Annotated in this window: 225 protein-coding genes, 2 tRNA genes, 1 pseudogene and 2 riboswitches; of the genes and pseudogenes, 105 read left to right on the top strand and 123 right to left on the bottom strand. The window is 66.3% G+C overall.

Going from position 1 to position 225,561, the window contains the following annotated elements:
• Both H9Q09_RS12230 and H9Q09_RS12225 read left to right on the top strand, forming a co-directional pair.
• Positions 1-105: pseudogene (locus tag H9Q09_RS12230) on the top strand (IS5/IS1182 family transposase); the annotation flags it as partial.
• The gene (locus H9Q09_RS12225) at positions 89-1,600 is read left to right on the top strand and encodes an AAA family ATPase (protein WP_187391263.1); all 1,512 of its coding nucleotides are present in this window, start codon (positions 89-91) and stop codon (positions 1,598-1,600) included. The pseudogene H9Q09_RS12230 and the gene H9Q09_RS12225, both read left to right, overlap by 17 nt.
• Before the next feature lie 650 nt (positions 1,601-2,250).
• On the opposite strand, the gene H9Q09_RS12220 is transcribed toward H9Q09_RS12225, so the two are convergent.
• The 3 genes from H9Q09_RS12220 to gluQRS all read right to left on the bottom strand — a co-directional run bounded on the left by H9Q09_RS12220 (position 2,251) and on the right by gluQRS (position 4,576).
• Positions 2,251-2,439: a twin transmembrane helix small protein gene (locus H9Q09_RS12220; protein ID WP_024349839.1), complete on the bottom strand. Its 189-nt coding sequence runs from the start codon at positions 2,437-2,439 to the stop codon at positions 2,251-2,253.
• Between the two features lie 147 nt (positions 2,440-2,586).
• Positions 2,587-3,477, bottom strand: coding sequence for a DMT family transporter (locus tag H9Q09_RS12215; RefSeq protein ID WP_348646302.1), 891 nt, complete (start codon positions 3,475-3,477; stop codon positions 2,587-2,589).
• 166 nt (positions 3,478-3,643) lie between these two features.
• Entirely contained in the window at positions 3,644-4,576 is a 933-nt protein-coding gene (gluQRS, locus tag H9Q09_RS12210; RefSeq protein ID WP_187391261.1) for a tRNA glutamyl-Q(34) synthetase GluQRS, read from the bottom strand.
• 74 nt (positions 4,577-4,650) lie between these two features.
• Between gluQRS and H9Q09_RS12205 the strand changes: the two genes are divergently transcribed.
• The 3 genes from H9Q09_RS12205 (at position 4,651) to H9Q09_RS12195 (ending at position 7,437) form a co-directional block, all read left to right on the top strand.
• The gene (locus H9Q09_RS12205; protein WP_187391260.1) at positions 4,651-5,322 is read left to right on the top strand and encodes a DNA-3-methyladenine glycosylase; all 672 of its coding nucleotides are present in this window, start codon (positions 4,651-4,653) and stop codon (positions 5,320-5,322) included.
• A 178-nt stretch (positions 5,323-5,500) separates the two neighbouring features.
• Positions 5,501-6,061, top strand: coding sequence for an HNH endonuclease (locus H9Q09_RS12200; protein ID WP_009210766.1), 561 nt, complete (start codon positions 5,501-5,503; stop codon positions 6,059-6,061).
• A gap of 167 nt (positions 6,062-6,228) precedes the next feature.
• Positions 6,229-7,437 carry a DUF3095 domain-containing protein gene (locus H9Q09_RS12195; protein WP_210315328.1) on the top strand — a complete coding sequence of 403 codons (1,209 nt, stop codon included), beginning with the start codon at positions 6,229-6,231 and terminating at the stop codon, positions 7,435-7,437.
• On the opposite strand, the gene H9Q09_RS12190 is transcribed toward H9Q09_RS12195, so the two are convergent.
• The 3 genes from H9Q09_RS12190 to H9Q09_RS12180 are packed head-to-tail and all read right to left on the bottom strand — an operon-like array spanning position 7,430 to position 9,508.
• Entirely contained in the window at positions 7,430-8,335 is a 906-nt protein-coding gene (locus tag H9Q09_RS12190) for an AEC family transporter (protein ID WP_187391258.1), read from the bottom strand. The genes H9Q09_RS12195 and H9Q09_RS12190 overlap by 8 nt on opposite strands.
• Before the next feature lie 46 nt (positions 8,336-8,381).
• The gene (locus H9Q09_RS12185; protein ID WP_187391257.1) at positions 8,382-8,915 is read right to left on the bottom strand and encodes a disulfide bond formation protein B; all 534 of its coding nucleotides are present in this window, start codon (positions 8,913-8,915) and stop codon (positions 8,382-8,384) included.
• An 11-nt stretch (positions 8,916-8,926) separates the two neighbouring features.
• Complete coding sequence (locus H9Q09_RS12180) at positions 8,927-9,508, bottom strand: YqaA family protein (protein ID WP_024349833.1); 582 nt, start codon at positions 9,506-9,508, stop codon at positions 8,927-8,929.
• Positions 9,509-9,662: 154 nt separating this feature from the next.
• Between H9Q09_RS12180 and H9Q09_RS12175 the strand changes: the two genes are divergently transcribed.
• Together H9Q09_RS12175 and H9Q09_RS12170 are read left to right on the top strand one after the other, a co-directional pair.
• Positions 9,663-9,747, top strand: a tRNA-Leu gene (locus H9Q09_RS12175).
• Between the two features lie 26 nt (positions 9,748-9,773).
• Positions 9,774-11,426: an AMP-binding protein gene (locus H9Q09_RS12170; protein WP_187391256.1), complete on the top strand. Its 1,653-nt coding sequence runs from the start codon at positions 9,774-9,776 to the stop codon at positions 11,424-11,426.
• A 7-nt stretch (positions 11,427-11,433) separates the two neighbouring features.
• Here the strand turns inward: H9Q09_RS12170 and H9Q09_RS12165 are convergent, their stop codons facing one another.
• The 4 genes from H9Q09_RS12165 to H9Q09_RS12150 all read right to left on the bottom strand — a co-directional run bounded on the left by H9Q09_RS12165 (position 11,434) and on the right by H9Q09_RS12150 (position 16,061).
• Complete coding sequence (locus tag H9Q09_RS12165) at positions 11,434-12,711, bottom strand: GNAT family N-acetyltransferase (RefSeq protein WP_187391255.1); 1,278 nt, start codon at positions 12,709-12,711, stop codon at positions 11,434-11,436.
• Positions 12,712-12,839: 128 nt separating this feature from the next.
• The gene (locus H9Q09_RS12160; protein WP_187391254.1) at positions 12,840-13,391 is read right to left on the bottom strand and encodes a DUF924 family protein; all 552 of its coding nucleotides are present in this window, start codon (positions 13,389-13,391) and stop codon (positions 12,840-12,842) included.
• A 136-nt stretch (positions 13,392-13,527) separates the two neighbouring features.
• Entirely contained in the window at positions 13,528-14,697 is a 1,170-nt protein-coding gene (locus H9Q09_RS12155; RefSeq protein ID WP_187391279.1) for a GTP-binding protein, read from the bottom strand.
• The gene (locus H9Q09_RS12150; protein ID WP_187391278.1) at positions 14,694-16,061 is read right to left on the bottom strand and encodes a D-alanyl-D-alanine carboxypeptidase family protein; all 1,368 of its coding nucleotides are present in this window, start codon (positions 16,059-16,061) and stop codon (positions 14,694-14,696) included. The genes H9Q09_RS12155 and H9Q09_RS12150 overlap by 4 nt, the downstream gene beginning before the upstream one ends.
• A gap of 235 nt (positions 16,062-16,296) precedes the next feature.
• Here H9Q09_RS12150 and H9Q09_RS12145 point away from each other — a divergent pair, with 235 nt between their 5' ends.
• On the top strand, positions 16,297-17,466 hold the full coding sequence (locus H9Q09_RS12145) for a M20 aminoacylase family protein (RefSeq protein WP_187391253.1): 1,170 nt from the start codon (positions 16,297-16,299) through the stop codon (positions 17,464-17,466).
• A gap of 43 nt (positions 17,467-17,509) precedes the next feature.
• Here H9Q09_RS12145 and H9Q09_RS12140 read toward each other — a convergent pair whose 3' ends face one another.
• A complete protein-coding gene (locus H9Q09_RS12140; protein ID WP_187391252.1) occupies positions 17,510-18,658 on the bottom strand; it encodes a diguanylate cyclase in 1,149 nt (382 codons plus the stop codon).
• Between the two features lie 126 nt (positions 18,659-18,784).
• Between H9Q09_RS12140 and H9Q09_RS12135 the strand changes: the two genes are divergently transcribed.
• The 3 genes from H9Q09_RS12135 (at position 18,785) to H9Q09_RS12125 (ending at position 21,958) form a co-directional block, all read left to right on the top strand.
• Positions 18,785-19,690 carry a Crp/Fnr family transcriptional regulator gene (locus H9Q09_RS12135; protein WP_246716118.1) on the top strand — a complete coding sequence of 302 codons (906 nt, stop codon included), beginning with the start codon at positions 18,785-18,787 and terminating at the stop codon, positions 19,688-19,690.
• 428 nt (positions 19,691-20,118) lie between these two features.
• The gene (locus H9Q09_RS12130; protein WP_187391251.1) at positions 20,119-20,736 is read left to right on the top strand and encodes a CarD family transcriptional regulator; all 618 of its coding nucleotides are present in this window, start codon (positions 20,119-20,121) and stop codon (positions 20,734-20,736) included.
• A 352-nt stretch (positions 20,737-21,088) separates the two neighbouring features.
• Positions 21,089-21,958, top strand: coding sequence for an RNA polymerase factor sigma-32 (locus tag H9Q09_RS12125; RefSeq protein WP_009210780.1), 870 nt, complete (start codon positions 21,089-21,091; stop codon positions 21,956-21,958).
• A gap of 89 nt (positions 21,959-22,047) precedes the next feature.
• Here H9Q09_RS12125 and H9Q09_RS12120 read toward each other — a convergent pair whose 3' ends face one another.
• The 4 genes from H9Q09_RS12120 to thiB form a co-directional block, all read right to left on the bottom strand.
• Positions 22,048-23,529, bottom strand: a complete 1,482-nt coding sequence (locus H9Q09_RS12120; protein WP_187391276.1) for a M48 family metalloprotease — start codon at positions 23,527-23,529, stop codon at positions 22,048-22,050.
• 257 nt (positions 23,530-23,786) lie between these two features.
• A complete protein-coding gene (gene thiQ / locus H9Q09_RS12115) occupies positions 23,787-24,521 on the bottom strand; it encodes a thiamine ABC transporter ATP-binding protein (RefSeq protein WP_187391250.1) in 735 nt (244 codons plus the stop codon).
• A complete protein-coding gene (gene thiP, locus H9Q09_RS12110; protein ID WP_187391249.1) occupies positions 24,518-26,146 on the bottom strand; it encodes a thiamine/thiamine pyrophosphate ABC transporter permease in 1,629 nt (542 codons plus the stop codon). Before thiP ends, thiQ begins: the two co-directional genes overlap by 4 nt.
• A 30-nt stretch (positions 26,147-26,176) precedes the next feature.
• On the bottom strand, positions 26,177-27,211 hold the full coding sequence (thiB, locus tag H9Q09_RS12105; RefSeq protein WP_187391248.1) for a thiamine ABC transporter substrate binding subunit: 1,035 nt from the start codon (positions 27,209-27,211) through the stop codon (positions 26,177-26,179).
• Between the two features lie 50 nt (positions 27,212-27,261).
• Positions 27,262-27,358, bottom strand: a riboswitch (TPP riboswitch).
• A gap of 206 nt (positions 27,359-27,564) precedes the next feature.
• On the opposite strand from thiB, the gene H9Q09_RS12100 reads away from it, so the two are divergent.
• Together H9Q09_RS12100 and H9Q09_RS12095 are read left to right on the top strand one after the other, a co-directional pair.
• Entirely contained in the window at positions 27,565-28,206 is a 642-nt protein-coding gene (locus H9Q09_RS12100) for a thiamine diphosphokinase (protein ID WP_187391247.1), read from the top strand.
• A 76-nt stretch (positions 28,207-28,282) separates the two neighbouring features.
• Positions 28,283-28,359: transfer RNA gene (locus tag H9Q09_RS12095), tRNA-Arg, on the top strand.
• 232 nt (positions 28,360-28,591) lie between these two features.
• Here the strand turns inward: H9Q09_RS12095 and H9Q09_RS12090 are convergent.
• The 15 genes from H9Q09_RS12090 to H9Q09_RS12020 form a co-directional block, all read right to left on the bottom strand.
• Entirely contained in the window at positions 28,592-30,040 is a 1,449-nt protein-coding gene (locus H9Q09_RS12090) for a hypothetical protein (RefSeq protein ID WP_187391246.1), read from the bottom strand.
• Complete coding sequence (locus tag H9Q09_RS12085) at positions 30,019-31,968, bottom strand: N-6 DNA methylase (protein ID WP_187391245.1); 1,950 nt, start codon at positions 31,966-31,968, stop codon at positions 30,019-30,021. Before H9Q09_RS12085 ends, H9Q09_RS12090 begins: the two co-directional genes overlap by 22 nt.
• Positions 31,969-32,039: 71 nt before the next feature.
• Complete coding sequence (locus H9Q09_RS12080; RefSeq protein ID WP_187391244.1) at positions 32,040-33,152, bottom strand: hypothetical protein; 1,113 nt, start codon at positions 33,150-33,152, stop codon at positions 32,040-32,042.
• The gene (locus H9Q09_RS12075) at positions 33,152-33,490 is read right to left on the bottom strand and encodes a hypothetical protein (protein WP_187391243.1); all 339 of its coding nucleotides are present in this window, start codon (positions 33,488-33,490) and stop codon (positions 33,152-33,154) included. The genes H9Q09_RS12080 and H9Q09_RS12075 overlap by 1 nt, the downstream gene beginning before the upstream one ends.
• Positions 33,487-33,831, bottom strand: coding sequence for a hypothetical protein (locus tag H9Q09_RS12070; protein ID WP_187391242.1), 345 nt, complete (start codon positions 33,829-33,831; stop codon positions 33,487-33,489). The genes H9Q09_RS12075 and H9Q09_RS12070 overlap by 4 nt, the downstream gene beginning before the upstream one ends.
• The gene (locus H9Q09_RS12065; protein WP_187391241.1) at positions 33,828-34,481 is read right to left on the bottom strand and encodes a hypothetical protein; all 654 of its coding nucleotides are present in this window, start codon (positions 34,479-34,481) and stop codon (positions 33,828-33,830) included. The genes H9Q09_RS12070 and H9Q09_RS12065 overlap by 4 nt, the downstream gene beginning before the upstream one ends.
• A gap of 134 nt (positions 34,482-34,615) precedes the next feature.
• The gene (locus tag H9Q09_RS12060; RefSeq protein WP_187391240.1) at positions 34,616-34,912 is read right to left on the bottom strand and encodes a hypothetical protein; all 297 of its coding nucleotides are present in this window, start codon (positions 34,910-34,912) and stop codon (positions 34,616-34,618) included.
• A gap of 26 nt (positions 34,913-34,938) precedes the next feature.
• Positions 34,939-35,133 carry a transcriptional regulator gene (locus tag H9Q09_RS12055; RefSeq protein ID WP_187391239.1) on the bottom strand — a complete coding sequence of 65 codons (195 nt, stop codon included), beginning with the start codon at positions 35,131-35,133 and terminating at the stop codon, positions 34,939-34,941.
• Between the two features lie 211 nt (positions 35,134-35,344).
• Entirely contained in the window at positions 35,345-36,583 is a 1,239-nt protein-coding gene (locus tag H9Q09_RS12050; protein ID WP_187391238.1) for a hypothetical protein, read from the bottom strand.
• Positions 36,580-37,230, bottom strand: a complete 651-nt coding sequence (locus H9Q09_RS12045) for a hypothetical protein (RefSeq protein ID WP_187391237.1) — start codon at positions 37,228-37,230, stop codon at positions 36,580-36,582. Before H9Q09_RS12045 ends, H9Q09_RS12050 begins: the two co-directional genes overlap by 4 nt.
• A 65-nt stretch (positions 37,231-37,295) precedes the next feature.
• Positions 37,296-37,592, bottom strand: coding sequence for a hypothetical protein (locus H9Q09_RS12040; protein ID WP_187391236.1), 297 nt, complete (start codon positions 37,590-37,592; stop codon positions 37,296-37,298).
• A gap of 19 nt (positions 37,593-37,611) precedes the next feature.
• Complete coding sequence (locus tag H9Q09_RS12035) at positions 37,612-38,085, bottom strand: hypothetical protein (RefSeq protein WP_187391235.1); 474 nt, start codon at positions 38,083-38,085, stop codon at positions 37,612-37,614.
• On the bottom strand, positions 38,082-38,504 hold the full coding sequence (locus H9Q09_RS12030) for a hypothetical protein (protein ID WP_187391234.1): 423 nt from the start codon (positions 38,502-38,504) through the stop codon (positions 38,082-38,084). Before H9Q09_RS12030 ends, H9Q09_RS12035 begins: the two co-directional genes overlap by 4 nt.
• Entirely contained in the window at positions 38,501-38,893 is a 393-nt protein-coding gene (locus tag H9Q09_RS12025) for a hypothetical protein (RefSeq protein WP_187391233.1), read from the bottom strand. Before H9Q09_RS12025 ends, H9Q09_RS12030 begins: the two co-directional genes overlap by 4 nt.
• Positions 38,894-39,115: 222 nt before the next feature.
• The gene (locus tag H9Q09_RS12020) at positions 39,116-39,304 is read right to left on the bottom strand and encodes a hypothetical protein (protein ID WP_187391232.1); all 189 of its coding nucleotides are present in this window, start codon (positions 39,302-39,304) and stop codon (positions 39,116-39,118) included.
• A 45-nt stretch (positions 39,305-39,349) separates the two neighbouring features.
• On the opposite strand from H9Q09_RS12020, the gene H9Q09_RS12015 reads away from it, so the two are divergent.
• Positions 39,350-40,027: a hypothetical protein gene (locus H9Q09_RS12015; RefSeq protein WP_187391231.1), complete on the top strand. Its 678-nt coding sequence runs from the start codon at positions 39,350-39,352 to the stop codon at positions 40,025-40,027.
• Here the strand turns inward: H9Q09_RS12015 and H9Q09_RS12010 are convergent.
• On the bottom strand, positions 40,024-40,290 hold the full coding sequence (locus H9Q09_RS12010) for a hypothetical protein (RefSeq protein ID WP_187391230.1): 267 nt from the start codon (positions 40,288-40,290) through the stop codon (positions 40,024-40,026). The two genes, H9Q09_RS12015 and H9Q09_RS12010, sit on opposite strands and share 4 nt — an antisense overlap.
• Positions 40,291-40,334: 44 nt before the next feature.
• Between H9Q09_RS12010 and H9Q09_RS12005 the strand changes: the two genes are divergently transcribed.
• The 3 genes from H9Q09_RS12005 (at position 40,335) to H9Q09_RS11995 (ending at position 41,597) form a co-directional block, all read left to right on the top strand.
• Positions 40,335-40,706 carry a hypothetical protein gene (locus H9Q09_RS12005; protein ID WP_187391229.1) on the top strand — a complete coding sequence of 124 codons (372 nt, stop codon included), beginning with the start codon at positions 40,335-40,337 and terminating at the stop codon, positions 40,704-40,706.
• A 215-nt stretch (positions 40,707-40,921) separates the two neighbouring features.
• A complete protein-coding gene (locus tag H9Q09_RS12000) occupies positions 40,922-41,344 on the top strand; it encodes a hypothetical protein (protein WP_187391228.1) in 423 nt (140 codons plus the stop codon).
• A complete protein-coding gene (locus H9Q09_RS11995) occupies positions 41,334-41,597 on the top strand; it encodes a hypothetical protein (protein WP_187391227.1) in 264 nt (87 codons plus the stop codon). The genes H9Q09_RS12000 and H9Q09_RS11995 overlap by 11 nt, the downstream gene beginning before the upstream one ends.
• 79 nt (positions 41,598-41,676) lie before the next feature.
• Here H9Q09_RS11995 and H9Q09_RS11990 read toward each other — a convergent pair whose 3' ends face one another.
• Positions 41,677-41,838 (bottom strand): hypothetical protein, encoded by a 162-nt coding sequence (locus tag H9Q09_RS11990; RefSeq protein ID WP_187391226.1) that lies wholly within the window; start codon positions 41,836-41,838, stop codon positions 41,677-41,679.
• Positions 41,839-42,929: 1,091 nt separating this feature from the next.
• On the opposite strand from H9Q09_RS11990, the gene H9Q09_RS11985 reads away from it, so the two are divergent.
• The 22 genes from H9Q09_RS11985 to H9Q09_RS11880 all read left to right on the top strand — a co-directional run bounded on the left by H9Q09_RS11985 (position 42,930) and on the right by H9Q09_RS11880 (position 63,918).
• Complete coding sequence (locus H9Q09_RS11985; protein ID WP_187391225.1) at positions 42,930-43,952, top strand: hypothetical protein; 1,023 nt, start codon at positions 42,930-42,932, stop codon at positions 43,950-43,952.
• A complete protein-coding gene (locus H9Q09_RS11980) occupies positions 43,949-44,359 on the top strand; it encodes a hypothetical protein (protein WP_187391224.1) in 411 nt (136 codons plus the stop codon). The genes H9Q09_RS11985 and H9Q09_RS11980 overlap by 4 nt, the downstream gene beginning before the upstream one ends.
• A 70-nt stretch (positions 44,360-44,429) precedes the next feature.
• Positions 44,430-45,383, top strand: a complete 954-nt coding sequence (locus H9Q09_RS11975) for a hypothetical protein (RefSeq protein ID WP_187391223.1) — start codon at positions 44,430-44,432, stop codon at positions 45,381-45,383.
• Between the two features lie 238 nt (positions 45,384-45,621).
• The gene (locus H9Q09_RS11970) at positions 45,622-46,260 is read left to right on the top strand and encodes a hypothetical protein (protein ID WP_187391222.1); all 639 of its coding nucleotides are present in this window, start codon (positions 45,622-45,624) and stop codon (positions 46,258-46,260) included.
• Positions 46,257-48,512 (top strand): terminase gpA endonuclease subunit, encoded by a 2,256-nt coding sequence (locus H9Q09_RS11965; RefSeq protein WP_187391221.1) that lies wholly within the window; start codon positions 46,257-46,259, stop codon positions 48,510-48,512. The genes H9Q09_RS11970 and H9Q09_RS11965 overlap by 4 nt, the downstream gene beginning before the upstream one ends.
• The gene (locus tag H9Q09_RS11960) at positions 48,512-48,766 is read left to right on the top strand and encodes a hypothetical protein (protein ID WP_187391220.1); all 255 of its coding nucleotides are present in this window, start codon (positions 48,512-48,514) and stop codon (positions 48,764-48,766) included. Before H9Q09_RS11965 ends, H9Q09_RS11960 begins: the two co-directional genes overlap by 1 nt.
• A complete protein-coding gene (locus H9Q09_RS11955) occupies positions 48,766-50,310 on the top strand; it encodes a phage portal protein (protein ID WP_187391219.1) in 1,545 nt (514 codons plus the stop codon). The genes H9Q09_RS11960 and H9Q09_RS11955 overlap by 1 nt, the downstream gene beginning before the upstream one ends.
• An 86-nt stretch (positions 50,311-50,396) precedes the next feature.
• The gene (locus H9Q09_RS11950) at positions 50,397-51,431 is read left to right on the top strand and encodes a hypothetical protein (RefSeq protein ID WP_187391218.1); all 1,035 of its coding nucleotides are present in this window, start codon (positions 50,397-50,399) and stop codon (positions 51,429-51,431) included.
• Between the two features lie 12 nt (positions 51,432-51,443).
• Entirely contained in the window at positions 51,444-51,803 is a 360-nt protein-coding gene (locus tag H9Q09_RS11945) for a hypothetical protein (protein ID WP_187391217.1), read from the top strand.
• A gap of 53 nt (positions 51,804-51,856) precedes the next feature.
• Positions 51,857-52,846 carry a major capsid protein gene (locus tag H9Q09_RS11940; protein ID WP_187391216.1) on the top strand — a complete coding sequence of 330 codons (990 nt, stop codon included), beginning with the start codon at positions 51,857-51,859 and terminating at the stop codon, positions 52,844-52,846.
• A 121-nt stretch (positions 52,847-52,967) separates the two neighbouring features.
• Positions 52,968-53,354 carry a hypothetical protein gene (locus H9Q09_RS11935; RefSeq protein ID WP_187391215.1) on the top strand — a complete coding sequence of 129 codons (387 nt, stop codon included), beginning with the start codon at positions 52,968-52,970 and terminating at the stop codon, positions 53,352-53,354.
• Positions 53,354-54,850 carry a hypothetical protein gene (locus tag H9Q09_RS11930; RefSeq protein WP_187391214.1) on the top strand — a complete coding sequence of 499 codons (1,497 nt, stop codon included), beginning with the start codon at positions 53,354-53,356 and terminating at the stop codon, positions 54,848-54,850. The genes H9Q09_RS11935 and H9Q09_RS11930 overlap by 1 nt, the downstream gene beginning before the upstream one ends.
• A gap of 5 nt (positions 54,851-54,855) precedes the next feature.
• Positions 54,856-55,053, top strand: a complete 198-nt coding sequence (locus tag H9Q09_RS11925) for a hypothetical protein (RefSeq protein ID WP_187391213.1) — start codon at positions 54,856-54,858, stop codon at positions 55,051-55,053.
• Positions 55,054-55,057: 4 nt separating this feature from the next.
• Complete coding sequence (locus H9Q09_RS11920) at positions 55,058-55,363, top strand: hypothetical protein (protein ID WP_187391212.1); 306 nt, start codon at positions 55,058-55,060, stop codon at positions 55,361-55,363.
• A complete protein-coding gene (locus H9Q09_RS11915) occupies positions 55,360-55,848 on the top strand; it encodes a hypothetical protein (RefSeq protein WP_187391211.1) in 489 nt (162 codons plus the stop codon). Before H9Q09_RS11920 ends, H9Q09_RS11915 begins: the two co-directional genes overlap by 4 nt.
• A gap of 16 nt (positions 55,849-55,864) precedes the next feature.
• Positions 55,865-56,677 carry a hypothetical protein gene (locus tag H9Q09_RS11910; protein WP_187391210.1) on the top strand — a complete coding sequence of 271 codons (813 nt, stop codon included), beginning with the start codon at positions 55,865-55,867 and terminating at the stop codon, positions 56,675-56,677.
• Positions 56,678-56,732: 55 nt separating this feature from the next.
• On the top strand, positions 56,733-57,368 hold the full coding sequence (locus H9Q09_RS11905) for a hypothetical protein (RefSeq protein ID WP_187391209.1): 636 nt from the start codon (positions 56,733-56,735) through the stop codon (positions 57,366-57,368).
• Positions 57,365-60,811, top strand: coding sequence for a hypothetical protein (locus H9Q09_RS11900; RefSeq protein WP_187391208.1), 3,447 nt, complete (start codon positions 57,365-57,367; stop codon positions 60,809-60,811). The genes H9Q09_RS11905 and H9Q09_RS11900 overlap by 4 nt, the downstream gene beginning before the upstream one ends.
• Before the next feature lie 2 nt (positions 60,812-60,813).
• Entirely contained in the window at positions 60,814-61,344 is a 531-nt protein-coding gene (locus H9Q09_RS11895) for a hypothetical protein (RefSeq protein ID WP_187391207.1), read from the top strand.
• Positions 61,341-63,266, top strand: a complete 1,926-nt coding sequence (locus tag H9Q09_RS11890) for a hypothetical protein (protein ID WP_187391206.1) — start codon at positions 61,341-61,343, stop codon at positions 63,264-63,266. The genes H9Q09_RS11895 and H9Q09_RS11890 overlap by 4 nt, the downstream gene beginning before the upstream one ends.
• Positions 63,256-63,639, top strand: a complete 384-nt coding sequence (locus tag H9Q09_RS11885) for a hypothetical protein (RefSeq protein WP_187391205.1) — start codon at positions 63,256-63,258, stop codon at positions 63,637-63,639. Before H9Q09_RS11890 ends, H9Q09_RS11885 begins: the two co-directional genes overlap by 11 nt.
• Positions 63,640-63,699: 60 nt before the next feature.
• On the top strand, positions 63,700-63,918 hold the full coding sequence (locus H9Q09_RS11880) for a hypothetical protein (protein ID WP_187391204.1): 219 nt from the start codon (positions 63,700-63,702) through the stop codon (positions 63,916-63,918).
• A gap of 3 nt (positions 63,919-63,921) precedes the next feature.
• Here H9Q09_RS11880 and H9Q09_RS11875 read toward each other — a convergent pair whose 3' ends face one another.
• Positions 63,922-67,635 (bottom strand): DEAD/DEAH box helicase family protein, encoded by a 3,714-nt coding sequence (locus H9Q09_RS11875; protein ID WP_187391203.1) that lies wholly within the window; start codon positions 67,633-67,635, stop codon positions 63,922-63,924.
• Between the two features lie 366 nt (positions 67,636-68,001).
• On the opposite strand from H9Q09_RS11875, the gene H9Q09_RS11870 reads away from it, so the two are divergent.
• From H9Q09_RS11870 to H9Q09_RS11805, 14 genes are all read left to right on the top strand, one after another.
• Positions 68,002-68,286: a hypothetical protein gene (locus H9Q09_RS11870; protein WP_187391202.1), complete on the top strand. Its 285-nt coding sequence runs from the start codon at positions 68,002-68,004 to the stop codon at positions 68,284-68,286.
• Positions 68,283-68,813 (top strand): hypothetical protein, encoded by a 531-nt coding sequence (locus H9Q09_RS11865; RefSeq protein WP_187391201.1) that lies wholly within the window; start codon positions 68,283-68,285, stop codon positions 68,811-68,813. Before H9Q09_RS11870 ends, H9Q09_RS11865 begins: the two co-directional genes overlap by 4 nt.
• Positions 68,810-69,025, top strand: coding sequence for a hypothetical protein (locus H9Q09_RS11860; protein WP_187391200.1), 216 nt, complete (start codon positions 68,810-68,812; stop codon positions 69,023-69,025). Before H9Q09_RS11865 ends, H9Q09_RS11860 begins: the two co-directional genes overlap by 4 nt.
• 4 nt (positions 69,026-69,029) lie before the next feature.
• On the top strand, positions 69,030-69,602 hold the full coding sequence (locus H9Q09_RS11855) for a lysozyme (protein WP_187391199.1): 573 nt from the start codon (positions 69,030-69,032) through the stop codon (positions 69,600-69,602).
• 106 nt (positions 69,603-69,708) lie between these two features.
• Entirely contained in the window at positions 69,709-69,891 is a 183-nt protein-coding gene (locus H9Q09_RS11850) for a hypothetical protein (RefSeq protein WP_187391198.1), read from the top strand.
• A complete protein-coding gene (locus H9Q09_RS11845) occupies positions 69,888-70,442 on the top strand; it encodes a hypothetical protein (protein WP_187391197.1) in 555 nt (184 codons plus the stop codon). The genes H9Q09_RS11850 and H9Q09_RS11845 overlap by 4 nt, the downstream gene beginning before the upstream one ends.
• Positions 70,439-70,729, top strand: a complete 291-nt coding sequence (locus tag H9Q09_RS11840) for a hypothetical protein (RefSeq protein ID WP_187391196.1) — start codon at positions 70,439-70,441, stop codon at positions 70,727-70,729. Before H9Q09_RS11845 ends, H9Q09_RS11840 begins: the two co-directional genes overlap by 4 nt.
• On the top strand, positions 70,729-70,920 hold the full coding sequence (locus H9Q09_RS11835; RefSeq protein ID WP_187391195.1) for a hypothetical protein: 192 nt from the start codon (positions 70,729-70,731) through the stop codon (positions 70,918-70,920). The genes H9Q09_RS11840 and H9Q09_RS11835 overlap by 1 nt, the downstream gene beginning before the upstream one ends.
• Positions 70,921-71,358: 438 nt before the next feature.
• Positions 71,359-71,739 carry a hypothetical protein gene (locus tag H9Q09_RS11830; RefSeq protein WP_187391194.1) on the top strand — a complete coding sequence of 127 codons (381 nt, stop codon included), beginning with the start codon at positions 71,359-71,361 and terminating at the stop codon, positions 71,737-71,739.
• 77 nt (positions 71,740-71,816) lie between these two features.
• A complete protein-coding gene (locus H9Q09_RS11825) occupies positions 71,817-73,028 on the top strand; it encodes a hypothetical protein (protein WP_187391193.1) in 1,212 nt (403 codons plus the stop codon).
• Positions 73,025-73,348, top strand: a complete 324-nt coding sequence (locus H9Q09_RS11820; RefSeq protein ID WP_187391192.1) for a hypothetical protein — start codon at positions 73,025-73,027, stop codon at positions 73,346-73,348. The genes H9Q09_RS11825 and H9Q09_RS11820 overlap by 4 nt, the downstream gene beginning before the upstream one ends.
• Positions 73,345-73,950: a hypothetical protein gene (locus H9Q09_RS11815; RefSeq protein ID WP_187391191.1), complete on the top strand. Its 606-nt coding sequence runs from the start codon at positions 73,345-73,347 to the stop codon at positions 73,948-73,950. The genes H9Q09_RS11820 and H9Q09_RS11815 overlap by 4 nt, the downstream gene beginning before the upstream one ends.
• Complete coding sequence (locus H9Q09_RS11810) at positions 73,947-74,168, top strand: hypothetical protein (RefSeq protein ID WP_187391190.1); 222 nt, start codon at positions 73,947-73,949, stop codon at positions 74,166-74,168. Before H9Q09_RS11815 ends, H9Q09_RS11810 begins: the two co-directional genes overlap by 4 nt.
• Positions 74,161-74,565 carry a dATP/dGTP diphosphohydrolase domain-containing protein gene (locus tag H9Q09_RS11805; RefSeq protein WP_187391189.1) on the top strand — a complete coding sequence of 135 codons (405 nt, stop codon included), beginning with the start codon at positions 74,161-74,163 and terminating at the stop codon, positions 74,563-74,565. The genes H9Q09_RS11810 and H9Q09_RS11805 overlap by 8 nt, the downstream gene beginning before the upstream one ends.
• A gap of 117 nt (positions 74,566-74,682) precedes the next feature.
• Here the strand turns inward: H9Q09_RS11805 and H9Q09_RS11800 are convergent, their stop codons facing one another.
• The gene (locus tag H9Q09_RS11800; protein WP_187391188.1) at positions 74,683-75,192 is read right to left on the bottom strand and encodes a MarR family transcriptional regulator; all 510 of its coding nucleotides are present in this window, start codon (positions 75,190-75,192) and stop codon (positions 74,683-74,685) included.
• 20 nt (positions 75,193-75,212) lie between these two features.
• Entirely contained in the window at positions 75,213-75,485 is a 273-nt protein-coding gene (locus tag H9Q09_RS11795) for a helix-turn-helix transcriptional regulator (protein ID WP_187391187.1), read from the bottom strand.
• Positions 75,486-75,563: 78 nt separating this feature from the next.
• On the opposite strand from H9Q09_RS11795, the gene H9Q09_RS11790 reads away from it, so the two are divergent.
• The 6 genes from H9Q09_RS11790 (at position 75,564) to H9Q09_RS11765 (ending at position 78,713) form a co-directional block, all read left to right on the top strand.
• Positions 75,564-76,121: a hypothetical protein gene (locus tag H9Q09_RS11790; protein WP_187391186.1), complete on the top strand. Its 558-nt coding sequence runs from the start codon at positions 75,564-75,566 to the stop codon at positions 76,119-76,121.
• 11 nt (positions 76,122-76,132) lie between these two features.
• Positions 76,133-76,423 carry a hypothetical protein gene (locus H9Q09_RS11785; RefSeq protein ID WP_187391185.1) on the top strand — a complete coding sequence of 97 codons (291 nt, stop codon included), beginning with the start codon at positions 76,133-76,135 and terminating at the stop codon, positions 76,421-76,423.
• Between the two features lie 19 nt (positions 76,424-76,442).
• Complete coding sequence (locus H9Q09_RS11780; protein ID WP_187391184.1) at positions 76,443-76,811, top strand: hypothetical protein; 369 nt, start codon at positions 76,443-76,445, stop codon at positions 76,809-76,811.
• A gap of 447 nt (positions 76,812-77,258) precedes the next feature.
• A complete protein-coding gene (locus tag H9Q09_RS11775; protein ID WP_187391183.1) occupies positions 77,259-77,456 on the top strand; it encodes a hypothetical protein in 198 nt (65 codons plus the stop codon).
• Positions 77,457-77,623: 167 nt separating this feature from the next.
• Positions 77,624-78,361 (top strand): Crp/Fnr family transcriptional regulator, encoded by a 738-nt coding sequence (locus H9Q09_RS11770; RefSeq protein WP_187391182.1) that lies wholly within the window; start codon positions 77,624-77,626, stop codon positions 78,359-78,361.
• A gap of 91 nt (positions 78,362-78,452) precedes the next feature.
• Positions 78,453-78,713: a hypothetical protein gene (locus H9Q09_RS11765; RefSeq protein ID WP_187391181.1), complete on the top strand. Its 261-nt coding sequence runs from the start codon at positions 78,453-78,455 to the stop codon at positions 78,711-78,713.
• 28 nt (positions 78,714-78,741) lie between these two features.
• Here H9Q09_RS11765 and H9Q09_RS11760 read toward each other — a convergent pair whose 3' ends face one another.
• The 6 genes from H9Q09_RS11760 to H9Q09_RS11735 all read right to left on the bottom strand — a co-directional run bounded on the left by H9Q09_RS11760 (position 78,742) and on the right by H9Q09_RS11735 (position 85,353).
• A complete protein-coding gene (locus H9Q09_RS11760) occupies positions 78,742-79,419 on the bottom strand; it encodes a metallophosphoesterase (protein ID WP_187391180.1) in 678 nt (225 codons plus the stop codon).
• Between the two features lie 21 nt (positions 79,420-79,440).
• Positions 79,441-79,626 (bottom strand): hypothetical protein, encoded by a 186-nt coding sequence (locus H9Q09_RS11755; protein WP_187391179.1) that lies wholly within the window; start codon positions 79,624-79,626, stop codon positions 79,441-79,443.
• A gap of 18 nt (positions 79,627-79,644) precedes the next feature.
• Positions 79,645-81,192 carry an AAA family ATPase gene (locus H9Q09_RS11750; protein WP_187391178.1) on the bottom strand — a complete coding sequence of 516 codons (1,548 nt, stop codon included), beginning with the start codon at positions 81,190-81,192 and terminating at the stop codon, positions 79,645-79,647.
• Positions 81,193-81,304: 112 nt separating this feature from the next.
• A complete protein-coding gene (locus H9Q09_RS11745) occupies positions 81,305-81,649 on the bottom strand; it encodes a hypothetical protein (RefSeq protein ID WP_187391177.1) in 345 nt (114 codons plus the stop codon).
• A 43-nt stretch (positions 81,650-81,692) separates the two neighbouring features.
• Positions 81,693-82,961, bottom strand: coding sequence for an integrase arm-type DNA-binding domain-containing protein (locus H9Q09_RS11740; protein WP_187391176.1), 1,269 nt, complete (start codon positions 82,959-82,961; stop codon positions 81,693-81,695).
• Between the two features lie 1,309 nt (positions 82,962-84,270).
• Positions 84,271-85,353 (bottom strand): diguanylate cyclase, encoded by a 1,083-nt coding sequence (locus H9Q09_RS11735; RefSeq protein WP_246716117.1) that lies wholly within the window; start codon positions 85,351-85,353, stop codon positions 84,271-84,273.
• A 207-nt stretch (positions 85,354-85,560) separates the two neighbouring features.
• Between H9Q09_RS11735 and H9Q09_RS11730 the strand changes: the two genes are divergently transcribed.
• Positions 85,561-85,968 (top strand): hypothetical protein, encoded by a 408-nt coding sequence (locus H9Q09_RS11730; protein WP_187391174.1) that lies wholly within the window; start codon positions 85,561-85,563, stop codon positions 85,966-85,968.
• A 27-nt stretch (positions 85,969-85,995) separates the two neighbouring features.
• Here the strand turns inward: H9Q09_RS11730 and H9Q09_RS11725 are convergent, their stop codons facing one another.
• Positions 85,996-87,759, bottom strand: coding sequence for a pilus assembly protein (locus tag H9Q09_RS11725; RefSeq protein ID WP_230786251.1), 1,764 nt, complete (start codon positions 87,757-87,759; stop codon positions 85,996-85,998).
• A 164-nt stretch (positions 87,760-87,923) separates the two neighbouring features.
• On the opposite strand from H9Q09_RS11725, the gene H9Q09_RS11720 reads away from it, so the two are divergent.
• From H9Q09_RS11720 to H9Q09_RS11710, 3 genes are all read left to right on the top strand, one after another.
• Positions 87,924-88,256: a YkgJ family cysteine cluster protein gene (locus tag H9Q09_RS11720; protein WP_187391173.1), complete on the top strand. Its 333-nt coding sequence runs from the start codon at positions 87,924-87,926 to the stop codon at positions 88,254-88,256.
• Between the two features lie 127 nt (positions 88,257-88,383).
• Positions 88,384-88,551: a hypothetical protein gene (locus tag H9Q09_RS11715; RefSeq protein WP_169513620.1), complete on the top strand. Its 168-nt coding sequence runs from the start codon at positions 88,384-88,386 to the stop codon at positions 88,549-88,551.
• 56 nt (positions 88,552-88,607) lie between these two features.
• Entirely contained in the window at positions 88,608-88,889 is a 282-nt protein-coding gene (locus tag H9Q09_RS11710; protein WP_024349813.1) for a hypothetical protein, read from the top strand.
• Between the two features lie 94 nt (positions 88,890-88,983).
• On the opposite strand, the gene ald is transcribed toward H9Q09_RS11710, so the two are convergent.
• Positions 88,984-90,099: an alanine dehydrogenase gene (gene ald / locus H9Q09_RS11705; RefSeq protein WP_187391172.1), complete on the bottom strand. Its 1,116-nt coding sequence runs from the start codon at positions 90,097-90,099 to the stop codon at positions 88,984-88,986.
• Positions 90,100-90,231: 132 nt separating this feature from the next.
• On the opposite strand from ald, the gene H9Q09_RS11700 reads away from it, so the two are divergent.
• Entirely contained in the window at positions 90,232-90,705 is a 474-nt protein-coding gene (locus H9Q09_RS11700) for an Lrp/AsnC family transcriptional regulator (protein WP_009210791.1), read from the top strand.
• Between the two features lie 36 nt (positions 90,706-90,741).
• On the opposite strand, the gene cysG is transcribed toward H9Q09_RS11700, so the two are convergent.
• Positions 90,742-92,184 carry a siroheme synthase CysG gene (gene cysG, locus H9Q09_RS11695; RefSeq protein WP_187391274.1) on the bottom strand — a complete coding sequence of 481 codons (1,443 nt, stop codon included), beginning with the start codon at positions 92,182-92,184 and terminating at the stop codon, positions 90,742-90,744.
• A 489-nt stretch (positions 92,185-92,673) separates the two neighbouring features.
• Between cysG and fdxA the strand changes: the two genes are divergently transcribed.
• On the top strand, positions 92,674-93,012 hold the full coding sequence (gene fdxA / locus H9Q09_RS11690) for a ferredoxin FdxA (RefSeq protein WP_009210793.1): 339 nt from the start codon (positions 92,674-92,676) through the stop codon (positions 93,010-93,012).
• A gap of 34 nt (positions 93,013-93,046) precedes the next feature.
• Here fdxA and H9Q09_RS11685 read toward each other — a convergent pair whose 3' ends face one another.
• Positions 93,047-93,451, bottom strand: a complete 405-nt coding sequence (locus H9Q09_RS11685; RefSeq protein WP_187391273.1) for an RNA-binding S4 domain-containing protein — start codon at positions 93,449-93,451, stop codon at positions 93,047-93,049.
• 16 nt (positions 93,452-93,467) lie between these two features.
• On the bottom strand, positions 93,468-96,743 hold the full coding sequence (locus tag H9Q09_RS11680) for a helicase-related protein (protein WP_187391171.1): 3,276 nt from the start codon (positions 96,741-96,743) through the stop codon (positions 93,468-93,470).
• Positions 96,744-97,102: 359 nt separating this feature from the next.
• Between H9Q09_RS11680 and H9Q09_RS11675 the strand changes: the two genes are divergently transcribed.
• Positions 97,103-97,987: a DMT family transporter gene (locus H9Q09_RS11675; RefSeq protein ID WP_187391170.1), complete on the top strand. Its 885-nt coding sequence runs from the start codon at positions 97,103-97,105 to the stop codon at positions 97,985-97,987.
• 10 nt (positions 97,988-97,997) lie between these two features.
• Here the strand turns inward: H9Q09_RS11675 and H9Q09_RS11670 are convergent, their stop codons facing one another.
• Together H9Q09_RS11670 and ispG are read right to left on the bottom strand one after the other, a co-directional pair.
• Positions 97,998-98,972 (bottom strand): lytic transglycosylase domain-containing protein, encoded by a 975-nt coding sequence (locus tag H9Q09_RS11670; protein WP_246716116.1) that lies wholly within the window; start codon positions 98,970-98,972, stop codon positions 97,998-98,000.
• Between the two features lie 48 nt (positions 98,973-99,020).
• A complete protein-coding gene (gene ispG, locus H9Q09_RS11665) occupies positions 99,021-100,295 on the bottom strand; it encodes a flavodoxin-dependent (E)-4-hydroxy-3-methylbut-2-enyl-diphosphate synthase (protein WP_187391168.1) in 1,275 nt (424 codons plus the stop codon).
• Positions 100,296-100,425: 130 nt separating this feature from the next.
• Here ispG and H9Q09_RS11660 point away from each other — a divergent pair, with 130 nt between their 5' ends.
• Both H9Q09_RS11660 and H9Q09_RS11655 read left to right on the top strand, forming a co-directional pair.
• A complete protein-coding gene (locus H9Q09_RS11660; protein WP_210315326.1) occupies positions 100,426-100,668 on the top strand; it encodes a DUF3309 domain-containing protein in 243 nt (80 codons plus the stop codon).
• Between the two features lie 92 nt (positions 100,669-100,760).
• A complete protein-coding gene (locus tag H9Q09_RS11655; protein ID WP_035694650.1) occupies positions 100,761-100,919 on the top strand; it encodes a DUF3309 family protein in 159 nt (52 codons plus the stop codon).
• A gap of 42 nt (positions 100,920-100,961) precedes the next feature.
• Here the strand turns inward: H9Q09_RS11655 and H9Q09_RS11650 are convergent, their stop codons facing one another.
• From H9Q09_RS11650 to H9Q09_RS11635, 4 genes are all read right to left on the bottom strand, one after another.
• Entirely contained in the window at positions 100,962-102,218 is a 1,257-nt protein-coding gene (locus H9Q09_RS11650) for an MFS transporter (RefSeq protein ID WP_187391167.1), read from the bottom strand.
• Between the two features lie 51 nt (positions 102,219-102,269).
• Positions 102,270-103,046, bottom strand: coding sequence for a DeoR/GlpR family DNA-binding transcription regulator (locus H9Q09_RS11645; RefSeq protein ID WP_187391166.1), 777 nt, complete (start codon positions 103,044-103,046; stop codon positions 102,270-102,272).
• 150 nt (positions 103,047-103,196) lie between these two features.
• Positions 103,197-106,661: a pyruvate carboxylase gene (pyc, locus tag H9Q09_RS11640; RefSeq protein WP_187391165.1), complete on the bottom strand. Its 3,465-nt coding sequence runs from the start codon at positions 106,659-106,661 to the stop codon at positions 103,197-103,199.
• A gap of 204 nt (positions 106,662-106,865) precedes the next feature.
• Entirely contained in the window at positions 106,866-107,768 is a 903-nt protein-coding gene (locus H9Q09_RS11635) for a polyprenyl synthetase family protein (RefSeq protein ID WP_187391164.1), read from the bottom strand.
• Between the two features lie 226 nt (positions 107,769-107,994).
• Between H9Q09_RS11635 and mtgA the strand changes: the two genes are divergently transcribed.
• Both mtgA and rpmF read left to right on the top strand, forming a co-directional pair.
• Entirely contained in the window at positions 107,995-108,675 is a 681-nt protein-coding gene (gene mtgA / locus H9Q09_RS11630; RefSeq protein ID WP_187391163.1) for a monofunctional biosynthetic peptidoglycan transglycosylase, read from the top strand.
• 223 nt (positions 108,676-108,898) lie between these two features.
• A complete protein-coding gene (gene rpmF / locus H9Q09_RS11625) occupies positions 108,899-109,084 on the top strand; it encodes a 50S ribosomal protein L32 (RefSeq protein WP_024349798.1) in 186 nt (61 codons plus the stop codon).
• Between the two features lie 155 nt (positions 109,085-109,239).
• Here the strand turns inward: rpmF and phaR are convergent, their stop codons facing one another.
• Positions 109,240-109,869 (bottom strand): polyhydroxyalkanoate synthesis repressor PhaR, encoded by a 630-nt coding sequence (gene phaR / locus H9Q09_RS11620; RefSeq protein ID WP_187391162.1) that lies wholly within the window; start codon positions 109,867-109,869, stop codon positions 109,240-109,242.
• A gap of 292 nt (positions 109,870-110,161) precedes the next feature.
• Between phaR and H9Q09_RS11615 the strand changes: the two genes are divergently transcribed.
• The 4 genes from H9Q09_RS11615 (at position 110,162) to H9Q09_RS11600 (ending at position 113,560) form a co-directional block, all read left to right on the top strand.
• Positions 110,162-111,346: an acetyl-CoA C-acetyltransferase gene (locus H9Q09_RS11615; protein ID WP_187391161.1), complete on the top strand. Its 1,185-nt coding sequence runs from the start codon at positions 110,162-110,164 to the stop codon at positions 111,344-111,346.
• Between the two features lie 28 nt (positions 111,347-111,374).
• The gene (locus H9Q09_RS11610; protein WP_187391160.1) at positions 111,375-112,277 is read left to right on the top strand and encodes a patatin-like phospholipase family protein; all 903 of its coding nucleotides are present in this window, start codon (positions 111,375-111,377) and stop codon (positions 112,275-112,277) included.
• 18 nt (positions 112,278-112,295) lie between these two features.
• On the top strand, positions 112,296-113,021 hold the full coding sequence (gene phbB / locus H9Q09_RS11605; protein WP_187391159.1) for an acetoacetyl-CoA reductase: 726 nt from the start codon (positions 112,296-112,298) through the stop codon (positions 113,019-113,021).
• Between the two features lie 185 nt (positions 113,022-113,206).
• Complete coding sequence (locus tag H9Q09_RS11600; RefSeq protein WP_228239353.1) at positions 113,207-113,560, top strand: PepSY domain-containing protein; 354 nt, start codon at positions 113,207-113,209, stop codon at positions 113,558-113,560.
• 135 nt (positions 113,561-113,695) lie between these two features.
• Here the strand turns inward: H9Q09_RS11600 and H9Q09_RS11595 are convergent, their stop codons facing one another.
• From H9Q09_RS11595 to H9Q09_RS11565, 7 genes are all read right to left on the bottom strand, one after another.
• Positions 113,696-115,843 (bottom strand): DUF1217 domain-containing protein, encoded by a 2,148-nt coding sequence (locus tag H9Q09_RS11595; RefSeq protein ID WP_187391158.1) that lies wholly within the window; start codon positions 115,841-115,843, stop codon positions 113,696-113,698.
• Between the two features lie 137 nt (positions 115,844-115,980).
• Positions 115,981-117,072 (bottom strand): Gfo/Idh/MocA family oxidoreductase, encoded by a 1,092-nt coding sequence (locus H9Q09_RS11590; protein ID WP_187391157.1) that lies wholly within the window; start codon positions 117,070-117,072, stop codon positions 115,981-115,983.
• Complete coding sequence (locus H9Q09_RS11585) at positions 117,069-117,854, bottom strand: ThuA domain-containing protein (protein ID WP_187391156.1); 786 nt, start codon at positions 117,852-117,854, stop codon at positions 117,069-117,071. Before H9Q09_RS11585 ends, H9Q09_RS11590 begins: the two co-directional genes overlap by 4 nt.
• An 81-nt stretch (positions 117,855-117,935) precedes the next feature.
• Positions 117,936-120,644 carry a malto-oligosyltrehalose synthase gene (gene treY / locus H9Q09_RS11580; protein ID WP_187391155.1) on the bottom strand — a complete coding sequence of 903 codons (2,709 nt, stop codon included), beginning with the start codon at positions 120,642-120,644 and terminating at the stop codon, positions 117,936-117,938.
• The gene (gene malQ / locus H9Q09_RS11575; protein WP_187391154.1) at positions 120,644-122,500 is read right to left on the bottom strand and encodes a 4-alpha-glucanotransferase; all 1,857 of its coding nucleotides are present in this window, start codon (positions 122,498-122,500) and stop codon (positions 120,644-120,646) included. The genes treY and malQ overlap by 1 nt, the downstream gene beginning before the upstream one ends.
• Positions 122,497-124,377 carry a malto-oligosyltrehalose trehalohydrolase gene (gene treZ, locus H9Q09_RS11570; RefSeq protein ID WP_187391153.1) on the bottom strand — a complete coding sequence of 627 codons (1,881 nt, stop codon included), beginning with the start codon at positions 124,375-124,377 and terminating at the stop codon, positions 122,497-122,499. The genes malQ and treZ overlap by 4 nt, the downstream gene beginning before the upstream one ends.
• A gap of 197 nt (positions 124,378-124,574) precedes the next feature.
• The gene (locus H9Q09_RS11565; RefSeq protein WP_187391152.1) at positions 124,575-125,672 is read right to left on the bottom strand and encodes a putative zinc-binding peptidase; all 1,098 of its coding nucleotides are present in this window, start codon (positions 125,670-125,672) and stop codon (positions 124,575-124,577) included.
• Positions 125,673-125,895: 223 nt separating this feature from the next.
• Here H9Q09_RS11565 and H9Q09_RS11560 point away from each other — a divergent pair, with 223 nt between their 5' ends.
• Positions 125,896-129,297 carry a transglutaminase family protein gene (locus H9Q09_RS11560; RefSeq protein ID WP_187391151.1) on the top strand — a complete coding sequence of 1,134 codons (3,402 nt, stop codon included), beginning with the start codon at positions 125,896-125,898 and terminating at the stop codon, positions 129,295-129,297.
• A 71-nt stretch (positions 129,298-129,368) separates the two neighbouring features.
• Here the strand turns inward: H9Q09_RS11560 and H9Q09_RS11555 are convergent, their stop codons facing one another.
• Positions 129,369-130,157: an ion transporter gene (locus H9Q09_RS11555; protein ID WP_009210816.1), complete on the bottom strand. Its 789-nt coding sequence runs from the start codon at positions 130,155-130,157 to the stop codon at positions 129,369-129,371.
• 75 nt (positions 130,158-130,232) lie between these two features.
• Between H9Q09_RS11555 and H9Q09_RS11550 the strand changes: the two genes are divergently transcribed.
• The 3 genes from H9Q09_RS11550 (at position 130,233) to H9Q09_RS11540 (ending at position 134,799) form a co-directional block, all read left to right on the top strand.
• On the top strand, positions 130,233-132,626 hold the full coding sequence (locus tag H9Q09_RS11550; protein WP_187391150.1) for a circularly permuted type 2 ATP-grasp protein: 2,394 nt from the start codon (positions 130,233-130,235) through the stop codon (positions 132,624-132,626).
• Positions 132,623-133,519 (top strand): transglutaminase family protein, encoded by an 897-nt coding sequence (locus H9Q09_RS11545; RefSeq protein WP_187391149.1) that lies wholly within the window; start codon positions 132,623-132,625, stop codon positions 133,517-133,519. Before H9Q09_RS11550 ends, H9Q09_RS11545 begins: the two co-directional genes overlap by 4 nt.
• Positions 133,520-133,632: 113 nt before the next feature.
• Complete coding sequence (locus H9Q09_RS11540; RefSeq protein ID WP_210315325.1) at positions 133,633-134,799, top strand: GGDEF domain-containing protein; 1,167 nt, start codon at positions 133,633-133,635, stop codon at positions 134,797-134,799.
• A 13-nt stretch (positions 134,800-134,812) separates the two neighbouring features.
• Here the strand turns inward: H9Q09_RS11540 and thiD are convergent, their stop codons facing one another.
• From thiD to H9Q09_RS11515, 5 genes are all read right to left on the bottom strand, one after another.
• Positions 134,813-135,625 (bottom strand): bifunctional hydroxymethylpyrimidine kinase/phosphomethylpyrimidine kinase, encoded by an 813-nt coding sequence (gene thiD / locus H9Q09_RS11535; protein ID WP_187391147.1) that lies wholly within the window; start codon positions 135,623-135,625, stop codon positions 134,813-134,815.
• A gap of 43 nt (positions 135,626-135,668) precedes the next feature.
• A riboswitch (TPP riboswitch) is annotated at positions 135,669-135,767 on the bottom strand.
• Between the two features lie 86 nt (positions 135,768-135,853).
• Positions 135,854-138,082, bottom strand: coding sequence for a 1,4-alpha-glucan branching protein GlgB (gene glgB, locus H9Q09_RS11530; RefSeq protein ID WP_210315324.1), 2,229 nt, complete (start codon positions 138,080-138,082; stop codon positions 135,854-135,856).
• The gene (gene treS / locus H9Q09_RS11525; RefSeq protein ID WP_187391146.1) at positions 138,079-141,402 is read right to left on the bottom strand and encodes a maltose alpha-D-glucosyltransferase; all 3,324 of its coding nucleotides are present in this window, start codon (positions 141,400-141,402) and stop codon (positions 138,079-138,081) included. The genes glgB and treS overlap by 4 nt, the downstream gene beginning before the upstream one ends.
• Before the next feature lie 28 nt (positions 141,403-141,430).
• Positions 141,431-143,470, bottom strand: a complete 2,040-nt coding sequence (locus H9Q09_RS11520) for an alpha-1,4-glucan--maltose-1-phosphate maltosyltransferase (protein WP_210315323.1) — start codon at positions 143,468-143,470, stop codon at positions 141,431-141,433.
• Between the two features lie 215 nt (positions 143,471-143,685).
• A complete protein-coding gene (locus tag H9Q09_RS11515; protein ID WP_187391145.1) occupies positions 143,686-144,534 on the bottom strand; it encodes a fumarylacetoacetate hydrolase family protein in 849 nt (282 codons plus the stop codon).
• A 93-nt stretch (positions 144,535-144,627) separates the two neighbouring features.
• Here H9Q09_RS11515 and H9Q09_RS11510 point away from each other — a divergent pair, with 93 nt between their 5' ends.
• Positions 144,628-145,128, top strand: coding sequence for an N-carbamoyl-L-amino acid amidohydrolase (locus tag H9Q09_RS11510; protein WP_187391144.1), 501 nt, complete (start codon positions 144,628-144,630; stop codon positions 145,126-145,128).
• A gap of 22 nt (positions 145,129-145,150) precedes the next feature.
• Here the strand turns inward: H9Q09_RS11510 and guaD are convergent, their stop codons facing one another.
• The 10 genes from guaD to uraH form a co-directional block, all read right to left on the bottom strand.
• Positions 145,151-146,539: a guanine deaminase gene (gene guaD, locus H9Q09_RS11505; RefSeq protein ID WP_187391143.1), complete on the bottom strand. Its 1,389-nt coding sequence runs from the start codon at positions 146,537-146,539 to the stop codon at positions 145,151-145,153.
• Positions 146,536-147,801, bottom strand: coding sequence for a urate hydroxylase PuuD (locus tag H9Q09_RS11500; protein ID WP_187391142.1), 1,266 nt, complete (start codon positions 147,799-147,801; stop codon positions 146,536-146,538). Before H9Q09_RS11500 ends, guaD begins: the two co-directional genes overlap by 4 nt.
• 114 nt (positions 147,802-147,915) lie before the next feature.
• Positions 147,916-149,004 carry a BMP family ABC transporter substrate-binding protein gene (locus H9Q09_RS11495; RefSeq protein ID WP_187391141.1) on the bottom strand — a complete coding sequence of 363 codons (1,089 nt, stop codon included), beginning with the start codon at positions 149,002-149,004 and terminating at the stop codon, positions 147,916-147,918.
• A 31-nt stretch (positions 149,005-149,035) separates the two neighbouring features.
• Positions 149,036-149,962 (bottom strand): ABC transporter permease, encoded by a 927-nt coding sequence (locus tag H9Q09_RS11490; RefSeq protein WP_187391140.1) that lies wholly within the window; start codon positions 149,960-149,962, stop codon positions 149,036-149,038.
• On the bottom strand, positions 149,959-151,089 hold the full coding sequence (locus H9Q09_RS11485; RefSeq protein ID WP_187391139.1) for an ABC transporter permease: 1,131 nt from the start codon (positions 151,087-151,089) through the stop codon (positions 149,959-149,961). The genes H9Q09_RS11490 and H9Q09_RS11485 overlap by 4 nt, the downstream gene beginning before the upstream one ends.
• A complete protein-coding gene (locus H9Q09_RS11480) occupies positions 151,089-152,630 on the bottom strand; it encodes an ABC transporter ATP-binding protein (RefSeq protein WP_187391138.1) in 1,542 nt (513 codons plus the stop codon). Before H9Q09_RS11480 ends, H9Q09_RS11485 begins: the two co-directional genes overlap by 1 nt.
• An 11-nt stretch (positions 152,631-152,641) precedes the next feature.
• Entirely contained in the window at positions 152,642-153,517 is an 876-nt protein-coding gene (xdhC, locus tag H9Q09_RS11475; RefSeq protein WP_187391137.1) for a xanthine dehydrogenase accessory protein XdhC, read from the bottom strand.
• Entirely contained in the window at positions 153,514-155,940 is a 2,427-nt protein-coding gene (gene xdhB / locus H9Q09_RS11470) for a xanthine dehydrogenase molybdopterin binding subunit (RefSeq protein WP_187391136.1), read from the bottom strand. Before xdhB ends, xdhC begins: the two co-directional genes overlap by 4 nt.
• Entirely contained in the window at positions 155,937-157,439 is a 1,503-nt protein-coding gene (xdhA, locus tag H9Q09_RS11465) for a xanthine dehydrogenase small subunit (RefSeq protein WP_187391135.1), read from the bottom strand. The genes xdhB and xdhA overlap by 4 nt, the downstream gene beginning before the upstream one ends.
• Positions 157,439-157,807, bottom strand: a complete 369-nt coding sequence (gene uraH / locus H9Q09_RS11460) for a hydroxyisourate hydrolase (protein ID WP_187391134.1) — start codon at positions 157,805-157,807, stop codon at positions 157,439-157,441. The genes xdhA and uraH overlap by 1 nt, the downstream gene beginning before the upstream one ends.
• A gap of 170 nt (positions 157,808-157,977) precedes the next feature.
• Between uraH and H9Q09_RS11455 the strand changes: the two genes are divergently transcribed.
• The 5 genes from H9Q09_RS11455 to H9Q09_RS11435 all read left to right on the top strand — a co-directional run bounded on the left by H9Q09_RS11455 (position 157,978) and on the right by H9Q09_RS11435 (position 164,470).
• Positions 157,978-158,652: an HAD family hydrolase gene (locus H9Q09_RS11455; RefSeq protein WP_187391133.1), complete on the top strand. Its 675-nt coding sequence runs from the start codon at positions 157,978-157,980 to the stop codon at positions 158,650-158,652.
• 78 nt (positions 158,653-158,730) lie between these two features.
• Entirely contained in the window at positions 158,731-160,176 is a 1,446-nt protein-coding gene (gene puuE, locus H9Q09_RS11450; protein WP_187391132.1) for an allantoinase PuuE, read from the top strand.
• The gene (gene alc, locus H9Q09_RS11445) at positions 160,173-161,195 is read left to right on the top strand and encodes an allantoicase (RefSeq protein ID WP_187391131.1); all 1,023 of its coding nucleotides are present in this window, start codon (positions 160,173-160,175) and stop codon (positions 161,193-161,195) included. The genes puuE and alc overlap by 4 nt, the downstream gene beginning before the upstream one ends.
• Positions 161,192-161,698 (top strand): ureidoglycolate lyase, encoded by a 507-nt coding sequence (locus tag H9Q09_RS11440; protein ID WP_187391130.1) that lies wholly within the window; start codon positions 161,192-161,194, stop codon positions 161,696-161,698. The genes alc and H9Q09_RS11440 overlap by 4 nt, the downstream gene beginning before the upstream one ends.
• Positions 161,699-161,839: 141 nt before the next feature.
• Positions 161,840-164,470, top strand: a complete 2,631-nt coding sequence (locus H9Q09_RS11435; protein ID WP_187391129.1) for a glucose/quinate/shikimate family membrane-bound PQQ-dependent dehydrogenase — start codon at positions 161,840-161,842, stop codon at positions 164,468-164,470.
• 39 nt (positions 164,471-164,509) lie between these two features.
• Here H9Q09_RS11435 and H9Q09_RS11430 read toward each other — a convergent pair whose 3' ends face one another.
• Genes H9Q09_RS11430 through H9Q09_RS11415 form a run of 4 tightly spaced genes read right to left on the bottom strand, consistent with a single transcriptional unit; the run spans position 164,510 to position 167,653 of the window.
• The gene (locus H9Q09_RS11430) at positions 164,510-165,847 is read right to left on the bottom strand and encodes an 8-oxoguanine deaminase (protein ID WP_187391128.1); all 1,338 of its coding nucleotides are present in this window, start codon (positions 165,845-165,847) and stop codon (positions 164,510-164,512) included.
• The gene (ureG, locus tag H9Q09_RS11425; RefSeq protein WP_187391127.1) at positions 165,844-166,476 is read right to left on the bottom strand and encodes an urease accessory protein UreG; all 633 of its coding nucleotides are present in this window, start codon (positions 166,474-166,476) and stop codon (positions 165,844-165,846) included. The genes H9Q09_RS11430 and ureG overlap by 4 nt, the downstream gene beginning before the upstream one ends.
• Positions 166,473-167,132 (bottom strand): urease accessory protein UreF, encoded by a 660-nt coding sequence (locus tag H9Q09_RS11420; RefSeq protein ID WP_187391270.1) that lies wholly within the window; start codon positions 167,130-167,132, stop codon positions 166,473-166,475. Before H9Q09_RS11420 ends, ureG begins: the two co-directional genes overlap by 4 nt.
• Positions 167,133-167,188: 56 nt before the next feature.
• Positions 167,189-167,653 carry an urease accessory protein UreE gene (locus H9Q09_RS11415; RefSeq protein WP_024349758.1) on the bottom strand — a complete coding sequence of 155 codons (465 nt, stop codon included), beginning with the start codon at positions 167,651-167,653 and terminating at the stop codon, positions 167,189-167,191.
• 140 nt (positions 167,654-167,793) lie between these two features.
• On the opposite strand from H9Q09_RS11415, the gene H9Q09_RS11410 reads away from it, so the two are divergent.
• Positions 167,794-168,426, top strand: a complete 633-nt coding sequence (locus H9Q09_RS11410) for a hypothetical protein (RefSeq protein WP_246716114.1) — start codon at positions 167,794-167,796, stop codon at positions 168,424-168,426.
• A 13-nt stretch (positions 168,427-168,439) separates the two neighbouring features.
• Here H9Q09_RS11410 and H9Q09_RS11405 read toward each other — a convergent pair whose 3' ends face one another.
• Positions 168,440-168,847: an MliC family protein gene (locus H9Q09_RS11405; protein ID WP_246716113.1), complete on the bottom strand. Its 408-nt coding sequence runs from the start codon at positions 168,845-168,847 to the stop codon at positions 168,440-168,442.
• 69 nt (positions 168,848-168,916) lie between these two features.
• Complete coding sequence (gene ureC, locus H9Q09_RS11400) at positions 168,917-170,629, bottom strand: urease subunit alpha (protein WP_187391125.1); 1,713 nt, start codon at positions 170,627-170,629, stop codon at positions 168,917-168,919.
• Between the two features lie 188 nt (positions 170,630-170,817).
• On the opposite strand from ureC, the gene H9Q09_RS11395 reads away from it, so the two are divergent.
• On the top strand, positions 170,818-171,228 hold the full coding sequence (locus H9Q09_RS11395; protein WP_187391124.1) for a hypothetical protein: 411 nt from the start codon (positions 170,818-170,820) through the stop codon (positions 171,226-171,228).
• A gap of 116 nt (positions 171,229-171,344) precedes the next feature.
• Entirely contained in the window at positions 171,345-171,887 is a 543-nt protein-coding gene (locus tag H9Q09_RS11390; RefSeq protein ID WP_187391123.1) for a hypothetical protein, read from the top strand.
• 27 nt (positions 171,888-171,914) lie between these two features.
• Here H9Q09_RS11390 and H9Q09_RS11385 read toward each other — a convergent pair whose 3' ends face one another.
• The 5 genes from H9Q09_RS11385 to H9Q09_RS11370 all read right to left on the bottom strand — a co-directional run bounded on the left by H9Q09_RS11385 (position 171,915) and on the right by H9Q09_RS11370 (position 174,363).
• Positions 171,915-172,313: a carboxymuconolactone decarboxylase family protein gene (locus H9Q09_RS11385; RefSeq protein ID WP_187391122.1), complete on the bottom strand. Its 399-nt coding sequence runs from the start codon at positions 172,311-172,313 to the stop codon at positions 171,915-171,917.
• Positions 172,314-172,324: 11 nt separating this feature from the next.
• On the bottom strand, positions 172,325-173,158 hold the full coding sequence (locus H9Q09_RS11380; protein WP_187391121.1) for a cyclase family protein: 834 nt from the start codon (positions 173,156-173,158) through the stop codon (positions 172,325-172,327).
• A gap of 123 nt (positions 173,159-173,281) precedes the next feature.
• On the bottom strand, positions 173,282-173,587 hold the full coding sequence (locus tag H9Q09_RS11375; RefSeq protein ID WP_024349750.1) for an urease subunit beta: 306 nt from the start codon (positions 173,585-173,587) through the stop codon (positions 173,282-173,284).
• Complete coding sequence (locus H9Q09_RS22675) at positions 173,584-173,706, bottom strand: hypothetical protein (protein ID WP_266102048.1); 123 nt, start codon at positions 173,704-173,706, stop codon at positions 173,584-173,586. Before H9Q09_RS22675 ends, H9Q09_RS11375 begins: the two co-directional genes overlap by 4 nt.
• Before the next feature lie 81 nt (positions 173,707-173,787).
• Positions 173,788-174,363, bottom strand: a complete 576-nt coding sequence (locus H9Q09_RS11370) for a HupE/UreJ family protein (protein WP_187391120.1) — start codon at positions 174,361-174,363, stop codon at positions 173,788-173,790.
• Positions 174,364-174,757: 394 nt separating this feature from the next.
• Here H9Q09_RS11370 and H9Q09_RS11365 point away from each other — a divergent pair, with 394 nt between their 5' ends.
• Complete coding sequence (locus H9Q09_RS11365) at positions 174,758-175,021, top strand: hypothetical protein (RefSeq protein ID WP_024349748.1); 264 nt, start codon at positions 174,758-174,760, stop codon at positions 175,019-175,021.
• Positions 175,022-175,066: 45 nt separating this feature from the next.
• On the opposite strand, the gene H9Q09_RS11360 is transcribed toward H9Q09_RS11365, so the two are convergent.
• The 4 genes from H9Q09_RS11360 to urtE form a co-directional block, all read right to left on the bottom strand.
• Positions 175,067-175,369 (bottom strand): urease subunit gamma, encoded by a 303-nt coding sequence (locus H9Q09_RS11360; RefSeq protein ID WP_009210852.1) that lies wholly within the window; start codon positions 175,367-175,369, stop codon positions 175,067-175,069.
• A 22-nt stretch (positions 175,370-175,391) separates the two neighbouring features.
• Entirely contained in the window at positions 175,392-176,234 is an 843-nt protein-coding gene (locus tag H9Q09_RS11355) for an urease accessory protein UreD (RefSeq protein WP_024349747.1), read from the bottom strand.
• 192 nt (positions 176,235-176,426) lie between these two features.
• The gene (locus H9Q09_RS11350) at positions 176,427-176,882 is read right to left on the bottom strand and encodes a YbjN domain-containing protein (RefSeq protein ID WP_187391119.1); all 456 of its coding nucleotides are present in this window, start codon (positions 176,880-176,882) and stop codon (positions 176,427-176,429) included.
• A gap of 129 nt (positions 176,883-177,011) precedes the next feature.
• Positions 177,012-177,707: an urea ABC transporter ATP-binding subunit UrtE gene (gene urtE / locus H9Q09_RS11345; protein WP_024349745.1), complete on the bottom strand. Its 696-nt coding sequence runs from the start codon at positions 177,705-177,707 to the stop codon at positions 177,012-177,014.
• Between the two features lie 67 nt (positions 177,708-177,774).
• Between urtE and H9Q09_RS11340 the strand changes: the two genes are divergently transcribed.
• Positions 177,775-178,032 (top strand): hypothetical protein, encoded by a 258-nt coding sequence (locus H9Q09_RS11340; protein ID WP_187391118.1) that lies wholly within the window; start codon positions 177,775-177,777, stop codon positions 178,030-178,032.
• Here the strand turns inward: H9Q09_RS11340 and urtD are convergent, their stop codons facing one another.
• From urtD to H9Q09_RS11290, 10 genes are all read right to left on the bottom strand, one after another.
• Positions 178,033-178,944, bottom strand: a complete 912-nt coding sequence (gene urtD / locus H9Q09_RS11335; RefSeq protein WP_246716111.1) for an urea ABC transporter ATP-binding protein UrtD — start codon at positions 178,942-178,944, stop codon at positions 178,033-178,035.
• Between the two features lie 2 nt (positions 178,945-178,946).
• Entirely contained in the window at positions 178,947-180,110 is a 1,164-nt protein-coding gene (urtC, locus tag H9Q09_RS11330) for an urea ABC transporter permease subunit UrtC (protein WP_187391117.1), read from the bottom strand.
• On the bottom strand, positions 180,107-181,753 hold the full coding sequence (gene urtB / locus H9Q09_RS11325) for an urea ABC transporter permease subunit UrtB (protein ID WP_029702849.1): 1,647 nt from the start codon (positions 181,751-181,753) through the stop codon (positions 180,107-180,109). The genes urtC and urtB overlap by 4 nt, the downstream gene beginning before the upstream one ends.
• Positions 181,754-181,846: 93 nt before the next feature.
• A complete protein-coding gene (gene urtA / locus H9Q09_RS11320) occupies positions 181,847-183,160 on the bottom strand; it encodes an urea ABC transporter substrate-binding protein (RefSeq protein WP_024349741.1) in 1,314 nt (437 codons plus the stop codon).
• 247 nt (positions 183,161-183,407) lie between these two features.
• Positions 183,408-183,614, bottom strand: coding sequence for a hypothetical protein (locus tag H9Q09_RS11315; RefSeq protein ID WP_187391116.1), 207 nt, complete (start codon positions 183,612-183,614; stop codon positions 183,408-183,410).
• Positions 183,615-183,782: 168 nt separating this feature from the next.
• Complete coding sequence (locus tag H9Q09_RS11310) at positions 183,783-184,592, bottom strand: formylmethanofuran dehydrogenase subunit C (protein WP_187391115.1); 810 nt, start codon at positions 184,590-184,592, stop codon at positions 183,783-183,785.
• Complete coding sequence (gene fhcD, locus H9Q09_RS11305) at positions 184,589-185,524, bottom strand: formylmethanofuran--tetrahydromethanopterin N-formyltransferase (protein ID WP_246716110.1); 936 nt, start codon at positions 185,522-185,524, stop codon at positions 184,589-184,591. Before fhcD ends, H9Q09_RS11310 begins: the two co-directional genes overlap by 4 nt.
• Positions 185,512-187,152, bottom strand: a complete 1,641-nt coding sequence (locus H9Q09_RS11300) for a formylmethanofuran dehydrogenase subunit A (protein WP_187391114.1) — start codon at positions 187,150-187,152, stop codon at positions 185,512-185,514. The genes fhcD and H9Q09_RS11300 overlap by 13 nt, the downstream gene beginning before the upstream one ends.
• A gap of 25 nt (positions 187,153-187,177) precedes the next feature.
• The gene (locus H9Q09_RS11295) at positions 187,178-188,269 is read right to left on the bottom strand and encodes a hypothetical protein (protein WP_187391113.1); all 1,092 of its coding nucleotides are present in this window, start codon (positions 188,267-188,269) and stop codon (positions 187,178-187,180) included.
• A 121-nt stretch (positions 188,270-188,390) separates the two neighbouring features.
• A complete protein-coding gene (locus H9Q09_RS11290) occupies positions 188,391-188,762 on the bottom strand; it encodes a 4a-hydroxytetrahydrobiopterin dehydratase (protein WP_187391112.1) in 372 nt (123 codons plus the stop codon).
• Positions 188,763-188,841: 79 nt separating this feature from the next.
• Here H9Q09_RS11290 and H9Q09_RS11285 point away from each other — a divergent pair, with 79 nt between their 5' ends.
• From H9Q09_RS11285 to fae, 7 genes are all read left to right on the top strand, one after another.
• Entirely contained in the window at positions 188,842-189,813 is a 972-nt protein-coding gene (locus tag H9Q09_RS11285) for a beta-ribofuranosylaminobenzene 5'-phosphate synthase family protein (protein ID WP_187391111.1), read from the top strand.
• A gap of 69 nt (positions 189,814-189,882) precedes the next feature.
• A complete protein-coding gene (locus tag H9Q09_RS11280) occupies positions 189,883-190,779 on the top strand; it encodes an NAD(P)-dependent methylenetetrahydromethanopterin dehydrogenase (protein ID WP_187391110.1) in 897 nt (298 codons plus the stop codon).
• Between the two features lie 43 nt (positions 190,780-190,822).
• Positions 190,823-191,902, top strand: coding sequence for an ATP-grasp domain-containing protein (locus H9Q09_RS11275; protein ID WP_187391109.1), 1,080 nt, complete (start codon positions 190,823-190,825; stop codon positions 191,900-191,902).
• Complete coding sequence (mch, locus tag H9Q09_RS11270; protein WP_187391108.1) at positions 191,899-192,870, top strand: methenyltetrahydromethanopterin cyclohydrolase; 972 nt, start codon at positions 191,899-191,901, stop codon at positions 192,868-192,870. The genes H9Q09_RS11275 and mch overlap by 4 nt, the downstream gene beginning before the upstream one ends.
• On the top strand, positions 192,863-193,816 hold the full coding sequence (locus tag H9Q09_RS11265) for a RimK family alpha-L-glutamate ligase (RefSeq protein ID WP_187391107.1): 954 nt from the start codon (positions 192,863-192,865) through the stop codon (positions 193,814-193,816). Before mch ends, H9Q09_RS11265 begins: the two co-directional genes overlap by 8 nt.
• The gene (locus H9Q09_RS11260; RefSeq protein ID WP_187391106.1) at positions 193,813-194,673 is read left to right on the top strand and encodes a triphosphoribosyl-dephospho-CoA synthase; all 861 of its coding nucleotides are present in this window, start codon (positions 193,813-193,815) and stop codon (positions 194,671-194,673) included. Before H9Q09_RS11265 ends, H9Q09_RS11260 begins: the two co-directional genes overlap by 4 nt.
• Positions 194,674-194,911: 238 nt before the next feature.
• Positions 194,912-195,421 carry a formaldehyde-activating enzyme gene (gene fae / locus H9Q09_RS11255; RefSeq protein ID WP_009210870.1) on the top strand — a complete coding sequence of 170 codons (510 nt, stop codon included), beginning with the start codon at positions 194,912-194,914 and terminating at the stop codon, positions 195,419-195,421.
• A gap of 199 nt (positions 195,422-195,620) precedes the next feature.
• Here fae and H9Q09_RS11250 read toward each other — a convergent pair whose 3' ends face one another.
• Entirely contained in the window at positions 195,621-196,316 is a 696-nt protein-coding gene (locus H9Q09_RS11250; protein WP_187391105.1) for a HisA/HisF-related TIM barrel protein, read from the bottom strand.
• Between the two features lie 73 nt (positions 196,317-196,389).
• Between H9Q09_RS11250 and H9Q09_RS11245 the strand changes: the two genes are divergently transcribed.
• On the top strand, positions 196,390-197,418 hold the full coding sequence (locus H9Q09_RS11245) for a hydantoinase/oxoprolinase family protein (RefSeq protein ID WP_246716108.1): 1,029 nt from the start codon (positions 196,390-196,392) through the stop codon (positions 197,416-197,418).
• A 66-nt stretch (positions 197,419-197,484) separates the two neighbouring features.
• On the opposite strand, the gene H9Q09_RS11240 is transcribed toward H9Q09_RS11245, so the two are convergent.
• The 8 genes from H9Q09_RS11240 to H9Q09_RS11205 all read right to left on the bottom strand — a co-directional run bounded on the left by H9Q09_RS11240 (position 197,485) and on the right by H9Q09_RS11205 (position 205,826).
• Positions 197,485-199,722 carry a xanthine dehydrogenase family protein molybdopterin-binding subunit gene (locus H9Q09_RS11240; protein ID WP_187391103.1) on the bottom strand — a complete coding sequence of 746 codons (2,238 nt, stop codon included), beginning with the start codon at positions 199,720-199,722 and terminating at the stop codon, positions 197,485-197,487.
• Positions 199,719-200,693, bottom strand: a complete 975-nt coding sequence (locus tag H9Q09_RS11235) for a xanthine dehydrogenase family protein subunit M (RefSeq protein ID WP_187391102.1) — start codon at positions 200,691-200,693, stop codon at positions 199,719-199,721. Before H9Q09_RS11235 ends, H9Q09_RS11240 begins: the two co-directional genes overlap by 4 nt.
• Positions 200,690-201,208: a 2Fe-2S iron-sulfur cluster-binding protein gene (locus H9Q09_RS11230; RefSeq protein WP_210315322.1), complete on the bottom strand. Its 519-nt coding sequence runs from the start codon at positions 201,206-201,208 to the stop codon at positions 200,690-200,692. Before H9Q09_RS11230 ends, H9Q09_RS11235 begins: the two co-directional genes overlap by 4 nt.
• 157 nt (positions 201,209-201,365) lie before the next feature.
• The gene (locus tag H9Q09_RS11225; RefSeq protein ID WP_187391101.1) at positions 201,366-201,941 is read right to left on the bottom strand and encodes a DUF447 domain-containing protein; all 576 of its coding nucleotides are present in this window, start codon (positions 201,939-201,941) and stop codon (positions 201,366-201,368) included.
• A 34-nt stretch (positions 201,942-201,975) separates the two neighbouring features.
• Complete coding sequence (locus H9Q09_RS11220) at positions 201,976-203,382, bottom strand: DUF6513 domain-containing protein (protein WP_187391100.1); 1,407 nt, start codon at positions 203,380-203,382, stop codon at positions 201,976-201,978.
• Between the two features lie 91 nt (positions 203,383-203,473).
• The gene (locus H9Q09_RS11215; protein ID WP_348646301.1) at positions 203,474-204,115 is read right to left on the bottom strand and encodes an amino acid kinase; all 642 of its coding nucleotides are present in this window, start codon (positions 204,113-204,115) and stop codon (positions 203,474-203,476) included.
• Between the two features lie 101 nt (positions 204,116-204,216).
• Positions 204,217-205,281, bottom strand: coding sequence for a (5-formylfuran-3-yl)methyl phosphate synthase (locus H9Q09_RS11210; RefSeq protein WP_187391098.1), 1,065 nt, complete (start codon positions 205,279-205,281; stop codon positions 204,217-204,219).
• Positions 205,278-205,826 carry a DUF3280 domain-containing protein gene (locus H9Q09_RS11205; protein ID WP_244495372.1) on the bottom strand — a complete coding sequence of 183 codons (549 nt, stop codon included), beginning with the start codon at positions 205,824-205,826 and terminating at the stop codon, positions 205,278-205,280. The genes H9Q09_RS11210 and H9Q09_RS11205 overlap by 4 nt, the downstream gene beginning before the upstream one ends.
• A 135-nt stretch (positions 205,827-205,961) precedes the next feature.
• Between H9Q09_RS11205 and H9Q09_RS11200 the strand changes: the two genes are divergently transcribed.
• The 4 genes from H9Q09_RS11200 to H9Q09_RS11185 all read left to right on the top strand — a co-directional run bounded on the left by H9Q09_RS11200 (position 205,962) and on the right by H9Q09_RS11185 (position 209,607).
• The gene (locus tag H9Q09_RS11200) at positions 205,962-207,215 is read left to right on the top strand and encodes an ABC transporter substrate-binding protein (RefSeq protein WP_246716107.1); all 1,254 of its coding nucleotides are present in this window, start codon (positions 205,962-205,964) and stop codon (positions 207,213-207,215) included.
• Between the two features lie 128 nt (positions 207,216-207,343).
• Complete coding sequence (locus H9Q09_RS11195) at positions 207,344-208,708, top strand: histidine kinase (RefSeq protein WP_187391097.1); 1,365 nt, start codon at positions 207,344-207,346, stop codon at positions 208,706-208,708.
• Positions 208,705-209,334 carry a response regulator transcription factor gene (locus H9Q09_RS11190; protein WP_009210883.1) on the top strand — a complete coding sequence of 210 codons (630 nt, stop codon included), beginning with the start codon at positions 208,705-208,707 and terminating at the stop codon, positions 209,332-209,334. The genes H9Q09_RS11195 and H9Q09_RS11190 overlap by 4 nt, the downstream gene beginning before the upstream one ends.
• Positions 209,335-209,430: 96 nt before the next feature.
• Positions 209,431-209,607, top strand: a complete 177-nt coding sequence (locus tag H9Q09_RS11185; RefSeq protein ID WP_169513619.1) for a hypothetical protein — start codon at positions 209,431-209,433, stop codon at positions 209,605-209,607.
• Between the two features lie 37 nt (positions 209,608-209,644).
• Here H9Q09_RS11185 and H9Q09_RS11180 read toward each other — a convergent pair whose 3' ends face one another.
• From H9Q09_RS11180 to H9Q09_RS11160, 5 genes are all read right to left on the bottom strand, one after another.
• Complete coding sequence (locus H9Q09_RS11180; protein WP_210315321.1) at positions 209,645-210,247, bottom strand: rhodanese-like domain-containing protein; 603 nt, start codon at positions 210,245-210,247, stop codon at positions 209,645-209,647.
• 17 nt (positions 210,248-210,264) lie between these two features.
• Positions 210,265-211,173, bottom strand: a complete 909-nt coding sequence (locus H9Q09_RS11175; protein WP_246716119.1) for a substrate-binding domain-containing protein — start codon at positions 211,171-211,173, stop codon at positions 210,265-210,267.
• A gap of 57 nt (positions 211,174-211,230) precedes the next feature.
• Positions 211,231-211,965, bottom strand: a complete 735-nt coding sequence (locus H9Q09_RS11170; RefSeq protein ID WP_246716106.1) for a c-type cytochrome — start codon at positions 211,963-211,965, stop codon at positions 211,231-211,233.
• Positions 211,966-212,145: 180 nt separating this feature from the next.
• The gene (locus tag H9Q09_RS11165; protein ID WP_187391094.1) at positions 212,146-213,993 is read right to left on the bottom strand and encodes a methanol/ethanol family PQQ-dependent dehydrogenase; all 1,848 of its coding nucleotides are present in this window, start codon (positions 213,991-213,993) and stop codon (positions 212,146-212,148) included.
• A gap of 217 nt (positions 213,994-214,210) precedes the next feature.
• Complete coding sequence (locus H9Q09_RS11160; RefSeq protein WP_187391093.1) at positions 214,211-214,420, bottom strand: hypothetical protein; 210 nt, start codon at positions 214,418-214,420, stop codon at positions 214,211-214,213.
• A 221-nt stretch (positions 214,421-214,641) separates the two neighbouring features.
• Here H9Q09_RS11160 and H9Q09_RS11155 point away from each other — a divergent pair, with 221 nt between their 5' ends.
• Positions 214,642-215,610, top strand: a complete 969-nt coding sequence (locus H9Q09_RS11155; protein ID WP_187391092.1) for a quinoprotein relay system zinc metallohydrolase 2 — start codon at positions 214,642-214,644, stop codon at positions 215,608-215,610.
• Positions 215,611-215,731: 121 nt separating this feature from the next.
• Positions 215,732-216,622 carry a quinoprotein dehydrogenase-associated SoxYZ-like carrier gene (locus H9Q09_RS11150; protein ID WP_246716105.1) on the top strand — a complete coding sequence of 297 codons (891 nt, stop codon included), beginning with the start codon at positions 215,732-215,734 and terminating at the stop codon, positions 216,620-216,622.
• A 77-nt stretch (positions 216,623-216,699) separates the two neighbouring features.
• Here H9Q09_RS11150 and H9Q09_RS11145 read toward each other — a convergent pair whose 3' ends face one another.
• The 6 genes from H9Q09_RS11145 to H9Q09_RS11120 all read right to left on the bottom strand — a co-directional run bounded on the left by H9Q09_RS11145 (position 216,700) and on the right by H9Q09_RS11120 (position 222,078).
• Positions 216,700-217,152 carry a hypothetical protein gene (locus H9Q09_RS11145; RefSeq protein WP_187391090.1) on the bottom strand — a complete coding sequence of 151 codons (453 nt, stop codon included), beginning with the start codon at positions 217,150-217,152 and terminating at the stop codon, positions 216,700-216,702.
• Between the two features lie 144 nt (positions 217,153-217,296).
• Positions 217,297-217,458, bottom strand: a complete 162-nt coding sequence (locus H9Q09_RS11140; protein WP_187391280.1) for a glycine zipper domain-containing protein — start codon at positions 217,456-217,458, stop codon at positions 217,297-217,299.
• A 57-nt stretch (positions 217,459-217,515) separates the two neighbouring features.
• Positions 217,516-218,478: a beta-propeller fold lactonase family protein gene (locus tag H9Q09_RS11135; protein ID WP_187391089.1), complete on the bottom strand. Its 963-nt coding sequence runs from the start codon at positions 218,476-218,478 to the stop codon at positions 217,516-217,518.
• On the bottom strand, positions 218,478-219,014 hold the full coding sequence (locus H9Q09_RS11130) for an SRPBCC family protein (RefSeq protein WP_348646300.1): 537 nt from the start codon (positions 219,012-219,014) through the stop codon (positions 218,478-218,480). The genes H9Q09_RS11135 and H9Q09_RS11130 overlap by 1 nt, the downstream gene beginning before the upstream one ends.
• Before the next feature lie 159 nt (positions 219,015-219,173).
• The gene (locus tag H9Q09_RS11125; RefSeq protein ID WP_187391087.1) at positions 219,174-219,980 is read right to left on the bottom strand and encodes an IclR family transcriptional regulator; all 807 of its coding nucleotides are present in this window, start codon (positions 219,978-219,980) and stop codon (positions 219,174-219,176) included.
• Positions 219,981-220,002: 22 nt separating this feature from the next.
• The gene (locus tag H9Q09_RS11120) at positions 220,003-222,078 is read right to left on the bottom strand and encodes a 3-hydroxyacyl-CoA dehydrogenase NAD-binding domain-containing protein (RefSeq protein WP_187391086.1); all 2,076 of its coding nucleotides are present in this window, start codon (positions 222,076-222,078) and stop codon (positions 220,003-220,005) included.
• A gap of 271 nt (positions 222,079-222,349) precedes the next feature.
• Here H9Q09_RS11120 and pimC point away from each other — a divergent pair, with 271 nt between their 5' ends.
• On the top strand, positions 222,350-223,555 hold the full coding sequence (gene pimC, locus H9Q09_RS11115; protein WP_187391085.1) for a pimeloyl-CoA dehydrogenase large subunit: 1,206 nt from the start codon (positions 222,350-222,352) through the stop codon (positions 223,553-223,555).
• Between the two features lie 100 nt (positions 223,556-223,655).
• Positions 223,656-224,804, top strand: coding sequence for an acyl-CoA dehydrogenase (locus tag H9Q09_RS11110; RefSeq protein WP_187391084.1), 1,149 nt, complete (start codon positions 223,656-223,658; stop codon positions 224,802-224,804).
• A gap of 5 nt (positions 224,805-224,809) precedes the next feature.
• Here the strand turns inward: H9Q09_RS11110 and H9Q09_RS11105 are convergent, their stop codons facing one another.
• Together H9Q09_RS11105 and H9Q09_RS11100 are read right to left on the bottom strand one after the other, a co-directional pair.
• Entirely contained in the window at positions 224,810-225,100 is a 291-nt protein-coding gene (locus H9Q09_RS11105; protein WP_187391083.1) for a BrnA antitoxin family protein, read from the bottom strand.
• A complete protein-coding gene (locus H9Q09_RS11100; RefSeq protein WP_187391264.1) occupies positions 225,051-225,326 on the bottom strand; it encodes a BrnT family toxin in 276 nt (91 codons plus the stop codon). Before H9Q09_RS11100 ends, H9Q09_RS11105 begins: the two co-directional genes overlap by 50 nt.
• Between the last annotated feature and the right edge of the window lie 235 nt (positions 225,327-225,561).

Below are 225,561 nucleotides of genomic sequence, written 5' to 3'. Positions count from 1 at the left end.
CGCCGGCTCTGGAAAGACCCGGAGGCCACGATCGCCTCTGCCACCGCCTTCCTCTATGCCGCCTCGGTCATGATCCTCATTCGCCGCCTTGGCCGCGCATCATGACCTTTCCGGACGGACTCTTAGTCTTCGTACCGCATTTTGGGTGCGCGGAAAATCCCAGCGAAAATGGCGAAATCCTAGCGCATCCGAAGAGCATGCCCTCAAGTATCTAATCTACAGACATACTCCCGACATCTCTTATTTTCCGACCTTTGTTTTCGATTTTCCAGAACGTATTTACCTCACTGGCCGCGGAAAGTCGCTCGACGAGTTTTATAAAACCGTATTCCAGGACATTTTAGATTACGATGGGAAAGGCTACACTATAGAGAAGGATATCGTCAGGCGCTTACGTCGCGAGGATCTAATTACCACATGGGTAGATTTTCTGGCGAGTTGGGCTGGTCTTGATGATGGCGAGAAAATACAGCATGTCATGGACCGGGCAAGCTCAACCGTCACTTCGACAGTCTTCGGCCGCTGGAACAAAATCTTCGGTGAAGATGCTAAGGGCAAAGAGGTGGTGATCACGTTTGGATTGGACGAGGGACAAACGGAAGATAACAAAGGTACGGTAACAAAAACTCAAGAGCACGACATCTACATTCAGTTCAAGGTGCGAGATGGAACCCGCCGCTTTGCCGTGAATGACCGTTCTCTCGGCTTCCGATGGTTTTTCGCATTTATGCTGTTTACACAATTTCGCGTAGCTAGATCAATAACGCGACCGCTGTTGTTCCTGTTTGACGAACCCGCATCTAATCTACATGCAGCAGCCCAGCAAAAGCTAATCGACTGCTTCCCCGAGATTGCGAAGGGAGAACACTCTTTAGCGTACACGACGCACAGCCATTACATGATTGAACCCAAATGGTTAGAGCAAACCTACATCGTGACGAATCGGGCTGACACGCCGAGCGAATCCGTCCTTGACGGGGTATCGCTCGACGACGAGTCGCTGGATATTCAAGTGAATTCTTATCGCTCATTCGTCAACAAGAATCCGAGCAAAACAAGCTATTTCCAGCCAATCCTAGACAGGCTCGAAGTTGTCCCATCCCGTTTCGACATAAGGAAGTCTGCAATTGTCTTGGAGGGGCGCTCAGATTACTACATACTGAGGTATGCTGCGAAACTTCTTAAGGTACCTGAACTTCCCCTGATGCCAGGTATGGGTGCAGGAACATTCGGAGCGTTGGCTGCAATGAATGTCGGCTGGAACCTAAACTTTCTCTTCCTTCTCGATGGCGACAAGCAAGGCAAGTCCGAACGCGACAGATACGCTTTGGAGTACGGAATTCCCGTGTCGCGCATTCTCACCCTCACTGATATTCAGACTGATATAACAGAAATCGAGGATCTGGTAGACCGCGAAGCGGCCGAAATCATCTGTGGCATCACGAATTATCAAGGCAATCTTACCAAATCGCAGATCAAGCGTTTTTTTCAGGAGTCGCTGGCGAGCGATAGTATCGCTGACCTCGGCGAACATTTCTCCATCAAGTCAGCGGCCATTTTCAAAGTTTTAAAGGGTCATGTGAGGGCGAAGAAATCTTAGCTACTAAGCCGGGAGACTTCACTACAGTGTGAAATGCGTTCGTTTCGAGATCGGGCGGTGCGACTTGAGATGGATCGCCTACAGGCCGCACATTTTCTAAACGGCCGCTAAATGGCGTGCATACTCAGTTCAGCACGGAAAGCGAACATTCTGCTTTGGTCCACGCCCCCAAACTTATCCCCACCCTTCGCCCCTCCCCCATACTGCCCTGACCGCTGGCCCACGGAACGGGCGCGAATGATCACCGGGATCGTTCGGGGGCCGGCGGGCGGCGTCCGCGACGGGGCTTCTTCCGGAGGAGCCCCGGCCCGGACGGCCCTTCGCACCGCCGGACCGTCCCCCATTACGAGGGGGCTGCGGAACGGTCCGCTTGAGCGCCTTCGGGCGTGAAGAGCCGGCAGCCACGGATGGCCCTTGCGGGTCCCGTGCCGAAGGGTTGCTCAAGACGCCGCGCGGGATGCCGGAGGCGAACCGCATGACATTAAACCGTCGAGGGGTTCGCCTCCGGCGTCCCGTTGCCTGCTCCATCCCTTCGGCCCGTCCGGGCGCGAGGCCGCGGCCGCATGGGCGCACTCGCCAAGCCTGGGGCGGCACCGGCCGGGGCGAGCGCGCCCGACCGGGAATTCCTGCCTGGCGATGGGGCGAAGCGGCTAGCGGGCGAGCAGCAGCACGCCGACGATGAGGATCACGGCGACGCCCTGCAGCATGACGCGGGCGCGCATCAGCCGTTGCGAGCGATTGCCGTCGCCGCCCTTCATCATGTTGAACAGGCCGGCGATCAGGACGCCGGCCGTCGCGATCATGACGGCCAGGGCGATATAGGTGAGGAAGTCGGACATGCCGGCCCTTGTGGCGGTTCGGTTTGCGGGTGTGCGGGTCTCATATAGGCATGCCGCCCGCCGAGGCGAAGGGCGGCGGCCCCGGCGATCGGTCGCAGCCTCCGGGCAGGTTGGGCCGGAGCGGTTTGTGCGGGCGTCTCGGGCGCCTCAGACGCTCTTGGAGATCGCCCGCGCCCGCCCGCCGCGCGTGGCGGCGGCGACGCCGACCCCGGCCAGCACCAGCCCGGCGAGCTGGATCGCCGTCAGCGTCTCGCCGAACAGGAGCCAGGCCGTCACCGCCGTGACGCCCGGCACCAGGTACATCAGCGAGGCGACCGAGGAGACCGCGCCCTCGCGGATCAGGAAGAGCAGCAGGAACACCGCGCCGATCGACAGGACGATGGTCAGCCAGGCCAGCGCGAAGACCAGTTCGCCCGACCATGTGACGTCCATGGTCTCGACGGTCATGGCAAGGATCAGCGTCGGCACGAAGGCGCCGAGATATTGCAGGGCCGTGCCGGTGCGAAGGTCCACCCCGCCGACGAAGCGCTTCTGCCAGACCGAGCCGACCGAGATGGCGATCGCCGACAGGAACACCGGGCCGAGCGTCATGAGGCCATAGGCGCCGTCGCCGTCGAGCTTGGGCAGGATCACCAGCGCAACGCCGACAAGGCCGAGGCCGAGGCCCATGATGTGGCGCGGCCGGACCCGTTCGCCGAGGAAGCTGGCGGCCAGGATCGTCGTCAGGATCGGCTGCAGCCCGACGATCAGCGCCGCGATGCCGGCGTTGAGGCCATGGCGGACGGCGAAGAACACGCCGCCGAGATAGACGCCGTGGATCAGGCTGCCGGCGATCATCGCGTGCATGGCCGGCCAGCGGCCCGGCCAGGGCGCCCGCATGGCGACCACCAGCGTGCCGAGGATCGCCAGCGCCAGCGCATAGCGCAGGCTCAGAAAGGTGAAGGGCTCGGCATAGGGCATCGCATAGCGCGCGCCGATGAAGCCGGTCGACCAGAGCAGGACGAAGACGACCGGAAAGAATGGAAGCAGCCTTTGCACGGGCGGGTCGGCCTTCTTGTCATGGGGATCGGCCACTGGTTAGCAGGGCCACGGCTGCGCCGAAAGGCGGAACCGTCAGGCGGGATGACGAAATCGCGTGGCCTGCCTTGGCGCGCGGGCGCCGCCGACGCGCCGGGATGTCCGCGGGTCGGCGCGCGCGGATCGACTAGCCGGAGCGTCTGGCCGACCGGCCGACGTCATGGGCCGGCGGCGCGGCCGGCAGGCCCACCATGCGGCGAATGTCCTCGGCGCCGAGCCCGGCCTCGCGCAAGGCGCGGATCGCCGTGTCGCCGGCGCTTTTCGACAGCTTGCGGCCGTCCGGCCCCAGGATCAGCTCGTGATGGTGGTAGCGCGGCACCGGCAGGCCGAGCAGCGCCTGCAAGAGGCGGTGGATGCTGGTCGCCGGGAACAGGTCGCGGCCGCGCACCACATGGGTCACGCCCTGCACCGCGTCGTCGACCACCACCGACAGGTGATAGCTCGTCGGCGTCTCCATGCGGCCGAGCACCACGTCGCCCCATTCCAGCGGCTGCGCCACAACCTCGCCGCCACCCGCTTCAGGTGCAAGGCCGGTTTCCGCGAAGGTCAGCGTGCCGAGGCCGGCGACCGCCTTGGTCGTGTCCAGCCGCCAGGCAAATCGCTCGCCGTCGCGCATTTTCCGCTCACGCTGGCGGCTCGACAGGTCGCGGTCGAGCGCCGGATAGAGCGGCGCCCCGTCCGGATCGCGCGGCCAGGGCGTGGCTTCGTCGTCTTCGTAGCGCTGGGCAAAGGCCCGGATCTCGCCGCGCGACATGAAGCCCGGATAGATCAGCTCGGCATCGGCCAGCGCTTCCAGCGCGGCGGCATAGTCGGCAAAATGCTCCGACTGGCGGCGCGGGGCCACGTCCCAGTCGACGCCGAGAAAGGCGAGGTCGTCCGCGATCTGGCGTTCGTATTCGCGGGTGCAGCGGGCCTGGTCGATATCCTCGATGCGCAGCAGGAACTCACCGCCCGCTTCCCGCGCCATCTGGTGATTGACCAGCACCGAATAGGCATGGCCGAGATGCAGCTCGCCATTCGGGCTCGGGGCAAAACGGAAAACGGCTGGCGCGGTCTGCATCGAATCGGCTTCCTCTCGTCTGGCGCGACTTCTACGGTCGCTTTTGGCAAGCACCATGACGGACGGGCGAAACCATGCGGCCGCAGGATGTGCCAGGCAAGGCAGGGATCATTCGCAGCGACGCCGATGTCGCGGCGGGGCTGGCCGCGCTGCTGCGCGGGGATCCGCGGCTCGGCGCCATTGCCGCGGTCGCCGGGCCGCTGCCGCTGCGCCGCAATCCCGGCGGCCTGCCGGGCCTTGCCCGCATCATCGTCGCCCAGCAGGTGTCCCGCGCCAGCGCCGAGGCGATCTTCGCCCGGCTGGAGAGCGCGTTCGACATCGCCGATCCGCAGGCCTTCCTGGCGGCCGACGACGCGGCGTACCGCCACGCCGGCCTGTCGCGGCCCAAGCAGCGGACGATGCGGGCCGTCGCCGAAGCCGTGCATGGCGGCGCCCTCGACTTCACCCGGCTGGACACGGCGCCGGCCGCCGCCGCGATCGCCGAGCTGGTGGCGGTGAGCGGCATCGGCCCCTGGACGGCCGAATGCTACCTCCTCTTCTGCGCCGGCCATCCCGACATCTTCCCCTCGGGCGACCTCGCGCTGCAGGTCGCCCTCGCCGACGCCTTCGGACACGAGACACGCCCGACCGCCCGGCAATCGGCCGAGCTCGCCCTGCCCTGGGCGCCGTGGCGCTCGGTCGCAGCGCGGCTGTTCTGGGCCTATTACGCGGCGATCACCCGGCGCGAGGCGGCGCCCGCCAGCTGACGTAACGCGCTGCGGCATTTATCCACAGATCTTCCGTCGCGTCCGCCGGCAAGGAGCTGCAATGCCGGCCGGACGGCGCCGCCATCCCCTGCGTGACGAGGCTTCACAAACCCGACACGATGGCGCACGATACTCGCACCAGCTTGGTTTTTCTCGATGGGAGGTAGGAAGACTACCTGTGACGATCGCGGTTACTCAGGACTTATCCCCAACCCTCGTTCTGAACGCCGACTTCCGGCCGCTCAGCTATTATCCTCTGTCCCTCTGGTCCTGGCAGGACGCGGTGAAGGCGGTGTTTCTCGACCGGGTGACCATCCTCGCCGAATACGATCGCGCGGTGCACAGCCCGACCTATTCGATGCGCCTGCCCTCGGTCGTCTGCCTCAAAACCTACATCAAGCCGGCGCGGTATCCAGCCTTCACCCGCTTCAACGTGTTCCTGCGCGACCGCTTCCAGTGCCAGTATTGCGGCTCGCCCCACGAACTCACCTTCGACCACGTCATTCCGCGTTCGCGCGGCGGCCTGACCACCTGGGAAAACGTCGTGGCGGCCTGTTCGCCCTGTAATCTGAAAAAGGGCGGCCTGATGCCGAAAGCCGCCCGGATGTTCCCCCACCAGACCCCCTTCCAGCCGAGCGTTCACGACCTGCACAACAATGGCCGGTTGTTCCCTCCGAATTTCCTGCACGAGAGCTGGCTCGACTATCTCTACTGGGATTCCGAGCTCGATCCCGAATAGGCCGATCGCCGGCGGCGGCGCGCTGCCGACGCACGGCCACTGCTCAGGTCGTTCGCGCACATCCCGTCACGCGGTTTTGCACGCGCGGTCGTGGACGGCTCTGGCCACCGCACCCTAGATGATTGCCTGACGGGCGGAAGCCCATGGGGGACCAGCAAGGAATCGGAATGGACGCGACGGGACCAGATGACGGCGGCACAGCGTCCACCGACCTTGGCTTCTACGAGTCCCTTCCCGTTTCCAGCAGCATTCTCGGCCTCGGCGATGCCAGCGCCTATCGCCCGCTCCCCGCAGACTGGGTCGTCGGCGTCGCCGATATCGTCCGCTCGACCGACGCCGTCAGCTCGGGCGGCTACAAGCGCGTAAACACGGTCGCGGCGGCTGTGATCGCGGCGGTGGCGAACGGTCTTCACGGCCGCGAATTTCCCTTCGTCTTCGGCGGCGACGGTGCCGGCTTCGCCCTGCCTGCCGCACAGGCCGAGATCGGCAGGGCCGCGCTCGCATCCGTCGCGGGCTGGGCGCAGAGCGCCTTTGGCCTGTCCTTGCGGGTGGCGATGGTGCCGGTCGCGACCATCCGCGACAACGGCCATGACGTGCAGATCGCCCGCTTCGCCCCCTCGCCCGACGTGTCCTATGCGATGTTCGCCGGCGGTGGCCTTGCCTGGGCCGAGCGACGGATGAAGGCCGGGGCATTCCGGATCGAACCGGAAGACGGGGCGACGGCTCGTCCGGATCTGGCCGGCCTGTCCTGCCGCTTCTCCGAGATTCCGGCGCGCCGCGACCTCATCCTGTCGGTGGTTCTGTTGCCGAGACCGGAGGCGTCCCCCGACGCCTTCGCGGCTCTTGCCCGCGACATTCTGCAACTCGGCGTGGAAGGGGGCCATGACGGCAATCCCGTCCCACCGGAGGGGCCGGAACTGCACTGGCCACCAGCGGGGCTGCCCATCGAGGCGGAGGTCCGAAAGGCAATGACCGGGCTACCGCTCTGGGCCTCCCGCCTCTCCGTTGGCATCCGCACGTTGCTGTCGCATCTCAGCTTCGTGACCGGCACACGGGTCGGCGCCTTCGATCCGGCGCGATACCGCTCGGAACTGGCGCGCAACAGCGATTTCCGCAAGTTCGACGACGGCTTGCGCATGACTCTCGACTGCACCGCCGCGGTGGCCGACCGGATCGAGGCGCGGCTGCGTGATGCCCGCGCGGCAGGGCTTGCGCAGACCGGAACGCACCGTCAGTCCGCAGCGCTGATGACCTGCTTCGTCCCCTCCGCAAGCCGCAGCGACCACGTCCATTTCGTCGACGGTGCGGCAGGCGGTTATGCGGCGGCAATGGCCGCGGCCGACATGGCCGGCGGCACGGCGGACCCGGTCAGATGAGCAGGGCCAGGACCAGCGGCAGGCTGGCGGCGGCCAGCAGTGTCTGCAACGTGACCAGTCCCGCCATCAGTGTCGCGTCGCCCTTCAGCTGGGTCGTCAGCACGTAGGACGTCGGCGCGGTCGGCAGGGCAAAGAAGATCACCAGGAGTGCGCCGTCGAGGGGCGGCAGCGCCATCAGCCGGGCGACGGCGAAGGCGAGCAGCGGCATGGCGATCAGTCGGGCCAGACTGTTGGCGGTCAGGATGGTCGTCTCGGCCCGCGCGGCCTTCAACTTGAGCGCAGCCCCCACGCAAAGCAGACCGAGCGGCAGGCTGGCCGCAGCCATGAGCCCGAGCAGTCGATCGATACCGAAGGGCATGCCCAGCCCGAGCGACGCCACGACCGCGCCGGCGAGACAGGCGAGGATCAGCGGATTGCGGAGGACCGGCATGACCAGTTCGCGCGCACTGGTATGGCGTTCGGACGTCAGCGCAATCACCGAGAGGACGTTCACCGTCGGCACCATGACCGCGAGGATGACCGCAGCACGGGCCAGCCCGTCGGGACCATGGAGGCTCGCGACCATGGCGAGGCCGAGATAGGTATTGAACCGGGTAATGCCCTGCACGATCGGCCCGTAGCGCGCGGCGGGCCAGGCGAAGACCCGGCGCAAGGCGAGCATGACCAGCGACGCAGCGGCCAGCACCGCGAAGATCGCTCCGGCCAGCTTGAGGATCGACGGATCGGCCAGGGGTGCGTTGGCGAGACTGGAAAACAGCAGTGCCGGAAACAGCACGAAGTAGTTCAGCTTCTCGGCGGCCGGCCAGAAGCCCTCGCCCGGAAAGCCGGAGCGGCGGAAGCCCAGCCCCGCCAGGATCAGGGCAAAGAGCGGCCACAGGGTGAGGAATAGCGTCGACATGCTTCGCTTTCAGGGGAGCGCCGGTCCGCCAGGCCCGGCGGATGCTTCAGGCGAAGCGATCGGCCTTGGCAACCGCGCTGCGCATCGCAACGGCGGCAAAGAGGGCCGAAGCAATGGCGTTCCAGCCGGCAAAGGACAGGCCGAGGAAGCGTCCCGCCGCTTCGTCGCAGGAGGGCGGCCGGATGGCGTCGATCGCCGACAGGAGGTCCCCGCCGCCCAGATCACCGCCGCCAACCTGAGCGCAGTCCGTCGGGCCGGGCCAGTAGCCCCATTCGACACCGGCATGGAAGACGCCGAGATACAGCGACACCAGCATGATCACGCCGATCACCAGGAGAAGCAGCCGGGTCAGGAGCGCCGGTGCGCGGCCCGCAGCCGCCACGAAGGCGATCAGCGCCAGCGGGATCGCCACGTAGTAGGGAATGCGCTGCTGCAGGCACAGCGCGCAGGGAATGTAGCCGCCGACATACTGGAACAGCAGCGCCGTGCCGACCGTGATCGCGGTCCCGGCGAGGAGGAAGCCGGAGGCCAGCGTCTGTCGAAAGCCGGTCGGGCGCTGGAAGCGGTCAGTCAGTGCCATGCCATCATCCGTTACATCATATAGCGAACGGCGACGAAGCCACCGAACAGGAGGATCATGAAGAGAGTGAAGAGAAGCCCGAGATTCTTCTCGATGAAGCCCTGGATCGGAGCGCCGAAGCGCTGCAACAGCCAGGCCACGAAGAAGAAGCGGAGGCCGCGACCGACAATCGAGACGATCGTGAAGGTGACGAGGTTCAGCCCGGTAACGCCGGAGAAGATGGTCAGCACCTTGTAGGGAAACGGCGTCAGCGCGGCGAAGAGCACGGCCCAGCCGCCCCAGGCGTTGTAGCGGGCGCTGAGTTCGGCGAAGGCGTCGGCCTTGCCATAGATCTCCAGAATGGGCTGGCCGATCAGGTCGAAGAACAGGGCGCCGATGGCATAGCCGAGAAACGCGCCCAGCACCGACGCGACGGTGCAGATGAGCCCGATCCGCACCCAGCTGCGTGGCCGGGCGATGACCATCGGAATCAGCAGCGCATCCGGGGGGATCGGGAAAACGGAGCTTTCGATGAAGGAGACGGCGGCCAGGCCGCGCTCGGCATGGCGGGTCGCGGCAAGCGACATGACCCAGTCATAGAGGCGGCGGAGCATGGCGGATGTCCGTGGAAGCAAAACGGGGCTGGCCCTTTCGCCCGCATAGGACGATCGGCAGGCGAACGCAACGGACAGCGAAAGCCGATGCGCGGACCATTGACCCGAAGGGCGCCGCGGCTATAGTCCGCCAACGAACGGATCTGAACCGTTCGCCCCTGTGGCGGAATTGGTAGACGCGCGCGACTCAAAATCGCGTTCCGCAAGGAGTGCTGGTTCGATCCCGGCCAGGGGCACCAATGTTCCGGCACAGTCTCGGAACGCCATGACGACCACCGACACCCCCTACGACCTCCTGTATTCCGGGTTCCACTGGGACTTGCCGGCCAGGTTCAACATCGCCGAGGCCTGTGCCGATGCCTGGGCCCGCGACACGCCGGATCGGGTCTGCCTGATCGAGGATCGCGGTGCCGAGCCGGCGGCGACGATGGACTATGGCGAGTTGGCGCGGCGCTCGTCGCGGCTGGCTGCGGCCTTCGCAGCGCGCGGTATGACGCGCGGCGACCGGGTGGCGATCGTCCTGCCGCAGAGCTTCGAGACGGTGATCGTCCATCTGGCCGTCTACCGCCTCGGCGCCATCGCCGTGCCGCTGGCGCTGCGTTTCGGACCCGAGGCGCTGGAGTTCCGGCTGCGTGCCAGCAGCGCGAAGCTGGTGGTGATCGACGCGAACGGCCTGCCGGTCCTGGAGGAGATCACCGGGGCCCTGCCCGATCTCACCGATATCGTCACCGTCGGGGCCGCGCGAGGCGACCTGCCCGAACTCGGCGATCTCGAGCGCGCAGCGGCGGGTGCGGTACCGATCGCCGAGACCACACCGGACGATCCGGCGATGATCATCTTCACCTCCGGCACAACCGGCTCCCCGAAGGGCGCCTTGCACGGGCACCGGGTGCTTCTCGGCCATCTGCCGGGCATGCGCTTTCACCATGAGAACATGCCGCAGGCCGGCGACCGCATGTGGACGCCCGCCGACTGGGCCTGGGCCGGCGGCCTCCTCAACGCACTGCTCCCGTCGCTGATGCTCGGCGTACCGGTCGTCTATTCGCGCGAACGCTTCGACCCGGCCGCGGCCTTCGCGCTGATGGCCCGGCAGAAGGTGCGCAACGCGTTTCTGCCGGCGACGGCGCTGCGGATGATGAAGGGCGCGGCAAATGCTGAGGCGCTCGCCGGGCTCGATTTGCGCACGGTCGGCTCGGCCGGCGAGACGCTGCCCGCCGACACATTCGCCTGGGCGCGGGATGTCCTCGGTGTCACCGTCAATGAATTTTACGGCCAGACCGAGTGCAACATGGTGCTGGGATCGGCGGCCGCCTTCGGCGTCTCCCGCGCCGGGGCCATTGGCAAGCCGGTGCCCGGCCACAAGGTGGCGATCGTCGATGCCGACGGCCAGGAAGTGCCACGCGGCGCCACCGGCACGATCGCGATCGCCGCGCCCGACCCGGTCATGTTTCTCGGCTACTGGCGGAACCCCAAGGCGACAAGCGACAAATTTCGCGGCGACTGGCTCCTGACCGGCGATCAGGGACAAATGGACGCGGACGGCTATGTCGAATTCGTCGGGCGCGACGATGACATCATCACCTCTGCCGGCTACCGGATCGGACCGGGAGAGGTGGAGAATTGCCTGCTCGCCCATCCGGCCGTCCACATGGCGGCCGTCGTGGGCAAGCCAGATCCGCTGCGCACCGAGATCGTGAAGGCCTACATTGTCCCCGCTGCCGGCCACGCGCCCGGCGAGGATCTTGCCCGCGCAATCCAGCTCCATGTGCGCGAGCGTCTGTCGGCGCACGAATATCCGCGCGAAATCGCCTTCGTCGAGGCCATGCCGCTGACGACAAGTGGCAAGATCGTGCGGCGCGAATTCCGCGATCGTGCCGCGCGCGAGGCGCAGGACGCGGCGAAGGCGAGCGCAGCCTGAAGGCCGGTCAGCGGAAGGACAGCATCCCCTGCACGCGCTGGCGCATGATGCGCGCGAGATTGCGCGAGCGGCGCATGGAGGCCAGCCCCCGGGCAACCTTGTCGACGCGCGCCCCGGTCTCCGGGGTCAAGCCAACGACGATCGTGCCCACCGCAATGCGATCGGGCCAGAAGCGGTTCATCACGAAATGGTCGGGGACAGTGCAGGAATCGGCACGCTCGACGGCGGGATCGGCGAGCAATGCCCGCGTCGCGGCGGCGACGATCTGCTGGCCCGGAGACGTAGCGGCAAAAGCCTCGTCATAAGCGGTCTTCCAGGTGTAGGCCTGTCCGCGATCGACGAGCACGACGAGGCTCGCCACGGGGCGACTGCCTGTCTTCAACGTATAGATCCTGACCCGGTCGTCCTGTGCGAGCGCGTTGATCGCCTCGCGGGCGAAGGCGGACCGGTAGCGGTCGATGATCAGCGCGGTCCGCGCGCGGCCCTTCCATCCGCTTGCCTCGAGCGAGAAGAAATCCTCCAGCGCCAGCCGCACGTCGTCGGGTTGCCGGGCGGTCTCCAGCGACACCGGGCCGGTTGCCGACAGATGACGGGTCTGGCGGGCCAGTTCCCGGCGGCGGCGTCCGGACAGCGGGCTTGGCCGAACGGTATCGGCGCTCTTGACCAGCGCTGCGCGGGACACGCGGTTGGCGACGGCCGTCGGCAGGCCCGCTTTCGCAGCGGCGGCGAGCAGTGTCGTCGCCATTGGTCCGTCGATGCGCACGTCCGGAATGACGAGCACGTCGGGCAGGCCGAGTTCGGGGGCGGTCAGGGTGGACAGGAAATTCGACAGCGTGCCGGCAGGATCGTCGCCGTCCACCGGCAGCGTACCCAGCGGGCCGAAGGGATGCGTCCAGGCGCGGATCGTCGCGACGCCACCAATGAAGGCCGACCGCTCGACCGAGAAAGGCATCAGCAGGCGAAGCCGGCTGCGGCTGCCCTTCTCGTCGCGCACGACCATGAGACGCACCTTGCGGTCGTCGAGACGCGGCATGGCCGGTGCGAGAAACTGCGGGTCGAAGAACACGTTGGGCTCGATCGCGCGCCGCGACAGATGGGCCAGTTCGTTGATCAGGCCGAAAACCGCATTCGGTGCATAGATCGACAAATGGCGCGAGACTCGGCCGAACGGAACCGTCAGATCGAGTTCGGGGGTCGCATTCACCGGGCCCTCGTGCAGCGGCACGACCGAGGCCATCGGCGGGAGTCCGCCGATGAGATCACTCATCGAGGGTTTGGCTACCATGGGTCACCTTCAGCAGCCCCTGCCTAATCCGCTGGCCACGCATCATGCGTAGTCGGCTACAAAGTAGCGGGAGGGGCTTAACAAGGCATATGCCGAGGACTTTAAAAAAGTACGGACTTCACCCGGAATCAGCCGGAAAATCCCCCTGAGGCAAGAAACTCGAGCTCTTCGGGGGTGGATTGGCGCCCCAAGATGGCATTTCGGTGCGGAAATCGGCCGAAACGCGCGATGATGTCGCGATGCTCGGCAGCGGCCTTGCGGTTGCCCGCCCCGCCGATGGTTTCCATCCACACCACGCAGGCTTCCTGATCCGCGAGATTCTCCGAATGCATCAGCGGCATCGCGAGGAAGGCGTTCAGATCCTCTCCCACGATCCGGTCGTCGCCGCGGGCAAGCGCCGTTCGGGCGATCGCCAGCGCCTTGGCATCGGTGGCGAAGGCCCGCGGCGAATTGCGGAAGATGTTGCGCGGAAACTGGTCCAGCAGAATGACAAGCGCCAAAGCCCCGGTCGGCTCTTCGATCCAGGCATCGCGGTCGCCGGCTGCCGCCTGCTCGTAGATGTCGCCGAAACGCTGCCGGATCGTCGCATCGAAGGCATCGCTCTTGGCGAACCAACGCTCAGGTCCGGCGTCTCGCCAGAAATCGACGATGATCTGGGGATCGATCGCATACTCGCTCATGTCGGACCTTTATCGCGGGGACGGAGTTTCAGGCACGGCCACCAGATAGGATCGCGGCCACTCCGAAAGAAGATCGAACCGGTTTGGCTTCCCTGCACAGCCGCCCCCGCAGCAAGGTGACCGGTGACCAAGCCGCTCAGGGAAAGCTGTAGCCCGGCACAGCCAGGGGGTTGTCTTCCAATGCCGTGCGATCGGGCGCGTCGATGCGCGCGCCGCCGGTGAAGGCGGCGAAGAGATCGCGGACATAAGTCTCGGGCAACGCGTCACCGATGAGCACGATGCGCGTCTCGCGGCGGGTCCCTCGCGGCCAGGCGGCAAGTTGCGCCGGGGGATGCTGGTACTCGCGAACACCATGCAGGACGACGGGGCGATCCGGGGCTTCGCGCAGATGGACGATCGCCTTCATCCGAAGGATATGCTCGCCCTGCGTGGCGCGCAGCAGGTCGAGAAACGCCTCGACCGCTTCCCATGCGACCGGGTTTGCTTCGACCAGCGAAAACGACCGGACACTGCCATGGTGGTGGCTGTCGCCCGCATGTTCGTGGCCTGGGCCATGGTGACGATGCCCTGCGTGGTGTGCATGGTCCGCGTGCGCGCCGTCGCAATTCGCTGCCTCCGACCGGGCCCCGGCATCATCTGCGAGCCCCAGCCAGCGCCGGGCATCCACCACGCCGGTGGCCGGATCGTAGAGGCCGCAATGCAAGAGCCGGTCGGCCAGGGGCAGGCCATCGCCGGCCTCGATAAGCCCGGCTCCGGAATTTAGGCGCCGCACGGCTTCATCGAGCGCGGAACGCGCACCCTGGTCGGCAAGGTCGGCCTTGGCAACGACGACGCGGTCGGCAATGGCGACCTGCCGGCGTGCTTCGCTGCGCTCGGCAAGATTGCGGCTCCCGGCAAGGCAATCCACGACTGCGATCACGCCATCGAGGACGTAAGCCTCAAGGAGCGCCGGCTGCGTCATCAGCGACGCCAGAATCGGTGCCGGGTCCGCAAGCCCCGTCGTCTCGACGACCACCCGTTCGAGAGGCGGCTCGCCGCCGGACCGGGGGCGCTCCGCCAGTTCGATGAGAGTCTCGACGAGTTCGCCGCGCACGCTGCAGCACAGGCAACCGTCCGACAGTTCGATCACACCATCGCTGGACGCGGTCTCGATCAGAAGCTGGTCGATGCCCGCCTCGCCGAATTCGTTGACCACGACGGCCGTGTTCGTGACCGCCGGCTCGGAAAGCAGGCGGTTGAGCAGCGTCGTCTTGCCGGAACCGAGGAAGCCGGTCAGGACGGTGAGTCGGATCGGGGCCCGGGTCAGTTTGCCGGCCGTTCTGCGGCGCTTGGCACCGGCGCCGTCGTCGCCTTGCGCAAATCGCCAGCGTCGTCGCGCCGGATGGCGAGCCGTGAGGTCTTGCCGTCTCGATCGATCCCCAGATCCGTGCTCGGCCCGTCGACATCCCCCGAGCCGGTGGCTTCGACGACCACTTCCTTTTCCTCCGTCTCGACTGCCTCCCCGGAGGGTGCCGCCGGCACGGGCGCATCGGTCGGTGCCGGCACTTGCGGCGTCGCATCGACTTCGGCGGCCGGCGCCGGCGTATAGTCGGGGCGTGGGGTCGGCAGCGGAATGCCATAGGCGGAGATGATCGAGATGCCGGGTTCTGCGATCGCGTTGCCGGCGGCGCCACCGAGGCTGACCCGGAAGACCACCGGCGAGCGGTCGAGATCACGCAGGTAGGGCGAGCCGAAGGTTTCCTCGCGGTCGCGTTCCTCCACGCGCTCGTTGGCCCGCGCCGTACGACCTTCTGCCGAGCAGATGTAATCGGAGACATCCAGCGGCTCGGTGCTGGATGCAACCGGCAACTCGTCCACCCGGATGTCGACGGAGGCGGGATCGGTTGCAAAGCCCGCCTCGAGGATTTCGGCCGACAGCCGTTCGCGTGGAATGGTACCGTTCGCGCCGATCACCACGGCCACGAGCGTGCGGCCGTTGCGGGTCGCGGACGACACGAGGTTGAAGCCCGAGGCACAGATGTAACCAGTCTTCATGCCATCGGCGCCCTCGAAGCGACCGAGCAACTTGTTGCCGTTGTTCAGGATCGCCGTGCCGTTGGAGATCGCCTCCGTACCGAAATAATCGGCGAAAGCCGGAAATTCGCGGCGGATCGCAACGCCCAGAATGGCGAGATCCTTGGCGGAGGTGTGTTGCCCTTCCCCCGGCAGGCCATTGGCGTTGATGAAACGGGTGTCCTGCATGCCGAGTTGCGCGGCGGCATCGTTCATCATCGTGACGAACTCTTCCATCGATCCACCGACCGTCTCGCCGATGGCATAGGCAATGTCGTTGGCCGACTTCACGAGCATCATCCGCAGAGCGAAGTCCAGACGGATCACCGAGCCCGGCTTGAACCCCATCTTGCTGGGAGCTTCAGCAGCGGAGCGGCGCGTGACGATCACCGGCGAGTCGAGCGACAGCCGGGATTCGCGAAGCGCCTTCAGGGCCAGATAGGCCGTCATCAGCTTCGTTGTCGAAGCCGGATAGCGCCGTTCGGACGCATGCTGCTGCGACAGGACCTTGCCCGTCGCCACGTCCACGACGATCGAGGCCATCGGCGGCGCCGTATCCGTCGCGGCTGCGTCGACCTTCGCTGCCTGGGCCAGCGCGGCCCCGCCGGCCAGGGGCACGACAGCGAGAACAAGCGCCAGAAGGCAAACGAGGGGAAAAACGGGAAATGGTCGGGACGCGCGCGTCTTCACGCTGGATTCCTTCATTGATTGCGGTCAGGCTGCCGTTTTTCGTCGATCCGATAAGCAGACGGGCGCCTAACCTTGGGCTGTGTCCCAAGCATGGCAATGCCGGGTTGACGCATCGACCTCACATTCCCTTGTAGGTCCGAACCAGAGAGTCGGAAAGTCGCCCATGCCTGTCAACAACCGAATCGCGGATGCCCAACCGGAGATCGCCGGCTGGCGCCAGCACCTGCACCAGCGTCCCGAACTGCTCTACGAGGTCCACGAGACCGCGGCGTTCGTTGCCGGCAAGCTGCGCGACTTCGGCTGCGACGAGGTGATCACCGGAATGGGCCGGACGGGTGTCGTGGGTCTGGTGCATGGCCGAAGCGGTGCGGGCGGGCCGATGATCGGCCTTCGTGCCGACATGGACGCGCTGCAGATCACCGAGGAGACAGGCGTCGCCTACGCGTCCAAGGTGCCCGGCATGATGCATGCCTGCGGCCATGACGGCCATACGACGATGCTGCTCGCCGCCGGCCGCAGCCTTTGCGAGACACGCGCCTTCGACGGAACCGTGGCGCTGATCTTCCAGCCTGCAGAGGAAGGCGGCGCCGGGGCCAAGGCAATGATCGATGACGGGCTGTTCGAGCGGCTGCCGCTCAGCCGCGTCTACGGTATGCACAATCTGCCGGGCATGCCGGTCGGCCGGTTCGGCATGCGGGGCGGCCCGATCATGGCCTCGACGGACGAATTCGCGATCACCGTCGAGGGGCGCGGCGGCCATGCCGCTCTGCCCCATCGCACGGTCGATCCGATCATGGTGGGCGCGGCCATCGTTCAGGGGCTGCAGGCGATCGTCGCGCGCAATGCCGATCCGCTGCAGTCCTTGGTCGTCTCCGTCACCCAGTTCCATGCCGGCTTCGCCCACAATGTGATCCCGGACGAGGCCGTCGTGTCGGGAACGGTACGGGCCCTGTCGCTCGAACTGCGGGAACTGGCCGAAGCCCGGATCCGCGAGATCGCGCAGGGGATCGCCACCGCCCATGGCGCGCATGTGCGGGTCGACTACGATCGCAATTACCCGATCACCATCAACGACCCGGCGGAGGCCGAGTTCTGCGCCGGGATCGCCGCCGACATCGCCGGGGCCGATGCGGTGGATGCAGCGGCGCCGCCGTTGATGGCCGGCGAGGATTTTTCCTACATGCTGGAGAAATGTCCCGGAGCCTACGTTTTCATCGGCAATGGTGACAGCGCCAGCCTGCACAACGCCAGCTATGACTTCGCCGACGACGCTCTCGTCTTCGGCGCCAGCTACTGGCAGCGCCTCGCCGAGGCCGCCCTCGCCCGAAGCTAAGGGGCGCCGCCTTTCTTCAGGCCGTTATCGGCAGGAGAATGCGTCAGCTGGCGAGCGCCAGGTCCTCTCTCTCGTCGAGCGACACGATCTCGCGCAGTTGGGGGCGCCCATACACAACCACCTGGTCGCGGCCTGCGCTCTTGGCTTCGTAGAGCGCCGCATCGGCGCAACGATACAGCGTGTTCGGATCGTCGCCATGCTGCGGCGCTCCGGCAACGCCGATGCTGACCGTCAGCGACAGGTTCTGGTCGCCGGCGATCAGCGATGCCGTCTCGATGGCGTGCCGGATGCGCTCGGCCGTGCGCCGGCCTTGCGGCAGTCCGGTCTGCGGCAGGATCACGGTGAATTCCTCGCCGCCATGGCGGCAGACATAGTCGCCTTCGCGTACGCAGGCCCGCAGGATGCGGCTGACGGCCTTCAACGCCTCGTCGCCGGTCTCGTGTCCGTAAGTATCGTTGACCTGCTTGAAATGATCGAAATCCACGACGAGCAGCGACACGCCGATATCGGCGCCGCGTCCTTGTGCCAGTTCCTCCGCGATCAGCGCGTCGTATGCCCGACGGTTCGCCAGGCCGGTCAGGGCATCGGTGAAGGCATCCACCTCGAGGCTCTGTTCGCGCCGCATCATGCGGGTCTCCCGCTGCATCATCGACCCCATCACGAAGACGCCCGCGACATAGGTCGGCACCACGAAGGGAATCAAGTTCAGGGTGAAACCCAGCGGATCCGGCAACGGCAGCAGGACGAACAGCCCGATATGAGCCGATACGAACAGGCCGAGCACGACGAGATGACGACGCCGCGCGGTCTGGCCGTGCCGGTACAGTTGGCCCCAGATCAGCCCAACGCCGGCGGCCAGCACGATCGTGGCGACGCCGACGGGCGCACCGGCACCGCCTAGCCCCATCCGGTAGATCGCGCCGGCGAGACCTGCCACCAGCGCCGCGGGCCAGCCGACGAACGCTCCTGCCAAGGCGACGATGACGCAGCGCGTATCGACGATGATGCCGTCGGCGAGATGCGCCGGAGAGAGCATCGAAGCGACGGTGCCCATCGCGAACACAGGCGCATGCAGCCACCGCTTCAGCGCCGGGTCCGACATCAGGCGCTCGATGGTACCGAACGCCAGAGCGATCAGCGCCATCAGGCCAAGCCCGTTCAGCAGCACTAGGATGAGGTCAAGATGGGCCACAGCGCTCGGTCAATCGGATCATTGAACTCGTTCGACTATGCCGGCAATTTTGTTCGAAACGGTTAATGTCCGGTATCCGGGCAACAATTTGCCTACTCCAGACGGGTAGATCGCACGTCATCACCATTGCATGATGCAACCATCCCAGGCAGCGGGCGGCGTGTCTTGCAGGCAAACCATTTGCCTGTCATGCCGAAGGTGTCGGTCAAGCAGAATGGGACTGTGGCACGGAATGCCATCGTCTTCACTCTCGACGGAATGGAAGGATGTGCATTGGCGACTGACGCCCATCGAAAGCTGATCACCCGCCTCGACATGATCGCGGAGTTGACCGACGAGGACCGCGCAGCGCTGTCGGCCCTGCCCATCGCCGTTCGTGACGTCGCTGCCGACACGGATATCGTCAGCGAGGGCGAGACGGTCTCCCATTGCTGTATCCTCATCGAAGGCTTCACCTATCGCTATCGCAACATTCGCGATGGCCGCCGGCAGATCATCGCCTTCAACGTCCCAGGTGATATTCCGGATCTGCACAGCCTGCATATCCGCCGGATGGACCACAGTTTTGCAGCCACCACCCCATCGCGCGTGGGGTTCGTGTCTCACAAGGCCGTCTGGAACCTCTGCCGAGAGCGCCCCAATGTCGCCGCCGCCCTGTGGCTTGAAACGCTGATCGACGGCGCGATCTTCCGTGAATGGATCGTCGGGCTCGGCCGCCTGTCCGGCAAGAGCCGCACCGCGCATCTTCTCTGCGAACTCGCGGTACGGCTGCGGGCGGTGCAGCTTGCGCCGGACCTCGTCTATCATCTGCCGCTGACCCAGCACGAACTGGCCGATGCGCTTGGCCTCACCGTCGTGACGGTGAACCGGGTGCTGCAGGAATTCAAGGCCGAGAACCTGATCGAGCGGGAGCGTTCCCGCATGACGATCAAGGACTGGTCCGCCTTCGCCCATGTCGGCGACTTCGATCCGCAGTACCTGCACTTTCGTCAGGAGGTGCACATGGTGCCGGGTTCGCAGAAGGGGAACTGAAGGCCGCACCGCTTCGTCAACCGCCGAGTTGCGTACAGGCGGATGGAAACCCGCGCGAGGTGGCAGGGCGCGAATCGCGCCGCGTGGATGCTGCGCCGCGACGAACGACCGCCTAAGTGGCAGAAACCTTGAATTTTTCGTCAGATTGGTGTAGGGTCGTCACACAGTCGGCCTCATGGCCAGCTCTTGACGCCGTCCAGCGCTCTCGGGCCTGTCCGAAAAGGATGCTTCCCCTACCGAGAAGAATGTCCGTCCGCTTGCGACCGCTCGGTCCATGCGGCGCTCATGCGGGAACACGGGAGGCGATTACACCGATCGACTGCGGTCCGGCAAGTACCACCGGGCCCCAAGCAAACGGCGGCGCCTGCGCCGCCACCCGTGTCTAGCGGCTGCCGCGGCCAGGCACAACAGGGAGTTTAAAAAAGCGTATGAGCAGTCAGAAGAAGGCTTCCAACCGCCAGGGTTTCAAGACCGGAGAGAGCATCGTCTATCCGGCTCATGGCGTCGGCCAGATCGTAGCGATCGAGGAGCAGGAAGTAGCGGGCATGAAGCTCGAGCTCTTCGTCATCGACTTCGAGAAAGACAAGATGCGCTTGAAGGTCCCGGTCGCCAAGGCCGAAGCCGTCGGCATGCGCAAACTCTCTGAAACGGACTTCGTCGAGCGTTCGCTGAAGGTCGTGCAGGGCCGCGCCCGCGTGAAGAAGACCATGTGGAGCCGCCGCGCCCAGGAATACGATGCCAAGATCAATTCGGGCGACCTGATCCAGATCGCCGAAGTGGTCCGCGACCTCTATCGCGCCGACAGCCAGCCCGAGCAGTCCTATTCCGAACGCCAGCTCTACGAAGCCGCGCTCGGCCGCATGGCCCGCGAACTCGCGGCCGTCAACGAGGTCTCCGAGACCGAGGCCGTGCAGCTGATCGAGCTCAACCTCAACAAGGGTCCGAAGCGCGTCGCCAAGGGCGAGGAAGAAGCGGAAGCCGAAGGCGAGGCCGATGCACCGGCCGCTGCCAGCGGAGAGACCGACGAGCAGGAAAAGGCGGCCTGAGGCCACCTTCGAACCTACCTATCGTCCACGGACGAAGCCGGGCCGGCCACCGCAAGGTGCGCCGGCCTTTCTTGTGGCGCAGGGCCCCGAGCGCCATCGTTGCCTCTGCGCGCAAACTGGCATAGGCTCAGCGCACGGCGATCATGATCGCCTTTGCGCAATTTTGCGCGCCGGTCGCCATAGGCCCGGTTCCCTTGCCGAATACGGCACCCCCGCTACCTAAGCCAAAAAAGTTTTCCCCTCCGGGAACGTTTGCGGCCAGTCCGTGTTTCATGAACACCGACGCGTGAACCCGCAAGCAGCCTCGCTCGGTAGGCCACAGCGCCTCATAAGCTTGACCGGAGGGTAACCGATGAAGTCACAGTCCGCTCGCCGTACGCTGATCCGCGCGGCCATGTCCGCCCCGTACCTGCAGCGCGAAGAAGAGTACGAACTGGCGGTGCGCTGGAAGGAAAAGCGCGACCAGGAAGCCCTTCACAAGATCACCTCCGCCCATATGCGCCTCGTCATCTCGATGGCCGCCAAGTTCCGCCATTTCGGCCTCGCCATGAACGACCTCATCCAGGAAGGCCATGTCGGTCTTCTCGAGGCGGCGGCCCGGTTCGAGCCGGAGCGGGAAGTGCGCTTCTCCACCTATGCGACGTGGTGGATCCGGGCGTCGATCCAGGACTACATCCTGCGCAACTGGTCGATTGTTCGCGGCGGCACCTCTTCGGCTCAGAAGGCTCTCTTCTTCAATCTGCGCCGTCTGCGGGCACGGCTCAGCCAGGGCGCCGACGGCGGTGTCACCGGCAGCGCCATGTACAAGGAAATTGCAACGGCACTGAAGGTGTCGGAGGGCGACGTGGCGCTTATGGACTCGCGGCTGTCCGGCCCCGATTCCTCTCTCAACGCCCCCCTGATGGAGGACGAATCCGGCAGCGCCGACCGACAGGATTTTCTCGTGTCGAACTCGCCCCTGCCGGACGAGATGGTCTCCGTGTCGATCGACGACGAGCGTCGCGTCACCTGGCTGCACAGCGCCCTCGACGTACTGTCCGAGCGCGAGTTGAAGATCATCCGCGAGCGCCGCCTGCAGGACGACGGTGCCACCCTGGAAGCGCTGGGTACCAAGCTCGGCATCTCCAAGGAGCGGGTGCGCCAGATCGAGACCCGTGCGCTGGAAAAGCTGCGCGCCGCCCTGCTCGAGACCAACGCCGACCGCAGTGCCTATGTGAGCTGATCGCCAGCATCACCTCGAACGAAAAAGGGGCTCCCGATCGGGCGCCCCTTTTTCGTTGGATCACAGTCTGGCGCCTCGTGGCCGACCAGCTACTCGGCCACGATCTTGTACCGCGTGCCGGGCTTCACGCTCTCGTTCGCATCGAGATCGTTGAGCAGCCGGAACATGGCCGTCTTGCCCTCCACTCCAACCATGCGGGAGGCTAGCGATGCCGTGCTGTCGCCGGCCGACGCAGTGACGATCCGGATACGCAGCGGCTTCAGGCTCTCCTTCTCCGCCGTCGAGAGAAGCCGGAATGAGTTCGCGACCTTCCCCGCGATCCCGGCCGCCGTGCCGGCGGAACTTGCCTGCACGGCCGTCAGGAAGCGATAGACCTGTCCGCCGACCCGCACCACGGTGACGTCGAAGACATACTCCCCGCCCTCGGCCCGGGCCGACACCGCATCGAGATTGCCGATCTTGAAGGCGCGGATGCTCGACGGGTCGAGACCGCCGATCCAGCCACTGTTGACGTAGTCGACGAGGCCGGTGGTCTTGGGCAATGCAACGCCGTCAAACCGGATCGCGGTGTCGTTGGGGCCGCTCGCCAGCACGGCCTCGGCGGTGTTGTCGATGACGAAGCCCTTCGGCACTTCGAAGGTGATGCCGAGACCGGGGTGATAGAAGCGCTGCTCGCGGACATAGCCCTCGACGGCGGAATCACCGAACAGCATGCCGTCGATTCCCGCCAGATAGCGATCACGATCGGTCGTGCCCGTGCCCGGCTGGCCGTATTCGCGCGCATGGCGGTTGGCGAGATCGATACGCTGCGGGGCCGACGGATGCGAAGCGAGGAAGTCCAGCTCGGGATCGCCGGCCTGGAAGGCCGTACGGATCTTGGCATAGGAATCCATCGCCTGCAGGAAGCGTGCTGCGGCGAACGGATCGAAACCGGCCTTGGCGATATGGCGAATGCCGAGAACGTCGGCCTGCAGTTCCTGCTGGCGCGAGAACTGGGCAAGGCTCAGCTTGCCGCGCGCCAGGGCGACCTGCCCTGCCGGCTCGCCCGCCAGAACTTCGCTGACAACCCGGCTGGCGATCTCGGCGGCCTGCTCGCGCTGCTGACGCTCGATGCCGTGATTGGCCGTGATATGCGCCATCTCGTGGCCGATCACCGCAGCAACCTCGGCCGAGTCGTTGGCAAGGGCGACGAGACCACGGGTGATGTAGACGTAGCCGCCCGGCAGCGCGAAGGCGTTGACGTTGGGCGAATTCAGGATGGTGATGCGGTAGGCGCGGTTCGGATCGTCTGTCTGGGCAGCCAGCTTGCCGACGATGGTGGCCAGCGTGCGCTCCAGCTTGGGATCGGAATAGGCGCCGCCATAGGCCGCCAGGATCTTGGGGTGCTGGGAGCGTCCGATGACCGATTGCGGATCGCTGCGCTGGACGTTCTCGAAGGTGATCGGACGACGCGTCGCGGCATAACCTGCCTGCACACTGCTACTGGCAGGCGAGAGGCCATCCAGCCCCGCTTCGATCGTGGTGCAGGCGCCGGTCGCCAGCAACGCGCCGAGCGTGACACCGCCGATCATGCGGCGCACAAGGCGTCCCGCACGACCAGGACCGGAGTTCATTGCCATCGCTGCGATCGTCGCCCCCACAGAACCGCTTCGCTTCCCGAGACTCAAGGCTTATCCGAACCGCTGTCACACGGGTTAGGATCGATCAGCAACAGATTTCGAAAAAGCGCCGCCGCTTTGCCTCGTGCCTTCACTTGTCCGCTATCGGGAAAATCCGCCGGAAATACGTCAGTCGCGAAGTTAGCCGGCCGGTCCCTTGTCCGTCCGAGTCAAGGTCGTTCCCGTGCGGCAACCGTGCCGAGATAGCGCGCCACCCGCGGATCGCCGTCTCCGGCCAACAGTGTACGCGTCGGCCCGATCGCCGCGATCTCGCCAGCGTCTAGAAACGCCGTCCGGTCGGCGTGACCGACTGCGTCCTCGGGATGGTGCGTGACCATGACGATCGCCGGCGGCACCTCGCGCCCCGCCCGCAATTCGGTCAGGATCGCCAGCATCTCGCGGCGCAGGGCAGGACCGAGCGCGGCGAAAGGCTCGTCGAGAAGGAGGAGCGGCCGGTCACGCAGGAAGACCCGCGCCAAGGCCACCCGTTGCCTTTCGCCGCCCGACATCTCGGCCGGACGCCGCGTGGCGAAGCCCGCCAGCCCGACCGCGTCGAGAGCCGCCTCGACGCGGCGTCTGTCCGCCGCAGCCACCCGCAGATCGGGGGCGATGCCAAGGGCGACATTGCGGAAGACGTCGAGATGGGGAAACAGGTTGTTGTCCTGGAAGACGATGCTGAGCGGGCGTTCCGCCGGTGCGACACCAGCCATCGCGCGCCCGTCGATGGCGATCGTGCCGGCGGAGGGCGCAGCGAACCCCGCCACGAGGTCGAGCAGCGTCGACTTGCCCGCGCCGCTCGGACCGATGACCGCCAGCCATTCGCCGGCTTCCACCGCAAGATCGAAGCGCATCTCGCTGCCGCCATGGGCAAAGCGGACATCGTCGAGGACGAGAGCCTTCTTCATGCCGGATGGTCCCTTCGTGCAAGTCCGCGCTCGGCCAGCGCCATCAGCGACAGGCACAGGATGCCGAGGAGCAGCGCCAGCCCGGCCGCGTCGGCCGTGCGATAGCTGCCCATTCGCTGCAGCAGAAGATAGGGCAAGGTCACCAGGTCCTGGCTGCCGAACAGGGCGATGGCGCCAAGATCGCCGAGCGAGATCGCCAGCGCGAAGGCAAAGCCGAGGGCGACAGGCGCGCGCAGGACCGGCCAGTCCACGACCCGCAGCCGCGACAGGCCTGCAAGGCCGAGGCTGTCGGCCAGCCGGCCGGTCGCCTGGTTGGCTGCCGCCAGCGCCGGCCCGACGATGCGCACGATGAAAGGCACGGCCATCGCCGCGTTGGTGGCAACCACGACATAGGGCGCGGCGGCAAAGACGTCGGTGACCTGCCGCAGCGCCAGGAACCAGCCGGCCCCGACCACGATGGGGGGAACGACGAGCACGAGACTGGCCGTCGTCTCCAAACCGTTGCCAAGCGCCTGCCTGCGTCGGGTCAGCCGGTCCGCCAGCGCGTTGCGCAGCGCCTCGGTGGCGAGGACGATGGCCAGGGAGACGGTCATCGCAAGAAGCGCGGCAGTCGTCGCAATGACGATGCTGGTGATCGCCGCACGATGGACCGCCGGATCAGCCAGCAATCGCGCCAGATCCGCTTCCAGGCCGCGCACCACTACCGCAACGAAGGGCGCCAGGACGAAGCCGATGCCGAGGAGCAGCACGAGCGCGTCCACCGCGGCCCGAGCAGGACTGCGGCGATCATAGCGCAGCGCGCGGCCGCCCAGGCCGAAACCGGCGGCGACATCGCCGCCAAGCCGGGTCGCAAGCCACAGGACGATCGCCGTCAGGCCGATCTGGACGAGCGACAGCGTGATCGCACGGCCGGGATCGAAATCGTAGCGCAGCGACTGGTAGATCGCGACTTCCAGCGTCGTGGCGCCGGGCCCGCCCCCCAGCACCAGCACGAGAGTGAAGCTGGTGACGCAGAGCATGAAGATCAGGCTCGCGGCCGCCGGCAGTGCACCGCGCAGGGCCGGCCATTCGACAAGCCGGAACGTGGCCAGCGGGCTCAGCGACAATTGCCCGGCGAGCTTCCAGCTTTCGGCCGGCACGCGGTCGAGCCCGGCCAGCATCAGCCGGGCGGCCAGCGGCAGGTTGAAGAAGACATGGGCGATCAGGATGCCGGAGAGACCATAGATGTCGAGCCGCGCCAGTCCGATCGCCGCAAGAGCGTCCGAGACGAGGCCGTTGCGACCCCAGATGGTGAGGATCGCCAGCGCGCCGACCAGCACGGGCAGCACCTGCGGCAGGAGGAACAGGCGCAGCACCGCACGGCGACCGGGAAAGCGGGCACGATGCAGTGCCAGCGCCAGCGGGATGGCCCCCACCACCGAAAGAAGGGTCGACAGCACCGCCTGCTCGAGGGTGAACAGGACGACGCCGAGGAGATAGCGATCACCGGCGACCGCCCGGAAATCGGGCGCGGCACCCGTCGCAAAGAGAAGCACGACGAAGGCGCCGGCCAGGAAGCCGACGAGGATGCTTGCAGCGCCGAGGCCGAGGCCGATCCGCCAGGCACGATCCGCAGCACCGGTCATGAATGCCTCACCGGGACGCGCACTCGATCGTCAGCGGCCGATCGCTTCGAGCCATTCCTGCGTCCACGCCTTGCGGTTCGCCGCCACCGTTTCCGGATCGATCATCAGCGGCGTCTCCACCTGCACCAGGCGACCGAACGCCTCGGGCAGATCGATGCCGTCCGCGACCGGCAACGTCCAGTTGGTGGTGGGGATCAGCGACTGCACCTCGGCGGTCAGCATGTAGTCGAGGAAGCGCGTCGCCAGTTCGGCTGTCTCGGTCGTCTTCAGCATCGCCGCCACCTCGATCTGCAGGTAGTGGCCCTCCGCGAAGGCCGCGGCCTGATAGCGGTCGGTGTCTTCCTCGATCATGTGGTAGGCGGGCGATGTCGTGTAGCTGAGAACCATCGGCACCTCGCCGCTGGTGAACAGGCCATAGGCCTCGCTCCAGCCCGGCGTCACGGTCAGGATGCGCTTCGACAGCTGCTCCCATTTGGCAGCGGCCTCGTCGCCATAGATCTTCTTCATCCAAAGCATCATGCCGAGGCCGGGCGTCGAGGTCCGCGCGTCCTCGATGGCGATCTTCACCTCGGGATCGCCATTGACCAGATCGTCGAGGCTCGCCGGTGGTTCGGCAATCGCCTCGCTGTCGTAGACGAAGGCGAGATAGGAATAGTCGTAGGGGACGAAGATGTCGTCCGAGAAGCCGGTCGGCACGTTGAGCCCCGAGAGGTCCGCCCCGCTCGGCGCGAACATGCCGGTCGCCTTGGCTTCGGGGATGAGATCCGTCGTCAGGCCGAGGACGACGTCGGCTTCGGTCGAGGGGCCTTCGAGCTTGAGACGATTGAGGATCGCGACGCCGTCCTCGAGACCGACGAACTGCAGGTCGCAGGCGCACACCTCTTCAAAGCCCGCCTCGATCTTCGGGCCCGGCCCCCATTCGGGCGTGAAACTCTCATAGGTATAGACGGTGAGCACCGGCTTGTCGGCCTGGGCGACCGCGCTGCTCGCACCGGCCAAAAGGGCGGCCGCGCAAACGCCGAGATGGCGAATGGACAGAGGCGAGGAGGAGACAGGTCGGGCCATGGTGGTGCCTTTCGAGACGGCGGCCTTCGAAACGAAAGCATCCGCGAGACACCCGCCGACGCCCGCATCCCTCCGCCGGTATGAGCCGGATCAGGTTCGACGGGTCGGCATGCGCCTCTCAGCCCGAAGGCACCCCGTGTGAGCACGGAAAGACTTAGAGGTCACGTCGCTTGCCGGCAAGGGCAGCCGCGCCTCTGGCGCCAAGGGGCAGCTCTCCCTGATATCAAGCCCTCACCTCGGACTGCCAGGCTGCGCGCCGGCGTGGCGAATAGGCCATGCCCACGCAGGCGATCCGGTTGTGATGTCGAAGCAGCCGATTGGCGTTTGCGGCCCGATGCTGTAGGCGAGCCGCGATGTCGCGCTTTTCCATTCTCCTTGCCGGCCATATCGCCCCTACCCCTGCGCTGATCAATGCGGTGAAGGGCACGCGGGTCATCGCCGCGGATGACGGCCTGCGCCATGCCGCTGAGCTGCAGGTGACGCCGGAACTCTGGGTCGGCGATTTCGATTCCAGCCCGCCGCGGCCGGCGATCGAACTGACCAGCCTGCCCCGCGAACCCTACCCTCGCGACAAGGCGATGACCGACGGCGAGATCGCCATCGAGGCGGCGCTGACGCGGGGCGCGACCGGCCTGTTGCTGATCGGCGCGCTCGGTGGCCCGCGCAGCGACCACGCCTTCGCACATCTGATCCTCGCCCTGCGCTATGCCGCCCGCGGCATCGACGTGGAGTTGTTCGACGGCATCGAACGCGCCTGGCCGCTGGGACCGGACCGTCGCGCCTTCGATCTTGCGCCCGGCACGCAGTTCTCGATCCTGAAATTCTCGGATCTTTTCGGCTTGACGATCTCCGGCGCGAAATGGCCGCTCGACGCTGTCGACCTGCCATTCCACTCGATCCTCACACAGTCGAACGAAGCGCTGGGGCCGATCGCCGTGACGGTCCGCCAGGGTACGGCGCTCCTCGTCGCCCAGGCCGATCCCAAGGTCCGCTGATCCGCAACATCGCCGCACGAGAGCGACGCAAGCAGACTTGGCGAACCCTGCGCCTTCGACTAGGTTGCGCGCGGTCGGTCCCGTAGCTCAGCAGGATAGAGCATCAGATTCCTAATCTGAGGGTCACTGGTTCGAATCCAGTCGGGATCACCAACCTTCTCAACAACTTATCCTGACACATTGGAAGTCGTCGGCACTGCCGGGGACGGGATGGGGACGGCCAAGGGTTTTTCGTGTCGCGGTGATGATGCTGGTTCGGGGCTGCCGGGATAGGCCGGCGGCGGATGTTTTGACCCACGGATTGCAGGTTTCGACACAGGGTTTCCGCGCACCTGTGTCGAAAGGTTGTGCGAAAGAGGGGTCTGGCCGGGTCGAAACGGGAGCCTCAGCCTTCGGCAGCCACTTCGCCGACGATTACGGCGTCGGCCAGCTCTCCCAGCGCATTCTCGATCGCGTCCGCCTCCGCCCGCAGTCCGCAGGCGCGTTCCACCATGTCGGCGAGCATGCCCTCCGTCTCTTCTTGCAACCTGACAATGTCCAAGTCGAGCACGTCTTCATAGTCGATACTGGGAATGCTCGAGCCGGTAGGAAGGGCCTTCATTAGCGGGCGCCCGAGAGTTGGGTGGGTCAAAGCGACCATCACGTAGCCCACGCGTAGTGTCGGATCTTCCCCCGGAGCCAGGCGAATGACGTGGTCGGAAATGACCTTGTTCCGGTGTGCTTCAGTCGCGAGTGCCATCTGGCCCACCAGACCGTAGTTCTGGCCGGAGCGGGCGATGAGAAGCCACCCCGGCTGGACCCGTCCGCCATAGGGATCCCCAAAACCCCTGTCGGCGATCAGGCCGCCGGGATCAGAGTTGATCTCGAAAAGCACCGAACTGGAGACCAATTCAACGCCTTCCTTGGCCGGCACTCTCTGGAAGCGACTCGGCAGCCACGCCTGATAGCCAGCCCCCCGCAAGCTGGTCGTTCCTTGTCCTGCGGCGGCAAGATGCCTCCGCAGAGCTTCTACCGTGGGGGCGCTATAAGTAGCATCCAGTCGCCGGCGTTGCCCTGTGATGGACCTGCTCGATACGGAAAAGCCGGGGCCCGACTGCACGTCTGGCAGCGGACCGACAGCGCTCGCATACCTATCTTCGGCGTTCAGGATGAGTTGGTGCGCTTCATTACGAAGAGCCACGATACGATCGAACATCTCATCGCAGCGTCGGCGGATTGGCTCGTCCACCAGCGGCATCGGCAGAGCGTCGAGATGCTCTGGCTCCAGGTGTTTGATCATGTGGCCGTAATGCTGTGAACGCATCATCTTGCGTGTCCTCGGCGCACGAAGGAAGGCATACAGCCAGCCTCGCCAGCCTTCCTCCAATGGCGCCACACGCAGCAGATCGTGGGAAATCAATATCTGGGAGTGCGCATCGAAGGCGATCGTCGCACGCCCCACGGTCCCCGAACAGGTGACAAGAATCGTGCCGCCAGCAACGAAACGATCGTTCGCCTCCCTCGTCCGCTGCAAGGCCAGCCATTTCCGCGGGATCGGTCGGACGTCGAAGACTTGGGTCGCGGCCAGGAACGATGTCCCGTGCGATGAATCAACCTGTATGCCCTTGAGGCGCGACGGCTGCCACACTCTGGCTTTGCTCGACAGAGGCTCCCACCCTCCAGCCCGCGCCAGGATGGCAGACTGAATTCCGTAGCCTTCGGTGAGATAGGTTCCGGCTTCCAGTCGGCGGCTTCCGAATGCAACCTCCGAGACGCGAACGCTGCCTGTTGTTAGTTCATCGACAGGAGCCGGCGCCGCAACCGGGGGCGGCGTCAGTCTCGCTCGTTCAGCCATTCTCTAAAAGCCTGTGCAATTGCCGGGGTCACATCGTCGACGATCTTCTCGAGCGTCTCCTGGGTCGTATAGACAGGCTTGCCTTCCACGTATTCCTTGAACCGTCGGGTCGTAGCGATGACCTCCTCGGCCCCGTCTGGGAGCCGCTTGTAGGTACGCGTGCCGCGCTTATCGTGGCCGATACGATCTGCCATCGCCATGAAGATTTCGTAGTCCTGCAGCTGGCCGGCCGCGTCCTCGATCTTGATCAGCTCATCGGTCTTGCGCTGAATGACTACCAGGCTCGTCTGGACACTGACGCCCGGCTGGAAGGTATCGGCGTGAAGATCGATGCTGGCCAGCACCTTCGTATGACGCAATAGCCATTGGCGCACATATCCTAGGCCCGGCGACCCGAGGATTCCGTCGGGTAGCACCAGGGCTGCCCTTCCCGTGCCGGGCTTCAGAAATTGGACGCAGCGCTCGATAAACAGGATTTCCGGCGGCTGACGCTTCTGAAGATCCTCCGTCATCGCCCAGCGATCGGCTTCCTCGTCATACGACCAGATATGCCCGAGATCGTATTGACGCAGGATGGACGGCTCGTCGATTGGGATCTTAGAACCGAAGGGCGGGTTGGTTACCAGGATATCCACATGTCCGCGGAGCTTCATTGCCCGCAATTCGTCAGACCAGCGAGCCTCTACCTCCAGTGAGTTCGCCTGGAACAGGGCGCCCGAACCGTCATTGTTCATGACCATGTTCATCTTGGCCGCCTTGACCAACTCCGGGTTGAAGTCGATACCGACAATGAACTTCTGGGCATAGTCGACGGCTCGATCACGGACGGCCAACTCGACCCGCTCGAGGTTGGTTCTATTCTTCGACTCCTCCGCAACCCTTATTCTCTCGACGACCGAACTCATTGCGGCGATCAGGAATCCCCCGGTGCCACATGCTGGATCGAGCACAAGTTCTTTCTCGCCCGGCTGGAGCATCGCAACAGCCATCGCGCAGACGTTTCGTGGCGTGAAGAACTCGCCCCGATCACCGCGAAGATTGGACCCGACGATCTCCTCATAGGCCCGCCCTTTGACGTCGACGTCGCTCTCTAGGAGGGAATACATCTGGATCTGACTGACGAGGTAGGCCAAGACACGAGGGTCAAGCTCGATATCGTCGCTGGCCCGGAATATCGTTCCGTAGCGCTCCTTGACGCCAGCGAACAGCCTCCCGATCCGCTCCTTCACCTTCAACGGACCATTGATTCCGTGCCGCTCCTCCGCCGCGGCATAGAACTGGATGTCGTCGCCGCGCTCGTCGGCAATCTTGCAGAATATGAGCTTGAGAAGCTCCCAGAACGCCTGCGGCTTCTGCAGGCCCTGATTGCCAGCGATGTAGTTGTGGCAACGACGGAAGGCGAAGAGCAGCGCATCCGACGTTGCCGGCTTCAGTTGGTCGAAAGTGGGTCGCTCGGCCTCTTCGGCTGTTTTCCCGAAGGCCGGAATATCGGGGACGGACTCGAATTCGACCTTCCCATTGCGCTCCATGCGACGGAAGCAGTGGCGCTCCAGGGCGTTCGTCCAGAGACCATACTGCGCGTTTGGACATACCCCCATGTAGCTCTGAAGCTGCAGAATGCCGTCCTTGCGGTCGTTGGCTTTGACGGTCGAAGCCTTGCATTCCACCACGATGGATGCGTTCCCTTGGACGTGATCCTCGCCGGAAGGGAAGATCACCAAGTCTGCGCGAGGCTTGCTGGACCCGATGCGCAGCCCGAACTCGACCTCGATATCGGCTTTCGCATAGCCGTATTCGCGAACAAGGGATTTCGAGATCTCCTGCCGGACGTATTCTTCCGGCGTGTCGCGGCGCTGGGTGATGCCGTCTATGTAGTCCAGTACGCGACCCTGGCCTACGACAACGATGATGGGAGAGATTCTGGACATGGGCCGGAACGTACAGAGCGAGGCTTGCGCTGACTGTGCGTCTTTCGCAACACTTCCTGTTGTTGTGGGCGTCACCTAAGAAGCCCAATCGCCTCCAGATCCTCCTCGTCGATCTCCTGATCTGCCGGCAGCGCTGCCTCCGCCTTTGCCGCCAGCCACGCATCATAGTCGCTCAGGCGGTACCGACCCCGAACCCACCGCCCATCGGACGCCTGGCGATAACAGGCCTCATCCCGCCCCCGACCGATCACCCCAACAAGCGTCAGGATGCCGTCAGGCAGCGAGAACCGAGCGTTCGTCACCGCGATCCCCGGCGTCGTGATCTCGAAGTCTCGATTGGCGACCTGGGCGGCGATCTCGACCGTCGACCAGTCGGCATGGACATTCTTGTTGTATCGGCGAACCGCGGTCTTCAGCCCCGTCATCGTCCTGGCGGCGACCGGCGTCCCATCGAGGGCACGAATGACCAGGCGTTTCCTGCGGTCGTCCATCACGCCATTCCGGACGCCCTCGACCCGATAGACCTCGCCACCGTCAATGTGGCCAACCAATTCGGCATGGCAGACGACGATGTCGTCGATCGCTGCGATGCCGCTCGTGAGTTCCCAGGCCGCCGCGACCTTCCCCAGATCGCAGACGAGGACATAGCGTAGGGCATATGATCCCCGGGTCCGGCGCCTGGGATGCGGCAAGGTCTCGCAGATCACCCCCTCCGTGCCGGTCCGCCGGTACCGCACCAGCGGCGGCTCGATCGGCGGCGCGTTTCCGTAGCTCGATGCGGCGAAGTAAATCGCCATCAAATCGAGGAGGCGATCGCGGATGGGGTGGAGTTCGACGGGCACCGGGGTCTCCGGCGGAAGCTCCGGCTTCGGAGCCCGTCCCGCCCGGCGTTCGACGGCCGGCGAATATGCTGCCTTCCGGATCGGACCAACCTGGACGCTATAGAGAGAGCCGTACGACGATCTAGCATGCGGCTCGTCGATGCGATCCGGAAGGGTGGAGTCGTCGGCTGCCACGGCGTCTGCCTGCCAGCCATAATCGGGATCGGTACCGCGCCGGCTGCATCGCAGGATACGTCCCACGACGACGCCGTCCGGATCGACGAGTTTCGCGCCGCCGGCGACGACGGAGGCACCGTAATCGTGGGCGTGGCTGCGGATGAGGATTGGGTGGATGTCAGCCATCACGCCTTCCCCGCCGACGCGCCACCAGTCTCGCTGGCCCCCGCCTCGCCGAATCTCTGCCGGCCACGATCCAGAAGGTCGGCGACTGCTTGCCGGTACCCGTCGCGCCGGCCCTCCTTGTAGTGATCGTTGTTCTCGCCGGCGGCGGCGATCGTCTTGACCACGGCGCACGGCAGGCACTGATGCGCCCTCTTGTCGCCATCGAACCGCCTGGCGCACGACCGGCACACGACATTGTACCGCCCCGGCGCGAAGCCCCCGATCGGGAATTCGACGCCTCTCTTCTTGAATTCGTCGACCATCGCATCAGTGGAGGTGTCGGAGATGATGTCGCTCATGCCGCCTTCTTTACTGGATAGAGGGGTGCGGGACCGCCCTTGGGCTGATGCCCGCCGACGACCCTGGCTTTCGGCCCTTCGGCGCGAAGGGACCGCATGACGTCTGACCAGATCTCCCGAGGCGTCGTCGGCCGGATACCGATCACCAGGCAGGTGACCCAGTAGATGGGATAGCCGGCGACGAACATGCCGGCGGCGGCCGCTGCGAGCCCGACGAAGGCCGGCCACCCGATCGCGAGGATCATCGCGAACACCAGATCGGTCTTCGTCTTCTGACAGACGGCTGCGGAGACGGCGCCCACAACGAGGTGGGCGGTGGCGAGGTAGAGGAAGCCGCTCATGCCGCCCTCCCCGCATCATACGCGTCCCTAACGGTCTGGAGGATCGACCGCCGGTGCTCCCGGTGGCAATCGCTTTCCGTCTCGAGATTGCAGTCCACGGGGAGATCGTCGCGCAAGATCGGAATGCGGCCGTTGACCACATGCCAGCCACAGACTCCGCCCTTGGGATCGTTGGTACGAGAAACCGCTCCGAGCTTGCCGAAGAATTCCCGGATATCCGCCTCGATGACCTCGATCTCCCGAGCTTCAAGCTGCTGGAAAATCTCCTCGTTCTCTTCGTCGATCTTGGGCTTCTCCTTCGGAGTGAAACGGGCCTCGATTTCCGCCCGTAGAGCCTCGTCGACGACCCGGACCTCGACATTGTGCGGCCCGTGCTGCTTCTCGTCGTATCCGTCGATGTCGGTGAAGATGCGCATGCCGACCCGGGGGACGAAGTTCGGCATGAAGACGTCGTCGCGAAAGTTGATGTGCGACATGAAGATCGGCTTCTCACCGGGCTCCGGCGACCGCCCCTGCTGCTCCGGGACCAGGATACTGAAGGGCGTGATCCCGTCCCGGCTGTTCCATAGTTTCTCGGTCCGGCCGCGGGGGTCGCGGTACGTCATCAGCATGAACGCTTCGCCAAACTTCGTCTTCTTATTGATGGTCATGAGGAATCTCTTCTCCTGTCTGATTTGTGCCGCCCCATGGGCCTGTATTCGCCCGCGGTCGTCGGTGTGCGTTGTCGATTGTCCCAGATCGCATGAAAGCTGCAATGCCATCCGATGCGATCTGGCAGGTTGGGTCAGGCGGCTTCCTGATCGTCGTCGTCGTCGGTAACGAGGCTGTAGACAGCGACCCATCGACCGATATCGACGACGGAGATCGTCGTGGCGTCGAGCGGGAAATCGTCGGCGACCCGGGCGACGAAATCGACGACCGCGACGTCTTCGAGACCGACCTTGACGAGCCGGGAATCGGGGTGGCTGGCGCTCATCTCGGCTTCGAACGCAGCCACGGCGGCTGCATCGTCGGCGTGATCAGCGACGTCGTAGAGATCGCCGACACCCGCTTCCATCGTTCCTGTTGCGTATCGAGGCATATCGGTACTCCCTTGATTGTTGGTGGTCAGGCCATCGTTTCGTAGGTGACGATCTTCCGAAGCCCGAGACCGCCGAGGATCTTGTCGCCGGGTTCCCGCCTGCCGAGCAGGACGTCACCCACATACTGAGGCGAGACGCCATGCTCCGTGGCCCATGCCTGCTGCGATCCCGCGTTGGCGCAGGCCTGGCGAAGAAGGTCGCGGACGCCGGCGGCGGTCATGCTGCCTCATCTTCTTCGGGTTCGTCATAGAGCCGCAGCCAAGCCGCGTATCCGGAGTCCAGGACGACCCATTCGGTCCTCCCATCCCTGGCCCGGACGCGGGCGGTGTATTCGCCACATGCCTGGCACTTCCAGACTGCACCGACCCTCTGCTGGTTTACCTCAACCTCCTCCTCGCAGCCGCACCGGCAGGCATTGATGTGCCGATTTGTCATGCCGCGAGCCCCCTCTCTTTCAGGAACGCTGGGATCACCCTGCCCCCGGTCGGCTTCTCCACCACCGTCGCGTCGATCCGAACCGGACCGCTACCGATCAGCAGCTCGATGTCCTCAGCTACCTCCGCATCATCGGGAACGCGAACCCAGCGCCCGTCTTCGAGCGAAATCCCGCCGCCACCCACATCAAGCCAGCGAACGTGCCAGGCGTTTGGATCCGCCTTCATCCTCTCCACTTCAACGGTTCCCTCTAGACCGTCGAAGAGAACTACGACCCCGGCTGCACCGGTCTTCGTCTTCTGAGCCCGGAGCACCGAGCTGAATGGCAACGGAGCGCCGGGCCGGAGAGAGGCCCGCATGCCAGCTTCGACGATGGCGGCGGCGGTTTCCTCCTTCGGCTTCTCCTCCACCGCCTTGGCGATCGCCGTCTCGGCCTGCGCGGCCTCTTCCTCCGCGATCTCGTCGTCGTCCAAGAATCTCGCCGACTCCATCACCTCGACAGGCTTCTCCTCGACCACCGTCGGCGCCTCGACGACAGGCTCGATGGGGCCGTCATGCTGGGTGATCTTCGCCCACATTTTGCGGACTTTGGCGACGTCGTCGGCGTTGTACGTCAGGATGTCTTCGTACCTGCCGGCGTCCCAGATTTCCGCGACCATGGAGCCATCGATGTCGCTCTTGCCGCCCAGGCCCAGGATCTTGCCGAGGCGGTCCTGCGAGATGAATTTGCCCGCGCCTTCCCAGGCGGTCATCGTGTCGAACACCTCGGGCGACCACGGCCGCGCATGGAGAGGCCACCAGTGCGGGACGGTGATGTTGAGGACGATGGCCCTCTTCCAGAGCCACCTGAGATCGAAGCCAAGGACGTTGTGGCCGACGAGAACGGCGCCCGCGACGGACTCATAGAATGCGTCGGCTTCCTTGAAGAATCCGGAAATCAACGCCTTCTCGATCTCGATGTCCCAGCCGTCCGGGCCGGCAGTATGAGAGCCGACGATTTCGCCGTCGCCCTTCGCCCAGCAGATGGAGGCCAGGCGACCGAGACCGCCGTCGAGGCTGGTTTTGCGGATCGCTTCGAGGACGGCGGCCGGCCTCTCGTTCTCGATCCACGCAGCGATCGTCTCGGGCTTCTTCATGGTGGCGGGCGGCGAGACGCCGGCGGTGATGTCGGCGATCAGGGCCTCGTCGAGGGTGGGGAGCGTCTCGATGTCCCAAAAAATTTTGTCGTCGATCATGCTGCTGCCCTTTCCTCGACGACGGCGTCGTACCTGGCGAGCGTCACCAGACGATTCCGAACGGTCGAGATCGTCAGGCCGAGACGACGGGCGATCTCCGCCGTCGGGAACCCGGACATCGACAGTGCCCGAAGGTCGTCATCGTAGTGACGGCTCGCGGCGACGACGCGGGTGCTCTCGTTCACGGCACCGGTCGTCCGCACGTGATACTCGATGGTCTTCGGCGACAGACCCATGGCCCGGGCTATATCCGGGATCGCCCCGCCGGCTTCATACCGCTCGGCGATCTCGTCCTGCATCTCACCCAGGCGGCGTCTCTTGATGTACACGATGCCGTGGCGGTTCATGACGTGCTCGATCGATGCCCGCGGGCGACCGACAGCGGCGGCCATCTCATCATAGGACGAGCCATCGGCAGCCATACGGCGGATCGTGGCGATCTCGTCGTCTGTGCACCCACGCCGCACCGAGGCGCCAATGCCCAGTGCCGTGGTGAGCCGGTTAATGGTGGTCCTGCCGCGACCCGTAACGACCATGATCTGGTCAGTCGTCAGACCGGACTCTGCGAGTTCCCGAATCCGGACCTTTTCGTCGTCCCCGAGGGGGCGGTGGCAACCACCCATCCGGCCTGTATCCCTGATCTTCATTGCTGGCCTTTCTTCGCCCCAGTCGGCTTCCCGCCGACCGGTCATTGTGAACGCTGTTGTTGGTGTCAGTCGGCGCTCGATTTGCCGGCCTCGAACGCAGCCTTGATCGTCCGCAAGACCTCGCGACGGTGGCTCTTCGGCCACTCGTCATCGCGGCAATCGGCGATCAGCAGATCGCTCGATATCCGGACCGAGCCGTCGCAGATCAGCCACTCGTAGCTGCCCTCGCCCGGAGAGACTGCGTCGGGAAAGAACTCGCGTACGGACTCTTCCCGGAGAGCCTGCTCTTCCTGTGCGATAGCTTCATCGAGTGCATCGCCATCGAGACCGTCGAGTCTGGCGAGGATTTCCGAGTTCGTCATGATGTAGTCCTTTCGTTGTTCAGGCGGCTTCTTCGAGTGCAGCGAGATGCCGATCGACGCGAAGGATCGCAGCCTGCACCCATTTTCGATCCCGCCCAGTTCGCATTGCGATCTCCGGGATCGAGTGTCCCTGGCGACGCATGTCGTGAGCCTTGATTGTGTGGGCATGCGGCGGCTGCGCACGCATTCGACGAGCGCAGCGCGAGTTCACGATGCCTCGCGAGACTATGACGTAATAAACTGTCGAGACCGGCAGACCGACCGCGGCGGCGATCTGGGGTCGGGTCTCGCCAGATTCGAACCGATTGCTGATCTCGTCGATCGTTTCCTGCGAGACGGGCCTCCGGGACCTGATGTCCAAACGATGCTTGCGCAGGGAGACAGCGCTACCGCTCCGCCCGAGTTCGACACCGATCGCGGTCGAGGACATGCCGGCGGCGACCATCTGTGCGAGCTGCCTGTCTTCTTCTGCCGTCCAAACCTTGCCTGTCATGCTGCCCTCCTGCCGAGGAGATGCCCGGCAATCCGCTCGACGGTCGCTCTCGAGACACCCGCTTCCTCAGCGATCTGGCCAGCGGTCAGTCCGAATCGGGCGAGCTTCTTGATGTAAGGAGCATCGACGATCTCCTCGGCCGGCTCCGTTCCGACGAGGATCGCCTCGACGAGATACGGCGGCAGGCCGACCTGGCGTGCGATCCGAGTGACGCGCCAGCCCTCGCCGGATCGACGATGGCAGGCCTCTTTCGTGGCCGGGGAGACGCCGCGCAGGCCCATGACGCGAATGCGGTGCATGCGGGACTGGGCGGCATACTCGGTGACGCCGAGAGCGGCGGCGACCTCGACGCGGGTGCCGCCCGCGGCCATGATATCGACGATCCGCTGGTCGCGGTCGGGCGTCCACGCGAACTTCATGCCGCCACCTCGTCAGGCTTGCTGCAGACGCGATCGACGACGATGAATCTGATGCGGTCCCAATCCTGATCAGTCAGCTCGCCGACGAAACTCGCGAGCATCGCTGCCGTCTTGTGCCCAGTCTCGCTGCCCGGGCGAAGCTCATAACGGACGGGGTGACCATCCGCACCGGCCTCTGCCCAGCCAGTGGCCAGTCGGCACCTTTCCTCGACGGTCAGGACGCACGGTTCGACGAGTGCGGCGACGAGATCGATCGTCACCGGAGTCCGTCCGGACTCTGCGAAGAACAAGCTGCGCTTCCCGATCCCGGTTTCGGCTTCCCAGTCGTTTGCAGTCATGCCGCGCCCCGCTCTGACCGACGCGTGTGCTTTTCCGAATGCTGTTTTCATCTCCAGGCCTTTCTTCGCCTACCAGCCACGCTTCTCGCGACGCCGATTTTCGTACTGAGCGATCGCGACCTCAGTCTTCGACGCCCGGACGTTCAGAAATGCCGGACGCCTGGGCGCAGGACGCTCGCCATCACCCTGATCGAGGTCCGTCTCCATGTTCTGATCGCTACCTGTCTTCGTCGTCATCGTTACGCGCGCCGCTCGCATTCGTGAATGTTGTATTCACAGATTGCCTGATTCGCTGGCCGGTTCAATAGCACGACTTAAGACGATTTCCTTTTGACCCGCCTTTTTGAGCGCCTCTATGCTCACCGGCTCAACAAACATTGGGGCTGAGAGCAAGCAAACTTTTTTTTCGTCATACTCCCCGTTGCGGCTTTCATAAGCGGACTTCACGATCTGGGATGTCAAGATCCAGGACTTCATTAGAAAACTGGAATAAATTCGGAGGTAGGAATGGGAAAGATCGGGAGTTTCCTCAAGGCGATCATGCGGGCACTGCGGGCGACAGTGCTCGTTCCGGTCGCGGTCGCCGGCGGTGTCGAATGGATCTGGAGGTCGGTGTTCGGTGGCCCCGCACCAGAATTCGACACTGAGATTGTCGAGGTGCCGGACGCCAAAGAGGCGATGGCGGTGTCTTCTCTCACCGACGATCAACGAGACAGAGAGAGGTCGGCCCGGCAGACGGCCATCGCGCATGCGGCGCTGACCAGACTAGTGAAGCAGGCCTGCGATCTCATCGATGATGGGCAGGAACTCGACGATGCCTTCTTCGACGAGACCCACGACAGCTCATGGATCCTGCCTTGGGTCCGGAGCCTGACGGATGGCGACAGGCGCACGATCCGGCATATGCCGGAGGCAACGCTACTGGGTCACCTGTCCGGACACCGCGAGCTGCAGTGCCTGCCGTCGTACCAAAACATCGATCTAGTGGCCGCCCAGGAACGGATCGAGGCGATGCGGGAGGCGGAGAGGACCAAGGACTGGACTACTTGGGATCACTACTGCGAGCTGGTCGACGAGGCAGTCGAAAGGGACGACATCCACCTGATCGATCGCCGTGCGCTGTGGGTTGAGGCGCAGCGTCGGGCCGGCGTGCCGGAAGACGAGATCGACGATTATGGAATCTAGCGCTTGCTGGACTGCAGTGCGGTCAGTGCCGCCCGGTTCGCCGCGGCCAGTCGCCGGCGCAGGACCTCGTTCTCGTCGGCCAGGTCGTTTGCGCGCTTGGTCTCGCTCCGCAGGGCTGCGATCAGGCGGTCGATGCTGCCACGCGACGTCTGGCGGATGACACGGATGCGTTCCGGCTGCCGCTGACTGCTCCCGGTCGCATTCGCGGCGCCGACCAGCGCCGAGAAAATCCCTGCTTCCATTCCGTGGATGAAATTACGCATTCCCAGGCCTCCATCGCCGTGTGCCAACATCGGAGCATGAAACCATGAACGTCGCGTTAACGAAGAGGAAATCACCGGCACAGCGACGGGCAGAAGCCGCAGCCCGGACCGAGAGGTGGCGCGAGAAGAACAGCGGCCGGCCGGATCCCCGGCTGGTCGACCGCATGCTCCTCGAGGGGCTCTTTCACGTCCTCGGTGAGACGCCTGGCATGACGCTCGATGCCCGATCGCTGATCGTCGAGACCGTCGATGCCGCCGTCTCAGGCCTCAAGAGGAAGGGGTATCGTGGCGGCGCGTCTCGCCAGGCGGTCGGCCGGCGGATCAGCGACCATCAGGATGGACGCTGCGTCCGGGCCGCACTTTCCGAGAAGGCGATGTGGAGAGACTTGGAGGCAGCACGGATGGATACGGTGTGACCGATCAAAGTCCCCAACAGCCCCGTTACTTCGACGTACGGGGTGACACGAGATAGCCCTTGACAGCCGTCACAAAATGTTGGAGTGTAGCGTCAGACGCAAGGAGAGCACGGGCGATGAGGCCCACCGCCCCTCGCGTTGGTTGAACCAGCCCCGAGGCCCTCGTCGAAATCTCGGCGGGGGCCTTTTTCATCAACGACGGAGGGAGATGACCGATGCCATCACACAATGTTCTCGCAGCGACACGCGGCGACCTGGATCTCACCGGCGGCAAGGCGGCCATCGGCGACGGCCGGTTCGTGTCCGCGGCCACTCTCACGACCGTCACCGGCAAGGACGATCGGTGCCGGCCGACCCTCGAGGCTATGGTGCACGATCCGGCTGCCGGTCGCGTCTTCCGCGCCTCGATCACGTATCTCGAAGATGGGCTGCAGATCCCGACGCCTGGATATCCCGACGACGCCGGGTTCGAGGCTTGGGTCGATCGTCATGGCGAGGTCGCTTCCCGACTGACCGCGGCCAGGGAGGCCGTCCAGAGGGCTATCGAAAGCGGCGTCGTCGTGCCTCGTCCTCGGGAAGCGGTCTATGACACCGCCAGCCGAGTGCCGGCGGCGGTCGAGGGTGGCGATGACGCTTGATCCCCTTACCCTTTTCCGGTCGTTGATATCGCTTTGTGGCCTGACCCAGGCAGAAGTCGGCGAGGTACTGGGGAGAGACCACAATACCGTCCGCCAGAAAGCATCGGGCCATCGTCCGGTGGTCGACCGGGATATCGAGGTCCTAGCTGACCTGTGGCGTCGAATTGATGCAGGCGACGAAGGCCTGGAAGGGCGGCCGGCGGACCAGGCGGCGACGATCGCCTGGGTCCGGTCGAGGACGCCGTCGGACTGACCGGGATGACATAGATGGGGAATGAGAAGCCGCCGCAGGGAGACCGGGGCGGCTTCTTCGATTCAGGGGGTCTGAACTGTCAGGGGCCGTCGTGCTTGATCTGATCGGGATCCTTCGGGATACCGTCGAAATCCGGTGCCTGACCCTTATCGGCCTTCTTACCCTGGTCTCGTCCTTTGTCCTCATCCGTCGGCGGAACAGCCGGCTTGTCGCCATCCCATTTTCGGCGTGTATCTGACATGACTGCCTCCTCTTGTCGGGAAGGAAGCACCGGTCGCGGATGATCGTTCCCGGCGTTCCATTGCAGCGTCCATCCGTCCAACGAAATGGCCCCATCGGGGTGGAGAAATGGTTGGCGCGATGGAGGCCAATTGGACGCTCCATGAGGCTCCATCAGCCCCCAGAAATACTGGGTTTCGTCCAACGGGATTTCGATCGACGACGATGGACGGATGGAGCCTCCGAATTCGTTGTTTAGAGAGCCTCTAAAGTAGCGCTTTCGCCGTCCATGGTTGGACCGCAGGCGTGGGACGGATGGATGCCGATTTGGACGCTCCATCGTGCTCCATAGGCCCTTGTGGGACAGGGGCTCGCCATTTTCGGATGGAGCGTTGGATGGACAATTTTTGGAGCGGATACGCGGTATGCCGAGACAGGGATACGGGGTGACGCAGCAGATGACTTAAGAGATCGAATGACCATGCGATCACCTATAGCTGACCGGACCGACCGAAACGCTTTGAGGCTGCCATCCGATCACTTAAGCGATGCGACATACGCGCGTACGGGATTTATCTACTACGGAGTAGTAGATGACTAATACCTATCTATGATTCTTGATTCTGACAGTTGGTCTCGCCTCCGGCGAGCCCAGGGAGCGCCCTGCCGTGCAATGGTGGTGGCAGGCGGAGACGGGAGACATCGTGGGCGCTGCGCGCCAATCCCATCCCAAGGACACCGGAGGAGGATTATCACCGAACGTCGCCTGGGGATAGTCCACGGTCCGTGGCGGCGGTCTGAGCGTCCCAATCCTCGTCACGCCGGTCGAGGCCAACTGCGAACTGCCGCTTCCGGTGTCGCGAAAATAAATTTCGTCCCGCATGGCCGTCAGAAACGCCCCGTGTGGTGCCTGGATTTCCCGGATGGCTCCGCACTCGCCAACGGCCCGACCTTGCCACCAGAGACCCCATATTTCGCGTCTCAGGTGGTCATGACAATCGCGTCGTGGTTCCGTTCAGCCCGGACCACCTGCCAGAATAGCGCAGCTTGATCAACGCTTTAAGGGATCGCATATTCGTCTCGTCGGACAGGAACGACACGACAGGAGACCCCATGCGACCGAAGCGCTACGACCCCACCCCGAACCACGTCCTCGTCGATGAGGCGGACATGGCGACGATCCCCCAGGACGTCCTCGACGGCCTCGATGCTGCCGGCGTCGAGTGGCTGGAGGCAGGCACCGACGACCTGCGCGTCGGCGACGTGATCCGGGTCCGCCAGTGCCTCCCCGTCGTCGCCGGCCGGGGGTCGCACGGGCAGCCAGTTTTCGAGAGGACCGGAGGCTACAATTTCCGGCAGGTGAAGGTCCGCCGCGAATACCTGGCGGTCGGAGAGGTACAGCGCGTATACACGAAGGGGACACGGACGCCCGGGAAGACCGTCTTGATGGTGCAGTACGGGCTGCTGTGGGACTGCGACCACGACAAGTTGTCCCGCGTCTCGAGCGCCATGGCACAGAAGACGATCCTCGAGGCGAACAAGAAGCCGATCGGCAAGCGGCAGATCGAGGTCCGCAGGCTGCGTGGATCCGGTCCGACGAGGGAGGAGCGGGCGGAGATCGATGCAGAGACGCACAGCAAGATGGCTCGGGCTGGCATGTTCGCGAATCTCTGGGAGACCGTCCCGACTTCGGCGATCGTCCTCTCTGGCAATCCGTACATCGACGAAGACAAGCGCACGGTGGTCACCATGACCGACATCGAGGCCTGGCTTGACGGGTCGGTCGAACCACCGGCCTGGGCGATGAACGTGCTGATGAAGCAGCGGGACAAGACGGACGGAGGCGATCTCCCCGCCGGTCTGGCTGCTGCCGTCGATGTGACCCCGACCGAGGTTCCGCCAGCGGCCAAGGTCGAGACGCCTCAGGGGTCGGTGACGGAAGCCCATCCCGCCCCAGTCGCGGATGTCGAGGATGCCCCGGCGATCGACGAGGACGTGCGTGATCCCATCGTGGACGACGATCTCCCGCCGCCGCCTCTCGCCGACGAATACGGCATACCGGCGCTCGTCTCACAGCCTGACGAGTACATGTCCGATCCCGACGATGACGATGCCGACTGGGAGGACGCGGCATGACTGACGATCGACAGCTGCCGCTTTTCCCTACACTGGAACACTCGCCTCACGCGTGCGCCCGTGCTATATCTGGCGCACGCGCCGCATGCGGCGTCTATCAGCATACCTCTTTGCCGGCCGGGGCGAGTCCTCGCGCCGGCAATCTTTTTGAGCTGTCTCCCTACTACCAGGCGCTCTACCGCTTCCACTCTCAGTTCGGCGAAACCGAAGGGCTGTGGGAAGAACTCGTTGAGGAGCAGCGGGCAGCGGAAGCACACGAAGCCAAGAAGGCCGAAAGGTCCGCCGCTAAGGCCGAGGCCGATCGCATTGCCGCCGAGGCAGAGGCCAGGCGTCAGGCGGCGAGCCAGGCCGCTTGGGATGAGTACGCAGCGTTCCGCGAGGATGCCCTCGCCTACCTGTACGAATAAATCTTGCCGACACCCCGTGAAAAGGGGCCACCGCACATGATCCGATCCCTGCCACACAGGCGGGGACGGCATGGTCAGAGACGACACCCTTATCGACATAAGCGGGCTGGACGAGATGGAGGAGCGCTTCCTTCGCCTCGGAAAATACGCTTTCGCCGATGCTCTTCAGACCGCCGTCAACGACGTTGCAATGGCGTCCGTGAGGCAAATGGAAGGCCGCTTCGACCGTAATATTGAAGGCGGCCCTTCCCGATTCACGAAGATCAAGCCGGGCAAGCGGTCGTCGTCTGTCATCGCGAATACCAGGCGTGGCGCGACCAAGGGTGTGGCCGAGGCTTCCGTCGCGGTCAGGCCCATGCAGGCCCGCTATCTCCAGTTCATGCTGGGCGAGCGCGACGAGAGAGAGCCCGGCATCGCGGGCGTGGCCGACGCATACAATTTCATTCCCGTTTTCGAGCACCTGAGGGCCTTTGGCATCAGGAAGACGAAGGCTGGCGGCCTGCCTCGCAATGCCCTCTCCAAGCTCGTTGCCAAGGCCAAGCAGGGGCAGGTCGGCGATGTCGAGAGAGAACGGGGACCGGACGGCAAGCTCTTGGCGACCACTGAGGGCGACAGGACGGCCGGCGCGCCGTTCTTTGGTCGCCCTCGTCGGAAAGATGGAGCGTTCTCTCCTCTAGGCTTCTGGCGTCGAGGAAAGGACCGGGGGCACCGTCCCCTGCCCCTCGCCTTTGCTGTCGAGGAAAGCGATTACGGGAAGAAGGATTATTTGGTCCCCTCTTGGAACAAGAGCATCGACGTTGCCGCCAGCGGGCTGCAGGACAGGCTGAGAGAACGCCTGGAAGAGATCCTTGCGGACATGCGCCTGGAGAGGACGGCGAGAGCAAGTAGGAAGAACGCCAAGGCCCGCGGTGAGAGGAAGCGACTGCAGGAGTGGAAGGCTCAGGAGATAGCCGCCGGTAGGTTGCAACCGTCCAAGAAGGGACGGAAGAAGGGATCGAAGAACAAACCCAAGGTGACGCCATGAACGCCCATAAAAAAGGGGCTGGAGAGGCGCCGAGAGGCCGGGGGGACCCCACGACCTCTACAACCATGCGGGGAAGTTCGCGCCTATTTAGCGTTTACACTTACGGCGATTTTCGATTCGACCCCGCAGCACCCGCAGCTTTTTCCCCTCCGTCCGGCGACCCCTCTCTCCGTAGGAGAGAGCCCTTCGGGATTCGGCTCGACGGGCCTGCGGGATTGCCCCCTATTGGAGCCATGACATGACCCGCAGGTTTCGCCCGATCGGATCGGGCAAGCGATCGACCGCCGATGCCGTCGAGGCCGCCGCCGAGCGATCCGAGAAGTCTGGTCGCGTCGTCTCGATCGCCGAGTTCTCCCGCGTCACCGGTTTCGACCGCGGCACTCTCCGGTCGTGGATAGATCGCGGCTGCCCGACCGAATCCTCTCCGACCGCGAAAGGCGAAGCGATCCTTGTCGATATCCGCGCCGTCTGGAAATGGCGCGAGGAGCAGGTTGCCCGTGAGACCTCGTCGAGATTCGCCACTCCCGACGGCGACGAGCTGGGCGGCGAACCGATGAAGCCGGCCGATCTGTTGAAGCTGGAGCAGATCAAGCAGACCCGCCTAAAGATTGGGCGAGAGGCCGAACTCCTCGTTCCGCGGATCGCCGTGGAATACATGATCGAGCGAATGCTGGGTCTGATCCGTCAGGCGGTGTTCGGATTGGGCGACGGCATCATCCGCGACTTTCCCCACCTCGACGATGCCGAGCGTCGGCGCATGCTGACGAAGATCAAGACCAGCTCCGTCGCCGCACTCAAGGAAGGCGCGAAGTCGGTCTCCGAGTTCTTCGATGACGAGGCCTTCGAGGAAGACATGAAGAGGGAGCTGGGGCTGTGACCGCGCACCGGGCGACCCGCACCAGAGTTGCCGACGACCCGGACTTCGTTGCCAAGCTCTTCGACCTCGCGGCGACCGGCACGGACATCTTCCGGGGGTCCTTGTCATCGGCCGTCGATGCCTTGATTCCGAACATGCCGACGGACGTGGTGGACTGGACGCGGGACAACCTGGTGCTGCCGTCGGCGGCATCGGGCGGGCGGTCGGGACCTCTCGAGTTCTCGCCGATCCAGGCCGCCCTGGTGCGCCTGTGGCAGGAGCCCGGCATCCGGCAGGTCACATTCAAGAAGCCGCCGAGGTTCGGCAGTTCGCTGATCAACGCCGCCGGCGTCCTCTATTACGCCTGCCACGAAGGCCAGGACGTGATCTTCTACGAACGGACGGACGACGATTGTCAGGGCTTCCACGACAAGATGCTCTATCCGATCATGGAGGAGAGCACCGATATCAAGGCGATGAAACGGCCGGACGGCCGGCATGGCGTGCAGGACGCATGGTCCGATATCATCCTTCGCAATGGCGCCTCGATCCAGCTCCGGTCGGTCGGCAAGAACGGGTCGTTCCGTCAGATCAAGGGCTACTTCATCGCCTGCGACGAAGCCGGCGCTCCCGACTGGCGCGACAAGTCCAAGAACTCGGAGGGGTCGAAGCTCAAGCTAGTCAAGCCGAGAGCGCAGCAGTTCGCGACGCCGGTGATCTACGTCGGCGGCACCCCGACCCGTAAGGGGCTCTGCACCGTCTCCGAGGAATACGAGAAGTCCGACAAGCGCGAATACCGGATGCCGTGCCCCCGGTGCTCCGAGGTCCTGCAGTTCCACCCCGATGTCCGCCAGGCTCCGGACCGCCAGACGCAGATGGGCGCGGGACTGCGGTACACGCTCGACGAGGCGGGCTACGTCGACGACGCTTGGTACGAATGCGGAGCCTGCGGCGGCCACATCGAAGAACGCGAGAAGATCGGCATGATGGAAGCCGGGGCGTTCTTGAAGACGACAGTCGGGGAGCCAGGTCATGCCGGGCTTCATATCTGGCAGGCGTATTCGACCGATCCGCAGGTCACCTGGAAGCATATCGCCTGGGAGCAGAAAGCCACGGAGACCGATCCGGAGGCCCTGCAGCCGTTCGTCAATCTGTGGCTTGCCGACACGTTCGAGCCGCCGGTGCAGCGCGTCGTCGAGATCTCGGAACTTGAGAAACACGCCGAATCGTGGGGCGACGCGGAGGCTCCCGAATGGGCCGAGTATCTGTTCGCCGGCATCGACGTGAACGAAGGCAACGACACGGAGAAGACGCAGAAGGACGGGCGCGTCGAGATCGTCGTCGTGGCGATGGGCGCGAACAAGCGGCATGCGGTCATCGATCACATCGTCATCGCCAGGGAGGAGATGGTCGACGAGCACGGGGAGATCCGGGACATCTACATCCCGCCCATGTCGACCAGGTCCGAGGCTCTCATCCTTGAGGCGGTGACGAAGCGATATCGCACAGAGGACGGACGCGAACTCGGGATCCGTCGGACGTTCATGGATTCGGGATATCTGAACAAGGAAGTCCTGGAATTCGTGAACTCCCCCGACGCCAAGCGGGCAGGCATTCGTGCCATCCGCGGCGCCCGGGAGCTGAGTGGCCGACGTCCTCTCCTGCCGATCAAGGAATCATATTCGAAGCAGCGGAAACGTCCGTTCTTCTGGATCGGCACCCAGGTCGCGAAGGATACCGTGGGCCGGCAGATCAAGATCCCGGCGCCGGCTCCTGAAAGCTGGGTCTTCGCGAAGAAGTTCGGTGAGGCCTTCTACAAGTCGTTTCTGGCCGAGACCCTGATCGAGACGCAGCCAGGCGTCCGGATGTGGAAGAACCTCAACAAGAAATCGGAAACCGGCGAGGTCTGGGACTGCGTGGTCTACGCCGTCGCCGCCGCTGCCTGGGAAAAGCGGGAGAATGCACGGGTGCGCGATGTCCTCGATAGAATGGACGAGCTGGCTGTCCAGCAGGCCCTCTCCCGCCAGGCCGAGGCAGCCGAACCCAAGATCAGGCCGGCTCCCGAAAAAGTTTGCGGACCCCCCGTGAAAAGGGGCCACCCGCCGTCCGAAAATCCCTCGGATACGACTGCGCCGGCCACAGGCGAGCGCCCGCGTTTCCGTCTCAAAGTCCTCGATCCGGGGAAGACACGGGACGCGGGTGCCGCCACGCCGGCTGCGAGGGAAAAGACGAGGTCTACCGGTCCGGTGGCCCGCGCCGAGGGGATCTGGTGATGTTCCACTTCTGGTCAGCTGACCAAGTGAAAACTGCGATCATGCGCATGGAAGAGCAGCTGACGACCGGCGCTAGCCAGATCGCGTCCCCGACTGAAGGCTCCGCCACGCTGCTGTCTCGGAACCAAGCCCTGAAGACCCTCGACGACCTGTTCTGGGCCTATGAGGCGAAGACCGGCGAGAAGATCAAACGCCGGCCGTCCCCCGGCATGAAGGTCTACCAGATCACAGTGGATAAGGATCGGCACTACTAATGTCCGAGATCGTCGCCGAAAAGCCTCGCGTCCGCATCCCGGCCGGCCGCTCCGCGTTCCGCGGGTCGATGTCTGTCCCCCGCCCCTATGACGTCGTCGGCCATCCAGCGGCTCCGAAGGCGCCGACCCTGGGTCCAATCCAGAGCGCCAGTTATCTGCGCGACATGCAGAAGCTCGCCCGTCACCTGTACCGCAACGACGCCTGGGTGAGATCGCTGGTCCGGACTCTGTGCGACATACACGTTGGCGTCGGCCCGGAGCCGGTTTCAAAATTCCGGGATCTTGAGGTTCTGTGGCGTCAGGCTTCCCGCGACTTCGACAACCGCGGCGTCCGGTCATTTGGATCCTGGCTGCGCGAGGACGTCTATCGGAACCGCATCGTCGACGGCGAGGCATTCATCCGCCGGCGCCTGCGCATCGGGCGGCCGGCCGCCTCCCGCCTGACGGTCCCCTTGCAGTTCCAGGCACTGACGTCGGAATACGTCCCTGTCGACCACGACCCGGTGGGATTCGGTGACTACCGGTTCCGTGCCGGCGTCCTGACTCAACTCGATCGCCCGGTGGCGTATGCGATGTGGCCGTCCAATCCCCTCGATCCCGACAGCATCGGCATCGACACCAGGCCGATGCAGATCCCCGCCGACGAGGTCTTCCACGTCTTCGATCCCATGACCGGCGGCGTCCGTGGCGAGGTCCTCCTCGCTGTCGCCCTGCTCCGTGCTCTGGCGATCGCGACCATGGAAGATGCGGAGCGGCGCCGGAAGCAGATCGCGTCGATCTTCAATGTGTTCTTCAAGCGCACCGTCGATGCCGCCGCCGGGGACAATGCGGACGCCCTGCCGGATGCGGCCAGGGTCGACGAGATGATCCGGTCCGTCACCCTCGGGAGCGGCCTGGCTTTCGAACTGCCGCCGGGATTCGAAGTCGAGACAACCCAGCCGAAGGACGAACCCGCCCTATTCGAGAAGGCGCTTCGCTTCCAGATCCTGGCGATCTGCGCCGGCGTCGGCGCCCCGGTCTGGGAGGTCACCGGCGATTACAACGACGCGCCTGAGAGAGCCATGCGTCTGGCCGGTGCCGCCGTGAAGCGTCGTGCCGAGATCGAGAGAGATGGCCTGGAGCACCAGGCAATCAATCCGGCGTGGAGAGCATTCGTAGACACCTGCCAGGCGACTGGGCTGTGGTCGCCGCCGTCCGGGACGAAACCGTGGGAGCCCTACGAAGTCTCCTGGAACTGGCCTGTCGTCCAGAGCGCGGCGTTGACCCAGGAACTCAACGTCATGTTGAACGCCGCCGATCGTGGCGTCGTCCCGCATTCCTATGTCACCAGGGCCTACTTCGGCATGCGTCCCGAGGAAGTCGCAAGGCAGCAGGCCAAGGATCTGGCACGGGCTCGCGAGAACGGGCTGCAGTGGTCGGATCCGCTCTGGGATCCGGAGGCGTCAGACACGACGGCGTCGATCGCCGCCGAGGCAGCGGCTGAGGAATCGTCGGAGCGCAAGACGGTCGATCAGGCCGCCAAGGACGCGTCCGTCCTCGACTGAAAAAAAGTTCGAGGACACCCCGTGAAAAGGGGCCACCAAACACGCGAGAATCCCGGAAATTAAGGCGTTCCCGGGGTTCAAGAATTTTGTCAGACGCGGTCATCAAGCTCGAAGACGTCAACCCGGAGCATCGGTTTGCTCCGGAGGTGTCTCGCGGCGTCCGTGCGGCCACGACGCAGATCTCGTCCTGGTCCGAGGAAGACCGCTCCTTCGAGTTCGTCCTGGCGACCCCGACACCGGTGATGCGCTGGTATCGCGACCTGGACACCTACGAACGTTTCCAGGCCGAAGAGGTCCTGCCGATCGAGACCGCGGTGCTGATGTCTGAGTCGGGTCGCAACGTCCCGATCCTCGACAGCCACAACATCTGGTCGGTCGCGTCCGTTGTCGGCACCTGCACGGAGATGCGCCGGGAGAACGGCCAAATCGTCGCCAAGGGCCGCCTCTCCGGCATGGAGTCCTGCAAGGATATCGTCGTCGGTGTCCGCGAGGGTGTCCTGAACAACATCTCCGCCGGCTACTCCGAGTGCGACTTCGAACTCGTCACCGATGCAGCCACCGGCCGTCGCACGATGCGCGCCAAGCGCTGGGTGATCTACGAAGCCAGCCTTGTGCCCGTCCCCGCAGACGGCAACGCCAAGACGCGTTCCGCGCACGATCTCGTCGTCGATTGGCGGCGCTCCCAGACAAACAACGAGGATTCCGACATGACCGAAGAGCAGGTCACTGCCCTGGCCACTGCGGCCGCCCGCGCCGTTCTCGACGAGGACCGCAAGGCCCGCGAGGCTGCCGAAGCCGAGAAGCGCTCCAAGGAGAGCACCGAGGTCACCAAGACCCCGACTGCTCCGGCCACCGGCGAGCGCTCCGCCGAGGACACCGCGGCAATCGCTGGTCTGCGCTCCGCCGCCGTCTCTTACGGCTGCGAGGCCGGCTTCGACGCCATGGACAAGGCCGGCGCCACCGTCGCCGAGCTGCGGTCCATGGTCGCCTCGGGCGCCCGCAAGCACAGCAACACGCCGGACATCGACGGCGGCTCCTCGATGGGTGGCTCCCGCCACGCTGAGCAGCTGCCCGACTTCGGCACGGCCTTCCGCTCCGCCTTTGGCGGCGGCACCAAGTAAGGATCCAAGAACATGGCTTATCAGCGCCTTCGCGAACCGTTCCGCCCGACCGAAGCTTTCCACTACGAAGTGGACGTCTCTTACTGCCGTGAGGCGGTGGAGATCACCGCGCCGGCCGGCGGTGACGTCATTCCCGGAACCGTCTGTGCTGACGAGGCCGGCGACTTCATCGGCATCAACATCGAGCCGGTGTTCGCCGGTGAGACGACCGAAGTAGCGGCGCTCGTCCGTGGCCCGGCCATCGTCAAGGCTTCCCGCGTCTTCTTCCCGACCGTCCTCGACGAGGCCGATGCCGTGGATGCAGCCGCGACGGCCGATCTCGAGGTCTCGCTCCGCGCCGGCATGGCCGCGGCCGGCATCCTCATCCGCTAACCGAAAAATACAGGCGTCCGGGGGTTTGGGCGCCGTTCCCGAGGGGTAAGAAAATGTTCGATGATATCTGGGACGGCACCGCCTTCACGCTGGTGCAGATGGTTCAGTCCATCAACCGCGCTCCCTACGTCCCGTCCGTTCTGGACCAGGTCATCCCCTGGGAAGAGATCGACTGCCCGACGCCGGACTTCGCGCTCGACATCACCGACACCGGTGAGATCGACATCGTGCCGTCGGCGCCTCGCGGTTCGCCGGGCGACATCATGGACGACGACAAGGCAGAGACGGCCAAGTTCCCGATTCCGGGCTACGCCAGGCAGGCCTCCGTCTACAACCACGAAGTCCTCGGCGCCCGCCTTCCCGGCGGTGCCGGCCTGCGCACCGTCCAGAGCGAGCGCGACCGCAAGACCGCCAAGCTCCGCGCACAGTTCGGCCTGACCCTGGAGCACCAGCGTTCCAAGGCCCTGACCGGCGTCATCACCGACAAGAACGGCAAGGTCTTGGTGAACACCCTCGACCTGCTGGGCGTGTCGCAGCCGAAGGTCGAGATCACCTTGGGTGACTCCGCTGAGGACCTGTCCGACCAGCTCGTCGATCTCAAGGAGATGACCGAGGACGCTCTCGGCGCATACACGCCCGAGCGTTATGTCTGGCTGCACGGCCGCAACGTGAATCAGCTGGTCCGCAAGGACGAGGGCTACAAGAAGTTGGTGACGCCGCCGACCGACTATCGCCTGACCACCGGCGACAATCGCGGTCTGAACGGCGCCAAGCTGATCCAGGACAATGTCTGGGTCACCAGCTACGCCCGCGCCGGCTTCTTCGATCCGGACAAGAGCTACCTGATCCCAATTTTCCAGGGCTGCGCCAAGACGGTCTTCGGCCCGTCTTCGAGCGAGCAGTATCTCGGCCAGGTCCTCCCCTTCTATCTCGACAAGAAGAAGATGGACTTCGACGAGGGCCTGCTGATCCGGGGCACGATGTACGCGATGAACTACTTCACGCGTCCCGAGTGCATCACGGAGGTGACGATCAAGCCGTAATCGGCCTGGTCCTGAAATTCCCGGCGCGGAGGGGTTCGGCGCCGGGATGCATGCTGGGCGGGGCGCGTTCCTGTCCCTGTCCCGTCCAGCTCTCCCCTTTCTCATTTCGAGGTCGTAGCCAGTGTCGTCGAAGCTTCGCCAGCCGCTTGGATATTCCGGCCACCCCTACCAGGGTGCGCTGCCGCTCGACGGTGCGATCCTCGACCGGGTGACCGTTGGCGCGACGTGGACGGAGATCGATCCCGCCGGCCGCGACCTGGTCGTTCTCCGGGTGCCGACCGAGACGAAGCGCGTCCTCCTCCTCGTCTCCGATTCCGCTGTCGATCGCGAGGGCATCGCTGCCGTCGAGGCTGACGGCGGGTTCACTTTGGACGCGGGATATTTCGAGTTCTGCACCGATCGCGACGGGACGGCATACGACCGCTACTGGCTCGCCATCGACCCGACCGACGCGTCCGATGCCGCTGCCCAGGCAGTCGTCCAGGTCATCAAGGCGGGGGCGCGTTGATGTTCTATCGTCCCCTGCCCGGCGCTGGTGGTGGTTCCGCCGGTCCTGCTTATGACGACACCGATCTCCGCAATGCAATCTTCCGCGATGATGGTCCGTATGTCGCTGCCCCGCTTCGTTCGGGAGAGACCGCGACCTATCGCGTCACCGTTCCTTTGGGATCCGGAACTTTCCGCGACCTTGGGCTGACCGAATCCGCAGATTTTATCGTCGCGGCCAGCGCAACGACGGTGACCATTCCGGTCACTCCAGACGACTCGATCGGGAGCTTCATCCAGGCTCTTTTTCTTAGAGTGAAAGCGCCGATCGGGTTCGCTTGGACTGGCGCCGGCTTCCCCGTTGAGTTCACGTCCTCAGGTGGAGCGTTGGCATTCACGCCGAATCCGGTGACCAAAGCACTTGGCCTGGCGACTGGTGGCATCACCAGCCGAATTCCTGCGATCTGGCAGGGTGGCGAGATCCTCCGGGTGCCCGAGGACTTTCAGACACTGGAAGCTGCCTTGGCGATGGCTGGCAGCCGCTTTGCGCTGCCGGGTGCCTTCGTCGATGTCAGCGTCGCAGACGGACGTCATGAGCGGACGGCGACGATCAATCTCGACAACGCCCGGTTGGGTCATGTCCGCGTCCGGGGCAGGTCGGCGCCCGATGTCTGGACCGGGGCGGCTTCTTACACGGTGTCGGGGTCGGCAAAGGCTTGGTCCGTCACCGTTCCCGTATCGACTGCGTTCGCCGCACTGTGCGTGGTCGACGACTTCATCCTCGTCGAGGTGACCTCGAATTACGGCAGCGAAGTCAACAGAAACTGTCTCCAGGGGTATTTTCGGGTCACCGGCAAGACCTCTAACTCCGTGACCCTCTTCGTCACTGCCTACCCGACGCTGAGTGGCGCTACGGCTAACCTGAAGATGACCCGGTTCCGGTCTGTCTTCTGGTGCGTGGATGTCGAGTTCGCGACCGCGGCCGACGCCGTTCTTCCGGCGTTCGAGAATCTCGGGATCGTCCGGTCCACTCGCACGACCACCTGGACCGCGATCAACTTGGTGCGGTCCAAAATGGCGAACTCCGCCGACTTGGCGATCGCGGATTTTGGATACTCGTTATGGCTGTCCGGCCCCGGCTGCGAGTTCCGTGGCCAGCTCGTCGTGGGGACTGGATCTCCTGTGATCTACAACGATGCGGTCATGGCCCTCAGGCGCTGCGTTATCGGCGGCTGCAATGGCGACAGCGTGTCGATCGGATCAGGCGGCCGGTTTGTCGTCGATTCCGATACCCGGCATTCGTTCATCGGCGGCTCCAACAACGTTGGAATCTACGCCGGCAACCGCGGATCGTTCTTGATCCGGGGTGACGACATGAGGGTCGTTGGACAGTTCTCCACGTCGATTGTCGCGAACGACAGGTCGAACGGCCACTTGGGCCCGTCTGTTGCTTACGGCTCGATCTCGCCGGCGATCGGCGTGACCGGCAACAACAATTCCTCGATCACGGTGGGCTGACGATCATGATCATCATCGTCCATACCGCTGCTCGCGATCGCGTCCACGCCACGCATCTCGACCTCCAGTGGCCGGACATTGGCGGGTACTATCCCGGCGAGGAGTTCGCCTGCGGCCAGGTCGACGGCGATCTCGCTCCTGGCGACGATCTGCCGTCCGAGATCGAATGGGTCCGCCCGTTCGCACCGACGCCGGAGGCCTGATCACATGATCCGCGACCTCCTGGCCCGCACCGTGTCCGCCTCGATCATAGGCGTCGACGTCATCGTTTCCCTTCCCGGCGGCGACGTCCTGACGCGTGGCACGTGGACGACGCTCGATGAGGAGCGCGACATCATCGCCGGCGAAGGCAAGATCGGCGCAACGGTCCTCCGCACGCCGATCGCCTCGCTTCCGTCCGAGCCGGAGAAGAACACCAGGATCACGGTCGATGGCGACGTCTACAAGGTCGACAACATTTACCGCCGGGGGGCGAACTTTTTGATCGATCTGAAGAAGGTCGCGGTCCGATGAGTCACGTCCGCGACCAGCTCGTCGAGGCGATCTGCACCAGGCTTCGGACAGCCATCCCCGGGTTCGAGGGACGGGTATTCGCCGAAGGCTCCGGCTACCTCGACGACGCGGGCACGCTGATCGAATGGGACGAGAAATCGTATCCGACGGCCACGGTTTTCTCGGGTCCGACCCGGGTTTTCCCGATCTCGCAGCACGCTGGGTATCGCCTGGCCAAGAGGGAGCAGGAGTTCTCGGTGGCGCTCGGAGTCCGGGAATATGACGGCGAGGACTCCCTGGACGCGCTGTCGAGTCTGCTGGCTGCCGTCGAGGACGCGGTCCTGGCCGTCGAGGAAGAAGCATTCGTCGAGAGCGTCAACGTAACGACGATCTCGCATGTCGCACAGAGCGACGACGACGATGGGGGAATTTCGGCGACGGTCATCGGATTTGCCGCCGAATATTACACGCAACATGGAAATGCTGGCGAGTTCGTCGCTGGATAACGAAGGGGTTACTACTATGGCTGGATCGCCGATCGTCCGTCCGCTGGACAACAGCTTCCGCTTTCAGACCAAAGGCCAGTGGCTGATCAAGCTGCCGGGCTCGAAGACCTGGAAGAAGGCTGGCGACTACAACGAGTTCAAGTTCTCCTACAACATCGAGGAGAACGAGATCTACTCGAACGAATATCCGGAGCAGACCCTCGCGTTCGTCGATGTGACGAAGGCCGAGGTCTCGCTCGGATTCACGACGCGCATGATGACCGACTTCCTGCGGAGGGTGGCGTTCATGTCGAAGCCGGGCCTGACGTTCGATCAGGCTGCTGCCGACGCCGTCATCGACACCACCTTCGCCGCCGCCGGCGACGTCATCGAGGTCGCCCACCGCAACCTCACGAACGTCGCCCTGACGGTCAAGGACGAGCTGGATGCCGAGATCGATCTCGTCGAGGGGACTCACTATGCAGTGTCGGCCGCCGACGGCCTGATCGACGTCTTCGCCCTGCCGGCGGACGCTGCGGTCAACGAGAACGGCGAGGCCGAGGTCACCACGACCTACGACGCCGAGGCGATCGTCGGCCAGGTGGCATATGGCGTCCTGTCGGCCACGGACATTCGCGCCAGCGTCAAGTTCCTGCAGAACACCAAGCTCGGCGTGCAGCACGAAGTCGAGTTCTGGGACGTCCAGATCCGCGCCGACGGCGACGTCGTTCTCGGCTCGGACGGCACGGAGATGGGCGAGATGGGCTACACCGGCCGCGTCTTCGCCGATCCGACCCGGGGCGCCGGTTTCGAGATGGCCCGCGTCCTCGAGCGCGCTCGCGCCGCCTGACGATCGGGGTGGGCTCCGGCCCGCCCTCTCCTTCTCTGGCAGGTAGACACCCGACGTGGCCGATCTCACGGACGTTTTCGCACATCTGGATCCGGAATTTTCGGTGCCCGTCGACATCCTCGGCGGCCTGGTCGTGCGTCCATGTCCGGCGGTCGTGCTGGCGCAGTTGTTCGTCGAGGACGAGACGATGGCCGAGGCGTTCATGTCGCCTGGCATCGCGTACGACAGCGAGCACGTCCACGACCTGATCGTCGATCCGGACGGGCTGCGTCCCCTGACGATCCGCCTCATCCTCGCTTGCCTTCCCGGAGTTTCCGAGAAGGTCCGCGAGAAGATCGAGAAAGCCGCGGCGCCCATCGTCGTCCTTCTCTTCCAGGTCGCCTTGTTCGCCAGCGCGGTCAGGGGCGTCGGCGACCTGTTCCCGAAGCAGAAGAAAACGACCGTCGCGAACATGCCGGGCGTCGAGGAGGACCACGGGGCGATCGCATCTGACATCTGGAAGTCCGCCTGCGCCCTGAAGGCTTCCGGTCATGACGACGCGTATCGGATGTCGTGGACCCGTCTCCGGTTCGCGGAAGCCGTCGATGCCGAGCGCGGCCGCGACCGCCTCATCAGTACGGCCGTCGCCGGCCGGATCGCCCAGGCCGAGAAAAAGGGTTGGGACAAGGCAATGCGGGATCTCGGCCGATGAGCGTTACAAAAAGAATCGGCCAGATCGTCACCGCCATCCGGGTGGACGGCCTCGCCGGCGCCCGGCGGGCGATGTCTTCGATGGCCCGTGGTGCTGGCGACGTCGGAAAAGCTGTCGACAAGCTCGACGGAAAGTCCGCCGCCTCAGTTGCCGCCGGCGCCGAGATCGCATCCGATTCCCTGCGCGAGGTTGCCCAGGCAGCGAAGGTCGCAGAGCGGGCCGTCGAGAGCATCGGCGACGTCAACATCGATCCCAATGTCTCCGGTTTCGGTCGAGACCTGGCGGCGAAGATGGCTGCCGAGGCCAAAATCGCGGGCCGGGAAACCGCATCGATCGAGACCGGGTTCGCGGACTCCCTCGTCGGCGAGAACCGCGCCGCCAAGGACCGCATCAAGTCCGAAGCGCGGGTCCGGGCGCAGACTCTCGTGGATGCGGAAAAATCCGCAGCCGCCGCGATCGCCGGACTCGACGCCAGCGACCGAAATGCCGGTGCCCGTCGGGCAGCGCAGTCGGTCGACGTCTCAGGGATCGATCCTGCGGTCGCGAAGCGTGCGGTCGCCGCATACAAGCAGGCGTTGGGCAAGGGCATCGAACTCGACGTCTATGTCGACGAGGAGAAATCCGTCCGCCTGGTCCGCGACCAGCTGCGCGCCCTGGAGCGTCGTGCCGGCAAGCTCAATATCGAGGCATTCGACGAGGCCGCCGTCCAGCGTGCCGCGGTCGCAATCAAAGAGGCCGCCGCCGAGGGTCGGTCGCTCGCCAAATATGTGGATGCCTCCACCGGCACCGTCTTCGACGCCGAACAGCTCGCGGAAGTCGCCAAGTACGCCAAGAAGGCCGAGAGGGAACTGGCCGACGCCGGCGACGAGGCCAAGCGCCTGGCGAAGGAAGAGAAGGCAGCCGCTGCCGAGGCTCGGCGCCTGGAGCTGCGGGCGCTGGCAGTCGGAACAGCATTGGGATTCGTCGTCGGGGCCGCGATCAAGGCCGGCAATGGCCTCAGGACGATGGGGAACACCGGGTATGCCGCCACTCGTCGCCTGATCTCCGGACTGAATCAGACGGCGCGAGGCCTGACAAAAGCCACCGCACTGTCGGCAAAGCTGACGGCCGGCCTGACTGCCGCTGCCGCTGTGAAGGTGGGTGGCGCGGCAGCATTCGCCGTAAAAGCCGGCACGGACACGATCGAGCGGTACCGCCAGACCCGGAACGTCAGCTCCCTGACGGGCATGACGCCCCAGGAAGTGGAACTCTGGGAGCGCTTCGGCGCGTCGGTCGGCCTGCAGGGAACAGACCTGGGCCAGGTGTTCTCCGGATTCACGGCTGCGATCCGCGAAGCTGGCCAGGGCGGCAATGACACGTCGGCCACCTTCGACCGCCTGGGCGTCTCCGTCACCGGTGCGAACAAGGCCGTCAATCGCGGCATCTCGGGCCTGGTCCCGTCGATCAAATCGCTGTGGCCGTCGATCGAGAAAGGTGCGGAGACCTCTCAGAAATCATTCCGGAAAACGAACGACGTCTTCCTCGATTTTCTCAACCGGGTGAACAAGCTCTCTCGCGAGGAACGCGGCCAGATCCTCACCCAAGTTTTTGGTGAAGACGACGCCCTGAAAGTCGCCGAGATCGCGGATCAGGTCGCCGCATCCGGCGGCAGGATCTCCGGCGCTCTCGGTCGCGGCCTGGTGTCGGATCAGGACATCGCGCAGATCAAGCGCTACCAGTCCGCGATCCTGTCGCTCGGCAACGCGTGGGGCGTTTTCAAGCGCCAGTTGCTGGTCGCCCTTGAGCCGATGATGACGACGCTGGCCAAGGTCGCGGAAGGCCGCTTGGTCAGGTCGTCGGCGACGGTCATTCGAGACTATTTCGTCCGCCCGCTGTCGTCCGCGATGCGGTCACTCATGTCGTTCGTCCGGTTCATGGACGGGAACGACGGCTGGCGGCGCGTCAACACCGCGATCCAGCGGACGTTCGCGGTCGCCGCGAAATTGCTCGCGACATTCGGCAACCTCGCCGCCCTCGTCTACCGCACGTTCTCCGGTGGCCGGAACGCCGAGGCCACGTATGCCAACGTCCTGAAGTGGATCACGAACAGCCTTCGCGCTGTCGATCGCTGGGCCGCCGACGGTCGCGGCGAGAAGGCCCTGCTCGCTCTCGCCGAGGCCGGCAAAGGCCTGTGGACCGTCTTCAAGGGTTTGCTCAGTGTCGTGGCCGCTTTCGGCTTGGCGATCGACGACTATCTCCGCGACAAGGGCATCGACCTCTCCTCGATCTTCTCGATCGACAATCTGCGGGCTGCGTTCAACAACGCGATCGCCTGGGTCGCGTCGTTCTTCGGCGACATACAGAAGATCCTGAGCGGCCAGTTCGGCGTGCTCGAAACCGATCTGGCGAAGAGCCTCGTCGAGTTCGCCGCAAAAGTGGTCGTCGTCGCGATCGGCGCCTCCGACAGGCTCAAGGAGGTCGTCGGCGGTCTCTTCGCCGAAGTCCGCGAGCTGATCGACGGTGTCGTCGCATACTGGAAGCTCGCCTGGGCGGAAATGGCCTCGGCCGGCAACGGATCGGGGCTGTCCGGCATCTCGACGATGCTCGGAAAGCTTCTCTATATCCTCGCGTCGGTCCTCGATTACGTCGAGCGTCTGTCCCAGGCGTTTCACGATATCTTCGTGCTGCAGAAGGACGCGCCTGAAGGATTCCGCTGGCTCCAGGATGTCCGTGAGATTTTCGGTCAGCTCTGGACAGCGATCAAGAACGTCCATCGTGCAATCCAGCCCATCATCTCCGCGATCGACACCGTTCTCGAGAAAATTGGCGGCTGGAATACCGCGACCGTCATCCTCGCCGGACTGATCGCTGGCAAACTCTTCGGCGCGATCCGGACCGCTGTCGCGGCAATGGGGACATTGTTCGGTGTCTCCGCCGGCGGCGCCGCTGTCGGGGCTGCCGGTGGCGCGACTGCCGGAGCTGCGGCCGGCGGCGGGATGCTCGCTGCGATCTCGACGATCGGCGGCCGCATTCTCGCTCTCGCGTCCGGCCCGTTCGGCGTCCTCCTCACTGCGGTCGGCCTCGTCACCGCTGCGGTGTCCACTCTGTCCGAGAGATTCGACGCTCTTCGCGAGAAGAAGATGGATCTGGCCCGTCTCCAGATGGACCGGGACTACGAAAAATACGGCGCCAAGAACGGTCTCTCGGTCGCCGAAAACGATGCCCGGCGGAACGCTCTGAAGTCGGTGAACCCCGGCTCCTATGGAAGCGTCTACGGCGCCGTAAACCGCCAGGTCGTCTACACCCCGGAAGACGACCCCGCGACGATCCGGGCGAAAATGCTGGGCCAGCTCCCGACGCAAAAAATCGAGATCAGGGCGGGCGATACGGTGATCGAAGCTCTCCAGACCGAATCCCAGGCTGCCGCTTTGCGTCGGTCCCGCTCCCTCTCGCTCGGGAACTAACGATGGCTGAGATATCCCTGATTTTTCCGGATGTCCGCATTCCTCGACGCTCGATTATCGGGATTCAGGAAGAGCTGATGCCGGTTGGCGAGGTCCAGTTTCGCGAGACGTGGAACGGGCGGACCATTGCGCTGCAGCCCTCGTTCGGGCGAAAGTTCGAGGTCGTCCTTAGCAATGACGGCGATGCGGTCTGGATGCCGTCATTCGATAATCTCGAGCGCGGCAGCCAGGTGACCCTCTACGCCTCGACGTGGTGGTCGGCGACCATCCCGCCAATGACGATGACGACTATGCTGAAACGGGATGCGGTTCCCGGCACTGTGTCCGCTCGCGATGCCGACAACGAGCGGCTGCAGGGCGACGTCGGCATCGTTGGACGAGAGGCGAACATTTACGTTCCGCGATCCGCCTACACCACCATCCTCTATCGTCCCGTCCTTCACTGCATTGTCGGCGACATACGGATGTCCGGATCCGCGACCGGACGGAGTCAGTCTTGGGAGATGGTGCTGAGAGAGGAGATGGCGCCATGAAGGCCTATCTCGCCTTGGTCTCGGACCTCGACACGGTCTTCGACCCTTTGCTCCACTGCGACACCGATGCCGACGGCTTCATGTTCACGATGCGGCAGACGGAAGCCCAGATCTCCGAAGTCGAGATCGAGATGCGCCAGTCGGGCCTGCGGATCCTGGCCGCCCTCGCCAACAAGAATGTGCTGCTGTCGTGGTCGCGGACCGGCGATCCCGCCGATGCCGAGCTGATCGCCCGGGGATACATCGCCCCGGATTTTGCGGGGGTCTACGATCTTACTCAGCGAATTCGGGTGATCTGCGCGCCTCGCGATATCGAGGACCGGAAGCTGGCGTATGCCAAGGAGCATCTTGCGCAGAAGCCGGACACCGACAATCGATTTTCGGATTTCGACGAAGAGGATGCGGAGACGTATCTGCTCGGGAGATCGGTCGCGTTCTATGTCGATCCCGTCACTCACGAAGTGTCGGTATCCGACGAGCTGCAGGGCGGGGTCCACCATTCTCTGCAAGACCTGGCATTCGCCGATGAAGGGGCGCGCCCGGTTTCGTCGCTGGGAACCTGGGGCTACCCGCCGAAGACCATTAGATACCGGGTCACAGCAGATTGGACGCAAGAAGATCGCGGCGAGTGCAATATCGCCGCTAACCTGTCGATCGCAGCCGCCGGCCGGATCGAGACCCTGGACGCCACTCTCGGCGATCGCCTGCCAGCCTCGCTCGGTTTCGACGCCGCTCCTGGCTGGAGCCTGGCCGACGCCGCCCCGATCTACAAAGTCCAGCGGACGAATTCTCGCGCCGTCCCGATCGCAGGCACTGACTACGAAGCCGCATTCGACATCCTCTCCGCCCCAGTCTCGGTTTCGAAAACCGGTGGTGGGTCTGTAGAGGTGCGCCCGGACTCCAGTATCTCTGAGTATTCGTCGCACACGGCATCGGCGGTGTTTGCGCAATACGCTTTCAATTATTCGCGGATCATGCTGAACTACGAATACAGCCAGCCGCGCCAGGAGATCTTGTATTTCGCAATGGATGTCCCATTGCAGCCGGCGCTCGCAACGTCGGATGTGGCCGAAACCGTGGATTTGTCGTTTCGAGACATCTTCCGCGATCAGGACCTGCCGGACTATGAGATCGGAACGGACTACGTCACTGGCGATGTCGTCTTCTACAACGGCAAATATTACGAAAGTCGCGGCGATCACTACGCCGAGGATTTCCTGCAGCCCATGCCAGGGACGGACCCGCAGATCACGTATTGGAAGAGCTATAAGCCTGACGATCTTCTCGACCGTGGCACGACTGTGAGATTCTTCGAAGAGTACGGCTACCTGACGGACGCCGCGGATCACGTGAAATGTCGTGCCAGGAAACTCGCTCGCCGCATGCTCCGGATCCTGAATGTCACTGTGGCGACGACCTGGCTGGATGGGATCGCGGTGACGACTAAGGACGACGCGACGATCTACGCTCCTGACAACCAAATGATGCGGGGAAAGGTGATCGCTGTCGAACGCGTCTGGGGCGGCGGCGACGGACAGCAGCCGCATGTGAAATGCACGATCGGGGTCGCCTTCGGAACTGGTCGAGATCAGCCATTTGGCCAAAGCGAGAGCGGCATCGACGAGGTGCTGGCATGGGCACCGGGAGTCACTGACGACCCCGTCGTGCCGGTGAATATCATGTCGATCCGAGACGGCTCCGGCGTCGTGAGAAACGGCGGCACGGTGATCAACACGGCGAACGACCAGTTGGACGCGGCCGGCGCTCTCGAAAATCCGACTGATATCTCTGCAGTCATGCCGACGTACATCTCCGGAATGAAGCTCACGAATTTGACACCACGGCAGACGCTGATCCGGGAGATCGACGCGATCGCAGAACTGCGGGTCGCGCCGAAGGGAGCAGCCATCGATGGCTATTAAGATCGACATGAGAATGCGGGCGCTGGAAGACCGAGAGCTGGTCAGCCTCGTCGATCGCATCGCGACAGAACGGGCGCGAAAAGAGCGGAAGCCGGTTCCAAAGAGCTACAGTTCGGTCCCGACGAGCACGACGATTTCGGGCGAACAGTCAACCGGCGCCACGGCAACGATCACGAAAGTCGTGTTCTCAGGGACCCCGACGCGGTTCTTCACCGGCGATGGTCGGCTTGCAAAGCTGCGAACACTGACGGCACGGGTCGGGACGCCAACGGTCGGAAAGGACGCTTTCGCCGAAGCGGATTTCGCCGGCAGCCTCGATACGGTGGTTCTCGAAGGGAACGCGGTGACCGGCTCGGTCGTCGAATCCAGCTAGCAATAAGGTGACGATGCGTTAAGCTGACTGCAGGTTCCCACACCAGCGAGGAGATGGGAAATGCAAGAGGGGCTGCAGGAGTCGGTTTACATCGAGATCGAGCGAGCAAGACAGAGCGGCACCGCCCTGATTTTAGGCGATGCCGGAGATCGTGTCATGCGGCGGATTGGCGAATCCGGGCAAGCGATGACAGATCATGTCGAGCAGCAGCTCGTCCGTGAAGCATCACGAAATTCCATCCCTGTCATGTTCGGTCGAACCAATCCGTCGCCGCGATGACGATCAGAAAACTTCGGTCTCAAAAATCTGCATTGCCGTTTTCGGGGCCGCAGCCGCTTCGGCTTCTCGCTCCTGACGACGCAGGCGCACGTGATAATGCTGCGCGAGAACTGCGACATCGAGAGCAGTGATCGGCTTGTCGTTCGTCGCCGTCGGGTCGAAATCGGCAGGCACGTCTCGAGTCCACATCCGCGATCCCGGCATTGCCGACCAGCCGTCCGCCATTGCCGCCGCAAGAGCCCGGTCGCGGAAGCGGACCTCATCGGCGTACGTGCAGATCGGTGCCGGGAATTCCTCCATCTTGCCGAGCGTCGGTCGGTGAGTGATCTGGTAGCCGTCTTCGACGAGGCGATCGACGACGGACGGGGTGTGCGCCGGGACGTACAAGACCTCGCCGGCGGCGGTGACTTCGAAGAACCGGGATCGGGTCTCTCCCATTTCGAGGATCTTCGAAAACTTTGCCGCCGCCTTGGATTCTTCGATGGTATCGCCGGCGCCGATCGGGCCCTGATGCTCCCGGGCAACTTCGACGGCGGAGCCGATCCAGCTCATGAGATCCTCGAAATCCACGACCTCGTCGACGATCAAACTCGGCGGGATATACGATCCCACGTTGTAAAATGCGGTGATCTTGTCGCGATGGATCGGGCGCAGACGGCCTAGGAACTGAAGGTGCTCCTCGGTCCGGATCTGCCGGAGAGCCATCTCTGAATAGCGCCCTTCCGTGCCGTCCTGGGTCACCGTCATCTCATAGCCGTTTCGCAAGCGAACGGTGTCCGTCTTGTAGATCCGATCGAGATCGTGGCCGCGATGCTCGCCGACGGGGTCGCGGAGAGGCTCAGGATCGCTCTCACCGAACGCCAGGGCGGCGACGATATCGTCGAGCTGGGTGATCGATGGATTGATGCATCCCAGCGCGATCGCCGCATCGCAGCGTTCGGCGACGTTGAATCCTTTCGTGTAGCCGTAGTGCATCCAAATCACGCGCTGCGGCGCAGACCAGCCGTCGAGCAGGTGATCCTTCACCGACTTCGGTGTGCAGACGACGATGCCGCCTTCTGTGTGGACCGACGCGATCGTCGAGATCAGAATCCGCATTTCATGCGTCAGGCGCGACTTGTAAGCCGCGTAGGACTCGGTGTCGGACTTGCGGGGTAGGATCGACGTCTTCGACAGCGACTTACCCGGAACGTGGACCGTCCGGACGCGCAGTAGTGCGTCGATCGGCTCGCAGACGATCTCCGTTTCCTTCCGGTCCAGGACGCGGGCGACCAGCGCTTTGTCGGCAGAGGCGTCGAGAGCGAGGATCGGGTGATTCTCGAAATTGTGCTCGGAAATCCAGGAAATCCGGATCTCGCCAGCCGCTTCCTTGTCGGCTCCACGCTGCCAGAGAACGCGCCCATCCTTCTTCGAGTCGAGGATGCCGTCGCGGTGCAGGACGATGCGGTCTTTCAATAGCCGCCACAATTTCTCTTCTTCATGCACGGCCGTCCGTTCCGGGCCTGCGCACAAGGCTTCGATGCGCTTCAGCGAAGTCCTGGGCGTGATATCGTCGCCGTCGCGGACGCGAGACAGCAACGCGATTGTGAGGCTCAGCTGGTCCATTTTGATCGCGGGCGTCGAGCTGTCGGTGGCGAGGAACCAGTCGACAGGATCGCGGCCGTCGCGCAGCGCATAATAGACCCTGCCCGCGACTTCCTGACGAGCGGCGATGAAATCCTCCAGCTCGATATTTGCGGCCTTTTCCCTCTTCGTCCGGAAGGCGACGGGATCGCGGGGAAGCAGCAGTACTTCGTCTGAGAACCGGTGCGCTTTGATCAGCTGCCCATGGAAGCTCTCGTCGATGACCACGGCACGACAGGCTTTCAGTGCCGCTGGCAGCGAACAAGAGATGTACGCATGGACGGCGAAGATCACTTCGGCAGTCTGAGCTTCGATCGACTGCCTCATATAGCGACATGACCATGCGCCAATCTTCTCGTCCCAGGCGCCGCACCGGATCATCTTCTTGTCGTCGTCCGGATCGACTGCCTGACAGAGATTCGCGGTATTACGACCAGCTTTCTGCATCGTCGCGACTTCGCCAGGCTTGATGCAGCGATCTTCGGTCGTCAGTTCGCCGGAGCGAGCCTTGCCAATCCATTCAACTACGCGCAGCCCGGCGGCGCGGGCCTTTGCTGCCGATTCCTCAATATTCTTGTATGTCGGGACCAGAACGAGGATCGGAAATGGCTCGTCGCCGGCTTCCCGCGTTTCGTGGAACCTCTTGATCGCGTCAATGGTGATGTGGGTCTTGCCGGCGCCGGTCGGCGCTACGACGACATGGGTGCGTGGATGCTCGTCGTCAGCCTCCAGGTCGGCGAAGAAGGCGCCGACCAAGCGCTTGGTTTCCGACGAGACGTGCGCCGAGGTCTCCGCAGCGGTCTCGGGAATCTGACGAGCGGCATATTCGGCGTCACCGCAGCGAATTTCGGAGAACGGCGTGTTTTTAATCGGGCCGCGAATTTCCGCCGGCGGCAGCCATGCCAGCGACCCCTTGCAGCCATCCGTGATCGGCGATCCCGTCGCGATCGACGTCTTCTCGGCGACCTTCCGGACCTTCCGCGACCGGGGAGCGATAGGCGTGATCCGGCCGTCGACGATCGCCTCCGCGGCCCGGGTCACTTTATCAGTGACCTCTCGCAGCAGTTCGTTCGGGCTGCCCCAGCGTCCATCGAGACGAGCGCGGCTCTGAAATTCCTCGAGGACGGTCCGGATCAGGACCTTCCGGCCTTCTTCGTCTTTGCAGTTGCCGGGATTGGAGCGAGCCGAGAGACGGGCCAGGGCGAACAAAAACTTTTCGCGGCCGTCAGTGACGAGATCGTCTTCTTCGACCCAATCGCCGTTGGAAGAGATCTTGGGGAGATTAACGCCGTCGGTCTTCACAAATCCCAGCGCGTCGAGGTCGATGACGGTATTCGAAGAGTTCCGGTGAAAGGGCCGGAATTCCGCGACCTTCGACATGAATTCCGAAATCTGCGTCGGGGTGACCAGCGGCACGTCAGCCGGCGTGGTGATCGCCGGCTGGTAGTCTCCGTCCCAGCTGAAGCGGTCGTAAGTTTCGTGATGCCGGCCGTAAATCGTCAGGGTTTTCTTGTTCGACAGTATCTCGAAGCCGTGCGGAGACGCGCTCTCGCCGTCGTCAGCGACGAAGAATCGGGAGATGTTCGCTGGCAGTTCCTCGGGCGTCGCGACTCGATACAGGAGCGCCCTTTTCGGCGCCCTGCCGACGCGTTTGAAACCGGAAAACCCGAGAACTTCGAACGCGATCTTCTCGACAGCAGACGCCAGACGCCAGTCGAGGATGTCGATATCCAGGCAAAAAGTGTTGCCGGACACTGCACCCAAGATCAGCGCGACGTTCTCGTTGAAGCATGGCTTGGCCCAGCGATCGACCAGTTCCGCGGCCGGCCGTTCTTCCTGGTACAGACCCCACTTGATAGCTTTTCTGCGGTAGATCGACGGAAGGCGCCGCCCCGTTCTCTGCTGCGGAAACACGCACCATCCATTCTCATGGCACATGGGGCCGAGCGAGCCGAAGATGATCTCCGACGACGACGTCGACTCCGCGACGACGTAGCGGCCAGGCTCCTTGTCGGAGTCCGGGATTTTCGTCGTATCGACGATTTTCCATCCCGGATTAGCCCGGAGAATGGCCAAAATTTCTGGATCTTTCACGCGTCCCTGCCTGCGATATTGCGTCTATCAGTTGAGCCGATCGATCGTTGAGGGGAGTGTCGATCAGTCTCAGTCCTGCATCGTATCATACGATTTGTAAGCCGCAATCAGATTCGTCGTTCACCGATTAAGTTGCAACTTGCACATTGCACATTATTAACGCCGACGATGTTCCAGGATCCGCGCAGATCGCTGTCGAACTCCTCCTCTGTTCACATCCGTTTCCCGAACGTTCTCGGAATTTTCCACTTTTCTGCGTTGCTTCTATTGCGAGTTGCTAACTCTGCGCCGACAATTTGATTCGTATTCGCCAGATCGTGGGGTCTGGCGTCGAGTTGCGTTTGAGTTGTGTTCGAGGGGTTCAGTTTGCGTATTCGCTCGCGCTTGCTGCAGGGGCTGCACGAAACGTTGGCTATCGCTATCCGGCGGGAAATCTCCCGGCGGGGCATCACCATGCGTGAGGCCTGCCTGATTGCCGGCTGGCAGTCGAACTCTCATCGCGAGAGGGTCTCTCTTTATATACGGGGCGACACCCGTGCTCTGGGACACGAAGCCGCTCTAAAGCTGGCCGAGGCCCTCGGCATCAAGCTGCGCTACGACATCGTCGCACCGAAGCCGGGATCCATCGCTCTGACGAGGATCGCCGCATGACGACGGTTCTCGCTCTCGATCTCGCAAAGAACAGTGGCTACGCCGTCATCGACGAGGACGGCCGGGTCCGTGCATGCGGTTCCTGGAATCTCGCTTGGGGCCTCGCAGAATCCGGGAAGTCGGCGCTGCCTCTCGACACCAGGCACGTCATCCAAATTCAGCGCCTGCGGAAAGCCGTCGCGTCGGTCTGCCGGGATTTCGGCGTCGATGTCGTCGGAGTGGAACGAGAATTCGGGCGCGGCGTCGGAAGCCGCCTCCTCGTCTCTCTCTATACCGCCGCCAACGAAGCCGCCTACGACGCCGGCGCCGCCGCTCTGGGTATCCGCCTGGGCGACTGGCGCAAGGGCATCCACGGCACCAGCGGCAAGTCGACCGATTTCTACAAGAGCGAGGCGCTCCGGATCTGCGCCGCGGACGGCATCGAAGTGCCTGATGCGGATGCCGCGGAAGCCGTCCTGATCGCCCGATTTGTTCAACGAAATGCCCGCGTGACCCCCTCCGCGCCAGCCAGGGGATTCGCAGCATGAAGCTCGCCACCGACTGGAAATCGATCGTCCGCCGCGCCTGGAGCATCCGCCTGATGCTGCTCGCCGGCCTGCTGTCGGGCCTCGAGGTCGCGTTGCCGCTATTTGACGCGTGGTCGCCGTTTGATCCCGGAGTTTTCGCTGCCGCGTCCGGCCTGGTCACCGCCAGCGCATTCGTCGCCAGGCTGGTCTCTCAGCAGAATCTGGAGGCCTGATCCGATGGCCACCCTCGCCGATCTCTTTCGCCGCCTCTTCTCTCGGAGCACGCCCGTGTCCGTTCCGCGTCCGACCGCTGCACCGCGATCGAAGACCCGCTCTCGTCTTATCGGCGGTGGGGCCGCCGCTGCTGCCCTGCTGGCGCTGGTGACGACAGAAGCCCTGCACTGGGAAAGCCTGGAGACCACTGCTTATCGCGATGTGGTCGGCGTGTGGACGATTTGCATCGGCGAGACCAAGGGAGTTCGGCCGGGAATGCGGTTCACCGCCGACGAGTGCAAATCCAAGTTCGCCACCCGCATCGTTGAGTTCGAGGCGGACATGCGTCGGTGCCTGTCCGCACCGGACGCCATTCCAGGCAAGACTTACGCAGCTTTCCTCCTCGCCACTTACAACATCGGCGGCGGGAATTTCTGCAAATCGTCGATGGCTCGTCGAGCGAATGCCGGTGATCTGCGCGGCGCCTGCGATGCTCTGCTGATGTGGAACAAGGGCGGACAGCCACTCCGGGTCATCCGGGGTCTGACGAACCGTCGCCAGGCCGAGCGCAAGTTGTGCCTCGAGGGGCTCCGCTGATGCTCCCCGAAATCATCTTTTTCATCATCGCAGCGCCGGCAATCGCCGGGTTTTCGCTGACGATCGCATGCGCACGGGCGCATGCGAAAACACGGAGAGACTACTGATGATCAAGCGTGCCTTTGTTCGACTGTCGCTGATGATGGTCGTCCCGCTGAACCTCACTGTTGTGGCGCTGCTTCTGGGTGAACCTGGGTCTGTCGAAGTGATGAGCGCCAGTCTGATCATAGCGCTGCCAGCCCTTCTCCTCATCGAGGCGGCGACAGCAATCAGGAAGCGGCTGGCGTGACCAGCTACCTCCTGGGCGGCATTAGTATCGTTGCATTGGCCGCCGTCGCATTCGCAGGCGTCCAGTCGAGCCGCCTGGCGTCCACCCAGTCCGAGCTGGCGACGACCCGAACCGAACTCGATGTCTCCGAAGCCCGACGCCGGGGCGCCGAGTTCGCACATCGCGAGATCGTCGAACAGCTCGCCGCCGTCTCCAAGCAGGCGGACGCCTCCGCCCGTCGGGAGGCAGCTCTGCGCGAACGGATCGCACGGGACACCAACACAGATCGCGACGGCCCGACTGCGCCGGTTCTCCGAGACACCATCAGGGATCTCGAGAAGATCGGCACTCGCCAGGACGACTGGTATGTCGGCCGTCGCCGCGTCTGGCGCCTCGTCGTGATGATCGACGGCGTCCCGACGAACATCATCGAGACCAAAGACCAGGCCGCCTGCATTGGCGCTGCCGGAGCCGCCGCCGACGCAGTCCGGGAACTCCCGAACTATGCCAGCGAACTGAAGGGCAAAGTCCGGATTTCCTGCGGTCTCACGACGCCGGCGGTGGCGGCATGAGGGCGAACATTTTCACGCACGCCCGGGCGATCTGTGCGTCGTTTTGTTCGCTCGCCATCGCGGGCTGCACGACGACCACGATCCTCCCGCCGCCGCCCCTCGCCGACCGCATCCCGAGCCAGCTCTTGGAATGCCGCGACCGGCCGGCGGTGGGCGATCTGTCGAGGCAGTCGGACGTCGCGAAATGGGTCGTCGAACTCGATGCGGCTGGGGAGGACTGCCGCAGGAAGGTCCACGCAATCAATGGGCTGGTCCAACAGGACGCGGCCAGGACAGGAGATAACTGATGCACAGACGAGATCGCGAAGCATTCCTCGAGACCGACTTCTTCGGCGAACCGATCGAGGAGAACCGGAAGGTCTTCCTCTCGGACAAGATCGCGGTTCTGACGGACGATGACCGTCGTCGCATCGATCCTTTCGCGGGGACCGTACCAGCAGGCGGAGGCAACTTCCTCGACTATGGCAGGAAGCGCTGATGTCCCGGGAAGAACGACTCCGCGCACTCATGAGAAGGCTGGATGACCTCGCGGCTCCGGAGCGGGCACGACGCCTCGCTGCCTGTGAGCTTCGCCGACTTCGGAGCGATCCATCGCTGCCGGTGCAGAACCGGTCCCTGCCTCACGGCTACGGATCGGACGAGGACGCAGCCTGACAATGCCCGCCGCCCCTGCCCTTCCTGACGACTATCCGGACATCCGCTCTCGTCCCCTTCTCGATCGCCTACACGACGAGGAGGAGGACGACATCCGCGAGCTGATCCGTGTCGCCGGGCTCGGGGCATGGGATCGCCGGCACAGCTGGCAAGACGACGAGTAACGAGTAGCCGCCTGGGCGAGGGTCCAGGCGGCAGGAATTCAGTGACGGTGCCGAATAACGCGAGGGGTCGCGGGCGCTTCGAGGGGTGAGTAACGAGTATGGCGTCCGAAATCATTTCCGCAGAGATGGTCGTTGCCTTGACCGGCACGATCGGCGTCTTGGGCGCCGGCTGCAAATTCGCGTGGAATGCGATCGCAAAGAAGATCCGGGACTCGGAAGTTCGGCTCGAAGCGGAGCGCGTCCGGCATGAACTCAAGATCGAGACCGAGCGCCTCAAGTACGAAGCCGTCGTGGCTGATCAGATCCGTGAGATGCGGCGGGAGATGTCCCAGCAAGAGCGGGAGATCAACTATCTCCGCCGGGTCTCGGATGCGTATCTCCGGCACATTTCCGTCCTGGAGCAGCTAATGCGCCAGGCAGGGATCGAGATTCCCATTCTCGACTTGCCCGACTTCCCCTCCTCCGATGGAGATGCATGATGACGAACGTCCCCTCGAAGGAGGCGATCGTCTCCGACATCATCGCCGGCCGCACATCCGCAGCAGAGATGCAGGAGATGTACGGCATTCCCGCCAGCCGAATCCGGAAGTGGTGCCAGCGTGCCAGGGAGAAGTCCCGGACTTCCCCGTCCACCACGCCGCCGATCGTCGAGACCGTCGAGGTCGACCCCACACCGCCGAAGACCGAGCCCTTCGTCCTGGGCGGATCGCCGGCCGACAGGAAGATCGTCGCTCTCGAGGAGCAGGTCCGGCGTCTCCGGAAGTCTTTGAAGGAGGCCCATCGTCAGGCCCTCGACGACGACGCTATGCGCGAGATCCTGGGGTCGATGGTCGCCGAGCCGGTGCGGGCGCCAGACTGGCTTGCGAAGATCACCGTCCCTCATTCGCGTGCCCCCGAAGTCCCTGTCGCCCCGTGGGCTGACTGGCACCTGGGCGAGAACGTCAACCTGGCGGAGACCGGTGGCCGAAACGAGTATTCGCCGGCGATCGCAGAGAAGCGCGTCGAGCGCCTGGTCGCGAACACGATCGACCTGATCCGGAATCACGGTCCGCATGAAGTTCCGGGCATCGTGATCCCGCTACTCGGCGACTTCGTGTCCGGCGGGCTCCACCCGGAGCTGCAGAAGACCGATGAGTTCGAGGTCCTGCCGTCGATCCTGAAATGCCGGGACATAATGGTGGCAGCGCTGACCCGGATCGCCGACGAGTTCGGCCAGGTCTACTGCCCGGCGGTCTGCGGCAACCATGGTCGCCTGACGCACAAGCCGGAGTTCAAGCGGTACGTCTACAAGAATGCGGACTGGCTGATCTACGAACTCCTGCAGCGCCATTTCGCCGACGATCCGAGGGTGGTCATCGACAGCCGGCCGGCGAACGAAATCCTGTTCTCCGTCCACGGCTTCCGCATCCTCGCCATGCACGGCGACATGATGGGTGTGAAAGGCGGTGACGGCATCATCGGCAGCCTGGGCCCGATTGCCCGCGGCGAGGTGAAGGTCCGTGGACACGCCCAGGAGAGCTACGACGTCCTCCTCATCGGCCACTGGCATCAAGAACTCTGGCTGCCCCGGTCGATCGTCTCGAACACCCTCAAGGGGTACGATGAGTACGCCCGTCTCTCCCTCCGCGCACCCTGTACCGCGCCATCGCAGCCGCTGTTCTTCGTCCATCCGGAGCGCGGCCTGACGTCGAGGTGGTCGGTCGCGGTATCCGAGAAGCCGACGAAGGCGAAGACGCCGTGGCTCCAGGTGTTCGCGGAGGCAGCATGACCTCGCATCCGGTCACCGATCACGCCGTCGTCCGCTATTTCGAACGCGTCCACTCGATCGATTTCGACGCACTCTTCCCCGACGCGACCCACGACGGCCAACGCCTGGCCGCCATCTGCAGATATCTGGATATCCAGCCATCTGACGCACGCGATCTCGTCTGCCCGCCCCGCCTTCACCGGTGGATCGCCGACGGTGCCTGCGCGATCACGGTCACCGGCTATCGCCTGGTCTGCGACGAGCGGCGCGTCGTCACCACCCTCATCAACGACCGCAAACGCCGGCGCCCACGCTGGCGCGATCAGGAGATCGCAGCTTGACCGTCCACACGCCCCTGCCCGCTTCCGCCATCGCCCTGGGCGGCGGCCGCTACCTCGACCTGCTCGATCCCCAGCCGGCAGACATCGACGTCTACCGGATGTGCCGGGTCTTGGCTGGCATCCCCCGATGGTCCGGCCAGCCGGATACGCCCTGGACGGTCGGCCAGCACTCTCTCGTCGTCGGCAAGATCGTCCAGTCGAGGTGCCGGAATCCCGCATTGACGCTCGCTGCGCTTTTGCACGACGGGCACGAATACGCGACGGGGGACATCAACACCCCACTGAAGCGCCTTCTGGGCCCTGCGATCGTGGCGATCCAAGGCGGCCTGGACGCGGCGATCTGCGACCGGGTGGGCGCGGATATCGAGCTGATGCACGGTACGATCGTCAAAGCCGTCGATGTCGAAGTCGGGTTCGTCGAGGCCCTGATGTTCGGCATGGATGCCGACGATCCGGACGAGCGGAAATTCGTGCCATGGGACTATGAGATCGCGGTCGATATCGAGTTCGAGATCAGGCGGATGCTGCGGTATCCGGGGGATGATCTCGATGTTGCGTCGATCATGATGATGGAAATCCAAGAGGCCGGAGGGATCCTGTGAGCTATCACATCCGGTTCTTCTGCGACTGCGGCTGGGACACCGCCCCCTGGAAGGGAAGCCGCTTCTTCATCGATGAGGACGTCTGCCCGAAGTGCGGGAGATCGAAGGAGACATTCCGCGAGAGCGTCGGCCGGTTCGAGAAGCGCCCGACCGGCGAGAGGGGATTTCTCGGATTTCCGAAGTGCGAGACCGTGTGGACGGAGGCGAAGCATGCCTGAGATCGAGAATCCCAAGGCCCTCATCGGCCGGCAGAAAGCGCCCTTGATTTCGCCCGTGCCGGCGACGTCGATCGCATGGCTGGCCGAAGCCCATCTGGATGGCGCCGAGAAATACGGGCGACTGAATTGGCGAGACCAGCCGATCAAATTGTCGGACTACATCGACGCGGCTATCCGACATCTCCTGGCACTGAAAGAGGGCGAGGACTGTGCGGACGACAGTGGCCTGCCCCATACCGCGCACGTCATGGCAACGATGTCGATCATCCTCGATGCGGACGCCTGCGGGACACTGATCGACGACCGGGTGCAGAAGCGGCCGGATGCCCTCGCGGCGGTGCAGAAGCGGATCCTCGGGGCCCGGCGTGGGCGCCATGAGAGGAAGGCAGCGGCCTGATCGGCGGCGGTTGTTCAGTTCCCGCCGTTTATGTACAACCCCCGCCCCGCAAGGGGTCGCGGCCCGTTATACCGGATAGGTATTCAGTCGTAGGGACCAGGAGGATGGCTTTAGCGGTCAACTCTGAAGGTCGTTTTCCGAGATCGATTGCTCCAGCGGTCGCCGGAACCGGGCGACGCGCTCTCGCAGGCGGCTGTCGAGAAGCTCGAGGCCTTCGCGGATCTCTTCGGTTTCGGATGCCGAAAGGTCGCCGAAGAGATTCTCCTCGACGCCGCGCCAGATCTCGCGGACGAGTTCTTGTGTCTCGGCGCCGGCGGGGGTCAGTGCGAGAGCGACCATCCGGTGATCCGATTCAAGCGGAACACGCTCGACGAAGCCTTTTGCGACGAGCTTGTCGGTCGTCTTCGAGACTGTCGACGATCGAATGCGTAGGCGATCGGCTACCTCCGAATTCGTCATCCCGGTGTCGGTTTCGAGAGCGCAAAGCACCTCATCTTGGCCGGGCCGCAGATCGGCGACGCGGAGAGCGATATCGACGTGTGCGCGAGTGAGCTTCGCGACCTGCAGCAGCTCCGCGACTGTCTGATAGCCCGACTGGGCTGGCGGCGTTTCTGATACCTGATCCATGATGCCCTCCCTTTGCGCCGTCAATGCAAGTCGCATTCCGCCGCCTCGACGATCCGATCCTTGACGTCGATCGGCAAAGCCTCCCAAGCCATGATGACCGTCTTCACATAGCGCGGCGTCCCGGACTGCCATTTACCACGCAATTGCATGCTGACCGTGTTCTCGGACACGCCGAGAATCTTCGCGAGCATCTTCTGCGAGAGTCCGGCGCGCTTCGCACGCTTCTGCCACGGTTCGTTGTCCATCGCCCCGGATAGCCCGGACTCGCTGTCAGTGCAAGAAATCATCATCACGTGGATTTTTCCTCTTGTCGCCATCCTTAACGCCACGTATATATAAATCATTGCAACGATGATTACAAAGGCGGCGGCATGGCGAACGAAAATTTCGAAAGGGCTCTGGAGAACTGGATCGACGACAACGATCCCCACCTCGCCGTCCTGAATCGTGCAGAGCTGAGGGAGACGGCGGCCTACCGGCACTTCGCCGATCTCTGGTTCCAGTCGCGCTCCGTCGAGAACCGCAAGAAGGCCGCCGCCGAGGCCGCCGAGACGCGGGCGAACAACAAGGCCAAGGGCATCTCGCAGGTGAACCTGCGCGGCTCGACGAAGCAGAAGAAGTGGGCGTCGGAGATCCGCGGCAACTTCCTCGCGGACTATGCCGGTCGCCATCCGGTCGCGGCGCAGATCGCTACCGAGTCCGAGACGCAGGCGAAGTTCTGGATCGACAACCGGTCGTCCCTCGGCGCCGTCGCTTTCCGGATCGAGGACCTCTGCGCTGCGATCGACGAGGCGACCGGGCGATACAATGCACACCTCGATGCGATCGGCATCGAGCCCGGCCAGTCCTTCACACTCGACGACGAGGCCCGCCGTCTCGTTGCCGACATCCGTGCCGCGAATGCGGCTCTCAACCGCTATCTGGCATGACGGAGACCAGAATGAGCAAGATGAACGATACGATCCGTTACCATTACTTCGACATTAGAGAACGTCAGATGGCCCTCGCCTCTGACCGGCTTCTGACCGAGGGTAAATACGTTTCCTTCAACGGAACTCTCTTGCGGTCTTACTTCGGAGGTTTCTTCGGAGAGGAGTATGGCGGCCATGCGAAACAGGCTCTTGCCCGCGCTCGTCACATCGCGGCTTACATGGAGAGAGAGAAGGCGGCGCTTGCTGAGAAAAGGTCAGAGGCCGCAAGGAAGGGGTGGAAGACCCGCCGCGGCCACTGATATGGACCTCCGCTCTCTTATGACCCGCGCCCACGCGAAGACCCGCCGCCTCATCCGCGCCGGCCTCTCTTACTCCGGCACCCTCCGCCTGGTCCTGCGCGATCTCTGGTCCCTCCTCCGCCGCCCGCTCCCCGCCCTCGTCGGCCGGCGGCGGGACATCATGCGCGCCGAATCCCTCCGGGTAACGTGGATGCCCTATTACGTCCGGGAGATCGAACACTGGGTCTTGGAATGCCAAGACGAGCCCGGCGTTTTCGAGCGCGGCCTGGCCCTGACGACCACTCTTTTCCGGTCCGACGCCGCGTTCTGGATCGACATCGGCAAGGGCGGAATGGTCGGCTTGGACCGTCTCGGCGAGATCGTCCGGGGCGAGCGGGCGTCTGCCTGATCACGTTTTCGCTAGCTCAGAAAACGATAAGGTTTCAGTACGATAGTGCGCCAGGCGACCGCGTTTTTGCAGTCGCAGAATCGTATGGAGCAGACGATGACAGATCGCGAGTATCCGCATCCGAGAGCGCTTCTCGAAGAGCTGGATGCTGATGATCTTCGAGATTTAGCAGACGATCTATCGCTGCAGCTCGCATCGATCGAGATCGCTATTGAGCGGAAATCAGGGTGGCCGCTGTTCGGTTGTCGCGAGCCATCTGACGCTCGAGACCGGGCAGCAAAGATCATCACAAACTCGACGTCGAGATGCCGTCGGCGCTAGATCAAAACAAGAACATCTCATAGCCTCCGGTTCACCAGAATCGGAGGCTTTCTCATGTCCCGGCGATCTCGCTATACCCGCCCTCTCGGCGTCCTCCCGCCGTCCGCCGGCATCACCGACACTCACATGCGCACGATCATCGCCCTCGCGATCGAAGAGATCCCGCCGGACATGAGGGCACGGATCGCGATGAAGAGGCCGGCGACGAGCTGGCAAGAGTACGATGACGCTCGGCGGGCGATCGCGGAACATCTCGTCTACCGGATCCGAGAATCGGTGCGATGCGACTATGGCGGGAGTGGTGCGAACGGCGGCCACGGGTAACGGGGGTCTATTATGCTCATGTGCGGGTTTTCGGCACATCGGCATAATAGAGATCACTGGCAGCCGGTGGCCGAGCTGATCTGCAATGCAATCTCTCCTTATCTATTTGTCCGTCATGACCGCCGTTCGATGGTAGGGGTGGAACCCATAGCCCGAAGGGGGAACAAATGCCTGAGAATTCCGGACAAATAGACATTCTCATTCGCAGACTTCAGCGTTCGGCGGGACTGAGCGAATCGGAACTGACGGATCTCCGATCCTTGCCGATTACTATCCGCGATGTCGCGAGGAACGAGACCATCAGTCGTGAGGGGGACTGCGTCGACCAATGCATCCTAGTCGTTGACGGCTTTGTGGCGCGGTACCAGGACACTAGGGATGGTATGCGCCAGATCCTCTCATTCTACGTCCCAGGTGATATCCCGGACATGCAGACGCTGCATCTCGCGACAATGGATCACAGCGTCGCGAGCATTACGGCGGGCCGAATCGCGATGATACCTCATCACGCGATCCACGAAATATGTGACCGGAACCCTCGCATCTCCGGTGCCCTCTGGCGCGAGACACTGATCGACGCCGCCATCGCTCGGACGTGGCTGCGCTGTGTCGGCAGACTAAATGCACACGCCCGCATAGCTCACATGCTGTGCGAACTCTACGTCCGACTCGACGCCGTCGGACTCGCGGAAGATCCAATCCGCATGCCGATGACTCAGGCTGAATTCGCCGACGCGACCGGGCTCAGTGTCGTCCAGGTCAACCGCACGCTCCGCGAACTTCGCGAGGAAGGGCTGATCACCGTCCAGAAGCGGGAGATGATCGTGCACGACCTGGCGCGGCTGCAAGCGGTCGCGGAGTTCGATCCTCTCTATCTGCACCTCGATCCGGCGCAGCGCAGATAAGGCAGTAAAAATATTTCCCGGGCACGGTGCATCGGAACGCGAGCGAGTTCGTATATCAATGGAGGTTGTTCGCTTACCCCCGGAGCTATCAGTGCCGTTCTATTTCTTTGATGTGCAAGATCAGGAGGAAATCAGCGAAGACGACGTCGGAATCGAATGTCAGTCGCTGGAGGCCGTGCGGAGAACTGCGGTCAACGCTCTTCCAGATATCGCAAAATCTGCGGTACTAGATGGCGAACATCATTTGCTTGCAGTGACGGTTCGGGACGAGGCCGGCAACCGGATTTTCAAGGCAACGCTGACGGTCGACGCCGGATGGCTGAACGGAAACCAGAAGATGGCCACCGAGTAGCCACGGCCTCCGTATAGGGCGATGATAATTACCGCCCTCCGGCTTGGTCGACGCGCTGCTGGAGAATGTCGTCCAGAGCCGCCATCGCGGCCTCGTCGATGGCGTTGGCGAGGTGCTCCCGCTCCCACGCTTCCATCCACTGATCCGCACGATCGGCGACCTGGCGGACAACCTCGGTCCCAAAATCGAGGATGGTCTTCTTCTGCCGTCCCTCCTCGCGTTCCGTCATCGCGGCGATCGCCTCGTCGGCAGTGACGGGCGCATAACCCCAAAGATCCACGCCGACATCGACCGCCCCGGGAACGCGCCGGTTCCCGTGGACGTGGCCGAAGAAGTGATGGACGCCGCGGTAGTATGAGGGCCACTCCGCCATGGGATAATGGCACAGGAAGATCCTCTTCCCGTCATCGTCGAGCATCTTCGTCTCGGAGACCGATTCCCACGGCCAGTCGCGGATGCTCGGCTTGTCGTGATTCCCGATGATGAGGTGCTTCTTGCCGTTCAGGAGATCGAAGTAGCGCCGTCCTTCGGCAACAGGTCCGAACGCGAAGTCGCCCAGGTGATAGACCGTATCATCCAGCCCGACGCGTTCGTTCCACCTCTGAATAAGCGCCCGGTCCATGGCATGGATCGTCTTGAACGGGCGCTTGCACATCCGCAAGATCGCCGAATGCGCGAAGTGAGTGTCCGCTGTGTAGTAGATCATGTCGGCCTCCATCGCCGTGGTTTACTGCTTCCTAATGCTCTGAAGCTTCCAGCGCATTACATTGAGAGCGATACTTTTACGCATCTCGGCATCGGTGTTCGTCCAGACTTCGAGGGCGGAGCAAACGAAATCGTTGGGCGGGATGCCCTCGTCTTCCTCGATCTGGCGCAGGCGTTCCTGCAAATGCTTCGGGATCACGATCAACATTAGTAGGCCTCCTTCGCCTCAGTTTCTGATTTCCATCTTGTCGCGGTTGTCGACCAGAGCCTCGACGATGCGCGACAACTGGCGAAGAGAGCCGCCCCGCCAGGCATTGCGGATCAGGTCTTCTTCATCCGGGGCGACAGGCGGAATCATTCCGTCGACGAGGCCGCGCTTCTTCCGAATGTCGTCCACGATCCTCTTCGCCAAGGGACCGATATGCTCCGGCCCAGGGTCCGGCATGCGGACAACATCGAACCGGTCCCTCAGGGGCGCCGGAATCGTCAGAGTGTTCGCGGTCGCGACGAAGCTCACATGGCTGAGATCGATCGGCGCATCGAGAGCGGTCTCGAAATAGCCGCTCGCAGTATGCGCTTCGAGCATGGGCAGCAGCGCATCGACCAGGCTGCCATTCTCATAGTGCCTCCCCGCCTTTTCGATCTCGTCGAGAATGATTACCGGATTCGCGACGCCGTGCTGGCGGATCGTCTCACCGGGTGTCGAGAGCTGCGACGAATGCCACCTCGCCGGGGTTCCGCCGAAAGAATTGTCGCCGGACGACGCGCAGGGGAAGACAAAGTGCGGAGTGTCGAGCATCGCCGCGATCGCCTGAAGGAGCGAGGTCTTGCCGGTACCCGGCGCGCCGACAAGGAGGGTCGGACGCAGCTTGATGACGTCGCCGACACGGATGCCCGCGAGGAGCCGCCGGATTACGTCGGCAGCATGCGGCCACTCCGCCACCAGCGCCGCAGTGGGGTCATTGTAGACAGTCCTGAGCGGCAAGTCGGCGTTCACGATCTTCTCACATGCCGTCCACAAGCTCTTCGTCGCCGCGGTCTTCGGCGTGGCGATCGGCGAGGTCAGAACGCGAGCAGTCGGACCTTCCGGGGTCGGCATCCGCTTCCAGCTGTCGTCCTCGGCCTCGGCGATCGCCGGCTCCGTCTCCTGGGCGTCTGCCTGGCCACGGAAGATCGCGAGGATCTGGAGGAAATCCGCCGGGAGTTCGGCCTGCTCGATCGCCAGGTCGAGATGGGTGCAATCGAATGAGAGCGGGTCCCAGCCTTCCGGCCACCAGGTCGTCGGCGTTCCGAAATGCCGGCGCAGGACCTCTGTCATGTGTCCTTCGGTGACACGGGTGGCGTCGATCTCAGCCGACGCGATCCGCGACAGCACGTCAGGCATCGCGTCGTCCGGCGCGAGCTGCAGGAGAACGTCGCTGTGCGTGAGAGCTTTCAGAATCTCGCGTACATCGATCTCTTCGCGGTTGAGATTGAGCGACGCGCCGCGAGCTTCATGGACGATGCCAGAAAGGTAATTTCGCGCAGCCCAACGTGCCGCTCGCTCCCAATTCTCGCCGCTCCTGATCACGACCAGCCGGCGCCGATCCGGCAGCCGCAGCGGATGCGGAAGCTCGGGATTGGCCAGATAGATCGCTTTGAGGGTCGGATGGGTCGTGCTGTCGAGGAGGGCCTCGATGCCAAGATCTTCGTCGGCGTCATCGCCGGAGAAGGTCTGGCCTTCGCTGTAAAGGCGGCGGTGATCGCCAACGAGACGAGCAAGCTTCTTTGACATAGAAAGCCCTCCAGAAATCGACGGCGGGCCTCATCGCCCTTGTTTCCCGTCTGGGTGCGTCGTTGGTATCAGCTGGGGGTTAAGATCGCTTAACGATTATCCCGAGATTTCGTCACAAGTCTTCGAAATCTTCGAAATCTTCGTCGTGCGCTATCTCGAGGAGGGCCGATCTGGCGGCTTGTTTTGTTAGGCCTTCGGTCCGCATGTCAGCATAGAGCGCCCGAATCTCGTCAGAGAACTCGTCGCGGAGTTGGCGCTGTTTCTCTAGCTTTGCGAGCAATTTTGGGGGAATGCGGGAGTCGCCGTTGAGCCAGCGCGTCACATGCCGCATTGGCACCTTGGTCGACTTCTGCAGGCTTTCGGCTGTCGATCGCGGGAAGACCGCTTTCGCCAGAGCGATCGACTTCTCCGCATCGTAGGGCACGAAATCCGGTTTTGGGGAATTGTCGTCGGTCATGTCTAGGGGCCTCCGTTCGCCCTGGTGGTGATCGCCACCCTTATCACCCCTTGGCCCGGCGCGAAGCTGACCGCTGGCCGGTGAGCTTCCTCCACTCGACCTCGTCGACGTCGCTATCCAGGATACGCCGCCACGCCGCGATGGCTGCCTCTTTCTCGGGCCAGTGGCGCCAAGCGTCGTAGTGCTTTCGCGTCACCGTATCGGCTTCTTCATTGTGATCGAGGATGTATTTCGCATGGCCCTCGGGCAGACCAGACTCGGGCATCCTGATCGCCGTCGAGAAGGTGCGACGGACATCATGAGGAGAGAACCCGTAGGTCTCCCGCAGCTTATGCGCCGCTGTGAACTCGGAGACGTGAGACAGCTGCGCGCCGGCTGCACGGACGCGGGATGCAGGGAACGCGAACTGTCCGTCCTGGGCGATCGCGACTTCCTGAGGCCACGGAATCAGGTGGGCGTTCCGATCGCCTCTTGTCTCCGCCGTCTTCCGGTGCGTCGGTGGGATGTGCCAGACGCCATCTTCGATATGATCCCGCTCCGCCGCTGCGACGACCAGCCGGCGCTGTGCGGTCAGGATGATCGCAGCGATGACGGGCGACGCCGCACCGAGGTTGCCGGCTAAGGCATCGTCGAGCGCCTTCCTCACCAGATTCGGCGACGGCCACCGCGCTCTGGGCTTCGTCGAGCGGCGCTCAGGAAGATCGATCTTGATGCCGTGTGTTACGCCGGAGTTTTCTCGATTGTGGGTCTTCGACAACCAGTTCCACAAGAGGACGATCCGCCTGGCGATGTTCGCCGCAGCACCGGTGCCGTTGGACTTCTGAAACCGGGCGAGGACCTGGGAGATCTCGACGTCGGTCAGGTCGTCGACGTGGCGGGTCTGCAGCTTCTTTAGCGCATCGTGCCGGAGGTGATGCCGGTAGTCTTTGACCGTCGACTCCTTTCTCGACGCGGCGATTTCACGGAGGTAGGCATCGATGGCCTGACTGAGGGTCCACGTCGCTTTCCCGGTCGAGTGGACGCCGGCAGGGTTGCGCTCCCGACGCAGCCAGTCCTCGTCGACGGCAACCTTCATAGATCTGGCGTCTGCTGCCCGTCGTGCTAGGCGACGCGCCTCGTCGAGGTCGAGTTCGTATGCGGAGCCGAGGATCAGCCGCTTCGTCTTCCCCTGAAGCTGGTACCGGTACGACCAGACCGACGCCCTCGACCGCGCCCGCAGCTCGAGGCCCGGCGCGGCCGTATCGGTGACGGACCCCTGGTCCTCGCCATGGATCAATCGATGAACGGATGACTTGGTGAGTTTCTCGGGCATAATTATTCCGGGGACGGGATGGGGACGGCCTTATATCCGGAACTTTCCCCGAGGCGGTCAAGAAAGTCCGGGACTTTCCCGGAAATCCGGGGTTTCTCGGTTAACGCCGGAGGAAAGTCCCAGCACGCCCTTATATTCCTAATCTGAGGGTCACTGGTTCGAATCCAGTCGGGATCACCAATTGCTTTGCGCCCTGTGGCAGGGCCATGCGAGCTCCTCGCCGCGTACCCATGCACGGGGATATACAAGCAACAACCAAATACACCGCGTTGAGCAGCCACTGATCCCAGTCTGTTAATGTGCCGATTCTCCCGAAGCGTTGCTTCGATTGCTAGTGCTGACGCTGGCCCTCGCACACTTCGGCACGATGCAACGCCCCGCCAGCGCGCCTTCGACGCACCGGTTCACCGTGAACTCCCCGTGACCGTTAAGTATTTTAGTAAGCAGGGGTCATCTAACACTCTATCCAAACAAGGCCACTTGCATCTGCAGTGAGGGGATGGGATGTGTGCCCTCAGAAATACAACGCGAATCTGTTTATGACGTGAGATGCAGGCCAACCGGTGATGTTGCACCATAATTGTCTCGGGGTATCGGGGGAGTGGAGAGCACTAGGTCGCGGCCAACATGGTGTTGCTTACAGCCGGAGTTCGCCGTAAGCATCCGTCCCTGAATTGACGCTCTCTCCTTATGTGGCCCATCCGCCTGCGTCGTAGATCAAAGGACCAGTCCAAACAGTGAGGCCATCCACTCAGGATGGATGAGCCAGAAAGAACCAATCCAAAATACATGCATACATTCATGGACTTCATGAGACGGATCTTTGCGTGGCATCACTGGATCCCCATTAGTATCGACCTGCGCCGCTCGCCTTTTGATCTTCGCCCGCTAACGGCTACGTCTGCTCCGACGCTGATACAGCGAGGCGGCCAGAATCGTTCTCGCATCCTCATGTCGGCCGAAACCAATGTTGAGAATTCGTCAGCAACGCAGAAGGCGCTCCAACGCCCGGCGGAGAGGACTGCCCGGCGTCCGCACGATGTTGTGAGCGTCACCTGGGATCACGACTTCCTGAAAGGCTGCTTGCTCGCAACGACGCTACTGGCACTCACGACCGGGGTTATCCTCTGGGCGGTCTGGAGCGCGTTATCGTCATTGATCGGTTTACTTTTCTAATCTCTTCAGAAGACCTCGGCGAGTTGGTGGCGGACCCGACCGGACGCCCTGGTCAAACCTGTGCCGCATCCTCATGCCACCCCGTCGCCGGTGTCGGAACTGGTACACTCCCTCTGCCCGCCGCCGGCTTTCCCTATATCGCGACTTCCACGCGGTTGCGGCCGCGGTCCTTGGCGAGGAAGAGCGCTTCGTCGGCGGCCTTGAAGAGGCGCTTGAAGGACAGGTCTTCCCCCTCCTGCGTGGCGACGCCGACACTGACGGTCACGTTGCCGTTCTCCTGGTCGCCATGGAAGACCTTGTCGTCCACGGAAAGCCGGATCCGTTCGGCGGTCTGCAGGGCCGCTGCCGGGGTGGCATCCGCCATCGCCACGACGATCTCCTCGCCGCCGAAGCGGGCAACCGCATCGGATTTGCGGACATTGGCCCGCACCACATCCGCCACCTTCAAGAGGATCGTGTCCCCGACATCGTGGCCATATGTGTCATTGACCTGCTTGAACCGGTCGATGTCGATGACGAGCACCGAGATCGGCCGGCCATTGCGCCGTGCCACCTCCACCATCTCGCTGGTGCGACGCTCGAGATGGCGGCGATTGGGCAGAAGGGTCAGCGGATCGGTCGACGCCTCGGCCTCCAGCGCCCGGCCAAAGACGAAGGCCTTGCGCTCGCTGCAGAGGAAACGCCCGAGGACGAGAACCCCGATCACGTCGGCAACCGTCATCGGACCGATTGTCCGCAGGAATATCTGCGACGCGTTGTCGACCGGCACCGTCAGGATGAAGAGAAACGGCACATTGCAGAGAAGGCCGAGCAGCAAGAGATCGCGCGTGCGGGCCGGCTGCATCTTCTCAAAGACGAAATAGGCGAAGAAGGCACCGATACCCGCCGTGGCCACGATGTTCGCGATCCCGCCCATCGTGCCCGAACCGCCGAGATGCAGCCGGAAGAGGCTGGTGACCAGCGCGGCCACGGTCGCGGCTCCCGGTCCACCGAAGGGGGCTGCCAGGACCAGCATGACCGCCCGCGGGTCGATGCGCAGGCCCGGCGCCAGTTCGACCGCATTGGCGATCGAGAGCGATGCCCCGACACCGAACAACAGCCCGAGCGCAAGGCTTCGCCCAAGCCCCGGCTCGGCTTTACGCAGGGCCCAGCCATACATCATCGTCACCAGCGCGAAGATGCCGAGGCCGTTCACGACGCCGAGAAAGAATCCCATATTTGGCAAAGTTCTGGCTCCGATCCTGCCGCCTCTTTCTGCAATAGCCGCGACGGGTTACGAAGCCACAAACACCGGGAACGACACGGCTATCTGTCACAGAGGAAATTGGGGGCCGCGGAGAGACCGGTTGGCCGGGGCCTTCTTCCCTGCCGTGCGGCCGCTGCCGCCCGTGACCGGACAATGCCGTCGATGCAGGATCGCGCCATGACCAGACAACGATCGTCCCTCGGCCTGTTCGGCGTCTTCGGGCGATCCGAGGATCTGAAACAGCTCGACAGCGCACTGCGCTCCGTCGACCTGCATCCCAGGATGGTCCCGGAAGCGGTGAAGCTGACGGTGGTCAGGCTGATGCAGGATCATGCGGTCGGTGCGTTTCCCGCGCCGCAAGCCTACCGTGCCGCGGCCGAGATCCTCGGCTATTGCATGATCGGCGCGGAAGGCTTTGCCGGCGCCAACGACGTCGATCTGGCGCTGCGGGTCGGCGAGCGGATCGAACGTGCCATGGAGGCCGGGGATAGCCTCGACGCCCAGATCGTGCTGGTCACGATGACCGCCCGGGTGATCCAGCCGAGCGTCGTCGAACGCTTCGAACTGACGCTCGATACGCAATAGCGTCCCTCCCCCGGAGGAGGCTGCAGGCTATTTCGCGATGCGCAGGCTCGACACCTGTTCGGTGATCGAATCGAACGCCGCCATCAGGTCGCTCGAGCTCTTGGCGTCGTAATAGAGCTTCTTCGTCGGATCGGTGATGCCGTAGGACGCGCACTGCTCCATCAGCTTCTTCACCGAGGAGCCATCGTTGAGATCGAAGGCGATCGTGAAGATGACGATCCCGTCCTCGCCGGTGGCCTTGCGCCCGTCATCCTTGATGTTCTGGCAGATCGCCGCGACCTTCTCGTTCATCGCGGAGACGAAGCTCGATCGGTTCGCCCGCTTGCTGGTCGTGCTGGTGTCATCGAAGATCCGCCCCCAGCTATGATTGCCATAGGCGTCGTAGGTACTGGCATAGCCGAAGGTGCCGTAGCCGGATTCGTTGTAGTCGTTCTCGTCGCTGCCGTAATTGTTGTCGCCGTCGGTCATCAGCACCAGGACCTTCAGATTGTCCTTGGCGTCGTTGGCTCGGCCCTGGGTGAAGGGCTCGCGGGCCGACAACAGCCGCCAGCCCCAGGCGATGCCTTCGGGAATGTTGGTTTCGCCATCCGCATCCATGGCGTTGATCGCCGCATTGATCGTGGTCTGGTTGTCGGTCAGCGGCGTGACGGGTGTCGACCGGCAGCCACGGTTCGGGCCAGGGTGTTTGCCACGCTGCAAGTCGCTGCCGTCGAAATATTTTGCGACCTTCGACTGGACCGACATTGCCGCTTCGGCCCGCATCGAGCGGCTGCCGTCATCTTCGAGATAGTCGTTATCGCCCTTGTTGCCATCGTATTCGTCCGGGCCGAAGCTCGGCACGAACAGCGTGTCGGGATTTGCGTAGTTGGGTTCCGCATCGGTGATCGCGAGCCCGTTCGGCCGCGATTCCACGCAGCCCAACCAGGGCCCCAATTCGTTCTTGTGGTGCGCGTTCTCATAGACGAAGAACCGCGTCAGCGGCGTCTTCGAGGAAATCTCCTGCCAGTAGTCGCCTGTCGGGCTTCGCTCCGCCAGATTGACGCCGCGGCTCGTCTTCCAATTGGCCCAGTCGAGATATTCGTTGTGGATCGAGGACCGTCCCTTGGTGTCCATCCATTTCGCGTCGTGATTGTCCGGCCCGATATTGACCGCTGCGGCGAAGGGCACGACGCCGAACTGGACCGGCAGCTTCAGGGTCGAGGACGCAGCGCCCTTCAGGAACTGATCGGTCAGACCGATGGCGGCTTCCTTGATGGTGTCGATCTTGCGCTTGCCGCCACCGGATTTCGGCCGGCCGGTCATCGAGCCGGAATTGTCGAGCACCATGACCAGTTCGATGGACTGGTTCTGGACGACGATCTGGCTTCGGGCCGCCAGCGGAAACGCGCGCCAGTCGAGTTCGCCGGCGGTCACGAAGGAGAGGAGGTCGCCGAAGATGGTCGGATGCCGGCGGGCGGCCGACACCTGCAGAACCGTCGAGCCGTCCTCGTTGAAGATGCCGTCATAGCTGAAGTCCGTGTTCGCGCGCGCATCGGCCCCGGCGTTCTCGAAGAAATAGCCTTCCGCGACCTTCGACAGATGGGAATCCTGCTGGTTATTGGAATATTCCCGACCGGCGGCCAGCGCTGCGATATCGACCGAATGCTGGAGGTTGCGCTTCGACGCGTAGATCCCGGAGATGTCCACCGCAGCGCCCATGCAGCAGGCGAGGATCGGCAGGGTCAGTCCGAAGACAACCGCCACATTCCCGGATTCCGCCGTCCAGAACCGCTTGCCTGATGCGCTTTTCACGAGATCGATCTCCCCAACGGCCCATTCCTGGCGCGCAAACCTTACCTATGGTCCGTTTCCATATGGTTTCGCGACAGCCGACAATCCGCCGGATGGTCCACGTCCAGGCCTCCCGCATGCCGAACGCATTGACCGCCCCGGCCGAGGCTGCAAGAACACCCGCAATGACCCCGTCCGATGCCGTCTTCGACTGTCAGGCCTGCGGCGCCTGCTGCGCCTATTCGGCCGACTGGCCCCGCTTTTCCATCGAGAGCGACGCCGCGCTCGACCTGATTCCGGCCGCGCTGGTGGCGAGCGATCTCAGCGGCATGCGCTGCGAGAACGACCGCTGCGCCGCGCTTTCCGGGGTGGTTGGCACCGGCACGGGTTGCACGATCTATGCGCTGCGGCCGCAGGTCTGCCGCGAATGCGTTCCCGGGGGCGAGGATTGCCGGATGGCGCGGCAGCGTTTCGGGCTCGACTGTGATATGCTGCCGGCAACGGGCGAGGCAGTCTAGGGCGACAGCCCCCGCTTACCGGCGATCTTGCCGGCGTGAAATCTCGGCCGACTGGCACATATACTCCTGACAGGCAGGTTCGGGTTCTGACCCGACCCCGTGCCACGACCGCATTCAGGAGGCGCCCATGTCGACCCCGCCCGCCGCAAGACCCGGCGACGAAGGCAATGACAACGCGCCGCAGACGGCGGAAAATCTCTGCCGCAGATGTGGTGGATCGGGGACCGTCGATGGCGAGCCCTGCCCGGAATGCAAAGGCACCGGGCGTATCGCCGAAATCGTTGGCGACGCCTGACAACACGGCTCGGCATGCACCGCATCCCGACCATTCTTGAAGAAACGAGGACACAGATGGCAGCCAGGGCAGCCCATGAAGACCGGACCTACAAGGTGACCGAACCGGTCGATCTCGGCGACGGTCTGATCCTCCCGGTGGGGACCTATTCCGGACGCCTGCAATGGACGGAGTTCGCGCAGGTCAACGGACCGCCGCGGATCGTCAGCCAGCGCTTCGTGCTGCCGCTGTCGGCCGAGGAAGTGAAGGGTTTCGGCGGCAAGCTCGGCCGTACCCAGAAGCTGCGCGAGGTGGATATTTCCAAGCTCGTGGCGAACGGCCTCATCGTCGAGGTCTGACGCCGCCGGCATTCGATGCCGCGGGTTTGAAAAGGGGCGGCGGTCGGGTTCGACCGGCCGCCCCTTTTTCATGTGTGCCCGCCGGACGCGCGGGTCAGGCCGCAAGCGCCTCATAGGCGTCGACCATCTCGCGGCCGAGCGACTGCGCGACGGCGCGGTTGGTGATCAGGCCGCGATGGACATTCAGCCCGTGCAGGAGATGCGGGTCGTCCGACAGCGCCTTCAGACCTTTGTCCGCCAAGGCGAGCCCGAAGGGGAGCGTGGCGTTGTTGAGGGCGTGCGCGGAGGTGATCGGCACGGCGCCGGGCATGTTGGCGACGCAATAATGCACCACGCCGTCGATCTCGAAGGTCGGCTCGGCATGGGTGGTGGCGCGCGATGTCTCGAAGCAGCCGCCCTGATCGATGGCGACATCCACCAGCACCGCGCCCTTCTTCATGCCGGGCAGCATGGCCCGCGTCACCAGCTTCGGCGCCGAGGCGCCGGGGATCAGCACCGCGCCGATGACCGCGTCGGCGGCGAAGACCTCTTCCTCGATCGCCGTACTGGTGGAATAGCGCGTCTGCACACGGCCGGCGAAGAGATCGTCGAGCTCGCGCAGACGGGCGATCGAGCGGTCGAGGATGGTGACATCCGCCCCGAGGCCGATCGCCATCTTGGCGGCTTCCTTGCCGACCACGCCGCCGCCGATGATGACGACCTTGCCGCAGGCCACACCGGGAACGCCGCCGAGCAGAACCCCGCGGCCGCCATGGGCCTTTTCCAGTGCGTGGGCCGCGGCCTGGATCGACAGGCGGCCCGCGACCTCGGACATCGGTGCGAGCAGCGGCAGCCCCCCGCGTCCGTCGGTCACCGTTTCATAGGCGACCGCGGTGACGCCGGAGGCGATCAGCCCCTCGGTCTGTTTCGGATCGGGCGCGAGATGCAGATAGGTGTAGAGGATCTGGCCCTCGCGCAGTTGCGCCCATTCAGCGGGCTGCGGTTCCTTGACCTTCACCACCATGTCGGCCGTCTTGAAGACCTCCGCGGCGTCCGCCGCGATGGTGGCGCCCGCCGCCTCGTAGTCGGCGTCGCTGGCGTCGATGCCGGCACCCGCGCCGGTCTCGATGATCACCTGGTGACCGTGACCGACATATTCGCGCGTCGCCGACGGCGTCAGGCCGACGCGGTATTCGTTGTTCTTGATCTCCTTCGGGCAGCCGACGCGCATCCGTTTCCTCCATCTGTGGGCATCTGGATCGAAACGTGGTTCCGGCGCAATGTCCCCGCGTTTTCGCCTGCCAGAACCGCGAGGATCGATGTTTTCTTGCGTTTGGGTGCCGTCTTGCGCAAAATTCTGCGGATGGAGACGATCGACCGCTTCGATCTGCAGATCATGCGCACCCTGCAAAGGGAGGGCCGGCTGTCGAACGCGGCGCTGGCCGAGCGGGTCGGCCTGTCGGCTTCGGCCTGCTCACGGCGGCTCGACCGGCTGGAGGCGAGCGGTGCGATCCGCGGCTACCATGCCAAGCTGTCCAACCGGACGCTCGGCCACACCATCACGGTGATCGTCAATATCGGCCTGTCCGGTCAGACCGAGCGGCAACTCGCCGAGTTCGAGGCCGCGGCAAAGGGCTGCCCGAACGTCCTGGTCTGCTTCCTGATGTCGGGGGAATACGACTATCTCTTGCGGGTCGCGGCCCGCGATCTCGAAGACTACGAGCGCATCCACAAGACCTATCTGTCGTCGTTTCCGCATGTTGTGCGGATCAATTCGTCCTTCGCCCTGCGCGAAGTGCTGGACCGAACCACGGTGGGCATCGATCCGAACCTGTGACAGCGCGCCGTGCCGGCCGACCGGTCTGACGCCGGCTCAGCCGACCGCCGTCCGTCCGGCATCGATCATGAACGGATCGGCGGAGGCGGCACGGGCATGTTCGGTGAAGACCCGGCCAACGCCGATCAGGATCGGACGGTCGACGCCGATCCTGGCGACGATGGCGCCGAGGTCCGCGAGCGTGCCGGCAGCGCGGGTCTCGTCGTCGCGCGACAGATTGGCGGCGACCGCGACCGGGGTCGCGGCCGGCAGGCCGTGATGGATCAGGCGTTCGGCGATCTTCGCCGCCATCCGGCCACCCATGTAGAAGACGGTGGTGGCGTGATCGTCGGCCAGCGCATGCCAGTCGAGGTCCTCCGGCAGGCCGCCCTTCTTGGAATGGCCGGTGACGAAACGCAGCTGCTGGGCCCGGTCGCGATGGGTCAGCGACACGCCGAAGCTCGCTGCCAGCGCCGAAGCGGCGGTGATGCCCGGCACGATGGCGACCGGAATGTTCTCGCGGGCCAGTTCGTCCAGTTCCTCGCCGGCCCGGCCGAACACCGACACATCGCCGGATTTCAGCCGCACGACGTGCTTTCCCGCCTTGGCGAAGCTGACCATCATGGCGTTGATGTCTTCCTGGCGGCAGCTGTCGCGGGCGGCACGCTTGCCGACCAGCATGCGCCGTGCCTCGCGACGGGCAAGTTCCAGAATCTCGTCCGAGACGAGGTCGTCGAACAGGATCACATCGGCTGCCTGCAGGGCACGGACCGCCTTCAGCGTCAGGAGTTCGGCCTCGCCGGGACCGGCCCCGACCAGGGTCACGCGGCCGCCGGCCTCGGGCGAGCGGGCCAGATCGTCGATGAAGCCGCCGGCCGCCGCCTCGGCCGCGGCATCCGGCAACTTCGTGGTGAAGGCACTGTCGGCAAAGCGCTCCCAGAAGGCACGGCGCAGGGGTCCCGGCGCCAGTCGCTCCATCACCGCGCCCCGCACCCTGGCGGCCAAGGCCGCCCACTGGCTGAGCGCCGGCGGCAGCAGGGTCTCGATGCGGCGGCGGATCGCCTGGCCGAGGATCGGGGCGGCGCCGTCGGTGGAAATGCCGATGACCACCGGCGAACGGTTGACGATCGTGCCGAAGCGGAAGTCGCAATAGGACGGCTTGTCGACGACGTTGACCGGCACGCCGGCCGCCCGCGCGGCGCAGGCGAAAGCCTGGCCCTCGGCGAGGCTCTCGGTATCGCCGACGGCGATCGCCGCTCCCGCGAAGACATCCGTCGCCCAGGGCCGGTCGTGATGAACGATCACGCTGGATTCCGGCGGCACGGCGAGAAGCTCGGCCATCTCCCCATCGATCCCGTCGGCCGGGACATAGAGATCGACATGGGCGCCCGCCGAGGCCAGGAGCTCGGCCTTCCATGCAGCCCCCGGTCCGCCGCCGGCCATGACCACGCGCTTGCCCGCCAGATCGAAGAACACCGGCAGGCTCGCCAGCGGACCCATGCGCTGCGAGCGCTGCCGCGCGCCATTGGCATCGGCCTCGTCGAGGCTGTCGTCGCTCACCAGAATCGGGCGCTCGGCCATGGATCCGTCCTCGGTCGTCCTACTCGTCACTCTCTTGTGACATAGCGTCCGGGGCCGTCACAGAGCGAGGCGTAATTTTGCGTCCCGATACGCCCACCGGGATCGTCCTTCGCGCGGGGCCGGCTTGCGGAGCATGGTCGTTCCGGCACGCGAGGAACCCTACGAACAGATGCTGCAAGCCACGCGTGATCGCGCAACGTCGCTTCATCTCCGGCTCACAGGCGACCCAGCCGCCTTGATGGAAAACCATTCCCGGATCGCTGCGGTGACACGACATGCTTTGCTCTTGTCTGTCTTCAAGAGAGGGGTTACGTCGCCACGACAGGCGAGACACGCCGGCAATCGCCGTTGCTGCTCGCACGAATGACGGGGCCCTTCGCACGGGCCCGAACAGGCCAAGGATCAGACATGACCTATCTGGTGACCGACAATTGCATTCGCTGCAAGTACATGGATTGCGTCGAGGTCTGTCCGGTCGACTGCTTCTACGAAGGCGACAACATGCTCGTCATCCATCCGGATGAGTGCATCGATTGCGGCGTCTGCGAGCCGGAATGCCCCGCCGAGGCGATCAAGCCGGACACCGAGCCCAATCTCGATAAATGGCTGAAGATCAACACCGAATACGCCGAGAAATGGCCGAACATCACCATCAAGCGCGATGCGCCTGCGGATGCGGAAAAGTTCGACGGCGAAGACGGCAAGTTCGAGAAATACTTCTCGGCCGAGCCCGGCCAGGGCGACTGAGCTCTTTCAGCTTGTTCAAGATGGACGTCGCCGGTCAGGCGCCGTCCCAGCGCAGGCGCTCATGGGCGCGGCGCTCCTTCTTGGTCGGCGGCCGCGCCGAGGGCTGATAGCCCGGTGCGGCCTTGCCCTTGGCCGCTTCCTTCTGTTCCGCGATGGCTTCCCGCGTCGGTGACAGATCCTCGTAGAGGGTCGCCGCCTCGCTGGCCGGTCCGCGCCGTTCGCCCGGATCGACGATCTTCAGGACGAGGACATCGTCCCGGCGTGTGATCGTCAGCGTGTCGCCCGGGCGCACGGCCCGCGCAGCGTTGTCGGTCTTGTCGCCGTTGATGCGAACGCCGCCGGCCTGGACCAGCTTCTGGGCAAGGCTTCGCGACTTCACGACCCGCGCGAAGAACAGCCATTTGTCGATGCGCTGCCCCGCGGGTGCTGCCGGAGCCATCGGCTCCGCATGGCGCTTACTTGCCAAGCTTGTCCTTCAGCGCAGCGAGTTTGGCGAAGGGCGAATCGGGATCGATGCGCTGCGGGCGGGCCGGCTGCACGGGCGGCTTGCCCCCCTGCGGCTTGTCGAAGCGCCGGCCACGCTCGGGGCGATCACCCCGGCCCTTGCCGTCACCCTTGTCGGCGCGATCACCGCCATCACGGCCCTTGCCGCGCGGGGCACCCTTGCCGAAGCGCGGCGCGCGCTCCTCGCCCTCTCCGGCACCCTGCGGGCCACGGCCACGACCACGCTGGCCCTGGCCATGACGGGCACCGCCACGGCCGGCGCCGCGCTGCGGGCGCCAGACCTGCACGAGCTTGGGTGCCTCGGGTTCAGCGTTCTCGCCGCCCTCGCCGGTGGCTGCATCAGCGGCAGCGACTTCGGTCGTTTCCGCCGCCGGTGCATCGGCGCTGGACGTCTCGGCGGTTTCGGCCGGCGTTGCAGCAGCTTCGCCGTCGGTGGCTTCGCCAAGGGCGGCCGCAGCGGCCTTCCCGGCTTCGGCCAGACCACCGGTTTCGGTGGCTTCGGCCGGTGCGACCGGCGTGTCGGATGCCTCGGCGGTTCCGCCAGCGTCCGCAGTTTCGGTTACTGCCTCGACGGCGGGCGCCTCGGGGGCAGCGGTATCGACCGCATCCGCACCGGTGCTGGCCTCGTCCGCAGCTTCCACTGCCGGCTGCGGTGCATCCGAGGTCGCAGCCGCCTCGGCGGCCTTCCTGGCCGCTTCGGCGCGCGATGCCTCTTCGGCGGCGCGGCTTGCTTCGTCCAGCCGTGCGAGTTCGGCCTCGACCTTGGTCTGCTCGACCGGCTCGCCGCGATAGCCGAGGCCCTTGAGAACCTCTTCCATGTCTTCCGAGGTCGCGCCGAGAATCGACATCATCCCCGGCGTGACGAGGAACTGCGAGCCGTCATAGGCGCCTTCCGGCCGCTTGCCGGTGCCCGGCTTCCAGCCGAGCGCCGGGCGGATCAGGTCGGCGAGGCGCTCGAGGATGTCGACGCGCACGGCCCGGCGACCGAGCAGCCGGTAGCCGGCCAGTCCCCAGAACACCGGATCGAAGGAGGCATCGGCCACTGCCGAGGTGCGGCCGGTCGCCAGAAGATGGGTGACCTCGCCATAGCCCGGCTTGTCACGGCCATCGTTGTGGATGGCCCAGAGCAGCGTCAGAAGGGCCGCCGGCGCGGGCTTGATCAGCGCCGGAACGAAGATGTGGTAGGCGCCGAAGCGGACACCGCAGCGGCGCAGGGCCGCGCGCGATTCCTGGTCGAGCGACCGCACGTCCTCGGAGATCTCGCGGCGCTGGATCAGGCCATAATTCTCGTAGAGCCGGTAGGCGAGCCCCTTGGCGACGCCCTCCAGACCTTCGGAAGCCTGCAGATCGAGCAGCGGCTTGAGGACCGTGGTGATCTGGTAGGTGACCGAACGCTCGGCCCGCGCCGCGACCTTGTCGCGCGCCACGCCGGTCAGCTGCTCGTCGGCAAGCAGCACCGTCTTCGGCTTCAGCGGATCGTCGCCGGCCGACAGCACCGCCACCGGTGCACCGAGCCAGCGCACGAGCCCGTCCGAGCCCAGCGCGATGTCGCCATTGGGTGAATTGGCGAAGCGTTCCGCCCGCTTCTCGAACTCGCCGGCCAACGCCTTCTGGGCGGCGGCACGCACCGCGCGGCCATCCGGCCCCTCGGCCTTGCCGTCGGGCGTGAACCTGAACCCCTGCAGCTCGCCTACCGGGTGGCCCTCGACCACTACCGTGCCGTCGCCGCCGATCTCAGCTTCCATGAACGCGTTCTCTCTCAGCCGCCTCATCAAGACGCTTGTCCTGCGGTCTACGAAGCGTTTCGTCAACCTGTCGTGAAGAGCGTCGGAAAGACGGTCCTCGATCTCGCGAGTCTTTTCCTGCCAGTGTGTCGGATCGGCCAGCCAGTCCGGACGGTGTGAAATATAGGTCCAGGTGCGGATTTCCGCGATCCGCTGGGACAGCGTATCGATGTCGCCCTCGGTGCGATCGGCACGCCGGACCTGGCTGGCCATATAGTCTTCGGCGACGTGGCCGTCCGAGGCGAGGTCGGCATAGATGGTGGCGATGATCTCCGCATGCTGGGCCGGCGCGATGCGCCGATAGTCCGGCAGCTTGCAGGCTTCCCACAGGAGTTCGACCGCTGCCGGACTGGTGGCGCGATCCTTGACGGCCGGGTCGCGCGACAGGAATTCCAGCGCCCGCTGATCGACGGCCGGCAGCGCGCGGGCCAGGGCGTCGCTCGGCGGCGGCGCCTCCAGGCTCTCCTTCAGCCCGTCGATCGAGGCGAAGTCGAAGGAGCGCGAGCGCCATTGCAGCACCTTCACCGGCGCGAAGGAATGCGCTTCCAGCGCTTCGGCGAGTTCCGGGGCCAGCGGATCGACCTTGCCGGTGACACCGAACGTGCCGTCGCGCAGATGCCGCCCGGCGCGACCGGCGATCTGCCCGAATTCGGACGGCGTCAGCTGGCGGTACTGGAAACCGTCGAATTTCCAGTCCTGTGCGAAGGCGACGTGATCGACATCGAGATTGAGGCCCATGCCGATGGCATCGGTGGCGATCAGGAAATCCACGTCGCCGGACTGATAAAGTTCCACCTGGGCGTTGCGGGTGCGGGGCGACAGCGCGCCGAGAACGACAGCTGCCCCGCCCCGCTGGCGACGGATCAGCTCGGCGATCGCATAGACCTCGTCGGCCGAGAAGGCGACGATGGCGGTGCGCCGCGGCAGGCGGGTGATCTTCTTGGAGCCGGCATAGACGAGGTTCGACAAGCGCGGCCGCGTCGTCGCATGGGAACCGCTGAGCAGCCGCTGCAGCACGCCCTGCATGGTCGACGAGCCGAGCAGCAGCGTCTCCTCGCGGCCGCGGGCATGCAGGATGCGGTCGGTAAAGACGTGACCGCGCTCCAGGTCGCTGGCGAGCTGCACCTCGTCGATGGCGACGAAGGCGGTGTTGGGGGTGCGCGGCATCGCCTCGACGGTGCAGACCGAATAGCGCGCATTGGGCGGCTTGATCTTTTCCTCGCCGGTGATCAGCGCGACGGCGCCCACCCCGACGCGGTCGCAGACCTTCTGGTAGACCTCGCGCGCCAAGAGGCGCAGCGGCAGGCCGATGGTCCCCGAGGAATGGGCGACCATGCGCTCGATGGCGAGATACGTCTTGCCGGTATTGGTCGGGCCGAGAACAGCGGTGACATTGGATCCGTCGAAACGGATGCTTTCTCGGGCGGGGCGATGGTCGGTCATGCGTCCCGCTCATGTGGGAAGATATATCGGTTGGAAAAGGTTCTGGCCCGATTCGCAAGGTCCGAGCGTCACTTAGCGGCCAGGTTCCGCCGGCCGGCAAAAAAATCGTCCGGCCGCGAAGTTTTTTCGGAACCCTTTCTGAGGTCCCGCATTCTTCAAGCACCCCCAAGCGATCATCCCCCTCGATCGCAAAGAAGCAGACGGAAAAAGGCAGCTCCCCCTCGCTGCCTTTTTTCGCGTCTGGGGTCCGCATCTTCCCTCTCCTGCCGAACGCGCAGAGTTCCACGAGAATTCGTTTGCATTGCGCCCGTGCCCTGGCCTAGCGACAGGTTCCCGCACCCCAGACGAAGCGTGCTCCCATGCAGGCCGGCATTCTCCTCGCCTTTGCGTCCTATTTTGCCTTTGCCTGCGGCGATGCCTCGCTGAAGGCGATCGGCGACCGGCTGCCGATCTTCGAGATCGGTTTCTTCGTCTCGATCTTCGCCCTACTTCCGGCGCTCTTCACCAAGCGGCCAGAGGACAATTGGGGCAACGTCTTCGTGCCCAATCGCCCCGGCCTCGTGGCCCTGCGCATGGCCAGCGGCACGCTCGGCGGCATTCTGGGCGTCGTCGCCTTCACCAGCCTGCCGCTCGCCGAAGCCTATGCGCTGATCTTCCTTTTGCCGATCTTCGTCACCGTGTTCTCCTTCGTCGTCCTGAAGGAGCCGATCGGCTGGCGCCGCTGGCTGGCCGTCATCGGCGGCCTCATCGGCGTGCTCCTCGTGGTGCGCCCCGGCTTCCGCGAAATCCTGCCGGGCCATTTCGCGGCCATCGGCGTCGCCATATGCGGGGCGATCACCGTCATCGTCCTGCGGGTTCTCGGCCCTTCGGAGCGGCGGATCACGCTGATCGGCGCCGTGCTGGTGGCCGCCATCGTGGTCAACGGCGTCTTGATGGTCCCGGACTTCGAGATCCCGGCCAACGATCTGTGGCCGATCATGATCCTTGCCGGGCTTTGCGCCGGCATGGGCCATCTGCTGATCGTCTTCGCCACCCGCCTCGCCCCGGCAGCGCGGGTCGCGCCGACGCAATACAGCCAGATCGTCTGGGCGACGATCATTGGCGCCAGCTTCTTCTCCGAGTTTCCCGACCTGATCGCCATCATCGGCATGGTGCTGGTGGCGGCCTCCGGCCTCTTCACCTTCGTGCGCGAGACCGAGCGCACCCGGTGGCCGAGCCGCGTACCCTTGATCCGCAACCGGTAGAAATCAGCCGTCAGTTCTTCAGGACGACGCAGGAACCGCCGGCCCCGCGCAACCGTCCGCACAGCGCCTCGGCTTCGCCGCGGGTATCGGCACCGATGCGCACCGCATAGATGCGCTGGCGGGCGCCATTGCGGCCCCGGATTACCAGCGGGTCCCGGCCCTTCAGGATGGCGCCGAAGCGCGACTGCACCCGCCGGAACATCTTCATGGCGACGGCCTGCCGGGCATGGCCCGCGACCTGCACGCCCCAGGGCCGCATTGGTGCGCTCTCGACCGCGTCGAAGGCGGCAAAGACCGCGCGGGTCTTCATGATTGGCAGCCGGGCACAGCTCTCGTCGAAATCCCGGTCCGCATCGAGCGGTCGTGGCTCCAGCTCGCGCCCGTCCTCGCGAAACCAGTCCGCCGGCCGGAAGGTGATGGCGTTGACGTAGTTCTCGGTCTCGTAGGGCAGCGATCCGCCGCTGACGAGCCAGCGCTTCACCCGGTTGATGCCGCCATTGTAGGCGGCGGCCGCAAGGCCCCAATTGCCGAGCTCGGCGCGCAGATCGGCCAGATAGAGCGCCGAATGCCGCAGCGCCTGGCGGGCATCGTAGGGGTCGGCGAGGCCGCGCTCCTTCGCTGTGTAGGGCATGAACTGGGCGATGCCGCGCGCCCCCACCGGGGAGACGGCACCGGCGTCGAAGCGGCTTTCCTTCCAGATCAGCCGCGCGAAGAAGTCCGGCGACATGCCGACCGCGTCGGCGTTGCGGGCGATCATGCCGCAGATGGCCGTGGCGGACAGCGGCTGGTCCGCGCTGGCCTCCGCCTCATCCGCGCGTTCGGAAAAGCTGGGCGGGCTCGGCGGAAAGGCCAGTGCCGGCAGGACGATCGCGCCCTTGTCGGCGACCTGCGCCCCCGCGGCTGCCGGGGCGAGGACGGCAAGCGCCAGCCCGCAGGCTGCGCCAACACCCAGGGCGCGCCGCAGAACCGGATTGGAGGCTGTCATCGTGCATGTCGCCATGATCGGCAGGAATGCACAGGACGGCCGAAAAGGCTACTCGGACGCCTGGCCCGAACCGAAGCGGCGCTCGATATATTCCGCCACCATCACCTGGAAGTCGGCTGCGATGTCGGGGCCGCGCAGGGTCACGCTCTTCTTGCCGTCGACGAAGACCGGCGCGGCCGGCGTTTCGCCGGTTCCGGGCAACGAGATGCCGATGTCGGCATGCTTGGATTCGCCCGGTCCGTTGACGATACAGCCCATCACCGCGACGTTCAGCGCCTCGACGCCCGGATATTTCTCGCGCCAGACCGGCATGTTGATGCGGATGTCGGACTGGATCTTCTGGGCCAGTTCCTGGAACACCGTGGAGGTCGTGCGTCCGCAACCCGGACAGGCGGCGACGACCGGCAGGAACTGGCGGAAGCCCATCGTCTGCAGGAGCTCCTGCGCGACCTGCACCTCGCGGGTCCGGTCGCCGTTCGGCTCCGGCGTCAGCGAGACGCGGATCGTGTCGCCGATGCCTTCCTGCAGGAGAATGCCCATCGCCGCCGAGGACGCGACGATGCCCTTTGAGCCCATGCCCGCCTCGGTCAGGCCGAGATGCAGCGCGTGGTTGGTGCGCCGCGACAGGTCGCGATAGACGGCGATCAGATCCTGCACCTGGCTGACCTTGGCCGACAGGATGATGCGGTCGCGGCCGAGGCCGATCTCTTCGGCCAGCTCCGCCGACAGCAGCGCCGACTGGATGATCGCCTCGCGCGTCACGGCCCGTGCCGAGCGTGGCTGCGGCAGTTCGTTGTTGGCGTCCATCAGCCGGGTCAGCAATTCCTGGTCCAGCGAGCCCCAGTTGACGCCGATACGCACCGGCTTGTCGTAGCGGATCGCGGTTTCGACGATGGCGCCGAACTGCCGGTCCTTCTTGTCCTTGAAGCCGACATTGCCGGGATTGATGCGATACTTCGCCAGGGCCTCGGCACAGGCCGGGTGATCGGCGAGCAGCTTGTGGCCGATATAGTGGAAGTCGCCGACCAGCGGCACGTCGACGCCCAGCCGGTCGAGGCGCTCGCGGACCTTCGGCACGGCCGCGGCGGATTCGTCGCGGTCGACGGTGATGCGGACGATCTCCGAGCCGGCCTTGGCGAGCGCCGCCACTTGCGCGACCGTCGCGTCGATGTCGGCCGTGTCGGTGTTGGTCATCGACTGGACGACGACCGGTGCCCCCCCGCCGACCATGATGTTGCCGACACCCACGCCGACGGTGGATCGGCGCGGCGCCGGATCGGCGTCGATCGTGGCGGCCGGGTCGATCGGCGAATGAACGGTCATGGCAAGGCCTCGGGTGGATGTTCGCTGCCGTCGAGGTGGCGCCTTCGCGCCGGCTTGTCAATTCAGAGCGGGTCGCATGCGGTCCCGATCACGGGAACGGACTGTGCTTTCCCGGCGCACGACACCGGCCATGCCACCCTTGAAGCATGGCGGCGTCCTGCCCTATGGCGATACCGGCAATCGCGCGAAGGAGTTTCCCATGTCCGTCGGATACGGCCCGATCATCGTCATCATCGCGTTCCTCCTTTTGATCGCGGCGATGCCGACATGGCCCTATTCCCGCCAGTGGGGATACCGGCCGACCATGGTGCTGGCGATCATCTTCATGATGGTGGCCGTCTTCGTCGCCATCGGCGGGTTCGGCCCCGCCTGAGCGGCCGATCGGCAGGGCGCCGATGCTGGGAACTGAAACCCGGTTCAAAGGTTTGTGATGGCAAGTCTCACGAACAATCAGGAACCAGTCCCATGAGTGTCGGCACGATCCTTCTCATCATCCTTATCCTGATCCTGGTCGGGGCGCTTCCGACCTGGGGCTATTCCGGCGGCTGGGGCTATGGCCCGTCGGGCATCGTCGGCGTGCTTCTAGTCATCCTGATCATCCTGCTGCTGCTCGGGAAGATCTGACCCACCGTCCCCGAAGCTGTCCGGCTTCGGGGACCTCTCATTTCAGGACGGCGCCGGATCGGAGACTGCGACCGGCGCATCCACCGAGCGATCATCGGCGCCGGCCAGCAGCGCCGACATCGCCAGAATGACGACCAGCAGCCCCGACATGCCGAAGAAGACCACCGGAAAGCCGAGATGCTCGGCGATGAACCCGATGATCGACGGCGCGATCAGAATGCCCGAATAGCCCAGCGTCGTCGCGATCGCGAGACCGACCCCCGGCCGCAGCCCGGCGATGTTGCCCGCCGCCGAGAAGGTGACCGGTACGATGTTCGACAGTCCCACGCCGAGCAGCGCGAAGCCGGCAATTGCCCAGCCGAGGCTCGGCGCCAGCCCGACGGCGCACAGGCCCCCGATCCCCGCCACGAGTGACAGCCGCACGGTGCGTACCGCGCCCAGCCGGTCGCGGATACTGTCGCCGGCAAATCGGAACACCGCCATCGCCGCCGAAAACGCCGCGAAGGCAAAGCCAGAACTCGAAATCGTGGCGCCCAGATCCTGGCGCAGATAGATCGCGCTCCAGTCGATCGCCGCGCCTTCGGGCACCATGGCAAACAGCGCCAGAATGCCGATGGCCAGTCCCTTGAGCAGCGCCGGCCGGTTGCGCCTCGCCGCGGCCCGAATGGCGCCGAGACCACCGGTGCCTTCGCTCGTCCCCGCCGTGACCTGCCCGTCGTCGAACATGCTGCGGCGAACCGGCAGGATCAGGACGAGCGTAATCCCGCCGATCGCCAGCGCATGAGCCGGCGCGCCGATCGCTTCGATCAGCGGGCCGCCCAGTGCGGCACCGACGAAGCCGCCGACCGACCAGAAGCCGTGACAGGACGACATGATCGCCCGGCCGAGCCGGCGCTCGACGGCGACGGCATTGGCGTTGATCGCGACATCCATGCCGCCCATCATCGCGCCGAAGGCGAAGATGGCGATCGCGGCGAAAACAGGCGTCGGCGCCAGCACCAGAAGCGGTAGCGCGAACGCGAGCAGTGCTTGGGTCACCAGAACAGGGCGCCGCGAACCGCGCGTCGCCAGAACGCCGCCGATGAGCGGCATGGCCGTGATCGCACCGAGACCCAGCACCAGAATGAACAGGCCGAGGGTGGATTCGCCGATCCCCAGACGCGCCGCCAGCACCGGCACCTGCGGCGTCCACGAGCCGAGAACCAGACCATTGACGAAGAAGGCCAGCGCCACGGCAATCCGCGTCGGCGGAAAGATGACCGACTGCGGCTGGGGCGGCCGGGTCTGCTCTACGGACATGGGTGGCTCCAGCAACAGCGCCGCGGGTAGCGCAGCGAAGGGGATTTTCGGCTAGCGGACGGGCACACGGACGACATCGGTTCCCCCTTCGGCAAAGGCGGCAAGAATGGCGGGCCCGGCACCGGCTCCGGTCACCATCCGGGTCATTTGCGACGCGGCAATGACCCGGAACGGCGCCACCGTGCCCAGCTTGTCCGCCGTCGCGATCACCATGATGCTGCGTCCGGACAGGGCCATGCGCCGCTTGAACTCCGCCTCTTCCTGGCTGAAGGCGGTAACGCCCTCGACCGGGTCGACGCCGCAGGCGCCCAGCACCACCAGATCCGGGCACAGGCGCTCGGCGTCGCTCACCGCCTTGGCGCCGAGACAGGCGCCGGTGTGGGGATCGAACTGCCCGCCGACGAGAACCACCCGCAAGCCGGGCGCCTCCGGCACGGCCAGCGCGACGGCCGGAGAATTTGTGACGATGGTGGCGCGCAACTCCGGCGCGATCTGCCGCGCAAGCGCAATGTTGGTCGAGCCGGCATCGATGAAGATCGTGCCGTCACGCGGCAGGATGCCAGCTGCGACCCTGGCAAGCTCTGCCTTTGCCGGACCAGCCTCAGCCTGCCGGCTGGCCAGCGGCGCACCGCTGGGGGCAAGCGGCAAGGCGCCGCCATAGACCCGCTCGCAGAGCCCGGCCGCCGCCATTTCGCGGAGGTCGCGACGGATCGTGTCTTCCGAAACCTTGAATTCCCGCGCCATGGCGGCGGCGATCACCCGACCGTCGCTGGCCAGCCGCTCGCGAATGGCGGCCTGACGCTGCCCGGTCAGAAGGGACGTCGACATTCGCTGCGCCTTCCGCCTCATTCATGATGATGCACGCTTCTGCACGATTCCGCCGAAATCGTCAAGCCGCCCGGCACTAGGCACGCAACAGCAAAATGCCGCCGGGATCGCCGACGGCATTTCTCTCTGTCTTGCGCTTCGGGCGGGTTCCTACGCGGCGGCGTACACCACCAGCAGGTCCTTGGCGTCGATCTGCGCCCCGGCCGTGACATGCACGGCCTCGATGGTGCCGTCGCGCTCGGCGTGGATGGCGGTCTCCATCTTCATCGCCTCGATGGACAGGAGCACGTCGCCGCTGCGCACCGTCTGGCCGGCGGCCACGGCAAGGGTCGAGACGACACCCGGCATCGGCGCGCCGACATGGTTGGCATTGCCGGCTTCCGCCTTCGGCCGCACGGCGCCGCCGGCCGCGCCATGGGCCCGGTCCGGCACCTTGATGCGCCGCGGCTGGCCGTTCAGCTCGAAGAACACCGTCCGCATGCCCTTCTCGTCGGTCTCGCCGAAGCCGAGGCAGCGGACCACCAGCGTCTTGCCGCGCTCCAGATCGATGAGCACTTCCTCGTCCTGGGCAATGCCGTAGAAATAGGATGGCGTCGGCAGCATCGAAACCGGGCCGTAGAGCTCCTGGGCCGCGGCGAAATCGGTGAAGACCTTCGGATACATCAGGTAGGAGGCGAATTCCTGCGCGCTGGCCTCGCGGTCCAGCTTCTCTTCCAGCTTCGCCTGCTCGGCGTCCAGATCGGCGTCGGGGAGCAGCGAGCCCGGCCGCACGGTGATCGGCGTCTCGCCCTTCAGCACCTTCTTCTGGATGTCGGCGGGCCAGCCCTGGGGCGGCTGGCCGAGGTCGCCATGCATCATCGAGACGACGGAATCGGGGAAGGCCAGATCCTTCTTCGGATCCATGACGTCGGCGACGGTCAGATCCTGGCTGACCATCATCAGCGCCATGTCGCCGACCACCTTGGAGGACGGTGTCACCTTGACGATGTCGCCGAACATCCGGTTCACGTCGGAATAGGTCTGGGCCACCTGGTGCCAGCGCGTCTCCAGACCCAGCGAACGAGCCTGTTCCTTCAGATTGGTGAACTGGCCGCCCGGCATCTCGTGCAGATAGACCTCGGAGGCCGGACCCTTCAGGTCGCTCTCGAAAGCCGCATACTGGTTGCGCACGGCCTCCCAGTAGAAGGAGATCCGCCGGATCGCCTCGGCCGACAGGCCGGAATCGCGCTCGGTGCCCTTGAGCGCCTCGACGATGGAGCCGAGGCAGGGCTGCGCCGTGTTGCCGGAGAAGGCATCCATGGCCGCATCCACCGCATCGACGCCGGAATCGATCGCCGCCAGCACGGTCGCCGCCGAGATGCCCGACGTGTCGTGGGTATGGAAGTGGATCGGCAACCCGACCTCTTCCTTCAGCGCCTTGAACAGGACGCGCGCCGCCGCCGGCTTCAGGAGGCCCGCCATGTCCTTGACGCCGAGAATATGGACCCCGGCGGCCTCCATCTCCTTGGCGAGGGAAACATAGTATTTCAGGTCGTATTTGGCGCGGTCCGGGTCGAACAGGTCGCCGGTGTAGCAGATCGCGCCCTCGCACAATTTGTCGGCCTCGCACACCGCGTCCATGGAGACGCGCATGTTCTCGACCCAGTTCAGGCAGTCGAAGACGCGGAACAGGTCGACACCGCCGCGGGCCGCCTCGGCGACGAAGCGCTTGACCACATTGTCGGGATAATTGGTGTAGCCGACGCCGTTGGAGCCGCGCAGCAGCATCTGCAGCAGGATGTTGGGGGCGCGCTCGCGGACCAGCGCCAGGCGCTCCCACGGATCCTCGGTCAGGAAGCGCATGGCGACGTCGAAGGTCGCCCCGCCCCAGCATTCCAGGCTGAGTAGCTGCGGCAGGCCGCGGGCATAGGCATCGGCCACCGCGACGATGTCGTGGGTGCGTACGCGGGTCGCCAGCAGTGACTGGTGGCCGTCGCGCATGGTCGTGTCGGTGACCAGCACCTGCGGCTGGGCCAGCATCCAGTCGGCAAAGCCGCGGGGGCCGAGTTCGTCCAGTTTCTGGCGCGTGCCGTCGACGATCGGCGCCTTGAACAGCGGCGGGATCGGCAAAGCGTGCTCGGCCGAGGGGCGCGGCCGGTTCTTGGTCTCGGGATGGCCGTTGACGGTGACGTCGGCGAGATAGGTCAAAAGCTTGGTCGCGCGGTCGCGGCGCTTGACCTGGTCGAACAGGGCCGGCGTCTGGTCGATGAACTTGGTCGTGTAGGAATTGTCGCGGAATTTCGGATGCGAGATGATCGCTTCGAGGAAGGTCAGATTGGTGGCGACACCGCGGATGCGGAATTCGCGCAGCGCCCGGTCCATGCGGGCGATGACCTCCTCCGGGCTCGGCGCCCAGGCGGTGACCTTTTCCAGCAGCGGATCGTAGAAGCGGGTGATGACCGCGCCGGAATAGGCGGTGCCGCCGTCGAGCCGGATGCCGAAGCCCGTCGCACCACGATAGGCGGTGATGCGGCCGTAATCGGGGATGAAGTTCTGCTCGGGATCTTCCGTGGTGATCCGGCACTGCATGGCATGGCCGTTGAGGCGGATCTCGCTCTGGGGCGGAACGCCCGATTCCGGCGTGCCGATGGCGTGGCCGTCAAGGATGTGGATCTGCGCCTTGACGATGTCGATCCCGGTGACTTCCTCGGTCACCGTATGCTCGACCTGGATGCGCGGATTGACCTCGATGAAGTAGAACTTGCCGCTGTCGGCATCCATCAGGAACTCGACGGTGCCGGCGCCGATATAGTCGGTGGCATCGGCAAGCTTGCGGGCATAGCCGGCGATCTCGGCGCGCTGGGCGTCGTCGAGATACGGCGCCGGAGCGCGCTCGACGACCTTCTGGTTGCGGCGCTGGATCGAGCAGTCGCGCTCGAACAGGTCGACGACGTTGCCATGGGTATCGCCGAGGATCTGCACCTCGACATGGCGGGCGCGCTCGATCAGCTTCTCCAGATAGACTTCGTCCTTGCCGAAGGCGGCGCGGGCCTCGCGCTTGCCCTCGATGACCTCGCGCTCGAGATCCTTCTCGTCGCGGATGGCGCGCATGCCGCGGCCGCCGCCGCCCCAGGAGGCCTTCAGCATCACCGGATAGCCGACCTCCGCCGCCATGCGGCGCACCTCGTCCATGTCGTCGGGCAGCGGGACGGTGGCCGGCACCACCGGCACCCCGACTTCGAGCGCGAGATTGCGCGCCGCGACCTTGTTGCCGAGCCGGCGCATAGTGTCGGCGGACGGGCCGATGAAGGTGATCCCCGCCTCGACGCAGGCATCGACGAATTCGGGGCTTTCCGACAGGAGGCCATAGCCCGGATGAATGGCGTCGGCGCCTGAGAGCTTGGCGACCCGGATCACTTCCTCGATCGCCAGATAGCTCTCGATCGGCCCCATGTCCTTCGACAGATGCGGGCCGCGGCCGACCTGGTAGCTCTCGTCCGCCTTGAAGCGGTGCAGGGCCAGCTTGTCTTCCTCGGCCCAGATCGCCACGGTCCGGATATCGAGCTCGTTCGCAGCGCGGAACACGCGAATGGCGATTTCGGATCGGTTGGCGACGAGAATCTTGCGAATGGCCAAGGAACGCTCCTCCTGTACAGGATGCCGGACTTATCCCGCTTGCAGCCGGCACTCAAGATTGCGGCGGCGCGGGACGTTTCGCAAGCGCGAAGAGAAGCAGCTCGATGCGGCGGCGGGAGAACGGGCCGGATCGCTGCGCGATCGGCCATCGGACCTCATGGCCGGACAGGCCCCGGGCCTTCTAAGCCACCGTCGCCCCCGGCCTCAGCTCGACCGGTTCGCCACGAACCGCGCCGCCTCGATCAGCACCGCTCCCTTGTCGCCAAAGGGTGCAAGTTCCGCTTCCGCCTCGGCCACCAGCCGGTCGAGACGCATGCGGGTCCAGGCGATCCCGTTGAGAGCGGGCAGCGTCTTCTTGCCCCGCTCGCGGTCCTTGCCGGCAGCCTTTCCCAGCACCGCGGCGTCCGCCGTCTCGTCGAGGAGGTCGTCGGCGAGTTGGAAGGCGAGGCCGACGATCTCGCCGAAGCGGCGCAGGCGGGCCCGTTCGTCCGCTCCGGCATCGGCGACGATGGCGCCGGCCTCGCAGGCGAAGGCGATCAGCGCGCCGGTCTTCATCGCCTGCATCCGGGCGATCTCGTCCTCGGACAGGACGGCGTTCTCGGCGGCGAGATCCAGCACCTGCCCGCCGACCATGCCTGCGGCGCCGGCATCGCGGGCCAGCAGCGCGACGAGCGCGACGCGAGCCTCCGGCGACAAGGACGCCTCGCCCGCCACGAGACCGAAGGCCAGGGTCAGGAGGCCGTCGCCCGCCAGAATCGCTGTCGCTTCGTCGTAGGCCCGATGGACCGTGGGCTTGCCGCGCCTGAGGTCGTCGTCGTCCATCGACGGCAGATCGTCATGGACCAGCGAATAGCAGTGGATGCACTCCAGGGCCGTCGCCGTGCCGATCGCGGCCTGCGGATCGGCGCCGAACAGGCGCGCGCTCTCGATCACCAGGAAGGGCCGCAGCCGCTTGCCCCCGCCGAGCGCGCCATGGCGCATAGCCGCGAGAAGCCGCGCCGGAGCGCCCGCCACCGAACCGTGCGCACCGGCAAGGCAGTCCGCGAGCCGCGCTTCGGTCAGGTCGGCGGCCTCCGACAGCCGGGCTTGAAACGGGGTCTGGCTCATGGCTGCGTCGCTCTCCTGTCAGTGCGCGTCCGGCTTTGCCGAAGCCGCGGCCCGGGTCAAGGCGGCTGTGCCGCAGGTTCCCCATCGGGACCCCACGGCGATCGACACGGCGCAGCGTTGCGGCCATGCGGCGTCACCGGTAAGACCGGCGGATGAACGCGCGTTCCCGCCCCTGCCCTTTGAACGATAGCCAGCCGGCCTCTGCCGGCCGTGCAGGCATCGCACGATGATCCGGCGGATTGCGGCGATCGCCGCTCTTGTGATTCTCGTGCTGGTGGCGATTCCCCTCGTCCTGACGCCACTCTATGCCCTGCGCGCCGTGCATCCGGTCTCGACGCTGATGCTGGCCGACCACTTCGGCTTCCGTTCGATGCAGCGCGAATGGGTGGACATCGACGCCATCGCCCCGGTGATGGTCTATTCGGTGATGATGTCGGAGGACGGCCAGTTCTGCCGGCATGACGGCATCGACTGGGGCGAAATGCGCGCCGTGGTCGAGGAAGCGCTGGCCGGCGAGGAAACCCGCGGCGCATCGACGATTCCCATGCAGACGGTGAAGAATCTCTTCCTGTGGGGCGGCCGCTCCTATGTACGCAAAGCGATCGAGGCGCCGCTCGCCCTGTATCTCGACCTCGTCCTGTCGAAGCGGCGGATCATGGAGATCTACCTCAACGTCGTGGAGTGGGATCGCGGCATCTACGGCATCGGGGCGGCTGCGCAGCACTATTTCGGCCGGTCCGCTGCCAAGCTCACCGCCCGCCAGGCCGCGCTTCTGGCGGTCACGCTGCCCAATCCGATCGAGCGCAATCCGGCCAATCCCGGGCGCGGGCTCAACCGCCTCGCCGACCGGGTGCAGCGCATGGCGAAAAGCTCGGGCGACTATGTCGGCTGCGTGAAACCCGCATGACGGCTGCGACGGAATCGTCGCCGCCCCCTTCCCAACCAGCCGGGTCTTTGCTATGGGCAGCCTCGAATTCCCGTCATGGCGAAGTTCTGCGGCGATCTGCATGGGATCGCGGGCGACGCCGACGTGAATGCGCGGAGCTCCGAGAGCCGGCGCAGAACGAGATCAGACAGACGTCGATGATGCCGCGTTGCGGCATCCCCCGACAGCCCGAACGGAGCAAGACATGGCCGTACCCAAACGCAAAACGTCCCCGTCGAAGCGCGGCATGCGCCGTTCGGCGGACGCCCTCAAGGCACCGACCTACATCGAAGACAAGGATTCGGGCGAGCTGCGCCGTCCGCATCACGTCGACCTGAAGACCGGCATGTATCGCGGTCGCCAGATCCTGACGGTCAAGGAAAAGGCGTAAGCCCTTTCCCGGCTGCCTCGGCGGCCGGATCGATCAGCATGGAAAAGGGCCGGTCCGGCAGGACTGGCCCTTTTCGCGTTGTCTGCACTGCTGTCGCCACCGCGTAGCGTCCGCAGCCCGGTCCTCCCCCGGACGGCGGACGGCGCCGGTCGTGATCAGTCGGCCTTCTTGGTGTCGGTCTTGCGGGCATCCAGCGCCTCGATGCGCTTCTGCATCTCCACCAGCTGCTCGCGCATCGCCTTCAGATCGTCATCGGCCGGCCGCTCGCTGCGGCGCGGCGCAGCCGCCTCGCTGTCGCGCGAAGCCGGATCGGCCGCATTGCCCATGGCCCCGGCGGCAAACGGATTGAACACGGTCATGGCCTGCCGGAACATCTCGGTGTTGCGGCGGACCTGCTCCTCCATCAGCTTGATCGGCGTCTGCGCCATCGCGCTCGGCAGCTTGTCGCGAAAGCCTTCCTGCTCGCGCGAGAACGCGCTCATCGACTGTTCCAGATAGGCCGGAATGACCATCTGCATCTGGTCGCCGTAGAATCGGATGAGCTGGCGCAGGAAGGCGATCGGCATCAGGTTCTGACCGCCCTTGTTCTCCTGCTCGAAGATGATCTGGGTCAGCACCGAATGGGTGATGTCCTCGCCGGTCTTGGCGTCCTGAACCTCGAATTCCTCGTTCTTCTTGACCATCGCCGCCAGGTTTTCCAGCGTCACATACGTGCTGGTACCGGTGTTGTAGAGCCGGCGATTGGCGTATTTCTTGATGACCGTCACGTCCGAATTCTTGGCCATTCCTCACCCCCTAGCCCGCTGTTCCGGCGTCAACGTCGTCGGTTTGTGCGACTGCTTCGTTGCGCCGCATAAATGATAGGCACAAAACCCGGCGGTACTCAAACCATTCCCCGTGACCCGGCCGGGGCGCCTACCGCATCGCAGCGTCCGCCGGCGCGCGGCGCAACGCCGGGGATCGCGTTGACAGCCGCAAAGCGGCTCTGCGACAACCGATGGGAACCCGGTCGCGGCACCCTATCTGCCGCCGCACGGAATTCCTCGATCGCGGGCAGCCCGCAGGGAGACACAGGTCATGAGCAACGGACAATCGGTCGTCATCGTCGGCGCGGCGCGCACCCCGGTCGGCTCCTTCAACGGCGCGTTCGCCAACGTGCCTGCCCATGAGCTGGGCGCCGCGGCCATCCGCGAGGCGCTGGCCCGCGCCAAGGTCGACGCCGGTGATGTCGACGAGGTCATCATGGGCCAGATCCTGACCGCCGCCGAGGGCCAGAACCCGGCCCGCCAGGCGGCCATGGCGGCCGGCTGCCCGAAGGAGACCACCGCCTGGGCGCTGAACCAACTCTGCGGCTCGGGCCTGCGCACCGTCGCCATCGGCATGCAGCAGATCGCCCTCGGCGATGCCAGCATCATCGTGGCCGGCGGTCAGGAATCCATGTCCATGGCCCCGCATGCGGCGCATCTGCGCCAGGGCCAGAAGATGGGCGACCTGAAGATGGTCGACACCATGCTGAAGGACGGCCTGATCGACGCCTTCAACGGCTACCACATGGGCAACACGGCCGAGAACGTCTCGCGCCAGTGGCAGATCACCCGCGAGATGCAGGACGAGTTCGCCGTCGCCTCGCAGAACAAGGCCGAGGCCGCGCAGAAGGCCGGTCGCTTCAAGGACGAGATCGTCCCCTTCACCGTCAAGGGCCGCAAGGGCGACACGGTGGTCGAGGATGACGAGTACATCAAGCACGGCACGACGCTGGAGAAGGTGCAGAAGCTGCGCCCGGCCTTCGACAAGGAAGGCTCGGTCACGGCGGCCAACGCCTCGGGCATCAATGACGGCGCCGGCGCCACGGTGCTGATGAGCGAGGCCCAGGCCGAGCGGCGTGGCCTGACGCCGCTGGTGCGCATCGCCTCCTGGGCGACCGCCGGCGTCGATCCGTCAATCATGGGCACCGGCCCGATCCCGGCGTCGCGCAAGGCTCTCGAGAAGGCCGGCTGGAGCGTCGAGGATCTCGATCTCGTGGAGGCCAACGAGGCCTTCGCCGCCCAGGCCTGCGCGGTGAACAAGGACCTCGGCTGGAACCCGGACATCGTCAACGTCAATGGCGGCGCCATTGCCATCGGCCACCCGATCGGCGCATCCGGCACCCGCGTTCTCAACACGCTGATCCACGAGATGATCCGGCGCGACGCCAAGAAGGGTCTCGCCACCCTGTGCATCGGTGGCGGCATGGGCGTCGCAATGTGCTTCGAGCGCCCGTAGAGGCGCCGTCGTAAAACGGCGCGGCGGCATGACGGACCTGAACTTCGAACAGCTGGTGTTCTCGGGCGGCGGAACGCGCTGCTTCTGGCACGGCGGTTTCCTGGAGACGGTCCGTCGGCCGCTGGCCCTGACGCCGGCGCGCATCGCCGGCGTTTCCGGCGGCGCGCTGTCGGCGAGCTGCTTCATCGCCGGTCGCGACGAAACCCTGCTGGAGGTGATGGGCACGACCTTCGACCGCCGGTCGCAGAACGTCGCCACCAGCTGGAGCGAGGTGCAGGCCGACGGGCTGACGCCGCACCAGCGCATGTACCGGGAGATCGTCGCTGAGACGCTCGACCGGCAGGCCATCGCGGCGATCGCCGACGGCCCGTCCTTTCAGGTGTTGCTGGCCCATCCGCCGACCCGGCGCCTGCCGAAATGGTCGACCTTCCCGCTGATGGCGGCCTATCTCCTCGATCTCGCCGTCCGCTCGACCCCGAAGGTCGTGCTGCCGACGGCGCTCGGCACCGACCAGATCCTCGTTGACGCCAGGCAGGCGGCCCGCGACGGGCGCCTGATCGACCTGGTCTGCAGTGCCGCCGTGATCCCGCCGGTGTTCAACATCGAGGGCTGGAACGGCCGCCCGGTCATCGACGGCGGGATGACGTCCAAGGCACCGATGCCCGATCCCAACGAGGGCCGGACGCTCATCCTGCTCACCCGCCGGTTCCGTCACCTGCCGCAATCGGAGAGCTGCCTCTATGTCGAGCCGTCCGAAGCGGTGCCGGCCGACAAGATCGATTTCACCGACCGCAAGAAGATCGAGGACACCTGGCGGCAGGGCGCCAGCGACGGCAAGGCCTTCCTGCTCCGGCACGGGCTGGGAACCGACGCGCCGGCCTTCGCACATGACAAGACACTCGGAACGCGCGACGCTCACGCGTCGGGATAATCCAAACGGGAGGAAGACATGGGAAGAGTTGCAATCGTCACCGGCGGCACGCGCGGTATCGGCGCGGCCATCGCCAAGGCGCTGAAGGCGGCCGGCTACACGGTCGCGGCGACCTATGCCGGCAATGACGAGAAGGCCAACGCCTTCAAGGACGCCACCGGCATCGCCGTCTACAAATGGGATGTTTCGTCCTACGAGGCCTGCGCGGAGGGCATTGCCAAGGTCGAGGCCGAGCACGGCCCCGTCGAGATCCTGGTCAACAATGCCGGCATCACGCGGGACGCCATGTTCCACAAGATGACGCCCGAGCAATGGCAGGAGGTCATCGGCACCAATCTCAACGGCCTGTTCAACATGACCCGGCCGGTCTGGGAGGGCATGCGGTCGCGCAATTTCGGCCGGATCATCAATATCTCGTCGATCAACGGCCAGAAGGGTCAGGCCGGCCAGGCGAACTATTCCGCCGCCAAGGCCGGCGACATCGGCTTCTCCAAGGCGCTGGCCCAGGAAGGCGCCAAGAAGGGCATCACCGTCAACACGATCTGCCCCGGCTACATCAACACCGAGATGATGGCGACGATCTCCGACGATGTAATGCAGAAGCACATCCTGCCGCAGATCCCGGTCGGCCGTCTCGGCGAAGCCGAAGAGATCGCCCGCTGCGTGGTGTTCCTGGCCTCGGATGACGCGGGCTTCATCACCGGCTCGACGCTCTCGGCGAATGGCGGCCAGTACCTGCACTGACGGACCGCGAAATTCGCGATCACACGGGGATGGCGTCCACGCAGCGTCGTCCCCGACCGTCGCGAACCGATGTCACGTTCCCCTGCCTGATAGTCACGGAACCAAAGGACCACGATCTCGGTTTGGGCTCCGCACACGCGCTGGAGTTGTTTCCGGTCGCGCGATTTTGGGTGAGGAGTCGAGCCGTGATCAGCAGGAAAAGCCTTTACGCAGTGGTGGCCGTCGCGGCGATGACCGCAGCCACGCCGGTGCTGTCCCAGAGCGTCCAGATCGGTCGCGACGGGATCCGCATCGTCCCCCAAGAACAGATGCGCGATCACGACCGGCGCGACCACGATCGCCGGGATCGGCGCGAGGAAGCCCGCCGCGATGTCTCCGAGCGCGATGCGGTGCGCATCGCCAAGCGTCAGGGCATGCGCCAGGTCCACGTCGTCACGAGCAGCCGCGGCGCCTACCGCGTCGAGGGCTCCGACCGGCGCAAGCGCCAGATGCGTGTCGAGATCGACCGCCGCAGCGGCGAGGTCCTGTCGGTCCGCTGACCTGACGGGAACACGCGCGTCGCGCGGCAACTGATCGACGGCGCGGCCTGCGCCCATCGGTGATGACCCCAAACAACGAAGGCCCCGGTGGAGCGTATCCGCCGGGGCCTTCGTCATTTCACATGTCGCAGATAGTTACAGGATACCGCCGGAACTGCCGAGGATCGCCAGGGCCGGCGACGTCGCCGTGCTCGTCGACTGGGCTTCCTGCAGCGCGAGATAGCGGCTGATGAACCGCTCCAGCCCCTTCGGATCCTTCAGCGTTTCCAGGTCCAGCTTCTTCTCGATGGTCCGCTTCTGCAGGTCGAGATTGCTTTGGCTCGACTCGGCCGGCAGGCCCACCGCCGTCTGCACCACGGTCAGCAGCGCCGGATCGGCGAGGATCTCGTAGATCGATGTCAGTTCGGGTGCCAGGCGGCGGAAATAGAGGGCCAGGCGCACCGACTCGTTGTCGGCGCCGGCCTCTTCTTCCATGGTCTGGCGCAGGTAGAAATCCTGCGTCGACAGGAAGTCGCTGGCGCTCTGGATCTCGTGCGCACCGCGCTCGATGCCGCCATCGGGAGTGAAGGCATAGGCGGCCGCAAATTCGATCAGGCGGCGATCGCCCGACTTGTTGACGAAGCTCTGGGGATCGGACGGGTCGCTGGTCAGGACCGAGACGAGATCCTTCTGCGACAGGCGATCGGCTTCGAGCCCATATGCCTTCAGCGCAAAGTTCACGACGGTCTTGTTGGTGACGAAGTCGTTGACGGAGACGATGGACAGGAGCGCCTTCTTGTAGGCCGAGGTGGCCTCGGTGATCGCCTTGCTTTCGGCTGTCGTCGGCGTGTCACCGAAGGATTCCGCGTAGCGCGTGGCGGTGTCGATCTGGTTGGCTTCGGTCTGGGCGATGCGCTGGGCCGCGATCTTGCCGCTGTCGTCAAAGTTGAACGCCGCGGCCAGCTTCACATAGCGATCGTCACCCAGCGAATTGGCGTAGGACGACGGATCGGACGGGTCGCTGCGCAGCACCCGCATGATGCTGCTGCGGCTCTCGGTCGCCGGATCGAGGCCGAAAGCCTTCAGGGCGTAGTCGTAGACCGCCGAACTCGAGACGAACTGGCGCACGGTCGACATGCCGCTCACCGCCACGCGGAACAGGCTGGTAGCAATCTTGTCGTTACCGGCCGTGGCGGTGCGGTAATTAGCGAAATAGCCGTCGACCGTCGCTTCGCGCGCGGCGTCGCTCTGGGCGGGTTCGCCAACCGGCAGATTGCCCTGGGTGTCGAAATTGAACCGCTCGTTGAGAAGCTTGTACTTCTCCTTGCGCGCAAGCGAGGCCGGCGTGTCCTCCGGCATCTGGTTCAGGTCGCTGTTCGGATCGGCGGGATCGCTGGTCAGAAGCGTCCAGGCGTAGGCCGGCATTTCCGAATCGCTGAGGCCCACCGAACTGAGCGCCATGCCGAACAGGCGTGGATCGTTGACCAGTTCGTCGGCGGTTCGGATCTGGCCGATCTTGGCTTCGTAGTAGCTGACCTGGTAGGCCGCCGCCTGCTCGCTCGTGGCGAGACCCTTCTTGGCAAAGTAGTTGAAGACCGTGGTGTTGGCCTCGCTCTCGCTCTGCAGGCCACCGGCGGGGATCGACCCATCCGGCTCGAAGGCGAGCATGGCGGCGAGATCGGCATAGCGGTTGTCGCCATTGGCAGCCGGCCCGTCGGCGGCATTACCGGTCAGGACATCGCGGATGAAGGCGCGCGACGCGATGGACGGGTCGATGCCGACCGAGGCCAGCGACACGTTGAAGAGATGCGTGCTGTTGAGGAAATCGTCGACATTGGAGATGGCGCCGATGCCGTCCATGTAGCCCTTGGCGGCCGTCGCATGCACCTGGCCGGCACGAGTGCGGTAGTCCGAATAGGCCTCGACGACGAGATCGGTCTGGCCGACCGACTGCGCCACCAGGACCGGCGGCTCGGCGTTGTTGATGAAGCTGAATGCCTTGGCGAAGGTCCGGTAGCGCTCGTCCGACAGCTTGTTCGCAAGGCTCGTCGAATCGCTGAGATCGCTTTCCAGAACCTTCTTGATCAGGGCCCTCGAACCGATCTGCTCTTCCAGCCCATGCGCCTTCATGGCGTAGGAATAGAGCCGGTAATCCGCCATGAACTCGTCGATCGTCGAGACCGAATGGATGTTCGTCCGGTAGTACTCCGCCTCGCGCTTGACCACCGGATCGGCCGCGATGCGGTCGAGCGTGCGGGTCATGTCGCGGGTGTAGAGCTGGTACGAAAGCGTATTGGAGAGCATGCCGGCGTTTCCTGGCCGTGCGGACCGCACGTGACACTACGGCCGCGGAAGGCGGCACACGGGCGGCAGCTTACCGGGCAAATCCTTAACCGGGACTGGATACGCCCCCGGAAAAGCGATTCGCCGTCGTCATTTGCTCAATCGACCGTAAGTATCCGACCCTGCGCGTCCGACCGGATCGCAAGGTCGAGCAGCGTCTGCACCTGCGCCGCATGGCGGAAATCCGGCTGGCCGTTCACGCCCGACAGGAGCGCCAGCACGAAACGGTCGGCGTTGCGCGGTGTCGGCGGGCAGTCGAGCACCTTCCAGGTCTGCGTCTCGATATCGGGCCCGAGACAGGCAGACAGCGTCGAGTCCGTCGTGTTGGACCAGATCTTCAGAGCGCCCTTTTCGCCGTGGATGGTCAGGTCGAGATCGTTCTCCCTGCCGGTCGCCGAGCGGCTCATATGGACGACGCCCAGCGCGCCGTTGCCGAATTCCACGGTCATCGCGCAGGAATCGTTGGCGTCGAGCCCGTAGTCGCCGATCGCGCCGCCCTCGGCCTTGTCGAAGGTCTTCAGCCGCGCGCCCAGCGCGGCGATGTCGAGACCGGTGCCGAAGGTGACGAAGTCGAGGATGTGGATGCCGATATCGCCGAGGACGCCGCCCGAGCCATGGGCCGTCGACAGCCGCCACAGCCATCGCTCGTCGGTCCGCCAGTCGCCCCAGTGGCGCGCCGTCAGCCAGCTCTGCAGATAGCTCGCGGCAACATGCCGGATGTCGCCGATCTCGCCCGCCTCGATCATCCGCCGCGCCATCTGGATGGCATGGGCGTTGCGGTAGGTCAGGTTGACCATGTTGATCAAGCCGGCCGCTTCCGCCGCCGCGACCATCTCGAAGGCGTCGGTCGCATGAACCGCCAGCGGCTTCTCGCAGAACACCGCCTTGCCGTGTTCGAGAACCCGCAGCGTCGTCGGCTTGTGGACCTGGTCGGGCGTCGCGTTGACCACCGCCTCGAAACCACCCCAGGCCAGCGCGGCGTCGAGATTGTCGAACGCATGCGGGATGCCGTGCAGGGCGGCGAAAGCCCGGGCCCGTTCGGCATTGGTGTCGCAGGCCGCAACGACCGTGCAGCCCGGGATCGAGCCGAAATGCTCGGCATGGCGATGGGCGATGCTGCCGGTGCCGAGGATCAGGATGCGCTTCGCACCCGCCGCGGCCCCGGACGGCGAGGTCGCCCCGCCGGTCATCGAAAGCCCGCCTCGCCGTCCTTGTGGAGCGAGGCGCCGCGCTGCTCGATCGGCTCGGGTGCCTTGTCGACCGGCACGTTCGGCGCGTTCGACACGTCGGACCAGGCGGGAACCGGGTTGTACGCCCAGTGCACCGCGTTGCGCAGGACGGTCTGCACGGCCGGCTCGTGATAGATCGGATAGGTCTCGTGGCCGGGGCTGAAATAGAAGATGTTGCCCGCCCCGCGCCGGTAGGTCAGGCCGGAGCGGAACACCTCGCCGCCCTCGAACCAGGAGATGAACACCGTCTCCAGCGGCTCGGGCACCAGGAACGGTTCGCCATACATCTCCGCCTGGGGCAGCTCGATCGACGGTCCGAGCCCCTGCGCGATCGGATGCGAGCGGTTGATCGTCCACAGCCGTTCGCGCTCGCCCGCCTCGCGCCAGCGCAGCGAACAGGGCGTGCCCATCAGCCGCTTGAAGATCTTCGAGAAGTGACCCGAATGCAGGACGATCAGGCCCATGCCCTGATGCACCCGCTCGGCGACGCGGTCGACCGTCTCGTCGCTGACCTGGCCATGCGCCTTGTGCCCCCACCAGAGGAGCACGTCCGTGGCGTCGAGCCGTTCCTGCGGCAGGCCGTGCTCTGGCGCGTCCATCGTTGCCGTCGAGACGTCGACCTCCGGGTCCTGCCGCAAGGCGGCGGCGATCGTCTCGTGGATGCCGTCCGGATAGATCGCCCGGACCTCGGCTTCCTCGCGCTCGTGGACGAACTCGTTCCAGACGACGGTGCGGATTGCCATGACGGTCTCCGATATGCCGAACTGCAGGGTGCCTTGCCTGCGCCCGGGGCGAAGGTTCCCCTCGCCCCGGACGCAAGCCGATCAGATGGCCTCGAGCAGCGCGAAGGGAAGCTGTGCCAGCACCGTCGCCAGGGAGAGGTCGGCAGGCAGCTCATGCTCCTGCCCGGTGACCACGTCGCGATAGGTGCGTCCGGCAAGCCCTTCCGGCAGGCGGATCGACGTCTCCTGCCAACGCTCGGCCGGCACGTCGATCGCCTCGCGCCCGTCGAGCAGGGTCAGGCAGAGCCGCGGCGCGATGGTGATCGCGACGTGTCCGGCCTCGTCGGTGCGGGCAAAGGCGACGACATGCGCCGCCATCGCGCCTTCGACCGCCAGCGGCACATAGGCCCCCGAGGTGAACAGCGCCGGCGCACGCTGGCGCATCGCCAGTCCGCGCGCGACGATCATCGCCTTCAGATGGCCGCTTCGCCAGTCGGCCAGCGCGTCTGCCGGATCGCCCGCTTCCGCCAGAGCGCCGGAGATCGATGCGAAGTCGACGGTCCGCCGGTTGTCCGGATCGACCAGGGAGAAATCGTAGAACTCGGTGCCCTGGTAGATGTCGGGCACGCCTGGCGCTGCCATCTTGATCGCCGTCTGGGACAGCGAATTCAGCGCACCGGCAGCCACGAAGGGCTGCGCCGCCGCCCAGAAGCCGGAGAGGAAATCGCCGGTCTTCTTCGGGTCGAGCAGCGCATGGACGAAGTCCTGTACGCCGGCTTCATAGGCTTCGGCCGGCGAGGTCCAGCTGGTCCAGCGCTTGGCCTCGCGCACCGCCTTCTCGGCATAGGCGGCCAGGCGTTCGGCGATCGCGGCACAGGCGTCGGTGTCGGCCGCGTCGAAATCCGTCGGCAGGACGCCGAGCAGCGACTGGTAGAGGCCCCATTCCGTCGCCGGCTCGGGCGCTTCCATCTGGCCGCCGTCGATGGAATGGCGGAACGGCGCGAGCTGCTCGGCATATCCGCGCACCAGCGACTGCCAGTGCTCCGGCGCTTCGGAGAGGGTGTAGAGCCGCGCCCGGGCGTCCTCGCCGCGCTTGGTGTCGTGGGTCGAGGTCGCCAGCATGCCTTCCGGCTGATCCTCGACCCGGATCTGCATCGCCTCGTGGAAGAGATCGACATCGGCGCCGTAATGATCCGGCTCGCCGCCCACCTCGTTCAGCGCGATCAGGCGGTTGTAGCGGTAGAACACCGTGTCCTCGACGGCCTTGGCCATCACCGCGCCGGTGGTCTGCTGCAGGCGGCGGGTGAAGTCGAGCGCTCCGGCGACATCGGCGCCGTCCTCGAAATCGAGCTTCAGGAGCCGGCCGATGAACTGGATCGGCTCGTCCGCCTCGACCTCGCGGCCGGTCATGGCCAGATCGACGGCGTCGTCGATGATCGCGATGTCACGGCGCGGCACGCCGTCGACCGAGACATAGGTGCGATAGACCGGCAGTGCCGTCGCCACCTCGACGATGGCGCGGGCCATGGTGTCGGCGCCCAGATCGCGGGTCGCAAGGCCGCGCCCGGCCACCGACAGGGCAAGGCCCGTCAGATAGGACAGTTCACCGGCCAGGTTGCGCTGGAAGATCGCCCGCTTCTGCCGGGTGATCATGGCCCGCAGGTCTTCCTCCTCGCCGAGGAAATCGTGATAGGCGTCGGTCATCGGCGCCTCGCGGGCAGCGTCGACGTAGAGCCCGGACAGGGCGGTGATGAATTCGTAGCCGGTCGTGCCGGCAATCTCCCAGGACGTACGCAGGCGCTCGTCGCCGGTCAGGATCTTCTCGACATGGATCGAGGGCGAGCGGCGGACCGAATGAAACGCCTGGCGCAGATCCTCCAGATAGCCCTTCGGATCGGCGAGGCCGTCGACATGGTCGATGCGGATGCCGTCGAGCCGGCGTTCGCGCGCCAGCCGCATGATCATCTGGTGGGATTCGCGGAAGACCCGGCGCGATTCCTGGCGCACGCCGATCAGGTCGGCGATCTCGAAGAACCGCCGATAGGTCAGCTTCTCGCGGGCCGTACGCCACCAGGCGAGCCGCCAGGCCTGCGCCTCGTGCAGATCGTGCAGCGCAGCCTCATCGCCCCGGATCGTCGCCAGCGCCTTGTCCAGGGCGGAGCGGAAGGCTGGATCGGCCAGATGCTCGTGGAACCGCTCGGTCATCTCGTCGGCCTCGGTCGGCGTCGAGACGGCGAAGCGGCGGATCAGCCGGTCCTTGTCCGGATGATCCATCAGGCCGAAGATATGGCCATAGGTGCGCGGATCGATCGGCAGGCCGTAGCCGGAGGCATCGAAACGCAGGCTCGACGTCGGCTCGTCGAAGACGACGGAGAGATCGCCGTCGGCCAGTGCCTCGCCATAGGGCTTGGCCAGGACCGGCACGAGGATCTTCTCGGCCTCCCAGGAGATGTCGAAGGTGCCGGCATAGCGGCTTTCGCGGCCCCAGCGCAGCACGTCCTCCCACCAGTGGTTGGTCGGCGAGACACCCATGTGGTTCGGCACGAAGTCGAGGATCAGGCCGAGATCGGCCTTCACCAGCGCGTCGCTCATCCTGGTGAAGCCGGCGACCCCGCCCAGATCCTCCTCGAAGGAATTGTAGTCGGTGACGTCGTAGCCGTGGGTGGAGCCCGGCGAGGCGGCGAAGATCGGCGAAGCGTAGAGATGGCTGGCGCCCAGCTTGCCGACATAGGCGGCGAGATCCGCGGCGACCGCGAAATCGGTGCCCTCGCGAAACTGCAGGCGATAGGTGGCGACGAGTTGGCGACTCATTATGCGTTCGGCCTTTCTTCGCGCATGGCCTTGGCCATGGCCCGGAAGCGTTCGTGATCGATCAGCCCCTCGAGGGGCACGTCGGATCGGATGCGCCAATTGGGATACTGGTCGGTGGTGCCGGGCAGGTTCGGCTGGCGCTCCTGCCCTACCATGTCTTCGAGCTGCACGGTCAGAAGCAGCGACGGCGTACGCGCGACATAGCAATGGATGGCGACGGCGATCGCCGCCGGCAGCGCCTCGGGCAGATCGGCACCGCCCGCAAGGGTCAGCGCCTCCATGTCCTTGGGCAGCAGCTTCGCCTTGGCGAGCGCTGCGAGCAATGCGACGCGGTCGTGGCGGCGCGCGGCGAGATCGCGCTCGGTCGCGGCCTCGTCCTGGGTGCCGGCCTCGGCGCGCAGCTGGACGTCGGCGCCCGTCCACCAACCGGCGAGCGTCGCCAGATCGTGGGTGGAGACGCAGGCCAGCGCCAGTTCGGGATAGTCTTGGGGCTCGACGAAACGGTCGTCCTGCCGCTCGAAATAGAGCACGCGGTAGGACAGGATGTTGGCGTCCTCCATCGTGCCACGAAAGCCTTCCGGGACCGTGCCGAGATCCTCGCCGATGACCAGGCATTCATTGGCCTCGGAGGCTTCGGCCAGGGCGTCGACCATCGCGCCGAGCGGATAGCGGACATAGCCGCCGCCCGAGGAGCCGGCATCCTGCGGGATCCACCACAGCCGCGCCAGACTCATGGCGTGATCGATGCGGACGGCGCCGGCATGGCGGGTCAGCGCCTCAAAGGAGGCGCGCAGCGGCCGGTAGTCGCGCTCGGCCAGCACCTTGGGCGACAGCGGCGCGAGGCCCCAGTCCTGGCCCTGGCTGTTGAACATGTCCGGCGGCGAGCCGACCCGGGCCGCATTGACCGTCAGCGACGGATCGCTCCAGGTCTCGGCCCCGTCCGGCGCAACGCCGACGGCGAGATCGAGATAGAGACCGATCGTCATGCCGGCGGACCGGGCCGTCGCCTGTGCCGCCGCCAGCTGCGCTTCGGCGGTGAATTGCAGCCACGCATGGAAGGTCAGCCGGTCGGCATGGGCGGCGGCGAATTCAGCAACCGCCGGGCTCGTGCGGTCCTGCAGTTCCTGCGGCCAGTTGTGCCAGCCCGCATGGCCGCCATCGGCCACCTGCGCTTCCGAGATCGCCTCGAACAGGGCGAAACCCGCCAGCGCCTCGCCGCCGGCCGCCCGGAACCGGGCGAAGGCTTCGGAGGCCTCGATGTCGGCGCGGTTCGCTGCAAAGACCCGCTCCAGCGCCTGCCGCTTCACCCGGCCGACGGCTGGATAATCGACGAGGTCGCCGTCGAGCGCATCGAACAGTTCCGGGCTTTCCCGGCGCAATGCGGCCACCACCCCGTCGCCGCCGTCGAGGCGATCGATGGCGATGTAGAGCGGATTGAGGAAACTGCGGGTCGAGGGCGAATAGGGGCTGAAGCGGCCGGCATCGGCCATGAACAGGGCGTGCAGCGGATTGACGCCGACGAAGGAGGCGCCCTCGCGTGCCGCGGTCACCGCCAGATCGGCGAGATCGGTGAAATCGCCGAGGCCGAGATTGCGCGCCGAGCGGAGGCCGTAGAGCTGGCAGGCAACGCCCCAGCGACGCTGCCCCTTCACCGCTGCCGGCAGCGCGCAGGCGCGTTCGGGCGTGTGATGGGCTTCGGCAAAGCGGCCCTTCGCACCGGTGTCCGGATCGACGTCGAGCGCCGCCAGCAGGCTGTGCACCGCCGCATCGGAAATGCGGACCGGCTCGCCCATCTCGGACGTATATTCGACCTGGATGCCATGGCTTTCCGCGAGGTCCTGCAGGGCGCGGCTCAAGAGACCGGCCCCGCGATCAGGTTCTGGTTTTCGAGGCGGAACACAACGGAGGTGCCCGGCAGAATGCCGCTCTTCAGCTGCTCGTCGGCGCCCTTCGGATAGGCGTGCACCAGCGTCCCGCAGGTCAGATCGCTCTTGGCGACAGTGTCGGGGATCGGCCACGGCTCGTCGTCGAGATTGGCGAAGAGGTGCAGCACTGTCCCGCCGGCCAGCTCCCAGGCCACGACGAAGGCCTTGGACGCGTCCGACGCGAACCACGTGCCGCCATTGCCGCCGATGCCCTTCAAAAGCGGAACGATCGCGGACTGGCGCTTGGCCAGCAATTGCCGCGTCAGTTCCAGCCGGCGCCGATAGGTCGGCCGCTCGGGCATGGTCCAGTCGACCCGCGAATTGTGGAAGGTGCTTTCCTCGTTCGGATCGGGGATCAGCTGGCGCGCTTCCTCGTCCTGGAACGCCCCGAACTTGGCGAATTCATTGCGCCGGCCCTCGCGCACCGCGGTGCCGAGTTCGCCGTCGAAATCGGTGAAGAAGCTGAACGGATGGGTGTCGCCGAACTCCTCGCCCATGAACATCAGCGGGATCTGCGGCGATAAGAGCAGGATGGTCTGCAGGCATTCGACAGCGCGACGCGAGCCGAGATCCGTCAGCCGGTCGCCGAAGGCGCGATTGCCGATCTGGTCGTGGTTCTGGACGAAATTGACGAAGGCCGTCGGCGGCAGATGCGCCGAATTCTCGCCCACCTCGTGACCGCGATGCTCGGAATACTCGCCCTGGAAGACGAAGCCGGTGGCCAGGCACTTGGCCATCTGCTCGACGCTGTGGCCGACATAGTCGGCGTAGTAATTGTCGTATTCATGGGTCGCGATGACATGGGCGCAATGATGGAAATCGTCATTCCATTCGCCCGAGACCAGCGCCGGCTGCCCGGCCTCGTCGCGGGCGACATGCCAGGTGATGTTGCGGTCGTCCTCGGTGGTCAGATGCACGTGGCGATCGGGAAAGGCCGCCCGGACCCGCGCGGCCAGTTCCTTCACCAGCGGCGTGTCGGTGGTGTCCTTGATGGAGTCGATCGCGTCGAGGCGCAGGCCGTCGATCCGGTATTCCTCGAGCCAGTAGAGCGCATTGTCGATCATGAACTCGCGCACCGGCGCTTCGTCATAGGCGATCGCCGCGCCCCAGGGGGTGTGGATCTCCTCGTGGAAGAACTCCGGCGCATAGGAGCCGATGTAGTTCCCGTCGGGTCCGAAATGGTTGTAGACAACGTCGAGGAAGACCATCAGGCCGCGCTCATGCGCCGCGTCGACCAGCCGCTTGAGACCGTCGACGCCGCCATAGACCTCGTGCGGGCAGTAGAGCAGCACGCCGTCATAGCCCCAGCCGCGACGGCCGCCGAACTGGGCGACGGGCATCAACTCGACCGCGGTGATCCCGAGGTCCCGCAGATAGTCGAGGCGCTCGATCATCGCCTCGAAGGTGCCGGCCTCGGTGAAGGTGCCGGTGTGGAGCTCGTAGAAGACTACCTCTTCCCAGGGCCGACCGGCCCAGTCGGCGGTCTTCCAGGCATAGGATCGCGGATCGACCAGTTTCGACAGGCCGTGCACGTCGCCCATCTGGGCACGCGCCGCCGGGTCGGGCACGACCATGCCGTCATCGACGCGGAAACCGTAGCCGCCGCCGACGGCAACCTGATCGGTCGTGACCCGCCACCAACCGGCGGCGTCCTTTTCCATCGCAAGGAAGTCGTTCTCGCCGCCCTGGCCGCCAACGACGAGATCGACATGCCCGGCGCCGGGCGCCCAGAGCCGGAAGACGGTCCCGTCATCCCCATGCCGTGTGCCCCAGGACGTGTCGAAGGAGAAACGATTGCCGCCTGTCATATGCCTGTCCCGTCAATTCCATGGGCCGATGCGGTCCGGCCGCGCTGCACGCGGTGGCGGGTCGTGTCGCTGCGACCGCCTTGCCAGCCGACGCTGCTTCCGTCTCCGGCTCGCATCAGCCTAACTCACGCGAATGGCATTTGTGCCACCGCCAGACCGGTCCGCGCCCGGTAATTTCGATGGCCGCGACCTGCTCGTCAGCCGCGGTGCGCGCCGGCCTTGCCTGTCGCGTTGCCGATCCGGCCATGGACCAGATCGTGGATGAAGCCGAGCTTGCCGATCACCGTTTCGGAGAGCACGAAGGGATAGAGATCCTGGTGCCCCATCGAACGGTTGAACGAGTTCAGCGCCGCCGACAGCGGCAGCCACGCCCCGGCGATCTCCTGCGTCGTGACGCCTTCCGAGAAGACGTCGAAATCGATCCGGGTGCTGAGGAGCCCGGCCTCGTCGACCCGCGGATTGACGATGACGCCCCAGCTGTGGCCGGTCTCCAGCGTATCGACAATGTGGAAGTAATGCGCCCAGGTCTCGGCGAAATCCTCCCAGGCATGGGCACCGGCGTAGGACGAGACATATTCGTCCTGCCAGTTCGGCTTCGGGCCGTTGGCGTAGTGGGTCTGCAGCGCGTCGCCGTAATCGACCGTATCGTCGCCGAAGATCGCCCGGCAGGCGTCCAGCGCACCGCCGTCGCGGACCAGCCGATCCCAGTACCAGTGGCCGACCTCGTGGCGGAAATGGCCGAGCAGCGTGCGGTAGGGTTCGCCCATTGCAGTGCGGCGCTGCTCGCGCTCGGCATCGTTCGCCTCGACCAGCGCGATGGTGATCAGGCCGTCGTCATGGCCGGTCATGACCGATTCGTTGGTGCCGGGATCGTTCGACAGGAAGTCGAAGCCCAGGCCCTCGTCGTCCTCGTCGCGGGTCACCAAGGGCAGGCCGAGGCGCATCGCGGTGTAGATCATCCGGTGCTTGGCGATCTCCATGCTGCGCCACAGATCGACCTTCTCGGTGTCGCCGAGGTCGGGCACCGTGACATTGTGCCGGCAGGCCGCGCACAGGCTGTCGGCGCTGTCGCCCGGGATCAGCCAGTTGCAGACGCCATATTCGCTGTTCTGGCAGTATTTCCAGCGGCCGGCATCGCTGTAGGCGCCGACAGACTTCCAGATCCCGTCGTCGGCCTCCAGCGCCAGGATATGGTTGGCCTGCGGCTCATAGCCGAGCGCGTGATTGCAGCGCTCGCAGACGGTGTTTTCGAAGAACACGGTGTGCGAACAGGACGGACAGGAAAACAGCTTCATCTTCAATACCTTTGCGGCGCCTGACGTGGCGTTAGCAGCCAGCGCGCATAAATGCGCCGATGGGCGGCAGGTTCCGGCTTTGTGGCGCCGGAGGCAAATAAATCGGTCCGCATCCCCTGCAGGGGGATGGGAGAGCTTGCCGGAAACCGTCCCGGCCTTATGGTCAAGGAACGTCTGCAGCATCCGCCCCGCCGCGTTCCGAGTGACCTGCACGAAAGTTCCGATGTCGATCCTAGCAGCCCTGCACCATGTCACCCATTACCGCTACGACCGTCCCGTCAGGCTCGGCCCGCAGGTCATCCGGCTGCGGCCGGCGCCGCATTCGCGCACCAGAGTGCCGTCCTACGCGCTGAAGATCCTGCCGGAAAACCACTTCATCAACTGGCAACAGGATCCATTCGGCAACTACCTCGCGCGGCTGGTGTTCCCGGAAGAAGCGACGGAATTCCGCATCGAGGTCGATCTCCTGGCCGACATGACGGTCTACAATCCGTTCGACTTCTTCGTCGAGGAGGCGGCCGAGGCCTGGCCGTTCCAGTACGAGGAGCCGCTGAAGACCGACCTCTCCGCCTATCTCGGCGCCGAGCCGGCCGGTCCGCTGCTGAGCCGCTATCTGGAAGACCTCGACCGCAGCGAAACCCATACGGTGGATTTCCTCGTCGGCCTCAACCGGACGCTGCAGCAGGAGATCACCTATCTGGTGCGCATGGAGCCGGGCATTCAGACGCCGGACGAAACGCTGCAGAACCGCTCGGGCTCGTGCCGCGACACGTCTTGGCTGCTGGTCCAGGTCCTGCGCCATCTCGGCTTCGCCGCCCGCTTCGTCTCCGGCTATCTGATCCAGCTCAAGCCCGATCAGGTCGCCCTCGACGGTCCCACGGGCACCGATGTCGATTTCACCGACCTGCACGCCTGGGCCGAGGTCTATCTGCCCGGCGCCGGCTGGATCGGCCTCGACCCCACCTCCGGCCTGATGACCGGCGAGAGCCACGTGCCGCTGGCTGCCACCCCGCATTACCGCTCGGCCGCGCCGATCTCGGGCGTCGTCAGCTTCGCCGAGGTCGAATTCGACTTCGAGATGACCGTCGATCGCATCTCCGAGCGGCCGCGCGTCTCCTACCCCTTCTCCGAGGAAAGCTGGCAGGCGCTGGACGCACTCGGCGAGACGGTGGACCGCGAGCTGGTGGAGAACGACGTCCGCCTGACCATGGGCGGCGAGCCGACCTTCGTCTCGATCGACGAGTTCGAGTCGCCGGAATGGAACGCCGACGCGACCGGCCCGATGAAGCGGGGCCTTGCCGACGACCTGATCCGGCGCCTGCGCGACCGGTTCGCGCCCGGCGGCTTCCTGCATTACGGCCAGGGCAAGTGGTATCCGGGCGAGACCCTGCCGCGCTGGACCTTCTCGCTCTACTGGCGCAAGGACGGCGTGCCGGTCTGGAAGAACGCCGAACTGGTGGCGCGCGAAACCGAGGCGCGCCCGGTCGGGCCCGAAGAGGCCGAGCGCCTGTCGCGCAAGGTCGCCGAGGCGATCGGCGTGTCGCCCGACTACGCCGCGCCGGCCTATGAGGACTCCGCCTACTGGCTCGCCCGCGAGGCGCAGCTTCCCGAAAATGTCGAGCCGACGGATTCCAAGCTGGAGGACCCGGAGGAACGCGCCCGTCTGGCGACCGTGTTCTCGCGCGGCCTGTCCAAGCCGACCGGCTATGTCCTGCCGGTGCAGGCCTGGCAGGGACGCGGCGAGCGCGCCCTGCGCTGGCAGTCGGAGCGCTGGACGACCCGGCGCGGGCATCTGTTCCTCGCCCCCGGCGACAGCGCGCTGGGCTATCGCCTGCCGCTCGGTGCGATCCCGCATCTGGAGCCGAAGGACTATCCCTACATCCACCCGGCCGACCCGATGCAGCCCTTCCCGCCGCTGCCGCCGCAAAACCGCACCCAGTACGGCCGCGTCGAGATGCAGAGCCAGCGGGACGACGCGGCCGAGCAGGCGATGGACGGCCCTGCCGGCACGATGCGCCAGTCGGCGGGCGGCGCCGGCATGACGTCGGCTTCCGGCACCGCGGCGCCGGCGGCCCCGGCCGAGCCGAGCCCCAACGCAATTCTCGGTGCGGTGCGCACGGCCATCGCCATCGAGCCGCGCGACGGCAAATTGTGCGTGTTCATGCCGCCGCTGGAGACGGCCGAGGCCTATCTCGATCTTCTCGGCGCGGTCGAGGAGGTGGCGGAAGCGGAAAACCTGCCGATCCAGATCGAGGGCTACGCCCCGCCGGCCGATCCGCGGCTCAACGTCATCCGCGTCGCGCCCGACCCGGGCGTCATCGAGGTCAATGTCCATCCCGCCGCGTCATGGCGCGAGAGCGTCGACATCACCACCGCCGTCTACGAGGAGGCGCGGCAGTCGCGGCTGGGCACCGACAAGTTCATGATCGACGGTAAGCATGCCGGCACCGGCGGCGGCAACCATGTGGTCGTCGGCGGCGCGACGCCGCTGGATTCGCCCTTCCTGCGGCGGCCGGACCTTTTGAAGTCGCTGGTCCTCTACTGGCAGCGCCATCCGTCGCTGTCCTATCTGTTCTCCGGCCTGTTCATCGGACCGACGAGCCAGGCGCCCCGCATCGACGAGGCGCGTCACGACCAGCTCTATGAACTCGAGATCGCCATGGCGCAGATCCCGGCGGATTCCACCTCCGTCGCGCCGTGGATGACCGACCGGCTGTTCCGCAACCTCCTGATCGACGTGACCGGCAACACCCACCGGGCCGAGATCTGCATCGACAAGCTGTTCTCCCCCGACGGCCCGACGGGCCGCCTCGGTCTCGTCGAGTTCCGCGGCTTCGAGATGCCGCCGGACGCGCGGATGAGCCTTGCCCAGCAGCTGCTGATCCGGGCGCTGATCGCCAAGTTCTGGAAGACGCCGGAGACCGGCCGCTTCGTGCGCTGGGGCACCACCCTGCACGACCGCTTCATGCTGCCGGAATTCGTCTGGCAGGACTTCACCGACGTCCTCGCCGACCTCGGTGCGGCCGGCTATCCGATGCGGGCCGAGTGGTTCGAGGCGCAGGCCGAGTTCCGCTTCCCCTTCTGCGGCCGGATCGAGCGCAGCGGTGTCACGCTGGAACTGCGCCAGGCGCTGGAGCCCTGGCATGTGATGGGCGAGACGGGAGCCATCGGCGGCACGGTGCGCTTCGTCGATTCCTCGGTCGAGCGGCTGCAGGCGAAGATGAGCGGCTTCGACCCGGCGCGGCACATGCTCACCTGCAACGGCCGCGAGGTGCCGATGACGCCGACCGGCAGTGGCAAGGACGCGGTGGCGGGCGTGCGCTTCAAGGCATGGCAGCCGGCCTCGGGCCTGCATCCGACCCTGCCCGTCGACGCGCCGCTGACCTTCGACATCTACGATCGCTGGTCGAAGCGCTCGCTGGGCGGCTGCGTCTATCACGTCGCCCATCCGGGCGGTCGCAACTACGATACGTTCCCGGTCAATTCCTACGAGGCCGAGGCCCGGCGCCTCGCCCGCTTCGAGGAAATCGGCCACACGCCCGGCACCTACGAGCCGATCGGCGAGCGGCCCAACGCGACCTTCCCGACGACGCTGGACCTGCGGCGCCCCGCCGGCCTCGCCTAGGGTCGCGATCACCCTGATACCGGCAGGCCCGCCCAACCACCACGGGCGGGCCTGCCAAATCGGCTCCCGCCTCAGGCGAGCCGCGTCTTGATCTCCGCAAGCTCGCTGCGCAGCGCCCGCAGCTCCGCAAGCACCTGCATGTTCTCGTCGTGCACCTGCTCCTGCTCGGCCTCGACGACGGCCTGATGCTCCTCCTGCATGGCCGAGACGATGACACCGATGAACAGGTTCAGGACGGCGTAGGTCGTCGACAGGATAAACGGCACGAAGAACAGCCAGGCATGGGGGTGCGCCTCCATCACCGGCCGCACGATGCCCATCGACCAGCTCTCCAGCGTCATCACCTGGAACAGCGTGTAGATCGACGCGCCGATGCTGCCGAACCATTCGGGGAAAGTCGCGCCGTAGAGCTTGGTCGCCATCACCGAGAAGACGTAGAAGACCAGAAGCAGGAGGACGACGATCGAGCCCATGCCGGGCAGTGCCGCGATCAGCCCGCCGATGACCCGGCGCAGCGACGGCACCACCGAGATCAGCCGCATCACCCGCAGGATGCGCAGGGCGCGCAGCACTGTCAGCGGCCCGGTCGCCGGCATCAGCGCGATCGCGACGATGGCGAAGTCGAACAGGCTCCAGGGATCGCGGAAGAACCGCCACCCGAAGGCATAGATGCGCAGGCAGATCTCGATCACGAAGACGACGACGATCGTCTGGTCGAGCGCCACCAAGAGCGAGCCGAAGGTCGCCATCATCCAGGGATCGGTCTCGAGACCGAGCGTGATCGCGTTGATCACGATGACGGTGATGATGAAGTATTCCCAGCGGCGCGAGCGCAGCAGGCTGGCGAGGTGTGCGCGCATGGTGTCCAATCTCTTGCTAGGTCCAGAGAGCGAATGCGGCTATAGCCCATCTGGTCAGGAGTTTTACGAAAAAGCATGCAGTTCCGTGATCCCGCGTCCGTTCTCGCCCGCTACGGCGCCCTTGTCGGCACCGGCCATGACGAGATGCTGGCGCGGGACGGCTCGGTGCGTGCGCATTACCGCCCGCTGATCGATGCCCTGGGCAGCATGGCGGACGGCGAGCGCGACGCGCGGTTCCGCAGCGCCCGGCAATATCTCAGCGAAGCCGGCGTGTTCCACCGGGTCTATGGCGACGCCAGCGAGGTGGAGCGCGACTGGCCGCTGTCGCAGCCGCCGCTGGTGCTCGATCCGGCGGAGTGGCAGAACCTGTCGGACGGTCTGGTCGAGCGTGCCGACATCCTGGAACGGCTGCTTGCCGACCTCTACGGCGAGCGCCGGCTGATCACCGAGGGCACCCTGCCCGGCCCGATCCTCGGCCAGAACCCGGAATTCCTGCGGCCCGTCGCCGACCAGGGACTGTCCGGCGAGCCGCTGATCCGCTTCATCGCCATGGATCTCGGCCGCGGTCCCGACGGGCGCTGGTGGGTGTTGGGCGACCGCACCCAGGCACCGTCCGGCGCCGGCTTCGCGCTGGAAAACCGCGTCGCCACGGCCAAGGCCTTCCCCGAACTCACCCGCGACATGAATGTCGAACGGCTGGCCGGCTTCTTCCAGCGTTTCCGCGACAGCCTCTACAGGCTGGCCGGCCCCGACGCCTCGCGCATCGGTCTCCTGACCCCCGGGCCCCACAACGACACCTATTACGAACAGGCCTATCTCGCCCGCTATCTCGGCCTGCTGCTCCTGGAGGGCGGCGACCTCGTCGTGCATGGCGACCGCGTCGACGTGCGCACCGTCGACGGCACCCGCGCCATTCGCGTCCTGTGGCGCCGGCTCGACGCCGATTTCTGCGACCCGCTGGAGCTGTTCGCCGGCTCGCGGATCGGCACGCCCGGCCTGCTGCGCGCGGTCCGTGCCAAGACGCTGGCGATGGTCAACGCGCCGGGCTCGGGCATCCTGGAGAGCCGCGCCCTGATGGCGTTCCAGGAACCGCTGGCAGAGGCGCTGATCGGCCGACGGCTGGCGCTACCGACGGTGGCGACATGGTGGTGCGGCCAGGAGGCGGAGCGGGCGCATGTCGCGGCCCATCGCGACCGGCTGCAACTGGCCGACGCATTCCCGCCCTCCGCCGCGACCGGCGATGCCGGGCCGGCCTTCGATACCGGCGACAGCGGATCGCGCCTCGTTGCGGAGGGGTTCCGGCTGGTCGGTCAGGAGATCGCCCGCCTGTCCACCGCGCCCGCCTTCGTGGAGGGTGTGCTGGAACCGCGACCGGTCACCCTGCGGGTCTTTCTCGCCCGCGACGAGGATGGCTGGCACGTCATGCCGGGTGGCTTTGCCCGCATCGCCGATTCCCGCGACGCCCGCGTCGTCTCCATGCAGAAGGGTGGCCGCTCGACCGACGTCTGGATTCCCTCCGAGACGCCGGCAAGCCCGGTCACGCTGCTCGGCTCGGGCGACCGTTTCCTGCGGCGGCTGCCGGGGGCGCTGCCGGCAAGGGCCGCCGACAATCTCTACTGGCTCGGCCGCTATGCCGAGCGCTGCGAGGTCGCCACCCGGCTTCTGCGGCTCTACGCGGCGCGGGCCGGCGAAGGCCAGCGGCTGGCCGAGGTGGAGGCCAGTGTCGCGACGCTTCTGTCAGGGCTCGGCGTCTCGATCCCGCCGGCAGACCCGGCAACGGGCCTCCTGATGCTGGCCCGCCAGGCCGCCAGCACCGCCTCGCGCATCCGCGACCGGTTTTCGCCCGATGGATGGCGCAGCCTGAACGAGATCGTCGAGCTGATCGAACAGGCCATCGCCGACGATGACCGGGACATCGTGGCGCTGACCAGCCAGATCCTGACGCGGCTGTCGGGCTTTACGGGCCTCGTGCGCGAGAACATGTACCAGTTCACCGGCTGGCGCTTCATGCAATGCGGCCGGCGGATCGAGCGCGGCCAGATGTCGGCGCTGATCGCGGCGACGCTGATGCGGGACGCGCCGCCGGAGGGCGCACTGGAAGCGCTGCTCGAATTCACCGACAGCCGTGTCACCTATCGCCGCCGCTACTCAGTGGATCTGTCGCAGGAGACGGTGGTCGACCTGACGCTTCTCGATCCGCTCAATCCGCGTTCGCTCGCCTTCCAGGTCAACGATCTGGAGGCGCGGCTGGTGGAGCTGCCCGGCGTGAAGTCCGGCGAGACGCCGGACATGCTGTTTCGCCGGGTGGCACGCCTCAAGGTCCGGCTGGAAACCGCCGAGGCAGCGGAAGTGGACACCGCCTTCCTCGAACGTGTCGCCGGCGATCTCGGGCTATTGTCGGACCTCATCGGACGCCGCTATCTGATGGCCGGCCCGGCGGCCCCGACCGACGGGGGCGGCCCGGAATGATCTACGACATCCGCCTGCAGATCGGCTGCGCCTATCCCTCCGCCGTCGCCGATGCCCGCCATCTCCTCTATGTGCGGCCCCGCAACGACAGCGGCCAGCGCGTCCTCACCTCGACGGTCGTCGTCTCGCCCGATCCCGACGAGCATCATCAAGAGCATGATTTCTTCGGCAATCCGGTCGAGGACGTGGCGTTCCGCCGGCCGCATGGCGAACTGGCCGTCGATATGCGCGCCCGCGTGCGGGTCGACCGCGCACCGGTGGACCTGGCGGCAACGCCGACGGCCGATGCCGTCGCCGACGCCGCGATCACCTGGCGCGGCAGCGACGCGCTGTCGCCGATCCATTTTCTCGGCCGCAGTCGCCGCATCGTGCCGGCCAGCGACATCACCGCCTATGCCGCTTCGAGCCTCGACGAGGCGCTGCAGGCGGGCCCCGGCGTGCTCGCGCTGGCGAGGCGCATCCAGGACGACTTCGCCTACGAACCCGGCGCGACGGACGTGCGCACCGGCGTCGCCGAAGCCTTTGCGCGCCGCCGCGGGGTCTGCCAGGACTTTGCGCATGTCATGGTCGCGGGGCTGCGCGGCGCCGGCATTCCCGCGGGCTATGTCAGCGGCTTCCTGCGCACCGAACCGCCGCCTGGACAGCCGCGCCTCGAAGGCGCCGATTCCATGCATGCCTGGGCCGCCGCGTGGCTCGGCCCGGATGCCGGCTGGGTCGGGTTCGACCCGACCAACGGCGTCGCGGTGGAACAGGGCCACATCATCGTGGCCATGGGCCGCGACTATGACGACGTTGCCCCGGTTGCGGGTGTCGTCGTGACCGCCGGCCACCAGCAGACCTCACATGCCGTCGACGTAGTCCCGCTGGACGACGCCACCGCCGCGAGCGACTGAGGTTTCTTGCGGACTCATCGTTGCAAGTCGTAACGAAGCGTCGACATCTTTCGCGCTAGTATCCCTACGTCATCTTCGTTTTTCGCGGGCTCATGCAGATACATACCCCCACGATGCTCCTTGTCCTGAGCGCGCTCTGTCTCAGCGCCAGCCTCTGCCATCTGGTCGAATGGCGGAATCTGCGCGAGACGGCGCTGCTGTACTGGAGCGCCGGCATGGGGCTGATCGCGCTGGCTGCGGCCACGGCGCCGCTGCGGGTGTTCGAATTCTATGCCGTGGCCATCGGCGGGGCCAATGCGCTGCTACTCGCAGGCTACGCGCTGCTCTATGTCGGCTTCGCCCGGTTCTGCGGTGTGAAAACCAGCCTCTGGTGGTATGCCGGGCCGGTCGTCTGGCTGCTGTTCTACGGGCTGTCCCCGGCGGCAGAGAGCATCGAGGCCCGGGTCGCCGTGATCTCGACCATCGCCGCCTTCTATTCGCTGGCCATCGCGCTGACCCTGCTCAACCCGACGGCCCGCAGCGGCCCGGCGCTGATCCTCAGCGCGGCCTTCGGTGCGCATGGTCTGTTCTGCGCCCTGCGCGTGATGCTGGTCGGCCTGCCGGCCGCCGTCTCCGACCAGCAATTGATGACCGGCTTCCTGTTCACGCTGGTGATGACCCAGGCCATCCTGATGATCGGCGTGAGCACCTATCTCGTCATCGCCATGGTGCGCGGGCGGCATGAGCAGTCCCTGCGCCGCCTGTCGGAAACCGACTTCCTGACCGGCATCGACAACCGTCGGGCCTTCACCACCAAGGCGACCGCGCTTCTTAACGACGCCGATGCTGGCGACGTCGCCCTGCTCCTGTTCGATCTCGACCGCTTCAAGAAGATCAACGACGATCACGGGCATGGCTGCGGCGACGAGGTCATCAAGCTGTTCGTCGACAGCACCGCCGATCATCTGCGTCCGACCGACGTCTTCGCCCGTCTCGGAGGCGAGGAGTTCGCCGCCCTCGTCCGGCGCCGCGACAAGCACGAGCCGGCGGTCATCGCAAAGGCGATCGTCCGCGGATTTGCCAATCAGGCCCGCACGGTCGGCGGTCGGTCGATCGCGGCCACCGTCAGTGCCGGCGTGGCCACCAACGAGGCGAACCGCGACCTGAACGGCCTGCTGACGGCTGCCGACCAGGCGCTCTACCGCGCGAAATCCATGGGCCGCGACCGCGTCGAGGCCGTCGCGGTGAACGTCCCGGAGAATGGACCGCCCGCGGACGACGCCCTGCTGCAGGCCTCCTGAGCCGAGCGCTCAGCTACCAATGACGGTGGAAATGGTGCGTCGGACCGTGCCCCGATCCGACGCCCAGCCGGTCCGCCGCACCGATGGCACCCGCGACATAGGCCTTGGCGATCCTCACCGACGCGAACGCGTCGCCGGTCAGCGCCAGCTGCGCCGCCAGCGCCGAGGACAGCGTGCAGCCGGTGCCGTGGGTGTTGCGGGTTTGAAGGCGCGCGCCCTCGAACCATTCGCTCCGGGCTGCCGTCACCAGCAGGTCCGGGCTGTCGTCGCCGCTCAGATGGCCGCCCTTCAATAGCGCCGAGCCACAGCCCAGCGCCTGCAGGCGGGTCGCGGTCGCCTCCATCCCGTCCCGACCGGTGGCTTCCGCAACATCGAGCAGCACGGCCGCTTCCGGCAGGTTCGGCGTGATCATATCGGCAAGGGGTACGAGTTCGCTGCGTAACGCCGCCACGGCCTCCTCGGCCAGCAGGCGGTCGCCGCCCTTGGCGACCATGACCGGGTCGAGAACGACGTTTCGCGCCTGATGCCGTTTCAGCGCATCCGCGACAGCATGGGCGATTTCGGCGGTGGCGATCATGCCGATCTTCACCGCATCGACGCGGATATCGGCAAAGACCGCATCGATCTGGCGGGTAACGAAGTCGGGCGAGACCATCTCGACGCCGCTCACGCCCCGCGTGTTCTGGGCGGTCAGCGCGGTGATCACGGCCATGCCGTAGACGCCGTTCGCCGCGAAGGTCTTCAGATCGGCCTGGATGCCGGCCCCGCCGGACGGGTCCGAGCCGGCGATCGAGAGAACGTTGCGGATGGTGGACTGGCTTGGCATCGCGGTCGGCTCCTGGCCGACGACGAGCCCGACGGAGCATGTGAGAGACCCCGCCGCGACTCCCTCCGCCGGCATTATCCGGGTCAGGTTCGAAGGGTGCATCTCAGCCTGCCGTTTCCGGCGGGCGCCCCCGTCACGCATTCGGTTCTACGCGGTCGCCGCCCTCATGTCAGCAGCTCCCGCGAGCGGACGGCGGCAAGTGGGCCGCCGTTCCGGCCTTCCGGCGGCTCAGCCTTCCTGCACCAGGACGATGGTGCCGAGCGGCGGCAGCGACAGCGGGATCGAGTAAGGCCGGCCGTGCACCGACACCTCCTCGGCGTCCTTGCCGCCCATATTGCCGACATTGGAGCCGCCGTAGATCTCCGAATCGGTGTTCAGGCGCTCGACCCAGCGGCCGGGCAGCGGCACGCCGATCCGGTACTCGTGGCGCGGCACCGGCGTGAAGTTCGACACGATCAGCACCGGATTGCCGGCGCGGTCCTTGCGCATGAAGGCGATGACGCTCTGCTCGACATTGGACGTGTCGACCCATTCGAAGCCGGCCGGATCGCAGTCGAGTTCGTAGAGCGCCGGGATCTCGCGATACATGGTGTTGAGATCGCGCACGAGGCGCCGCATGCCCTCGTGACCGGGCTGCTCCAGGAGATGCCAGTCGAGGGAGCGGTCGTGGTTCCACTCGCCGACCTGCCCGAACTCGCCGCCCATGAAGATCAGCTTCTTGCCGGGATGGGTCCACATGAAGCCGAAATAGGCCCGCAGATTGGCGAATTTCTGCCACTCGTCACCCGGCATCTTGCCGAGCAGCGAGCCCTTTCCGTAGACCACCTCGTCATGGCTCAGCGGCAGGACGAAGTTCTCCGAATAGGCGTAGACCATGCCGAAGGTCATGTGGTGGTGATGGTAGCGCCGGTTGATCGGGTCTTCCTGCATGTAATGCAGGGTGTCGTGCATCCAGCCCATGTTCCACTTGAAGTGGAAGCCGAGGCCGCCGGCGAAGGTCGGGCGTGACACGTCCGGGAAGGCGGTCGATTCCTCGGCATGGGTCGTCGCCTTGGGATAGTACTCGCCGACCCGCTCGTTGGTGTCCTTGAGGAACGCCATGGCCTCGAGATTCTCGCGCCCGCCATGGATGTTGGGCTCCCATTCGCCGTGCTCGCGCGAATAGTCGAGATACAGCATCGAGGCGACCGCGTCGACGCGCAGGCCGTCGATGTGGAAGCGGTCGAGCCAGTAGAGACCGTTGGCGACCAGGAAGTTCTCCACTTCCGGCCGGCCGTAATCGTAGATCAGCGTGTTCCAGTCCTTGTGGAAGCCGCGGCGCGGATCGGGATGTTCGTAGAGCGCGGTGCCGTCGAACTGGCCGAGACCGTGGGTGTCGGTCGGAAAATGCCCCGGAACCCAGTCGAGGAGCACCCCGATGCCGGCCTGATGCAGCGCATCGACGAGGCGTGCGAAGCCCGCAGGCGATCCGAAGCGCGAGGTCGGCGCGTAGAGGCCGATCGGCTGGTAGCCCCAGGACCCGTAGAAGGGATGCTCGGAAACCGGCAGCAACTCGACATGGGTGAAGCCCATGTCGCGCACATAGGGCACGAGTTCGGCGGCCAGTTCGTCATAGTCGAGATAGGCGTTGTCGGGACCCCGCCGCCAGGACCCCAGATGCACCTCGTAGATCGAGATCGGCTTCTCGCGATCCTGCCAGTCGGCCGCATGGGCCTGGAACTCGTCGTCCTTCCATTCGTGCTCGACGAGGCCGTCGACGATCGAGCCGGTCGACGGGGCCATCTCCTGCAGGAAGCCGACCGGATCGGTCTTCAGCGGCAAAAGGTTTCCGTCGGCGCCGATGATCTCGTATTTGTAGACCTCGCCGCGGCCGACGGCGGGGATGAACAATTCCCACACGCCGCACTCATGGCGCTTGCGCATGACATGGCGGCGGCCATCCCAGGAATCGAAATTGCCGACCACGGACACCCGCCGGGCGGCCGGCGCCAGCACGGCGAAGGCCGTGCCCTCGACGCCGTCCATGATTGTCGGATGGGCGCCGAGCTTCTCATAGAGGCGGTAGTGGTTGCCTTCCGCCAGGAGATAGACGTCCTGCTCGCCCAGCACTGTGCCGAAGCGATAGGTGTCCTCCTCCTGCCAGCGTTCGCCGCCATGCGTGAACTGCAGGCGATAGGCGTCGTCCGGTTTCAGGCCGGACACGTAGCCCGAATGGAAGCCGTCGGCACCGCCCGCTTCCAGCTCGCCCAGGAGCTTGCCCGTCTTGTCTACGACCGCGGCCGTCTCGGCACCGGGCCGGAAGACGCGCACGATGGTGCCTCCGTCGGCCTTGCGCGGTCCGAGCACGCCGAAGGGATCGCCGTGGATTCCGCGGCCGATGGCATCGATCTGATGCGCGTCGGCGCGATGGTCGGTCGAAGCGGCCGCTCCGCGCGATGAGGAACTCGTCAGCGTCATTTCAAAACCTGTCGTTTCTCGAGGAGCGCCACGATTCCCCGCAGCGGGATCGACAGCCATGCGGGGCGCATCGTCGCTTCGTAGCGCAGTTCATAGAAAGCCTTCTGGAGCACGAAGAGATCCAGCAACTGCCCGGTCGCCGGGTCGGCAAGCGACATGCCGGAGGCCTCGCTCCAGCGCGCAAGGAAGGTCTCGGTGACCTCGTCGCGCCAGCTCTCGGCCATTTCGCGCAGCCGCTCGACGGTGCCCTCGTCGGCGGGGCCCGCCTTGTCGCGAGCGGAGAAGGCGGCGTAGTCGAAGGAACGGATCATGCCGGCCACGTCCCGCAGCGGCGAGGATTTGCGCCGCCGCTCTTCCAGATCGCGGCCCGGCTCACCCTCGAAATCGAGGATGGCCACGTCGTTCTTGGCCACCAGAACCTGGCCCAGATGGTAGTCGCCGTGGATCCGGGTCCGGTGCGAATTGACCGTCAGCTTCATGAAGCCGTCGAACCAGGTCAGGATGTCCTTCTCGGCCCCGAGCAGGCGATCCACGTCCAGACCGATGCCGTCGCCGGCATTGTCGCGCATGCGGCGCAGCACGGTCAGCGCATCCGTCGCCTCGCGCTTGGCCTCGGCCAGCATCTCCGCCAGCGACGCGGTGTCGATCGGCTCCGGATCGAAGGCCGGATCGCCGGTGACCGTTGCCAGCGCCGCGTGCATCTCGCCGGTCCGCGTGCCGAGCACATCGCCGACATCGATCTGGATGGCGAGCTTGAGATCGCTCATCGGCGCGATCTCGGCACCGTCTTCCGTGGCCGGCTCGTTGGAATAGGCGTGGTCGCGCAGATAGCGCGCCAGCGCATCGGTCACGACCGTCCAGGCGTCGCCCTGGTTGCGGACCTGTTCGAACAGGGCCGCGATCGCCGTGCGGCTGCCATCCTCGCGCACCAGCTCGATCGATCCGAGCAGCGCGGGCGCGGCCTCGAAATCGGTCTTCTCGGTAAGGAAGCGGGTGATCTCGAGTTCCGGCTGAACGCCGTCGCGCAGGCGGCGGTAGAACTTCAGGATCGCCTCGTCCCCGACAAGGACGGAGGTGTTCGACTGCTCGCCGGCAATCGCATGGATCTGTTCCGGCTCGACGAGCAGGGCCCGCGCCAGCCCGTCGCGTTCTGTCTCCGACGCGGCAACGTGCAGGGACGCACCGCCGAGATCGATATCGACGCCGGCCGCGATCAGCGAGACCACGAGCTTGGCGAGATCCGGGTCCCGCGTGCCGTCGACGACGGCACCGATGCGCGGACCCTGCCGGATCTTGGTCAGGGTGTAAGGCAGCAGCGGGGCTTGCGAGCTCAGATTCTCTTCGCCCCATTTGGCGCTGAGCGGCATGAAGTAGCGGTGCTGGCCGTCCTCGGCCTCGACGACGATCTCGTTGAAGAGATGGCGGCGGGAGTTCGGGGTCGGCGGTCCGAGCACTTCCAGCGAGACGCTGCGCTGGCCCTCGGCCTTCGCGGCGAACCAGCGCTGGCCGCCGACGAATTCCGGCAGCACCGATTCCAGTTCATGCTGATTGCGCGCATTGATCGTGCCCTTCAGGTCGCCGGAGACGACCAGGGTCGAGAAGGCGGGCAGCGGCGTCGGCTCGGGCGCCCTCGTCGCGGTCGCGGCGAGGTCGAACCAGAAGAAGCCGAAGGCCGGCAGGGTCAGCATGTAGGTGCCGGTGCCAATCTGCGGGAAGGTCGACAGACCCAGCATCTCCACCGGCATGGCGCCGGCGAAATCGGCGAGTTCGAGTTCCACAGCCTGCGCCGAGGAGGAGAGATTGGCGACGCACAGGATGCGCTCGTCGCCATATTCGCGCAGATAGGCGAGAATCTTGCGGTTCGACGGATAGAGGAACTTCACCGTGCCGCGGCCGAAGGCTTCCTTGGTGCGACGGACCTGGATCAGGCGCCGCATCCAGTTGAGCTGCGAGGCCGGATTGTTCGACTGCGCCTCGACATTGACGGCCTGGTAGCCATAGACCGGGTCCTGGATCACCGGCAGATAGAGCCGCTGCGGATCGGAGCGGGAGAACCCGCCATTGCGGTCGGCCGACCACTGCATGGGCGTGCGCACGCCGTCGCGGTCGCCGAGATAGTAATTGTCGCCCATGCCGATCTCGTCGCCGTAATAGACGGTCGGCGTGCCGGGCATCGACATCAGGAGTGCGTTGAGAAGCTCGACCTTGCGGCGGTCGTTGCCCATCAGCGGTGCGAGGCGGCGGCGGATGCCGAGATTGATCCGGGCGCGGGTGTCGGCCGCATAGGTCGACCAGAGATAGTCGCGCTCTTCCTCGGTGACCATTTCCAGCGTCAGCTCGTCATGGTTGCGCAGGAAGATCGCCCACTGGCAGTTGGCCGGGATCTCGGGCGTCTGCCGCATGATGTCGGTGATCGGGTGCCGATCCTCCTGCGCCACCGCCATGTACATGCGCGGCATCAGCGGGAAGTGGAACGCCATGTGGCATTCGTCGCCGTCGCCGAAATAGGGGCGGGTGTCCTCCGGCCACTGATTGGCCTCGGCCAGGAGCATGCGGTCGGGATAGTGTTTGTCCAGATTGGCGCGGATCGCCTTCAGGACGTCGTGGGTCTCCGGCAGGTTCTCGTTGTTGGTCCCTTCTCGCTCGACCAGATAAGGGATCGCGTCGAGGCGCAGCCCGTCGACGCCCTTGTCCAGCCAGAAATGCATGACCGACAGCACTTCCTCCAGAACCTTCGGATTGTCGAAGTTCAGGTCCGGCTGGTGCGAGAAGAAGCGGTGCCAGAAATACTGCTTGGCGACCGGGTCCCAGGTCCAGTTCGAGGTCTCGGTGTCGGTGAAGATGATCCGGGTGAGATCGTAGCCCTTGTCGTCGTCGGCCCAGACATAGAAGTCGCGCTCGGGCGAGCCCTTGGGCGCGTTGCGGGCGGCCTGGAACCAGGGATGCTGGTCGGAGGTGTGGTTGATGACCAGTTCGGTGATTACCCGCATGCCACGGTGATGCGCCTCGGCGATCAGCCGCTCCACGTCCTCGATGTTGCCGTAGGACGGATTGACCGAGCGATAGTCGGAGATGTCGTAGCCGTCGTCGCGCAGCGGCGAAGGATAGAACGGCAGCAGCCAGATCGCCGTCACGCCCAGCGCCTGGATGTAGTCCAGCTTCTCCAGGAGCCCCGCGAAGTCGCCGATCCCGTCCCCGTTGGAATCGAGATAGGTCTTCACGTGGAGCTGGTAGATGATCGCGTCCTTGTACCAGTCCGCGGCATCCGGATCGGGTCCGGTGGCGTGATCGGTCGGCTGGACGGAAACTTGTTCGTTCATGGAGAGGCTGCTTCCCGAAAGATTGGTGTCAGCGTGAGATCTTGAAGACCGCGTAAGGCCGTTCCTGCGGATTCAGCCACCAGTGCTGAATCTTGCCGTGCCAGGCGAACTCGCGTCCGTCGACCATGTCGGTGACCCGGACCGTGCCGTCGTCGGGCAATCCGAGCTCCCACATCGGCACCTCGAAGTGACCGCCCTGCGCCGAATGCGGATCGAGATTGACGAGGAACAGCAGGAAGGAGGAGCGATCCTGCGTCCGCTTGCCGTAATAGAGGACCTGGTCGTTCCAGAAATTGTAGAAGGCGAGGCTGCGGAAATCCTGCAGCGCCGGCTCCTCGCGGCGGATCCGGTTGAAGAAGGCGATGTCTTCGCGGATGTTGCCCTCGGCCTTCCAGTCGAAGGCGCGGATCTCGTATTTCTCGGAGTTGAGATATTCTTCCTTGCCCGGCACGGGCAGGAATTCGCACAGCTCGAAGCCGGAATAGACGCCGTAATTGCCGCCGAGCGAAGCCGCCAGCGCCAGCCGGGTCTGGAAGCCGGGGCGGCCGCTGACCTGCAGATAGACCGGGTTGATGTCCGGCGTGTTGACGAAGAAATTCGGCCGCATGTACTCGGCGCATTCTTCCTGCGTCAGTTCGGTCAGATATTCGGCCAGCTCCGCCTTGGTGTTGCGCCAGGTGAAGTAGGAATAGGACTGGTTATAGCCGACCTTGGCAAGCCGCTTCATCACCTTCGGCCGGGTGAAGGCCTCGGCGAGGAAGATCGCGCCGGGATCGACGCGGCGTACCTCGGCGATCATCCACTCCCAGAAGGGGAACGGCTTGGTGTGCGGATTGTCGACGCGGAAGATCCGCACGCCCTTGTCCAGCCAGAACAGCACGATGTCGCGCAGGGCGTACCAGATCGACGGCAGCGCGCCGCGGTAGAAATGGACGTTGACGATGTCCTCGTACTTCTTCGGCGGGTTCTCGGCGTATTTGATGGTTCCGTCCGGCCGCCAGTCGAACCATTCCGGATGCTCCCTGATCCACGGATGGTCGGGCGAGCACTGGATGGCGAAGTCGATGGCGACCTCCAGCCCGTGGTCGCGCGCTCGCGAGACCAGCCGGGCGAAATCCTCGAAATTGCCCAGCTCGGGATGGATGGCGTCGTGGCCGCCCTCGGGCGAACCGATGGCATAGGGGCTGCCGGGATCGGTCGGGCTGGGCGTCAGGGTGTTGTTGCGGCCCTTGCGGTTGGCGGTGCCGATGGGGTGGATCGGCGGGAAATAGAGGACGTCGAAGCCCATCTCCTGGATGTCGGGCAGGCGGTCGATGACGTCGTCGAAGGTCCCGTGGCGATCGACATCGCCGGACTGGGAGCGCGGGAACAGCTCGTACCAGGCGGAGAAGCCCGCCGCCGTGCGATCCACCCAGACCGGGACGTTGCCCGGATAGCGCGAGAGGTTGGTCCGCTGGCCGGCGACGGCCAGCAGCGCGATCGTCTCGGGGTCCTGCAGCAGATGATACTGGCCGTCGGCGTCGCCTTTGGCCTGCAACGCTTCCAGCTTCTCGTGCAGCCGCGAGATCCCGTCCTGTTGCGCCCCAGTGCCCCGGCCGGACTCGCGGGCCGCGCGAACCAGTTCGCGCCCCTCAGTCAGTTCCAGATCGGTCAGCTTGCCGGCATCGCGCTTCTTCTTCGCCTCGTCACGCCACGTCGCGTGCAGATCGCGCCAGGCAATGACCGAGAAACGATACGGACCCGGCTTCTCGAAGACGATCTCGGCCGACCAGCGATCGTTCTCGACGAAGATCAGCGGGGTCTCGTCCCAGTCCTCGGTATCGGCGGCCCCGTAGATTACGGCGGCGGCGATCTTGTCATGGCCGTCGGAAAAGACGTCCGCCTCGACGACCAGCGGTTCGCCCTCCAGCCGCTTCACCGCGAAACGCCCGCCATCGATTTCCGGGGTGACCGTCTCGATCGCGATGCGGTTCTGCGCGAGCGCCAGGAGGGCCGCCTCGCCGGTCGGAGCCTCTGCCGCCTTGCGGGACGTACGGGATGCGCGCGCGGGCTGGACTGCCTTGGCCATGAAAATCCTTCCCCAGATCGGAAAACCGTCCCCTCGACATTGGAGGGCGGCATCGAAGTCGACAAACGCGCCCGGTGCGGTATCGATCCCCTCTCCCGCGGTTCCTTTCGCGGTGACGGCAAAGCGACCGGGCATCGCCGCCGTCGAAGAAGAAAGCCGCCTGCAGGCGCAATGTTCCGTCCCGCCCCGCATCCGTTGCAGGCGGGACGGCCCGGTCAGGCGGTGGCGGCGCGGATGGTCTGGCGCTGCTCGCCCAGATGGGTGCCGCCCAGGGTGACGATGTCGCCCGGCTTCAGGAAGACCGGCGGTTTCATTCCCATGCCGACACCGGGCGGCGTGCCGGTGGTGATGATGTCGCCAGGCATCAGCCGCATGAATTGCGAGATGTAGGAGACCAGGGTGCGGACCCCGAAGATCATCGTCGCGGTGGAGCCGGTCTGCATGCGCTCGCCATTGACGTCGAGCCAGAGATCGACGGCCTGCGGGTCGCCCAGCGTGTCGGGCGTCACCAGCCAGGGGCCGAGCGGGCCGAAGGTCGGGGCGCTCTTGCCCTTCATCCACTGGCCGCCGCGCTCGATCTGGAAGCTGCGCTCGGAAACGTCGTGGCAGAGGCAGAAGCCGGCGACGTGATCCATCGCATCGGCTTCCGAGACGTAGCTCGCCTCGTCGCCGATCACGATGGCGATCTCGACCTCCCAGTCGAGCTTGTCGGAGCCGCGCGGCACGACGACGTCGTCATGGGGACCGACGATGCAGGAGGGCGCCTTGTTGAAGAGGATCGGCTCCTTCGGGATATCGGCGCCGGTTTCCTTGGCGTGGTCGCTGTAGTTGAGCCCGACCGCAATGAAATTGCCGACCCGGCCGACGGGCGAGCCGATGCGGTGCGACGGGTCGGCCTTGGCGAGGCTCTTGGGGTCGATCGCCCGGATCCGCTCCATCTGGGCCCGGCCGAGAAACTCGCCGGCGATGTCGCCGACATCCTCCGACAGATCCCGCAGCACGTGATCGTCGTCGATCAGTCCCGGCTTCTCGTTGCCGGCCTCGCCGTATCGTACCAGTCGCATCCGATGTTCCTCTGCTGTGCAACCATAGTGTCTCGGGTTACACTTCCGTTCTCATCAGCTAGCCTTCTGGAACTCGTTCTCAACGGCTGCGCCATGGATAAGCGATCTGCATACCTCGTCGACGGACGTTTGAGTGATGTCATTGCGGCCATTCAGACGATGGGAACCTACAAGTCCTACAAGATGTCACCGGCCTGTTGGGCCGATCGCATCAACGGCGATAAATCGCAATCTGAACATTGGGTGCGCGTTTTCGAGGATCATCCGGAGTTCTTCCGCTTTGACTCGGCGCGGAAGCGCGTGTCGCTTGTTGTCAGACGCCAGCGTCCTAAGCGGTTCGATCTTCTCAAAGAGGCGACCATTACAAGGGAAGAATTCTACAGCTACACGGATGAGAAGAAGAACCAAGTATCTCGCTTACCTTTGAACAGTTCCGAATGCGAAACTCTAATGGATATCGCTATCAGCCTGCACCGGAATGCGGTTGAGGAAAAGCGGGACCGCCGCTGGTGGATCCCCTTGGTTATGTCGCTGGTAGGTGCGTCGATCGGTGCGGTGGCGGCATTCCTCGCCGCAATGATCGGGTCGCAATGAACAATCTGCACCGACGCGACTGCTATTGCGCGGTCTCACCTCGGTCGCCCCCCAACGGAGCTGCCAGATCGGCGCGCGGCGGCAGCGTGCGTGCGGGCGACCCGCGATCATAGGCACGGCGGCCCTCGACATAGGTCGCGACCGTCGCCCGGTCGTCGCCGAGGACGATCAGCGCGAAGAGCTCCTCTTCCAGCGTCTCGACCCGCTCCATGCGCCGGCGCATGGCGGCGGTCGCGTGGCTGTCGAGAACGACGAAATCGGCCTCCATGCCCGGCGCGATCCGGCCGATGCGATTGTCGAGGCCCATGGCGGCCGCGTTGCCGGCGGTCAGCATATGGAAGGCGTCGAAGGCCGGCAGGCGCTGGCCGGCAAGGGCGAGCACCTTGTAGCCCTCGGACGCGGTCCGCAGCATGGAATAGCTGGTGCCGCCGCCAATATCGGTCGCGATGCCGGAAAGGATGCCGGCCTCGCGCATGCCGGCGAGATCGAACAGGCCGGAGCCGAGGAACAGGTTCGAGGTCGGGCAAAACACCGCCGTCGCCCCACCCGCCGCCAAGGCGCCGCGCTCGCGCTCGGACAGATGGATGCAATGGCCGAACATCGCCTTCGGCCGCACGAGGCCGTAGCGCTCATAGACCTCGGTATAGTCCTTGGACCAGGCAAACGCCTCGCGCACGAAGGCGATCTCGGCGGCGTTCTCGGACAGATGCGTCTGGATATGCAGCTCGGGATACTCGCCCGCCAGCGTCTCGCAGGCTTCCAGCTGCGCCTCGGTGGAGGTCGGCGCGAAGCGCGGCGTGATGGCGTAGTCGAGCCGGCCCTTGCCATGCCAGCGCTCGATCAGCGCCTTGGACTGCTGGTAGCCGGTCTCGGCCGTGTCGAGCAGCGCCGCGGGGGCGTTGCGATCCATCATCACCTTGCCGGCGACCATGCGCATGCCGCGCCGTCCGGCCTCGGCGAAGAAGGCGTCGACGCTTTCGGGATGGCTGGTGCAATAGACCCCGGCGGTGGTGGTGCCGTTGGCCAGCAATTCGTCGAACAGGAAGCGCGAGGCGGCCTCGGCGACGACCGGATCGCCGTAGCGGCTTTCCTCCGGGAAGGTGTATTTCGTCAGCCATTCCATCAGCTCGGTGCCATAGGAGGCGATGACCTGGGTCTGGGGCATGTGCAGGTGCGGGTCGATGAAGCCCGGCATCAGCAGATGCGGACGGTGGTCGACGAGGGTCGTGTCGGGCGACAACCGGCGCAGGATATCGGCCGCCTCGCCCACTTCGCGGATGACGCCGTTCTCGACGACGACGATGCCGTCGGCGACATAGCGCACGGCACGGGCCTCGCCCTCCTCGGCCGGATCGGCGTCGAACCACAGAAGCCGCGCCCGGAGCGCGGTGCCGCCACCGGGGCGCTTCACCGCGAGGCTCCCGCCACATAGAGGCCGGAACCCGAGGCGATCCAGGCTGCCAGCGTCTCGCGCTCGGCCGGCTCGAGACCGGTGACGTTGCCGGGCGGCATGGCATGGCTGCGCACCGCCTGCCGCTCGATCAGCGGCGCGAAGTGGATGATCTCGTCGGCCGTTTCCAGCCGCACATTGCCGGGCGCGTGGCCGATGCCGGGCCAGAGCGGTTCGTCGGCATGGCACATGGAGCAGCGCGCCATGACGATGGCCTGCGCGTCCTCGAAATGGGGCGAGGCCGCCAGCGCCAGCTGCGGGTCGCCGTCCCAGCGGCGGGCGGCGCTCTCCTCGGCGGCAGCGGCGGGTTCGTTGCTCCAGCCGGGCGCACCGGACAGGGTGATGACGGCGGCAAACAGCATGCCGGCGACGGCCCAGCACCACCAGAGCTGCCGGCCGGTCGCATGCATGGTGTTGAAGAAATGCCTGATCACCGCACCGATGAGGAGCACCAGCCCGGCGATCGCCCAGTTCCATTCGGTGGCGAAGGCCAGCGGGTAGTGGTTGGAGAGCATCAGGAAGATGACCGGCAGGGTCAGGTAGTTGTTGTGCAGCGAGCGCTGCTTGGCTTCCTTGCCCAGCCGCGCCTCCGGCGTGCGCCCTGCCTTAAGGTCGGCGACGACGATCGTCTGGTTCGGGATGATGGTCAGGAAGACGTTGGCGGTCATGATCGTTGCGATCATCGCGCCGGTGTGGAGCATGGCGCCGCGGCCGGAAAACACCTGCGCGAAGAGATAGCTCGCCAGCACCACATAGACGAAGAGCGCCGCCAGCAGCGCCGTGTCGTTGTTCTTCAGCGGCGACTTGCAGAGACCGTCATAGACCAGCCAGCCAAGCGCCAGTCCGCCGATACCGATGGCCGTCGCGCCCCAGACCGGCAGGTCGGCGCGGCTCGGGTCGATCAGATAGAACTCGGCCCCGACGTAATAGACCAGGAACAGGAGCGCCGCGCCCGACAGCCAGGTGGCGTAGCTCTCCCATTTGAACCAGGTCAGATCCTCGGGCATGTGGCCCGGCGCGACCATGTATTTCTGCACATGGTAGAAGCCGCCGCCATGCACCTGCCAGGCCTCGCCGCCGACGCCTTCCGGCAGCTCACGCGAGCGCCTGAGGCCGAGATCGAGGGCGATGAAATAGAAGGACGAGCCGATCCACGCGATAGCGGTGATCACATGCACCCAACGCACGGCGAAGCCCAGCCATTCGGCGAAATAGGTCCACATCGGCGAAACGTCCCTTACGTGAAAACGGCGGCGAAAGGTCCACAGGGACGCTCCGCCGCCGACAGGCTGGCCGGAACGGTCCGCGACGGGACCGCTCCGCAACTCAAGGCGTGATCAGTTCTGCACGCCCTCGACATACCAATCCATCTTGAGGAGGTCGCCGTCGGGGATGACCTCACCCTCGGCAGCGCGCTCCTCGCCGGCCTGATCCTTGATCGGTCCGGTGAAGATCTCGTAATTGCCGGCCTTGGTCTCGTCGACGATCTTCTGGGCGGCGGCCTTCACGTCATCGGGCATCTTGTCGTTGAACGGGCCCATCTCGACCTCGCCCTCGGCCATGCCGAGCCAGACATTGTCGGCTTCCCAGGTGCCGTCCAGCAGCGCCTCGACCCGCTTGACGTAATACGGACCCCACTGGTCGACGATCGCGGTCATGTGGGCGTTCGGCGCGAAGCTGGTCATGTCCCAGGCCTGGCCGAAGGCGATGGCGCCGGCCTCTTCGGCGGCCTGCAGCGGAGCCGGCGAGTCGGTGTGCTGGGTGATGACGTCGGCGCCCTGGCTCAGCAGCGCCTTGGCGGCGTCGGCTTCCTTGGCCGGGTCGTACCAGGACGAAACCCAGACGACCTGGGTGGTGAACTCCGGATTGACCTTGCGGGCCGCCAGGGTGAAGGCGTTGATGCCCATCACCACCTCGGGGATCGGGAAGGAGGCGATGTAGCCGGCCTTGCCCGTCTCCGACATCATGCCGGCGATCGTGCCGAGCACGGCGCGGCCCTGATAGAAGCGCGAATTGTACAGGCCCATGTTGTCCGAGCCGGTCTGGTAGCCGGTCGCGTGCTCGAACTTCACGTCCGGGAACCGCTTGGCCACCTTGATGGTCGGGTTCATGAAGCCGAACGACGTCGTGAAGATGATGTCGTTGCCTTCCTGGGCGAGCTGGCGGATGACGCGCTCGGCGTCCGGCCCCTCGGCGACGTTCTCGACATAGGAGGTCTCGACCTTGTCGCCGAGCTTCTCCTCGAGATATTTGCGGCCCTGGTCGTGGGCGTAGGTCCAGCCGAAATCGCCGATCGGACCGACATAGACGAAGGCGGCCTTGACGGTGTCCTTGCCGTCCTGCGCGAAGGCCGGCAGGGCGAAGGATGCGGCGGCGGCGAGCCCGACGGCTCCGGCCATCAGTCGGCGTCTGGTGGTGTCGAACATCTGGGACTCCTTTTCGTGTTCGTGAACGGGTTCAGGCACTGGCCCTGAAGGGTTGGCCGAGACAGGCCGGCGCCGCCGTACCGGCCCCGCGCCGGCCGGCGGAGATGATCGCCAGGACGAGCACCGTCGCCAGATAGGGAAGGCTCGCCAGAAGCTCGGGCGCGAAGAAATTGAGCCCGGCCGCCTTGGCCTGCAACTCCAGCGTGATCACCGCGCCGAAGAGATAGGCCCCGGCCAGCACCCGGCCCGGTCGCCAGGAGGCGAAGACCACCAGCGCGATGGCGATCCAGCCGCGCCCGGCGGTCAGCCGCTCGGCCCACATCGGCGTCAGCACCAGCGAATAATAGCAGCCGCCGAGACCCGCCATGGCGCCGCCGAACAGCACCGCCAGATAGCGGATCTTCAGCACCGGATAGCCGATCGAATGGGCGGCGCTGTCGCTCTCGCCGACGGCGCGCAGGATCAGCCCCGGCCGGCTGTGCTTGAGAAACCACCACACGCCGAGCGTCAGGAGAAGCCCGGCATAGACCAGCGGCGAATGGCCGAAGAGGATCCGCCAGATCGGGTCCGCCGACAGCGCGTCCGGAAAGACCGGGCCGAGCGGCGTCGTGGTGATGCCGACATAGGGTGCGCCGAGCAGCGCCGAGACGCCGGTGCCGAAGATCGTCAGGGCCAGTCCCGTCGCGACCTGGTTGGCCATCAGGCTCAGGGTCAGGACGGCGAAGATCAGCGCCGCGAGCGCGCCTGCGCCCATGGCGGCGACCGCGCCCACCGCCGGCACGCCGGTGACCGAGGCGACCGCGAAGCCGGTGACGGCGCCGATCAGCATCATGCCCTCGACGCCGAGATTGAGGACGCCGGACTTCTCGACGACGAGTTCGCCGAGCGCCGCGATCAACAGCGGGGTCGCGGCGGCGGCGACCGTCATCAGGATGGTGATGAACAGCGCAAGGGTCATGCGGTCGCGGCCTCCGCGCGGGTCTTGGTTGCGCCCTGCCCTGCCGCCGGCAGCGGATGGCCGGCGGCTGGCCGACGCCACGCCAGCCGGTAGCGCACGAGGATGTCCGTCGCCAGCAGGAAGAACAGCATCATCGCCTGGAAGACGCCAGCGGCCGCCGACGGCAGGCCGAGCGCCGTCTGGGCGCTCTCCCCGCCGACATAGGTCAGCGCCAGCACCAGCGCGGCGAGCAGGATGCCGAGCGGATTGAGCCGGCCGAGAAAGGCGACGATGATCGCCGTGTAGCCGTAGCCGGTGGGAAATTGCGGGACCATCTGGCCGAAGGGACCGCTGGCCTCGAGGATGCCGGCGAGCCCGGCCATGCCGCCGCCGACCATCAGCGCCAGCCAGACGGTGGAGGATTGCCGGAAGCCGCCATAGCGCGCCGCGCGCGGGGCAAGGCCGACGACGCGGATCTGGAAGCCGGTGATCGACCGGGCGATCAGGAACCAGGCGGTCAGGGCCAGCGCCGCGGCGATCGGGATGCCGAGATGGATCAGCGTGCCCGGCACGGCGACGGGCAGCGTCTGTGCCGAGGAGAACATCGCCGTCTGGGGGAAGTTGAAACCCATCGGGTCCTTCCACGGCCCGCGCATCAGATAATACAGGAGCTGGATCGCCACGTAGTTGAGCATCAGGCTCGACAGGATCTCGTTGACGTTCATCCGCGTCTTGAGAAAGGCCGGCACCGCCGCCCAGGCCATGCCGCCGAGGATGCCGGCGACGACCATCAGCGGCAGGACCCAGCCGCCGTCGAGATCGAGCGTGGCGAGCGCGATGCCGGTGCCAGCGAGGCCGCCGAGAATGTACTGCCCCTCGGCGCCGATGTTCCAGACATTGGCGCGAAAGCCGATGGCGAGGCCAGTGGCGATGATTGCCAGCGGCGCGGCCTTCACCAGCAGATCCTGCCAGCGATAGGGATTGAACAGCGGTCGCACGAAGATCTCGTAGACCGCCAGCGCGCCATTGTGGCCGAGCAGCGTGAACAGCAGCGCACCGACGACGAGGGTGAGGGCGACGGCGATCACCGGGGCGGCCAGCATCATGGCCCGGCTCGGCTCGCGCCGCGGTTCGAGGACGAAGGCCATCAGGCGGCTTGCTCCGCACCGACCGGCGGGTGATCGGCCTCGCCATGGACACCGCCCATCAGCAGCCCGACGCGTTCGACCGAAATGCCCTTCACCTCCATCGCATCCGACAGATGTCCCCCATTGATGACCGCCATGCGGTCGCAGAATTCCAGAAGCTCGTCGAGATCCTGACTGACCACGACGATCGCCGTGCCCTTGCCGGCCAGATCGACCATGGCCTGGCGGATGAAGGAGGCCGCGCCTGCGTCGACACCCCAGGTCGGCTGCGAGACGACCAGCACCGCCGGCTCCTGCATGATCTCCCGGCCCATGACGAATTTCTGCAGATTGCCGCCGGACAGGCTGGCGGCCGAGGCCGCCGGACCGGTGGCCTTCACCGAAAAGGCGTCGATGACCGCGGCGGCGAAGCGGCGCGCGGCCCCGGCGCGGATGATGCCGCCCGACACCAGCCCCTTGCGCCGGCGCGCCGACAGGATGGCGTTCTCGGCGAGCGAGAGCCCGGGCACGGCGGCATGGCCGTTGCGTTCTTCCGGCAGGGTCGCCAGACCGGCGACACGGCGCGCGGTCACCGAGAGGCGGGTGATCGGCGTATCGTCGAGGGTGATCGCCCCGCCCTCATAGTCGGCGCGTTCGCCCGACAATGCCGAGAGAAGCTCGTTCTGGCCGTTGCCCGCGACGCCGGCGATGCCGAAGATCTCGCCGGCCCGCACTGCGAAGGAGACGTCGGCAAGGCTGGTGCCGAAAGGCGGCTCGCCGGCCATCGACAGGGCTTCGACCACCAGCCGGTTGGCGCCGGAGCATTCGCCTTCGCGCGGCGCCAAATCCTTCAGGCTGCCGCCGATCATCAGCTCGGCCATGGAGCGCGCCGATTCCGCACGCGGATCGCAGGTGGCCACCACCTTGCCGCCGCGCAGGATGGTCGCCGACTCGCAGAGTTCCTTGATCTCGTGCAGCTTGTGGGAAATGTAGAGGATCGAGCAGCCCTCGGAGGCGAGGCGCCGCAGCGTGTCGAAGAGCTGCTCCACCTCCTGGGGCGTGAGCACCGAGGTGGGCTCGTCCATGATCAGCAGCTTCGGGCGCTGCAGCAGCGCCCGCACGATCTCGATGCGCTGGCGCTCGCCCACCGACAGGGTGTGGACGTAGCGGTGCGGGTCGAGGGTCAGCTTGTAGGTCTCAAGGACGTCGCGGACCGCGGCCTCCAGTTCGCGGCGCGGCGGCGGATTGTCCATGCCCAGCGCGATGTTCTCCAGCACCGTCATCGCCTCGAACAGCGAGAAATGCTGGAACACCATGCCGATGCCGAGCGCCCGCGCCTCGCGCGGCGAGTCGATGGATACCGCGTGGTCGTCGAAGGCGATCTCGCCCTCGTCTGCCTTCTGCACGCCGTAGATGATCTTGACGAGGGTCGACTTGCCGGCGCCGTTCTCACCCAGGAGGGCATGAATCTCTCCGGGCGCCACGGAAAACGACACCGCCTCGTTGGCGACAACGCCCGGAAAGCGCTTCGTGATACCGGAAAGCTGCAGCCGTGGCGCCATGGCGGAGTGGGTCACCTCGTTGATCGGACTGGCGCACTATTGCACCGCGCAGACGCAGCTGCAAAGCGATCGATCACTATTTCCTGTTGACTGGAAAGCAGGCAGGTCGCCAGCTCGGCAGCCGTCAGCGCGGCGATCACTTCGGGCCGCTTGTCCCGCACCGCAGCACCGCCGATCGGCAAGGTCAGCCGATCGATGTCACCACCGCGTCCGGCGGCCTCCAGATCGCGGCGCAGGCGCGCGCGCTTGGTCGCCGAGCCGATCATACCGACATAGGCGGCATCGCCGCGCGCCAGCGCCGCGCCGGCAATCAGGAAGTCCAGCGAGTGCTCGTGGGTCATCACCACATAGGCGGCGCCCGGCGGTGCGGCGTCCACTTCGGCCTCGGGCAGGGCGGCCGCGACGGTCGCGATGGTGTCGGGCAGGCCGTGCAGCGTCTCCGGCCGGCTATCGAGGAGCCGCACCGAGAAGGGCAGCAGCGCCAGCGCCGTCGCCAGCGCGCGCCCGGTATGGCCGGCACCGAAGATCAGCACGGTCGGCTGGGCCGCGCGCCGGGCTTCGTCATCCCTCGTCAAGGCCTGCAGCGTGGCATCGTCGGCGCGGGCGAGGTCGAGCCGGACGCGGCCGCCGCAGCACTGGCCGATCTCCGGGCCGAGGGGCACGTCCATGACGGCCGTATCCTCGCCGGCCTCCAGCATCATGCGGGCGCGTTCGATGGCCTCGAATTCCAGCCGCCCGCCGCCGATCGTGCCGGCCATGCCGTCGGCGGTGACCAGCATCGCCGCGCCGGCTTCGCGCGGGGTCGAGCCGCGGACCTCCATCACCGTGACGAGAACGGCCGGATCACCCGCAGCAAGCGCCGCGCGCAGGGCCGCGGCGAGGCTCATGCCGCGCCCCTGACACTGTCCACCGCCGCCAGCACCCGCTCGGGCGTCGCCGGCACGTCGAGATCGGGGAACGCCCGGCCGTCACCCGCCGCGATGATCGCATCGGTCAGGGCAGAGAACACCGAGATCGCCAGCATGAAGGGCGGCTCGCCGACGGCCTTGGAGCGATAGATCGTCTCGGAACGGTTCTCGCCCTTCTCCCAGATCGCCAGGCGGAAATCGTCCGGCCGGTCATTGGCCGTCGGGATCTTGTAGGTCGACGGCGCATGGGTCTTCAGCCGTCCGGCGTCGTCCCACCAGAGTTCTTCCATGGTCAGCCAGCCCATGCCCTGGATGAAGCCGCCCTCGATCTGGCCCCGGTCGATGGCCGGGTTCAGTGACCGGCCGACATCGTGGAGGATGTCGGTGCGCAAGAGCCGGTACTCGCCGGTCAGCGTATCGATCACCACTTCCGAACAGGCCGCCCCATAGGCAAAGTAATAGAAGGGCGTGCCGCGGGCATTGTCGCGATCGTAGCTGATGCCCGGCGTGGCGTAGAAGCCCGTCGAGGACAGGGAGATGCGCGCCAGATAGGCCTCGCCGACGAGATCGGAAAAGCGCTTCTCGGCATTGCCGATCCGCACCCGGTTGGCCTTGAACACGACCTGGTCGCGGGGCACGTGATAGCGCTCCACGGCATAGTCGATCAGCCGGTCCTTGATGGTGCGGGCGGCCGCCTGCGCCGCCATGCCGTTGAGGTCCGAGCCGGACGAGGCGGCGGTGGCCGAAGTGTTGGGGACTTTGCCCGTGGTGGTGCCGGTGATCTTCACCTGGTCGATGTCGATCTGGAATTCCTCGGCGACGACCTGCGCCACCTTGGTGAACAGGCCCTGCCCCATCTCGGTGCCGCCATGGTTCAGCGTCACCGAGCCGTCCTTGTAGACATGGACGAGGGCGCCGGCCTGGTTGAGATGGCTGGTGGTGAAGGAGATGCCGAACTTCACCGGCGTCAGGGCGAGGCCCTTCTTCAGCACCGGATTGGCGGCATTGAAGGCCGCGATCTTTTCGCGCCGGGCGCGATAGGCGCAGCTCGCCTCCAGTTCGTCGAGGATCTCGCCGATGACCGAATCGGTGACCGGCATGTGGTAGGGCGTCGATGCCGGGCCGGCTTCGCTGCCGGGCGCCGGATAGACATTGCGCTTGCGCACGTCGAGCGGATCGAGACCGGTGGCAAAGGCGATCCGGTCCATGGCGCGCTCGATGCCGATCATGCCCTGCGGACCGCCGAAGCCGCGAAACGCCGTATTGGAGACCGTATGCGTCTTCAGCCGCCGCGAATGGATGCGCGCGGCGGGCAGCGCATAGGCGTTGTCGGCATGGAACATCGCCCGGTCGGCAATCGCCGCGGACAGGTCCTTGGAATAGCCGCAGCGCACGAAATGGGCGAAATCGACGGCTTCGATCCGGCCATCGGCGTCGAAGCCGAGATCGTACTCGATCCGCACCTCGTGGCGCTTGCCGGTCATGACCATGTCGTCGTCGCGGTCGAGCCGGCATTTGGCCGGCCGGCCGGTCTTCACCGCCACCAGCGCCGCGACGGCGGCGAACAGCGCCGGCTGGCTTTCCTTGCCGCCGAAGCCGCCGCCCATGCGCCGCACCTCGACAGTCACCGCATGGTCGGGAATCCCGAGCATCTTGGCGACGTTGTGCTGGACCTCCGAGGGATGCTGGGTCGATGAGCGCACCAGCACGTCGCCGTCCTCGCCCGGGATCGCAGAGGCGATCTGACCTTCCAGATAGAAATGGTCCTGGCCGCCGATCTCGATCCGGCCGCGCAGGCGCTGATGGGCCGTCTTGAGCACCGCCTCGGCGTCGCCGAGCCGCATCTCGTGCGGCGGCAGCAGATCCTCGCCGGCCTCGTCGGCCATGGCGATCGCCGCGTCGAGGTCGATCGCCGCCGGCAGATCCTCATAGGCGACTGTCGCGCATTTCGCCGCCGCCCTTGCCAGGGCCAAGGTCTCGGCGGCGACGGCGAAGATCGGCTGGCCGACATACTGGACGACGGCGCCCTCGCCTTCGAGCGGCGGGAAGATCGGATCGTCGCCGAAGACGGGCGAATAGTCGTTCTGGCCCGGGATATCCGCCGCCGTCAGCACCGCCACAACGCCCGGCGCGGCTCGCACCGCGTCGAGATCCATCGACCGGATGCGGGCATGGGCGCGCTCGGACATGGCGATGAAGATCTGGAGCGTGCCCGGCAGTTCCGGATCGTCGTCGATATAGCGGGCGGCGCCTGAGACGTGCTTGGCGCCGCTGTCATGGGCGAGCGCCGCGCTGACGCCGCCCCGGATGGCGCGGGCCTCGCCCGGCGGCTGCTCGCCGAGTTCGGCGGGCGCCGGCTCGCCGGCCGCGCCGCGATCCTGGATGCGGGTTTCATCGATCATGAGGCCGCACCGACCGTTTCGCCAACAGTCTCCGGCTGCACGTCGGACAGGCCGGTGCGCGGCGCGCCCCCTTCCTGAAGCAGGAAGCGCCGCAACAGGTTCTGCGCGGTCTTCAGCCGGTATCCGGCCGAGGCCCGCATGTCGGTCAGCGGCGTGAAATCCTCCGCCAGCGCCGCGACGGCTGCCTCGATGGCGTCGGGGCCAAGCGGTTGCCCGACCAGCGCCGCCTCCGCCCGCGCGGCGCGCCTGGGAACGCCCGCCATGCCGCCGAAGGCCAGCCGCGCCTCGGTGACGCGGGCACCCGGCCCCTCGCCTTCGACCGTCAGACGGAACGCGGCCATGACCGCCGAGATGTCGGAATCCAGCCGCTTGGAGATCTTGTGGGCGAAGAAGCGCTGGCCGTCCTCGAGCCGCGGCACTTCGACGGCGATGACGAACTCGCCCTTGGCGCGGTCCTGCCTTCCATATTCGAGGAAGAAGTCTTCCAGCGGCACCTGGCGGAAATCGTCGCCCTTGCGCAGATGCAGCACCGCGCCGAGCGCGATCAGGCAGGGCGGCAGATCGCCGATGGGCGAGCCGTTGGCGATGTTGCCGCCGACCGTGCCGGCATTGCGGATCTGGTAGCCGGCAAAGCGGCGCAGCATCTCGCCGAGATCCGGGTGAATGTCAGCGAGGATGTCGCGGGCCTCGCGATGGGTGACCGCCGCGCCGAAATAGACCCGGCCGCCGGCTTCCTCGATCACCCGCAGGTCGCGGACATGGCTGACGTCGATCAGGGTCGGCAGCTCACGATGCTGCTTGGTGACCCAGAGCCCGACATCGGTCGCACCGGCGACGAGCACGGCGTCGGGATGCTCGGCATAGAGGTCGGCGAGATCGTCGACATTGGTCGGCGCGAACCAGCGGCCCCCATCCTGCTCATAGGCAAAGACCGCGTCGCCCTCGATGACGCGCAGGCGGCGGGAGAGCACCGCGTCCTCTGCCCGTGTGTCTGGCAGCGGCTCGGCGGCCAGATCGAGCCCGGCATCGATGATCGGACCGTAGCCGGTGCAGCGGCACAGATTGCCGGCGATCAGATCCTTCACCGATGCCCGGTCCGAAATCGCGCCGGTCAGCCAGCCCGCATGCAGCTGCATTACGAAGCCCGGCGTGCAGAAGCCGCACTGGCTGCCGTGACGCTCGACCATCGCGGTCTGCACCGGATGCGGCCTGTCGCGCCCGATATGCTCCACGGTCTCGATGGCGCGCCCGTTCATCGCCGGCAGAAACTGGATGCAGGCGTTCACCGCCCGGCGATGCAGGCCGCCGGCCCCGTCGGATTCGGCCAGAAGCACCGTGCAGGCGCCGCAATCGCCCTCGGCGCAGCCTTCCTTGGTGCCGGTCAGCCGCTCGGTGCGGCGCAGATATTCCAGGAGCGTCGTCGTCGTCGCGACGCCCTCGACGGCGCGTTCCTCGCCGTTGAGCACGAAGCGGATCGGCCGGGCGGAGATCGCCGTCATCAGCTCCCCCGATAGGTCGAATAGCCGAAGGGCGAGAGCAGCAGCGGCACGTGATAATGGGTGCGTTCGGCGATGCCGAAGCGCAGCACCACGTCGCCGAGGAATTTCGGCTCCTGCAGGTCGATGCCCATGGCATCGAAATAGGCGCCGGCGGCGAAGACCAGCTCGTATTCGCCGATCGCGAAGGCCTCGCCCGCCATCAGCGGCGCGTCACAGCGCCCGTCGGCATTGGTCACCGCCTCGGAGACCAGCGTGCGGCTGCCGTCCGGGCCGAGCCGGGTCAGCGCCACGGCGATGCTGGAGCCGGGACGACCGAGACTCGTATCCAGCACATGCGTCGTCAGCCGCGCCTGATCTGCTTCGCCCATCGAGGCCGTTCCATTGCTTTTTTGACCATCCGGTCAGCATCCTGCACTGCCCGGTGCGGAGCCGTAAAGCGGGGCGCTGCACAATAATCCACTCGCCGCAGCGCCTTGGCGCCACACATCCCCCGTGACAGCCGTTCCGCGGGGATGGCCGACACCAATGGAGCCAGAACATGCGTGACGGACCGGCCTTCCTCTTCGACCTCGACGGCACCCTCGTCGACAGCGTCTACCAGCATGTCATCGCCTGGCAGGAGGCGCTCGATTCGGAGGGCATCGCCCTGTCGGTCTGGCGCATCCACCGCAAGATCGGCATGAGCGGCGGGCTGTTCACCAACCAGCTGCTGCGCGAGACCGACCGCGAGATCACCGAGGAGACCTCGGAGCGCCTGCGCAAGTTGCATGCGGAGGCCTATGGCCGGCACGCCCACATGGTGCGGCCACTGCCCGGCGCGACGGAGCTCCTGGCGGCGCTGACCGAGGCGGGCGTCAAATGGGCGATCGCCACCAGCGGCCGGATGGAGACCGCGCGGCACAATCTCGACCGGCTCGGCGTCGATCCGGACAAGGTGCCGGTGATCACCCGCGACCTGGTCAAATACGCCAAGCCCGATCCGGACCTGTTCATCGCCGCGGCCGAGAAGCTGGGCGTTGCGACCGACACCACCATCGTCGTCGGCGATTCGATCTGGGACATGCTGGCCGCGCAGCGCTGCCGGGCGCTCGGCGTCGGGCTGCTGTCCGGCGGTTACGGCACCAACGAGCTGGAGCGGGCCGGCGCCTTCCGGGTCTACGAGGACCCCGCCGACATGCTGCTGCATATCGACGAGGTGGGCGGCCGCCGCTGACCTTCGCGGCGTCTCTCGCCGACGCTTCCAGAGACCACCGGGTTCGGGCTATCTCTTGTGCAGACTGACGGAGCCTGCATGACATCACCCCGCTACCCGCGCGACCTTCTCGGCTACGGCCGCACGCCCCCCGCCCCGGCATGGCCCAATCCGGGCGGCAGTGGCGACGCCAGGATCTGCGTCCAGTTCATCGTCAATTACGAGGAGGGCGGCGAAAACTCCGTCCTCCACGGCGACGCGGCCTCGGAGGCGTTCCTGTCGGAGATCGTCGGCGCCCAGCCCTGGCCGAGCATGCGCCACATGAACATGGAATCGATCTACGAATACGGTTCGCGCGCCGGCTTCTGGCGGCTCTGGCGCATGTTCACCGAACGCGCCATGCCGGTCACCGTCTATGGCGTGGCCACCGCGCTCGCGCGCAACCCGGATGTCGTCGCGGCGATGCAGGAGGCCGATTGGGAGATCGCCTCGCACGGCCTGAAATGGGTGGAATACAAGGATTACAGTCGCGAGGACGAGCGCCGGGACATGCAGGACGCCATCGCGCTGCATGCGGCGATCACCGGCGAACGCCCGCTCGGCTGGTACACCGGCCGCTCCTCGCAGCACACACTGGAGTTGGCCGCCGAAGAGGGCGGCTTCCTCTACGCCTCCGACGCCTACGCCGACGACCTGCCCTACTGGCAGGAGACGGAGTCCGGGCCGCTTCTGGTCGTGCCCTACACCCTCGACACCAACGACATGCGCTTCGCCACCCCGCAGGGGTTCAATTCCGGCGACCAGTTCTTTGCCTATCTGAAGGACGCCTTCGACGTCCTCTATGCGGAGGGCGAGGCCGGTCAGGCGAAGATGCTGAATATCGGCCTGCACTGCCGGCTGGTCGGGCGTCCCGGCCGCGCCGCGGCGCTGGCCCGCTTCCTCGACTATGTCCAGTCGAAGCCCGACGTCTGGGTCGCACGGCGGATCGACATTGCCCGCCACTGGCACGAGCGCTTTCCCCATGCCGCGCTTTGGCGGCCGAGCCGATTGTCGAAAACGGCCTTCGTGGACGTGTTCGGCTCGGTCTTCGAGCATTCGCCCTTCATCGCCGAGCGCACCCTGGCGCGCGGTCTCGGCGCCGCCAACGACACGGCGGAAGGCCTTGCCGCCGCGATGACCCAGACCTTCCGCCTCGCCTCGAAGGACGATCGGCTGGGCATCCTCAAGGCGCATCCCGATCTCGCCGGCAAGCTGGCGCTGGCTGGCGACCTGACCGAGCAGTCGAAATCCGAACAGGCCGGCGCCGGCCTCGACCGGCTGAGCGAGGCGGAGCTTGCCCGCTTCACCGATCTCAACACGCGCTATGTCGCGCGCTTCGGCTTTCCCTTCATCATCGCCGTGAAGGGCCTGACGAAGGACGACATCCTTGCCGCCTTCGAGGCGCGGGTCGACAACGACCAGGCCACCGAATTCGCCACCGCATGCCGGCAGGTCGAGCGCATCGCCCGCCTGCGCATCGCCCAGATCTTCGAGGACGCAGCATGAGCTCCGAACGCTTCATCACCGCCGACCCCGCACCGGAGGCCGACGACCTCCTGAAGCGCTATGTGGATCTCGCCCATCCGCGGCTCGGCACCGAGGTCACCTTCGCGACCGACGACTTCTTCGCCGACAAGAGCCGGATGATCGCCCCCGAGGCTCCGGTCTTCTTTCCGGACCGCTTCGACGACCACGGCAAGTGGATGGATGGCTGGGAATCGCGCCGCAAGCGCACGCCCGGCCACGACCATGCGATCATCCGCCTCGGCCAGCGCGGCACCATCGCCGCCGTCGACATCGACACCGCCTTCTTCACCGGCAACTTTCCGCCGGAAGCCGCGCTCGAAGCGGCCGACACGGTGGACGCGCCGGGCGAGGACGACTGGCAGACCATCGTGCCGCGCATGGATCTGAAGGGCGACAGCCACAACATCGTCGCCAGCGACGCTGCCGGTCCGTTCCGCTGGCTGCGCCTGCATATCTACCCCGACGGTGGTGTCGCGCGCCTACGGGTCTACGGCACCATCGCCAAGGACTGGTCCGAGGTCGGCACCGACGAGGTCGTGGACCTCGCCGCGCTCACCAATGGCGGCACTGCCATTGCATGGAACGACGCCCATTACGGCGCGCCCGCCAACATGCTGGCGCCGGGCCGCGCGCCGGTGATGGCCGATGGCTGGGAGACGGCCCGCCGACGCCGTCCCGGCAATGACTGGTGCGTCCTCAAGCTCGGCACCGCGGGCACCATCTCCAACCTCCTGATCGACACCCGTCACTTCAAGGGCAATTTCCCCGACCGCTTCAGCCTGCGTGCCGCGCGGCTCGAGGCCGATCCGGCGCCCGATTCCATCGAGGCGGAAAGTGCCGCATGGCCGCTGCTCCTCGACGAAACCCGGCTGGCGGCCGACGAAGAGCGGACCTTCGACAAGGTGGCCGACCTCGGTCCGGTGACCCATGTCCGCCTAGACATCTTCCCCGATGGCGGCGTGTCGCGGCTGCGCCTCTACGGTACCAAGGCATCATGAGCGGGACCGACCGGACGCTGTTCGCGCGCCCGCTCACGAAGGAGGCCTTCGCTCCCTTCGGCGACGTCATCGAGACCGATGGCGCGGCGCATTTCCCGATCAATGGCGGCACTACCACCCGCTTTCACGATCTCGCCCATGTGGATGTCGCGACCGAGGGCGGTCGTCCGCTGATCTCCATCTTTCGCGGCCAGCCCTTCGCCTTCCCGGTGGAGATCCGGATGATGGAGCGCCATCCGCTGGGCAGTCAGGCCTTCGTACCGCTCCAGTCTGTCCCGTTCCTCATCGTCGTGGCACCGGATCGGGACGGCCAGCCCGGCGAGCCCCAGGCCTTCCTCGCCACCCCCGGCCAGGGCGTAAACTACGCCCGCAATGTCTGGCACCACCCTCTGGTGTCGCTCTCGCAGACCAGCGACTTCGTCGTCGTTGATCGGGGCGGCGAGCAGCCGAACCTCGAGGAGAAGGTCTACCCGGCCCCCTATTCGGTGCTGGCGGAGCGGTAACGAGGCTCACGAGCGTGAAGCGGTCAGGCACCCGGCAACCGTCCGCCCGTCCATTTTGCATTGCCGCAGGCGCCAAAGGCTGGACATGCCGGCCGAGGGCGATAGGTCGATCCGACATGCTGCACAGCGAAAGGACGTCCGATGCGCTCCGGTCCCGGCTCGATCATCTCCCTCATCACGATCGCGATCCTGGCCCTGGCCGGCCTGTTCCTCACCGGCGGCGGCCTCTGGCTGATCGTCGCGGACGGTTCCTGGTACTATCTGATCGCCGGCCTCGTGATGCTGGCGACCGCGCTGCTCCTGCAGTTCCGCCGTCCTGAAGCGCTGTCGCTCTACGCCGCGCTCGTCGTCGGCACGCTGGTCTGGGCGATCTGGGAGGTCGGCTTCGACTGGTGGCCGCTGGCGGCCCGCGGCGGCGTCATTTTCATCCTCGGCCTCGTCCTGCTCCTGCCGTGGATCACCCGGCGCCTCGGCCGCCGCAATGTCGCCCAGGCATTGGACGGCGTCGTCGTCACGCCGTCGGCGCGGCGCGGATCGGGTCTCGCGCTTTCCGGCGCCCTCGTCATCGCCCTTGTCGTGGCCGGCATCTCCTGGTTCACCGATCTGCACTCGGTCGAGGGCCGGCTGCCGGAGCGCCAGACCGCGTCGAACGATCTCGGCGTGCCGGCCGGCGAGTGGCACCAGTACGGCCGCACCAATTACGGCCAGCGCTACACGCCGCTGGACCAGATCACCCCGGACAATGTCGACCGGCTCCAGGTGGCCTGGGAGTACCATACGGGCGACGAAACCCAGCCGGGCGACCCGGTGGAGACCACCTTCGAGGTCACCCCGCTGAAGATCGGCGAGCGGCTGTATCTGTGCACGCCGCATCAGAACGTCATCGCCCTCGATGCCACGACCGGCGAAGAGATCTGGCGCTACGATCCGCAGATCCAGGGCGAGCTCGCCCTGCAGCACCTGACCTGCCGGGGCCTCGCCTATCAGGCGCCGGGCACGGCCGATCAGGCCAGTGCCGACGCGGCCGCCGCGCCGGCCACGGATGCAGCGTCGCCGGCCTCCGACACGCCCACCGGCACCGCCACGGCGCTTGCGCAGAGCGGCCAGCTCGCCGCGCCCCAGACCGACGGCCAGCCGGCAGCGGCGGGTGACGCCACGACCGCACCGGCCACGCCGGCCGAGACGCCCACCAGCAACCAGCCGGTGGCGGCGGCGACCGCTGCGCGGACCAGCAGCACCTGCGACGGCAAGCTGTTCATGCCGACCGCCGACGGCCGACTGATCGCCCTCAACCTCGACACCGGTGCCGTCTGCACCGGCTTTGGTGGCGGCGACGGCCAGATCGACCTTTGGCGGAAGATGCCGAACGTCAATCCGGGGTCCTATTACTCGACCTCGCCGGTCGTCGTGACGCAGGACATCGTCATCGTCGGCGGCACGGTCCTCGACAACGTCTCCACCAACGAGGCCTCGGGCGTCATCCGCGGCTACGACATCGAGACGGGCGATCTCGTCTGGGCCTGGGATTCGGGCAATCCGGACCAGATCGCGCCGCTGCCGGAAGGCCAGACCTACACACCGAACTCGCCGAATTCCTGGTCGATCTCCGCGGCCGACGAGGCGCTCGGCATGGTCTATGTGCCGCTCGGCAACCAGCCACCGGACCAGTGGGGCGCGAACCGCTCCGACGCCGTCGAGCGCTTCTCCTCCTCGGTCGTCGCCCTCGACATCGCCACCGGCGAAGTGCGCTGGGTGTTCCAGACCGTCCATCACGACCTGTGGGATTACGACGTGCCGTCGCAGCCCTCGCTGCTCGACCTGACCATCAGGGGCGAGAGCGTGCCGGTACTGGTCCAGCCGACCAAGCAGGGCGAGGTCTACGTCCTCGACCGGCGCACCGGCGAGCCGGCCCTGCCGGTGGTCGAGAGCCCGGTCCCCGGCGGTGCCGTCGAACCGGACTTCACCGCGTCGACCCAGCCGGTCTCGGCGCTGTCCTTCGATCCGCCGGCGATCCGCGAGACCGACATGTGGGGCGCCACCCTGTTCGATCAGCTCGCCTGCCGCATCGCCTTCCACGGCTATCGCTACGAGGGCCGCTACACGCCGCCGTCGCTGGAAGGCTCGCTGGTCTATCCGGGCAATTTCGGGGTGTTCAACTGGGGCGGCGTCGCCATCGACCCGGTGCGCGACGTGATGTTCTCGACGCCCGCCTATCTGGCCTTCGTCTCGAAGCTGGTGCCGCGCGACAATGACAGCGACCTCGTCGTCAACAAGTCGCAGCCGGAAGGTGCCCTGCCGGCGCTGAACGAGAATTTCGGTGCACCCTATGCGGTCGAGCTGTCGCCCTTCACCTCGGTGCTCGGCCTGCCCTGCCAGTCGCCACCCTGGGGCTATGTGGCAGGCTCGGACCTTGCCACCGGCGAGACCGTCTGGATGCACAAGAACGGCACGGTGCGCGATTCCTCGCCGATCCCGCTGCCCTTCGAGATGGGCGTGCCGGATCTCGGCGGGCCGGTCATCACCGCCGGCGGCGTCGCCTTCATCTCCGGCACGCTCGACTATTACGTGCGTGGCTTCGACGTGACGACGGGCAAGCAGCTCTGGCGCGCCCGGCTGCCGGCCGGCGGCCAGTCGACGCCGATGTCCTACGAGGGCTCAGACGGGCGGCAGTATGTGCTGGTCGCGGCGGGCGGGCACGGCTCGCTCGGCACCAAGCGCGGCGACAGCGTGATCGCCTACGCGCTGCCCGACGAGGCCGTAGCCGCCGAATAGGACACCTGCTTCCGGGGCAGCCAGGCGGCCCCGGAGGGCTCAGGCGAAGCGCAGGGCCGCCGCGCCGTGCGCGGCCCGCAGCCGGCCGATGTCGAGGCCGAGGGGCATGCCGTCCTCGACCCGCCATTGGCCCCCGACCATCACCCGGTCCGCACGGGTTGCGCCGCACAGGACGAGCGCGGCGATCGGATCGTGCGCGCCCGAGAAGCGCAGTTCGTCCAGCGTGAACAGGGCGAGATCGGCCTGCATGCCGACCGCGATGCGGCCGATATCGGTCCGGCCGAGACAGGCGGCCGAGCCTTCGGTGCCCATGGCCAGCACGTCGCGCGCGGTGACCGCCTCAGCGGAGCGATAGTTCAGCCGCCCCACCATCAGCGCATGGCGCGCCGCCTCGATGAGGTTCGACGCATCGTTCGATGCCGAGCCGTCGACGCCGAGGCCGACGGGCGAGCCCGCCGCGCGCAGTTCGTTCACCGGGCAGAAGCCGGAGGCGAGCACGGCGTTGGACGCCGGGCAGTGGCAGACACCGACCTTGTGGGCGCCGAGCCGGCGGCATTCGTCGGTGGTGAAGTGGATGCCGTGGGCCAGCCAGGTGCGCGGCCCGAGCCAGCCGACATCCTCCAGATAGTCGACCGGACGGCAGCCGAAGCTCTCTACGCAGAAGCGGTTCTCGTCCTCGGTCTCGCCAAGATGGGTGTGCAGCCGGCAATCGTGCCTGTCGGCAAGCTCCGCACTCGCCATCATAAGGCTCTTCGTCACCGAGAAGGGCGAACACGGCGCCAGCGCGATCTGCGTCATCGCGCCGTCGGACCGGTCATGCAAGCGACCGATCAGCCGTTCGCTGTCGGCCAGGATCTCGTCCTCGTCCTGGACCACCGAATCCGGCGGCAGGCCGCCATCCTTCTGGCTGAGATTCATCGAGCCGCGGGTCAGCGTCACCCGGATGCCGAGCGCCGCCGCCTCCTTGGCCTCGATGTCGATGGCGTCCTCGAGCCCCTTCGGGAACAGGTAATGGTGGTCGGCCGCCGTGGTGCAGCCGGACATCAGCAGTTCGGTCAGGGCCAGCCGCACCGACAGGCGGAAACTGTCCGGATCGAGCCGCGCCCAGATCGGGTAGAGGCTCTGGAGCCAGGGAAACAGCTCCTTGTCGATCGCCTGCGGATGGGCCCGCGTCAGCGTCTGGTAGAAATGGTGGTGGGTGTTGACGAGACCCGGCAGAACAACGTGGCGGGAAGCGTCGAAGACCTCGTCCGCCGCCACCTGCGGCTCACCACCTGACGGCACCAGTTCGACGATGCGGCCGTCTTCCACGACGATGCCGCCGTCGGCCCCCTCCGCGAGGATCGCCAGCGGCGTCTTCAGCCAGAGCCGTGTCACGCGGCGCTCTCCACCGCTCTCATCCCGCCGCGTTCGGACAGGAAGGCAAGGATGTCGCCGATCCCCTTGGCGCGCGACAGATCGGCAAAGATCGTCGGGCCGTCGCCGCGGCCCTTCGCGGCATCGCAGCGCATCCGCTCCAGATCGGCTCCGACATGGGGGGCGAGATCGGTCTTGTTGACCACCAGGAGGTCCGAGCGCGTGATCGCCGGTCCGCCCTTGCGCGGAATGTCGTCGCCCTGGCAGACGGAGATGACGTAGATCGACAGATCCACGAGGTCCGGTGAGAAGGTCGCCGCGAGATTGTCGCCGCCCGATTCCACCAGCACCAGATCGAGGCCGGGATGGCGTGCGTTGAGATCGCGGATCGCGGCGATGTTGATCGAGGCGTCCTCGCGGATCGCCGTATGGGGACAGCCGCCGGTCTCGACGCCGATGATCCGGTCGGAGGGCAGCGCCTGCAGCCGGACCAGCGCCTCGGCGTCCTCGCGGGTGTAGATGTCGTTGGTGACGACGCCGATCGACCAGCTGTCGCGCGCCACCTTGCAGAGCTTTTCGACCAAGGTCGTCTTGCCCGAGCCGACGGGACCGCCGATGCCGACGCGCAGGGGACCGTTCTTGGACATCATGAGCGGAAGAGCCTCGTGGGAAGGGTTTCGTGCCGCAGTGCGGCAATGTCCGACCCTAGCGCCGCGGAGCCGAGATCGTCCAGAGTCGAACGGCCCGCCCGCTCGGCCAGAACACGGATGTCCGGCTCCAGCCGCCGCAGGATCCGCACCGCCTCGCTCTGGGCCAGCGGCACCAGCCGCACCGCCGCCGACACCAGCGACGCAGCGAACCCGTGCACGAAGGCCAGCAGCGTCTCGTCCAGCCCGAAGCCCGCATTGGCGGCCAAGCGCCCGACCGCGACCGGATAGGCGATGGAATCGGCGCCTTCCGTGCTCTCCGCATCGCCGGTTGCCGCCCAGGGCTGCGAGGCTTCGGCGAAGGCGGCCCCCAGCGCCAGCGTCTCGGCGCGGCGTTCGGCACTGCCGGCCAGCGCCTCGGCGAGCTCCGCGACGGCCGCGAAGCGGGCCGCGTCGCCGGCATGGTGGGCGGCGTAGGCTTCGACCAGCAGCACGGCGTCGTTCCAGGCGCTGCCGCGATCGAGCAGCACCCGCACCCAGGCCTCGACCGAAGCCCCGTCCGTCAGGACGCGCTCTGCCACCGCCGTTTCCAGCCCGTGCGACCAGGCGAAGGCGCCGATCGGGAAGGCCGGCGAGAACAGGGTCAGGAGTTCGGCCAGATGTGGAGAAGCGACCGATGCCGCCTTCGACACCGGGCCTGCGTCGGTCAGCCGGCTCAAAGCGGGGCCGTCTCGACCGGATGGTGATGGCCCGACGGTTCGTAGGCGCCGCCTTCGGGATCGAACGCTGCCTCGGTCTCGGCGATCTCGGCGCCCAGCCCCTCCAGCATGGTGCGCACCACGGCGTCGCGGCGGATCAGGATGCGGTCGTCCAGCAATTGCGCCGCCAGATGCCGGTTGCCGATCTGCCAGGCCAGCGCCAGCAGATGGCGGGCATCGCGGCCGCGGATCTCGTAGAGCTCCTCGGGCTTGGCCTTCACGGCGATCAGCCGGCCGTCATCCAGGAGGATGGCGTCGCCCTCGACCAGCAGCAGGGCTTCCGGCAGATCGAGCAGGAAGGCGATGCCATCGTCGCTGACCATCGCCATGCGGCGGCGATGGCGCGCCGATTCGTCCAGCGTGATCGTGTCCGCCGCCGTGGTCCATTCTCCAGCCCGCTTGATGGTATCGCCGACGATCATCCCGCTGTCTCTTTCTGAAGGGCCATGCCCGTTTCACTGTGCGCGCCGCGACGATACGGTGCCCCGTGGCTCCGGACCAGCCCTTCGGCCGGGAGAACCATGGCGCGGAATGCGTCGGCAGATGGGCAGGGGAACGCAGCATGGCTCTGCAGAACCGCGTCACCCCGCTGGGCGAGATCGTCGCCGACCCGGCCAGGGGCGATTTCATGGGCAATCGCGGCATCCTGCATGACGGCGCGCGCCGCCTCGGCGTCAGTCGCTGGAAGCACAAGGCGTGGATCGTCTGCACGCTGGCGTTCAAAAGCCGCAAGCGCGAGATCATGGCGCCGGGCCGCTACACCGAACTGTTCTTCCTCGACGAGGCGACGGCGCTTGCCGCCGGCCACCGGCCCTGCTGGGAATGTCGCCGCGCGGCCGCCCTCGCCTATCGGTCCGCTTTTGCCGAGGGCAACGGGCTGCAGGGCGCTCCGTCGAGCCGCGAGATCGACGATCTTCTGCATGGCACGCGCGTTGTCACGGGCACGCGCCGTCAGCGCAGGGCGGAGCGCGTCGGACGCGAGCTGCCCGACGGCGTCTTCGTCATCGTCGAGGAGCGGCCCTGGCTCGTTCTGGACAATCGCCTCCTGCGCTGGACGCCGGCGGGCTACGATGCCGTGCGGGAGATGCCGGGTGGGCTGGTCACAGTGGCAACGCCGCTGCCGAGCAGCGCGGCGATCGCAGCCGGCTACCGTCCGGCCCTGCACGCCAGTGCCGCTGCGCTGGCCGACGGCTGAGCACTCGTCCCGATCAGCGGCGCACTTCGCAGACCGTCGTCTGGCTCGGGTCGCTGCGCATCTCACTGTAGAGGTCGCCGCGCCGTCCCTTGGTCCACCAGACCATCGCGCCGGCCGCGTATTTCGCGCCCGAGCCGGAAATGACATCGACGAACAATGTCTGGCGGCCGTCCACCGGCAGGATGGCGAGCGAGTTGGACGGCAAATTGATGTATTCGACCGCCATTTCCACCGGTTCGGCCTCCTCCGCGTCCCGGCAGAGATAGGTGACGGTGGTGCGCTCGGCCGGTCCCTCCAGATCGAGGGTCAGCGGCTCACCGTCCTGCGCGAGCGTAGGGACGGCGCCAATGGCGGCCAGCGCCAGGCCGAGCGCAAGCGCCCTGCCCCGTGCGGCGATCGAAACGTCATTGCGGTGCATCATGGCTCCTCCCCTTTGGCTGCGGCGGGTCCGATCGTCCTCCGGTCGCCGGCTGCAATTCTTCGGGAAAGCCTAGAACAGGAAGTAGCGCTGCGCCATCGGCAGCACCGAGGCGGGCTCGCAGGTCAGCAATTCGCCGTCAGCGCGCACCTCGTAGGTTTCCGGATCGACCTCGATATGGGGTGTCGCATCATTGAGGCGCATCGAGGCCTTGGAGATGCCGCCGCGGGTGTTCTCCACCGCCAGGAACGCCTTCTCGCAGCCGATCTTTTCGCGCAGCCCGTCGGCCATCGCCGCGCCCGAGACGAAGGAGATCGCGGAATTGCTGACGGCCTTGCCGAAGGCGCCGAACATCGGCCGGTAATGCACCGGCTGCGGCGTCGGGATCGAGGCGTTGGGGTCGCCCATCGGGGCCGCCACGATGGTTCCGCCGATCAGCACCATCATCGGCTTCACGCCGAAGAAGGCCGGGTCCCACAGCACGATGTCGGCGCGCTTGCCGACCTCGATCGAGCCGATCTCCTTCGACATGCCCTGCGCGATGGCCGGATTGATCGTGTATTTCGCGACATAGCGCCGGGCACGCAGATTGTCGTTGTCGCCGGTCTCGCCGGGAAGCCGCCCGCGCTGCCGCTTCATCTTGTCGGCGGTCTGCCAGGTCCGCACGATGACCTCACCGACCCGGCCCATGGCCTGGGAATCGGAGGCGATGATCGAGAAGGCGCCGAGATCGTGAAGAATGTCCTCCGCCGCGATGGTCTCCTTGCGGATGCGGCTTTCCGCGAAGGCGATGTCCTCGGGAATCGACGCGTCGAGATGGTGGCAGACCATCAGCATGTCGAGATGCTCTTCCAGCGTGTTGGTGGTGTAGGGCCGCGTCGGATTGGTCGAGGACGGGATCACGTTGGGCAGGCCGCAGACCTTGATGATGTCCGGGGCGTGGCCGCCGCCGGCGCCCTCGGTATGGAAGGCGTGGATGGTGCGGCCCTTGAAGGCGTCGACGGTGTTCTCGACGAAGCCGCTCTCGTTCAGCGTGTCGGTGTGGATCATCACCTGAACGTCGTGATCGTCGGCCACCGACAGGCAGCAATCGATGGCGGCGGGCGTCGTGCCCCAGTCCTCGTGCAGCTTCAGGGCGCAGGCGCCGCCCCGCACCATCTCTTCCAGCGCGGCCGGCAGCGAGGCGTTGCCCTTGCCCGAGAAGCCGATATTCATCGGCATGGCGTCGGTGGCCTGCAGCATGCGCGCCAGATGCCAGGGCCCGGGCGTGCAGGTGGTGGCCAGCGTGCCGTGCGCCGGCCCGGTGCCGCCGCCCATCATGGTGGTGACGCCGGAAAACAGCGCCTCCTCGATCTGCTGCGGGCAGATGAAGTGGATGTGGCTGTCGAAGCCGCCGGCGGTGACGATCTTGCCCTCGGCGGCGATCGCTTCGGTGCCCGGGCCGATGATGATGTCGACGCCGCCCTGGGTGTCGGGATTGCCGGCCTTGCCGATGGCGCAGATGCGGCCGTCGCGCAGGCCGATATCGGCCTTGTAGATGCCGGTATGATCGAGGACCAGCGCGTTGGTGATCACCGTGTCGACCGCGCCCTCGGCCCGCGAATGCTGGGACTGGCCCATACCGTCGCGGATCACCTTGCCGCCGCCGAACTTCACCTCCTCGCCATAGGTGGTGAAGTCCTTCTCCACCTCGATGAACAGTTCGGTGTCGGCCAGGCGCACCTTGTCGCCGGTCGTCGGGCCGAACATGGCGGCATAGGAAGAGCGAGCGATCCGGGCGGGCATGGGCGATCTCCAGACGGGTCGAATTCTAAGGATACGGCCGCTCTCGTTGCGGCGCACCATCAGCGACCATATGTCGGTCGCGAAAGCTTGTCTTCCCGGTTTTGCCGTTCGGCGCGAGACTGGCGGCAATTCGGCCCCCGCGGCGCGCATGCCGACCATGGCCGCGCGCCCCCGATCCAGGAGCCCAGATGATCCGCTTCGCCCTCCTCGCCGCGCTGCTTCTGCCCGGCGCCGCCCTCGCCCAGGCCTACGATCCGGGGCCGATGGGCGACGTTCCGGGCTCGTCGGCATCGGGCATGCGCATCGGCGGTTCGCCCGCAGCACCGGCCGGTCCCCGCATTCGCGGCGCCGACGTCTTCGGCGACACGGTCACCGAGCGGGCCTACGGCAAGAATTTCGACGACAGCTATCTGAAGCCGAAGGGGCCCCGCAGCCGCGCCGCCCAGCCGAGCACGGCGGAACGCGCGGTCGAAGGCCGGTCCGACCTCAACGGCATCAATGCCGGCAGCTTCGCGCGGCAGGGCCCCGGTGCCGTCGGCCGCAGCGAGGTGACCCGCGGCCGTTCGGCCGGCTCCCACCGCGCCATCATCCGGCGGTAGGCGGCGCGTCGCTGTCGGCGTTCGGGAACCGGTCGGAAGCACGCGGAGTTGGTGATCAGAGGCAGCGGGCCGCTGACACCCACCGACCCGCGCCGTGAAACCGGAAGGCAGAGGCCATGCGCAGATCCCTCACCCCCCTGATCGCAATTGCCGCGGTGCTGACCGCAGCTCCCGCACTGGCCCAGCTCTCCGGCGGCGTCGGCGGCTCTTCGGGTGCCGGGGGCTCGTCCGGCATCGGCGGATCGTCGGGCAGCGGTGTCGTCACCGGCTCCGGCGCCAGCGGCATCGGCAGCACGGGCGGCCTCGGATCGGGGTCGAGCCTGTCGGATACGGGCGCATCGCCCACCCTCACGGACCCGATCGCACCGGGGGGGAGTTCCGGCAGCACCGGCCTCGGCGCGAACACCACCGAGGGTCTGGCGAGCGAGGGTTCGTCGACGATCAACAGCCTCAATGCCGAAGGGCTGGCACGCTCCGAGGACGGCGCCGGCACCTCGTCGGTCACCAGCTTCGGCACCAGCGACACGATCGGCACGCCCGGCGCCGGGTCCGACCGCGCCTACCGGATCACCAAGCCGACCGTCGCCGTCGATCTGGGCTCCATTCGCCGCGGCCTGTCCAACGCCCCGAGCGCCATTCCCAAGGCCAATGGCGACTGAACCACGCCTCGTCTCCTGAGCCGGCGATCAGACCTCGAAGGCGTCGTCCACGGGCACCTGCAGCGCCTGCGCCAACTGGTTGGTCCTGGCGGCAAGGCCGAAGACGGCCAGCAACTCGCCATATTGCGCATCGGTCATCCCCTTCGCCCGCGCCGCGGCCGTGTGGGAATGAACGCAATAGCTGCAGCCATTGGTGGTCGAGACGGCGATGTAGAGCATCTCCCGGGTCAGCGGGTCGAGCGCGCCCGGTGCGCCCATCACCGCCTTCACCTCCTCCCATGTCCGCTTCAGCGTCGCCGGATCGGCGGCCAGCACGCGCCAGAAATTGTTGACGAAGTCCGAGCCGCGGGTCGCGCGGATGTCGTCGAAGACGGCGCGCACCTCGGGGCTGGCCTGTGCATCCGAAACCAGCGGTGCCGTTGCCATGGCCTGTCCCCTCAGGTGAGTGCGAAGACGCGGGCCGGACCGCCCGAGCCGCCGCGATGCTTCGGCGCGCCGACGATCAGCGTCGCCCCCGTCGCCGGCATGTCGTCGAGCCCGGCGATGCACTCCAGCCCCCAGCGGCCTTCCGGCAGCCAGGCGTAATGCACGGCGAAGTCCGGCGACATGCCGAAGTCGAGCGACAGCGTGTCGACGGCGATGCCGACGGTCGATCCCTCCAGCAACATCTGCACCGCCTCCACATGGAAGCCGGGGAAATGCATCGTGCCGTCCTGGTCGGCATTGCGGAACTTGTCGGTGTCCAGATGCCGGGCCCAGCCGGAATTCATCGCCACGCAGCAATTCTCCGGCATGTCGCCATGGGCCGCGATCCAGGCCTTCAGATCGTCGGGCGTGACCTGCGCGTCCGCATCCTTCTCCGCCTTCTCGCGGATATCGACCAAGACCAGCGGCGCCATCAGCTTGTCGACAGGGATCTCCGCAACCGACTGGCCGTCGGCGGAGAAGTGCAGCGGCGCGTCGACATGGGTGCCGGTGTGCTCGTTCACCCGCAGCTCGAACAGATTGAACTTGTGCTCGGCGTAGGAGAATTTCTGCTCCATGAAGAATTGCTGGTCGCCGAAGAAGGTCGGGAACTCCGGATAGAGCTCATGGGTCAGGTCGGCGATGGAATTGGCCGGCATCGTGGAGGCGGCCGCCGGCCTGGCGGCGTCCTGCGCAAAGGCCGAGCTGGCGATGCCCGCCGCGGCCGCGGCGAGCCCGCCGCCGAGAAGTCCGCGCCTGCTCAGCATCCGGCTCTTCACGCTGTCGATCACGCAATGGTCGCACATTCGCCCGTCCCCCTTTTCCAGCTCGCACCAAGCCGCGCCCGTGCCATCTGGCCAGGCTTGCAGCCATCGTCCTCACGGCCGGGAATCAGGGGTGGCGCCTCAGCGGCGCCGACGTCGCGCCGGTCAGAGCGCGCCCATCACCTTGCCGTTGAAGCCATAGACCTTGCGCGCGCCGCCCAGCGGCACCAGCGTGACCTCGCGGGTCTGGCCGGGCTCGAAGCGCACGGCGGTGCCGGCGGCCAGATCCAGCCGCATGCCGCGCGCGGCGTCGCGATCGAAGGTGAGTGCGGGATTGGTTTCGGCGAAATGGAAATGGCTGCCGACCTGGACCGGCCGGTCGCCCGTATTGCCGACCATCAGCGTGATCGGCTCGGCGCCGTCATTGAGGACGATATCGCCGTCGGGGGTGAGGATTTCGCCGGGGATCATGATCCATTCCTCCAGAGCTTGCGAATGGCGATGATCGCCAGAACCACCAGCAGCACGGGGCCGATCGCCATCAGGTCGTATTCGCCGACAGGCTGCGGCGCCCGGATGAACTCAGGCACGCCGTTGCTCTTTACTCAGGCCCGCCCGTCTCCGGGCGAGCCCTGTCGTCTGCGGGCCAGAGCCCGGATGCGTCACGTGGCTCAGGCCGCGATCATGTAGAGGCCGGCAAGCGCCGAGGCCGCGCCGAGCGCCCGGACGATCAGCGGCTGGCGGCCGACGGTCAGGGAATGGCCGAGCGCCAGGCCGACGCCATGCAGCGCGGCCGTGGCCACCACGAAACCGAGGCCGAAGGAAAGCGCGCCGGCCGAACCGAGCTCGGCGCCATGGGCCGAACCATGGAACAGGGCGAAGGCGCCGACGGCTGCGGCCGCGGCCGGAACCGGCAGGCGAACCGCGGCGGCGACCAGCAGGCCGAGGGCGACGACCGACGCCATGACCACCGGCTCGACGAAGGGCAGCGACAGGCCGTTCAGGGCCAGCACGAAGCCAGCCCCCATGGCGGCGACGAAGGCGACAGGAACGGCAAGGCGCGCACGGCCGCCGAGCGTGGCAGCCCACAGGCCCACGGCCACCATCACCAGGACGTGGTCCCAGCCGAGCAGCGGATGCGACGCGCCGGCGGCCAGCGAGCCATGCGCAACCGGATCGAGATGGGCGAAGGCGGGCACTGTTGCGGCGGCCAGGGTTGCGGCGGCAATGGCGAAGCGTGTGAGCATGCGGATGTCCCTCAGATTGGTCGACGGGCGCCCCGATATGGGTCGCGTCCAGCCCACCGCCAGCACCGCCTCGAAAGGCCGTCCGGCACGGCGGGTTCGGGCGCGATCATGGAAGCCGGCTTAACCGGTGTCAAAGGCTTTCTGGCGCTGATCTCGCAGATGCGAAGAGCGGCGGGATGGCCTGTAGGATTTCGGAAAGCCTACCGATAACCAAGGTTGCGCCAGCAAGAACTCGTGAAACTTTCGCGGGTTATGTCTCGGCTCCGCGTTAACGGCTTTGCGCAAAAAGAGCTGGTGCGCGGAACGAAACGTCGCATAATGACGTTGCGGAAGAAGGCAAAGGTCCGGCATCGAACGATCGGACCGCGCAACCGCACAACAGGTTGGAGTTCACATGCTGAGGTCGCTTCTGATCGCGGCGTTTCTCGGTCTGCTCCTCGGTCCCGTCGGACCGGCGCAGCCCCTGATGGTCCGCACTGTCACCATCGGTCCCGTCACCGGTCCCGCCTATTATTCCGTCATCGAACAGGGGTTCCGATTCGTCGGAGACGCGCCCGTCGCTGTCGCAGCCGACGAGCCGGACATCACCGTGTCCTCCCTCGAACCCGCCGCGAAGGCGGACACACTGGCCGAGGCCCCGGCAACGGAACGGCGATAGGCAACGCGTCCGGTAGCGCAGGCCCCAGGCCGCAGATCGCCCGGATCAGCGGATCGGTTCGTGCACCGTCACCAGCTTGGTGCCGTCGGGAAAGGTCGCCTCGACCTGGACGTCGTGGATCATCTCGGCAATCCCCTCCATCACCTGGTCACGCGTGATCACATGGGCGCCGGCCTCCATCAGGTCGGCGACGCTGCGGCCGTCGCGCGCACCTTCCACCACATAATCGGTGATCAGCGCGATCGCCTCGGGATGGTTCAGCTTCACGCCGCGTTCCAGCCGGCGGCGCGCCACCATGGCGGCCATCGAGACGAGCAGCTTGTCCTTTTCGCGCGGGGTCAGTTGCATGCCGGGTTCCTTCGCAGATGCGTCATAGCGACCATACAAGCGGCAACGGCCCGTCCGCCAGACCCGAAAGCACCGGCACGAGCCGCTGGCGCAGATGAAAGCCGGACGCGGCCCGGATGCGGGCGACGAGAAGACCACCAACGAGACTGGCGCCGCCGTCTTCGCCGATCGCAGCGCGCAGCCCGTCGAGGCGGGCCTCGGCGTCGGGCAGATGGGCCACTACCGTCGCCAGCGCGCGGTTCGGGCCGAGCGAGGCGGGCTCCGCCATCGCCGCGGCGATGTCACCGGACAGCTGCAGGTCGTCGGCAAAGACCAGCCGGCCGCCGAGCCGCACCCGCCAGCGATCGTGGAAATGGCCCGCGGTCACGCTCTCGCCCATGAGCTCGCGGCCGAGGATCAGCGATTCGCACAGGAGAAAGCGCGCATCCGGCGCGGCCTCGACCTCGAGCGTGCGTCGCACCCGGCCGCCATCGAAGAGGATCGTTTCCTGCGGCAACCAGGCGAGCCGTGCCTTCGCTTCCAGCGTCGCGCGCGTCGTCACATGGGCAGTATCGCCGCCCGAGGCGCGGTAGATGCGTTCACAGGCCTGGGTGGTGACGGTGAGATCGGCCCCGGCCGCCACGGTGAAATCCTGCGCCAGCCGGTCGCCGCCGGTTAGGCCGCCCGAACTGTTGATGAGGATCGCCTCGGCCTGCTGGCGCGGCAGCCGCGGAAACCGCAGCTTGAGGCAGCCGGACTGGTGCAACCGCTGCAGGCGGGTTCGCTTGTCGACGACGCGGAACTGCGCCGACGCCGACCCTTCCGAGCGCTGCATGCGGCGCGGAACCGGCTGGTCCGTCACCGGCAGGTCGCGCACCGCGCTCATGCGGGCAGGCCGGCGCGGACGCGCGGCAAAGCGGCTTGATCCGACGGGGCGCCGGCTGCGTCTCTCATGATGATCTGTCCGAGGGGATGCGTGGAGATGGCGCGAGGCTCGCAGGTCCCGGCATGAACGGCAAGAGTGCGACCGGGCGCGAATTCCAGCCCCACGGCTGGCCACCGGAAGCCGCGAGTGGCCCTAGAGCTTGAGGATGCCCGACTTGAACTCTCTCAGGGACAGACGCCACCAGTCGAACGTATCCTCGAGATTGCCGCGGGTGACTCCGTGGCGCAGATTGACGTCCATCTCCAGCACCGGATCGTTCTCGGCGTCGATATAAGCCTTGGCAAAGCGCTTGTCCCGGTTCCAGCCGTTGATGGCGGCCTGATCGACAGGGACGCCGTCCCAGGAGGCATAGAACTGAAGGCTCTGGCACTCGCTTCTGTCGGAATTGCAGTCGTTGAAGAAGATCACGTAGAGCGTGCCATTGATGCGCCCCCGGACATATTCGGTCTCGTCCTTTTCCAATGTCCCGGAGCCGAAGCCGCGGGCGATGTCGACGATCTGATCGACCTCGCCGGGCTTGACCAGCGTTTGCGCCTGACTGGCACCGGCAAGACAAAGGCAGGCAAGAAGCGTCGCGATGAAGCGCACTGGGTATCCTCCCGAAAGCGGAACGCACCACATGCCGCAGATCGAGAGACATCGGCCGCGACCGTGTCATCCTTTCTAACATGCCGCTCGGGAAGACTGAAGCGAGGGCGATCATCGCGGAGATCGGGATCACACCGTCAGATGCCGGCGTACCTCGGGATCGTCGAGGCCTTCGGCGGGGCCGTCGAAGACGATTTCGCCGCGGTCCATGATGTAGACCTGATCGGCAAGCTCGCGGCAGAAATCCAGATATTGCTCGACCAGCAGGATGGCGAGACCGGACTGGTCCTTCAGATAGCGGATGGCCCGGCCGATATCCTTGATGATCGACGGCTGGATGCCCTCGGTCGGCTCGTCGAGGACGAGAAGCTGCGGCCGCGTCACCAGCGCCCGGCCGATCGCCAGTTGCTGCTGCTGGCCGCCGGACAGGTCGCCGCCGCGCCGGCCCAGCATGTCGGCGAGTACCGGGAAGAGCTCGAAGACATGGTCGGGGATGGTCCGGTCGGCACCCTTCAGCGGCGCGAAGCCGGTCTGGAGATTCTCCTTCACCGTCAAAAGCGGGAAGATCTCGCGGCCCTGGGGCACGAAGCCGATGCCGCGTCGGGCCCGCGTATAGGGCGCCTCGCGGCCGAGATTGTCGCCGTCGAGGGCGATCTGGCCGGCGCGAATCGGCTGCTGGCCGACGATGGCCCGCAGCAGCGAGGTCTTGCCGACGCCGTTGCGCCCGAGGACGCAGGTGATCTCGCCCTTCCTGGCATTCAGCGACACGCCGCGCAGCGCCTGCGCCGCACCATAATAGAGATCGACGTTCGAAACGGTCAGCATATTGACACCCAACTTAGTGCGCGCTAATTCTATTTTGTAGATACTAATTCTGGATAAGGAGCGCAAAATGGCACGGCGTCACGAATATGAAATCCTCAACGCGATCGACCACTTGGCCACCTATGGCTGGGTTAAGGTTCGTCGTGAACTTATGTTGCGGCGGTGGTACGGCCAAGAACGCTTCTCAAAGGGAATCTGGCAAGATTTCGTTTCCCATCTCCCCGAAGACTGGGATGCAAAGGATGTCTCTGTGTTTGAGTGGGGCGACGACATTATTTTCCTGGAGAAGAAGTACATCAAAGAACTAAAACAGTTGTCGGCATAATCACCGCCCAAGATACACCTCGACGACACGCGGATCGGCGGAGACATGGTCGAGCGTGCCTTCGGACAGCACCGAGCCCTCGTGCAGGCAGGTGACCTTGACGTCGAGGGCGCGGACGAAATGCATGTCGTGCTCGACGACGACCACCGAACGGGTGCGGGCGATCTCGCGCAAGAGCCGCGCCGTCTCCTCGGTCTCGGCGTCGGTCATGCCGGCCACCGGTTCGTCCACCAGCAGGAGTTCGGGATCCTGCGCCAGCAGCATGCCGATCTCCAGCCACTGCTTCTGGCCATGGCTGAGATCGGCCGCCAGCGTGCCCGCCTTGGCGGTCAGGCGCGTCGTCTCCAGAATGTCGGCGACAGTCTGGCGCTCGCCGGCACTGTCGCGGTGTAGGAGCGCGGCGAAGATCGAGCGCGATCCGGCCATCGACATGCGGATGTTGTCAGCGACCGTGTGGCTCTCGAAGACGGTCGGCTTCTGGAATTTTCGGCCGATGCCCATATTGGCGATCGCGGCCTCGTCCTGCTTGGTCAGGTCGACATTCCCGGCGAAATAGACCTCGCCCTCGTCGGGCCGGGTCTTGCCGGTGATGATGTCCATCATGGTGGTCTTGCCGGCGCCGTTCGGGCCGATGATCGCCCTCATCTCGCCCTTCTGGATGACCAGCGAGAGATTGTTGATCGCCTTGAAGCCGTCGAAGCTCTTGGTGACCCCGTCGAGATAGAGCAGCGTGTCGCGCCGCGCCTGGCCGAGGGCTTCGCGCTCGGCCAGCAGGGCGGCGCGCTGGGTGGCATAGGGGTGCGGCGAGACGATCGGCGGCGGCGGTGCGACGTCTGCATCGCCGGCAGGCGCGGCCGGCCCGCCTGCCGTGGCCATGGTCTTGTCGGGGGCGTCGGTCATCTGGTCCATCATGGTCATTCCGCCGGCCCCGGCGCCGGCACGGGCGTCTTGTCGACCGCCTCGCCCTTTTCGCGGTCGGCATCGCCGCGCCGGGCACGCCAGGCGTTCCAGCCATGGTCGATGGTGCCGACGATGCCGCGGGGCAGGAACAGGGTGACGAAGACGAACAGGCTGCCGAGGACGAAGAGCCAGAATTCCGGCGCGATGGCGGTGAAGGTGCTCTTGCCGAAATTCACCAGCAGCGCCCCGATCACCGGGCCGATGAGCGTGCCGCGGCCGCCGACTGCGGCCCAGACGACGATCTCGATGGAATTGACCGGGGCGAACTCGCCGGGATTGATGATGCCGACCTGCGGCACGTAGAGGGCGCCGGCAATGCCGGCCATCACCGCCGAGACGGTGAAGGCGAAGAGCTTCACATGCTCGGGCCGCCAGCCGATGAAGCGGGTACGGCTTTCGGCGTCGCGCACGGCGACCATCAGCTTGCCGAGCCGCGAGCGGGTGATCCAGCCGACGATGACCACGGCCACCGCCAGCGCGATGCAGCTCGCCGCAAAGAGGCCGGCGCGGGTGGTGTCGGCCTGCAGCGAGAAGCCGAGCAGCTCCTTGAAGTCGGTCAGGCCGTTATTGCCGCCGAAACCCATGTCGTTGCGAAAGAAGGCCAGCAGCAGCGCGTAGGTCATCGCCTGGGTGATGATCGACAAATAGACGCCGGTGACGCGGCTGCGGAAGGCGAAATAGCCGAAGACGAAGGCGAGGATGCCGGGGGCCAGCACGACCATCAGCGCGGCGAACCAGAACTGGTCGAAGCCGTACCAGTACCAGGGCAGTTCCTGCCAGTTCAGAAACACCATGAAGTCCGGCAGCACCGGGTCGCCATAGACCCCGCGCGAGCCGATCTGGCGCATCAGATACATGCCCATGGCATAGCCGCCGAGGGCGAAGAAGGCGCCATGGCCGAGCGACAGGATGCCGACATAGCCCCAGACCAGATCGAGGGCGAGCGCCAGCAGCGCGTAGCAGATATATTTGCCGAAGAGCGGCACCGCATAGGACGGCACATGCAGCGGATGGCTGGCCGGCAGCCAGAGATTGGCCAGCGGCACGAGGATCGCCGCAGCCAGGATCACGGCGACGAGGATGAAGATGCGGGGACCGAGGAAGCGCGCGAGAATCATGCGTCGACGAACCTCCCCTTCTGGGCGAACAGGCCGCGCGGCCGTTTCTGGATGAAGAGGATGATCAGGACGAGCACGATGATCTTGCCGAGGACGGCGCCGGCATAGGGTTCGAGGAACTTGTTGAGGACGCCGAGGCTCATCGCCCCGACCAGCGTGCCCCACAGATTGCCGACCCCGCCGAACACCACGACCATGAAGCTGTCGATGATGTAGCCCTGGCCGAGGCTCGGCGAGACATTGTCGATCTGGCTGAGCGCGACGCCGGCGACGCCGGCGATGCCGGAACCGAGTGCGAAGGTCATGGCGTCGACCCAGGGGGTGCGGATGCCCATGGCCGAGGCCATCTTGCGGTTCTGGGTGACGGCGCGCATCTGCAGGCCGAGCGGCGTGCGGTTGAGGACGGCGAGCAGCGCCAGGAAGACGACCAGCGCGAAGACGATGATCCACAGCCGGTTCCAGGTGATCGACATCAGCCCGACATCGAAGGCGCCGGACATCCAGTCGGGATTGCCGACCTCGCGGTTGGTCGGGCCGAAGACGGTGCGCACCGCCTGCTGCAGGATCAGCGAGACGCCGAAGGTCGCCAGCAGCGTTTCCAGCGGCCGGCCGTAGAGAAAGCGGATCAGGCCGCGCTCCATGACGAGACCGACGAAGCCGGAGACGAGGAAGGCCAGCGGCAGGGCGATGGTCAGCGACCAGGGAAACAGCCAGGGCGCCGAACCGCGGATCGCCTCCTGCACCACGAAGGTCGTGTAGGCGCCCAGCATGACCATCTCGCCATGGGCCATGTTGATGACGCCCATCACACCGAAGGTGATGGCCAGCCCGATGGCCGCGAGCAGCAGCACCGAGCCGAGCGACAGGCCGTACCAGACATTCTGCATCTGGTTCCAGAAGGCGATGTTGGCCTCGATGCCGGCGATGGATTCGCGCGCCGCCTCGCGGGCCACCGGATCGTCGGTGGCATCGGCGAAGATGCGCAGCATGTTCAGCGCCTCGCGGTCGCCGCGCGTCTGCAGCGCCTTGGCGGCCTCGGCCTTCTCGGCGGCCGGACGGTCGGAGGCGAGGATCGCGGCAGCGCGCGCCTCTTCCAGCCGGGCCAGGACGCCGGCGTCGGTCTCGGCGGCAATCGCCGCTTCCAGCGGGGCAATCATCTCGGGGTCGGCGTCGGAAAACACAGTGCTGGCGGCCCGCAGCCGCTGGGCCGGATCGGCGGCGCGCAGGGTCAGGGTGCCGAGGGCGGCGGTGACCGCGTTGCGGATCGAATTCTTGATGCGGACCTTGGTGACGTCCGCCTTGGCGACTATACCGGCAGCCTCGCCGGTGATCGGATCGGTGAGGACCATCTCGTCGCCGCGCGCCGCGCCGACGAAGACGGCCTCGTCGCTCTTGCGCCAGTAGAGGTCGCCGTCACGCAGGGCCTTGAGGGCGGGCGCCAGGGCGGCATCGCCGCTGGCCGCCGCTTCCGCGATCACCGCCTCTGTCTCGCTGAAGCTCTGCTTGCCGCCGAATTTCTGGACGATCGTGGCCGGGTCGGCGCCCTGCGCCCACGCTGGCTGCGCTGCCAGAAGTCCGGCCGCCAGCAGGAGACCCGCGACCAGCATGAGACCGGTCCGGCATCGCTCGAAGAACTGTTGCATCACATCCCACCTGAGGGCCGCTGGGGACGGGGACGGTCGCCTGGGACCGCCCCCGCCGGGTTCGTCTTGGGAGGACGAAGGTGTCAGACCCGGTTACTTGGCTTCCGCCGAAGCGCCGCCGCAGGTCTCGGTCTCGGTGTTGTAGTTCCCGCAGTTGATCGGGTCGGTCCAGTCGGCGGTCAGCTTCTTGGATTCCGGCAGGAAGTCGGACCAGGCGTCGCCCGGCACCAGTTCCTCGGTCTCCGAGACGATGTCGAACTGGCCCTCGTCGTTGATCTCGCCGATCAGCACGGGCTTGGTGATGTGGTGGTTGGCCAGCATGGTGGACATGCCGCCGGTGAGGTTCGGCACCTCGACGCCCGGCAAGGCGGCGATGACCGCGTCGGCCTCGGTCGTGCCGGCGGCCTCGACCGCCTTCACCCACATGTTGAAGCCGATATAGTGAGCTTCCATCGGGTCATTGGTGACCCGCTTGTCGTCACCGATGAAGGTCTTCCACTTCTCGATGAACTCGGCATTCTCCGGCGTATCGACCGACTGGAAGTAGTTCCAGGCGGCCAGATGGCCGACCAGCGGGCCGGTGTCGATGCCGGCCAGTTCTTCCTCGCCGACGGAGAAGGCGACGACCGGAATGTCGGTCGCGGCGATGCCCTGGTTGGCGAGCTCCTTGTAGAACGGCACGTTGGCATCGCCGTTCACGGTCGAGACGACGGCGGTCTTCTTGCCGGTCGAACCGAATTCCTTGATGGCCGACACCTCGGTCTGCCAGTCGGAGAAGCCGAAGGGCGTGTAGTTGACCTTGATGTCCTCGGCGGCGACGCCCTTGTCCTTGAGATACTGCTCGAGGATCTTGTTGGTGGTGCGCGGATAGACGTAGTCGGTGCCTTCCAGCACCCAGCGCTCGACGCCTTCCTCCATCAGATAGTCGACGGCGGGGATCGCCTGCTGGTTGGGCGCGGCACCGGTGTAGAAGATGTTGCGCGAGGATTCTTCACCTTCGTACTGGACCGGGTAGAAGACGACCGTGTTGAGCTCTTCGGCCACCGGCAGGATCGACTTGCGCGACACCGAGGTCCAGCAGCAGAACACCGCCGCCACGTCCTGGGCCGAGACGAGGTCGCGCATTTTCTCGGCGAAGAGCGGCCAGTCGGAGGCCGGATCGACCACGACACCTTCGAGCGGACGCCCGAGCAGACCGCCCTTGGCGTTCTGCTCCTCGATGAGCATCAGCATGGCGTCCTTCAGGGTGGTCTCGGAAATCGCCATCGTGCCCGACAGCGAATGCAGGATGCCGACCTTGATCGGATCGCCGGACGGCGCGTCCTGCGCCACGGCACCGGTCAGTGCGACGCCGCTCATCGCGGTCGCGGCGACGGCGCCACGAAGCCAATTGATAGGTGATGTCATTCACGCTCTCCAGTTGACAGGTCCCGCTCTCAGCGACGGGCTCCGGTCACATAGGGAGCAATCCCCGTGCCAGACTGGTGATGCGCGAAGGACAGGCGGGGAACGCGGCCATCCGGCAGGTGAAGCCACCGGTCGAGCGACAAGCCTGACCCTGGGTCAGATCAAATCTGCCTGTATTTTGTTCAGTGCCTAGTTTTTCACCGCAGTGAGCAGCGCGGCAGCAGACGAGATCTGATGCGCTGTCCGCTCAGATCGCTTCCTTGCGATCTTCCGGCCAGTGGCACTTCCAGCTCTTGATCGTCCATTGCGGATGATCGCCGGCCCAGGCCGCGACATAGGGCGTCGACAGCATCATGCATTGCGCCAGCGAGCCGCGGCTCTGATAGGTCAGCCGCTCTTCCCGGCAGTTCGACGGGGCGCTCACCATGCAGACGGTCAAAATCAGGTCAATCATCGTCTCGGCCGTTTCCTTCCTGGGGGATCCGACGGTGCCCGGTCGAACTGGGATACGCTCTTCACATACGCAGCGATGCTGCATCCGGCTGCAGAACTAGCGGCGCCCTCCGGCAAGTCAGCAGAGCGGTGGCGCCGTGTCGCATGGCAATTGTGCAGTCTCGCCGTCTTACAACGGCAGGAAGATCTCGCCCATGCCGAGCACCGCCGTGTCGCCGCCGAACCGGCGCATGGGGGCGCCATCGAAGGGCACCGGACCGGCGGGTCCCGCGGCGATATCCCGGGCCATCAGCCTCAGGATCAGAAGGTCGGCCGGGCCGTTGTCGAGGAAGGTCGGCGACAGGCGCTCGACCCCGCCGGGCAGGATCAGCGTGCCGCGCTTCATCATGCGGCCGGGCGCGCCCGCGGCGCGGCCGCCGGCGATCAGCGTGCCGGCGATCATCCGGCTGGCGGCATTGGCGCCGAGCGCGCCCGCGACGACGATGGTGCCGCGCCGCATGCGATCGGCCGCCCGTTCGCCGGCCGCGCCGCCGACGCGGATCGTCCCACCCGACATGCCCGCCATCTCGCCGGCCAGCGGACCGCCGAGAAAGTGGCCGGCATCGCCCTCGATGCGCAGTTCACCGCCGCTCATGGCCGAACCGGCGAAGCCGCCGGCCGAGCCCGTCACTGTCAGCCGTCCGGCGCTCATCACCCGGCCGGCCCGCCAGCCGGCGTCGCCCTCGACATGGATCTCGCCGCCATCGAGCCCTTCGCCGATCCGGTCGAAGCGGAGCGAGCCACCCTCGAAGCGCAATCGCTCCGGATCGTCGCCCGACACGTCGAAAAGGTCGCCGACGGTGACCAGCCAGCGGGTCGTGCCGATCGGCAGCGAGGCGATCTGGGTCGTGGTGAGGCCGGCAAGGCGCGACGGGATCAGGGCCGACAGGTCGATGCGCTGATCCGGTTCGGCCCGCTTGCGGAAGGTGAGCCCGCTCATGGCGCCAGCTCCTTCAGATGGAAGTGATGCGGTCCGAGATTGCCGCCGTAATTGCCGGCGCCGATCCGCAGGGCGCCCTTGTCGGGTCCGAGATCGACCGCCGCCTTCAGCCCGGCGCGCATGGCATCGGCGACCGCCTCCTTCGACAGGCCGTCGATGACGATCTCCAGCACCGAACCGATATCGGGCGTCAGAGCCGATGGGGTGACGCCCTTCAGGGTCGGGCAATAGGCATCGTTGGTGGAGGCCATCATGCCCTTGTACTTGCCGCCGACCTTGGAGCCGGAGCGCACGATCCCGCCGGGAAACGGCATGATCGCGCCGGGCACCGCACGCATCGCCGCGAGTGCCGCCTCGGCTGCCGCCAGCGCCTGTGCGCCGGTGCGGGCCATGAACAGGAGATTGCCGCCGCCGACACCGTCGCCGGTCATGCCGGTCGTCGCCTCGCAGAGAAATTCGCCCTCCATCACCGGCATGCGCCAGAAATGCCGGCCGGCGAATTTCTTCGATATCTGCCAGCCGTCGGCGAAATAGCGGATGGCCGAGCCGAGATCGATCTGCGTCTCGCTGTCGAAATCGGCGTAGCAGGCCGAGGACGGGCTGGTGAGAATGCACTGGCCGAGCCGCGTGCCGAGCTGCTTGGCGAGCCCGTCCTTGTCCATCGAAAACAGGAGAATGCGCACGCCCGGCCGGCCGTCGCGGGTCTCGCTCGGCGGCACGACGCGGTCGATGCCGGCCTCGCAGCCGCAGGCGATCACCGAGGTGGCAAAGCCGGTGAAGGAGCGCGCTGCCTCCATCGCCCATTTTTCGGAATCGGCGGTGACCTGGATGGCCGTTCCGCTCATCGGAAACGCTTCGGCGAAGGTGTCGTCGATGATGACGCCATTGCGGGTCATCGCCGTGGACGGCGCGTCCTGTGTCACGTCCGGCATGGCATCACCTTGAACGGATCCTCTTGGCCGATGGCAAAGTCCGGCACCTCGAACCAGCGCGACGGCAGACCGAAGCGTTCGTCGAAATAGCGGTCGAGGCGCCTGGCCATCGCCTTGTCCGCCTCTGGCCGGACCGTCAGCGTGCGGCCCTTGGTGCGGTTGACGACGGTGCCGTCCTTCACGACCAGCGTCCCGTCCTTGAAGACATAGGCCGCACGCCCGAACATCTCGGCCTTGTCGTGGCCCGGACGGTAGATCGCCACGTCGCCCACGGCCCCTGCCCCCAAATGCCCGCGATCGGACGTGCCGAGCAGGCGGGCCGGGGCGGCGCGGGTCATCGTCGCGATCTCCCGCAAGGTGTATTCGCGGGCGATCTCCGGCAGGCTGGTCATCCGCACCACCGATTTCGGCAGCGCGTCGAGCCAGAGCTGACGAACGCCGCGGTCCATCAGCAGCGCGAAGATGTCCGGGTAGCTGGTGAACGGCGCGCCATTGGGATGGTCGGTGGTGAAGAACACCTGCGACGGGTCCTCGATCAGGAGGAACAGCTCCAGCCCGATCGCCCATTGCAGCGCGTTGAAGAAGCTCTTCTGCTTGTATTCCATCGGCACCACGCCGCCGCCATTGGCCTCGTGGTCGAAGATGATCGTCTTGCCGGGGCTGGCCTGCGGCCGGCCGGCGAACTGGCGCATCTCGTCCGAGGAGATCGTCACGGTCTGGCCGAACATCACCTGGCCGATATCGACGGTGACCTCCGGCGTCCGGTTGACGAGGTCCGCCAGCCGCTGCCCGACCGAGGAAAAGCCGCGCTTGCCCTCGGTGCCGTAGCCGTAGAACTGGATGTGGGCGAGATGCATCGGCAGGCCCTCGGCCGCGCCGATGGTCGCCTCGGCCGACGAGGCGGAATCGCCTGGCACGCCGAGATTGTTGCAATGAACATGCAGCGGATGCGGGATGCCGAGCCCGTTCACGGCGCCCTGCAGCGTCTTGACGATCTTGCGCGACGAGACGCCGTAATCGGGCACGATGTCGTCGAAGTCGAACTTGCGGACATTCTCCTTGAAGGCCGCGGAGCCGCCGGCATTGATGCATTTGACGCCGAGTGCCCGCGACGCCGAGACGGTCCAGGCGACATAGTCGGCGATGGCGCTCTCGCTCTCGCCGTCGCGGATCATCGCCATCAGGAAATCGTCATTGCCGAGGACGACGAGAGTTGCCTTGTCGATGATCGGGATGTCGGCGAGTTCGAGATGGGAATGCAGCGCCGAGGACGGCGCCATGGCGGGCTCGACCACGGTGGTGAAGCCCATTTCGGCGTAGCGCAGGCCGGTTTCCTCGGTGGTCCAGCCGACCTTGGACAGGCCGGTCGCCCCCGGCCGCGACTGGAAGGCCCGGTGATATTCCGGCAGCAGCAGCCGCGCCGTGTTCACGTGCCCGCTGGCGATGTGGGAATGAATGTCGATGGCGCCCGCCATGACGATCAGCCCCTTGCAGTCGATCGTCTCGTTGGGCCGGCGACCGTCCGTTGGCGCATCGACGACAACGCCGTCGGCGAGATACAGATCCCCTACCACGTCCCGGTCGTTGGCCGGGTCGACGACATGGCCGTTCTTCAAATGCGTCAGCATGCAGACGCCCCTTTCCGTCCGACGATCATGCTGCCGCTTCCGTCGTCGTCTGTCCCAGATGCGCGGCGATCGCCGCAAGGACGGCCGCCGCCGTCATGTGCCCGCCGGCGTCACCGCTTGTCCGCGACGCCGCGACCGGCACGAAGCCGCCGAAGCGATTGTCGTAGAGGACGCTGTCGTGATCGCGGCCGGCCGTCGCCACGGCGAAGGCGATCTTCGGCGGATGGGTCCAGTCGGTCGCCTCGCCGCACAGTGCGACAACCGGCACCTTGCCGGACCACTCCGGCTCGATCTCGTCCTGGCCGTCCAGCGCGGCGACATGCACCGCCATATCCGCCTCGCCGTCGGCGATCAGCCGTTCGCCGCGATACAGATGCGGATCGTGATCGGGATAGCCGCGGCCGAAACCGCTGCGCAGCGGAAATCCGGTCGTCCAGATGGTCGCCTGCGCCGCAGCAAAGGCCTGGTCGCTCCGCAGCATCGGCAGGCTGGTGAAACGGGTCTCGGCGTTCAGGTCGAAGACCAGCCCGGCGAGCATCTCGATGGTGAGGCTGTCGAGGCTGGCCGGCGCGAAGATGGCGCAGCCGAACGCCGCCTCCTTCAGCCATTCGGCGACGAATTGCACGGTTGGCGCGGGCAGCGGTCCGGCGCCGTGCTGGTGCCCGGCCAACTCGGCGCGGATCGCCGACAGCGCGTCGAGGAGATCGTCGCCGGCGCAGTCGATGCCGTGCAGCGCGACCGATTCCGGCAGGTCCGGCACGTCGTCGCCGGCGCCCAGCCACAGAACCTGTCGCTCGACGCCGCGGGTTGCTTCGCCGAGATCGGGTTTTTCCTCGAAAAGGTAGTCCGGCATGTCCGGCGCGTCTTCGAACGCGTCGTCGCCGATCACCAGCACGCGGTCGGCGCGGCGCCGGATCTCGGACGGTGCGGCCAGCATCATGCCGCTGTCGCGCATTGCCGAAATCAGCGGGTAGATGCCCTTGGAGGCGGCATGATCGATCGCCCCGCCGGCGATCTGCGCCAGGGCGACCGCGGCCTTGATGCCTGCGATATCGGTCGAAAGTCCGGTCACGAGAGGCAGGCGGCTTCGGCCGATCAGCTCCGCCGCTGCGGACACAGCCTCCTGTGTGGACGCCGGTTTCCCGTCGATCCATGCGTTCTGCAAAACCATTCGCTTTCTGTGCCCGTGATGCAAACTACAGCCTTGGCGGCGAAGATCAAATCCCCGCCGGCAGGTCTCAGCTCTTGTCGTATTTGATATAGGCGAAGCGCGGATCGTCCGGCGTGCCCGACAGCGGCCCGTCCTCCTTGCCCGGCTGCCACATGACCACCTGCTCGATCATCTTGGCGAGGGCGAAGTCCGAATCGGTGATCCCCTTGGCGGCGTGATTCACCAGGCGCACCTCGACCCAGGCATAGGACGCGGTGATGTCGGGATGGTGGAATGCGGCCTCGGCCAGATGGCCGACGGCATTGATCACCATCAGCGTGCCCTTCCAGCCTGCGGTCTTGTAGGTGCGGCGAATCCAGCCGTCCTCGAGCCGCCATGTGGGCAGCTCCGCCTCCAGTCGCTTGGTCACCTCGGCGTCGGAATGGGTCTTCGCTGCCATGGTTTTCTCCTCCACTACGCTTGCCCCATCGGTATTCGCCGCAATAATAGGGTGCGGGCACGCAAGTTCAGGGGACAAAGTGACAGACGACGTCGTCAACGTCTCGGCGCCCGCTCGCCTGCATCTGGGATTTCTCGATCCCGGCGGCCAGTCCGCGCGCCGGTTCGGCGGAATCGGCATGGCTCTGGAAGAACCCGCGACGCGGCTTTCCATCCGGCGGGCCCGGCAGGACCATGTCGACGGTCCGGAAGCGGGTCGCGCAGCCGCCTATCTCGACGACATGCGCCGGCATCTGGGCATCGGCATCCGTCACGAGCTGACGATTTCGGAGGCGATTCCGGCCCATTCGGGCCTCGGATCGGGGACCCAGCTGGCGCTGGCCGTCGCGACCGCCCTGCGTGCCCTGGAGGGACTGCCGGCCGACGTCGCCGGCGACGCCGCGCGGCTCGGCCGCGGCAACCGGTCGGGCCTCGGCGCTGCCTTCGTCACCGGCGGCGGCGTTGCGGTGGATGGCGGCAAGGGCGACAGCGACCTGCCGCCGCCGCTGATCGCGCGGCTGCCGTTTCCGGACGACTGGCGCGTCATCCTCGTCCTCGACCCGAGCGATACGGGCTTTCACGGCGCCGACGAAGTCGCCGCCTTCGCGACACTGCCGGCCTTCCCCGAGGCGCAGATCGCGGAGATCTGCCGGCTGGTGCTGATGCAGGTGCTGCCCTCGCTGGCCGAGACCGACATTGCCGGCTTCGGCGCCGCCATCGCCACCATCCAGCAGATGGTCGGCGAGCATTTCGCCCTGGCCCAGGGCGGCGTCTTCACCAGCCCGGCCGTGGCGCGAGCCTGCGAGGCACTGGCGGCGGCCGGGGCCCACGGCATCGGCCAGAGCTCGTGGGGTCCGACCGGCTTCGCCTTCGCCCCCTCGGCCCCGGAAGCCCGCCGCCTCGTCGCGGCGATCGGCGAGGCGGCCGCACGGCTCGACATCCGCATCCTTGCGGGACGCAATCATGGAGCCGGCGTCGAACGCCGCGGGCTCCGACTGACGGGCACCGGCTAGCGGCGACAAGCCCTGGCACCGTCGCGGCCGACCGGCCCGGCGAACGCACATGCAGACCGGAGACTTTCCATGGCGCACAAGAACATTTTGCACATGATCACGCCGCAGAAGCACATCAGCCCCTTCGACGTGAACATGGCGCTCGACGCCGGCTACGATGCGGTGCTGCCCTATGAGAGCGTCGAGATGGCCGAGGTCGCCGACCTCGTCCAGGACGTGATCTTCTCGCGCCCGCCGGATCGCGGCGTGCGCTCGGCGGTGTTCTTCGGCGGCAATGATTCGGTGCTGGCGCTGGACATGATCGCGGCGGCGAAGGACGCGCTCGTGCCGCCCTTCGGCTGCAACATCATGGCCGATCCCTCGGGCTCCTTCACCACGGCCGCCGCCATGGTCGCCTGCATCGAGCGCACCCTGAAGAACCGCAAGCAGACGGCGCTGAAGGACGTCACCATCGCCGTCTTCGGCGCCACCGGCGTTGTCGGCTATTGTGCCGCCGTCATCGCCGCGCTGGAAGGCGCCCGGGTGAAGGTGGTCGGCTATGACGGGATCGAGCGGATCTCCAAGCGCGCGGCCGAGATGAAGGAGCGCTTCGGCGTCGAAGTCGAGCCGGTCGACGGCTCGTCGAACGACAAGAACACCGCGATCATCGAGGATGTCCACGTCATTATCGCTGCCGCCAAGGCCGGCGTGCAGGTGCTCGGCAAGGACCAGATCCAGGGCGCGCCGAAGCTTCTCGTCGCCGCCGACGCCAATGCCGTGCCACCGCTCGGCCTCGAGGGCATCGACGTCATGGACGACGAGGAACAGATCGACGGCACCGAGGCCTTCGGCATCGGCGCGCTGGCGGTCGGCCCGTTGAAGTCGAAGACCGAATCCGGCCTCCTGCAGCGCATGATCGAGGCGGAGGAGCCGCAGGTGCTCGACTTCCGCGATGCCTTCGCGCTGGCCCGCACCCTGGTCTCGTAACCCGATGGCATCGCGCCCCAGTATTCTTTGCGCCGCCTTTTCGGTGCGTCAGATCGCCGAGAGCGCCCGGCGTTCCGGCATCGACGCGCTGGCGGTCGACTTCTTCGGCGACCTCGACCTGAAGCAGTCGGCGCGGGCGGCCGAGGTGCTGCATGGCGACTATCCCGACGGCTTCGACGGCGAGGAACTGCTGGCGATCCTCGGCCGGCTGGCCGACGGCCATGCGCCGATCGGCTTCGTTCCGGGCGCCGGCTTCGAGGACCGCACCGAACTCTTGGAGCGGATCGGCACGCGCTGGCCGATCCTCGGGACCGACGCCGCAACGACCCGCCTGCTCAAAGACCCCGAGGCCTTCGCCGCGCTCTGCGAAAAGGCCGGAATTGCCCATCCCGAGACCCGGCGCAGCGTTGTCGGCGATCCGTCCGGCTGGGTGTCCAAGAAGATCGGCGGCGCCGGCGGCAGCCATGTCCGGCCGGCAAGCGATACGGCGCCCGACGCCGATCGCTATGTCCAGCGCAGGGTGACGGGTGAGAAATGGTCGGCGGCCTTCCTCGCGGCGGGCGGCCGGATCGCGATGCTGGGTTTCACCCGGCAATGGGCGGCGCCCTCGGCAGACGAGCCGTTCCGCTATGGCGGCGCGGTGGGCCCGCTGGACCCGCCCGGCGACAGCGCCCCGGCCATGATCGCGGCGCTGGAGCGGCTGGCGCGCGAGGTGCCGCTCACCGGCATCGCCAGCGGCGATTTCGTGCTGACGCCGGACGGGCCGGTGCTGCTCGAAATCAACGCCCGCTTCGGCGCGACCGTCGACATCTACGACCGCGACGCCGCACCGCTTCTGGCGCTGCATCTCGACGCCTGCCAAGGGCGCCTGCCGACGAGCGTTCCGCCCGCCGGCACCGTCCGCGCCTCGGGCCTTGCCTGGACCGACGTCGCAGTGACCCTGCCGGCCGATTTCGACTGGCCGGAATGGACCTGCGACCGCACCCAGCCGCCGGCCGCGTTCGGTCCCGGCCAGCCGCTGTGCACGGTCGTTGCCGAAGCGGCCGACGCTGCGGCCGCCGAGGCCCTGTTCCACGCCCGCGTGGACGCACTGCATGAACGAACCGGGAGGATGGCCGCATGAGCCGTGCATCGCAATTGTCGGTCAACGGAGGCGTTCTCCCCCTGATCGAGACCCTGCAGCGTCGCGCGGCGGAACTGCGGATCGGCGTATCCACCGGCCCCGCCGGCGAAACGCTGATCGATGCCGGCGCGTCGGTGACCGGCAGCCTCGAAGCCGGCCGGCTGATGACCGAAATCTGTCTCGGCGGGCTCGGCGAGGTGACGCTCGGCTCCGCGCCCTATCTGCCCAACTGGCCGTTCACCCTGACCACCCGCACCTCGCAGCCGGTCGTCGCCTGCCTCGGCACCCAGTATGCCGGCTGGCAGCTGACCAGTGGCGAAGGCGACGCGGCCTATTTCGCCATGGGCTCGGGCCCCGGCCGGGCGCTGGCCGGCAAGGAGGCGCTGTTCAAGGACATCGCCTATGCCGACCAAAGCGACACGGCGACGCTGGTGCTGGAATCCGGCAGTCCGCCGCCGGAAGACCTCGTCCGGCAGATCGCCACCGATTGCGGCGTGGCGCCCGAGGCGCTGACCATCATCTACGCGCCGACCCAGAGTCTTGCCGGCTCGGTGCAGATCGTTGGCCGCGTGGTCGAGGTGGCGCTCCACAAGGCGCATGAGCTGAAATTCGACCTGTCGCGCATCGTCGAGGGCACCGGCACGGCGCCGCTCAGCCCGCCGCATCCCGACTTCATCACCGCCATGGGCCGCACCAACGACGCCGTCATCTATGGCGGGCGCATCCTGCTGCACGTCACCGGCCCGGCCGCCGACGCCAGGGCGCTGGCCGAGAAGCTGCCAAGCTCGACCGCCAATGACTACGGCACGCCCTTTGCCGAGATCTTCCGCCGCTACGAGGGCGATTTCTACAAGATCGACCCGATGCTGTTCTCGCCCGCCGAAGTGGCGGTCGTGGCGCTGGAGACCGGCGAGACTTTCCGCGGCGGCGCGGTCGATCCCAAGCTGATCGACGCCTCCTTTGGCTGAGCCGGCAGGTTCCGGCGCATCGTGCGCCCCGCGCATTCTCCTGGTCTCGGCCGACCGGGACCGGCATGCCCGCGACCTGATCGCCGCCTTCGGTGCACTTGGCGCAGCAGTCGTGCTGGCCGGCCTGTCGGAGATCGGCTTCGACACCGGCGCGGCAAGCGGCCTGCGCATTCCGCAATTCGGCGACGAACTGCCGGACGCGGTCTGCCTGCGCACGATGGATGCGGGCAGCTTCGAGCAGGTCACCCGCCGGCTTGGGGTCCTCCACGCCCTGGCGCGCAGCGGCGTGCCGGTCTCCAACGGCCCGCGCGCCGTCGAGAACTGCGTCGACAAGTCGATGACCAGCTTCCTCCTGCACCGGGCGGGCCTGCCGAGCCCGCGCAGCTACGCAGTCGAGAGCCGCGCCGAGGCCGCGCGCATCCTCGCCGCCGAGCCCGGCCCGATGGTGCTGAAGCCGCTCTTCGGGGCGCAGGGCAAGGGGCTGAAGCTGGTGCGCGGCGCGGACGAGCTACCACCGGCCGGCGAGATCGCGGGCGGCGTCTATTATCTGCAGCGCTATGCCGGGGTCGAGACCGGCGGGCGCTGGAGCGACGTGCGCGTGCTGGTCTCGGCGGGCCGCGCCGTCGCCTCGATGCGGCGCGAGGCGGCGAACTGGATCACCAACGTCAAGCAGGGCGCCAACGCCGTCGCCATGCCGGCCGACCGCGAGATGGAGGAACTTGCGATCGCCGCCACCGCCGCCGTCGAGGGGGATTTCTGCGGCGTCGACCTGCTGCGCGACGAGAGCGGCCGCGCCGCGATCATTGAGGTCAATTCCATGCCCGCCTGGACCGGGCTGCAGCGCGCCACCGGCAGCGACATCGCCGCGATCCGCGCCCGCGACGTGGTGGCGCTGGCCGAGGCCCGCCGCCGTCAGTTCCTGTCGCAGCTGCCTCACGCCGTATGAGACTTGCGCCCGACCGGATCGCCGCCGCCTTCCTCGCCGCCTGCCGGGCCGAGCTCGACGCGGCCAAGCCCGGCAATGTCCACCGCTTTGCCGGCGGCCACGGCATGCACGCCGACACCTTCGAGGCCGCCGCAAGGGCGACCGCGCCATGGATCGCCCGGGATGATCTCGGCGTCGGCGCCCGCATCCTCGGCGCGACACGCGCCAGCTGGGAGGCGGTCGGCCTGAACGCCAATCTCGGCATCGTCCTCCTCTGCGCGCCCCTGGCGGCCGCCGCCGGACGCCCTGAAGCCGGCGGCCGCGATCTGCGCGAGGCGGTGGCGGACGTTCTCGCCCGGCTCGATGCGCAGGACGCGCAGGACACCTTCGCGGCCATCGCGCTGGCGACGCCCGGCGGGCTCGGCGACGCCGCCGAACAGGACGTGCGCTCACCGCCGACTGTCGGCCTCGTCGAGGCGATGCGGCTTGCCGCCGACCGGGACCTCGTCGCCCGGCAATTTGCCGACGGGTTTCGCGAGATCTTCGAGATCGGCCTGCCGGCCCTCGCCGCTCCGGACACCGCAGCGCAGACGCCCGGAACCGGCCCGGCGCTCGCGGCCTATCTCGCCTTCGCATCGGTCTTTCCCGACAGTCACCTCCAGCGCAAATACGGGCTGGCGGTCGCCGAGGCGGTGCGCCGGCAGATGGCGGATCTCGCCGGCGATCTTTCCCGGACGCAGGATCCGGAAGCCCGTCTCGCCCTGGCGCTTCGTCTCGATGGCGCACTCAAGCGCGACGGCCGCAATCCCGGTACATCGGCCGATCTGACGGTCGCCAGCCTTTTCGCGCAGAACCTTGCGGAAGCGCAACGGGAGTGATTGACTGTCGGCCGTAAGGGTCCATGTGACACCTTGACTATCTGGCTAACCGGTCCCGCGGGGGACGCCGCTAACAAGGATAGACGTATGCCGGTCGGGAGGCCGTCCGGCGACCGGGAGGGAGACGCGGTCGCGTGCTTTTGGAGGGCGCTGCCGAACATGCCTTTCGGGATCGTAAGTTCTTAGAGCCGGGCCGGCGGCAAGCCGCGTCAGGTTGGCACATTTGGAGGAATTGCTCATGGCAACAATCAACAAGGTCATGGTCGGCGAGTCGCTCGTCGGCGAAGGCAACGAAGTCGCCCATATCGATCTCATCATCGGACCCCGCGGGTCCGCCGCCGAGTCGGCGTTCTGTAACTCGCTGACCAACAACAAGGACGGCTTCACGACGCTGCTCGCCGTCGTCGCGCCGAACCTGCCGTGCAAGCCGAACACGGTGATGTTCAACAAGGTCACCATCAAGGGCGCCAAGCAGGCCGTCCAGATGTTCGGACCGGCGCAGACCGCCGTTGCGCGCGCCGTCGCCGATTCGGTCGAGAAGGGCATCATCCCGCAGGCCGAAGCCGACGACCTGTTCATCTGCGTCGGCGTCTTCATCCACTGGGAAGCCGAGGACGACGCCAAGATCCGCGACTACAACTACCAGGCGACGATGGAATCCATCGAGCGCGCCATCAAGGGCACGCCGACCGCCGCGGAAGTGGTCTCCAAGAAAGGCTCGGCGGCTCACCCGTTCGCCGGCGCTTAGACAAGGAACCATCCCGGGGGAGACGACAAGCCGGCGATGCCCGCCGGCCTCCTCCGGCGATTGGCCGCCAAGTTCGGTTTCCAATAGGAAGCCAGTTCCCGCGGGAACGAGGACGACAGACGGAAAAGGGGCCCTTGCGGCCCCTTTTTTCTTGCGCGGCCCCGTCGGCGACAACGCGCCGGCCGCAGCGTTGCCGAGATCAGACGAGGCGCTGCAGATCCGCCAGGGCCAGCCGGCCGTCATGCAGGGCCGTCGATACCAGCGCGCCGGCGATCCCCGCCTTTTCCAACGCGGCGACGTCGCCCGCGCCACGCACGCCGCCGGCGGCAAAGATCGCCCGATCCCCGGCCCGCGCCGCCACGCTCGCCAGCCGCTCCAGATCCGGACCGGCGCCGCTGCCCACCCGCGCCAGGGTCATGACGATGAGGCGCCGCGGCCAGAGCGATGCCTCCGTCAAAAGCTCCGCCGGCCCGAGAAAGTCGTCGCCGCGAAAATCCAGCGACAGCACCGCCCGGGGCTCGCCCGCAAGGTCGCGGGCAACGCCGGCACCCTCGACCGATTCCGTGCCGACCACCGCCACATGGCGGGGCTCGGCCAGAACGCGCCGCGCATCGGCGGTCGTGTGGACGCCGGCATCGATCCAGATCTCCGTCGCCGGAAAGGCCGTGCCGAGCCGGGCGATGGCCGCGTCGTTGGCGGGCCGTCCCTCGATGGCGTCGAGATCGGCGATGTAGAGGCTGCGGAAGGGCGCCAGCGCCATCAGCCCCCGCGCCACCGCCACCGGATCGGCACTATCCGCCAGCGGCGTCTCGATCGGCCGATAGTTGGCGCGATCCCCCATGACGCCGCGCACGACGCGGCCGTCCTTGAGGTCGAGTACCGGGATGATCTGCATGGGGCCCTCGGCTCGCGCCGCCGCGTTGTTCGGTGGTATAGGATGCCCCGTATCAGAAACGAGCGGACATGGCATGACGAGAACGCTGGGTTGGGACGTCGGTGGCGCGCATCTGAAGGCGGTGCTGGCGGAGGGAGAGCGTGTCCTCAAGGTCTGGCAGGAGCCGAGCCCGATCTGGCAGGGGCTGGAGCATCTGGATCGCGCGCTGACGACCATACTGGAGGGTATGCCGGAGGTGGACCGGCACGCCGTGACGATGACCGGCGAATTGTCGGACGTCTTCGAATCGCGCCGGGACGGCGTGGCACAGCTCACGCGGATCTTTGCCGAGCGCCTGAGCGGCGACGTCCTGATCTATGCCGGCGCGTCCGGCTTCCTCGCCCCCGGCGACGCCCGCGGCCATGCCGACGCCATCGCCTCGGCGAACTGGCATGCGAGCGCGGCGCTGGCCGCGACCGCCATCGAGGAAGCCCTGTTCCTCGACATGGGATCGACGACGACCGACATCGTGCCCCTCGCCGGCGGCACTGCCAGGGCCCGCGGCTTCACCGACCGGCAGCGGCTGGTGGAGGGCGAGCTGGTCTATCAGGGCTACACCCGCACGGCGCTGATGGCGGTGGAAAACCGTGTCCCCTTCGCCGGGCGTTCGATCCCGGTGATGAACGAGTTCTTCGCGACCATGGCCGACGTCCAGCGCATCGTCGGCACGCTCGACGAGGCCGATGACCTGCACCCGGCTGCCGATGGCCACGAGAAGACGCTGGAGGCCTCGCGCCGGCGCCTCGCACGGATGGTCGGCATGGATGCCGCCGATGCCGGCGACGGCGCCTGGGAATGGCTGGCCCATGCTTTTGCCGAGGCGCAGGTCCGCCATGTCCACGACGCCGCGCTGCAGGTGCTGTCGCGCGAGGACGTGTCGGACGACGCGCCGGTGGTCGTGGCGGGCGCCGGCCGCCCGGTGCTGCGCCGCCTCGCCGCGCGGCTCGACCGGGGCGTCGTCGACTTCTCAGACCTGTTCGACTGCCCTGGCGAGATGCGCGACGCCGTCTGCCGTGCCGCGCCTGCCGCGGCACTAGCACTGCTTGCGGCCAAGGACGCATAGCGCCCCACAACGAAAAGGGGCCGGCGCGATGCCGACCCCTGTCTTTCTTCTCCGCCTTCGCGCGGCCTATGCGGCCGCGTCGATCTCCGGCGACATGCCGGCAAGCACCTTGTCCAGCGTCATCGGATAGTCGCGGACGCGGGCGCCGCAGGCATTGTAGATGGCGTTGGTCACCGCCGCGCCGACACCGGCCAGCGCCAGCTCGCCGATGCCCTTGCCGGCCAGCGGGCTGGCATGGGGATCGCGCTCGGGCAGCAGCACGACATCGAGCTGCGGCACGTCGGCATTCACCGGCACGTGGTATTCGGCAAGGTCATGGTTCACCAGGAGGCCGGTGCGCTCGTCGGTGACGAGTTCCTCGGTCAGGGCCGAGCCGATGCCCCAGATCTGGCCGCCATAGCACTGCGACGTCGCCGTCTTCTCGTTGAGAATCCGGCCCGCCGCGGCCACCGTCAGAAGCCGGCGGACGCGCGTCTCGCCGGTCACGGCATTGACCGCCACCTCGCAGAAATGCGCGCCGTAGCTCGCCTGGTTGTAGTTCTGCGACGTCTCGCCCGGCTTGATGGTGCCGAGCTTCATCAGGCTCTTGCCGTCGAGGATCTCGGTGAACGGCACCTGCCGGTTGTTGGCGATGGCGTGGCCATCCTTCAGGGTCAGCCCGTCCGGCTCGACGCCGAGACGCTGGGCGATCTCTCCGATCAGCGCCTCGCAGGCGACATAGACCGACGAGCCGGCGCTGTTGGCACCCCAGGAGCCGCCCGAACCGGACGAGGACGGCAGCGACGTATCACCCAGTTCGACATCGATGCGGTCGAGCGGCAGGCCCAGCATCTCGCCGGCGATCTGCTGCAGGATCGTATAGGTGCCGGTGCCGATGTCGGTCATGGCGGTACGCACGACCGCCCGGCCGTCCGGCGTCATCTCCACCTCGGCCGAGGACTTCATCAGCGAGTTGGCGCGCGAGGCCGCGGCCATGCCGTAGCCGATCAGCCATTCGCCCTCGCGGACGCTGCCCGGCTTGGCCGGACGCTTGTCCCAGCCAAAGCGGCGGGCGCCTTCCTCGTAGCATTCCACCAGCTTGCGCGAGGAGAACGGTAGGTCGTCCTGCGGCGCGACCTCCGGCTCGTTCAGCTTGCGGAACTCCAGCGGATCGAGGCCGAGCTTCTCGGCCATCTCGTCCATGGCGTTTTCCAGCGCCAGCATGCCGACAGCCTCGCCCGGCGCGCGCACGGCCGAGGTCATCAGGACGTCGGTCTCGGACAGGCGATGGGTGACGCTGCGATCCTTGCCGGCGTAGAGGAACACGCTGGAAATTCCCGCCGGCTCGAAGAAGCCGTTGCCCGGCGAATTGGCCGCGAAGGTCTCGTGGGAAAAGGCCGTGATGTGGCCGTCCTTCGTCGTGCCGATGCGGATGCGCTGGATGGTCTCGGACCGCCGCGACGTCGTCTGGAAGACGTGCGGCCGGCTGAGCGCCAGCTTGACCGGGCGACCGGCAGCGCGGGCGGCGAGCGCCGACAGCACCGCATCGGGGCCGATGCCGAGCTTGGAGCCGAAGCCGCCGCCGATATAGGGGCTGAGCAGGCGGACATTCTCGACCGGCACGCCGACACCGTTGGCGATCTGCTGGACGTTGGTCTCCAGCAGCTGGCAGGACGACCAGACGGTCAGCTTGTCGCCGTCCCACTTCGCCACGCTCGCATGGGGCTCCATGGCGGAGGAATGGTGGCTCGGCGTCGTGTAGGTCTGGTCGAACTGGATCTCGGCCTTGGCAAACGCCGTCTCGAAATCGCCGCGCTCCGTGTCGGCCGGCATCACGCCCTGATCCGAGGCGCGGCCCTGATCCTTGACCTGCTCGAGAGAGTAGCGGCCGCCGCTCGCCGGAGCGTACTCGACCTCAACCAGCTTGGCGCCGTGACGCGCCGCCTCGAAGCTCGTGGCGACGACGACCGCGACCGGCTGGCCGTAATGGAAGACCTCGCCGTCGATCGTCTGGGCGGCCGGCGCCATCGGCTGCGAGGAGGCCCGCAGGATCCTGTCGCCGTCGACAATGGCGAGAACGCCCGGCGCGGAGAGCGCCTTGGACCCGTCGACCTTGACGATCTTTCCCTTGCCGATGCTGGCGGTGACGATGAAGCCGTAGGCGACGTTCTTGTCGTCGGCCAGATACTCATAGGCGTAGGTCGCCTTGCCGGAGACCTTCAGCGGGCCTTCGTAGCGGTCGACGGGCTTGCCGATGACGCCCTGCGTCTCGCGGTCGAGCCGCGTTTCGCCGATCTCCTTGTCCATGACATGGGTGTTCATCATGCGTCTCCCTTCGTCGCCTCGGCCAGCACGGCGGACAGCGTGCGGCGCGCCAGCGGGATCTTGAAGTCATTGCCGCCCTGCCCCCGGGCATCCTTCAGGAGGATGTCGGCAGCTTTGGCGAAGAGGTCCTTCGACGGCGCCTGGCCGATCAGCGCGGCCTCGACGGCCTCGTCGCGCCACGGCATGTGGGCAAGTCCGCCAAAGGCGAGACGCGCTGCCGAGATGGTGCCGTTCTCGACGGTGATCACGGCCGCGACCGAGACGAGCGCGAAGGCGTAGGACGCACGGTCGCGGACCTTGCGGTAGACATGGACGCCGCCGGCGGGCCTGGGCAGGCGCACCGCGGTGATCAGCTCGCCGGGCTCCAGATTGGTCTCGATCTCGGGCGTGTCGCCCGGCAGGCGGTAGAGACCGTCGAAATCGAGTTCGCGGGTCGAGCCGTCCGGCAGCACCGTCTCGACCATGGCGCCGAGGGCGCGCATGGCGACAGCCATGTCGGAGGGATGGGTGGCGATGCACTTGTCGCTGGCGCCGAGAATGGCGTGGATGCGGTTGAAGCCGCCGATGGCACCGCAGCCGGAGCCCGGCTCGCGCTTGTTGCAGGGCGAGGTGGTGTCATAGAAATAATAGCACCGGGTGCGCTGCAGGAGATTGCCGCCGGTGGACGCCTTGTTGCGCAGCTGGCCGGACGCGCCGGCAAGCAGCGCCCGCGACAGCACCGCGTAGTCGCGGCGGATGCGCGGATCGGCGGCCAGATCGGCATTGGTGACCAGCGCCCCAATGCGCAGGCCGCCATCCTCGGTTTCCTCGATGTCCTTCAGCGGCAGCCGTGTGATGTCGACGAGCCGGTCCGGCGCCTCGACTTCCAGCTTCATCAGGTCGAGCAGGTTGGTGCCGCCGGCGATGAAACGGCCGGCCAGCTGACCGGCTTCGGCGACCTCGGAGACGCGGGAATATTCGAACGGCTTCATGCCGGGCCTCCCGAGCTGTTCTTGGTGCTGGCGGTGCGGATCGCATCGACGATGTTCGGATAGGCCGAGCAGCGGCAGATATTGCCGCTCATGCGCTCGGAAATCTCGGCGTCGGTCAGTTCGACCTGGCCGTCGAGCTTGTCGGTGACATGGCTCGGCCAGCCATCCTTGACCTCGCCCAGCATGCCGGTGGCCGACATGATCTGGCCCGGCGTGCAATAGCCGCACTGGTAGCCGTCGTGATGCAGGAAGCTCTCCTGCATGGTGTCGAGATTGCCGGGCTCGCCCAGCCCCTCGATGGTGGTGACGTCGTCGCCCTCGTGCATGACGGCGAGGGTCAGGCAGGAATTGATCCGCCGGCCGTTGACGAGCACGGTGCAGGCGCCGCACTGGCCGTGGTCACAGCCCTTCTTGGTGCCGGTCATGGCAAGGTGGTCGCGCAGCGCGTCGAGCAGCGACGTCCGCACGTCGGCCTCGAGCTGATGCTCGGTTCCGTTGATGGTCAGATTGATCAAGGTGAAGGTCCCTTCGCTTCGCCCCGCCTGCGCGATCCCGGCCGCTGCAGGTTGGAATGGTTCGAAATCGAGAAGGGAACGACGCGAGAGGCGAATTGGTTCGCCGCTGCGACAGTCTGTTCAGTGGAGCCGCGTCATTTCCGTCGGCCGCGAAGGCTCAGGCGGTCGGCTCGACCTCGGCCAGATGGGCGATGACCTTTTCCAGAAGCCAGTACCAGGCCTGCTCCTCGTCCGGTCCCGCCGTCTTGTCGATGGCGATCTTCAGATAGGCGATCTCGTCCTCGATCTTCTCTGTCGGCAACATCTTGAGCCGGCTGACGAGAATGGCGGCCTCCAGCACGGCGGCCTTGGCGCGGTTCATGCCGAGGAACGGCCGATGCTGGCCGGACGAGGCGACACGGCAGTGGAAACGCGGGCGGATGTCGTCGCCGGTCACCGAGACGACTTCGAGCACGTCGTGGCTGAGGGCCGCCTCCAGCCGCGGCACGGCGCAGCCCTCAACCGGGGCCAGCGGCCAGTCGCGGCGGCCGGTCAGGCAGCCGGCGAAGATCTTCGCCTCGTCGGTGTAATTGACGACCGCGACGCCCGTCGCCTCGATATTGGCAAGGGTCGTCGAGGGCCGGAACGGCGCGATCACCCAGCCGTCGCCATCCTGGATGATGCCGAGCGGCGCGATATGCACCACGCCGTCGGCCGAGGCCGTGGTCAGGATTGTCTCGCGGATATAGGGCATCGTCGGTCTCTCGCGCGTTGTCTCTGTCGGCCCGTCAGCCGGACGGGGTCTGCTTCTTCGCCTTCAGCGTATGGCCGGCTTCCTCCAGCCGGGTGCGGTCCTCCTCGCGCCGCGGCGCGGCGACGCCGAAGTCGAGCGGCGTGTCCTGCGCATAGCGCTTGCCGAGCCGCCAGGCGATCTCGGCCTTCTGCAGTTCGGCGCCGAGATAGAAGGCGTGGCCGGTGTCGCCCGCGACCTCCAGTTCGGGGAAGAACTCGAAGGCGTCGGTCTGAACGACATGGGTGTCGCGATTGTAGAGATGGACGCCGTCGGCCGCCGTCTCGATGCGGTAATTGCGGTCGCGGATCGTCGCCGCCTGCTCGGCCAGTTCCTCAGGCGTCGCGGCATGGGGCTTCACGTCGTGGACCTGCAGCAGCGCGCCGGAATAGCCGCGCGGCAGGGCGCCGTCGGCGCGGGCGGCGAACATCATGCGCCGCGCCGCGTCGTGTTCCTCGACCGTGCGCCGCGTATGCGGGCTGACATGTACGACCAGGAGGTTGCGGATCGCCAGTTCCGAACAGATGCCGAGCAGGGTCGCGGTGATGCCGGAGGTATCGGCGTCGGTCAGCTCGGTGAGGTTGCCCGTCCCCATCAGGATCTCGACATCGGGATGGGCTTCGCGCAGCCGGTGATAACGCACCAGCGAGGCGGCGAAGCCGAAATGGATCGGGTCGAGGATCGGGTCGGCGATGACGGCGATGCCCATCTCGCGGGCGCGCGTGATGGCGCGTTCCAGCGAGGCAAAATCATGGGGCCGCGCCGGCACCAGGATCGGCACGGCATCGCCTTCGCGGGCGATATCGAGGGTCTCTTCGGTGAGGCTCAGCAGGAAGTCGGCGCCGGCGCGCGTGCCCCGCGCGAGTTCGTCGGGATTGGCGGAATCGACGCTCACCCGGTGGCCGGCCGCCTTCAGCGCGCGAACGGCCGCCTCCAGATGATCGAAAGGCGTGTCGGGCAGGCAGCCGAGATCGATCACGTCCGCCCCGGCCGCACGCATCGCCTCGGCGCGCCCGACGATGTCCTCGATCGTCAGCGCCGAGGCATCGACGATCTCGGCGAAGATGCGCATGTCGTGGCGCGACAGATCCGGCGGCGTGCCCTTGCGGCCGAGAAAGGCCGGCAGGTCGGCCAGCTCATCCGGACCGCGCTGGAACGGCACGCCGAAACTTTCCGACAGGCGATCGAGATCGGCGCGGCAGCGACCCGGCAGGATCACCCTGTCGGCCGCGACGGGCCGCGCGAGTCGACGCTCGATGATGTCGCCGGTGGCCAGCGCCGCGACCTTCACGCCGATATCGGCGATCGCCCAGTCGAAATCGGTCTCGCCGAGCCCCGTCAGCACGCGTTCGAGCCGCGGACGCGCCAGATGACCAGTCAGAAAGAGCAGGGTTTCCTTCGCCATGGCCGGTTATGTCGGCCAATGCAGGACGGATGGGAAGCGCCGAAGCAACGCATGCGACGCAGACGCCTTGGATCGTGACATGGGCGTCGTCTCAGGCCGGGGCCGAGGCGGCCGGCGCCGGCTGCCGCAGGATCCGGCGTCCGGGGATCGTCCCCTCGCCGAGATTGATGCCGGCCGCCGACAGGTCGGCGGGGCCGGCGACATACAAATCCGTCGCCTCGCCCAGGACCCGCGAAAACGCCTCGTCGACGATTTCGGCGCCAGCCAGCGCCGCAAGGGTGGAATCGTCCGGCAGGTCGATCTGCTTGATCAGGCAGAGGCGCGCGCCGGGGATATGAGCGGCAAGCCAGGCGGCGAGACTGTCGGAGGTGACGGACCAGTCCCGGTCGATCTCCGGCGCTGCCAGCGCCATCTGCCGCGGCATCCAGACGGGGATGTCGCCGCGCTCCAGCGCCGCCGTGATGCCGGCATCGTCGCTCGCCCGCACCAGACGGCTGCCGAGGCCGACCAGCGCCAGGCCGAACTGCTCCATGGCCAGGATCGCCATCTCATGGGCGGTCGCGTCGTCGAAGCCGATGCGCGGCTGGTAGCGCCGCACCGCCTCGGCGAAGGGGCCGCCGCCCGGCACGATCACCACCGGCATCCGGGTCGCCTCGATCGCCTTCAGCCAGCGCAGGAGATCGGGCGTGGTCGCATAGCTGCCTCCGAACTTCACGACCAGGATGTTGTCCACGAAGCTGCCCCCTGCAACGCTCTGCCATTCACGCGGCCACCGTGTCACGGCGCGCCCGGCCATGCCACCCGCCCCGCGAGATTCTTGGATCGGAGCCCGGTTCAGCGTCCGCCGGCGCGGCGGCGCGTCAGTTCGATGCCGACGGCCTCGGGCCCGAGTCCGAGCTTTTCGACCCGCACCGTCACCTCGCGGATGCGGGCGTCGGCCAGCACCGTTTCGGCCAGCTCCACCGCCAGCGTCTCGACCAGATCGGTGTGGCCGCGAGCGGCGAGCGCGCGGACGGCGTCGAGGATCAGGTCGTAGGAATAGATGTCGGCCATCGACCGCGCATCGGCGCCGATCGGGGCGATCTCGGCCTCGACCGAGAAACGCACCTTCTGGGTCCGGCCGCGCTCGTGATTATAGGCGCCGATCTCCATCGGCACGATAAAATCGCGCACCAGGATGCGATCGCCGCGACCGGCGACCGGCTCGACGCCATGGGCGGCTTCCTCGGTCGCCGGCAGCAGCGCCCGAATGGTGCGCACGGCGGCAATATCCACCGGCGCATCGCGGGCGCCCGTCGTCAGCGCGCCGCGAAAGCCGAGATAGTCGGGCCGCAGGACGGCAAGGCGCGGCACGTCCGGCGGCTCCAGCGATCCGGCCAGTCCGCTCATGAGGCCGAGGTCGCGCGCATTCCGCACGAAGTCGGCGAGCGCAGTCATGGACAGATGCGCCATCAGCCGGCCGCTGGACTTGCCGATCGTGTCGATCATCGCGCCCCTGAAGCCGGCCTCCGCCAGCACCGGCAACAGGCTGAAATCCGGCTCGCCATCGGCGAAGAACACGGCGATGAGCCCGGTGCGGTCCGCCAGCGGCCGCAGCGCCTCGATCACCGCGAGGCGCGCGTCGCGGCTGGCCGGAAACAGGCCGATCTTGACGAAATCGGCGGCGGCGCGGGCTTCGACCGCCTCGCGCACCGTGTCCGGCAGCATGGGCAGGTCGCCGGCGACGGCCGACACCGGCCTGCGGCCGGCGACCATGTCCATGGTCTCGGCAAGCACCTGCGGCGAGACGGCGCCGAGCGCGCCCTTTGCCGGGTCCTTCAGGTCGACGAGATCGGCGCCGCCCTCGAGGACGATGCCGGCTTCGTGCGGCCCGGTGACGCTCGCCAGAAGCCTGATCAACGTGCGGCCTCGAACTGCGTCTCGAGGACGTTTTCCCAGAGGTAGTCGATACCGCGCTGCCAGCTCTGGTCGGTATTGGAGCGGATGTCGGCGCTGCCGCGGGCGATCGCCTCGCCGGTCTCGGCATCGAAGGCATAGGCGTTGATGTTGAGGATCAGGTTGGAGACCTTCTGCACCGTGCCGGTGACCGCGATGTCGGCGCCGATCTCGCGGGCGAAGGTCTGGCTGCAATTCCCGCAACTCTGCAGATACTGCTTCTTCGCCCGTTCGCGCACCGGCGCGATGTCGACGACGCTGTAGCCGGGCAGCGCCGCGATTGCCTCGCGCAGGTCCGGTGCCAGACGGTCCAGCCGGGCCTGCTCGTCGGCGTTCTCACCCATCATCGAGCCTTCGAGGCTGGAATCGATCAGTTCGAAGTCGAAGATGGCGACGGTCCTGTCGGCGGCTGCGGCGGGCAGTGCCAGCGCCAGAAGGAAGGCGACAACGGGAAAAACTCTGCCTTGCCTTGGCGCGCGGCCTTGGGGAAACAATGGTAGGACGAACACTCTCGCTTCTCCGTGGAACGCGATGCCCACCGCGCTGGCGCTAGAACTAACGCCCTGAGCCTGTGGAGCAAACGATTTTCGCAGGGGGTGCGCGGGAGGCGGGTGGGAGCCCGCCGGGGGAATGGGAGGCAGATCATGTCGAAGACGGCGATGGCACGCGCGCTGACGGGGGCCGCTGCCCTGATGCTGGTGATGGCCGGCGCGGCACAGGCGCAGGAGCCGGCTGCCGAGCCGGCAACCCAGGCGGCTACCCCGGCAACCGAAGCGGCCCAGATCGTCAAGCTCGGCTATCTCAGGACCTGGGAGCCGACCCTGGCCCTCTCGGTGCTCAACATTCCGCCGGAGGATATCGGCGTCGCCGGCGCCGAGGTGGGGATCGCCGACAACAACACGACCGGCTCCTTTATGGGCCAGAACTTCACCATGGACGTGGTGACGCTGAAGCCGGGCGAGGACGTGGCCGCGGCGGCCCGGACCATGCTGGACGCCGGCGTCCATTACATCGTCACCGACCTGTCCGGCCCCGACACGCTGGCGGTGGCGGAGCTGGCGGCCGCGGCCGATGCGCTGGTCTTGAACGCCGGCGCCACGGACGACAGCCTGCGCGGCGCGGACTGCCGTCCCAACATGCTGCACACCGCCCCCTCGCGGGCCATGCTCACCGACGGGCTGGCGCAATATCTGATGTGGAAGCAGTGGCGCGAATGGGCGCTGGTGGCCGGCGAACATCCCGACGACCAGAAATTCGCCGACGCGCTGAAGCGTTCGGCCACCAAGTTCGGCGGCAAGATCGTCGCCGAGAAGCTGTTCGAGGACAAGGGCGGCGCCCGGGCCACCGATTCCGGCCAGGCGCTGGTGCAGCGCCAGATCCCGGTCTTCCTGCAGGATCTGCCCGATCACGACGTGCTGCTGGTCGCCGACGAGAGTGAGGTGTTCGGCAGCTATGTGCCCTGGCGCAACTGGATTCCCCGTCCGGTGGCCGGCACCGCGGGCCTGACCCCCGGCTCCTGGCATCCGGCCAGCGAGCAATGGGGTGGCGCGCAGATCCAGAACCGCTTCGTGGACGCCGCCGGCCGGCGGATGGAATCCAAGGACATGCAGGCCTGGACCGCGGTGCGGGTCATCGGCGAAGCCGCCTCGCGCACCCAGTCGGTCGATCCGGCGACGATCGACGCCTTCATCAAGAGCCCCGACTTCACCGTCGCCGCCTTCAAGGGCCAGCGCCTAACCTTCCGCGACTGGGACTGGCAACTCCGCCAGCCGGTGCTCCTCGGCACCGAGGCCTCGGTGGTGTCGTCGTCGCCGCAGGAAGGCTTCCTGCATCAGGTCTCCGAACTCGATACGCTGGGCATCGACGAGCCGGAGACGGCCTGCGATTTCGGCGGCTAGCGCGACGGATCATCGGCGCGGCCGCCCTTGACGGGCGACCACGCCAGCGCGTCTGAATGAACGCGATCCGGGCCGCGGGCGACACAGCCGCCGGGCCCGCCTTCCCGTCACCGCAACGATCGGCCGCCTTGTCCCTGAAAGCCCGCCTTGCCGCCACGCTCACCGCCGCCTTCCTCGCCATCCTGGTGATCGGCGGCCTTCTGGGCTTTCGGCAGGCCTCGTCCAACATCGAAGCCGAGCTGACCGCCGCGCGCACCGTCGCCTCCAACCGGGTCGCCCAGCTGATCGCCGAACTGCCCGCCTCCCGCGACACGCAGGGCGAGCTGGCCAGCTTCGTGCGCGCCTTCAACGGCGACCGCCATGTCCAGATGATGCTGATCGATGCCACCGGTGCGGTGCGCGCCGCCTCGCAGCCGGCCGAGGCCTATGGCGGCCTGCCCGAATGGTTCGTCGATTTTCTGGCGCCGCCACCCTCGACGATCATCATGCCGCTGTCGGGCAGCGCGCTGCCGATGACGGCGGCGGTCGTTTCCATCGACCCGCGCAACGAACTGGCCAGCAGCTGGATGGACCTTGCCACCAGCCTCGCCATCCTGATCGCGTTCCTGCTGATCGCCTTTGCCGCCATCTGGGTCGTCGCCGACCGGGCCCTGCGCCCCCTCGCCGACATCCAGGCGGCCTTCGCCCGGATCGGCGGCGGCGACTACGATATCGATCTGGCTCCCGCCGGCCCGCCGGAGATGCGGGCGCTGGGCGCGGGCTGCAACGACATGGCGAGGCGTCTCGACGAGATTTCGGCGCGCAACCGCCGGCTCTCCGAGCAATTGCTGCTGCTGCAGGACGAGGAGCGCGCCGAACTGGCGCGCGATCTGCACGACGAGATCGGCCCGCTGCTCTTCGTCATCGACGTCGACGCCTCGGCGATCCGCCGGGCGTCGGCCAAGCTCGATGGCGGCGAAACGATCGCGTCGCGGGCCGAGGACATCAAGTCGGCCGCCCATCGCGCCCGTCAGGAAGTGCGCCGCATCCTCACCGATCTGCGGCCCGGCCTGATGCCCGGCCTCGGCCTCAAGGCGTCGATCGAGGATCTCGTCGCCGACCTGTCCCGCCGCCATCCCGACATCGCCATCACCGCGACGCTGGAAGACGGCGACTGGGGCGGCACGCTGGAGGTGCTGGTGCTGCGCGCGGTGCGCGAAGCGGTGCACAATGCGCTTCGCCATGGTCACCCGAGCCGCATCGCCATCCGGCTCGAGACCCGCGCACGACGGCTGGAATTTTCGGTGGTCGACGATGGCGGCGGCCTGCCCGCGACGGGCACGGCCGGCGGCTTCGGGCTGATCGGCATGCGCGAACGGGTCGAGGCGGTCGGCGGGCGTCTCGACATCGCGCAGGTGCCCCTGCCCCCGGGGGTCCGGCTCGAAGGCTGGGTGCCGCTGCCGCGCGGGACCGGCCCCCATATCGACGGCGACGACAGGCAGGAGACGTCATGAAGATACTGATCGTCGACGATCATACGGTGGTGCGGGACGGCGTCCGGCGCCTGGTGGAAACGCTGGAGGTCAGCGAAATCGGCGAGGCGGAGACCCCGTCCGAGGCGCTGGCCGAGTTCCGCCGCCTGCGGCCCGACGTCGTCGTCCTCGACATCAACCTGAAGAACGGCAGCGGTCTCGACGTCCTGCGACGGCTGCGCGCCGACGACCCCAAGGCCCGGATCGTCGTGTTCTCCATGTATTCCGACATCGTCTATGCCGCCTCGGCGCGGCGCGAGGGCGCGCTCGGCTACGTCGCCAAGAGCGCGCCGTCAGACGAACTGGTCGAGGCGATCGAGATGGCGCTGAAGAACGAGCCCTATGTCGACAGCGAGACCGCGGCGCTGATGGCGACCCATGCGGGACGCGGCGCCGGGCCCGACGACCTGACACGGCGTGAATTGCAGATCCTGCACATGCTGGGCGAGGGCAAAAGCCTGACTGAGATCGCCGAGGGGTTGGGCGTCGCCTACAAGACGATCGCCAACACTTCGACGCGGATCAAGGAGAAGCTCGGCGTCGAACGGACATCCGATCTCGTCCGCTTCGCCATAGAGACGAAGGGTGGCCGGATGCTCAATCGCTGACCGGCGGACGCGAAACTCCGACGACCGCTTGACGCATCGGAATGCGCGGGGCAGTCCTTGGACCGGCCCCTTGCCGCAGCCCAAGAAGGAACCGCCATGCCGCTCCTGCTGATCGTCCTGATCGCCATCCTGATTGCCCAGATCGGTTTCTGGGACACGTTCGGCGCGCTCCTCGGCGCGGCGGCGATGCTGGTCCTCTTCGTGGTGGTCGCGATCGTCGCGGCGGGCGTCGCCGGCTACATCTTCGTACGGCGCACGCGCCGGCGCTTCTGAGCGGCCGTTCGTCCCGGCGGGGCGCCGCTGCCCGGCGCTACTCGTCCGGTCGCGGCTCCGGCCGGTTGGCGGCCAAATCGTTGCCCGCCTCTGCCCAGCCCTGGACGCCGTCGGGATACCAGTAAACGGCCTCATAGCCGGCGCGGATCGCGCGCTTGGCGGCGTTGTAGCTCATCCAGCAATCGCGATCGCAATAGATGACGAGCGGGCGGCTCTTGTCGCCCCCGGTCGCCGTGGCGAGGCCGTCGAGGAGATAGGCCTCCATTGCCGGCGTCAGCGCGCCATAGCCGGTATCCACCAGCCAGAGCGAGCCCGGAATGTCGTTGCGGGCGCGTTCGCGCCACAAGGTGCCCGCCGGCAGGTCCGGCCGGGGCGGACGCGGCAGCACGTCGACGAAGGGCACGCCCTCGCCGTGCAGGCGCTCCGCCGTCGCGGTATCGATGACGGTGCCGCCGGCAAGGGTCGCGGGTACCGGCGCCCGGTAGGCTTCGGTGCGGTAGTCTTCGGGCTCAGGAACCGCGGCGCCGTCCACTGCCGCCGTCTGCGCATGGGCAGAGGAACCGCCCTGCCCGTGACTCGTGAGGCTTACACCGCCGACCGCCAGCACCAGCCAGGCCAGCGCCGGGATGATCCGCCGCATGGCCGGGCCTGGGCGGGTCACCCCTTCGGCTCGGGACTGGCCGCGGTGTCCGTCGCGTCCGCCGGAGCCGTCACGTCGGCAGCCTGTGCCCCTTGCGGCAGCGGCAGGTCCTGGGCGGTCTTGCCGGATTGCGACAGGATCGGCTCGTCCGCCTCGTCGAGCAGCGGCACGCCATAGGCCAGCAGGATCTCGTTGATCTCGCCCTGATAGTCGCGGATCGCCCGGTTGAGCGTGCGCTTCCATTCCTGGTCGGAAGCCCGCACGCCCATGGTGATGCGATAGGCCAGAGCCGGGCCCGGACCTTCTGCCACCAGCGGCACGACGGTGTAATCGGCATCGGCGAGCTTGGCGTAATAGCCGGCCATCGGCCCCCAGAGCACGGCCGCGTCGATGTCGCCGGTGCCGAGATCGTCGATCATCGACTTGGCGGAATTGTCGACCCGCGTGTCGATCATCAACTGGTAGGGCTTGGCCCGGCCGATCAGCCCGGCGCGGGCGAGATAGGTGGCCGGCGGCGTGCCGGCGACGATGCCGATCCGCTTGTCCTTGAGCTTGGGGTCGGCGATCGTCGTCACCCCCGCGAGGGCGCCATCCTTCGGATAGACCAGCGCGTAGGAGGTGCGGTAATAGGCGTTGGTGTTCTGGACGAGCTCGTCACCCTGCGGGTAGCTGATGATCACGTCGCAGAGATTGGAGCCGAGCGTCATCCGCACGAAGCCCGTGGCCTGCGGGAAGTAGGAATAGCTCACGTCCTCGCGGTCGAGCTTGTCGGCCAGAAGCTCGGCGATCGCCTGCTCCATGCCCTGTTCGGCCTGGTTGGAGAAGGGCATGTTGTTCGGGTCGGCGCAGACCCGCAGGACGTTCGGATCGACGAGTTCGATCTCGCCGCCGAACTCGCGATCCTGCGCCGCTGCCGGAAACGACATCGCGAGCGCCAGAACGCTCGCGATGCCGGCAGATGTCCTCGACACTGCTGTCATGCCTTAAAATCCCAGACAGTCGTACTCTTCCTGCTGGGCCTCCTTGTTGTTGGCGATCCGCTTGGGCTCGCCCCGCCCGATGGTGCCGTCGGCGCGGCCCCGCAGGTAGATGTAGATCGAGTCCAGCGAGCACATCACGTTGGGATCCTCGCCCCAGGCCGGCATGATGGAGTTGCCGGCGCTCCATTTGTTCTGCTGGCCGCCGACGACGATGCCGGCATAATCGTAATAGGTCAGGTCCTGCAGGGACTCCGCCAGGTTGGGGGCGAAGGACGAGCCCATGCCGTCCGGGCCGTGGCACTGCATGCAATTGGCCATGTATTTCTTGTAGCCGCGCCAGGCGTACCAATCGACCTTCCCGTCGGGTGCGACGACATAGGTCGGGTTGCCGGCCGGATCGGCATTCTTGCCGAGATCGCCTTCCGTCGGCGCATTGCCTTCGGTGGCCGTATCCTTGGACGGATGGGCGTCGGGCTTCATGTGCTCGGCGGATGCCATTTCGGCATCGCCGCTAACCGGGGCCGTCTCGGCGGCAGCCGCCTCGGGGGCCTTGTCGGCGGCGGCGGGCGCGGCCGTTGCGGTCGCCGCGGCGGCACCGCCTGTCTCCGCGGCCGGCGCTGCTGCGGCAGGCGCCGCTTCGCCGGCGGGAACGACCGTGGTGCCACTGTCCTGGGCGATGGCCAGGGTGCTGGCCGACAGGAGGGCGGCGCCCATGATCGCGATCAACTTGCTGTTCATTCAAGGCCTCATGTTGACAACCGGGCCACTCAAGCGGCCCGAGCTTCGGACGATGCGCGCGGATGTCGCGCACCCTCCCCTCCCAAAAGCGAAGGCCCGAGGTCGAGGTCGATGCCTGACGACGGGCCCTCCAGTCATGCGGAGGGCCCCGCCCTGTTCAGAGCGAGGCCCCTTGTCAGCTTACTTGCTCGCGGTCTGGTCCGGGACGGTGAAGACCGTCAGCTGACCACCGAGCGCGGTGTACTTGGACAGGGCTGCATAGCCGCCGACCGCGCCGAGACCGGCGTTGGGATCGGTGAGGCCTGCCGCCAGGCCGATGCCGGCCCAGCCGCCGATGCCGGACAGGATGCCGACATACTGCTTGCCGTCGTTCTCGTAGGTCATCACGTTGCCGATGATGCCCGACGGGGTCTTGAACTTGTAGAGTTCCTCGCCCGTCTGTGCGTCCACCGCCTTCAGGTAACCCTCGAGCGTGCCGTAGAAGACGATGTCGCCCGCGGTCGCCAGCGCGCCGGACCACACCGAGAACTGCTCGGGCAGCGACCAGACGATCTCACCCTTGCCGGCGTCCCAGGCGATGAAGTTGCCCATGCCGCCATGGCTGTTCGGCGCCGGGTACATCGACAGGGTCGCACCGACGTAAGGCTGTCCGGCGGTGTAGGCCACGCGGAACGGCTCGTAGTCCATGCAGACGTGGTTGGTCGGCACGTAGAACAGCTTGGTCTCCGGCGAGTAGGCCGCCGGCTGCTGGTCCTTGGTGCCGAGTGCGGCCGGGCAGATGCCGGTCGAGTTCACGTCTTCGCCGTTCTGCTCGGTCGAGTATTCGGCGACAACCTGCGGACGGCCGTACTGGTCGGACTCCTTGTCCATGACGACTTCCGTCGCCCAGTTGACGGCCGGGTCGTACTTCTTGGCCACCAGAAGCTCGCCGGTCTCGCGGTCGAGGGTGTAGGCGAAACCGTTGCGGTCGAAGTGGACGAGCGCCTTGCGCTCGGAACCGTCGACGTCGATGTCGGCGAGGATCATCTCGTTGACGCCGTCGAAGTCCCACTCGTCATGCGGGGTCATCTGGTAGACCCACTTGGCCATGCCGCTGTCGGCATCGCGGGCCATGATGGTCATCGACCATTTGTTGTCGCCCGGGCGCTGGGCCGGGTTCCAGGTCGAGGGGTTGCCGGTGCCGTAGTAGATCAGGTTCAGATCCGGATCATAGGCGAACCAGCCCCAGGTGGTGCCGCCACCGATCTGCCACTGGTCGCCTTCCCAGCTGTTGAGCGAGGAATCGGCGCCCACCGGCTCGCCGAGCGCCATGGTCTTCTCGGGGTCGAACAGCATCTCGTCGTCCGGACCGGTCGAGTAGGCACGCCATGCCTGCTTGCCGTCGGAGAGATTGTAGGCGGTGACCGAGCCACGTACGCCGAACTCGCCGCCGGAAATGCCGATCAGCACCTTGTCCTTGAAGACCATCGGTGCGGCCGTGCCGGTCTCGCCCTTGGACGGGTCGCCGTTCTGGACGGACCAGACCTGCTCGCCGGTCTTGGCGTCGAGCGCCACGACGGTGGTGTCGGCCTGGTGGAGGATGACCAGGTCCTGGCCGCCGTCACCCTGCGCCGGGGCATAGGCAACGCCGCGGTTGACGGTGTCGCAGCACATCACCGGAATGACGTTGGGGTCCTGCTTCGGCTCATACTTCCAGGTGATCGACGCGTCATCGGACAGATCGAGAGCGTAGACCATGTTGGGGAACGGCGTGTGGACATACATCATGTCGCCGACGACCAGCGGGTTGCCCTCGTGACCGCGCAGCACGCCGGTCGAGAAGGTCCAGGCCGGGACCATGTCGCCAACATTGTCCTTGTTGATCTTGTCGAGCGTCGAATAGCGCTGGTTGGCGTAGTTGCCGGTCGGCATGACCCACTGCGTGGCATCGCCCTGCAGTTCCTGCAGTTTCTCGTTGGCGAAGGCAGTGCCTCCGATACCAACGAGCAGGCTGGATGCAAGTGCAGCCTTCGTGATGAGCTTCAACATTCACTGTCCTCCCAAGGAACTGTGCCGGCGACGGCTGGCGGCAGGATTGCCGACATACGTCGAACCATCGGTAGCGTCGGGGGAAGGTTTCCGGCAGCGTGTCACGACCGCCAATAGGGGTCTTGGTGGGCACCGTTGATCAACGCCCTACCGTGGCCTTCGAGATTCGCAGCGCTCCCAACACTGCGACCTTGAAGCCGGAAACCATGGAAGGATGCTAGTTCGGGAAATTTTCCTGCGCAAGCGCCGAATGCCACTTTTCCTGTGTGCGCTGCAGCATTTCCTGGGTGCATTGCAGTGAAAGCGCCTCGATCATCTCGCCATTCGGCGCATAAGCCGACGAAATACCGTTGTTTTTACGCGATATACTGTCCGAAGCGCCGAAAGTCGCGACGAGGCGCCGCAGGACCGCCCGGATGTTCTGCAACCCGATCGGGGAATGACGCTGTGCGCCGTCGGCAATTCACGCGTGATACTAAAGTGGCAGGACAGCCAATGGTCGAAACGCCGGAATCATCTCGCTCGGCGCTGCGATCAACGGCGCATGGTCAAGGTTTATCGACCGGCGTGGTCGTCGAACGGCCGGGCGAGGACCGCCGCGTCACGTCCAGTTGAAGCGGCGGCGCGCTTGCCCTGCGGCATCGCCGCGTGCCTGATACCGGGATGATCTGGACCTCGCCCTCCCCCCTGCGCCGGCTACCGGCGGCGCTGCTCGCTTCGATACTGTTTCTGACCGCGCCCCTGCCATCCGCCGGCGAATCGGCGCCCGGCTACGAGGAGATCGCGCCGGGCATTCATGTGCGGGCCGGGCTGGTTGCCGAAACCACGCCGGACAATCACGGCGCCATCGCCAATCTCGGCTTCATCGTCGGCCCGGATTCCGTCGCGATGATCGACAGCGGCGGCAGCGTCGCCGATGGCGAGGCCGCGCTGGCGGCGATCCGCGCCGTGACCGACAAGCCGGTCCGCTATTTGATCAATACCCACATGCATCCCGACCATGTGTTCGGAAACCAGGTCTTCGCGGCCGCGGGCGCGACGATCATCGGCCACGCCAAGCTGCCGGCCGCCCTCGGGGCACGCTCCGAGCACTACAGAACGTCGATGCGCGAACAGCTCGGCCCCGAAGCGACCGAGGCGGTGACGGTCACCCTGCCTGACGAGACGGTGGCCGACACGCGCCGCCTCGATCTCGGCGGACGCGTCCTCGAACTGCGCGCCTGGCCGACGGCTCATACGGACAACGATCTGACCGTCTTCGACGAACAGACCGGCACGCTGTTTGCCGGCGACCTGGTGTTCATGGCGCATGTGCCGGTGCTGGATGGCTCGCTGAAGGGCTGGCTCGCCCGGATCGCCGACCTTCGCGACCTGCCCGCCGAGCGGGTCGTGCCCGGCCATGGCCCCGCCAGCGCGCCGTGGCCGCAGGCGATCGAGGCCGAGACGGCCTATCTCGAGGCCCTCGCCGCTGACCTGCGCGCGGCCATCGCCGCCGGCGTGCCGTTGTCCGAAGCGGTGGAGACGGCGGGCGCAGGCGAGGCTGGCCGGTGGGAGGTGTTCGACGCCTTCAATGCCCGCAACGCCACCGCCGGTTTTGCCGAACTCGAATGGGAGTGACGGCGCCCGGCGGTCGCTGATCGTCAAGTGTTGATCGGTGCCGGCCTTGCCGTCGGGGCCACCGGCGGTCAGATTGACCGCAGGCGAACGGGCACTCGCAGGACACAACCGGGAGGTTCTCATGCCGAAGGCTCTATTCGGGGCGTTGCCGCATTCGACATCGGCGACCAGAGCGGGTCGCGCGGCCCGGCTCGGCGGCGTCGTGACGCTCGGACTGGCCGCGGCCTTCGGCGCCTTTTCCGCCGGCAGCACTGCGTGGGCGGCATCGCCGGAAGAGATCGCGGCAGCGGCGGATTCGGCCTGGCCGGGTCTGAAGGGCGACCTCTTCGGCGACCGGGAGCTGGTCGAGGGCAGCGACGCGATCGCGCTGGACGCGCCGGCCCGGGCGACCGACCCGGCCATCGTGCCGATCAAGCTGACGCTCGATCCGGCCCGCGACATTCGCCGCGTCACCCTGGTCATCGACGAAAATCCCGCCCCGGTGGCGGCCACCTTCGAGATCGCGCCGGGCGCCGGTCTCACCGAGCTGTCCACCCGCGTGCGGGTGAATGCCTATACCGACATCCACGCCGTGGCCGAGGCGGCGGACGGCACGCTCTATGTGACGAAGCAGTTCGTGAAGGCGGCGGGCGGCTGTGCGGCGCCGGCGGCCAAGGACCCGGAAGTCGCGGCCCGCCAGATGGGCCAGATGAAGCTGCGGCAGTTCGCGGCAGCCGAGGACGCAGCCGACACCGAACGCCACGAGGCGCAGCTGATGATCCGCCACCCGAACAATTCCGGGCTGCAGAAGGACCAGGTGACGCTACTCTACATCCCGGCGCATTTCGTCTCGGAACTGGCCGTCACCCATGGCGGCGAGCCGCTGTTCTCTATGACCGGCGGCATCTCGATCTCGGAAGATCCGAGCTTCCGCTTCGACTATGCGGGCGATCCGGCGCTGCCCTTCCATGCGAAGGCCACCGACACCGAGGGCAATGTCTTCGAACAGACCTTCACCGCCGGCCAGTCCTGATCACGGCCCGAGCGTAGCCAGACTGCAAGGCTGGTGTGAAGCCGCCAGCCTTCGCAGGACGGGACAGACTTTCCCCATCAGTTGAAGCAGCGAATCTCGGCTTCGGCCTGGGCCCGGCGCAGGTCGGCGACCGTCGCCTTGGCGTCGGCGCTGGAGCGGAACAGCACGCCCTTCTCGCCGGTGACCTGCCCCATCGAGAGATAGGTCGAGGCATCGATGTAGCGCTGGTAGGGCAGCAGCGTCGCAACCACGTCGAAGGAGCAGGAACACTGCTCCAATGCGGTGCGGGTGTTGCCGTTGCTCGACATGCAGCCGAACACGTAGTCGGCGGTCGCGGTCGTCGGATAATCGGCGGTGGCGGCGTTCGGCACGCTGCCGGTGACCGGCACCTTGGCCGATCCGGCTTCGCCGACGATCACCTGGGGTGGCTGCGGCGACTGCGCGGCGGCCGGCAGGGTCGCGAGCGCCGCAAGGCCGGCGGCGACCAAAGCCGTCGCCAGCCCCTGCCCCAGCGCGTTGATTCGTCCCATCCTGGTTCCTCCCGATTTCCCGTTCCCTACCCGGCGGGCGGGACCAAACTCCCGCCTGCCTTATACCGCCTAATGCCACCCAGTGCCGCATGGGCGCCCCTCCCGGTCGCTCTCGCCGGCTTGGCGTCGCAGCACGGCGGCCGTCTAGAAATGCCGCCCGATCATATTGCCGAAGCCGGCCCCGATCGCGATCCCGACAGCGATGCCGAGCGCCACATTGTCCAGGACGAAGGCGCCGAGCAGCGCCCCCAATCCGGTTCCGATTGCGGCACCGAAAACGATGCCGCCATAGCGATTGTCCGTCATGGCATGTCTCCTTCGCGCGGGAATCTGGCGCAAGAGTCTGGCCATGATGTGATATCGTCAGGGCGCCTTGCCGATGAACTCCCCGAAGGCGCGCGGGCCGTCGCCGACCTCGACGCTGCCGACCACCTCCAGCGTGCCGGCATCGATCTTCGACAGCGTGTTGTCGAACCAGTTGGCGACATAGACGAAGCGCCCGTCGCTGCCGACATCAATGCCTTCGGGATATTCGCCGGTTTCCAGTTGCTCCAGACGTTTGCCGGTCGCCGCATCGAAGACGGTGACGGTGCTGCCATACTGGTCGGTGACGAACACCTTGCCGCGGCTTTCGGCCACCGCATAGGGGTGCGAACCGACCGGGACCGTGGACGTCACCGCATGGGTCGCCACATCGATGATGCTGACGTCGTCGCTGCCGACATTGGCAGCATAGACCCTCTTGCCATCCGGCGAGATGGTGACGCCGAAGGGCCGCTCGCCGACCGCAACGCGGGCGATGGCCGCGCCGGTTTCCGTATCGATGAAGGAGACCTGGTCGGAATCGCGGTCGGCGGTGACGACCATCTTGCCGTCGGCGCTGACGGCGACGCCGGATGGCGATTCCCCGGTCTCGAAGGACCCCACCACCTTGCGCGTCCCGGGATCGAGAACCAGCAGCGAATGGGAAAACCAGTCGGCGACATAGACCGGCGCGCCGGACGGATGCACCGCGATGCCGAGCGGCCCGCCGCCGGTGGCGATCTCGCCGATCATCTCGCCGCTTGCGGTGTCGACGATGCTGATCGCCTTGTCCTCGGGTCGCGAGACATAGGCGCGGCGGCCATCGGTGGAAACCGCGATCCCCGCCGGCTTGCCGGTCACGGCGATGGTCTTCGTCACCGCCATGGCGTCGAGATCGACGAAGGCGAGTTCTCCCGCCTCCTGGCTGGTCACATAGGCCATGTCGCCGGCCGCGGCCGGCAGCGACCAGAGCAGCGCGGCGGCGAAGGCCGCCTTCGCCCCGATCGCCGCGACGCGCCGCATCAGGAGCCCGATTCGACGGTCGCCTTCAGATTGTCGAGACCCTCGCGGATATAGGCGGTGACCCCTTCCACGGCGGCTTCGTCGTTGAGCTCGGCCGGCGGATCGTTGTTCGGATAGCCGCGATAGAAGGCGGCGCGCCACTGCACCTCGGACCCGGCGCCGTCCTTGGCCGGCTTGACGGTGATGGTGGAGGAGTAGTTCGTCGCCGGCAGCAGATCGACATTCACATGGCCGATGAAGGTCGAGTAGCTCATCTTGGTCGCGTCGTATTTCGACAGCTCCTCCTCCATCATGCCGCCGTCGGTGAAGCCGAGGGTGCGGATCGAGCCCTTCTCGTTGCCCTTCGGGGCGTCGGTCATGGCGATGCGCGGATGCCAGGATATGTCGCCGAACTCGGCGATCTTGGCCCAGACCTTGTCCGGTGCTGCGTCGATCGTGACGGTTTCGCTCGCCTTCTGGCGGGTCGGGCCATGCGCGAGGGCCAGTCCCGGCAGGACGAAAAGCGCGACGATGAAGCTGATGATGCGTGCTGCCACGATCGGGGTCTCCCATTGAGTGTGACCGACCGGTCCGGTGCCCAAAACCGACGCGGATTGCGGCGAAACCTATTGCCATCGCGCTGGAAGGAAAAGGGACTTCGTCCCGGGCGCGACGATTTTCCTATGCGCATCGCGAAGGCCGGCGGCGTGGCACGGCTACAGTCCCAGCGCGCCACGCACCGCTTCCGCCGTGCGTTTCAGCTTCGGCCCGACGTCGCTGCGCAGCCGCTCGGCCGGCAGCACGAAGGCCGGGCCGCCGCAATTCAGCGCAAAGGCGAGACCGCCGGTACCGATGGCCAGCGGCACGCCGACGGCATTGACCTCGCGCTTCCAGTCGCCGGCCGAGACGACGAAGCCCAGCTCGCGGAAATCCTCGAGCGCCGCGGCGATCCCCGCCTCCATCGCCGGCCATGCCTCGCCCTCGCGGGCCGCCAGCTTCGCCATCAGATCGGCGCGATCGCGGTCCGGCAGGCCGGCGAGATAGGCCCGCCCGATGGCCGAGGTCGCGAGCTTCAGATGGCTGCCGACGTCGAGATCGACCCGGATGGCGCTCGATCCCCGGCAGGCCTCGACATAGAGCATCGCCATGCCGTCGCGGGTCGCCAGGGCGACCGTGCACTGGGTTTCGTCGGCCAGCGCCTGCATGAAGGGCCGGGCCACGTCGCGCACCCCGAGCGAGCCGAGCGTCGCGAAGCCGAGGGCGAGCGCGCCCGGCCCCAGCCGGTAATTCGCCGATTCGGGCAGATGCACGAGATAGCCGAGGCGGCTCAGCGTGTAGGTGAGGCGCGACACGGTCGCCTTGGGCAGGCCAGTGCGCCGGGCGATCTCCTGGTTGCCGAGCGCGCCGTCGTCGCGGCGGAACGAGCGCAGGACGTCGAGGCCGCGCACCAGCGCGGTGACCATGCCGGGATCGTCCTCCAGCGCTGGTCGCTCTGCCGTTGCGTCCGCGTCCCGCCTGCGCATCGCCGGGCCCTCCGCCGCGTTCTCAGGCGGCGCCGGTGAAGGAGCCGCCCTCGCGCACGATCCGCTCCAGCATCGGCGCCGGGGTGAAGTCCTCGCCAAAGCGGGCCTCGAATTCGCGCATCTTGTCGAGGATCACGTCCGGCCCGATCGTGTCGGCGGTGAACATCGGTCCGCCGCGATAGACCGGCCAGCCATAGCCGTTGATCCACACCACATCGATGTCCGAGGCGCGCTGGGCGATCCCCTCCTCGAGGATCTTCGCCCCCTCGTTGATCATCGGATAGACCAGCCGTTCGAGGATCTCGTCGTCGCCGATGGCGCGGCGCTCGAAGCCCTCCTCGCGCGACTTTGTGAGGATGACCTCCTCGACCATGGCCGAGGGCGAGCCCTTGCGGTTCTCGTCATAGTCATAGAACCCGGCCGAGGTCTTCTGGCCCCGGCGATCGGCCTCGCAGAGCCTTTCGCGGATGGTCTCGCCCTTCGACGTCTCGCGGTTCCAGCCGAGATCGAGCCCGGCGAGATCGGCCATCTGGAACGGCCCCATCGGCAGGCCGAAATCGGTCAGCACCCGGTCGACGTCCCAGGGCATCGCGCCTTCCAGGATCAGCTTGTTGGCCTCGCGCTGGCGGGCGGACAGCATGCGGTTGCCGACGAAGCCGTGGCAGACGCCGACGAGCACCGCGGTCTTGCCGATGTCGCGGCCGATCTTCATCGCCGTGGCGATGACGTCCTTGGCGGTCTCGCGGCCCCGCACGACCTCCAGGAGCTTCATGATGTTGGCGGGCGAAAAGAAGTGCATGCCGAGCACGTCCGCCGGCCGCTTCGTCACCGACGCGATCTCGTCGATGTCGAGATAGGAGGTGTTGGAGGCGAGGATCGCACCGTCCCTGGCGATCGCGTCGAGGCGCGTGAAGATCTCCTTCTTGACCGCCATCTCCTCGAAGGCCGCCTCGATGATCAGGTCGCAATCGGCCAGATCGCCAAATTCCAGCGACGGCGTCAGGAGGGCGTTGGCCTTTTCGGCGTCCTCCGCGCGGATGCGGCCCCGCCGGACCGAGGCGGCGTAGTTCTTGGCGATGGTACCGGTGCCGCGGTCGAGGGCCGCCTGGGCCTGCTCGACGATGGTGACGGGAATACCCGCCGACAGGAAATTCATGGCGATGCCACCGCCCATGGTGCCGGCGCCGATGACGCCGACGCGGTCGATTTGTCGCGTCGGCGTGTCGGCGGGAATGTCGGCGATCTTGGCGACGGCCCGGGTGGCGCCGAAGACATAGCGCTGGGCCTTGGACTGGGTGCCGCCCAGGAGTTCGACGAAGATCTCGCGCTCGCGGGCCAGCCCTTCGTCGAAGGGCAGGCGGGCGGCATTGGCGACGGCCTCCATCGCCTTCTCGAAGCTCTCGAAGCCGCGCATCTTGCGGCCATGGCGCTCGCGCGCGCCGGCAAGGGCCGCCTCTACATCCTCGCCGTCGAGACGCTGCGCTTCGTCCCGAATCCGGCGCAGCGGCCGGCCTTCGGCGAGGATCTTGTTGGCGAAGCGCAGCGCCTCGGCGCGCAGGTCGCCGGCCGCCAGTTCGTCGACGATGCCGAGGGTCACCGCGCTCGCCGCGCCGACCGGCGTGCCGGTGAGGATCATGTCGAGGGCACGGGGCAGGCCGACCAGCCGCGGCAGACGCTGGGTGCCGCCGGCACCGGGGATGATGCCCAGCTTGATCTCGGGCAGGCCGACCTTGGCCGAGGGCGAGGCGATTCGGTAATGGCAGGCCAGCGCCAGCTCCAGCCCGCCGCCGAGCGCCGTGCCGTGCAGCGCCGCGATCACCGGCTTGTCGAGGGCCTCGATCTGGTCCTGTAGATCCTGCAGCGTGGGCGCCGCGATCGGCTTGCCGAACTCCTTGATGTCGGCCCCGGCGATGAAGGTGCGGCCGGCACAGATCAGGACGATGGCCTTGACCGCCGGGTCCGCGGCAGCGGCCTCGAGCCCCGCGGCGACGCCTTCGCGCAGGATGTGCGACAGCGCGTTGACCGGCGGGTTGTCGAGCGTCAGCACTGCGATCTCTCCCTCGACGTCCAGCGTCGTGGCGGGATTGATTGTCGTCATGAAACTGTCCTGGAATAGCTGGCGGGCCGGGCCCTGCGGAGAAGGCAGCCGGGGTTGCGGGGGGCGGCAAACTGCCCGGACGGGAGCGCCGCGTCGTCGTTGACAGAGGCTAGGGCGATTTCTACCTTGCGGCAATTGCAAAACCGAATTCCACGATGCGGAATCCGGGGCGCGGATCGCAGGGCCGGTTCTGCTCCATGAGGGGCCGGAGACGAGGCCCGCGGCGTCCGCCTGCCCCCGCATCGCCCTTCACCGACAAGGATGGACACAGATGGACCTTCGCTTCACCGACGAAGAGGTCGCGTTCCGCAACGAGGTCCGCAGCTTCATCCGCGAGAATGTGCCGGCCGACGTGACGGCGGCGCTGCGCGACGGCCGCCACGTGTCGAAGGACGGCATGGTGCGCTGGACCCGCATCCTCAACGCCAAGGGCTGGTCGGTGCCCCACTGGCCGGTCGAACATGGCGGCACCGGCTGGTCGCCGATCCAGCAGTACATCTTCCAGGACGAGATGCAGCAGGCCCCGGCGCCGCAGATGCTGCCCTTCGGCCACAACATGGTCGCCCCGGTGATCTACACCTTCGGCAACGAGGCCCAGAAGGCGAAGTACCTGCCGCGCATCGCCAATCTCGACGACTGGTGGTGCCAGGGCTTCTCCGAGCCGGGCGCCGGCTCCGACCTCGCCAGCCTGACGACCCGCGCCGTGCGCGATGGCGACCATTACGTCGTCAACGGCCAGAAGACCTGGACGACCCTCGGCCAGCATGCCGACTGGATCTTCTGCCTGGTGCGCACCGATCCCGACGCGCCGAAGAAGCAGATGGGCATCTCCTTCCTGCTCATCGACATGACGACGCCCGGCGTCACCGTGCGGCCGATCCAGACCATCGACGGCGGCCATGAGGTCAACGAGGTGTTCTTCGACGACGTGCGAGTCCCGGTCGAGAACCTCGTCGGCGAGGAGAACAAGGGCTGGGACTACGCCAAGTTCCTGCTCGGCCACGAGCGCGTCGGCATCGCCCGGGTCGGCGGCTCCAAGGAGCGGATCCGCCGCCTGAAGGAGATCGCCCGGCTGGAGTTTGCCGGCCAGACACCGGTCTGGGAGAACCGCCGGTTCCGCGAGAAGGTCGCCGCCGTCGAGATCGAGCTGAAGGCGCTGGAGATGACCCAGCTGCGCGTCGTTTCGGCGGAAGCCAAGCGCGGCCATGACGGCAAGCCCGATCCCGCCTCTTCGATCCTGAAGATCAAGGGCTCGGAACTGCAGCAGGCGACGACCGAGCTCCTGATGGAGGCGATCGGCCCCTATGCCCTGCCCTACGAGGCGGAGCGCGAGGACGGCCGCAACGAGCCGCCGGTCGGACCGGATTACGCCGCCTCGCTGGCGCCCGCCTATTTCAACTACCGCAAGGTGTCGATCTACGGCGGCTCCAACGAGATCCAGAAGAGCATCATCGCCAAGGCGATCCTCGGCCTCTGATCGCGCCGGCGCCCGCCGCGCCGGCCCTTCGCCTTCCCTCATTCGCCGGCTCAGGCGCGCGATCGCGCCGCCGGCCCCGCCAGCAGCAGGACGCCACGCAATGGATTTCGACCTTTCCGACGAACAGACCATGATCCGCGATTCGGTCGAACGGCTGATCCAGGACCGCTACGGCTTCGAGCAGCGCGGGCGCTACCGCGCCGAGGAGCCCGGCTTCAGCCCGGCCATGTGGTCCGCCTTCGCCGAGCTCGGCCTGACGGCGGTGCCCTTCGCCGAGGACGATGGCGGTTTCGGCGGCGGCCCGGTCGAGACGATGATCGTCATGGAGGCCTTCGGCCGCGGCCTCGTGGTCGAGCCCTATCTCGCCTCGGTGGTCATGGCCGGCGGCGCGATCCGCCATGCCGGATCGGCCGCACAGCGCGCCGCATGGGTGCCGGGTCTTGCCGACGGCTCGACGCGCCTCGCCTTCGCCTTTGCCGAGCGGAGCATGCGCTACGACCCGGCCGCAGCGGCCATGGCGGCGACGTCGTCCGGGGACGGCTACACGCTGACCGGCGAGAAGTCGCTGGTGCTGCACGGCGACAGCGCCGACGGCTTCGTGGTCCTCGCCCGCACCGGCGGGGCTGCCGGTGACCGCTCGGGCCTCGGCCTGTTCCTGGTGCCCGCCGATGCGCCGGGCCTGTCGCGCCGGGGCTACCCGACGCAGGACGGCATGCGGGCCGCCGAGCTGACCTTCGACCGCGTATCTGTGCCTGCCGAGAACGTCCTCGGCGATCCGGCGGGCGCGCTGCCGATCGTCGAACGGGTGATCGACGAGACCATCGCCGCGCTCTGCGCCGAGGCCGTCGGGTCGATGCAGCGCATGCACGAACTGACCATCGCCTATCTGAAGGAGCGCAAGCAGTTCGGCGTGCCGATCGGCGGCTTCCAGGTGTTGCAGCATCGCGGCGCCGAGATGTACATGGCGCTGGAGCAGGCCCGCTCGATGATGCTCTACGCCACGATGAACGCCTCCGAGCCCGACGCCGCCACCCGGCGCGAGGCGATCTCCGCCGCCAAGGTGCAGATCGGCCGCTCGGCCAAGTTCATCCGCGAGAGCGCCGTGCAGCTTCACGGCGGCGTCGGCGTCACCATGGAATACGAGGTCGGCCACCACATGAAGCGCCTCGCCATGATCGACCTCGCCTTCGGCGACGCCGACCACCATCTGGAGCGGCTGGGCGAAAACGGCGGCCTCGCCGCGCTGTAGCGGGCTCAGCCGTCTCGGCGCACGACCTCTTTCAACGCGGCGTTGATCCGGGATTGCCAGCCGGGCCCCGTCGCGCGGAAGTACCGGACGATCTCGGGATCGAGCCTGAGCGTCAGCCGGGTCTTGGGGTCGCGGGACGGGGGACGGCCGCGGCCGCGCGTGACGGTGCCGGCCGCGGGGCGGATCACCCGGTCGCCGTCGGCGAGTTCGGCACGGTCCAGCATGGCATCGGACCATTCCGGCGCATCATCGGGATCGCTCCAGGCGGCTGCGGACTCTTCGGGCTTCACGGTCATGGCAATGCCTCATCGAAATCACGTGGCGGATCTCGCCGCGCGGCGTCCAGACGATCATCACGATCCGGCCGCCCAGGGTGCCGTAGGTCTGGAACCGGGGTTCGCCATAGTCGCGCCGGTCGTCGGCGAGCGTCAGCGTTCGCCCCGCGAAAGCCTGCGCCGCGTCGAAGAAATCGAGGCCGCGTTCGCGAAGTGTCCGCGCGCGTTTCGCCGGGTCGCAGCTGATCTACACATGAATTAATGTAGCGACGTTTATTCGCGCGAGCAACGTCCGGAGCGCGTCCGGTGATCGACGTGGTTGCGGTCAATGCCGTTCGCGGTCGCGCGATTTCAACGCTGAGGCATGGGTCCTCGGGTCAAGCCCGAGCAACTGTGTGAGTATGCGTCAAGGGGTGGCTGGGCGCGGCTGATATTCTCCGGTTCGGATTGCCACGTTGAGCGTGACGAGGAGCTTGCGGGCG

It is taken from the genome of Aurantimonas sp. DM33-3, from assembly GCF_014334315.1.
Classification (GTDB): Bacteria; Pseudomonadota; Alphaproteobacteria; order Rhizobiales; family Rhizobiaceae; genus Aurantimonas; species Aurantimonas coralicida.
Note: the sequence above shows the minus strand (reverse complement) of the source record. Positions and strands in the feature narration are given on the sequence as shown.

Coding starts and splice junctions, on each gene's coding strand:
- H9Q09_RS12220 (WP_024349839.1), bottom strand. CDS start 2,439: ATGTCCGACTTCCTCACCTATATCGCCCTGGCCGTCATGATCGCGACG.
- gluQRS (WP_187391261.1), bottom strand. CDS start 4,576: ATGCAGACCGCGCCAGCCGTTTTCCGTTTTGCCCCGAGCCCGAATGGC.
- H9Q09_RS12205 (WP_187391260.1), top strand. CDS start 4,651: ATGCGGCCGCAGGATGTGCCAGGCAAGGCAGGGATCATTCGCAGCGAC.
- H9Q09_RS12195 (WP_210315328.1), top strand. CDS start 6,229: ATGGACGCGACGGGACCAGATGACGGCGGCACAGCGTCCACCGACCTT.
- H9Q09_RS12190 (WP_187391258.1), bottom strand. CDS start 8,335: ATGTCGACGCTATTCCTCACCCTGTGGCCGCTCTTTGCCCTGATCCTG.
- H9Q09_RS12185 (WP_187391257.1), bottom strand. CDS start 8,915: ATGGCACTGACTGACCGCTTCCAGCGCCCGACCGGCTTTCGACAGACG.
- H9Q09_RS12180 (WP_024349833.1), bottom strand. CDS start 9,508: ATGCTCCGCCGCCTCTATGACTGGGTCATGTCGCTTGCCGCGACCCGC.
- H9Q09_RS12170 (WP_187391256.1), top strand. CDS start 9,774: ATGACGACCACCGACACCCCCTACGACCTCCTGTATTCCGGGTTCCAC.
- H9Q09_RS12165 (WP_187391255.1), bottom strand. CDS start 12,711: ATGGTAGCCAAACCCTCGATGAGTGATCTCATCGGCGGACTCCCGCCG.
- H9Q09_RS12160 (WP_187391254.1), bottom strand. CDS start 13,391: ATGAGCGAGTATGCGATCGATCCCCAGATCATCGTCGATTTCTGGCGA.
- H9Q09_RS12145 (WP_187391253.1), top strand. CDS start 16,297: ATGCCTGTCAACAACCGAATCGCGGATGCCCAACCGGAGATCGCCGGC.
- H9Q09_RS12130 (WP_187391251.1), top strand. CDS start 20,119: ATGAGCAGTCAGAAGAAGGCTTCCAACCGCCAGGGTTTCAAGACCGGA.
- H9Q09_RS12125 (WP_009210780.1), top strand. CDS start 21,089: ATGAAGTCACAGTCCGCTCGCCGTACGCTGATCCGCGCGGCCATGTCC.
- H9Q09_RS12120 (WP_187391276.1), bottom strand. CDS start 23,529: ATGATCGGCGGTGTCACGCTCGGCGCGTTGCTGGCGACCGGCGCCTGC.
- thiQ (WP_187391250.1), bottom strand. CDS start 24,521: ATGAAGAAGGCTCTCGTCCTCGACGATGTCCGCTTTGCCCATGGCGGC.
- thiP (WP_187391249.1), bottom strand. CDS start 26,146: ATGACCGGTGCTGCGGATCGTGCCTGGCGGATCGGCCTCGGCCTCGGC.
- thiB (WP_187391248.1), bottom strand. CDS start 27,211: ATGGCCCGACCTGTCTCCTCCTCGCCTCTGTCCATTCGCCATCTCGGC.
- H9Q09_RS12100 (WP_187391247.1), top strand. CDS start 27,565: ATGTCGCGCTTTTCCATTCTCCTTGCCGGCCATATCGCCCCTACCCCT.
- H9Q09_RS12090 (WP_187391246.1), bottom strand. CDS start 30,040: ATGGCTGAACGAGCGAGACTGACGCCGCCCCCGGTTGCGGCGCCGGCT.
- H9Q09_RS12085 (WP_187391245.1), bottom strand. CDS start 31,968: ATGTCCAGAATCTCTCCCATCATCGTTGTCGTAGGCCAGGGTCGCGTA.
- H9Q09_RS12080 (WP_187391244.1), bottom strand. CDS start 33,152: ATGGCTGACATCCACCCAATCCTCATCCGCAGCCACGCCCACGATTAC.
- H9Q09_RS12075 (WP_187391243.1), bottom strand. CDS start 33,490: ATGAGCGACATCATCTCCGACACCTCCACTGATGCGATGGTCGACGAA.
- H9Q09_RS12070 (WP_187391242.1), bottom strand. CDS start 33,831: ATGAGCGGCTTCCTCTACCTCGCCACCGCCCACCTCGTTGTGGGCGCC.
- H9Q09_RS12065 (WP_187391241.1), bottom strand. CDS start 34,481: ATGACCATCAATAAGAAGACGAAGTTTGGCGAAGCGTTCATGCTGATG.
- H9Q09_RS12060 (WP_187391240.1), bottom strand. CDS start 34,912: ATGCCTCGATACGCAACAGGAACGATGGAAGCGGGTGTCGGCGATCTC.
- H9Q09_RS12055 (WP_187391239.1), bottom strand. CDS start 35,133: ATGACCGCCGCCGGCGTCCGCGACCTTCTTCGCCAGGCCTGCGCCAAC.
- H9Q09_RS12050 (WP_187391238.1), bottom strand. CDS start 36,583: ATGATCGACGACAAAATTTTTTGGGACATCGAGACGCTCCCCACCCTC.
- H9Q09_RS12045 (WP_187391237.1), bottom strand. CDS start 37,230: ATGAAGATCAGGGATACAGGCCGGATGGGTGGTTGCCACCGCCCCCTC.
- H9Q09_RS12040 (WP_187391236.1), bottom strand. CDS start 37,592: ATGACGAACTCGGAAATCCTCGCCAGACTCGACGGTCTCGATGGCGAT.
- H9Q09_RS12035 (WP_187391235.1), bottom strand. CDS start 38,085: ATGACAGGCAAGGTTTGGACGGCAGAAGAAGACAGGCAGCTCGCACAG.
- H9Q09_RS12030 (WP_187391234.1), bottom strand. CDS start 38,504: ATGAAGTTCGCGTGGACGCCCGACCGCGACCAGCGGATCGTCGATATC.
- H9Q09_RS12025 (WP_187391233.1), bottom strand. CDS start 38,893: ATGAAAACAGCATTCGGAAAAGCACACGCGTCGGTCAGAGCGGGGCGC.
- H9Q09_RS12015 (WP_187391231.1), top strand. CDS start 39,350: ATGGGAAAGATCGGGAGTTTCCTCAAGGCGATCATGCGGGCACTGCGG.
- H9Q09_RS12010 (WP_187391230.1), bottom strand. CDS start 40,290: ATGCGTAATTTCATCCACGGAATGGAAGCAGGGATTTTCTCGGCGCTG.
- H9Q09_RS12005 (WP_187391229.1), top strand. CDS start 40,335: ATGAACGTCGCGTTAACGAAGAGGAAATCACCGGCACAGCGACGGGCA.
- H9Q09_RS12000 (WP_187391228.1), top strand. CDS start 40,922: ATGCCATCACACAATGTTCTCGCAGCGACACGCGGCGACCTGGATCTC.
- H9Q09_RS11995 (WP_187391227.1), top strand. CDS start 41,334: ATGACGCTTGATCCCCTTACCCTTTTCCGGTCGTTGATATCGCTTTGT.
- H9Q09_RS11990 (WP_187391226.1), bottom strand. CDS start 41,838: ATGTCAGATACACGCCGAAAATGGGATGGCGACAAGCCGGCTGTTCCG.
- H9Q09_RS11985 (WP_187391225.1), top strand. CDS start 42,930: ATGCGACCGAAGCGCTACGACCCCACCCCGAACCACGTCCTCGTCGAT.
- H9Q09_RS11980 (WP_187391224.1), top strand. CDS start 43,949: ATGACTGACGATCGACAGCTGCCGCTTTTCCCTACACTGGAACACTCG.
- H9Q09_RS11975 (WP_187391223.1), top strand. CDS start 44,430: ATGGTCAGAGACGACACCCTTATCGACATAAGCGGGCTGGACGAGATG.
- H9Q09_RS11970 (WP_187391222.1), top strand. CDS start 45,622: ATGACCCGCAGGTTTCGCCCGATCGGATCGGGCAAGCGATCGACCGCC.
- H9Q09_RS11960 (WP_187391220.1), top strand. CDS start 48,512: ATGTTCCACTTCTGGTCAGCTGACCAAGTGAAAACTGCGATCATGCGC.
- H9Q09_RS11955 (WP_187391219.1), top strand. CDS start 48,766: ATGTCCGAGATCGTCGCCGAAAAGCCTCGCGTCCGCATCCCGGCCGGC.
- H9Q09_RS11945 (WP_187391217.1), top strand. CDS start 51,444: ATGGCTTATCAGCGCCTTCGCGAACCGTTCCGCCCGACCGAAGCTTTC.
- H9Q09_RS11940 (WP_187391216.1), top strand. CDS start 51,857: ATGTTCGATGATATCTGGGACGGCACCGCCTTCACGCTGGTGCAGATG.
- H9Q09_RS11930 (WP_187391214.1), top strand. CDS start 53,354: ATGTTCTATCGTCCCCTGCCCGGCGCTGGTGGTGGTTCCGCCGGTCCT.
- H9Q09_RS11925 (WP_187391213.1), top strand. CDS start 54,856: ATGATCATCATCGTCCATACCGCTGCTCGCGATCGCGTCCACGCCACG.
- H9Q09_RS11920 (WP_187391212.1), top strand. CDS start 55,058: ATGATCCGCGACCTCCTGGCCCGCACCGTGTCCGCCTCGATCATAGGC.
- H9Q09_RS11915 (WP_187391211.1), top strand. CDS start 55,360: ATGAGTCACGTCCGCGACCAGCTCGTCGAGGCGATCTGCACCAGGCTT.
- H9Q09_RS11910 (WP_187391210.1), top strand. CDS start 55,865: ATGGCTGGATCGCCGATCGTCCGTCCGCTGGACAACAGCTTCCGCTTT.
- H9Q09_RS11900 (WP_187391208.1), top strand. CDS start 57,365: ATGAGCGTTACAAAAAGAATCGGCCAGATCGTCACCGCCATCCGGGTG.
- H9Q09_RS11895 (WP_187391207.1), top strand. CDS start 60,814: ATGGCTGAGATATCCCTGATTTTTCCGGATGTCCGCATTCCTCGACGC.
- H9Q09_RS11890 (WP_187391206.1), top strand. CDS start 61,341: ATGAAGGCCTATCTCGCCTTGGTCTCGGACCTCGACACGGTCTTCGAC.
- H9Q09_RS11885 (WP_187391205.1), top strand. CDS start 63,256: ATGGCTATTAAGATCGACATGAGAATGCGGGCGCTGGAAGACCGAGAG.
- H9Q09_RS11880 (WP_187391204.1), top strand. CDS start 63,700: ATGCAAGAGGGGCTGCAGGAGTCGGTTTACATCGAGATCGAGCGAGCA.
- H9Q09_RS11865 (WP_187391201.1), top strand. CDS start 68,283: ATGACGACGGTTCTCGCTCTCGATCTCGCAAAGAACAGTGGCTACGCC.
- H9Q09_RS11860 (WP_187391200.1), top strand. CDS start 68,810: ATGAAGCTCGCCACCGACTGGAAATCGATCGTCCGCCGCGCCTGGAGC.
- H9Q09_RS11855 (WP_187391199.1), top strand. CDS start 69,030: ATGGCCACCCTCGCCGATCTCTTTCGCCGCCTCTTCTCTCGGAGCACG.
- H9Q09_RS11850 (WP_187391198.1), top strand. CDS start 69,709: ATGATCAAGCGTGCCTTTGTTCGACTGTCGCTGATGATGGTCGTCCCG.
- H9Q09_RS11840 (WP_187391196.1), top strand. CDS start 70,439: ATGAGGGCGAACATTTTCACGCACGCCCGGGCGATCTGTGCGTCGTTT.
- H9Q09_RS11835 (WP_187391195.1), top strand. CDS start 70,729: ATGCACAGACGAGATCGCGAAGCATTCCTCGAGACCGACTTCTTCGGC.
- H9Q09_RS11830 (WP_187391194.1), top strand. CDS start 71,359: ATGGCGTCCGAAATCATTTCCGCAGAGATGGTCGTTGCCTTGACCGGC.
- H9Q09_RS11825 (WP_187391193.1), top strand. CDS start 71,817: ATGTACGGCATTCCCGCCAGCCGAATCCGGAAGTGGTGCCAGCGTGCC.
- H9Q09_RS11820 (WP_187391192.1), top strand. CDS start 73,025: ATGACCTCGCATCCGGTCACCGATCACGCCGTCGTCCGCTATTTCGAA.
- H9Q09_RS11805 (WP_187391189.1), top strand. CDS start 74,161: ATGCCTGAGATCGAGAATCCCAAGGCCCTCATCGGCCGGCAGAAAGCG.
- H9Q09_RS11800 (WP_187391188.1), bottom strand. CDS start 75,192: ATGGATCAGGTATCAGAAACGCCGCCAGCCCAGTCGGGCTATCAGACA.
- H9Q09_RS11790 (WP_187391186.1), top strand. CDS start 75,564: ATGGCGAACGAAAATTTCGAAAGGGCTCTGGAGAACTGGATCGACGAC.
- H9Q09_RS11785 (WP_187391185.1), top strand. CDS start 76,133: ATGAGCAAGATGAACGATACGATCCGTTACCATTACTTCGACATTAGA.
- H9Q09_RS11780 (WP_187391184.1), top strand. CDS start 76,443: ATGACCCGCGCCCACGCGAAGACCCGCCGCCTCATCCGCGCCGGCCTC.
- H9Q09_RS11775 (WP_187391183.1), top strand. CDS start 77,259: ATGCGCACGATCATCGCCCTCGCGATCGAAGAGATCCCGCCGGACATG.
- H9Q09_RS11770 (WP_187391182.1), top strand. CDS start 77,624: ATGCCTGAGAATTCCGGACAAATAGACATTCTCATTCGCAGACTTCAG.
- H9Q09_RS11760 (WP_187391180.1), bottom strand. CDS start 79,419: ATGATCTACTACACAGCGGACACTCACTTCGCGCATTCGGCGATCTTG.
- H9Q09_RS11755 (WP_187391179.1), bottom strand. CDS start 79,626: ATGTTGATCGTGATCCCGAAGCATTTGCAGGAACGCCTGCGCCAGATC.
- H9Q09_RS11750 (WP_187391178.1), bottom strand. CDS start 81,192: ATGTCAAAGAAGCTTGCTCGTCTCGTTGGCGATCACCGCCGCCTTTAC.
- H9Q09_RS11745 (WP_187391177.1), bottom strand. CDS start 81,649: ATGACCGACGACAATTCCCCAAAACCGGATTTCGTGCCCTACGATGCG.
- H9Q09_RS11740 (WP_187391176.1), bottom strand. CDS start 82,961: ATGCCCGAGAAACTCACCAAGTCATCCGTTCATCGATTGATCCATGGC.
- H9Q09_RS11735 (WP_246716117.1), bottom strand. CDS start 85,353: ATGGGATTCTTTCTCGGCGTCGTGAACGGCCTCGGCATCTTCGCGCTG.
- H9Q09_RS11730 (WP_187391174.1), top strand. CDS start 85,561: ATGACCAGACAACGATCGTCCCTCGGCCTGTTCGGCGTCTTCGGGCGA.
- H9Q09_RS11720 (WP_187391173.1), top strand. CDS start 87,924: ATGACCCCGTCCGATGCCGTCTTCGACTGTCAGGCCTGCGGCGCCTGC.
- H9Q09_RS11715 (WP_169513620.1), top strand. CDS start 88,384: ATGTCGACCCCGCCCGCCGCAAGACCCGGCGACGAAGGCAATGACAAC.
- H9Q09_RS11710 (WP_024349813.1), top strand. CDS start 88,608: ATGGCAGCCAGGGCAGCCCATGAAGACCGGACCTACAAGGTGACCGAA.
- ald (WP_187391172.1), bottom strand. CDS start 90,099: ATGCGCGTCGGCTGCCCGAAGGAGATCAAGAACAACGAATACCGCGTC.
- H9Q09_RS11700 (WP_009210791.1), top strand. CDS start 90,232: ATGGAGACGATCGACCGCTTCGATCTGCAGATCATGCGCACCCTGCAA.
- cysG (WP_187391274.1), bottom strand. CDS start 92,184: ATGGGTCCGCTGGCGAGCCTGCCGGTGTTCTTCGATCTGGCGGGCAAG.
- fdxA (WP_009210793.1), top strand. CDS start 92,674: ATGACCTATCTGGTGACCGACAATTGCATTCGCTGCAAGTACATGGAT.
- H9Q09_RS11685 (WP_187391273.1), bottom strand. CDS start 93,451: ATGGCTCCGGCAGCACCCGCGGGGCAGCGCATCGACAAATGGCTGTTC.
- H9Q09_RS11680 (WP_187391171.1), bottom strand. CDS start 96,743: ATGACCGACCATCGCCCCGCCCGAGAAAGCATCCGTTTCGACGGATCC.
- H9Q09_RS11675 (WP_187391170.1), top strand. CDS start 97,103: ATGCAGGCCGGCATTCTCCTCGCCTTTGCGTCCTATTTTGCCTTTGCC.
- H9Q09_RS11670 (WP_246716116.1), bottom strand. CDS start 98,972: ATGACAGCCTCCAATCCGGTTCTGCGGCGCGCCCTGGGTGTTGGCGCA.
- ispG (WP_187391168.1), bottom strand. CDS start 100,295: ATGACCGTTCATTCGCCGATCGACCCGGCCGCCACGATCGACGCCGAT.
- H9Q09_RS11660 (WP_210315326.1), top strand. CDS start 100,426: ATGCCACCCTTGAAGCATGGCGGCGTCCTGCCCTATGGCGATACCGGC.
- H9Q09_RS11655 (WP_035694650.1), top strand. CDS start 100,761: ATGAGTGTCGGCACGATCCTTCTCATCATCCTTATCCTGATCCTGGTC.
- H9Q09_RS11650 (WP_187391167.1), bottom strand. CDS start 102,218: ATGTCCGTAGAGCAGACCCGGCCGCCCCAGCCGCAGTCGGTCATCTTT.
- H9Q09_RS11645 (WP_187391166.1), bottom strand. CDS start 103,046: ATGTCGACGTCCCTTCTGACCGGGCAGCGTCAGGCCGCCATTCGCGAG.
- H9Q09_RS11635 (WP_187391164.1), bottom strand. CDS start 107,768: ATGAGCCAGACCCCGTTTCAAGCCCGGCTGTCGGAGGCCGCCGACCTG.
- mtgA (WP_187391163.1), top strand. CDS start 107,995: ATGATCCGGCGGATTGCGGCGATCGCCGCTCTTGTGATTCTCGTGCTG.
- rpmF (WP_024349798.1), top strand. CDS start 108,899: ATGGCCGTACCCAAACGCAAAACGTCCCCGTCGAAGCGCGGCATGCGC.
- phaR (WP_187391162.1), bottom strand. CDS start 109,869: ATGGCCAAGAATTCGGACGTGACGGTCATCAAGAAATACGCCAATCGC.
- H9Q09_RS11615 (WP_187391161.1), top strand. CDS start 110,162: ATGAGCAACGGACAATCGGTCGTCATCGTCGGCGCGGCGCGCACCCCG.
- H9Q09_RS11610 (WP_187391160.1), top strand. CDS start 111,375: ATGACGGACCTGAACTTCGAACAGCTGGTGTTCTCGGGCGGCGGAACG.
- phbB (WP_187391159.1), top strand. CDS start 112,296: ATGGGAAGAGTTGCAATCGTCACCGGCGGCACGCGCGGTATCGGCGCG.
- H9Q09_RS11595 (WP_187391158.1), bottom strand. CDS start 115,843: ATGCTCTCCAATACGCTTTCGTACCAGCTCTACACCCGCGACATGACC.
- H9Q09_RS11590 (WP_187391157.1), bottom strand. CDS start 117,072: ATGACCGGCGGGGCGACCTCGCCGTCCGGGGCCGCGGCGGGTGCGAAG.
- H9Q09_RS11585 (WP_187391156.1), bottom strand. CDS start 117,854: ATGGCAATCCGCACCGTCGTCTGGAACGAGTTCGTCCACGAGCGCGAG.
- treY (WP_187391155.1), bottom strand. CDS start 120,644: ATGAGTCGCCAACTCGTCGCCACCTATCGCCTGCAGTTTCGCGAGGGC.
- treZ (WP_187391153.1), bottom strand. CDS start 124,377: ATGACAGGCGGCAATCGTTTCTCCTTCGACACGTCCTGGGGCACACGG.
- H9Q09_RS11565 (WP_187391152.1), bottom strand. CDS start 125,672: ATGAAGCTGTTTTCCTGTCCGTCCTGTTCGCACACCGTGTTCTTCGAA.
- H9Q09_RS11560 (WP_187391151.1), top strand. CDS start 125,896: ATGTCGATCCTAGCAGCCCTGCACCATGTCACCCATTACCGCTACGAC.
- H9Q09_RS11555 (WP_009210816.1), bottom strand. CDS start 130,157: ATGCGCGCACACCTCGCCAGCCTGCTGCGCTCGCGCCGCTGGGAATAC.
- H9Q09_RS11550 (WP_187391150.1), top strand. CDS start 130,233: ATGCAGTTCCGTGATCCCGCGTCCGTTCTCGCCCGCTACGGCGCCCTT.
- H9Q09_RS11545 (WP_187391149.1), top strand. CDS start 132,623: ATGATCTACGACATCCGCCTGCAGATCGGCTGCGCCTATCCCTCCGCC.
- H9Q09_RS11540 (WP_210315325.1), top strand. CDS start 133,633: ATGCTCCTTGTCCTGAGCGCGCTCTGTCTCAGCGCCAGCCTCTGCCAT.
- thiD (WP_187391147.1), bottom strand. CDS start 135,625: ATGCCAAGCCAGTCCACCATCCGCAACGTTCTCTCGATCGCCGGCTCG.
- glgB (WP_210315324.1), bottom strand. CDS start 138,082: ATGACGCTGACGAGTTCCTCATCGCGCGGAGCGGCCGCTTCGACCGAC.
- treS (WP_187391146.1), bottom strand. CDS start 141,402: ATGAACGAACAAGTTTCCGTCCAGCCGACCGATCACGCCACCGGACCC.
- H9Q09_RS11520 (WP_210315323.1), bottom strand. CDS start 143,470: ATGGCCAAGGCAGTCCAGCCCGCGCGCGCATCCCGTACGTCCCGCAAG.
- H9Q09_RS11515 (WP_187391145.1), bottom strand. CDS start 144,534: ATGCGACTGGTACGATACGGCGAGGCCGGCAACGAGAAGCCGGGACTG.
- H9Q09_RS11510 (WP_187391144.1), top strand. CDS start 144,628: ATGGATAAGCGATCTGCATACCTCGTCGACGGACGTTTGAGTGATGTC.
- H9Q09_RS11500 (WP_187391142.1), bottom strand. CDS start 147,801: ATGTGGACCTATTTCGCCGAATGGCTGGGCTTCGCCGTGCGTTGGGTG.
- H9Q09_RS11495 (WP_187391141.1), bottom strand. CDS start 149,004: ATGTTCGACACCACCAGACGCCGACTGATGGCCGGAGCCGTCGGGCTC.
- H9Q09_RS11490 (WP_187391140.1), bottom strand. CDS start 149,962: ATGACCCTTGCGCTGTTCATCACCATCCTGATGACGGTCGCCGCCGCC.
- H9Q09_RS11485 (WP_187391139.1), bottom strand. CDS start 151,089: ATGGCCTTCGTCCTCGAACCGCGGCGCGAGCCGAGCCGGGCCATGATG.
- H9Q09_RS11480 (WP_187391138.1), bottom strand. CDS start 152,630: ATGGCGCCACGGCTGCAGCTTTCCGGTATCACGAAGCGCTTTCCGGGC.
- xdhC (WP_187391137.1), bottom strand. CDS start 153,517: ATGAGCCTCGCCGCGGCCCTGCGCGCGGCGCTTGCTGCGGGTGATCCG.
- xdhB (WP_187391136.1), bottom strand. CDS start 155,940: ATGATCGATGAAACCCGCATCCAGGATCGCGGCGCGGCCGGCGAGCCG.
- xdhA (WP_187391135.1), bottom strand. CDS start 157,439: ATGACGGCGATCTCCGCCCGGCCGATCCGCTTCGTGCTCAACGGCGAG.
- uraH (WP_187391134.1), bottom strand. CDS start 157,807: ATGGGCGAAGCAGATCAGGCGCGGCTGACGACGCATGTGCTGGATACG.
- H9Q09_RS11455 (WP_187391133.1), top strand. CDS start 157,978: ATGCGTGACGGACCGGCCTTCCTCTTCGACCTCGACGGCACCCTCGTC.
- puuE (WP_187391132.1), top strand. CDS start 158,731: ATGACATCACCCCGCTACCCGCGCGACCTTCTCGGCTACGGCCGCACG.
- alc (WP_187391131.1), top strand. CDS start 160,173: ATGAGCTCCGAACGCTTCATCACCGCCGACCCCGCACCGGAGGCCGAC.
- H9Q09_RS11440 (WP_187391130.1), top strand. CDS start 161,192: ATGAGCGGGACCGACCGGACGCTGTTCGCGCGCCCGCTCACGAAGGAG.
- H9Q09_RS11435 (WP_187391129.1), top strand. CDS start 161,840: ATGCGCTCCGGTCCCGGCTCGATCATCTCCCTCATCACGATCGCGATC.
- ureG (WP_187391127.1), bottom strand. CDS start 166,476: ATGATGTCCAAGAACGGTCCCCTGCGCGTCGGCATCGGCGGTCCCGTC.
- H9Q09_RS11415 (WP_024349758.1), bottom strand. CDS start 167,653: ATGATCGTCGGCGATACCATCAAGCGGGCTGGAGAATGGACCACGGCG.
- H9Q09_RS11410 (WP_246716114.1), top strand. CDS start 167,794: ATGGCTCTGCAGAACCGCGTCACCCCGCTGGGCGAGATCGTCGCCGAC.
- H9Q09_RS11405 (WP_246716113.1), bottom strand. CDS start 168,847: ATGATGCACCGCAATGACGTTTCGATCGCCGCACGGGGCAGGGCGCTT.
- ureC (WP_187391125.1), bottom strand. CDS start 170,629: ATGCCCGCCCGGATCGCTCGCTCTTCCTATGCCGCCATGTTCGGCCCG.
- H9Q09_RS11395 (WP_187391124.1), top strand. CDS start 170,818: ATGATCCGCTTCGCCCTCCTCGCCGCGCTGCTTCTGCCCGGCGCCGCC.
- H9Q09_RS11390 (WP_187391123.1), top strand. CDS start 171,345: ATGCGCAGATCCCTCACCCCCCTGATCGCAATTGCCGCGGTGCTGACC.
- H9Q09_RS11385 (WP_187391122.1), bottom strand. CDS start 172,313: ATGGCAACGGCACCGCTGGTTTCGGATGCACAGGCCAGCCCCGAGGTG.
- H9Q09_RS11380 (WP_187391121.1), bottom strand. CDS start 173,158: ATGTGCGACCATTGCGTGATCGACAGCGTGAAGAGCCGGATGCTGAGC.
- H9Q09_RS11375 (WP_024349750.1), bottom strand. CDS start 173,587: ATGATCCCCGGCGAAATCCTCACCCCCGACGGCGATATCGTCCTCAAT.
- H9Q09_RS11370 (WP_187391120.1), bottom strand. CDS start 174,363: ATGCTCACACGCTTCGCCATTGCCGCCGCAACCCTGGCCGCCGCAACA.
- H9Q09_RS11365 (WP_024349748.1), top strand. CDS start 174,758: ATGCTGAGGTCGCTTCTGATCGCGGCGTTTCTCGGTCTGCTCCTCGGT.
- H9Q09_RS11360 (WP_009210852.1), bottom strand. CDS start 175,369: ATGCAACTGACCCCGCGCGAAAAGGACAAGCTGCTCGTCTCGATGGCC.
- H9Q09_RS11355 (WP_024349747.1), bottom strand. CDS start 176,234: ATGAGCGCGGTGCGCGACCTGCCGGTGACGGACCAGCCGGTTCCGCGC.
- urtE (WP_024349745.1), bottom strand. CDS start 177,707: ATGCTGACCGTTTCGAACGTCGATCTCTATTATGGTGCGGCGCAGGCG.
- H9Q09_RS11340 (WP_187391118.1), top strand. CDS start 177,775: ATGGCACGGCGTCACGAATATGAAATCCTCAACGCGATCGACCACTTG.
- urtD (WP_246716111.1), bottom strand. CDS start 178,944: ATGATGGACCAGATGACCGACGCCCCCGACAAGACCATGGCCACGGCA.
- urtC (WP_187391117.1), bottom strand. CDS start 180,110: ATGATTCTCGCGCGCTTCCTCGGTCCCCGCATCTTCATCCTCGTCGCC.
- urtB (WP_029702849.1), bottom strand. CDS start 181,753: ATGCAACAGTTCTTCGAGCGATGCCGGACCGGTCTCATGCTGGTCGCG.
- urtA (WP_024349741.1), bottom strand. CDS start 183,160: ATGACATCACCTATCAATTGGCTTCGTGGCGCCGTCGCCGCGACCGCG.
- H9Q09_RS11315 (WP_187391116.1), bottom strand. CDS start 183,614: ATGATTGACCTGATTTTGACCGTCTGCATGGTGAGCGCCCCGTCGAAC.
- H9Q09_RS11310 (WP_187391115.1), bottom strand. CDS start 184,592: ATGAGCGGGCTCACCTTCCGCAAGCGGGCCGAACCGGATCAGCGCATC.
- fhcD (WP_246716110.1), bottom strand. CDS start 185,524: ATGCCGGACGTGACACAGGACGCGCCGTCCACGGCGATGACCCGCAAT.
- H9Q09_RS11300 (WP_187391114.1), bottom strand. CDS start 187,152: ATGCTGACGCATTTGAAGAACGGCCATGTCGTCGACCCGGCCAACGAC.
- H9Q09_RS11290 (WP_187391112.1), bottom strand. CDS start 188,762: ATGGCAGCGAAGACCCATTCCGACGCCGAGGTGACCAAGCGACTGGAG.
- H9Q09_RS11280 (WP_187391110.1), top strand. CDS start 189,883: ATGGCGCACAAGAACATTTTGCACATGATCACGCCGCAGAAGCACATC.
- mch (WP_187391108.1), top strand. CDS start 191,899: ATGAGCCGTGCATCGCAATTGTCGGTCAACGGAGGCGTTCTCCCCCTG.
- H9Q09_RS11260 (WP_187391106.1), top strand. CDS start 193,813: ATGAGACTTGCGCCCGACCGGATCGCCGCCGCCTTCCTCGCCGCCTGC.
- fae (WP_009210870.1), top strand. CDS start 194,912: ATGGCAACAATCAACAAGGTCATGGTCGGCGAGTCGCTCGTCGGCGAA.
- H9Q09_RS11250 (WP_187391105.1), bottom strand. CDS start 196,316: ATGCAGATCATCCCGGTACTCGACCTCAAGGACGGCCGCGTCGTGCGC.
- H9Q09_RS11245 (WP_246716108.1), top strand. CDS start 196,390: ATGACGAGAACGCTGGGTTGGGACGTCGGTGGCGCGCATCTGAAGGCG.
- H9Q09_RS11240 (WP_187391103.1), bottom strand. CDS start 199,722: ATGATGAACACCCATGTCATGGACAAGGAGATCGGCGAAACGCGGCTC.
- H9Q09_RS11235 (WP_187391102.1), bottom strand. CDS start 200,693: ATGAAGCCGTTCGAATATTCCCGCGTCTCCGAGGTCGCCGAAGCCGGT.
- H9Q09_RS11225 (WP_187391101.1), bottom strand. CDS start 201,941: ATGCCCTATATCCGCGAGACAATCCTGACCACGGCCTCGGCCGACGGC.
- H9Q09_RS11220 (WP_187391100.1), bottom strand. CDS start 203,382: ATGGCGAAGGAAACCCTGCTCTTTCTGACTGGTCATCTGGCGCGTCCG.
- H9Q09_RS11200 (WP_246716107.1), top strand. CDS start 205,962: ATGTCGAAGACGGCGATGGCACGCGCGCTGACGGGGGCCGCTGCCCTG.
- H9Q09_RS11190 (WP_009210883.1), top strand. CDS start 208,705: ATGAAGATACTGATCGTCGACGATCATACGGTGGTGCGGGACGGCGTC.
- H9Q09_RS11185 (WP_169513619.1), top strand. CDS start 209,431: ATGCCGCTCCTGCTGATCGTCCTGATCGCCATCCTGATTGCCCAGATC.
- H9Q09_RS11180 (WP_210315321.1), bottom strand. CDS start 210,247: ATGCGGCGGATCATCCCGGCGCTGGCCTGGCTGGTGCTGGCGGTCGGC.
- H9Q09_RS11175 (WP_246716119.1), bottom strand. CDS start 211,173: ATGTCGTTTCCGGCAGCGGCGCAGGATCGCGAGTTCGGCGGCGAGATC.
- H9Q09_RS11170 (WP_246716106.1), bottom strand. CDS start 211,965: ATGAACAGCAAGTTGATCGCGATCATGGGCGCCGCCCTCCTGTCGGCC.
- H9Q09_RS11165 (WP_187391094.1), bottom strand. CDS start 213,993: ATGTTGAAGCTCATCACGAAGGCTGCACTTGCATCCAGCCTGCTCGTT.
- H9Q09_RS11150 (WP_246716105.1), top strand. CDS start 215,732: ATGCCGAAGGCTCTATTCGGGGCGTTGCCGCATTCGACATCGGCGACC.
- H9Q09_RS11145 (WP_187391090.1), bottom strand. CDS start 217,152: ATGGGACGAATCAACGCGCTGGGGCAGGGGCTGGCGACGGCTTTGGTC.
- H9Q09_RS11140 (WP_187391280.1), bottom strand. CDS start 217,458: ATGACGGACAATCGCTATGGCGGCATCGTTTTCGGTGCCGCAATCGGA.
- H9Q09_RS11135 (WP_187391089.1), bottom strand. CDS start 218,478: ATGCGGCGCGTCGCGGCGATCGGGGCGAAGGCGGCCTTCGCCGCCGCG.
- H9Q09_RS11125 (WP_187391087.1), bottom strand. CDS start 219,980: ATGCGCAGGCGGGACGCGGACGCAACGGCAGAGCGACCAGCGCTGGAG.
- H9Q09_RS11120 (WP_187391086.1), bottom strand. CDS start 222,078: ATGACGACAATCAATCCCGCCACGACGCTGGACGTCGAGGGAGAGATC.
- pimC (WP_187391085.1), top strand. CDS start 222,350: ATGGACCTTCGCTTCACCGACGAAGAGGTCGCGTTCCGCAACGAGGTC.
- H9Q09_RS11110 (WP_187391084.1), top strand. CDS start 223,656: ATGGATTTCGACCTTTCCGACGAACAGACCATGATCCGCGATTCGGTC.
- H9Q09_RS11105 (WP_187391083.1), bottom strand. CDS start 225,100: ATGACCGTGAAGCCCGAAGAGTCCGCAGCCGCCTGGAGCGATCCCGAT.